Source organism: Halobacillus kuroshimensis DSM 18393 (genome assembly GCF_000425705.1).
Taxonomy (GTDB): Bacteria; Bacillota; Bacilli; order Bacillales; family Halobacillaceae; genus Halobacillus; species Halobacillus kuroshimensis.
Genome location: NZ_AUDY01000008.1, coordinates 283,040 through 507,496, shown reverse-complemented (window position 1 = coordinate 507,496; position 224,457 = coordinate 283,040). Strand labels below are relative to the sequence as shown.

The 224,457-nt window shown below is 46.9% G+C and carries 255 protein-coding genes, 2 pseudogenes, 2 riboswitches and 1 other annotated feature (2 of these 260 only partly in view); of the genes and pseudogenes, 57 read left to right on the top strand and 200 right to left on the bottom strand.

What is annotated here, in order from left to right; genetic code table 11:
• Nucleotides 1-733, top strand: the 3' portion of a protein-coding gene (locus H615_RS0104495) for a choice-of-anchor L domain-containing protein (protein WP_027954016.1). 8 nt of this gene lie to the left of the window's left edge; only the last 733 of its 741 coding nucleotides appear in the window; its start codon lies beyond the left edge, outside the window; the stop codon is at nucleotides 731-733.
• Between the two features lie 117 nt (nucleotides 734-850).
• Nucleotides 851-1,714, top strand: a complete 864-nt coding sequence (locus tag H615_RS0104490) for a BMQ_0737 family morphogenetic spore coat protein (RefSeq protein ID WP_156896442.1) — start codon at nucleotides 851-853, stop codon at nucleotides 1,712-1,714.
• A gap of 80 nt (nucleotides 1,715-1,794) precedes the next feature.
• Here the strand turns inward: H615_RS0104490 and H615_RS21975 are convergent, their stop codons facing one another.
• Nucleotides 1,795-1,944: an aspartyl-phosphate phosphatase Spo0E family protein gene (locus H615_RS21975; protein ID WP_084163063.1), complete on the bottom strand. Its 150-nt coding sequence runs from the start codon at nucleotides 1,942-1,944 to the stop codon at nucleotides 1,795-1,797.
• Between the two features lie 295 nt (nucleotides 1,945-2,239).
• On the opposite strand from H615_RS21975, the gene lepB reads away from it, so the two are divergent.
• Entirely contained in the window at nucleotides 2,240-2,767 is a 528-nt protein-coding gene (gene lepB / locus H615_RS0104480; protein WP_035531267.1) for a signal peptidase I, read from the top strand.
• A gap of 32 nt (nucleotides 2,768-2,799) precedes the next feature.
• Here the strand turns inward: lepB and H615_RS21970 are convergent, their stop codons facing one another.
• The 3 genes from H615_RS21970 to H615_RS0104465 are packed head-to-tail and all read right to left on the bottom strand — an operon-like array spanning nucleotide 2,800 to nucleotide 3,458.
• Nucleotides 2,800-2,943: a YvrJ family protein gene (locus H615_RS21970; protein WP_084162987.1), complete on the bottom strand. Its 144-nt coding sequence runs from the start codon at nucleotides 2,941-2,943 to the stop codon at nucleotides 2,800-2,802.
• Nucleotides 2,944-3,002: 59 nt separating this feature from the next.
• The gene (locus H615_RS0104470; RefSeq protein ID WP_027954013.1) at nucleotides 3,003-3,215 is read right to left on the bottom strand and encodes a DUF2922 domain-containing protein; all 213 of its coding nucleotides are present in this window, start codon (nucleotides 3,213-3,215) and stop codon (nucleotides 3,003-3,005) included.
• 18 nt (nucleotides 3,216-3,233) lie between these two features.
• A complete protein-coding gene (locus H615_RS0104465) occupies nucleotides 3,234-3,458 on the bottom strand; it encodes a DUF1659 domain-containing protein (protein WP_027954012.1) in 225 nt (74 codons plus the stop codon).
• 187 nt (nucleotides 3,459-3,645) lie between these two features.
• Here H615_RS0104465 and H615_RS0104460 point away from each other — a divergent pair, with 187 nt between their 5' ends.
• The 7 genes from H615_RS0104460 (at nucleotide 3,646) to H615_RS0104430 (ending at nucleotide 9,450) form a co-directional block, all read left to right on the top strand.
• Complete coding sequence (locus H615_RS0104460) at nucleotides 3,646-3,978, top strand: S-Ena type endospore appendage (protein ID WP_027954011.1); 333 nt, start codon at nucleotides 3,646-3,648, stop codon at nucleotides 3,976-3,978.
• A 23-nt stretch (nucleotides 3,979-4,001) separates the two neighbouring features.
• Complete coding sequence (locus tag H615_RS0104455) at nucleotides 4,002-4,322, top strand: S-Ena type endospore appendage (RefSeq protein ID WP_027954010.1); 321 nt, start codon at nucleotides 4,002-4,004, stop codon at nucleotides 4,320-4,322.
• A 437-nt stretch (nucleotides 4,323-4,759) separates the two neighbouring features.
• Complete coding sequence (locus tag H615_RS0104450; protein ID WP_027954009.1) at nucleotides 4,760-5,263, top strand: DoxX family protein; 504 nt, start codon at nucleotides 4,760-4,762, stop codon at nucleotides 5,261-5,263.
• Nucleotides 5,264-5,442: 179 nt separating this feature from the next.
• A complete protein-coding gene (locus tag H615_RS0104445) occupies nucleotides 5,443-6,213 on the top strand; it encodes a carotenoid biosynthesis protein (protein WP_027954008.1) in 771 nt (256 codons plus the stop codon).
• Nucleotides 6,194-6,856 carry a lysophospholipid acyltransferase family protein gene (locus H615_RS0104440; protein WP_027954007.1) on the top strand — a complete coding sequence of 221 codons (663 nt, stop codon included), beginning with the start codon at nucleotides 6,194-6,196 and terminating at the stop codon, nucleotides 6,854-6,856. Before H615_RS0104445 ends, H615_RS0104440 begins: the two co-directional genes overlap by 20 nt.
• A 21-nt stretch (nucleotides 6,857-6,877) precedes the next feature.
• Nucleotides 6,878-7,987 carry a glycosyltransferase family 2 protein gene (locus H615_RS0104435; protein WP_027954006.1) on the top strand — a complete coding sequence of 370 codons (1,110 nt, stop codon included), beginning with the start codon at nucleotides 6,878-6,880 and terminating at the stop codon, nucleotides 7,985-7,987.
• Nucleotides 7,984-9,450 (top strand): phytoene desaturase family protein, encoded by a 1,467-nt coding sequence (locus H615_RS0104430; RefSeq protein WP_027954005.1) that lies wholly within the window; start codon nucleotides 7,984-7,986, stop codon nucleotides 9,448-9,450. The genes H615_RS0104435 and H615_RS0104430 overlap by 4 nt, the downstream gene beginning before the upstream one ends.
• Before the next feature lie 59 nt (nucleotides 9,451-9,509).
• On the opposite strand, the gene H615_RS20885 is transcribed toward H615_RS0104430, so the two are convergent.
• From H615_RS20885 to H615_RS0104345, 16 genes are all read right to left on the bottom strand, one after another.
• The gene (locus tag H615_RS20885) at nucleotides 9,510-9,710 is read right to left on the bottom strand and encodes a hypothetical protein (protein ID WP_035531264.1); all 201 of its coding nucleotides are present in this window, start codon (nucleotides 9,708-9,710) and stop codon (nucleotides 9,510-9,512) included.
• Between the two features lie 67 nt (nucleotides 9,711-9,777).
• Nucleotides 9,778-10,791: an ABC transporter ATP-binding protein gene (locus H615_RS0104420; protein ID WP_027954004.1), complete on the bottom strand. Its 1,014-nt coding sequence runs from the start codon at nucleotides 10,789-10,791 to the stop codon at nucleotides 9,778-9,780.
• Complete coding sequence (locus tag H615_RS0104415; RefSeq protein WP_027954003.1) at nucleotides 10,788-11,735, bottom strand: C40 family peptidase; 948 nt, start codon at nucleotides 11,733-11,735, stop codon at nucleotides 10,788-10,790. The genes H615_RS0104420 and H615_RS0104415 overlap by 4 nt, the downstream gene beginning before the upstream one ends.
• 13 nt (nucleotides 11,736-11,748) lie before the next feature.
• Nucleotides 11,749-12,846 carry a dipeptide epimerase gene (locus tag H615_RS0104410; protein ID WP_027954002.1) on the bottom strand — a complete coding sequence of 366 codons (1,098 nt, stop codon included), beginning with the start codon at nucleotides 12,844-12,846 and terminating at the stop codon, nucleotides 11,749-11,751.
• A 17-nt stretch (nucleotides 12,847-12,863) separates the two neighbouring features.
• Nucleotides 12,864-13,784 carry a S66 peptidase family protein gene (locus H615_RS0104405; protein WP_027954001.1) on the bottom strand — a complete coding sequence of 307 codons (921 nt, stop codon included), beginning with the start codon at nucleotides 13,782-13,784 and terminating at the stop codon, nucleotides 12,864-12,866.
• 55 nt (nucleotides 13,785-13,839) lie between these two features.
• Nucleotides 13,840-15,465 (bottom strand): peptide ABC transporter substrate-binding protein, encoded by a 1,626-nt coding sequence (locus H615_RS0104400; RefSeq protein ID WP_027954000.1) that lies wholly within the window; start codon nucleotides 15,463-15,465, stop codon nucleotides 13,840-13,842.
• 20 nt (nucleotides 15,466-15,485) lie between these two features.
• Nucleotides 15,486-16,487 carry an ABC transporter ATP-binding protein gene (locus H615_RS0104395; RefSeq protein ID WP_027953999.1) on the bottom strand — a complete coding sequence of 334 codons (1,002 nt, stop codon included), beginning with the start codon at nucleotides 16,485-16,487 and terminating at the stop codon, nucleotides 15,486-15,488.
• Nucleotides 16,488-16,492: 5 nt separating this feature from the next.
• Entirely contained in the window at nucleotides 16,493-17,449 is a 957-nt protein-coding gene (locus H615_RS0104390) for an ABC transporter permease (RefSeq protein WP_027953998.1), read from the bottom strand.
• 1 nt (nucleotide 17,450) lies between these two features.
• Nucleotides 17,451-18,386, bottom strand: a complete 936-nt coding sequence (locus tag H615_RS0104385) for an ABC transporter permease (protein WP_027953997.1) — start codon at nucleotides 18,384-18,386, stop codon at nucleotides 17,451-17,453.
• A gap of 15 nt (nucleotides 18,387-18,401) precedes the next feature.
• Nucleotides 18,402-19,226 (bottom strand): M55 family metallopeptidase, encoded by an 825-nt coding sequence (locus H615_RS0104380; protein WP_027953996.1) that lies wholly within the window; start codon nucleotides 19,224-19,226, stop codon nucleotides 18,402-18,404.
• A gap of 200 nt (nucleotides 19,227-19,426) precedes the next feature.
• Nucleotides 19,427-19,867, bottom strand: coding sequence for a nucleoside deaminase (locus H615_RS0104375; RefSeq protein ID WP_027953995.1), 441 nt, complete (start codon nucleotides 19,865-19,867; stop codon nucleotides 19,427-19,429).
• Between the two features lie 340 nt (nucleotides 19,868-20,207).
• Entirely contained in the window at nucleotides 20,208-20,420 is a 213-nt protein-coding gene (locus tag H615_RS0104365; protein WP_156896441.1) for a hypothetical protein, read from the bottom strand.
• A gap of 108 nt (nucleotides 20,421-20,528) precedes the next feature.
• Nucleotides 20,529-20,933, bottom strand: coding sequence for a hypothetical protein (locus H615_RS0104360; RefSeq protein WP_027953993.1), 405 nt, complete (start codon nucleotides 20,931-20,933; stop codon nucleotides 20,529-20,531).
• Between the two features lie 68 nt (nucleotides 20,934-21,001).
• Entirely contained in the window at nucleotides 21,002-21,838 is an 837-nt protein-coding gene (locus H615_RS0104355) for a phytoene/squalene synthase family protein (protein WP_027953992.1), read from the bottom strand.
• Between the two features lie 2 nt (nucleotides 21,839-21,840).
• Nucleotides 21,841-23,316: a phytoene desaturase family protein gene (locus H615_RS0104350; RefSeq protein ID WP_027953991.1), complete on the bottom strand. Its 1,476-nt coding sequence runs from the start codon at nucleotides 23,314-23,316 to the stop codon at nucleotides 21,841-21,843.
• The gene (locus tag H615_RS0104345) at nucleotides 23,313-24,797 is read right to left on the bottom strand and encodes a phytoene desaturase family protein (RefSeq protein ID WP_027953990.1); all 1,485 of its coding nucleotides are present in this window, start codon (nucleotides 24,795-24,797) and stop codon (nucleotides 23,313-23,315) included. Before H615_RS0104345 ends, H615_RS0104350 begins: the two co-directional genes overlap by 4 nt.
• 263 nt (nucleotides 24,798-25,060) lie before the next feature.
• Here H615_RS0104345 and H615_RS0104340 point away from each other — a divergent pair, with 263 nt between their 5' ends.
• Together H615_RS0104340 and H615_RS21965 are read left to right on the top strand one after the other, a co-directional pair.
• Nucleotides 25,061-25,264: a hypothetical protein gene (locus tag H615_RS0104340; protein ID WP_027953989.1), complete on the top strand. Its 204-nt coding sequence runs from the start codon at nucleotides 25,061-25,063 to the stop codon at nucleotides 25,262-25,264.
• Nucleotides 25,265-25,339: 75 nt separating this feature from the next.
• Nucleotides 25,340-25,462: a YjcZ family sporulation protein gene (locus H615_RS21965; RefSeq protein WP_084162986.1), complete on the top strand. Its 123-nt coding sequence runs from the start codon at nucleotides 25,340-25,342 to the stop codon at nucleotides 25,460-25,462.
• Nucleotides 25,463-25,797: 335 nt separating this feature from the next.
• Here H615_RS21965 and H615_RS0104330 read toward each other — a convergent pair whose 3' ends face one another.
• From H615_RS0104330 to H615_RS0104295, 8 genes are all read right to left on the bottom strand, one after another.
• Nucleotides 25,798-27,156 carry a TrkH family potassium uptake protein gene (locus H615_RS0104330; protein ID WP_027953988.1) on the bottom strand — a complete coding sequence of 453 codons (1,359 nt, stop codon included), beginning with the start codon at nucleotides 27,154-27,156 and terminating at the stop codon, nucleotides 25,798-25,800.
• Between the two features lie 164 nt (nucleotides 27,157-27,320).
• A complete protein-coding gene (locus H615_RS0104325; protein WP_027953987.1) occupies nucleotides 27,321-27,746 on the bottom strand; it encodes a YwpF-like family protein in 426 nt (141 codons plus the stop codon).
• A gap of 82 nt (nucleotides 27,747-27,828) precedes the next feature.
• Entirely contained in the window at nucleotides 27,829-28,842 is a 1,014-nt protein-coding gene (gene moaA, locus H615_RS0104320) for a GTP 3',8-cyclase MoaA (RefSeq protein ID WP_027953986.1), read from the bottom strand.
• A gap of 12 nt (nucleotides 28,843-28,854) precedes the next feature.
• The gene (locus tag H615_RS0104315) at nucleotides 28,855-30,123 is read right to left on the bottom strand and encodes a molybdopterin molybdotransferase MoeA (protein WP_027953985.1); all 1,269 of its coding nucleotides are present in this window, start codon (nucleotides 30,121-30,123) and stop codon (nucleotides 28,855-28,857) included.
• Nucleotides 30,124-30,660: 537 nt separating this feature from the next.
• Nucleotides 30,661-30,789 (bottom strand): hypothetical protein, encoded by a 129-nt coding sequence (locus H615_RS22790; protein WP_277988073.1) that lies wholly within the window; start codon nucleotides 30,787-30,789, stop codon nucleotides 30,661-30,663.
• 117 nt (nucleotides 30,790-30,906) lie between these two features.
• Nucleotides 30,907-31,038: a hypothetical protein gene (locus H615_RS22785; RefSeq protein WP_277988072.1), complete on the bottom strand. Its 132-nt coding sequence runs from the start codon at nucleotides 31,036-31,038 to the stop codon at nucleotides 30,907-30,909.
• 113 nt (nucleotides 31,039-31,151) lie between these two features.
• Nucleotides 31,152-31,292: a hypothetical protein gene (locus H615_RS22275; RefSeq protein ID WP_156896440.1), complete on the bottom strand. Its 141-nt coding sequence runs from the start codon at nucleotides 31,290-31,292 to the stop codon at nucleotides 31,152-31,154.
• A 371-nt stretch (nucleotides 31,293-31,663) separates the two neighbouring features.
• Nucleotides 31,664-32,200, bottom strand: a complete 537-nt coding sequence (locus H615_RS0104295; RefSeq protein WP_027953984.1) for an HD domain-containing protein — start codon at nucleotides 32,198-32,200, stop codon at nucleotides 31,664-31,666.
• Between the two features lie 154 nt (nucleotides 32,201-32,354).
• Here H615_RS0104295 and H615_RS0104290 point away from each other — a divergent pair, with 154 nt between their 5' ends.
• Both H615_RS0104290 and H615_RS0104285 read left to right on the top strand, forming a co-directional pair.
• The gene (locus H615_RS0104290; RefSeq protein ID WP_027953983.1) at nucleotides 32,355-33,095 is read left to right on the top strand and encodes an SDR family NAD(P)-dependent oxidoreductase; all 741 of its coding nucleotides are present in this window, start codon (nucleotides 32,355-32,357) and stop codon (nucleotides 33,093-33,095) included.
• A 70-nt stretch (nucleotides 33,096-33,165) separates the two neighbouring features.
• Nucleotides 33,166-33,498 (top strand): hypothetical protein, encoded by a 333-nt coding sequence (locus H615_RS0104285; protein WP_027953982.1) that lies wholly within the window; start codon nucleotides 33,166-33,168, stop codon nucleotides 33,496-33,498.
• A 676-nt stretch (nucleotides 33,499-34,174) separates the two neighbouring features.
• Here H615_RS0104285 and H615_RS20880 read toward each other — a convergent pair.
• Complete coding sequence (locus tag H615_RS20880; protein ID WP_035531260.1) at nucleotides 34,175-35,560, bottom strand: MFS transporter; 1,386 nt, start codon at nucleotides 35,558-35,560, stop codon at nucleotides 34,175-34,177.
• Nucleotides 35,561-35,715: 155 nt separating this feature from the next.
• Here H615_RS20880 and H615_RS0104265 point away from each other — a divergent pair, with 155 nt between their 5' ends.
• Nucleotides 35,716-36,282, top strand: coding sequence for an FAD-dependent oxidoreductase (locus H615_RS0104265; RefSeq protein WP_027953980.1), 567 nt, complete (start codon nucleotides 35,716-35,718; stop codon nucleotides 36,280-36,282).
• A 44-nt stretch (nucleotides 36,283-36,326) separates the two neighbouring features.
• Here the strand turns inward: H615_RS0104265 and H615_RS0104260 are convergent, their stop codons facing one another.
• Nucleotides 36,327-37,847: a glycine betaine uptake BCCT transporter gene (locus H615_RS0104260; protein WP_027953979.1), complete on the bottom strand. Its 1,521-nt coding sequence runs from the start codon at nucleotides 37,845-37,847 to the stop codon at nucleotides 36,327-36,329.
• A gap of 152 nt (nucleotides 37,848-37,999) precedes the next feature.
• On the opposite strand from H615_RS0104260, the gene H615_RS0104255 reads away from it, so the two are divergent.
• Nucleotides 38,000-38,380, top strand: a complete 381-nt coding sequence (locus tag H615_RS0104255) for an SET domain-containing protein (protein WP_027953978.1) — start codon at nucleotides 38,000-38,002, stop codon at nucleotides 38,378-38,380.
• Between the two features lie 228 nt (nucleotides 38,381-38,608).
• On the opposite strand, the gene corA is transcribed toward H615_RS0104255, so the two are convergent.
• On the bottom strand, nucleotides 38,609-39,559 hold the full coding sequence (gene corA, locus H615_RS0104250) for a magnesium/cobalt transporter CorA (RefSeq protein WP_027953977.1): 951 nt from the start codon (nucleotides 39,557-39,559) through the stop codon (nucleotides 38,609-38,611).
• Nucleotides 39,560-39,686: 127 nt separating this feature from the next.
• On the opposite strand from corA, the gene H615_RS0104245 reads away from it, so the two are divergent.
• Together H615_RS0104245 and H615_RS0104240 are read left to right on the top strand one after the other, a co-directional pair.
• Nucleotides 39,687-40,253, top strand: coding sequence for a GNAT family N-acetyltransferase (locus H615_RS0104245; RefSeq protein ID WP_027953976.1), 567 nt, complete (start codon nucleotides 39,687-39,689; stop codon nucleotides 40,251-40,253).
• Nucleotides 40,250-40,783: a hypothetical protein gene (locus H615_RS0104240; protein ID WP_156896439.1), complete on the top strand. Its 534-nt coding sequence runs from the start codon at nucleotides 40,250-40,252 to the stop codon at nucleotides 40,781-40,783. The genes H615_RS0104245 and H615_RS0104240 overlap by 4 nt, the downstream gene beginning before the upstream one ends.
• 122 nt (nucleotides 40,784-40,905) lie before the next feature.
• Here H615_RS0104240 and H615_RS0104235 read toward each other — a convergent pair whose 3' ends face one another.
• The 9 genes from H615_RS0104235 to H615_RS0104195 all read right to left on the bottom strand — a co-directional run bounded on the left by H615_RS0104235 (nucleotide 40,906) and on the right by H615_RS0104195 (nucleotide 47,707).
• Complete coding sequence (locus H615_RS0104235) at nucleotides 40,906-41,211, bottom strand: hypothetical protein (protein ID WP_027953974.1); 306 nt, start codon at nucleotides 41,209-41,211, stop codon at nucleotides 40,906-40,908.
• A gap of 115 nt (nucleotides 41,212-41,326) precedes the next feature.
• Nucleotides 41,327-41,527, bottom strand: a complete 201-nt coding sequence (locus H615_RS0104230; protein ID WP_027953973.1) for a hypothetical protein — start codon at nucleotides 41,525-41,527, stop codon at nucleotides 41,327-41,329.
• A 13-nt stretch (nucleotides 41,528-41,540) separates the two neighbouring features.
• A complete protein-coding gene (locus H615_RS0104225; protein ID WP_027953972.1) occupies nucleotides 41,541-43,475 on the bottom strand; it encodes a fructose-bisphosphatase class III in 1,935 nt (644 codons plus the stop codon).
• A gap of 108 nt (nucleotides 43,476-43,583) precedes the next feature.
• Nucleotides 43,584-43,778, bottom strand: coding sequence for a hypothetical protein (locus H615_RS0104220; protein ID WP_027953971.1), 195 nt, complete (start codon nucleotides 43,776-43,778; stop codon nucleotides 43,584-43,586).
• Between the two features lie 285 nt (nucleotides 43,779-44,063).
• On the bottom strand, nucleotides 44,064-44,507 hold the full coding sequence (locus H615_RS0104215; protein ID WP_027953970.1) for a cell wall hydrolase: 444 nt from the start codon (nucleotides 44,505-44,507) through the stop codon (nucleotides 44,064-44,066).
• A gap of 124 nt (nucleotides 44,508-44,631) precedes the next feature.
• Nucleotides 44,632-45,585: an alpha/beta hydrolase gene (locus H615_RS0104210; RefSeq protein ID WP_035531256.1), complete on the bottom strand. Its 954-nt coding sequence runs from the start codon at nucleotides 45,583-45,585 to the stop codon at nucleotides 44,632-44,634.
• Complete coding sequence (locus H615_RS20875; protein WP_051254591.1) at nucleotides 45,560-46,195, bottom strand: GNAT family N-acetyltransferase; 636 nt, start codon at nucleotides 46,193-46,195, stop codon at nucleotides 45,560-45,562. Before H615_RS20875 ends, H615_RS0104210 begins: the two co-directional genes overlap by 26 nt.
• Nucleotides 46,196-46,309: 114 nt before the next feature.
• Complete coding sequence (locus H615_RS0104200; protein ID WP_027953968.1) at nucleotides 46,310-47,236, bottom strand: manganese-dependent inorganic pyrophosphatase; 927 nt, start codon at nucleotides 47,234-47,236, stop codon at nucleotides 46,310-46,312.
• Between the two features lie 54 nt (nucleotides 47,237-47,290).
• Complete coding sequence (locus H615_RS0104195) at nucleotides 47,291-47,707, bottom strand: hypothetical protein (RefSeq protein WP_027953967.1); 417 nt, start codon at nucleotides 47,705-47,707, stop codon at nucleotides 47,291-47,293.
• A gap of 212 nt (nucleotides 47,708-47,919) precedes the next feature.
• Here H615_RS0104195 and glnA point away from each other — a divergent pair, with 212 nt between their 5' ends.
• The gene (gene glnA / locus H615_RS0104190; protein ID WP_027953966.1) at nucleotides 47,920-49,230 is read left to right on the top strand and encodes a type I glutamate--ammonia ligase; all 1,311 of its coding nucleotides are present in this window, start codon (nucleotides 47,920-47,922) and stop codon (nucleotides 49,228-49,230) included.
• A gap of 112 nt (nucleotides 49,231-49,342) precedes the next feature.
• On the opposite strand, the gene rsgA is transcribed toward glnA, so the two are convergent.
• The 3 genes from rsgA to H615_RS0104175 form a co-directional block, all read right to left on the bottom strand.
• A complete protein-coding gene (rsgA, locus tag H615_RS0104185; RefSeq protein ID WP_027953965.1) occupies nucleotides 49,343-50,371 on the bottom strand; it encodes a ribosome small subunit-dependent GTPase A in 1,029 nt (342 codons plus the stop codon).
• Between the two features lie 168 nt (nucleotides 50,372-50,539).
• Nucleotides 50,540-51,319 (bottom strand): ABC transporter permease, encoded by a 780-nt coding sequence (locus H615_RS0104180; RefSeq protein WP_027953964.1) that lies wholly within the window; start codon nucleotides 51,317-51,319, stop codon nucleotides 50,540-50,542.
• Complete coding sequence (locus tag H615_RS0104175) at nucleotides 51,309-52,268, bottom strand: daunorubicin resistance protein DrrA family ABC transporter ATP-binding protein (RefSeq protein ID WP_027953963.1); 960 nt, start codon at nucleotides 52,266-52,268, stop codon at nucleotides 51,309-51,311. Before H615_RS0104175 ends, H615_RS0104180 begins: the two co-directional genes overlap by 11 nt.
• Nucleotides 52,269-52,460: 192 nt before the next feature.
• Between H615_RS0104175 and H615_RS0104170 the strand changes: the two genes are divergently transcribed.
• A complete protein-coding gene (locus H615_RS0104170; protein ID WP_156896437.1) occupies nucleotides 52,461-52,712 on the top strand; it encodes a hypothetical protein in 252 nt (83 codons plus the stop codon).
• Nucleotides 52,713-52,720: 8 nt separating this feature from the next.
• Here the strand turns inward: H615_RS0104170 and H615_RS0104165 are convergent, their stop codons facing one another.
• On the bottom strand, nucleotides 52,721-53,065 hold the full coding sequence (locus H615_RS0104165; RefSeq protein ID WP_027953961.1) for a hypothetical protein: 345 nt from the start codon (nucleotides 53,063-53,065) through the stop codon (nucleotides 52,721-52,723).
• A 174-nt stretch (nucleotides 53,066-53,239) separates the two neighbouring features.
• Between H615_RS0104165 and nfsA the strand changes: the two genes are divergently transcribed.
• Together nfsA and H615_RS0104155 are read left to right on the top strand one after the other, a co-directional pair.
• Nucleotides 53,240-53,980, top strand: a complete 741-nt coding sequence (gene nfsA / locus H615_RS0104160) for an oxygen-insensitive NADPH nitroreductase (protein WP_027953960.1) — start codon at nucleotides 53,240-53,242, stop codon at nucleotides 53,978-53,980.
• Nucleotides 53,981-53,992: 12 nt separating this feature from the next.
• Complete coding sequence (locus tag H615_RS0104155; protein WP_027953959.1) at nucleotides 53,993-54,721, top strand: NAD-dependent protein deacylase; 729 nt, start codon at nucleotides 53,993-53,995, stop codon at nucleotides 54,719-54,721.
• Nucleotides 54,722-54,889: 168 nt separating this feature from the next.
• On the opposite strand, the gene H615_RS20870 is transcribed toward H615_RS0104155, so the two are convergent.
• Nucleotides 54,890-55,492 (bottom strand): YczE/YyaS/YitT family protein, encoded by a 603-nt coding sequence (locus H615_RS20870; protein WP_156896436.1) that lies wholly within the window; start codon nucleotides 55,490-55,492, stop codon nucleotides 54,890-54,892.
• Between the two features lie 56 nt (nucleotides 55,493-55,548).
• Here H615_RS20870 and H615_RS0104145 point away from each other — a divergent pair, with 56 nt between their 5' ends.
• The gene (locus tag H615_RS0104145) at nucleotides 55,549-56,391 is read left to right on the top strand and encodes a LysR family transcriptional regulator (RefSeq protein WP_027953958.1); all 843 of its coding nucleotides are present in this window, start codon (nucleotides 55,549-55,551) and stop codon (nucleotides 56,389-56,391) included.
• Nucleotides 56,392-56,487: 96 nt separating this feature from the next.
• On the opposite strand, the gene H615_RS0104140 is transcribed toward H615_RS0104145, so the two are convergent.
• Complete coding sequence (locus H615_RS0104140) at nucleotides 56,488-57,699, bottom strand: cation:proton antiporter (RefSeq protein WP_027953957.1); 1,212 nt, start codon at nucleotides 57,697-57,699, stop codon at nucleotides 56,488-56,490.
• 72 nt (nucleotides 57,700-57,771) lie between these two features.
• A complete protein-coding gene (locus H615_RS0104135) occupies nucleotides 57,772-60,165 on the bottom strand; it encodes a penicillin acylase family protein (RefSeq protein WP_244877718.1) in 2,394 nt (797 codons plus the stop codon).
• Between the two features lie 123 nt (nucleotides 60,166-60,288).
• On the opposite strand from H615_RS0104135, the gene H615_RS0104130 reads away from it, so the two are divergent.
• Together H615_RS0104130 and H615_RS0104125 are read left to right on the top strand one after the other, a co-directional pair.
• A complete protein-coding gene (locus H615_RS0104130; RefSeq protein WP_027953955.1) occupies nucleotides 60,289-61,296 on the top strand; it encodes an aldo/keto reductase in 1,008 nt (335 codons plus the stop codon).
• Between the two features lie 608 nt (nucleotides 61,297-61,904).
• Nucleotides 61,905-62,381: a DUF456 domain-containing protein gene (locus H615_RS0104125; RefSeq protein ID WP_027953954.1), complete on the top strand. Its 477-nt coding sequence runs from the start codon at nucleotides 61,905-61,907 to the stop codon at nucleotides 62,379-62,381.
• 41 nt (nucleotides 62,382-62,422) lie between these two features.
• Here H615_RS0104125 and H615_RS0104120 read toward each other — a convergent pair whose 3' ends face one another.
• The 6 genes from H615_RS0104120 to H615_RS0104095 all read right to left on the bottom strand — a co-directional run bounded on the left by H615_RS0104120 (nucleotide 62,423) and on the right by H615_RS0104095 (nucleotide 71,559).
• Entirely contained in the window at nucleotides 62,423-64,213 is a 1,791-nt protein-coding gene (locus H615_RS0104120; protein ID WP_027953953.1) for an L-lactate permease, read from the bottom strand.
• Between the two features lie 196 nt (nucleotides 64,214-64,409).
• Nucleotides 64,410-65,186 (bottom strand): fumarylacetoacetate hydrolase family protein, encoded by a 777-nt coding sequence (locus H615_RS0104115; RefSeq protein ID WP_027953952.1) that lies wholly within the window; start codon nucleotides 65,184-65,186, stop codon nucleotides 64,410-64,412.
• Nucleotides 65,187-65,202: 16 nt separating this feature from the next.
• Entirely contained in the window at nucleotides 65,203-66,666 is a 1,464-nt protein-coding gene (locus H615_RS0104110) for an FAD-linked oxidase C-terminal domain-containing protein (RefSeq protein WP_035531251.1), read from the bottom strand.
• Nucleotides 66,667-66,672: 6 nt separating this feature from the next.
• On the bottom strand, nucleotides 66,673-68,022 hold the full coding sequence (locus H615_RS0104105) for a (Fe-S)-binding protein (RefSeq protein WP_027953950.1): 1,350 nt from the start codon (nucleotides 68,020-68,022) through the stop codon (nucleotides 66,673-66,675).
• 16 nt (nucleotides 68,023-68,038) lie between these two features.
• On the bottom strand, nucleotides 68,039-69,310 hold the full coding sequence (locus H615_RS20865; protein WP_051254589.1) for an FAD-binding oxidoreductase: 1,272 nt from the start codon (nucleotides 69,308-69,310) through the stop codon (nucleotides 68,039-68,041).
• Nucleotides 69,311-69,384: 74 nt separating this feature from the next.
• Nucleotides 69,385-71,559: a malate synthase G gene (locus tag H615_RS0104095; protein ID WP_027953949.1), complete on the bottom strand. Its 2,175-nt coding sequence runs from the start codon at nucleotides 71,557-71,559 to the stop codon at nucleotides 69,385-69,387.
• Between the two features lie 199 nt (nucleotides 71,560-71,758).
• Between H615_RS0104095 and H615_RS0104090 the strand changes: the two genes are divergently transcribed.
• Complete coding sequence (locus tag H615_RS0104090) at nucleotides 71,759-72,658, top strand: LysR family transcriptional regulator (protein WP_027953948.1); 900 nt, start codon at nucleotides 71,759-71,761, stop codon at nucleotides 72,656-72,658.
• 41 nt (nucleotides 72,659-72,699) lie between these two features.
• On the opposite strand, the gene H615_RS0104085 is transcribed toward H615_RS0104090, so the two are convergent.
• The 8 genes from H615_RS0104085 to trxA all read right to left on the bottom strand — a co-directional run bounded on the left by H615_RS0104085 (nucleotide 72,700) and on the right by trxA (nucleotide 81,312).
• Complete coding sequence (locus H615_RS0104085) at nucleotides 72,700-73,482, bottom strand: SDR family oxidoreductase (RefSeq protein WP_027953947.1); 783 nt, start codon at nucleotides 73,480-73,482, stop codon at nucleotides 72,700-72,702.
• Between the two features lie 113 nt (nucleotides 73,483-73,595).
• Nucleotides 73,596-74,063: a helical membrane plugin domain-containing protein gene (locus H615_RS0104080; protein WP_027953946.1), complete on the bottom strand. Its 468-nt coding sequence runs from the start codon at nucleotides 74,061-74,063 to the stop codon at nucleotides 73,596-73,598.
• Complete coding sequence (fdhF, locus tag H615_RS0104075) at nucleotides 74,063-77,002, bottom strand: formate dehydrogenase subunit alpha (protein ID WP_027953945.1); 2,940 nt, start codon at nucleotides 77,000-77,002, stop codon at nucleotides 74,063-74,065. The genes H615_RS0104080 and fdhF overlap by 1 nt, the downstream gene beginning before the upstream one ends.
• On the bottom strand, nucleotides 76,995-77,786 hold the full coding sequence (gene fdhD / locus H615_RS0104070) for a formate dehydrogenase accessory sulfurtransferase FdhD (RefSeq protein ID WP_035531497.1): 792 nt from the start codon (nucleotides 77,784-77,786) through the stop codon (nucleotides 76,995-76,997). The genes fdhF and fdhD overlap by 8 nt, the downstream gene beginning before the upstream one ends.
• 132 nt (nucleotides 77,787-77,918) lie before the next feature.
• Nucleotides 77,919-79,367: a HAMP domain-containing sensor histidine kinase gene (locus tag H615_RS0104065; protein WP_084162981.1), complete on the bottom strand. Its 1,449-nt coding sequence runs from the start codon at nucleotides 79,365-79,367 to the stop codon at nucleotides 77,919-77,921.
• A complete protein-coding gene (locus H615_RS0104060) occupies nucleotides 79,315-79,995 on the bottom strand; it encodes a response regulator transcription factor (protein WP_027953942.1) in 681 nt (226 codons plus the stop codon). Before H615_RS0104060 ends, H615_RS0104065 begins: the two co-directional genes overlap by 53 nt.
• A 110-nt stretch (nucleotides 79,996-80,105) precedes the next feature.
• Nucleotides 80,106-80,702 carry a hypothetical protein gene (locus H615_RS0104055; protein ID WP_027953941.1) on the bottom strand — a complete coding sequence of 199 codons (597 nt, stop codon included), beginning with the start codon at nucleotides 80,700-80,702 and terminating at the stop codon, nucleotides 80,106-80,108.
• Nucleotides 80,703-80,997: 295 nt separating this feature from the next.
• Nucleotides 80,998-81,312: a thioredoxin gene (gene trxA, locus H615_RS0104050; RefSeq protein WP_027953940.1), complete on the bottom strand. Its 315-nt coding sequence runs from the start codon at nucleotides 81,310-81,312 to the stop codon at nucleotides 80,998-81,000.
• A gap of 114 nt (nucleotides 81,313-81,426) precedes the next feature.
• On the opposite strand from trxA, the gene H615_RS0104045 reads away from it, so the two are divergent.
• The gene (locus H615_RS0104045) at nucleotides 81,427-81,999 is read left to right on the top strand and encodes a CGNR zinc finger domain-containing protein (protein ID WP_051254588.1); all 573 of its coding nucleotides are present in this window, start codon (nucleotides 81,427-81,429) and stop codon (nucleotides 81,997-81,999) included.
• Between the two features lie 35 nt (nucleotides 82,000-82,034).
• On the opposite strand, the gene H615_RS0104040 is transcribed toward H615_RS0104045, so the two are convergent.
• Nucleotides 82,035-82,799 carry a DUF4397 domain-containing protein gene (locus tag H615_RS0104040; protein ID WP_027953938.1) on the bottom strand — a complete coding sequence of 255 codons (765 nt, stop codon included), beginning with the start codon at nucleotides 82,797-82,799 and terminating at the stop codon, nucleotides 82,035-82,037.
• Between the two features lie 134 nt (nucleotides 82,800-82,933).
• Between H615_RS0104040 and H615_RS0104035 the strand changes: the two genes are divergently transcribed.
• Nucleotides 82,934-83,839, top strand: a complete 906-nt coding sequence (locus tag H615_RS0104035; protein WP_027953937.1) for an EamA family transporter — start codon at nucleotides 82,934-82,936, stop codon at nucleotides 83,837-83,839.
• Nucleotides 83,840-83,956: 117 nt separating this feature from the next.
• Here H615_RS0104035 and H615_RS0104030 read toward each other — a convergent pair whose 3' ends face one another.
• Nucleotides 83,957-84,181 carry a hypothetical protein gene (locus H615_RS0104030; protein WP_027953936.1) on the bottom strand — a complete coding sequence of 75 codons (225 nt, stop codon included), beginning with the start codon at nucleotides 84,179-84,181 and terminating at the stop codon, nucleotides 83,957-83,959.
• On the bottom strand, nucleotides 84,182-84,370 hold the full coding sequence (locus tag H615_RS0104025) for a hypothetical protein (protein ID WP_027953935.1): 189 nt from the start codon (nucleotides 84,368-84,370) through the stop codon (nucleotides 84,182-84,184).
• A gap of 154 nt (nucleotides 84,371-84,524) precedes the next feature.
• Here H615_RS0104025 and H615_RS0104020 point away from each other — a divergent pair, with 154 nt between their 5' ends.
• From H615_RS0104020 to H615_RS20860, 3 genes are all read left to right on the top strand, one after another.
• On the top strand, nucleotides 84,525-84,860 hold the full coding sequence (locus H615_RS0104020) for a hypothetical protein (RefSeq protein WP_027953934.1): 336 nt from the start codon (nucleotides 84,525-84,527) through the stop codon (nucleotides 84,858-84,860).
• Between the two features lie 51 nt (nucleotides 84,861-84,911).
• Nucleotides 84,912-85,091: a hypothetical protein gene (locus H615_RS0104015; RefSeq protein ID WP_051254587.1), complete on the top strand. Its 180-nt coding sequence runs from the start codon at nucleotides 84,912-84,914 to the stop codon at nucleotides 85,089-85,091.
• Nucleotides 85,092-85,158: 67 nt separating this feature from the next.
• The gene (locus tag H615_RS20860; protein ID WP_035531243.1) at nucleotides 85,159-86,658 is read left to right on the top strand and encodes a potassium/proton antiporter; all 1,500 of its coding nucleotides are present in this window, start codon (nucleotides 85,159-85,161) and stop codon (nucleotides 86,656-86,658) included.
• A gap of 36 nt (nucleotides 86,659-86,694) precedes the next feature.
• Here H615_RS20860 and H615_RS0104005 read toward each other — a convergent pair whose 3' ends face one another.
• The 12 genes from H615_RS0104005 to H615_RS0103950 all read right to left on the bottom strand — a co-directional run bounded on the left by H615_RS0104005 (nucleotide 86,695) and on the right by H615_RS0103950 (nucleotide 96,704).
• On the bottom strand, nucleotides 86,695-87,021 hold the full coding sequence (locus tag H615_RS0104005; protein WP_027953932.1) for a hypothetical protein: 327 nt from the start codon (nucleotides 87,019-87,021) through the stop codon (nucleotides 86,695-86,697).
• A 76-nt stretch (nucleotides 87,022-87,097) separates the two neighbouring features.
• Complete coding sequence (locus H615_RS0104000) at nucleotides 87,098-88,096, bottom strand: potassium channel family protein (RefSeq protein ID WP_035531241.1); 999 nt, start codon at nucleotides 88,094-88,096, stop codon at nucleotides 87,098-87,100.
• A 430-nt stretch (nucleotides 88,097-88,526) separates the two neighbouring features.
• Nucleotides 88,527-89,456, bottom strand: coding sequence for a ribose ABC transporter substrate-binding protein RbsB (gene rbsB, locus H615_RS0103995; protein ID WP_027953930.1), 930 nt, complete (start codon nucleotides 89,454-89,456; stop codon nucleotides 88,527-88,529).
• 11 nt (nucleotides 89,457-89,467) lie between these two features.
• Nucleotides 89,468-90,424, bottom strand: a complete 957-nt coding sequence (gene rbsC / locus H615_RS0103990) for a ribose ABC transporter permease RbsC (RefSeq protein ID WP_051254585.1) — start codon at nucleotides 90,422-90,424, stop codon at nucleotides 89,468-89,470.
• Nucleotides 90,408-91,907: a sugar ABC transporter ATP-binding protein gene (locus H615_RS0103985; protein WP_027953928.1), complete on the bottom strand. Its 1,500-nt coding sequence runs from the start codon at nucleotides 91,905-91,907 to the stop codon at nucleotides 90,408-90,410. The genes rbsC and H615_RS0103985 overlap by 17 nt, the downstream gene beginning before the upstream one ends.
• Nucleotides 91,908-91,921: 14 nt before the next feature.
• Nucleotides 91,922-92,314 (bottom strand): D-ribose pyranase, encoded by a 393-nt coding sequence (gene rbsD / locus H615_RS0103980; protein WP_027953927.1) that lies wholly within the window; start codon nucleotides 92,312-92,314, stop codon nucleotides 91,922-91,924.
• On the bottom strand, nucleotides 92,311-93,201 hold the full coding sequence (gene rbsK, locus H615_RS0103975) for a ribokinase (protein ID WP_027953926.1): 891 nt from the start codon (nucleotides 93,199-93,201) through the stop codon (nucleotides 92,311-92,313). The genes rbsD and rbsK overlap by 4 nt, the downstream gene beginning before the upstream one ends.
• Nucleotides 93,198-94,184, bottom strand: a complete 987-nt coding sequence (locus H615_RS0103970; RefSeq protein WP_027953925.1) for a LacI family DNA-binding transcriptional regulator — start codon at nucleotides 94,182-94,184, stop codon at nucleotides 93,198-93,200. Before H615_RS0103970 ends, rbsK begins: the two co-directional genes overlap by 4 nt.
• A 296-nt stretch (nucleotides 94,185-94,480) precedes the next feature.
• Nucleotides 94,481-94,975 (bottom strand): DUF4188 domain-containing protein, encoded by a 495-nt coding sequence (locus H615_RS0103965; protein ID WP_027953924.1) that lies wholly within the window; start codon nucleotides 94,973-94,975, stop codon nucleotides 94,481-94,483.
• A 1-nt stretch (nucleotide 94,976) separates the two neighbouring features.
• Nucleotides 94,977-95,531 carry a PadR family transcriptional regulator gene (locus H615_RS0103960; protein WP_027953923.1) on the bottom strand — a complete coding sequence of 185 codons (555 nt, stop codon included), beginning with the start codon at nucleotides 95,529-95,531 and terminating at the stop codon, nucleotides 94,977-94,979.
• A gap of 46 nt (nucleotides 95,532-95,577) precedes the next feature.
• Nucleotides 95,578-96,144, bottom strand: coding sequence for a DUF4269 domain-containing protein (locus H615_RS20855; protein WP_051254584.1), 567 nt, complete (start codon nucleotides 96,142-96,144; stop codon nucleotides 95,578-95,580).
• A gap of 68 nt (nucleotides 96,145-96,212) precedes the next feature.
• A complete protein-coding gene (locus tag H615_RS0103950; RefSeq protein WP_027953922.1) occupies nucleotides 96,213-96,704 on the bottom strand; it encodes a lactoylglutathione lyase family protein in 492 nt (163 codons plus the stop codon).
• Nucleotides 96,705-96,825: 121 nt separating this feature from the next.
• On the opposite strand from H615_RS0103950, the gene H615_RS0103945 reads away from it, so the two are divergent.
• Nucleotides 96,826-97,164 carry a winged helix-turn-helix transcriptional regulator gene (locus H615_RS0103945; protein ID WP_051254583.1) on the top strand — a complete coding sequence of 113 codons (339 nt, stop codon included), beginning with the start codon at nucleotides 96,826-96,828 and terminating at the stop codon, nucleotides 97,162-97,164.
• Nucleotides 97,165-97,212: 48 nt separating this feature from the next.
• Here the strand turns inward: H615_RS0103945 and H615_RS0103940 are convergent, their stop codons facing one another.
• Nucleotides 97,213-97,860 carry a DsbA family protein gene (locus H615_RS0103940; protein ID WP_051254631.1) on the bottom strand — a complete coding sequence of 216 codons (648 nt, stop codon included), beginning with the start codon at nucleotides 97,858-97,860 and terminating at the stop codon, nucleotides 97,213-97,215.
• 330 nt (nucleotides 97,861-98,190) lie between these two features.
• Between H615_RS0103940 and brnQ the strand changes: the two genes are divergently transcribed.
• Nucleotides 98,191-99,567 (top strand): branched-chain amino acid transport system II carrier protein, encoded by a 1,377-nt coding sequence (gene brnQ / locus H615_RS0103935; protein WP_027953919.1) that lies wholly within the window; start codon nucleotides 98,191-98,193, stop codon nucleotides 99,565-99,567.
• Between the two features lie 646 nt (nucleotides 99,568-100,213).
• Here brnQ and H615_RS0103925 read toward each other — a convergent pair.
• The 8 genes from H615_RS0103925 to H615_RS0103885 form a co-directional block, all read right to left on the bottom strand.
• Nucleotides 100,214-101,413, bottom strand: coding sequence for a serine-tRNA(Ala) deacylase AlaX (locus tag H615_RS0103925; protein WP_027953918.1), 1,200 nt, complete (start codon nucleotides 101,411-101,413; stop codon nucleotides 100,214-100,216).
• A 66-nt stretch (nucleotides 101,414-101,479) separates the two neighbouring features.
• A complete protein-coding gene (locus H615_RS0103920; RefSeq protein ID WP_027953917.1) occupies nucleotides 101,480-102,025 on the bottom strand; it encodes a GNAT family N-acetyltransferase in 546 nt (181 codons plus the stop codon).
• 24 nt (nucleotides 102,026-102,049) lie between these two features.
• A complete protein-coding gene (locus H615_RS0103915; protein WP_027953916.1) occupies nucleotides 102,050-102,829 on the bottom strand; it encodes a phosphotransferase in 780 nt (259 codons plus the stop codon).
• Between the two features lie 159 nt (nucleotides 102,830-102,988).
• Entirely contained in the window at nucleotides 102,989-103,582 is a 594-nt protein-coding gene (locus H615_RS0103905; RefSeq protein WP_027953915.1) for a hypothetical protein, read from the bottom strand.
• A 26-nt stretch (nucleotides 103,583-103,608) separates the two neighbouring features.
• The gene (locus tag H615_RS0103900; protein WP_027953914.1) at nucleotides 103,609-103,791 is read right to left on the bottom strand and encodes a hypothetical protein; all 183 of its coding nucleotides are present in this window, start codon (nucleotides 103,789-103,791) and stop codon (nucleotides 103,609-103,611) included.
• Between the two features lie 115 nt (nucleotides 103,792-103,906).
• Entirely contained in the window at nucleotides 103,907-104,125 is a 219-nt protein-coding gene (locus H615_RS0103895) for a hypothetical protein (RefSeq protein ID WP_027953913.1), read from the bottom strand.
• A 111-nt stretch (nucleotides 104,126-104,236) separates the two neighbouring features.
• Nucleotides 104,237-105,652 (bottom strand): YfcC family protein, encoded by a 1,416-nt coding sequence (locus H615_RS0103890; protein ID WP_035531233.1) that lies wholly within the window; start codon nucleotides 105,650-105,652, stop codon nucleotides 104,237-104,239.
• A 279-nt stretch (nucleotides 105,653-105,931) separates the two neighbouring features.
• Nucleotides 105,932-106,744: a hypothetical protein gene (locus H615_RS0103885; RefSeq protein ID WP_027953911.1), complete on the bottom strand. Its 813-nt coding sequence runs from the start codon at nucleotides 106,742-106,744 to the stop codon at nucleotides 105,932-105,934.
• 132 nt (nucleotides 106,745-106,876) lie between these two features.
• Between H615_RS0103885 and H615_RS0103880 the strand changes: the two genes are divergently transcribed.
• Nucleotides 106,877-108,109, top strand: a complete 1,233-nt coding sequence (locus tag H615_RS0103880) for a dicarboxylate/amino acid:cation symporter (RefSeq protein ID WP_027953910.1) — start codon at nucleotides 106,877-106,879, stop codon at nucleotides 108,107-108,109.
• Between the two features lie 22 nt (nucleotides 108,110-108,131).
• On the opposite strand, the gene H615_RS0103875 is transcribed toward H615_RS0103880, so the two are convergent.
• The 3 genes from H615_RS0103875 to H615_RS20850 are packed head-to-tail and all read right to left on the bottom strand — an operon-like array spanning nucleotide 108,132 to nucleotide 109,273.
• Nucleotides 108,132-108,314, bottom strand: a complete 183-nt coding sequence (locus H615_RS0103875; protein ID WP_027953909.1) for a hypothetical protein — start codon at nucleotides 108,312-108,314, stop codon at nucleotides 108,132-108,134.
• A gap of 44 nt (nucleotides 108,315-108,358) precedes the next feature.
• A complete protein-coding gene (locus H615_RS22270) occupies nucleotides 108,359-108,496 on the bottom strand; it encodes a hypothetical protein (protein ID WP_156896435.1) in 138 nt (45 codons plus the stop codon).
• 30 nt (nucleotides 108,497-108,526) lie between these two features.
• Entirely contained in the window at nucleotides 108,527-109,273 is a 747-nt protein-coding gene (locus H615_RS20850; RefSeq protein WP_051254582.1) for an alpha/beta fold hydrolase, read from the bottom strand.
• A 271-nt stretch (nucleotides 109,274-109,544) separates the two neighbouring features.
• On the opposite strand from H615_RS20850, the gene H615_RS0103860 reads away from it, so the two are divergent.
• Together H615_RS0103860 and H615_RS22780 are read left to right on the top strand one after the other, a co-directional pair.
• A complete protein-coding gene (locus tag H615_RS0103860; RefSeq protein WP_027953908.1) occupies nucleotides 109,545-110,294 on the top strand; it encodes an SDR family NAD(P)-dependent oxidoreductase in 750 nt (249 codons plus the stop codon).
• Nucleotides 110,295-110,483: 189 nt separating this feature from the next.
• Nucleotides 110,484-110,612 carry a hypothetical protein gene (locus H615_RS22780; protein WP_280513294.1) on the top strand — a complete coding sequence of 43 codons (129 nt, stop codon included), beginning with the start codon at nucleotides 110,484-110,486 and terminating at the stop codon, nucleotides 110,610-110,612.
• Between the two features lie 197 nt (nucleotides 110,613-110,809).
• Here the strand turns inward: H615_RS22780 and H615_RS0103850 are convergent, their stop codons facing one another.
• The 4 genes and pseudogenes from H615_RS0103850 to H615_RS0103840 form a co-directional block, all read right to left on the bottom strand.
• Nucleotides 110,810-112,165, bottom strand: coding sequence for a TcaA NTF2-like domain-containing protein (locus tag H615_RS0103850; protein WP_244877717.1), 1,356 nt, complete (start codon nucleotides 112,163-112,165; stop codon nucleotides 110,810-110,812).
• Nucleotides 112,166-112,174: 9 nt separating this feature from the next.
• Nucleotides 112,175-112,240 (bottom strand): annotated as a pseudogene (locus H615_RS22875) (zinc-ribbon domain-containing protein); the annotation flags it as partial.
• 49 nt (nucleotides 112,241-112,289) lie between these two features.
• Nucleotides 112,290-113,084: a zinc ribbon domain-containing protein gene (locus tag H615_RS0103845; protein ID WP_027953906.1), complete on the bottom strand. Its 795-nt coding sequence runs from the start codon at nucleotides 113,082-113,084 to the stop codon at nucleotides 112,290-112,292.
• 524 nt (nucleotides 113,085-113,608) lie between these two features.
• Nucleotides 113,609-115,768, bottom strand: a complete 2,160-nt coding sequence (locus tag H615_RS0103840; protein WP_035531230.1) for a glycoside hydrolase family 3 N-terminal domain-containing protein — start codon at nucleotides 115,766-115,768, stop codon at nucleotides 113,609-113,611.
• A gap of 228 nt (nucleotides 115,769-115,996) precedes the next feature.
• Between H615_RS0103840 and H615_RS0103835 the strand changes: the two genes are divergently transcribed.
• The 4 genes from H615_RS0103835 to H615_RS0103820 all read left to right on the top strand — a co-directional run bounded on the left by H615_RS0103835 (nucleotide 115,997) and on the right by H615_RS0103820 (nucleotide 120,092).
• On the top strand, nucleotides 115,997-117,229 hold the full coding sequence (locus tag H615_RS0103835) for a sugar ABC transporter substrate-binding protein (protein WP_027953904.1): 1,233 nt from the start codon (nucleotides 115,997-115,999) through the stop codon (nucleotides 117,227-117,229).
• Between the two features lie 76 nt (nucleotides 117,230-117,305).
• Complete coding sequence (locus H615_RS0103830) at nucleotides 117,306-118,187, top strand: carbohydrate ABC transporter permease (protein WP_027953903.1); 882 nt, start codon at nucleotides 117,306-117,308, stop codon at nucleotides 118,185-118,187.
• Nucleotides 118,188-118,208: 21 nt separating this feature from the next.
• On the top strand, nucleotides 118,209-119,039 hold the full coding sequence (locus H615_RS0103825; RefSeq protein WP_027953902.1) for a carbohydrate ABC transporter permease: 831 nt from the start codon (nucleotides 118,209-118,211) through the stop codon (nucleotides 119,037-119,039).
• A 63-nt stretch (nucleotides 119,040-119,102) separates the two neighbouring features.
• Nucleotides 119,103-120,092 carry a LacI family DNA-binding transcriptional regulator gene (locus tag H615_RS0103820; RefSeq protein WP_027953901.1) on the top strand — a complete coding sequence of 330 codons (990 nt, stop codon included), beginning with the start codon at nucleotides 119,103-119,105 and terminating at the stop codon, nucleotides 120,090-120,092.
• Between the two features lie 41 nt (nucleotides 120,093-120,133).
• On the opposite strand, the gene H615_RS0103815 is transcribed toward H615_RS0103820, so the two are convergent.
• The 4 genes from H615_RS0103815 to H615_RS20845 all read right to left on the bottom strand — a co-directional run bounded on the left by H615_RS0103815 (nucleotide 120,134) and on the right by H615_RS20845 (nucleotide 125,421).
• Nucleotides 120,134-121,492 (bottom strand): glucoamylase family protein, encoded by a 1,359-nt coding sequence (locus tag H615_RS0103815; RefSeq protein WP_244877716.1) that lies wholly within the window; start codon nucleotides 121,490-121,492, stop codon nucleotides 120,134-120,136.
• 1,095 nt (nucleotides 121,493-122,587) lie between these two features.
• Nucleotides 122,588-123,562, bottom strand: coding sequence for a Gfo/Idh/MocA family protein (locus tag H615_RS0103805; protein WP_027953898.1), 975 nt, complete (start codon nucleotides 123,560-123,562; stop codon nucleotides 122,588-122,590).
• Between the two features lie 124 nt (nucleotides 123,563-123,686).
• Nucleotides 123,687-124,721 (bottom strand): NAD(P)/FAD-dependent oxidoreductase, encoded by a 1,035-nt coding sequence (locus H615_RS0103800; protein ID WP_027953897.1) that lies wholly within the window; start codon nucleotides 124,719-124,721, stop codon nucleotides 123,687-123,689.
• A 286-nt stretch (nucleotides 124,722-125,007) separates the two neighbouring features.
• Nucleotides 125,008-125,421, bottom strand: a complete 414-nt coding sequence (locus H615_RS20845; protein ID WP_035531227.1) for a hypothetical protein — start codon at nucleotides 125,419-125,421, stop codon at nucleotides 125,008-125,010.
• A gap of 119 nt (nucleotides 125,422-125,540) precedes the next feature.
• Between H615_RS20845 and H615_RS0103790 the strand changes: the two genes are divergently transcribed.
• Nucleotides 125,541-125,747 carry a hypothetical protein gene (locus tag H615_RS0103790; protein WP_027953895.1) on the top strand — a complete coding sequence of 69 codons (207 nt, stop codon included), beginning with the start codon at nucleotides 125,541-125,543 and terminating at the stop codon, nucleotides 125,745-125,747.
• A gap of 49 nt (nucleotides 125,748-125,796) precedes the next feature.
• Here H615_RS0103790 and H615_RS0103785 read toward each other — a convergent pair whose 3' ends face one another.
• From H615_RS0103785 to H615_RS0103770, 4 genes are read right to left on the bottom strand one after another with little or no spacing between them, the layout of a single operon-like run.
• Entirely contained in the window at nucleotides 125,797-126,504 is a 708-nt protein-coding gene (locus tag H615_RS0103785) for a LutC/YkgG family protein (protein ID WP_027953894.1), read from the bottom strand.
• Nucleotides 126,491-127,927 carry a LutB/LldF family L-lactate oxidation iron-sulfur protein gene (locus H615_RS0103780; protein ID WP_027953893.1) on the bottom strand — a complete coding sequence of 479 codons (1,437 nt, stop codon included), beginning with the start codon at nucleotides 127,925-127,927 and terminating at the stop codon, nucleotides 126,491-126,493. The genes H615_RS0103785 and H615_RS0103780 overlap by 14 nt, the downstream gene beginning before the upstream one ends.
• A 16-nt stretch (nucleotides 127,928-127,943) precedes the next feature.
• Entirely contained in the window at nucleotides 127,944-128,660 is a 717-nt protein-coding gene (locus H615_RS0103775; RefSeq protein WP_027953892.1) for a (Fe-S)-binding protein, read from the bottom strand.
• A 57-nt stretch (nucleotides 128,661-128,717) separates the two neighbouring features.
• A complete protein-coding gene (locus H615_RS0103770) occupies nucleotides 128,718-129,422 on the bottom strand; it encodes a FadR/GntR family transcriptional regulator (RefSeq protein WP_027953891.1) in 705 nt (234 codons plus the stop codon).
• A 219-nt stretch (nucleotides 129,423-129,641) separates the two neighbouring features.
• Between H615_RS0103770 and H615_RS0103765 the strand changes: the two genes are divergently transcribed.
• Nucleotides 129,642-130,451, top strand: coding sequence for a ZIP family metal transporter (locus H615_RS0103765; RefSeq protein ID WP_027953890.1), 810 nt, complete (start codon nucleotides 129,642-129,644; stop codon nucleotides 130,449-130,451).
• Between the two features lie 332 nt (nucleotides 130,452-130,783).
• Here H615_RS0103765 and H615_RS0103760 read toward each other — a convergent pair whose 3' ends face one another.
• From H615_RS0103760 to H615_RS0103730, 7 genes are all read right to left on the bottom strand, one after another.
• On the bottom strand, nucleotides 130,784-131,803 hold the full coding sequence (locus H615_RS0103760; protein ID WP_027953889.1) for a thiazole biosynthesis adenylyltransferase ThiF: 1,020 nt from the start codon (nucleotides 131,801-131,803) through the stop codon (nucleotides 130,784-130,786).
• Nucleotides 131,800-132,567 carry a thiazole synthase gene (locus H615_RS0103755; protein ID WP_027953888.1) on the bottom strand — a complete coding sequence of 256 codons (768 nt, stop codon included), beginning with the start codon at nucleotides 132,565-132,567 and terminating at the stop codon, nucleotides 131,800-131,802. The genes H615_RS0103760 and H615_RS0103755 overlap by 4 nt, the downstream gene beginning before the upstream one ends.
• Nucleotides 132,568-132,569: 2 nt before the next feature.
• Complete coding sequence (thiS, locus tag H615_RS0103750) at nucleotides 132,570-132,773, bottom strand: sulfur carrier protein ThiS (RefSeq protein WP_027953887.1); 204 nt, start codon at nucleotides 132,771-132,773, stop codon at nucleotides 132,570-132,572.
• Complete coding sequence (gene thiO / locus H615_RS20840; protein WP_035531224.1) at nucleotides 132,770-133,894, bottom strand: glycine oxidase ThiO; 1,125 nt, start codon at nucleotides 133,892-133,894, stop codon at nucleotides 132,770-132,772. The genes thiS and thiO overlap by 4 nt, the downstream gene beginning before the upstream one ends.
• Before the next feature lie 4 nt (nucleotides 133,895-133,898).
• Entirely contained in the window at nucleotides 133,899-134,498 is a 600-nt protein-coding gene (tenI, locus tag H615_RS0103740; RefSeq protein WP_027953886.1) for a thiazole tautomerase TenI, read from the bottom strand.
• A complete protein-coding gene (tenA, locus tag H615_RS0103735; protein ID WP_027953885.1) occupies nucleotides 134,495-135,190 on the bottom strand; it encodes a thiaminase II in 696 nt (231 codons plus the stop codon). The genes tenI and tenA overlap by 4 nt, the downstream gene beginning before the upstream one ends.
• A gap of 109 nt (nucleotides 135,191-135,299) precedes the next feature.
• A riboswitch (TPP riboswitch) is annotated at nucleotides 135,300-135,407 on the bottom strand.
• 44 nt (nucleotides 135,408-135,451) lie between these two features.
• Nucleotides 135,452-135,892, bottom strand: a complete 441-nt coding sequence (locus H615_RS0103730) for an NUDIX domain-containing protein (protein ID WP_035531222.1) — start codon at nucleotides 135,890-135,892, stop codon at nucleotides 135,452-135,454.
• A 159-nt stretch (nucleotides 135,893-136,051) separates the two neighbouring features.
• On the opposite strand from H615_RS0103730, the gene H615_RS0103725 reads away from it, so the two are divergent.
• The 3 genes from H615_RS0103725 (at nucleotide 136,052) to H615_RS0103715 (ending at nucleotide 137,688) form a co-directional block, all read left to right on the top strand.
• Entirely contained in the window at nucleotides 136,052-136,843 is a 792-nt protein-coding gene (locus tag H615_RS0103725) for an SDR family NAD(P)-dependent oxidoreductase (RefSeq protein WP_027953883.1), read from the top strand.
• Nucleotides 136,844-137,155: 312 nt separating this feature from the next.
• Entirely contained in the window at nucleotides 137,156-137,404 is a 249-nt protein-coding gene (locus H615_RS0103720; RefSeq protein ID WP_027953882.1) for a hypothetical protein, read from the top strand.
• Nucleotides 137,405-137,454: 50 nt separating this feature from the next.
• Entirely contained in the window at nucleotides 137,455-137,688 is a 234-nt protein-coding gene (locus tag H615_RS0103715; RefSeq protein ID WP_027953881.1) for a hypothetical protein, read from the top strand.
• Nucleotides 137,689-137,942: 254 nt separating this feature from the next.
• Here H615_RS0103715 and H615_RS0103710 read toward each other — a convergent pair whose 3' ends face one another.
• From H615_RS0103710 to H615_RS0103695, 4 genes are all read right to left on the bottom strand, one after another.
• On the bottom strand, nucleotides 137,943-138,401 hold the full coding sequence (locus H615_RS0103710) for a 2-thiouracil desulfurase family protein (protein ID WP_027953880.1): 459 nt from the start codon (nucleotides 138,399-138,401) through the stop codon (nucleotides 137,943-137,945).
• Nucleotides 138,402-138,472: 71 nt separating this feature from the next.
• A complete protein-coding gene (gene egtD, locus H615_RS0103705) occupies nucleotides 138,473-139,405 on the bottom strand; it encodes an L-histidine N(alpha)-methyltransferase (protein WP_035531220.1) in 933 nt (310 codons plus the stop codon).
• Nucleotides 139,402-140,652, bottom strand: coding sequence for an ergothioneine biosynthesis protein EgtB (gene egtB / locus H615_RS0103700; protein WP_027953878.1), 1,251 nt, complete (start codon nucleotides 140,650-140,652; stop codon nucleotides 139,402-139,404). Before egtB ends, egtD begins: the two co-directional genes overlap by 4 nt.
• Nucleotides 140,653-140,665: 13 nt before the next feature.
• Nucleotides 140,666-141,298: a flavodoxin family protein gene (locus tag H615_RS0103695; protein WP_027953877.1), complete on the bottom strand. Its 633-nt coding sequence runs from the start codon at nucleotides 141,296-141,298 to the stop codon at nucleotides 140,666-140,668.
• Between the two features lie 164 nt (nucleotides 141,299-141,462).
• Between H615_RS0103695 and H615_RS0103690 the strand changes: the two genes are divergently transcribed.
• Nucleotides 141,463-141,969: a peroxiredoxin family protein gene (locus tag H615_RS0103690; RefSeq protein WP_035531218.1), complete on the top strand. Its 507-nt coding sequence runs from the start codon at nucleotides 141,463-141,465 to the stop codon at nucleotides 141,967-141,969.
• A 100-nt stretch (nucleotides 141,970-142,069) separates the two neighbouring features.
• On the opposite strand, the gene H615_RS0103685 is transcribed toward H615_RS0103690, so the two are convergent.
• From H615_RS0103685 to nagE, 5 genes are read right to left on the bottom strand one after another with little or no spacing between them, the layout of a single operon-like run.
• Nucleotides 142,070-142,783, bottom strand: coding sequence for a sugar isomerase domain-containing protein (locus tag H615_RS0103685; RefSeq protein WP_027953875.1), 714 nt, complete (start codon nucleotides 142,781-142,783; stop codon nucleotides 142,070-142,072).
• A gap of 10 nt (nucleotides 142,784-142,793) precedes the next feature.
• On the bottom strand, nucleotides 142,794-143,516 hold the full coding sequence (locus H615_RS0103680) for a GntR family transcriptional regulator (protein WP_027953874.1): 723 nt from the start codon (nucleotides 143,514-143,516) through the stop codon (nucleotides 142,794-142,796).
• Between the two features lie 6 nt (nucleotides 143,517-143,522).
• Nucleotides 143,523-144,260 carry a glucosamine-6-phosphate deaminase gene (gene nagB, locus H615_RS0103675; RefSeq protein ID WP_027953873.1) on the bottom strand — a complete coding sequence of 246 codons (738 nt, stop codon included), beginning with the start codon at nucleotides 144,258-144,260 and terminating at the stop codon, nucleotides 143,523-143,525.
• Complete coding sequence (gene nagA, locus H615_RS0103670; protein ID WP_035531216.1) at nucleotides 144,260-145,432, bottom strand: N-acetylglucosamine-6-phosphate deacetylase; 1,173 nt, start codon at nucleotides 145,430-145,432, stop codon at nucleotides 144,260-144,262. The genes nagB and nagA overlap by 1 nt, the downstream gene beginning before the upstream one ends.
• The gene (gene nagE / locus H615_RS0103665; RefSeq protein WP_027953871.1) at nucleotides 145,425-147,356 is read right to left on the bottom strand and encodes an N-acetylglucosamine-specific PTS transporter subunit IIBC; all 1,932 of its coding nucleotides are present in this window, start codon (nucleotides 147,354-147,356) and stop codon (nucleotides 145,425-145,427) included. Before nagE ends, nagA begins: the two co-directional genes overlap by 8 nt.
• Nucleotides 147,357-147,655: 299 nt before the next feature.
• Here nagE and H615_RS0103660 point away from each other — a divergent pair, with 299 nt between their 5' ends.
• Nucleotides 147,656-149,071, top strand: coding sequence for an alanine/glycine:cation symporter family protein (locus H615_RS0103660; protein WP_027953870.1), 1,416 nt, complete (start codon nucleotides 147,656-147,658; stop codon nucleotides 149,069-149,071).
• Nucleotides 149,072-149,521: 450 nt separating this feature from the next.
• Here H615_RS0103660 and H615_RS0103655 read toward each other — a convergent pair whose 3' ends face one another.
• From H615_RS0103655 to H615_RS22515, 3 genes are all read right to left on the bottom strand, one after another.
• Entirely contained in the window at nucleotides 149,522-149,821 is a 300-nt protein-coding gene (locus tag H615_RS0103655) for a TIGR04104 family putative zinc finger protein (protein ID WP_027953869.1), read from the bottom strand.
• A 184-nt stretch (nucleotides 149,822-150,005) separates the two neighbouring features.
• A complete protein-coding gene (locus H615_RS0103650; RefSeq protein WP_027953868.1) occupies nucleotides 150,006-150,449 on the bottom strand; it encodes a hypothetical protein in 444 nt (147 codons plus the stop codon).
• Nucleotides 150,450-150,551: 102 nt separating this feature from the next.
• Entirely contained in the window at nucleotides 150,552-150,722 is a 171-nt protein-coding gene (locus H615_RS22515) for a hypothetical protein (RefSeq protein ID WP_169516182.1), read from the bottom strand.
• 176 nt (nucleotides 150,723-150,898) lie between these two features.
• Between H615_RS22515 and H615_RS21780 the strand changes: the two genes are divergently transcribed.
• Together H615_RS21780 and H615_RS0103635 are read left to right on the top strand one after the other, a co-directional pair.
• Nucleotides 150,899-152,527, top strand: coding sequence for a cell wall-binding repeat-containing protein (locus tag H615_RS21780; RefSeq protein ID WP_051254581.1), 1,629 nt, complete (start codon nucleotides 150,899-150,901; stop codon nucleotides 152,525-152,527).
• A 137-nt stretch (nucleotides 152,528-152,664) separates the two neighbouring features.
• Nucleotides 152,665-153,375: an alpha/beta hydrolase gene (locus H615_RS0103635; protein ID WP_027953866.1), complete on the top strand. Its 711-nt coding sequence runs from the start codon at nucleotides 152,665-152,667 to the stop codon at nucleotides 153,373-153,375.
• A 138-nt stretch (nucleotides 153,376-153,513) separates the two neighbouring features.
• Here H615_RS0103635 and H615_RS0103630 read toward each other — a convergent pair whose 3' ends face one another.
• The 9 genes from H615_RS0103630 to H615_RS0103585 all read right to left on the bottom strand — a co-directional run bounded on the left by H615_RS0103630 (nucleotide 153,514) and on the right by H615_RS0103585 (nucleotide 159,080).
• On the bottom strand, nucleotides 153,514-153,699 hold the full coding sequence (locus H615_RS0103630; RefSeq protein WP_027953865.1) for a DUF6366 family protein: 186 nt from the start codon (nucleotides 153,697-153,699) through the stop codon (nucleotides 153,514-153,516).
• A 48-nt stretch (nucleotides 153,700-153,747) separates the two neighbouring features.
• Nucleotides 153,748-154,218 carry a hypothetical protein gene (locus H615_RS0103625; RefSeq protein WP_156896433.1) on the bottom strand — a complete coding sequence of 157 codons (471 nt, stop codon included), beginning with the start codon at nucleotides 154,216-154,218 and terminating at the stop codon, nucleotides 153,748-153,750.
• A 261-nt stretch (nucleotides 154,219-154,479) separates the two neighbouring features.
• The gene (locus H615_RS0103615) at nucleotides 154,480-155,115 is read right to left on the bottom strand and encodes a hypothetical protein (protein WP_027953862.1); all 636 of its coding nucleotides are present in this window, start codon (nucleotides 155,113-155,115) and stop codon (nucleotides 154,480-154,482) included.
• 13 nt (nucleotides 155,116-155,128) lie between these two features.
• Nucleotides 155,129-156,409: a polysaccharide deacetylase family protein gene (locus H615_RS21775; protein WP_051254580.1), complete on the bottom strand. Its 1,281-nt coding sequence runs from the start codon at nucleotides 156,407-156,409 to the stop codon at nucleotides 155,129-155,131.
• A 317-nt stretch (nucleotides 156,410-156,726) separates the two neighbouring features.
• A complete protein-coding gene (locus H615_RS0103605; protein ID WP_027953861.1) occupies nucleotides 156,727-156,909 on the bottom strand; it encodes a hypothetical protein in 183 nt (60 codons plus the stop codon).
• Between the two features lie 160 nt (nucleotides 156,910-157,069).
• Nucleotides 157,070-157,294 (bottom strand): hypothetical protein, encoded by a 225-nt coding sequence (locus tag H615_RS0103600; RefSeq protein WP_027953860.1) that lies wholly within the window; start codon nucleotides 157,292-157,294, stop codon nucleotides 157,070-157,072.
• A 110-nt stretch (nucleotides 157,295-157,404) separates the two neighbouring features.
• The gene (locus H615_RS0103595; RefSeq protein ID WP_027953859.1) at nucleotides 157,405-157,872 is read right to left on the bottom strand and encodes a YjdJ family protein; all 468 of its coding nucleotides are present in this window, start codon (nucleotides 157,870-157,872) and stop codon (nucleotides 157,405-157,407) included.
• Nucleotides 157,873-157,897: 25 nt separating this feature from the next.
• Nucleotides 157,898-158,335, bottom strand: coding sequence for a hypothetical protein (locus H615_RS0103590; protein ID WP_027953858.1), 438 nt, complete (start codon nucleotides 158,333-158,335; stop codon nucleotides 157,898-157,900).
• Nucleotides 158,336-158,534: 199 nt separating this feature from the next.
• Entirely contained in the window at nucleotides 158,535-159,080 is a 546-nt protein-coding gene (locus tag H615_RS0103585; protein WP_027953857.1) for a GNAT family N-acetyltransferase, read from the bottom strand.
• Nucleotides 159,081-159,409: 329 nt separating this feature from the next.
• Between H615_RS0103585 and H615_RS21955 the strand changes: the two are divergent.
• Nucleotides 159,410-159,568: pseudogene (locus tag H615_RS21955) on the top strand (transposase); the annotation flags it as partial.
• A gap of 226 nt (nucleotides 159,569-159,794) precedes the next feature.
• Here H615_RS21955 and H615_RS0103575 read toward each other — a convergent pair.
• The 18 genes from H615_RS0103575 to H615_RS0103490 all read right to left on the bottom strand — a co-directional run bounded on the left by H615_RS0103575 (nucleotide 159,795) and on the right by H615_RS0103490 (nucleotide 173,188).
• The gene (locus tag H615_RS0103575; protein WP_027953856.1) at nucleotides 159,795-160,004 is read right to left on the bottom strand and encodes a hypothetical protein; all 210 of its coding nucleotides are present in this window, start codon (nucleotides 160,002-160,004) and stop codon (nucleotides 159,795-159,797) included.
• Between the two features lie 69 nt (nucleotides 160,005-160,073).
• A complete protein-coding gene (locus H615_RS22265; RefSeq protein WP_156896431.1) occupies nucleotides 160,074-160,223 on the bottom strand; it encodes a hypothetical protein in 150 nt (49 codons plus the stop codon).
• A 14-nt stretch (nucleotides 160,224-160,237) separates the two neighbouring features.
• Nucleotides 160,238-161,119 (bottom strand): permease, encoded by an 882-nt coding sequence (locus tag H615_RS0103565; protein ID WP_027953855.1) that lies wholly within the window; start codon nucleotides 161,117-161,119, stop codon nucleotides 160,238-160,240.
• Between the two features lie 87 nt (nucleotides 161,120-161,206).
• A complete protein-coding gene (locus H615_RS0103560) occupies nucleotides 161,207-161,530 on the bottom strand; it encodes an ArsR/SmtB family transcription factor (RefSeq protein ID WP_051254579.1) in 324 nt (107 codons plus the stop codon).
• Nucleotides 161,531-161,628: 98 nt separating this feature from the next.
• Nucleotides 161,629-162,330: a Type 1 glutamine amidotransferase-like domain-containing protein gene (locus H615_RS0103555; RefSeq protein ID WP_027953853.1), complete on the bottom strand. Its 702-nt coding sequence runs from the start codon at nucleotides 162,328-162,330 to the stop codon at nucleotides 161,629-161,631.
• A 33-nt stretch (nucleotides 162,331-162,363) separates the two neighbouring features.
• The gene (locus H615_RS0103550) at nucleotides 162,364-162,786 is read right to left on the bottom strand and encodes an NUDIX hydrolase (RefSeq protein WP_027953852.1); all 423 of its coding nucleotides are present in this window, start codon (nucleotides 162,784-162,786) and stop codon (nucleotides 162,364-162,366) included.
• 16 nt (nucleotides 162,787-162,802) lie between these two features.
• A complete protein-coding gene (locus tag H615_RS0103545) occupies nucleotides 162,803-163,153 on the bottom strand; it encodes a nuclear transport factor 2 family protein (protein ID WP_027953851.1) in 351 nt (116 codons plus the stop codon).
• Nucleotides 163,154-163,289: 136 nt separating this feature from the next.
• Nucleotides 163,290-163,568 carry a hypothetical protein gene (locus H615_RS21950; RefSeq protein ID WP_244877715.1) on the bottom strand — a complete coding sequence of 93 codons (279 nt, stop codon included), beginning with the start codon at nucleotides 163,566-163,568 and terminating at the stop codon, nucleotides 163,290-163,292.
• 123 nt (nucleotides 163,569-163,691) lie between these two features.
• Nucleotides 163,692-165,038, bottom strand: coding sequence for a GH1 family beta-glucosidase (locus H615_RS0103535; RefSeq protein ID WP_027953849.1), 1,347 nt, complete (start codon nucleotides 165,036-165,038; stop codon nucleotides 163,692-163,694).
• A gap of 31 nt (nucleotides 165,039-165,069) precedes the next feature.
• Entirely contained in the window at nucleotides 165,070-166,083 is a 1,014-nt protein-coding gene (locus H615_RS0103530; RefSeq protein WP_027953848.1) for a LacI family DNA-binding transcriptional regulator, read from the bottom strand.
• A gap of 78 nt (nucleotides 166,084-166,161) precedes the next feature.
• Nucleotides 166,162-166,995, bottom strand: a complete 834-nt coding sequence (locus H615_RS0103525) for a carbohydrate ABC transporter permease (protein WP_027953847.1) — start codon at nucleotides 166,993-166,995, stop codon at nucleotides 166,162-166,164.
• Nucleotides 166,992-167,954 carry a carbohydrate ABC transporter permease gene (locus H615_RS0103520; RefSeq protein WP_035531210.1) on the bottom strand — a complete coding sequence of 321 codons (963 nt, stop codon included), beginning with the start codon at nucleotides 167,952-167,954 and terminating at the stop codon, nucleotides 166,992-166,994. Before H615_RS0103520 ends, H615_RS0103525 begins: the two co-directional genes overlap by 4 nt.
• A 57-nt stretch (nucleotides 167,955-168,011) precedes the next feature.
• Nucleotides 168,012-169,289: an ABC transporter substrate-binding protein gene (locus H615_RS0103515; RefSeq protein ID WP_027953845.1), complete on the bottom strand. Its 1,278-nt coding sequence runs from the start codon at nucleotides 169,287-169,289 to the stop codon at nucleotides 168,012-168,014.
• Between the two features lie 265 nt (nucleotides 169,290-169,554).
• Nucleotides 169,555-170,847 (bottom strand): FtsW/RodA/SpoVE family cell cycle protein, encoded by a 1,293-nt coding sequence (locus H615_RS0103510; protein ID WP_027953844.1) that lies wholly within the window; start codon nucleotides 170,845-170,847, stop codon nucleotides 169,555-169,557.
• Entirely contained in the window at nucleotides 170,844-171,257 is a 414-nt protein-coding gene (locus tag H615_RS0103505; protein WP_027953843.1) for a PadR family transcriptional regulator, read from the bottom strand. The genes H615_RS0103510 and H615_RS0103505 overlap by 4 nt, the downstream gene beginning before the upstream one ends.
• Entirely contained in the window at nucleotides 171,257-171,796 is a 540-nt protein-coding gene (locus H615_RS0103500) for a sigma-70 family RNA polymerase sigma factor (protein WP_027953842.1), read from the bottom strand. The genes H615_RS0103505 and H615_RS0103500 overlap by 1 nt, the downstream gene beginning before the upstream one ends.
• A gap of 137 nt (nucleotides 171,797-171,933) precedes the next feature.
• Entirely contained in the window at nucleotides 171,934-172,836 is a 903-nt protein-coding gene (locus tag H615_RS0103495) for a M23 family metallopeptidase (protein WP_027953841.1), read from the bottom strand.
• 97 nt (nucleotides 172,837-172,933) lie between these two features.
• Entirely contained in the window at nucleotides 172,934-173,188 is a 255-nt protein-coding gene (locus H615_RS0103490) for a hypothetical protein (RefSeq protein ID WP_027953840.1), read from the bottom strand.
• 122 nt (nucleotides 173,189-173,310) lie between these two features.
• Nucleotides 173,311-173,516, top strand: a binding site (T-box leader).
• Nucleotides 173,517-173,603: 87 nt separating this feature from the next.
• Here H615_RS0103490 and H615_RS0103485 point away from each other — a divergent pair.
• Nucleotides 173,604-174,947 (top strand): sodium-dependent transporter, encoded by a 1,344-nt coding sequence (locus H615_RS0103485; protein WP_027953839.1) that lies wholly within the window; start codon nucleotides 173,604-173,606, stop codon nucleotides 174,945-174,947.
• A 152-nt stretch (nucleotides 174,948-175,099) separates the two neighbouring features.
• Here the strand turns inward: H615_RS0103485 and H615_RS0103480 are convergent, their stop codons facing one another.
• Nucleotides 175,100-175,426, bottom strand: a complete 327-nt coding sequence (locus H615_RS0103480; RefSeq protein WP_027953838.1) for a YnfA family protein — start codon at nucleotides 175,424-175,426, stop codon at nucleotides 175,100-175,102.
• Between the two features lie 237 nt (nucleotides 175,427-175,663).
• Between H615_RS0103480 and H615_RS0103475 the strand changes: the two genes are divergently transcribed.
• Nucleotides 175,664-176,557, top strand: coding sequence for a DMT family transporter (locus tag H615_RS0103475; protein WP_051254578.1), 894 nt, complete (start codon nucleotides 175,664-175,666; stop codon nucleotides 176,555-176,557).
• 279 nt (nucleotides 176,558-176,836) lie between these two features.
• Here H615_RS0103475 and H615_RS0103470 read toward each other — a convergent pair whose 3' ends face one another.
• The 3 genes from H615_RS0103470 to H615_RS20825 all read right to left on the bottom strand — a co-directional run bounded on the left by H615_RS0103470 (nucleotide 176,837) and on the right by H615_RS20825 (nucleotide 178,351).
• On the bottom strand, nucleotides 176,837-177,025 hold the full coding sequence (locus tag H615_RS0103470; RefSeq protein ID WP_027953836.1) for a hypothetical protein: 189 nt from the start codon (nucleotides 177,023-177,025) through the stop codon (nucleotides 176,837-176,839).
• Nucleotides 177,026-177,122: 97 nt separating this feature from the next.
• Nucleotides 177,123-177,701 (bottom strand): histidine phosphatase family protein, encoded by a 579-nt coding sequence (locus tag H615_RS0103465; RefSeq protein WP_027953835.1) that lies wholly within the window; start codon nucleotides 177,699-177,701, stop codon nucleotides 177,123-177,125.
• 350 nt (nucleotides 177,702-178,051) lie between these two features.
• On the bottom strand, nucleotides 178,052-178,351 hold the full coding sequence (locus tag H615_RS20825; RefSeq protein WP_035531206.1) for a hypothetical protein: 300 nt from the start codon (nucleotides 178,349-178,351) through the stop codon (nucleotides 178,052-178,054).
• A 798-nt stretch (nucleotides 178,352-179,149) separates the two neighbouring features.
• Between H615_RS20825 and H615_RS0103445 the strand changes: the two genes are divergently transcribed.
• Nucleotides 179,150-179,695, top strand: coding sequence for a hypothetical protein (locus H615_RS0103445; protein ID WP_027953832.1), 546 nt, complete (start codon nucleotides 179,150-179,152; stop codon nucleotides 179,693-179,695).
• A 173-nt stretch (nucleotides 179,696-179,868) separates the two neighbouring features.
• Here H615_RS0103445 and H615_RS22260 read toward each other — a convergent pair whose 3' ends face one another.
• The 10 genes from H615_RS22260 to H615_RS0103385 all read right to left on the bottom strand — a co-directional run bounded on the left by H615_RS22260 (nucleotide 179,869) and on the right by H615_RS0103385 (nucleotide 189,453).
• On the bottom strand, nucleotides 179,869-180,030 hold the full coding sequence (locus H615_RS22260; protein WP_156896430.1) for a hypothetical protein: 162 nt from the start codon (nucleotides 180,028-180,030) through the stop codon (nucleotides 179,869-179,871).
• A gap of 265 nt (nucleotides 180,031-180,295) precedes the next feature.
• Complete coding sequence (locus H615_RS0103435) at nucleotides 180,296-180,565, bottom strand: hypothetical protein (RefSeq protein WP_027953831.1); 270 nt, start codon at nucleotides 180,563-180,565, stop codon at nucleotides 180,296-180,298.
• Between the two features lie 210 nt (nucleotides 180,566-180,775).
• The gene (locus tag H615_RS0103430) at nucleotides 180,776-181,399 is read right to left on the bottom strand and encodes a hypothetical protein (RefSeq protein ID WP_027953830.1); all 624 of its coding nucleotides are present in this window, start codon (nucleotides 181,397-181,399) and stop codon (nucleotides 180,776-180,778) included.
• 1,029 nt (nucleotides 181,400-182,428) lie between these two features.
• Complete coding sequence (locus H615_RS0103420) at nucleotides 182,429-183,220, bottom strand: hypothetical protein (RefSeq protein WP_027953828.1); 792 nt, start codon at nucleotides 183,218-183,220, stop codon at nucleotides 182,429-182,431.
• Nucleotides 183,221-183,238: 18 nt separating this feature from the next.
• A complete protein-coding gene (locus tag H615_RS0103415) occupies nucleotides 183,239-183,802 on the bottom strand; it encodes a DUF4256 domain-containing protein (protein WP_027953827.1) in 564 nt (187 codons plus the stop codon).
• 1,079 nt (nucleotides 183,803-184,881) lie between these two features.
• Nucleotides 184,882-185,343, bottom strand: coding sequence for a DUF4429 domain-containing protein (locus H615_RS0103405; protein ID WP_027953826.1), 462 nt, complete (start codon nucleotides 185,341-185,343; stop codon nucleotides 184,882-184,884).
• A 195-nt stretch (nucleotides 185,344-185,538) separates the two neighbouring features.
• The gene (locus tag H615_RS0103400; RefSeq protein ID WP_051254577.1) at nucleotides 185,539-186,354 is read right to left on the bottom strand and encodes a YitT family protein; all 816 of its coding nucleotides are present in this window, start codon (nucleotides 186,352-186,354) and stop codon (nucleotides 185,539-185,541) included.
• A 151-nt stretch (nucleotides 186,355-186,505) separates the two neighbouring features.
• On the bottom strand, nucleotides 186,506-186,895 hold the full coding sequence (locus H615_RS0103395) for a hypothetical protein (protein WP_027953824.1): 390 nt from the start codon (nucleotides 186,893-186,895) through the stop codon (nucleotides 186,506-186,508).
• Between the two features lie 157 nt (nucleotides 186,896-187,052).
• The gene (gene ade / locus H615_RS0103390; RefSeq protein ID WP_027953823.1) at nucleotides 187,053-188,798 is read right to left on the bottom strand and encodes an adenine deaminase; all 1,746 of its coding nucleotides are present in this window, start codon (nucleotides 188,796-188,798) and stop codon (nucleotides 187,053-187,055) included.
• A gap of 137 nt (nucleotides 188,799-188,935) precedes the next feature.
• Nucleotides 188,936-189,037, bottom strand: a riboswitch (purine riboswitch).
• A gap of 53 nt (nucleotides 189,038-189,090) precedes the next feature.
• Nucleotides 189,091-189,453, bottom strand: coding sequence for a potassium channel family protein (locus H615_RS0103385; protein ID WP_027953822.1), 363 nt, complete (start codon nucleotides 189,451-189,453; stop codon nucleotides 189,091-189,093).
• Between the two features lie 165 nt (nucleotides 189,454-189,618).
• Here H615_RS0103385 and H615_RS0103380 point away from each other — a divergent pair, with 165 nt between their 5' ends.
• Nucleotides 189,619-189,996 (top strand): nuclear transport factor 2 family protein, encoded by a 378-nt coding sequence (locus tag H615_RS0103380; protein WP_027953821.1) that lies wholly within the window; start codon nucleotides 189,619-189,621, stop codon nucleotides 189,994-189,996.
• 41 nt (nucleotides 189,997-190,037) lie between these two features.
• On the opposite strand, the gene H615_RS0103375 is transcribed toward H615_RS0103380, so the two are convergent.
• Nucleotides 190,038-191,009, bottom strand: coding sequence for a Gfo/Idh/MocA family protein (locus tag H615_RS0103375; protein WP_027953820.1), 972 nt, complete (start codon nucleotides 191,007-191,009; stop codon nucleotides 190,038-190,040).
• On the bottom strand, nucleotides 191,006-191,689 hold the full coding sequence (gene rpiA / locus H615_RS0103370; protein ID WP_027953819.1) for a ribose 5-phosphate isomerase A: 684 nt from the start codon (nucleotides 191,687-191,689) through the stop codon (nucleotides 191,006-191,008). Before rpiA ends, H615_RS0103375 begins: the two co-directional genes overlap by 4 nt.
• Before the next feature lie 389 nt (nucleotides 191,690-192,078).
• Here rpiA and H615_RS0103365 point away from each other — a divergent pair, with 389 nt between their 5' ends.
• A complete protein-coding gene (locus H615_RS0103365; protein WP_027953818.1) occupies nucleotides 192,079-192,951 on the top strand; it encodes a DMT family transporter in 873 nt (290 codons plus the stop codon).
• A gap of 82 nt (nucleotides 192,952-193,033) precedes the next feature.
• On the opposite strand, the gene H615_RS0103360 is transcribed toward H615_RS0103365, so the two are convergent.
• The 10 genes from H615_RS0103360 to H615_RS0103310 all read right to left on the bottom strand — a co-directional run bounded on the left by H615_RS0103360 (nucleotide 193,034) and on the right by H615_RS0103310 (nucleotide 201,971).
• Complete coding sequence (locus tag H615_RS0103360) at nucleotides 193,034-193,246, bottom strand: hypothetical protein (RefSeq protein WP_156896429.1); 213 nt, start codon at nucleotides 193,244-193,246, stop codon at nucleotides 193,034-193,036.
• 261 nt (nucleotides 193,247-193,507) lie between these two features.
• Complete coding sequence (locus H615_RS0103350) at nucleotides 193,508-194,137, bottom strand: pyridoxamine 5'-phosphate oxidase family protein (RefSeq protein WP_027953816.1); 630 nt, start codon at nucleotides 194,135-194,137, stop codon at nucleotides 193,508-193,510.
• A 23-nt stretch (nucleotides 194,138-194,160) separates the two neighbouring features.
• Nucleotides 194,161-194,325 (bottom strand): hypothetical protein, encoded by a 165-nt coding sequence (locus H615_RS22255; RefSeq protein WP_156896428.1) that lies wholly within the window; start codon nucleotides 194,323-194,325, stop codon nucleotides 194,161-194,163.
• 22 nt (nucleotides 194,326-194,347) lie between these two features.
• A complete protein-coding gene (locus H615_RS0103340) occupies nucleotides 194,348-194,800 on the bottom strand; it encodes a hypothetical protein (RefSeq protein ID WP_027953815.1) in 453 nt (150 codons plus the stop codon).
• 310 nt (nucleotides 194,801-195,110) lie between these two features.
• On the bottom strand, nucleotides 195,111-195,782 hold the full coding sequence (locus H615_RS0103335) for an HAD family hydrolase (RefSeq protein WP_027953814.1): 672 nt from the start codon (nucleotides 195,780-195,782) through the stop codon (nucleotides 195,111-195,113).
• 178 nt (nucleotides 195,783-195,960) lie between these two features.
• On the bottom strand, nucleotides 195,961-197,739 hold the full coding sequence (locus tag H615_RS0103330; protein ID WP_027953813.1) for a M3 family oligoendopeptidase: 1,779 nt from the start codon (nucleotides 197,737-197,739) through the stop codon (nucleotides 195,961-195,963).
• A gap of 80 nt (nucleotides 197,740-197,819) precedes the next feature.
• On the bottom strand, nucleotides 197,820-197,984 hold the full coding sequence (locus tag H615_RS22250; RefSeq protein ID WP_156896427.1) for a hypothetical protein: 165 nt from the start codon (nucleotides 197,982-197,984) through the stop codon (nucleotides 197,820-197,822).
• A gap of 573 nt (nucleotides 197,985-198,557) precedes the next feature.
• Nucleotides 198,558-199,982, bottom strand: coding sequence for a DUF2254 domain-containing protein (locus H615_RS20820; protein WP_051254576.1), 1,425 nt, complete (start codon nucleotides 199,980-199,982; stop codon nucleotides 198,558-198,560).
• Nucleotides 199,983-200,292: 310 nt separating this feature from the next.
• Nucleotides 200,293-200,754 carry a DinB family protein gene (locus H615_RS0103315; RefSeq protein ID WP_027953812.1) on the bottom strand — a complete coding sequence of 154 codons (462 nt, stop codon included), beginning with the start codon at nucleotides 200,752-200,754 and terminating at the stop codon, nucleotides 200,293-200,295.
• Nucleotides 200,755-200,801: 47 nt separating this feature from the next.
• The gene (locus tag H615_RS0103310; protein ID WP_027953811.1) at nucleotides 200,802-201,971 is read right to left on the bottom strand and encodes an iron-containing alcohol dehydrogenase; all 1,170 of its coding nucleotides are present in this window, start codon (nucleotides 201,969-201,971) and stop codon (nucleotides 200,802-200,804) included.
• Nucleotides 201,972-202,162: 191 nt separating this feature from the next.
• Here H615_RS0103310 and H615_RS0103305 point away from each other — a divergent pair, with 191 nt between their 5' ends.
• Nucleotides 202,163-203,059, top strand: a complete 897-nt coding sequence (locus tag H615_RS0103305; protein WP_027953810.1) for a LysR family transcriptional regulator — start codon at nucleotides 202,163-202,165, stop codon at nucleotides 203,057-203,059.
• Between the two features lie 80 nt (nucleotides 203,060-203,139).
• Here H615_RS0103305 and H615_RS0103300 read toward each other — a convergent pair whose 3' ends face one another.
• The 15 genes from H615_RS0103300 to H615_RS0103225 form a co-directional block, all read right to left on the bottom strand.
• A complete protein-coding gene (locus H615_RS0103300; RefSeq protein WP_027953809.1) occupies nucleotides 203,140-203,490 on the bottom strand; it encodes a DUF2200 domain-containing protein in 351 nt (116 codons plus the stop codon).
• A gap of 52 nt (nucleotides 203,491-203,542) precedes the next feature.
• A complete protein-coding gene (locus H615_RS0103295) occupies nucleotides 203,543-204,586 on the bottom strand; it encodes a serine hydrolase domain-containing protein (RefSeq protein ID WP_027953808.1) in 1,044 nt (347 codons plus the stop codon).
• A 49-nt stretch (nucleotides 204,587-204,635) separates the two neighbouring features.
• Nucleotides 204,636-204,974: a MerR family transcriptional regulator gene (locus tag H615_RS0103290; protein WP_027953807.1), complete on the bottom strand. Its 339-nt coding sequence runs from the start codon at nucleotides 204,972-204,974 to the stop codon at nucleotides 204,636-204,638.
• Between the two features lie 81 nt (nucleotides 204,975-205,055).
• The gene (locus H615_RS0103285) at nucleotides 205,056-205,475 is read right to left on the bottom strand and encodes a hypothetical protein (protein ID WP_027953806.1); all 420 of its coding nucleotides are present in this window, start codon (nucleotides 205,473-205,475) and stop codon (nucleotides 205,056-205,058) included.
• A 5-nt stretch (nucleotides 205,476-205,480) separates the two neighbouring features.
• A complete protein-coding gene (locus tag H615_RS0103280) occupies nucleotides 205,481-205,681 on the bottom strand; it encodes a helix-turn-helix transcriptional regulator (RefSeq protein ID WP_027953805.1) in 201 nt (66 codons plus the stop codon).
• Nucleotides 205,682-206,131: 450 nt separating this feature from the next.
• On the bottom strand, nucleotides 206,132-206,584 hold the full coding sequence (locus tag H615_RS0103270) for a PH domain-containing protein (RefSeq protein ID WP_027953803.1): 453 nt from the start codon (nucleotides 206,582-206,584) through the stop codon (nucleotides 206,132-206,134).
• A gap of 329 nt (nucleotides 206,585-206,913) precedes the next feature.
• On the bottom strand, nucleotides 206,914-207,756 hold the full coding sequence (locus tag H615_RS20815) for an alpha/beta fold hydrolase (protein WP_244877726.1): 843 nt from the start codon (nucleotides 207,754-207,756) through the stop codon (nucleotides 206,914-206,916).
• 21 nt (nucleotides 207,757-207,777) lie between these two features.
• Nucleotides 207,778-208,671, bottom strand: coding sequence for an ABC transporter permease (locus H615_RS0103260; protein ID WP_027953802.1), 894 nt, complete (start codon nucleotides 208,669-208,671; stop codon nucleotides 207,778-207,780).
• 11 nt (nucleotides 208,672-208,682) lie between these two features.
• The gene (locus H615_RS0103255) at nucleotides 208,683-209,633 is read right to left on the bottom strand and encodes an ABC transporter permease (RefSeq protein WP_027953801.1); all 951 of its coding nucleotides are present in this window, start codon (nucleotides 209,631-209,633) and stop codon (nucleotides 208,683-208,685) included.
• A gap of 58 nt (nucleotides 209,634-209,691) precedes the next feature.
• Nucleotides 209,692-211,320 carry an ABC transporter substrate-binding protein gene (locus H615_RS0103250; protein WP_027953800.1) on the bottom strand — a complete coding sequence of 543 codons (1,629 nt, stop codon included), beginning with the start codon at nucleotides 211,318-211,320 and terminating at the stop codon, nucleotides 209,692-209,694.
• Nucleotides 211,321-211,333: 13 nt separating this feature from the next.
• Complete coding sequence (locus H615_RS0103245; RefSeq protein ID WP_084162973.1) at nucleotides 211,334-212,554, bottom strand: dipeptidase; 1,221 nt, start codon at nucleotides 212,552-212,554, stop codon at nucleotides 211,334-211,336.
• Nucleotides 212,555-212,583: 29 nt separating this feature from the next.
• Complete coding sequence (locus H615_RS20810) at nucleotides 212,584-213,639, bottom strand: ABC transporter ATP-binding protein (RefSeq protein ID WP_280513299.1); 1,056 nt, start codon at nucleotides 213,637-213,639, stop codon at nucleotides 212,584-212,586.
• A complete protein-coding gene (locus tag H615_RS0103235; protein WP_027953798.1) occupies nucleotides 213,632-214,651 on the bottom strand; it encodes an ABC transporter ATP-binding protein in 1,020 nt (339 codons plus the stop codon). Before H615_RS0103235 ends, H615_RS20810 begins: the two co-directional genes overlap by 8 nt.
• A gap of 15 nt (nucleotides 214,652-214,666) precedes the next feature.
• On the bottom strand, nucleotides 214,667-215,455 hold the full coding sequence (locus tag H615_RS20805; RefSeq protein ID WP_051254575.1) for an IclR family transcriptional regulator: 789 nt from the start codon (nucleotides 215,453-215,455) through the stop codon (nucleotides 214,667-214,669).
• A 263-nt stretch (nucleotides 215,456-215,718) separates the two neighbouring features.
• The gene (locus H615_RS0103225) at nucleotides 215,719-217,143 is read right to left on the bottom strand and encodes an aldehyde dehydrogenase family protein (protein WP_027953797.1); all 1,425 of its coding nucleotides are present in this window, start codon (nucleotides 217,141-217,143) and stop codon (nucleotides 215,719-215,721) included.
• Nucleotides 217,144-217,437: 294 nt separating this feature from the next.
• Here H615_RS0103225 and H615_RS0103220 point away from each other — a divergent pair, with 294 nt between their 5' ends.
• Entirely contained in the window at nucleotides 217,438-217,719 is a 282-nt protein-coding gene (locus H615_RS0103220; protein WP_027953796.1) for a hypothetical protein, read from the top strand.
• On the opposite strand, the gene H615_RS0103215 is transcribed toward H615_RS0103220, so the two are convergent.
• The 13 genes from H615_RS0103215 to H615_RS0103150 all read right to left on the bottom strand — a co-directional run.
• Nucleotides 217,716-218,201 (bottom strand): GNAT family N-acetyltransferase, encoded by a 486-nt coding sequence (locus H615_RS0103215; protein WP_035531200.1) that lies wholly within the window; start codon nucleotides 218,199-218,201, stop codon nucleotides 217,716-217,718. The genes H615_RS0103220 and H615_RS0103215 overlap by 4 nt on opposite strands.
• The gene (locus tag H615_RS0103210; protein ID WP_027953794.1) at nucleotides 218,194-218,691 is read right to left on the bottom strand and encodes a GNAT family N-acetyltransferase; all 498 of its coding nucleotides are present in this window, start codon (nucleotides 218,689-218,691) and stop codon (nucleotides 218,194-218,196) included. The genes H615_RS0103215 and H615_RS0103210 overlap by 8 nt, the downstream gene beginning before the upstream one ends.
• Nucleotides 218,692-218,704: 13 nt before the next feature.
• Entirely contained in the window at nucleotides 218,705-218,944 is a 240-nt protein-coding gene (locus tag H615_RS0103205; protein WP_244877714.1) for a hypothetical protein, read from the bottom strand.
• A complete protein-coding gene (locus H615_RS0103200; RefSeq protein WP_027953792.1) occupies nucleotides 218,916-219,209 on the bottom strand; it encodes a hypothetical protein in 294 nt (97 codons plus the stop codon). The genes H615_RS0103205 and H615_RS0103200 overlap by 29 nt, the downstream gene beginning before the upstream one ends.
• A 38-nt stretch (nucleotides 219,210-219,247) precedes the next feature.
• Nucleotides 219,248-219,499: a hypothetical protein gene (locus H615_RS0103195; protein WP_027953791.1), complete on the bottom strand. Its 252-nt coding sequence runs from the start codon at nucleotides 219,497-219,499 to the stop codon at nucleotides 219,248-219,250.
• Between the two features lie 173 nt (nucleotides 219,500-219,672).
• Nucleotides 219,673-220,029 carry a hypothetical protein gene (locus tag H615_RS0103190; protein WP_027953790.1) on the bottom strand — a complete coding sequence of 119 codons (357 nt, stop codon included), beginning with the start codon at nucleotides 220,027-220,029 and terminating at the stop codon, nucleotides 219,673-219,675.
• A gap of 58 nt (nucleotides 220,030-220,087) precedes the next feature.
• A complete protein-coding gene (locus tag H615_RS0103185; RefSeq protein ID WP_027953789.1) occupies nucleotides 220,088-221,131 on the bottom strand; it encodes a DUF1835 domain-containing protein in 1,044 nt (347 codons plus the stop codon).
• 163 nt (nucleotides 221,132-221,294) lie between these two features.
• Nucleotides 221,295-221,771 carry a hypothetical protein gene (locus tag H615_RS21770; RefSeq protein ID WP_051254574.1) on the bottom strand — a complete coding sequence of 159 codons (477 nt, stop codon included), beginning with the start codon at nucleotides 221,769-221,771 and terminating at the stop codon, nucleotides 221,295-221,297.
• A 22-nt stretch (nucleotides 221,772-221,793) separates the two neighbouring features.
• The gene (locus tag H615_RS0103175; protein WP_027953788.1) at nucleotides 221,794-222,111 is read right to left on the bottom strand and encodes a hypothetical protein; all 318 of its coding nucleotides are present in this window, start codon (nucleotides 222,109-222,111) and stop codon (nucleotides 221,794-221,796) included.
• A gap of 29 nt (nucleotides 222,112-222,140) precedes the next feature.
• Nucleotides 222,141-222,425, bottom strand: a complete 285-nt coding sequence (locus H615_RS0103170) for a DUF3986 family protein (RefSeq protein ID WP_035531197.1) — start codon at nucleotides 222,423-222,425, stop codon at nucleotides 222,141-222,143.
• A 112-nt stretch (nucleotides 222,426-222,537) separates the two neighbouring features.
• Nucleotides 222,538-222,774, bottom strand: coding sequence for a hypothetical protein (locus tag H615_RS0103165; RefSeq protein WP_027953786.1), 237 nt, complete (start codon nucleotides 222,772-222,774; stop codon nucleotides 222,538-222,540).
• A 45-nt stretch (nucleotides 222,775-222,819) separates the two neighbouring features.
• Entirely contained in the window at nucleotides 222,820-223,095 is a 276-nt protein-coding gene (locus H615_RS0103160) for a hypothetical protein (RefSeq protein WP_027953785.1), read from the bottom strand.
• A 212-nt stretch (nucleotides 223,096-223,307) separates the two neighbouring features.
• Nucleotides 223,308-224,457 carry the final stretch of an FtsX-like permease family protein gene (locus H615_RS0103150; protein ID WP_027953784.1) on the bottom strand. 1,244 nt of this gene lie beyond the right edge of the window, so 1,150 of the gene's 2,394 nt are visible here — the last part of the coding sequence; the start codon falls outside the window, past its right edge; the stop codon is at nucleotides 223,308-223,310.

Below are 224,457 nucleotides of genomic sequence, written 5' to 3'. Positions count from 1 at the left end.
GATTGATGAAATTGTCGAAGCGCTGGTCACTCCTTTAACACAGTGCTGTTTAGTAAATGCAACGTTGACGGGCCCTTCTGTTCAAAGTGAGATTTTTTCCACACCACTGCAGGGATTTCCGACAGATGGAAATGAATTTGTTGTTTTAAGCAGTGGTTTTGCCAGCCTGACTCCGGGAACGGCTCCTACTTTTGTTTCTGAAAACACAGGCGGCCCCATCGTTCCCGCCGGAGACCCCTTAGGTTCCCCGGACGGACAGGAGTCTCTTGATGTTGTCACCGTCAGGCTTCAATTCCTTCTGCCGAAGGACCCCGGCAAGCTGACATTCGACTGGAAATTCGGGACCGAGGAAAACCCGGAGTTTGTCGGACAATTTGCCGACTATTTCCGGGCGGATGTCTTCACTTCTCTCGGCACAGAAAATATTGCCCTGCTCCCAGACGGAAGTCCTGTCACAGTTACGAATGCTGCGCCGTTTTCCAATATGCCGAATGGGAGTTCCATGGCTCCTCTTCCTCCTTTCCCTACACCAAATGATGTTACGTACAACGCTGTGACTACCGAAATTTACACAGCAGAGCTTGACCTATCCTGCTACAGCTGTGAACTGATCACCCTACAGATCAGAGTGGCTGATGTCATTGACCGGGTGTTTAACACGGCCGCTTTTTTAGATAATCTGCGGATCACCGGATGCGAAGATCCGGAACCCGTGAAACCGATCTGTCCTTGATCCGTTATGGTTACCCTGCAGAACGAAGATGGAGGGGCTTTTGCTACGAATGATAAAAAAGAGGGACCAGCATGAATGTTTGCAGGTGCCGGCTACTATTCTAAAGGGGGGGATCTTATGGATAAGCATTGTATACAAACAGAAAAAGTGTATGATTGGGTAACCGCACCGCTTCAATTTACGAAATGCTTAACCATTTCGTTTGTTGATGATGTTCTCATGGATGAAGTCTGCGGGAATTTTACTTTGACGAACGACTCCCGTGAGCTGCTATGGCAGTCACTGTTGGCTGAGCCTGTCACAGGAACCATTGTCCTCACCCTTAAGCAGGGAGATTTAAGCGATCTTTCTATTTTCATTAATGGAGAAAAAATAAATAGTGGTACAGGGAAAACATTCAGCAGAACCGTTCGAGGCTTCCAAAATATTGAAGTTGTCCGTACAGGCGATGGAATTTTAAAAGGAAAATACTGCCTGGATTTAAACTACATCCTACCTCAAGGTCAGGAAGAACTGCCCCTTGATTGTGAATGCTACACCTGCTTTTTAACGGATGGGTGCTGCAGGAAATCCGATCTTACCTCTATTGTATGCAGGGAAATTGGACAGAGAAAAGAAGTCCCAGTTCTTCTGCCTTCTGGTGAAACGTTTATCCTTCATGAAGTTACTTTATGTAAAGAAGGCTGTCTCGGTGTCAAACTCCCTAATGGATGTGTATGTGTGTGTGCCTTTTCGCAAATAGAAAAGCTGCTCCTCTGTGCCCCGCCCGGCACGAGTATCCAATGTGAAGTGACCCGATTCACCTGCAGCGTTCAAATGATTACGAAAATCAAACACTGCCTCTGCCTGGAAATGCTGATTGATATCTGCCAGTCCGTAAAAGTGATTTACCCTGCTACCATTGCTGTCACTGCTCAGGAATGTGAGCCCCGCCCTCCGAGCGACTCTATTTCCTGTCCCAATCAAGCAGAAAATAACTGATCTGCTCTTTGCTTAAAACTTACATCCTTTCTAAGAGCAGCTACATAAAAAAACTTACAGAACAGTAAGCTCTGTAAGTTTTATGATTTATGTTGAATCTCGTTGAGTAATGTATCCAGCCGTTGACTAATTTGAACCGATTCCACACTGGAGAATCCCTTTTCATTGGCGACCTCCATCATTCGTTTACGAAGGTGCTCAATCTCTTCCAGCATCGTCTCTTTATCCATGACCTGCACGTGCGACGACCTCCTGCCAGTCCTATCTTTTTGTCTTTATCTCTTTCATATACGTAAGCAAAAGGAATGTTTGTTCGCCTGTCCAACCTGCACGAAAAGAATTATCTCAATTTTCATTCCTTTTGTAAAGATATATGCTAAAACAATTTACAATTCGACATAGTAAGACGATGATTTCCACTTTCCTATGTTACATATCCATTACATTGAAATCGATCTCCCTTTCATTTCTAAACCAATATGGTAAAATAAGAGCGAAATCATATCTGTTCATCGAGAAAGGAAGATGAGATTGTCTGAACAATCTAAAAATGAATGGTTGGAATGGTTGAAAGCCATTGCTGTTGCCATCACACTGGCCTTCATTCTAAGAACGTTCTTCTTCGCCACGTCTATCGTAGAGGGTGCCAGTATGGATCCTACTCTCCAAAACGGTGAACGAGTCATGTTCAATAAAATTATCTACTATATAGATGAACCTGAGCGTGGAGATATCGTTATCATTGAACGTCCTGTTAAAAGTTATGTGAAACGAATCATCGGTCAGCCTGGGGATACCATCGAGATCCGGGACCACGAGCTTTATGTCAACGGGGAGAAGCAAACACAGGAATATTTGAGTGAAGATGCTGCTTCCGCCACGAGAGACTATGGTCCTGTCGATGTTCCAGACGGAAAATATTTCGTTATGGGTGACAACCGCTCCATCAGTAAAGACAGCCGTAATGGTCTCGGCTTTATTGAAGAAGAGGAAATCATCGGCCGCACAGAACTGGTCATCTATCCATTCAATCAATGGGGTCTAACCAATTAAAAAAACATCCAGCCATAAAGGCTGGATGTTTTTTATTTTTGATTGATCAGCTTTTCCGGCCACTGATGCATCGTTTCAATGAGCTGGTCAAGCTTTCCTTCAATCCGGTGAAGCAGGTAAAATGTCACCGCAACAGGAAAGCCGACGTCCGCTATAATGGATATCCAAGTGTCCAAGATCGGCACCCTCCTTTGATAAAAAAAACCGCCCGCATTCCGTGGGCGGCTTTCCTCATTTACAGCGTAATATCAAAGACGTTGCGTTCCACAATACGGGCTTCTTTTTTTGAAACAAGACTTCCGCCTGTCGATGTGAAGCAGTCCTGAACAAGAATTTCATCCATCGCAGCGTTCACGACTGCCGGATCCACCGGTTCTACAGGATCATCCAGACTGATCGTCACTGTTCTGCTTTCTTCATTTAAAAATTTGAGCTCCAGCTTTTTCATCATTTGACCTCCCTGTCATTATTCTTCAGTAAGAATCGAGCGGTTATCACGAGCGACTTCTTCCATAATGTGCTGTTGAAGCGGGGCAAGGGCAGCTGCCGTTTGGTAAAGCTGTTCATCTGTTGCTTCGACTTTTATGTTGTTAAATGATTTTGTCTTGTAAACCATGTTTCCATCTTCATCCTGTCCAACCGCTAATACAAGCTGCAGACGGGAATCCATGCGTGTGTTGGTTACGGCCATGTCTTTCACCTCCTCTCACTTCTATAATCGAAGCGAAAGACGGATAGGTGTCTGTCTATTTTTACCACCGGCCCAAATTACGGAATGATAAGGCTACATAGACGGATACACAAGCTGTTTCTACGAAAAGACATAGATTATTACTATAGTGTAGAAGCGAAATTTGAGACTGCAAGGAGGAATGAATATGTGTGGTGTCTACTCGGATTCCGTGTCCGCGTGCTGCCCCCAGGCACAGATCGTCCAGGAGGAAATCTGTGGGAACATTAACGGTGTTCTAACAGCAGACATACTTTGGTCAGCTCCAGCGGGGAGTTATATTTCGGGAACCTTTCAGGTGTTTAATTCAGCATCAAGTACAGGAAACATTGTCGTAGCAGGAGACGTTGTCTTCGCAGGAGTAACTCCTGGAAACACACAGTCTGAGAGTGTCGATAACCCAACTACATTCACGGTAACAGCACTTGCTGGTGTAAACGGGACTTACTGTATTACGTTGTATAAGCGTATTTTAGCCTAATAAAACAAAGGAGAATATTAAATATGTGTCAATCCCATTCGGCCTGCTGTCCGCAGGCGCAGATCATTCAGGAAAAAATTTGTGGGAATTTCAATGGAGTTTTAGCTGATCCAGTATGGACTGCTCCTGCAGGCAGCTATATTTCTGGTACTTTCCAAATCTTTAACTCAGCTTCCAGTGCAGGTCCCGTAACAGGAGCTATCACACCAACCGGTGCCCTCTCAGCATTACCAGGCAACACAGATTCTGTTAGCGTAAACAATCCAACTGCATTTGCCATTACATCTGTTGTGGGCGACAGCGGTACCTACTGCATCACGCTTTACAAGCGTGTCCTTGCTTAATTAAATCAGGTCTACAAACGAGTGTCTTAAAAGGAAAGCCCGGAAACCTGTATTACAGGTTTCCGGGCTTTCCTTTTTTACGTATTAACCGTGATCAAAAATGGTGAGGCCGATCAACCCCAGCATAACGACGATGCTCACAACATTCATGACAATTTCCATGATCTTCCCACTCCTCTCTCTACTCCCATTCTAACAAAAAACGCTTTCATCCGCTTCGTTTATTTTAGGCGTTCCTCTCTTCTTTATACGGGACTGTTTTCCGATAACCTTCTTTTACACCCACCGTTCACAACTTATTCTAAAGTTTATGGCCATCTTGTGAAATAATGAGCAATATACCATTCATGCACTTGATTCATCGTATAATTGAATTGTAAGAAAGATGCCGGCAATCATGTGAAATACTGAACAAAACATATGAAGGAGTGAGCAATATGTTGAATAATTTCTTGAGAACCAATAAAATAGCGGCTGCTGTATTAGCGGTCATCCGGGTTTATATCGGTGTGACGTGGCTGAAAGCGGGTATTGGTAAGCTGACCGGCGGTTTTGAAGTTCAGGGATTTCTCCAGGGAGCCATCAGTCAGGCGGCAGGCGAGCACCCGGCCGTACAAGGATGGTGGGCGGCTTTCCTTGAGGGGTTCGCGCTTCCGAATCATACATTATTCGCACAGCTCGTCATGTGGGGAGAAATTCTTGCGGGTATCGCTCTTATCCTTGGATTATTTACAACAGCTGCAGCCTTTGGAGGCATCCTGATGAATTTTGCTTTCTTATTCAGTGGTACAGTCAGCACGAATCCACAGATGGTCATCCTGACGGTCTTTATCCTTGCTGCTGGTATCAACGCCGGGCGGTACGGCCTGGATCACTGGATCGTTCCATTCATGCAGAAACGCCTGCCTCACATACGAAAAGGGCAGCTGGCTCATACGTAACAGAATAGACAAACACAAAGAGCAGGCACATGCCTGCTCTTTGTGTTTGAAAAGAAGCCCTGTATTCCGGAAGATTGAATGCAAAATATTGTTTATTTTCTATATGGATGAGGTATCATGAAAGGAGGTCTCGACCCTGTTATATATTTGATATTCTTCGTAGAAATTGAGGTGCGTTCATGTCCACTTATATCTTCCGCTTTTTCATTTTCTGGTACATATGCGGCGTATTCCTGGTCACCTTTGACTGGCTGCCCCCCTGGCTCGAATGGGCCAACAGTGTGTTCCTAATTGCTGCCGGTATTGTCGCCGGACTGTATTTTATACATATGTATGGGAAAAGAACAGGCATCCTCTACAGCCTGTTCATTATTGCTGCCAGTATTTATGTCGAGCATTTAGGGGTGGCCTACAACTTCCTGTTCGGAACCTATGACTACACGCAGGACTTTGGGATAAAGATCGCCGACACCCCTGTCACCATTGGGTTTGCCTGGCTCTTGATCATCGGGTGCTCCCACGAAATCGCACGTGTCATTTCCAGCGGCCTCCCATCCTTCACCCGCTTCCTTACGTTTCTTTTAACGGGAGCGTTGTGCGCCGTAACAATCGATCTTATTCTCGACCCAGTATCCTATAAAGTAAAAGAATACTGGATCTGGCAGGAACCCGGCCTCTATTATGACATTCCTTTCAGCAATTTCACCGGCTGGTTTGTCACCGCTGCCTTCTTCCACCTCGTATTCCTGATTTGGAATCCGGATAACCTGGTGAATGAAGGAACGTGGCCGAAACGAATGGCTTTGGTGTTCGGGCTGATGGTGTTCTTATTTATCTGTATGGCATTTACCGGGGGACTGTATTTAGCAATTACGCTTGTCGCTCTATTAACAGCGGGCTGGTATGCTCTTTATTTTTGGAGGAAAAAACATGTTCAAGCCGTCTCATAAACGTCCGGTCATCGAATGGGGATTCACTCGTTTCAACCGGATGTTCCTGAACATACATTTTAACCGGATTTTGCTGAATGCTCCAGAATCGGTTCCAAAAGAGAACACCATGTTTCTCATCAATCATTCCGCCTGGTGGGATCCTTTATTCATTTTTTATTTGAATGATCAGGTCATCCATTCCGACGGGTACGGCATGATGCATGAGGATGGGCTGCAGAAATTCCCCTTTTTCAGGAGCATTGGTGCCTTCTCGATCAACAGCAGCAACCGGAAGCATCTTATGGAATCCCTTTCCTATAGTGCCGATCTGTTATCTAAAGGAAAAACGGTATGGATTTTCCCCCAGGGGGCGGAACAGCCTTTGGAAAAACGTCCTCTTGAGTTTTTTTCCGGCATCAGTTATATCGTTCAAAAAGCCCCACACGTCAACGTGGTGCCTGTTTCCATCTATTATGCCCTGGAGCATGAACGAAAACCGAATGCTTACATAACAATCGGAGAGCCTCTTCCACAGGAGGGGTACTCCGAGCTCAATCGGAAGTCTATGACACATTACTTTGAAACAGCCGCCACGAAGCAGCTGGATGAACTCCGGACACGAGTCGTCCAGGAAAACCATCAGCTGTTCCGCCCCATTTAAACAGAAAGGAGGCTGCCGTCATTGCTATGGTTTTTTATCTTTGTCCTTCTTTTAGTCGTCATGAACGTATGGACAATGGTTAACAGTTTATTCCTATATCCCTTGCAGGCAGGTAAACACGAAGAGGCGGATCAAAAAGTTTCCCTGCTCGTCCCGCTCCGCAATGAAGTGGATAACGTGGAAGGATTGATACGCTCGCTATCATCACTCACGTATCCGAATCTTGAAATGCTTCTTCTCGATGATCATTCTGAGGATGGCACCTATGAAAAGCTGCTCTCTCTTACTGCGGAGGATGCCCGTTTTACCGTTGTGCAGGGGAAGGAGCTGCCGGATGGATGGAACGGTAAAGTACACGCCTGTCACCAGCTTTCAAAAAAGGCAGGAGGCGATTACCTGTTTTTCCTGGATGCTGATGCACGAGTCGTTCCTACAGTGATTGAAAAGACACTGGGAACAATGAAAAAAAGAAAAGCAGCGATGCTCAGTGGATTCCCTTTTTATCCGAATCATCATTTCCTCAGCCATATGCTTGTCCCTCTCCAGCATATGGTCGTGCTGCTTCACCTTCCACTTTTCATGGCCAACCGCACGACAAAGCCGATGTTTACAGCAGCCTGCGGCATCTTTATTATGATTGAACGATCGGCTTATCAGGCCGTCGGAGGCCATGAATCGGTAAAGGAATCGCTTGTAGAAGATGTTCATCTCGCTCGTGAAATGAAAAAGAACGGTTACCGCATGATCCTTGCCAATATTACATCATCGGCTCTTTCGTATATGTATGAATCCAATCAGGAAACGTGGGCAGGCTTTAAAAAAAACCTATACACCGGCATCGGGCGTTCAACTTGGATGGTCGTCTTTCTCACCCTTTTGTATGCCACTCTTTTTGTACTCCCCGGAGGTCTTGCCATTTTCGGTATGATATCAGGAGCTCTTTACCTGCTGCTTCCCTATGTATTGCTGATTACGTTCAAAATGTATGTGGATGCACGGACAGGACACCCCTTGTGGCTGTCGTTTCTCATGCCTGTAGCAGGAATGCTGCTGATTGCGATGATGTGGGCATCCATGCTTGTACATAAACGAGGACGTACCTATCAATGGAAAGGCAGGTCGTATCAATGAAAGCAGTTATTATCGGGGGTGGACTCGGTGGTCTTTCCGCTGCGGTCCACCTGGCCAGTGAAGGCGTAGATGTGAAATTGTTTGAAAAGAACAGCCATTTTGGAGGCAAAATGATGGCCGTAGACGAAGAGGGCTATCACTTCGACTTTGGCCCCAATACTATGACAATGCCGGAAGTCTTCACAAGAGTTCTGTCGAAAGCTGGACTCTCCCCTCATCTTCTCGACTTTGAAAAGATTGACACTCATACGAGAAATGTCTTTCCGAATGGCACAACCTTTGATTTTTCCACCAATCAGGATGTTATGAAAAAACAGCTGAAGCAGCTTGATCCTAACGGGTACCAGGCTTATGAACCGTTTCTGAAGGAGATCGAGCGGCTCTACCATATGTCCCGGAAGCATTTCCTGCACAGAACATTCAACGGATGGAAGGATTATCTGTCTCCTGCCCTTATGAAAAGCATGATAAATGTACGTCCGCTCCAATCGATGGATCATTTTTTCAGGCAGTACTTTACCAATCCTGATATTATTCAGGCCTTGAACCGGTACTCAACGTATATCGGATCCAATCCTTATCAGGCTCCAGCCACATTCAGTATGATTGCCCACCTTGAATGGAATGATGGAGTGTATTATGTGAAAGGCGGAAATACGAAAATTGCGGAAGCCTTCGTTCAAGCAGCAGAAGCAGCCGGTGTCCATCTATACAGCGGCACCCCTGTATCAAAAATCCATACGTATCAAGGAAGTGCAGTAGGTGTCGAAACAGAGGATGGCGATTTCTTTGAAGCAGATCATGTCATCGTAAACGGAGATCTGCTCCAGGCAGTCCCGGAACTCATCAATCAGAAAGAAAGGAAAAAAATGAGTGACGAAAAGCTCGCTTCCTATGATCCTTCCATTTCCGCTTTTGTGATCATGGCAGGACTGGATACCTATCTTCCTCAGCTTCACCACCATCATCTGCTCTTTTCAGGTGATTACAAAAAAGAGTTCCGGCAGCTATCCCTTGGAGGTTATGCCGACGATCCGACGATTTATATCTGTACTTCAGCAAAATCAGATCCCGATGTTTCTCCTAAAGGGGATAATTGCTTTATTCTCGTCAATGCCCCAGCCGTTGGCGGGCATCCGCAAAATAAGGACCATTATAAAGAGCTGATCTATGACAAGCTGAAAAAGGCCGGCATCCCCATCAGTGATCATCTCGTGTATGAGAAGGTCATCGGCCCGGAGGAAATTGAAGCGGCATTCGGAGCCTATCGTGGTTCCCTGTACGGCCCTTCCTCCAACAGCAGAAGTCAGGCATTTATGAGGCCGTTCAACAAATCCCAGGACTTGAAAGGCTTATGGTTCTGTGGTGGCAGCACCCATCCCGGTGGTGGTTCCCCGATGGTCGTTCTCAGTGGAGAAAACGTAGCTAATCAAATCATCGGAAAAATTGTCCATATCGAGTGAATGTCACACCTGCAAAAAGAGGCTGCCGGAAATCCGGCAGCCTCTTTTATTATGTAAGTTTATGCCTGTTTTCTTTTTGGCAGACAAGACAGGAAATAGGATACGGTGGCCATCACGACAAGGATCAACAGATGGGATGGACCACTTCCTGCTCCGCCTGTCTCAGGATCATATTGGATCGTCAAAATCATACCAGAGAGATATTGATAGGAAAAATAGAGTACGATAAAACTACTTATAAAAATCAGATATTTTTTCACCAGGCTGCCTCCTTCTTCTGTCCATACGAAACAAGCAGCCAATCGTTTCAAAAAAATAAGAAATGCATCAGGAAAGGGATATAGATCGGCTCCGTAAATCCTTCCCTGACCTATCGTCTTCGTTATACAAGTGACAGGCTACATGGTGTCCACCTTCAACCTCCTGCCATTTTGGTACTTCCTTTGCGCAACGGTCCATTGCTGCCGGGCACCTTGTCCGGAACACACACCCGCTCGGAGGATCAATCGGACTGGGAATTTCCCCTTCAATAATCATTTGTTCGCGCTCATCTTCCAAATCCGGGTCAGGAATTGGAATCGCAGACAACAGCGCTTTTGTATAAGGATGGAGGGGTTTTTTATAAAGCTGGTCACTGGTTGTCAGCTCGACGAGGTGACCTAAATACATCACCCCGATGCGGTCGGATATATGCTGCACCATAGACAAGTCGTGGGCAATAAACAAATAAGTGAGCCCCTTCTCCTCCTGCAGCCTCTCCAACAGGTTGACCACCTGAGCCTGAACAGAAACGTCGAGCGCAGAAATAGGTTCGTCAGCAATAATGACGGATGGATCAAGAGCAAGAGCGCGGGCAATCCCGATCCGCTGCCGCTGCCCGCCGCTGAATTCGTGTGGATATCGATTGGCATGATCACGATTGAGCCCGACTTCTTCAAGCAGTTCATACACCCGTTCCATCCGCTCCCGCTTTGTTCGGAAGAGCTTGTGAATTTCCATGGGTTCCGCAATAATTTCCGCTACTGTGGATCTTGGGTTTAAAGAAGCATAAGGATCCTGAAAGATCATCTGCATCTCTCTTTTCAAGTGGAACTGCTCCTGTTCACTACGGTTATGAACACTTTTCCCTTTATATAGAACCTCTCCAGCTGTGGCGGAATACAGATTCATCATCGTACGGCCTGTGGTCGATTTGCCGCACCCGGACTCCCCGACAAGGCCGAACGTTTCCCCTTCATATACATCAAAGCTAATGCCGTCCACAGCTTTCAACGATTTGTTTCTGCCGATGTCAAAGTGCTTTTTCAATTGTTTGACTTCCAATACTTTTTCCATCGTCATCCTGCCTCCTCCGCTTCCTCCCAGTATCTTCGTACCGCACACAGTTCTTTTTCATAAATTGTATCCTTCAGCTCAATGATTTCAATGCTCTTCCCTATATTCGGAGAGTGAAGCATTTTTCCGTCTCCATAATAGAACCCGACATGGTGGACACGTCCCTGACCTTGGTCATAGGCAAAAAACAGCAGATCGCCAGGCTGCTTTTGATCGATCGGTACTTCCACTCCTTTGGTCACTTGGTCAGTGGCGTCACGCGGAATGATGTAGCCATGAGCTTTGTGCAGCGCATAAGCGAAACCTGAGCAGTCAAACCCATATGCACTCATCCCTCCCCAGAAATAAGGCAGATCAAGGAAGGTTTCTGCTGATTCTATAATGGCAGCTCCACTGCCTTTCGGGACCGCTTCACCAGAAGGGTAAACCGTGACTGCCTCTGCAGATACATAGCCTTTCCCATGAGGGGTGCGGGCCTTGATCAGCACGCCCTCCTCTTGAATGACGGGAAGAGAAGTCAGGTAACTGAGTTCCAGGAACGGCTGGCGTTTTTCATCCAGAAGCATCGCCTGCTTATCATGGACAACAAGCATGCCATTTCCCTTCCATTTGGAATCCGCCAGAGCACTAAGCTGCCTTTCAGGGATGTAGCCAGGATACCCCCGGGCATCTTTTTTCGAAGCCTGATGTGGAATAATAATGCGTGCCCACCCGTCCTTCATGTCTTCGACGATCACTTCTTCGCCGTATAAAAGCTGGGATTGAACGAGATTGTCATCGCAGAGCGCCAGTTTCTGTTTATGATCGAGCTTGTTCAGCCATTCGGGCATCGAACTGACAGATGATAGGCCTGCTTCATCACAGTCCCTCGGGGAGTCTGGTGCCGTCCAGACGGTCGCTACTGGGACGGCCACCACCCAGACTGTTTCAATTGCTGGTGTCTTTGCCATGGTCTTCCTCCTTTTATGAAATCCAGGTATTCTTCATAGAGAGCCGGGAAATGCCGAGACCCGGCGTTTTTGGCAGAGTCATAACCGACTGATTGTAATGCACGCCTCCTTCAACGGGGTCTGCTGTAAGCATGAGTGGAGCATCGAAATCTACTTTCGTTACGTTCTTCTGACTGGCAGCAAAATGGGCAGCTGCGGTAATGCCGAGTTTCGTTTCAATCATACTCCCCACCATGCAAGGGACGCCGAAGCTTTCAGCAGCCGCATTAATTTTCAGGGCCTTATGGATGCCTCCGCTTTTCATTAATTTAATATTGATCATATCTGCGCTTCCTGTTTTTAAGATGCGTATGGCATCTTCAGGAGAAAACACACTCTCATCAGCCATAATCACCGTACTTACAGCATCCGTCACTATCTTAAGTCCATCAATGTCTCCCGCTTTAACCGGCTGCTCCACCAGTTCGATCGGAAGCTTCCTGTTTTCCATCTCACGGATGGCGTAAACAGCTTCTTTAGCCGTCCACGCTTGATTAGCATCGAGACGTATGGCAGCGTCTTTCCCTATCCTTTGATGAATAGCTTGTATGCGTTCAATATCATGGTGGATACTGTCTTTACCGACTTTCACTTTCAGGACGCGGAATCCTTGCTGGACATAGGCGTCAGCGTCCTCCGCCATTTCCTCTGGAGTATTAACACTTACGGTATAATCCGTTTCCAATTGGTCCGTCCATCCTCCAAGAAATTGATAGAGAGGAAGTCCGGCAGCTTGAGAAAGCCCATCATATAATGCCATATCGACGGCTGCTTTGGCACTGGTATTTCCTACACAGCTCCTATGGAGAGACTCAAACACGGCTTCTCTCTGCAATATGTCGGAGCCTATTAGCACCGGCGTCAATATCTCCTTGATCGTGTTCTCAATACCTCCGAGCGATTCCCCTGTGATGACATGGGTGGGCGGGGCTTCCCCGCAGCCTGTCAGGCCGTTATCAAATTCAATTCTCACATAGATGGATTCGGCGACGGTCACCGTACGAAGAGCGGTTATAAATGGTTTGTGTAATGGAACGGCCGCCCTCATTGTTTCCACGGACTGGATTTTCATCGCTTTCCCTCCTTTCGTTATTGAACACCTGCGGCAATTCTCAAATATTTCGCGCTGCTGCACAGCTCCGCCTCCACCCCGAGAGGCACAGCATAGTGAGGCAGGCAGTGACCGATTCTAAATCCTGAGAGGACCGGTTTTTGAAGATCAGCAAAGTAATGACGAAACACTTCCTGAAGTTCAATCGTCTCTTTTTTCTTTTTAGGTTCGGTCTCACTGAAATCACCTACGACGATTCCGGAGGCCTCGTCGAGTTTACCTGCAAGCTTTAATTGACTTAAGAAAGAATCAATCCGGTATGGTTCCTCACCGACATCCTCAATCAACAAAAGCCGGTTCTTTGTATCGATTTCATAAGGAGATCCGATGGAGTTGACAAGGAGGGAAAGATTTCCACCCACAAGTCTGCCTGAAGCTGTCCCTCTAGAGATCACTTGTAACGGTGATGTCTCATTGGTATACGTAAATGTCTCCGGATGAAACAGCTGGGTAAACCGCTGTTTTGAACGATCATCAAAGTCAGGCTTCCCAACATCCGAGCTCAACATCGGTCCGTGAAATGTGACAAGATCTGCCTGACGCTGGATGGCGGTATGTAAAAAAGTAATATCGCTGTAGCCCCAGAATACTTTGGGGTTTCTGCGGATCATGTTGTAATCAATGGAAGCCGCCAGACGACTGGTCCCATACCCTCCTCCGGCACAGAAAATCCCTTTAATGGCTGGATCTCTGAACATCTGATGCAGGTCGTTCACACGTTCACGGTCTGTGCCCGCCAGATAACCGTATGTCCGTTTAACGTTTGGTCCGATCATGACGTTCAACCCCAGCGAATGCAGGAATGGCAGCGCATTGGATAAATTCGTTAGATCCGGAGGGCTGGCTGGAGCAATCACCCCGACCGTATCTCCTTTTTGTAATCGTTTTGGTTTCTGCATAGACTCCTCCATAGAGAAGAGGCAAGCCCGGCTCAGCCGGGTGCCCCTTTAGTTGTTACTCCTTATCTGCCCATTTCAATTCAAGATAGCCGACAGGGTGACGGATGACATCCGATACGCCTTCTTTTTCGAGCAGAACGAAGTTGTAGAAATGGATCGGGAAGATCGGCATCTCTTCAAATAAAATCTTCTCTGCTTCATACATATGCTCCCACCGCTTCGTTTCATCGGTTTCATTTTTCGCTTTTTCAATGAATTGATCATACTCGTCATTGGACCAGCCCGTCCGGTTCATGGATGAATCGGTGACGAAACTTTCCAGGAAGTTAATTGGGTCGGCATAGTCGGCAATAAAGGAGCTCCGTGACAGCTGATGCTTCAAGTCTTTTTGATTCTGGAGAAATACGTTCCACTCTGCATTTTCAAGGGTGACGTCAACATCCAGGTGTTCCTTGAACATCTGCTGGATTGTTTCTGCAACCTTCTTATGTGACTCACTTGTATTATAGGAAAGAGTGATTGGAGGCAGTTCTTCATAGCCTTCTTCCTTCATCCCTTCCTCCAGCAGCTTTTCCGCCTCTTCAGCGTTGAACTCTACAAGGTTTCCATTCTGTTCACGGAAATCTTCACCGGAGGGGCCTTCAAATCCGTAGGAAACGAATCCGTAAGCAGGTTCTTCTTTGTTTTTCGTTACATAATCGACGATGTCCTGCTGATTGACAGCCATCGCAAGCGCCTGTCTGATTTTCTTGTTCTGGAACGGCTCTTCGTTTACATTAAAACGATAAAAGTAGGTGCCCGCCTGATCCTGAACCTTCAGCTGATCACTTTCCATCAGCTCTTCAGACATATCGGCCGGGATGTTCGTCGTATCCAGTTCCCCACTTTCATACATCTGATATTCTGTGTTGGTATCATTGACCATGGCCCAGTGAACTTCATCAAGCTTGACTGTATCCTTGTCCCAGTAATTTTCATTTTTCTTGAAGGTCATTTCACTGTCATGCTTCCACTCATCCAACGTAAACGGTCCGTTTCCTACAAAGCTGTCCGCTTCCGCATACCATTCGGCATTTTCTTCCGCCACACTTTCATTAATCGGGAAGAACGCCGGGTTGGAGATAATATTCAGGAAGTAACCGGTTGGTGAGGAGAGGGTCACTTTCAGTTCCTTGTCGCTTACGGCCTCCACCATCACATCTTCTTTTGATCCATCTCCATTGTTAAACGCTTCTCCACCTTCAATGAAATAGCCGAGAAACGCAGCCGGTGAGGCCGTTTCAGGATCTAAAAGACGTTTCCAGGCAAATTCGAAATCTCCTGCTGTTAAATCGTCGCCATTGGACCATTTGGCATCCTCACGAATCATAAATGTGTAGACGGTCCCATCGTCAGAAATCTCCCACTTCTCTGCCGCAGCAGGCTCGGGCTGGTGATCCTTCCCGAGCCGGGTCATTCCTTCCATCAGATTGTTCAAAGCGTTCCACGAAACGGAATCAAATCCCATCGGAGGGTCAAAGGACGTCGGCTCTTCCCCATTATTGAGCAGTAATGTTTTGGTGTCTCCTGATTCTGCCTGGTCACCTTCAGCATTGTCCTCTTCACTGGAACTGTTGGCTGTACAGGCCGCCAGCACAGTAATAATTGCAATCCCCCATAAAACATGCAGCCACTTTTTCATCGTACTACCCCTCTCCTTGATTATGATTGAATGGTTGCTGAGTATTTCTCCGCCCGCTCATCTTGAAGCCAGCAGTCCACCTCATGGGTTTCGCTGCGGACCGTTGAATATGGATAAATCCTGCTGCAAACTTCCATAGCAGCCGGACAACGGGCGGTAAATGGACAGCCTTCCGGTGGTGAAAACAAATCCGGAGGCGTACCGTCAATCGGAATCAGCTTTTCTCCTTTTTGATCCAGACGGGGAACGGAATGCAGAAGCCCTTTTGTATAGGGATGCTGTGGCTCATAAAAAATCTCCCGCCTTGTACCTGTTTCGACGACTTTACCTGCATACATGACCGCGATTCGGTCCGCCACTTTCGCAACCACACCCAAATCGTGTGTGATCAGGATGATCGAGACGCCGGTTTCCTTTTGAATTTTGTTAAACAGCTGGAGAATCTGCGCCTGAATCGTTACATCAAGGGCTGTTGTCGGTTCATCGGCTATCAAAAGCTCCGGTTCACAGATAAGAGCCATGGCGATAACAATCCGCTGCCGCATTCCGCCGGAAAACTGGTACGGATACTGCTTCATCCGTTCATCAGGATTTGGAATGCCGACGAGGTTCAACATGTCCACAGCCTGGGCATCCGCTTCTTTTTTCGTCACACGCCGGTGCTGTCTGAGCCCTTCTGTAAGCTGATCACCGACGGTCAACGTCGGGTTCAAGGCTGTCATTGGATCCTGAAAGATCATCGATATGTCGACACCGCGGATACCTCTCATTTTTTTGTCGGAACATTTCGTCATGTCCTGTCCCTTAAAAAGAATGCTTCCCTCTTTGATCTGTCCCGGAGGTGTCGGGATTAAGCGCATAATGCTTGAGGCTGTGACACTTTTTCCACAGCCGGATTCTCCGACAATTGCAAGCGTCTCCCCTTCATACAAGTCGAGATTGACTCCTCGTACCGCCTGCACTTCTCCTCCGAACGTCTTAAAGGAAATGTGCAAATTATGAATCTCAAGAATTTTGTTCAACATCCTCACCTCCTTAAACGTGGATCGAGCGCATCCTGCAGCCCGTCCCCAAGCACATTAAATGCAAACATCGTCGCTGAAATAAAGAAGGCCGGGAAAAATAACCGCCACCAGTCTCCCGACAAAATGACACCGAGAGCATCGTTGGCCATGACTCCCCAGCTGGCGTAGGGAGACTGGATGCCGAGGCCGAGAAAACTTAAAAAGGCTTCTGCGAAAATCGCTGTCGGAACGGTCAGCGTCATTTGTACAATGATGGGGCCCATCGTATTAGGCAGCAGATTTTTCCGGATGATCCGTTTCGTTTTAGCACCAAAGGACTGGGAAGCCATTACAAATTCGTTGTGCTTCAACTGCAGCACCTGCCCACGGACAATCCTTGCCATCCCCACCCATCCGGTTACTGTAAGAGCAATAATGATGGTCAAAAGGCTCGGACCCATAACGACTAACAGAAGAATGACAACGAGCAGGTAAGGAAGGCCGTACAAAATTTCAATGATCCGCATCAACACGTTGTCCGTACGGCCGCCTTTATAACCGGAGATCCCTCCATAAACGACTCCGATAAAAAAATCAATCAGGGCGGCCATCAAACCGACAAACAAAGAAATTCTCGCTCCATACCACGTTCTCGTGAACACATCACGGCCGAGTTCATCCGTCCCGAACCAGTGATTGAGAGATGGGGGCTGATTTTGATCAGCCAGGGAAGCTTCTGACACGGTATACGGAGAAATCCATGGGCCGATCACCGCCATGACGGCAAGCAGAATGAGAAAAACAAACCCTGCCATTGCCAATTTGTTCTGTCTGAGCCTGCGCCAGGCATCTTCCCAGTACGAAAGGGAAGGACGGACAACAGACTCAGCCTCATCGATGTTTTTCTCTTTTGGCCGGAACCACTCATCCGGAATCGATGAATGGGAATCATCCCGTTGCTTTTCTTTTAAAGCAGACATATCAACTGCTCCCTCCTTCCTTATGAAGTTTGATACGCGGGTCTAAAAAGCCATAGGCAATATCAACAAGGAACAGCATGAATACGAGAAAAGCGCTGTAAAATACGGTCGTTCCCATAATGACCGGATAGTCCCTCTGGTTGATCCCTTCTACGAAATATTTGCCCATGCCCGGAATAGCAAAGATCTTTTCGATAACAAAAGTGCCTGTTAAAATTCCTGCAAGGAGGGTCCCCATAATGGTCACGACCGGCATTAACGCATTTTTCAATGCATGTTTTACAACGACCTTGTAGGGAGAAAGCCCTTTGGCACGGGCTGTTTTTATGTAGTCCTGGGTCAGGGTTTCCAACATGCTCGATCGAGTCAGCCTGGCGATAATCGCCATCGGCCCTGTTGCAAGAGCGAGTACAGGGAGAACCATATGAGCAGGAGAACTCCAGGTCGCTGCCGGCAGCCATTCCAGCTGTACAGCCAGCTGCTGGATCAGCATGGTAGCCAGAACAAAGTTTGGAATGGAGATGCCGAGAACAGCGATGGTCATTGCCATGTAATCAATGAGATGGTTATGTTTTAAAGCTGCAAACACTCCGAGAGCCACCCCGGATACCAGCGCGATCAGAACCGTCCAGATTCCGAGTTCAGCCGAGATAGGAAAACCCCGGCCAAGCAGTGAATTCACTGTTTCGGTCGGCTGCTTGATCGAAGGACCAAAATCAAGAGTGATGATGGATTTTAAATAGAGAATGTACTGAACAGCGAGCGGCTCATTTAGATGGTAATGCTCCTCCAAATTCTGCTGTACCGCTGCATTAGTGGTCCTTTCCTCGTTAAACGGTGATCCTGGAATCAGGTTCATGAGAAAGAATGTTAACGTAGCGATAATGAAAACGGTAACAATCATGTAAACCAAACGTTTCAATATGTATGTAACCACGCGTTTTTCCTCCCCTCAGCTTGATGTCGCCTGCATCGCAAGTTCTGTCATGACGAGCATCGCCTGGTAGGCTTCCAATAGGTGGGCTGCCTTGAAACGGACCGTTGTTGAATCTGATTCAAGCTTGGTTCCCGGCATCAAATGGGCCCATTCTGCCTGTCCATAGTTCATGAATTCAATTTTCAATTCAGGGGTGTCCGGTGATGGGAGCGGCTTAATTTCCGCCCGTTTGTCTATGGCCAGAGCAGTCCGATCCCGGAGCAGCTCACCGGCTTTTTTCGGTGTGAGGCTTTTCACAGCTGTACGGGAGATGGTTTCTTTCACAGGTGCGGTCACGATGTTCGGAACCAGGTCTTCCGCTTCAGCTGCTGCACAATCATCACCAGCCACCATCAAGACGGGCACGCCGTAGTAGCCGGCCATCAAAGCATTAAGGCCCAGTTCCCCTACGGGATTGTCGTTAATGAAAAAGTTCCGCACACCAAACGTCATGGAATGGGAAAGCACCCCTTTTTGAGCAGCTCTTGCGTGATAGCCGATAAATATCGCGCCATCGAAGCCCGCATCAAGTCCCTGAACCATGGAATAAGGTTTCACGCTTCCTGTAATAAGCGACACATCCGGATGGATTTCATCAATGAGCAGGTTATTCATTTTCGAATGACTGTCGTTGACGAGAATCTCTGTGGCCCCCTTTCGAAACGCTTCTTCAATCACATGATTCGTTTCCTGTGTCATGATTTTCCTGGCGCGTTCATAATTGTGTTTGGACGAATCGACAAAGGTGTGATCGGGAACCCCTGTAATTCCCTCCATGTCGACAGAAAGATACAGCTTCATACAGTTCTTTCCTCCTCAGTCATTATGTGTTAATATTTCTAATTTTCTCATAACTTTACCAATAAAAAGGGAAAATTTCAAGATGGAAAACGAACTATGAAATAATATTTCAAACCGCAGAATACGTCGAATCCATGGCAAAACAGCCGGTGTTCGACAAAAAGGGATGAAAAAAAAACCGCCGGATTTTCCGACGGTTTTTAATCAAAAAGCTCTATTCCTTCTCGATTCAACACGTTCCCTTTCACCGATGGATGATGGGGGCTCTTTTTGAAAACGTCTTGACAGGGCACCATGATTCCCCCGCCTGTCTTCTCAGCCATCTGCTTATTTGAAGCGCTGTATACCACCCGGCGGACGCCGGCAAACACGATGGCACCAGCGCACATGGCGCACGGCTCACAGCTTGAGTACAAGGTATACTCACTCAAGTCTGTCACCCCTGTTTCGCGGCAGAACCGCCGGATTAAGGCAAGCTCGGCATGATGGGTGGGATCAGTGTTTGTATGCACCTGGTTTCCTTCCTCCATAATAACAGTACCCTCTTTCGCTAGAAGGGCACCAAACGGCGCATTTCCTTGTTTTTTAGAACGGACGGCTATTATAAGCGCCCGCTGAATCAACTCTTCATCTTTTGTCATTTTCCAATTCCTCCTGTCTAGTCCTTTTATCCCTTCAGGTGTTCCCTTTCATGCCCTTCACCACCCATTAAAAAAAAGAGACGTATGGTTTTCGTCTCTTTTCTAAAGTAATCGGATGTGTGTAATTTTAGTTTCAGGAAACTTTCTTAAATGGCTTTCCCGGGCTTGTTCCCGGTGAGCAGCAAATACGGGAACACGTTTGACTACACCAGACTTTGCCTGATAGTAGATCAAATACTTCTCCTGCATCAGGACGCTCCTTTCTATAAACAACAGATCATAGTTACAAGTATCTGCTATATTATAGAAAACTATACCTGCGGACGCCCCGGCGGATGAATCATCCGCTTTCCCTTTTTGTCCAATCGACCGCAGAACGGATGCCGCCTGACACCCCTGCGCCGGTAAGAAAGATCATCCCATAGGAGGCCAACAGAAGCGGTCCCGGAATACCGGCAGAAGCAACGGCCCCGCATGCTAAGCCGATTATGATAGCAGAGATCCATAAAACAAGAAGATTCTTCAATATCTTATGTAAGCATAGTCCTGACACGAATAAGCCTCCTGCTATCCATAACACAACCATCATATAGATCCCCCTTTTCTATGTCAATCCAGTCTTGTCCTATAAAAAAAGCAGCGGTCATTCCTTTTCCCGCTGCTAATCACGACAGCCTTCTACTGTATTACCAGTTCCAGAATTTCCCCACAGCTCATGAAAGGCCCAGTACGGACGTCCATCTTCATAGTAAAAAAGCACAGAGTTTGACTCTGTCACCAGACCTTTTCCTTCATACCGCCAGTCCATCAGCCATGCTGTTTTCAGCCTTCGGATAGCTTCAGCGTCAGTAAGGCGGGTGTGTACGGCAACAATTCTTAAAGGCGGTGCAACGGATATCCCTTTAATTTCCTTGACCGGTTCCCACAACTGTTCCATCAGACGGACTTTCTCCAACCACCGCAGACCGCGGCTTTTCTTTTTGTGCCCATCCTGTTTTTTCTGCATCCAGAAACTGATTCCCCAGCAAATGAGAAGCAGGGCACTGACTATCGATAATATTCTCACTCGGATTCCCCTCTATCAGCTTATGCGGGCATACGAAGATCCTTTCCTACATAAAAAAAGAAGCAGCATCACTGCATTTCTGCAATGATCTGCTTCTTCTGCTTGTCCGAAACGTAATTCCGGCGGCCGAACACTTGGTAATCATTTTTTCGAACGGTGGGAAGGATCGCACGATACATCTTCGCCGCTCCCCCGACAGGAGCTCTGGAATAAACCGGATAATCCGGGATGGTTTTCAAAGCCCTCTCATAATAGGTTTCTGCATCATGAGCCAGGTCCTCCCACATTTGTATGAAAGCGTCATTCACCCTTCCATTCTCCAGGTCCAGAGAGGTATAGCCATAGGATTCCATGACTTGTGTTGGTAAGTATACGCGGTCAATTTCCACATCTTCTCCTATATCCCGCAGGATGTTGGTCAACTGCATCGCATAACCGAGTTCAACAGCCCCCTGCCTTAAAGAAGCTGTACGCCCGGGAGCAATAACAGGCAGAAGCATCAGACCAACCGTACTCGCTACATGATAGCAGTAATCAAGAAGATCTTCCTTCGTCTCAATTAAGGTCGGATACAGGTCCATCCGTTGGCCCTTGATCATATCGTAGTATGGGTCGGGATCTATAGAGAAACGTCGGAAAACGTCGTCCAGAGCGAGCCAGCACGGATCATTCAGCTCAAGCTTTCCCTCAAGGAATTGGTCAAATTCAAAGGCGAACGCCTCCAGCTCCGCTTTCGGGTTCGTCCCTTCATCAACAATATCATCTACACGCCGGCAGAAAGCATAAATGGCCCAGACAGCCTTTTTCTGCTGCCTGGGCAGCATAGCGAATGCTTTGGAAAATGTCTTGGAATGTTCTTCAATAATCCTTCGACAATGATGGTATGCTTGATTCAAATCCGTCATCATTAAACACCTCGCTTGTAATTATGCCTTTTTTTGGACCCATATTGCAAATAATCTGCCAATAATTTTGCTCCCTGCATGACAATAGGGACACCACCGCCGGGGTGGACAGACGCTCCGACGGCATATACATTCCTGACCGGATAAGGCTGAAGTTGTGGTCGGAATACGCCGGATTGGAACAGGGTAGGGGCAATCCCGAAACTGCCGCCTTCAAACAAACCGTCTCTTGCCGCTTCCTCCGGAGAACGGACACGCATCCATTCGATATGGTTTCGAAGTTCAGGGAAACCACGAGCCTCCATTTCATCCAGCACGTGCTCGATCAATGCTTCTTTTCCGTTCCAGTCCACGTCCTTTCCAGCCGGTACTGGAATCAGCGTATACAATACCCCTTTTCCTTCCGGAGCCAGGGAGCCGTCGATAATGGAAGGGTGGAACGTATAAAAGGATGGTTCGTCAGGCAGCACTTTATCCATAAATACCTGTTTCATATGATGGTCGAAATCGGACGTCATAAAAAACTGGTGCATCGTGTTGTTTTCATAAATCCGGTCAAGACCCATATAGAGGAGGAGACATCCGGATGAAGCCGTATATTTTCTATTCAGACGCTTCTTCTCCGGCATCAGTTTATCCATTAATGGAAAATCACCATTCAGGATATATTCATCAAAAGAACGTGTTTCTCCATTGACGGTAATGGAAGAAGCTTCTCCTCCCTCCACCTCCACATGGCTCACTTCTGCATTCGTGTGTATCGAAACACCGCGGCGTTCCAATTCCTTCTGAATGATTTCCACAAGGTGGGCGTACCCTCCTTTGACATACCAGATCCCATGTTCATGCTCACTGTAGGAAACGAGCGAATACATTGCAGGAGACTGCTCGGGATGACCGCCGATGTACAGCGTCTGGAGTGTGTAGGCTTCTACAAGACGTTCATCGTCGAAATACGTCCGCATCATCTTCTTTACATTTTGATAAGCTTTCAGCTTCATCAGCGTTTTGATGTTCTTCCGTGAAAAGAACGTCCGTTTCTCAACAAAAGACTTTTCAAGAAACTGTGCTTTTCCCTGGAGGAACCTTGTTTTCATGTCCTGCAGGAACCGGTCGAAATGCTGTTCATTGCCTGGAAATTTCGCTTCCAGTTCTTCCTTCTGAAGAGCTGGATCTCTATGTTTCGTATAGGTGGACCCATCTTTAAAGTGAATATGATATAACGGATCACACGGTTCCATAGGAATTTCCTCTCTCGGAATTCCCGCCTCCTCCATAATAGTGAGCAGCATTTCGGGCAGAAGGACGATGGTTGGGCCCTGGTCAATCTTGAAACTGCCATGGCGCTCATAAGTTAAACGGCCGCCTAGAAAATCGTTTTTCTCAAAAATCGACACGTGCCGCTCTTCCTGTTTGGACAAGTATAAAGCGGTCACAAGTCCGCCTATTCCTCCTCCGACAATGGCTGTACGTCTCATACCGGCTCCACCTCTTTCTCTGTAATCCATCCGGTGGTGATTCGTGCCGATTCCAAAATCGTAGGAAGACCGCTTCCCGGGTGCGTTCCTCCTCCCACAAGCCAGCAGTGATCCAGCTCCTGGAATCGGTTGTGAGGGCGGAAGTACATCATCTGCGACAGTTGGTGACCAAGGCTGAACGTAGCTCCCTGATGAACAAAATGGTCTGTTTCCCATTGTTTCGGTGTCAGAACTTTTTCCACGACGATATGATCCCGAATATCTGAGAAACCGGTTTTCGCTTCTATTTCGTCAAAGACCAACTGTTTAAAGGTATCTTCCTTATCCTCCCAGTCGATTTCAGAATAATTGTTCGGTACTGGGGCCAGAATGTAAACAGCCGAATGACCTTCAGGAGCCAGTGTATCATCCGTGACACTGGCGTTATGAATATAGATGGACGGTTCATCGGATAAAACGAGGTCTTTGGTCATTTCCTCCACATTCTTCTTGTAATCTTCGGCGAACAGAATCGTGTGATGGGGCATTTCATACTTTTTGTCCAGTCCGACATAGATCATAAAAGTGGAACAGGAGAATTTTTTGTTCTCAAGCTTCTTCTTCGAATGCTTGCGGAGGACGCCGTCATCAACGAGTTTCGTCATTGCTTCGGCAAAATCGGCGTTGATGATGTATTCGTCCGCCTTAACAATTTCTCCGGAATCCAGTTCCAGGCTCGAAATGGAGTTATGGTCTGTATGGATGCGTTTTACTCCACTGTTCAAATGGATTTTCCCACCGTGTTCTTCTGTAACTGCGGCCATCGCTTTCGACAGCTGGTTCACGCCTCCAATGGGATGATAAACGCCCCATTCGTGTTCCATGTACGATAGAATGGAAAAAGCTCCAGGGCATTCCCACGGAGACATGCCGAGATATTTCGCCTGGAATGTGAAAGCTATTTTCAACTTTTCATCCGTAAAGTAGTCGGAGAGGACATCGTACACCGATTTTCCCAGTGACAACTTCGGCAGGGCTTTCAGCGCCCGTTTGGAAACATAGTCCGTCAGACGGTTATGCTTCGTCTGCAGCAGCGGCATCAGCGCCTGCATCTTCTCCCCTGTCTCCTCCATAAACCGCTCATACCCGTGTTCATTTCCAGGGAAATGTTTCTGGATGACCTCGATCATCTTCTTCCGATCGCGATACATCGGGATGCGTTTCCCATCAAACTGCAGTTCATACATTGGTGCCAGTTCTTTTAAATCGAGATAATCATGGACGTTCCTCCCTGACATATCAAAGATCTCCTCCATGATCTGCGGCATACTTAAAAATGTCGGTCCTATATCAAACGTATATTCTCCTAAAGAAAAATGACCGTTTCTTCCTCCTACAAACGGCTGTTTTTCATAAACGTTTACGTCGTACCCTTTTGCGGCTAAGATCATAGCCGATGCAAGCCCTCCGGGCCCTGCACCAATCACAGCGATCTTTTTCATTACGTTCACCTTCTCTTATGTGACATCTGTTGTGCAATCATTATACAAAATATGTACAAAGCCGGCTATTCATTGCACTTCTTCAATGTGCCGGCCTTTTTTCCTATACACATGATGTACCCTTCTTCGTTGTTCTATAACCTACATAAGAGCATTCACCTTAATAATTTTCGACACATGTGTCAAAAAACCTTCTCCTCAACCGATTTAAACTGGATAAAATCATGAGTTATGGGAAAAATACAGCCGAAGGAGGACTGTCTATGTATGCAAACCAAAGAATTTCGGGACCTTATTACCCTTCTCATTCGACTCAGCATCCGCCCCATAACCAGTATAACAATGAACAGATAAACCACTGGTGCGAAGAACTCGACCAATGCAGCCATCAGCAGACGCAGCAGGCTGATGCCCTTCATCAAAGGAGCAGCATTACGAAGTTATCTCCACCGACATTTATGAACTGACCTTTCTGGGTGAATGACCATACACAAGAGCCTTCCTCTGCATAGGCTACGAATGTAACAACAGGAGGTGAGCTTATGTACGGAGGCTATCCTTACGGAGGAAGACAATGCCACAGACCTTGCTACCGCAACAACTTTGCTTTAATCGTCGTATTGTTCATCCTGCTTATTATTGTAGGTGCAGCGTTTTACTGCTGATGGGTTGGTCATAAACTGCCGGAGTGAGATCAGGCGGGCTGGCCGGTCTGAAAAGAAAGTTCGGGAACAGGAGGGTACGTCATCTCCCTGTCCCCTTTCTCCAGACTCATCCTATACCTTATTAAAAAAGAACACAGCCCACGCGCTGTGTTCTTTGTCATTTTCTGCAGCATCAAAACCGTGTTCGTTGGGAACAGCTTCCTGCTGCATGATCGGTGCCGTGGACGATTTCCACGGTTTCCATAAAGAACAGGAGTAGAGCTTGAATCCGGCTTTGAACCTGTTCTTCCACCGGGCACGATGAATTTGAATGCCCCAGCCATACTCATATTTTTTTATCCAATGATGATTCTTTCTCTCGGATAATGGTAATTTCCCCTGGCATCATTTTTCTGGAACGTAAATAAGAATGTCAACAGACCTATTCTTCCTAAGAACATGAGGAGCATTAACACACACTTTCCAAATGTTGTCATTCCAGGGGTGATCCCTAGGGACAACCCGACTGTTCCGAATGCCGATGTTACTTCAAACACAAGTTCATTCAGAGTAAATGGTTCTGTAATCGTTAGTGTAATCACAGCGCTCAGACAGACAAATAAAGCAACAATCAAAACGACTACAGCTTTATTCAAGTCTGCTGGATGAACCTCACGACGGAAAATACGGATGTTATTTCCTCCGCGGGCAAACGTGAGCACAAAAATGACTACGAGTGCAAAGGTCGTCGTTCGAATCCCGCCTCCGACACTGCTTGGAGACGCACCTATAAACATCAGCGAGGACATGAACAACTGGGTCTGCTCTGTAAACTGGTTGATATCCAGCGTGGATAAGCCACCGCTCCGTGTGGTGACGGATTGAAAGAGCGCATAAAAGAATATTTCATGCCATGTCTTACCAGCAAAGAAATGATTGAATTCAAGCAGGACAATCATGATTGTTCCGAACACAACCAGGACAAAAAATGTCAGGGTTGTAAGCTTGGCAAACAAGGAAAAACGAATCGTTTTCTCCTCCTGGTTTTGGAGGAGGTACTGCTTTACTTCAATTAAGACAGGAAAGCCGATCGCCCCTGCTATAATTAAAATCATATTAATGAACTGGACAAAGTAGTCGTCCTTGAAGAGAACGAGTGACTGCCCTGTAATGTCAAAACCACCGTTGGTCATGGCACTGATCGTCCCGAAAAATCCTTGAAGATAAGCTTCCCCGGGATCGAAATACTGGAGGTAGTACGTCCCCAGCACTAAAAATCCAATCAATTCGATTAAAAGCACAACGAGGACAATTTCCTTCACAAGCCGTACCATTCCCTGGAAGGACGTCTGATTCTGATCGGTCATGATCAAACGCCGTTCCTTCAGGCCGATCTTCTTCCCGAGAACAAGCCAGATCAGTGTTCCAAGCGTCATGACTCCGATCCCGCCAAGCTGCAGGACGATTGCGAGGATGAAAATGCCCGGTGTACTGAATGTCTCGGCTGTAGGAACTGTCGTCAACCCTGTTACGCTGACAGCACTGACAGCTGTAAATAATATATCAATAAAATCCAACTTCACGCCGTCCTGGTGAGCTACAGGCAGAGCGATTAAGATGGAAGATATGGTCACAGCGAGCAGGTAATACACTGCAATCAACTGAAATGGTGTTAAATCGTTAAGCCATCGCAGGCCTTTTCTTCTCACCCACATACTAAAACTCCTTTTGATGCTGCTTTTCTGTTCGATGATGACCATCATTCATAGTATAGCAGGATAATCGACATAATACTTCGTTGATTTATGAATTTACAAAAGCTGATAAAAGGAGCACATAGAAGGCGTCTGGGGGATCCCAGACGCCTCTGTCCGTTCAATTAAGCTTTCGATTCGCTGCCTTTCTGCTTGAACTGCTCCAACAGATCATCCCCTTGATACCCTTCATCAAGCAGCTGTTTGAGCACTTTTTCAACCTGTTCCTGTTGACGGTCCATCATCGTTCCCATGAAAATGACATTCATTGAACCACCAATTTCATTAAAATCAATCGGTTTGACCATAAACGTAGCGGGACGGTTCGTCTGTTTCGTAATCTTCGCCTGGATAATAATCTCATCCCCGTTCCGGTACATATCCTCAAAAAAGGAACGGTAGCTGCTATCCATATAGGCTTCAATCACCCAGCGCCCGTGATCATCTTCACGGTTGATAATTAAACCATCCTGCAGCTTGATTCTCCGCTGCGTAATGTCTTCGTTCTTCTCTTCGACAATGTCCAATGAAATCAATTTAAAGGTTTTCATCCGAATGACCTCCGGGATTCATCATTATAACTCATTATAGAGGAAAAACAGGGGGGGAGAAAAGCCTGAATTTTACTTTTTTCTATCCGCCGATGTAGGACATTTCAATTTTCCGCTCTTTCATCGGTTTTCCCCGGGCCCTGTCGGCCGAGTATTGATCGGCACGTCCTTCCCATACAGCCATCAAATAATCGGTCAGGTCCTCGTCACTCCAATCCTCCCGCAGCCGTCCACGCAGATCGTATCCTGAATCCGCAAACAGGCAGGTGTACAACTGCCCGTCTGCTGACAAACGGGCTCTCGTGCAGCTGGAGCAGAATGCTTCAGTAACCGATGAAATGATGCCGATTTCTCCTGCTCCATCCTCATATTGATAACGGGAGGCCACTTCTCCGTAATAATTAGCTTCTGCCGGAATTAACGGCATCTCCTCATGAATAGCATCCACGATTGCTTTTTTTGATACGACGGCATCCATATTCCATCCATTATGGTTTCCGACTTCCATGAATTCAATGAATCGAAGGTTGTCCCCTGTCTTTTTAAAGTAGCGGGCCATCGGAAGAATCTGATCTTCATTCATTCCTTTTTTTACGACCATGTTTATTTTAATTCCCAGTCCAGCCTTTCTCGCAGCTTCAATTCCACGCAGGACCGGATCCGTATGAACCCCTCTGCCGTTGGTTTTCTTGAACACTTCATCTTCAATGGCGTCAAGACTGATATTTACCCGGTCAAGTCCTGACGCCTTCAATTTTTCTGCCTGTTTCACAAGCATAACCGCATTCGTCGTCAAGGCGATATCTTTGATTCCGTCAATTTCCCGGATACGGCGGATGAGTACATCCAAATCCTTTCTGAGCAGAGGTTCCCCTCCGGTCAGGCGGATCTTTTCGACACCGAATTGGGCAAAGATGTGTACAAGACGTATGATCTCATCAAAGCTAAGCCGCTCTTTTTCCGGCATAAATAGATAATCCGGTCCAAAAATCTCGGCAGGCATACAATAGCTGCAGCGGAAATTGCATTTATCAATAACAGATATCCGCAGATCTTTAATCGGCCTTCCTAGTCGGTCTATGATACGGGAATCGATAGGATCACCCCTTTAAAATTGTGTTTGACCCGTCTGGTCTTCCAAAAGGACGGCTTCCACCATGTCCCCTTTGCTGTACCCCCTTGTACCGCCTCTTAAGACGATGAACACATCGGTATGGGCCAGTGAGGTCACAACGGCTGATTTATCCATGCCGGCGGGATAAACGACGACCTTTCCCTCTTCGTAGTGCAGTTTCCCACGGACGAACCTCATAAATGGATTGGCTTTCTTGAAATCCTGACCAAGAACTGCCTGCACCCGGGTGTGATAAGGACGTGTGTTCCCCATAAAATGCTGAAGGATCGGATGGGCAAATAATTCATACCCGACATAGCAGGCTGAAGGATTTCCACTCAGTCCATACAGCACTTTTCCGTGATGCTCAGCGACAGTTGTGACACTCCCTGGTCTCATCGCCACCTTATTGAATAGAACTTCCGCACCCAGTTTTTCGTATATGTCCGGCATCAGATCATAATCCCCGACAGAGACGCCCCCCGTTGTAATCAATACATCGTAATCTCCAAGAGCGCTGGATACCGCTTCATAGCACGAGTCAAAATCATCATCCAGTTTTCCTAAGTATGTACAAGCTGCTCCGGACCTCTCCAGCTGGGCCTGAATCATAGATGCATTGGAATTGCGGATTTTCCCAGGTTCCATAGGTTCATCCACTTCAAGGAGTTCTGTACCTGTGGCAAAAACACCTACCAAGGGTTTCTTATATACGCTGATTTCAGAATAGCCGAACGTCGCCAGCAGGGCTCGCACACCCGGGTTAATTTTAGATCCTTCCGGTACGAGCACTTCTCCCTGCTCTGTTTCGGAACCCTTCTGGATCACATTCTGCCATGCATCCATCCTCCTCTTGAGCGTCATAACCGGGTGCCCTGTTTGATCCTCCCCAGTGGTGCAGATTTCGAACATAGCTACGCAGTCCGCCCCCTGTGGGATTTCAGCACCTGTCATAATTCTGACGGCCTCCCCCGGCCGCAGTTCCCTTGAAGCCCGGTGTCCTGCAGCCACCGTTTCAATAACCCGGAACGTTCCCGGATTTTCACGGGACAGGTCTTTTGTATCCGCTGAGCACAAGGCAAATCCGTCGTAAGGGGATTTATGAAAAGGAGGTACGGCATGAGTGGCAGATACATCTTCTGCCAGCACTCGTCCACCACTTTCATGAAGGTGTTTCCTTTCTACTCCGCCCTTCCGTTTGTACTGCATTACTCTTTCCACTGCTTCAGGGACGGGAAGAGGTGTTCTATGTAAATGTGCCATATGTTTTCTTTCCTTTCTGTCACCCAGTAAAATGGATACTCTCCTTAGAACATAAAGCATTTTTCCAACTTTTTCAAAGATTGTCGAATGTAATCATTTTTTCCCTTTACAGACGACTCTGAAACATAAAGACAGCTCATGTTCTTCTCATGGACGTTACGTAAAGAATCGAATATGGAAGCGTTTTGGAGTGACGGGCCTGCTGCGGATGTATCCACCGATAAGCCCCCCGGACAGGATACGGTGAAAGGTGTTCCATAAAGGATTACCCGTCACCTATAAAAATTCAAAGAGATCATCAATAACGTGTACGATGAGGCACGCCTGTCCAGCCTTGACTGAAACAAAAAATCATCGCCTATACAGATTCTAATTTTTAGGATATCAAATGAACAAGGTGAAAAATAAAAGAAATCAGAAAAAAACAAGGCTGTCGAGACTTTCTCGACAGCCTTGTTTTTATTGTTTATCCATAAGAAAAAGGAAGTCGGGAAATTTCCCGACTTCCTCCGGACAGCTTTTGCTGTCATTTTTCAGTTAGATGGGGTCATAGACATTGACTACGTGGTTCACGGCTGTTTCACCCTGGTCTTTACCACGTCCTCGTTTACGTTCTGCCTGTTTCTTTTTGCCTGTTTCAGCAAGTTTCTTATTCCCTGAAGCCATCTCGACTCCCTCCCATCGTCCTTATTCTTCACCGCACTACACTTCAATATGATGTTAAAATCAGGATTCACTGCCAGGCACACTATAGAAAAAACCCCTGCTGTGCAGGGGTTTATATTATATGTGGTATTTGGATTTCACATCATTGATCTTCTTCCCAATCGTGCGGGCACGTTGGATGGAATGATCAACGTTTTTACGACTGGTCCGTTCAATAACAATCGTAAACATCAGCATATTTAATCTCATCGTTCTACCTCCTCTTTGTAATGAGGCTAATCCGTATCCTTCTCCGCATTGAACCAGCTCATGAAGACCATCTTGAATGTTTGTGTCATTGTTTATTCTCCTCCTTCTTGTTTTTACACGTAGCGGTTAAAAGCGGATGATTTACGGTCGAGCCATTCGTCTTTGACTGTGGGGTGGTACCCGGGAAGCGGCTGCAGCCGCTGCTGTGTCTTTTTGGTTACATGAATCGTAAACAGAAAAAAATGAATCGTCATAGTTTTCAACTCCTTCATAAATATAGTGTAATTTTATATCAAAAGAGTAAAATTACTCTTTGACAGCATAAGAAAAAGCCGCAGGAGGGCTGCGGCTTTTCAACATTCAAATCCATTAAAAAAGCCACAGGAATACAATATGCACCTCCTGCGGCTATCATGATTCATTGTAGGTAAAATAGTCGTTGGTCTCAGATATGATTCCGAGCGCAGGTCGATGGTATGAAATTATTCAGGTAAACCGTCATTGTGTTTTTCATGATTTCCGACCTCGCTTTCTGAGAATTTTTTCTTACAATGGAAAGTATATAGGACCTTTTTCCAATTGTAAACCTTTTTTTGCGTAAATCATTTGACTTTTCTGAAATGCTTTATACAGATTCAGGATCCCTCTCATCGAAAAAGGCTTCGATTTTCTGGTCCAGTTCGTGCAGGCGTTTCAATGCTTCACTTTTATCCATTTCCTTATAATGATGCAGCCCCATCGGCTGTTCATCTTTTTCATCGGCCTTTGCGACCACCTGCTGGAGCGAGGTTCTTTTTTCATCCAGTCCAAACGGAAGGTAGCTGTCCGTATGCAGAAGAACAGCGACGGATACTTCCTTCGCGGTAAGCCGGTCTTCTCCAAGCCGGATCAGCAGTTTATGAGCTCTCTCTGCACCTTTTATGGCATGGATGTCATGGCGGCGGTATTCATCATAATCCCATTTCCCATCCCTGTACCATTCATAGTGCCCCATATCATGAAGCAGGGCTGATTTCGCTGCAAGATCTGGATCTACCCCTTTTTCAACTGCCATATCAAACGCATAACCTGCCACGGTGACCGCGTGATGGATGCCTGAGCGTTGAAGATACTTTTGTGTTATTCTGTGCTTAAATACATCTACAAGGGTAACACGAGTCATACGATCACCTCCGTCAATTTCCAGTCTCTCCCTGATGGGGTGGGCTATACGGGAGAGAACGTGCATTCTTTTGTTAAAAAAAAGCTTATCATGAGGCTTGCTTTTGAACAAGGCTGAAAAGCTATTCCAATCTAGAGAAAAAGGTGGACAACCCATGAGCGAACGGAATGAAACCGTCCTGATCACAGGTGCGGCAGATGGTATTGGTTTTGGAACAGCAAGATTTTATGCAGAAAAAGGCTTTCAGGTCATCGGGGTGGATAAGGACCGGGAAAAAGGAAAAGAAGCACTCGAAAATCTCCCGGGCGGAAGAGGCGCTTTTTACTATTGTGATGTCAGTGACCCGGATAGTACAGCGGAGCTTTTTCAACAGTTGAATGAAGACAGCCGTTCCTTTTCGATCCTTATCAATAATGCTGGGGAAAGCACTTTCACATCCATGTTCGAGTTGTCTGTGGACGATTGGGACCGGATACTGAATACCAACCTCCGCAGCGTATTTCTCTTTTCCAAGCTCGCTGCAGCTCTTTGGAAAAAGAATGGGACGAAAGGAAGAATCGTAAATATGGCTTCCACGAGAGCTTTGATGAGTGAACCGGACTCAGAAGCCTATGCAGCCAGCAAAGGCGGCATTACAGCACTGACTCATGCCATGGCCTCTTCCCTGTCACCGTGGTCCATCCGGGTCAACTGCATCAGCCCTGGCTGGATCCACACCGGCCGGGAGGAGCTGACAGAAGCGGACCACCTCCAGCATTTATCCAATCGCGTTGGCCGGACGATGGATGTGGCGAAAGCCTGCTTTTACCTGACCGATCCGGAGAACGATTTTGTGAATGGGGAAAACCTTGTGGTAGATGGTGGAATGACACGGAAAATGATATATGAAGAGTAAACGCGTCGATGTTTAGTATAAACAGCACCAGGGTAACGTTATATCAACAAACTAAACGGAGGTGACGACAGTGAATGAGCTGTCTTCTTACCAGATTCAGTTGAACCGTCCCTTGAAAACGAATGAAATCATGAAGGTGCACCACACCGTCAAACAGCATGGATGCGACTTATACATTCATCAGAATCAATTGATTGCAGATGCCGGACACCTTCCTAAAATGCTGTCCTTTTTCCTTTTCATGAATATAGATGACCCGTTCGTGCTGATCATCGACGGCCGCTGTGTGGAAGATGTGTACGACGAAATCACCACATTTCTTGACGACACCATCGTAAACAGTGTCTGCCGCAGGAAATACAGTTCTTCCATGGTCACAGACGAAACATCCATCCCTGTGTAAACAGGCATACTTACCGAATTATGCAATCATCACTTTTTTTATCATACAAACTGAAAAAGAACCCGCTCCTTATAAGGAGGCGGGTTCTTTGGCTGTAGAAAAAGTCTGTGGTAACCAGTTAGAGTTTTCCATTTGTCGTGTGAAGGGTCACTTTCCGCTTATCGGTGGATGAATGCCGCGGGCACGCCCTCAGCTAACTTGGTCAGGAAGGTCGCCTGCCCAAGTGGATCTTCGGCCCGTGCTGTTCCCGCAGGCATCCCCACCGAACGCTCCTCGTGCCGACGTTAGAATATAGAGGAGAGAGATTGTGCCTTACGCAGGTTCGCAGATTCAAAAGAGCAGCATGGGCGGCGTTATGGACGCTTGCGTGGAAAGAAAAAGGGAAAGAACAGACGCTGATGACGGCTGCCAGCCGGAATATGAAAAAGATTGTCCTCCGTCCAGCAAGGGTGAGCTGGGTGAAGGAGAGTCTTTTTCGATGTTAAAGAACTCCCAAGGAGCGGTGCCCCTTCCACTCCTGCGGAAGAACGAGTGGTCCGAGATCGCCGAGCATGGGTTTTGCGAGGAAGCTCGGGCGCTCGTCCGCGGAAAGGGAGGGGGCTTTCGCTCCTGGCGGCAAGAAAGAAAAAAGCTTATAAAGAAACAGAGGTTTCTCTATAAGCTGAGAACCCGCTCCTTATAAGGAGGCGGGTTCTTCTTGTGCTGCCGGCTTTCTCGTTTTGTTGTAATTCAACCTGAATTGAATCAACCCAACGGCAATGATGACAGCAAATACTAAGAAGACGTTACTGTAAATAGCTGTGTTCCCGTTAAATCCAAGCACGTTTATAGGCTGGAAAGGGTCATACAGATCCAACGCTTTACCGATGACCGCTCCACTTAAAGCTCCTGAGACAAAGTTCAAGAGATTAAATACACCCATCCCGACACCTGTTTCATTTTTATGAAGCAGGTTGGCAAGAATATCGGCGGAGGAAGCCTGAACGAGCGGGAAGCTCATGTATGAAATAATAATAGCGGCACTCAACACATACGGATGGGCACCGACAAGTGTAGACAGAACGGTAAAGCCTGTAATCAACAGCGTTAAGGCAAGATAAAGGACAAAGGTATTCCCTTTGGAATCGACAAGGTTTCCGCCCTTCTGCCCCATCAGGGCCGCACTGACCGCACCAGGGAAAAGAATCAGACCGATCGTCATCGTATCCATCTGGTAGGCATCCCTGAACATGATCGGAAGCATAAACATCATACCGAACAAGCAGACAACACCTAAAAAGCTCGTAACGATTGTCGCTGTGTATTTGACATCCTTAAACAGATGAGGCGGGATAAACGGTTCATCAATCGCCTTCATTCTCCAGAGGTTCAAGGCAAAAAACAGGGCGGACACAGCAAAAAGCCATGTCACTCCGAGCGTAATCGCCAGAAGAAGGGTAGAGATGAAACCTCCGATCAAACCAGCACCCACGTAATCGATATATCCCTTCTTCGCTTCTTCCTGAGGCAGATTCTTCCTCAAGAAAGGCAGGGTTATGATAATCAGCGCTGATGTCAGGAACAAATAGCGCCAATCAAGGAAGCCAGCGATAAATCCTCCGGCAATCGGACCGATCCCCGATGCAAAAGCCATGACCGAAGATACAATCCCGAGTACTTTTCCGCGTTCATTCGGAAAATATCGGATGGGAGCCAGAAAGACAAGCGCCGGAATCATCGCACCTCCAAGAGCTTGAATGACACGGGCCATGAGAACCATGGCATAGTTTTGGGAAAAGAAACCGAACAGAGACCCTACGGCAAAAACCGTAAGTCCGAACGTAATCAGCGTCCTGTACGGATAATAGTCAGCAAGTTTGCCGTAAGTAAGAGCCCCTACAGCGTAAACCATAATATATCCAGTCATTACCCAGCTGACTTCTGACGGCATCAGCTGGTACGTTTTAGCGATATCCGGAACGGCAATGTTGAACATTGTCCCGTTCATCACAGACATCATCATGACCGCACAAAGAGAGATCAGTAATCCCCTCGGATTGCGGACCGTTTGTTCTTCACTCATGATCTCTCCTCCTTTTATTTCGCATTCCGAAATGAATCATACGTGACATCTATGGATAAAGCAACGGGGTTGCTCATAAAATATGAAATTTATTTTTTCCAATCATTCCGATATAATTGAATTGTCTACCAATTTCTTGTAAAGGAGTGACAGGCATGTACGATATTGCGATCATTGGTGCCGGTCCGGCCGGGGCCGGAGCTGGTCTATTTACAGCGAAAGCAGGTAAAAAAACGCTCGTCCTCGACCACGGAAAGAGCATAACCGCAAAAGCCTGGGTCGAGAATCATTATGGGGTGGACGCAATAGAGGGTCCGGCCCTTCTTGAAACAGGGCATCAGCAGCTGAAAAAATTCGGAGCGGAGTTGAAATCTGAAGAAGTCACTGATCTCTTCTTTAAGGATGGCGCTTATTATGAAATCACAACCTCGGAAGGCAGCTATCAGGCGGAACACATCCTTTTTGCTACAGGAATGTCCGTGAAGGCGGCTGAACAGCTTGGCATAAAAACAACGGATGGCACCGAACCACGGGTGGCTAAAATTATAGAAACAGACCAGCACGGGCGTACGTCCCTCCCGAAAGCATGGGCAGCGGGGACAGTTGCTGGAAAAAGTGTACACACCATCATTACGGCCGGCCACGGTGCAGAAACAGCTGTAAATATCATCAGCGAATTGAACGGAAAACGGTATGTCGATCACGATATTCTAAAGAACTGAACAAAGACGGAACCCCACAGCCCTTTACCGGCCGTGGGGTTCTTTTATTTATCTTTATGCGGCGGGTTGAACCGGCCGACGCCCAGTTCCCGTCCCTCCTTATAAATCGCCTTGATAAAGCTGATAACCATCAGCAGCATAATTATGGAAAACGGCAGAGCCGCAATGATCATCGTGTTCTGCAGAGCCTGCAGGCCTCCCGTGTATAGAAGAGCAACCGCTGTTGCGGAAAGAAGCACGCCCCACGTCAGCTTGATGGAAGTTCCCGGTGTCTCCGATCCCCCTGTCGTCATCATCCCGAGTACAAATGTCCCGGAGTCCGCAGAGGTAATGAAAAAGGTTGCCACAAGCGTCATGGCTGTAATGGAAGCAATCCAGCTGAGCGGGAGATTTTCAAATACTCCGAACAAGGACTCCTCAGCTGCCAGTTCAGATATCATACGAAGACCGCTGTGCTCCATATCAATGGCTGTTCCTCCGAATGTAGAAAACCAAAGAAACCCAATGATGGATGGAACAATCAAGACCGTAAAAACAAATTCCCGGATGGTCCGGCCTCGGGAAACCCTTGCGATGAATACACCGACGAACGGACTCCAGGCGATCCACCAGGCCCAGTAGAACAATGTCCACGCGTCAATCCAGTCTCTCGTCTCGGCATTTAAAGGAGCAATCCGGAAGCTCATCATCGGCAGATTCTGCACATACGTACCAATCGAGTTCGTAAATAAATTCAAAATAAACATCGTCGGTCCAAGGATGAAGACGAGCAGGAACAACAGACTCGCCAGTCCCATATTGGCATTACTGAGAATTTTAATTCCTTTTCCAAGTCCTGACCAGGCGGAAATCATGAACAAGACCGTCACGACAGCAATAATGATGAATTGGACAAGAATGCCGGATGGAAGATCAAACAAATACGAAAGACCGCCGTTTATCTGAACGGCACCAAACCCAAGGGTGGTTGCAACCCCGATTACAGTAGCGATGACAGCCAGAATATCGATGACCTGACCGAAAGCCCCCTTCGCTGCTTTCTCGCCGATCAGCGGCTTTAGGGTCGCACTGATCAGCCCCGGCTGTTCATGACGGAAATTAAAATAAGCGAGGACAAGAGCAACGATGCCGTAAATCGCCCACGCATGGATGCCCCAGTGAAAGTACGTAAAGCGCATAGCATCCTTGATAGCCTGCTCGGTTCCCGTCTCTCCTGTCGGCGAACTGACGGCATAATGACTGATCGGCTCAGCAGTCCCCCAGAATACAAGCCCGATTCCCATCCCTGCACTGAACAGCATCGCAATCCAGGTCGGACGGGAAAATTCCGGCTTATCGTCCCTCTTTCCGAGCTTGATCCTCCCCAGAGGTGTTACTAAGAAAGATAGACAGACGAGAAGAAACAAGGTGACAACAATTAAGTAATACCACCCGAGGGTGTCGGCAATGAGTGTTTTTATGGATGAGGTCGTCTGCTCAAGCGCGTCCGGCCATATGACTCCGAACACGACCAGCACAAGCATAATAGCAGCGGATACTTTGAACACCATGTTGTATTTTTTCAGCAACGGGAATGCTCCTCCCTTGATTTGATGAGTCACGCATAGTATCCAACCGCTTGATTTTCTTATTCTTTCAAAAGGGAAAGTTGTATTTTTCCCTTGGACCTGTCAGACTAAGGAAGAAGACCGCTCAACAGAAAGTGCAGGTGAACGAAATGATCGAAGTACGGACTTCCACACTGGAAGACGACGAACTGGGACGCGGAATGTTTGCCGTCCGTAACATTCAAAAGGACGAATTGATCCACAGGGCACCGGTTATCCCCTACCCGAATGAAGAACACGAGCATATTGAAAAAACGATGCTCGCCGATTATGCCTTTGAATACGGAGAAAACCATACCGCTTTCGTCCTTGGATACGGAATGATGTTCAATCATTCTTATAAACCGAACGCGAATTATGTTATTAATTTTGATACGCATACGTTTGACTTTTATGCTCATACAGATATCAAAGCGGATGAAGAAATCTTTATTAACTATAACGGTTTCGTCGACGACGACGAACTGCTCTGGTTCGATCAGGAAGATTAAAGACAAAAGCGCCTGGAGATTATCTCCAGGCGCTTTTTTTCGTTTATCGAGGCCGGCGTTCTTCCATATCAATGGAGATTTCCAAAGGGTTCCACATGCTCTCATCTCCTTTGTTTTGTGGTTATCTCCAGTATAGAACGCCCCCATCATTTCCTTAACGGCCGGACGAGTGAACTTTTCTCCTCCTTAAGACGGAAAAAAGACGGAGATTCACCCTCCGCCTTTTTCTTAATCAAACCAGCCTTTATTTTTGAACCAGAAGAACATGCTTGCAGCAACGCCGATCATAATAATCCAGACGATCAGGTAACTGTATTGAAATCCAAGCTCCGGCATATGTTGAAAATTCATGCCATACACACCGACAATGAACGTCAAAGGCATAAAGATGACACTGATGACAGTCAGGATCTGCATCGTCCGGTTCGTCTCATGGGAGTTCAATGACATATAGCTGTCCCGGATATCCTGAGTCATTTCCCTGTTGGACAAAATCATATCGGCCACTTTGATCAGGTGGTCATGGATATCCGCGAAGTATTCCCTCCGCTCAAACACCCCGTCCAAATGATGAGAGTTCAAAATCCGGTACAAAAGATCACGCATCGGGTGAACCGTCTGCCTTAACGTCAACAGCTCCCCCCTCCTGTCAAACAACTGCTCCAACAGTGTTTCCATCGACAGGTTTTTCGTGTTGTCCTCAATATCATTGATATGATCCTCAATTCTGTAAATGATCGGGAAATAGTTGTCGACCACTTTATCCAGAATCTGATGAAAGATATAATATTCATCCACCTGGGTGAAATCGCGCGTGCGTTTTACGATATTATGCGCTTGATCAAGGGGGCCGTTCTTTTCCTTATGAAAGGTGACGATGGAACATTCCCCGAGAAAGATATCCACTTCCTTCCGTTCCAATGTTGTGCTGTCGACTGAATGGATGACGAGAAAGGTGTGGTCATCATAATAATCCAACTTCGGCCGCTGCAATCCATGGAGGCAGTCCTCCACGGCGAGCGGATGAAAATGGAAATCTGTTTCCAAACGCTTCACTTCATCTTCCGTCGGGGCTTCAAAATCCACCCAGTACCAATCCCACTGCTGTTGATGTAGGTCATCCACCGATAACCCTTCCTTCAGGCCGTTTTCTTTTGAATAGGCCATAACATGAATCATCTTCTCACCTGCCCTGCTTATGTACGTTTCCTTATTTTAATTCCACACTTCCATTTTTTCAAACAACTCTCTTCAATTATGGTACGATGGAAAAAAGTGTGATCGGAGGGGGATACGCTTGCCAAAACTGAATAAGGCACTGAAACTGACAAGTCAGCTCGTTACACTTCGAAGTATTGAAGAAGAAGATATACCCATTCTTTACCCTTTAATTTATGGGAAAAACGCGGAATGGAAAAAATGGGATGCTCCTTATTACCCTCTGGAGCCCCACACAATGGACAGCTATAGAAGTCATGAGTACGCCAGAAAGCGCAGGCTCGCCCCCGATGAACCCGATTCCAGATTGATCATTGAAGTGAACGGGGTCATCATCGGCACCGTTTCCTATTACTGGGAGCACAAGCCTTCGCTGTGGCTTGAGGTCGGCATCGGTATATACAACCCTGTCTACTGGAACGGCGGCTATGGATCAGAAGCGCTCAAGCTTTGGATTGGGCATTTATTCGAGAACCTCCCACTGGCCCGGGTAGGTCTTACAACGTGGTCGCGGAATGAACGAATGATGCGTGTCGGGGAGAAGCTGGGGATGAAAATTGAAGGAAGAATGCGGAAAGTCCGTATCTATCAGGGTGACTATTATGACTCTATCCGCATGGGAGTTCTTCGGGAAGAATGGCAGCCCCAAACATGAATCGATGGAAACTGATCAGTGCCGTTCTCCTTTTCACAACACTCCTCTCTTCCTATCTGGCATTTGATTTCAGCCGGGCGGATGAAGTGGATGAATTTTCAGCAGCCGCCGCTGAATCCGTCATTAAAGAACTCCCCTTTATGTTGGAAGATGTAGCGATCAGCTTTGAATCCTACCACAACCAGGACTCCGGAGAGGCTGGATCCCAAACGAGGACATCCCTTTTGACCAAAAGTCTGCAGCGGTTGACGGGAAACCAGCGCCTCTTAAATACGGCCGAACGTTCAGCCCTGCTTGAAAAGGGATGGTTCAACGAGTACAACAACGCCCTGTTCACTCTGAATGGAATCATCACCAACCATTCCTTCGAACAGAAGACAGATGCAGACAACAGAGCATTTGTGTCCTCATTACGAACGCTGAAGGAAGAAATCGAAACGTTGGTGAACGATCCTTCTTTTTCCATACAAAATCCATCGCAGCTCGACAAGTTGACCACAATCATCCAGCAGTTTAATGAAAACTACTAAGTTAGAGGCCGCGCCCGCAACAGGCACCCACCGAAAAGGCTAAGCTGCACGATAAAACAAGTCCTTTTTCTACAAGCTTTTTTCTTTCTTACCGCCAGGAGCGAAAGCCCCTTGGAAGTTCTTTAAAAATGAAAAAGACTCTCCTTCACCCAGCTCATCGTTGCTGGATGGAGGACAATCTTTTTCATATTCCGGCAGGCAGCCGTGATCAGCGCCTGTTCTTTCTCTTTTTCTTTTCCACGTAAGCGGCCATAGTGCAGCCCAAGCCGTTCTTTTGAATCTGCGAACCTGCGTCTCTCCTCTATATTCCAACGTCGGCACGAGGAGCGTTCGGTGGTGATGCCTGCAGGAACAGCACGGGCCGAAGATCCACTTGGGCAGGCGGCCTTCCTGACCAAGTCAGCTGAGGGCGTACCCGCGGCATTCATCCACCGATATGCGGAAAGTGACCCTTCACACGACAAATGGAAAACTCTAACTGGTTACCACAGACTTTTTCTACAGCCAAAAAAGGAAGGCTGTTTACCAGCCTTCCTTTGGTTATCATTCTTTGTGATTCCATTCACGGATGAGCAGATCCAGCTTTTCTTCTATCCTGTCCAGCCTATCCTTCTTTTTCCTCGATGTAATGACAAAAGAAACCACACCAACGACAGCAGCGGCGAGAATCAGAAAAAACAAGCCCTGGACAAGCAGGTCTCCTATAAGAATACTTCCTGCCCCGAGTACCCCTGTTTCACTCATTGCATCTTCTCCCTTACTTCAAATAACGATCCTTCAACAGCTGCTTCAGGTTATCGATATCTTCCTGAATCTCCTGTCCTACATTCGTTTCCATCACCTTTTTCCGTTCCAGTTCCTTGTCTACGAGGCGTTTCACGGATAATACATCGGTTCCGTCACGAAGGACCTCTTCCTTCGAGTTGAAGTGCTGGTGGGCGACGAGCTGCATCCCGTAAGAATTGTAAAGGAGCGTATAACCGGCGATTCCGGTTTTAGGCTGATAGGCTTTTGAAAAACCACCGTCGATGACGACCATTTTCCCGTTCGCCTTGATCGGATTTTCCCCTTCAATCTCCTTCACTGGTGTATGGCCGTTAATAATATGCCCCTGGTCCGGGTTCATATCAAACTCTTTTAAAATTTTCCTGCAGATCTCTTCATCCTCACGAAGGTAATAATAAGGATTTTTCTTCTCTTTATGAGTCGTCTTGTCGCTGATGAAATAGCGTTCAAACGTAGTCATAGCCCGTTTCCCGAACAAGGAGGAATGTTCTCCCGTCCATAAATACCACACCATGTCTGTAGCCAGGTCATCGATGGTATTCGGATTTGCGAAGGCTTGACGCAGGAATTTTTCAAATTGGTCAAGAAGTTCTCTTCCCGCGTATGTCTGGTTTTCAATCTTCATCTCTTCCATATTTCCATCTTCATCGATAGGTATACACCCGTGGATAAGCAGGTTGCCATTATATTTCAAATATAGACTGCCTTTTTTCATTAAGAATTTCATATGTCTCGCCAGCTTCTCGGAATGCTGGACAGAAAATAACAGTTTGTCAATGACTTCCTGCTCTTCTGGAAGGAGCCGGGACGGGTTTTCCGGATCAATGGTCGCAAAGCAGGTGTTTTCCAACGGATACGTGGTTCCCTCTAGCGTAATCTCCTGCCGCTCATAGTCGACTTTTTCCAGAAGAAGGCGTTCATCCATGTTAAAATATGGGCGTCGTTTGATGATTGGACTTTCGAGTTTGAACTGGATCATGGCAATGGCCTGATGGATTTTTGAAATTTGGACAATTTCATCCTCCGACGGCTGATAACCGGATTGGATTTTCGGTCGAAAAGGCACATTATCATCATAGTACTTTTCGGCAAGCGTCATCAGCGGACGCAGATTGATGCCGTACATATCTTCAATAATATCGAGGTTATTATAGCGCGCACAAATACGGATGATGTTCGCCAGACATACCTGTGAGCCGGCATAAGCGCCGATCCAGAGAACGTCATGGTTCCCCCACTGGATATCAAGGGAATGGTAGTCCATCAACGTTTCCATGATTTTATCCGGCTCAGGGCCACGGTCGTAGATATCCCCGACAACGTGCAGATGATCAACGACGAGCCGCTGTGTTGTATACGAAAGCCCGATAAGCAGCTGATCAGCCTGATTGAGGGAGATCAGCTGCTGGACGATTTTGTTATAGTAGGATTCCTTATTCGCAAAGTCCTCGGTTTTATACAGCAGTTCTTCCACAATATAAACAAAAGGCTCCGGAAGGGCTTTGCGGAGCTTGGAGCGGGTGTACTTGGAAGAGGCATACGAAATCAGCTTGATCATCCGCTCAATCATGACCTCATACCACAGCTCAAGATCCTCCCTGCGGTCGAAGGAGTTTTTAATCCGCTGCATTTTTTCTTCGGGATAATAGATCAGCGTAGCGAATTCATTCAATTCCTGTTCAGAAAGAATGCCTTTGTACAAATCACTGATTTTTTCACGGACCTTGCCTGACCCGTTCCGGAGTACGTGCTGAAAGGCTTGGTATTCGCCGTGCAGATCACTGACGAAGTGCTCCGTTCCCTTGGGAAGGTTCTGGACAGCTTTCAGATTAATCAGTTCGGTAATCACTTTTTCTTCACTATCGTATTCCTTGGCAAGCAGTTCTAAGTATTTATCCTTTAACACGATGGCTCCTCCTCTCCCGCCGGTTTGGCAGGTTCGAAATCTTTTATAAAAAGTATAGCAGGTTTTCATATGAACTGCGCGCTGAGATTTTCGAAACGATCCCGGGCCTTACCCGATATAATAGATATAAAGAAAGGTTCCGATCCATAAGGCAGCGGCTCCCTGCATAGCCGCATAAAGACCGGTTTCTAACAGAGACAGCTTTCTCTGCTTTTTCGTTTTTCTCAACTGCAGGATGGAAAGCAGACTGCATAGAAGCAGGACTGCGATGGAAAACTCGTACAAGCTCTCTATTGTATTCATTCCTTCCCCTCCTCGTTTCTTACGGTCTAAGCCGGATTCCTATTCCGGAAGCCCGCAGAAGCGCACTCCGATTGTCTTTCCTAAATGAGTCCTTATAAAACATCCATCAACAATGGAATAAAAAGGAATACCACAGCTTCAATTGATATCATGACCTCTAAAGGGTATATGTAAGGCTGCACCCAGCTTCTATTGTTTCAAAAAAACCGGAGACTGGCAATTCCATCCACCTCTTTCATATAGAAAAAAGAGACCCGTTCAAGGGCCTCTCTGCATGCTTGCTGTTCAACTTCCGATATACACACTGTCACAGGACCCTGGAGCCGGCTCATAATAACAGTGCTGCTTGTATTGCCCCGCAAACGGCTGGCCGTACCATGTGTCAGGGCATGGGGCGTAGGGGTTGAAATACCAGAGGGAATATTTAGCTGGATGCTGCCGCCAGTAATCCAGATTCTTTTTCGCCAGCCTTTTCTCTGTAGAACGTGCACGGTTATAGAACATGTTGCCTTTTTGAACAGCTTCAAACGAAAAGTTCCCGCCTTGAACCTGATAAATGACGTCATTGATATTCCGCACATTTCTAAAATCCAGACAATCTGCCTTGGCCCTGTTTACAATGACATTCCCTACATACAACATTCCCTGTTTTCCTTCTCCTACCGCTTCCGCCCGCATCATCCGGGCCATCAAGTCAACATCGGAATTATTATATTGAATTCTCGGCATATCCTCACCTCGACTATTAGTGTATGAAAAAAGCCGCCGGTGATGAATAAACGATTCGGATCATCGAAAGAGGCCCCTTCCATGGGCTGTGCGAAACAGTGCCGCGTACCGCCAGTCCTTCCTGTTATGATTCGTTTTGATGAACCATAGTTGTAAATGACGCAGCTATGTCTCCAAGGGCTTCTTGTGCACGCTCCACTGCGCCCGCCATATTGATAAAACTGTGAACGAGATCTTCGAAATGGAGCCTTGAGGCCGGCACACCGGATTCCTGCAGCTGTCTGTAATAGGTAACGGCCTCCTCACGCAAGGGATCGAAATGGGCTGTTACCAGAAGGGTTTCAGGCAGCCCCCGTTTATTCTTCAGGCGGAGTGGAGAAACTTCTTCTTTTTCTCCCTCTTCCTCTACATTTAAGTAATGATTGAAAAACCACTTCATCTTTTCCGTTGTCAAGTTATAGCGGAAGTCTTCCTGATAGCTGAACGTCGAAAAATCGTAATTAAGGACCGGCGTAATCAACAGCTGTCCTTCTATAGAAACCTCGTGATTGTCCCTGAAATATCCAGAAGTGGCTGCGGCCAGATTACCGCCCGAACTTTCTCCCCCTAAATAGATCGGAGCGTTGGGCCATTGCCGGCGGGCCCATAAAACAGAGACGCATGCATCATTATAAGCTGCAGGGAACTTGTGCTCCGGCGCAAGCCTGTATCCGACAGAAACGATGATGACTCCTGAACGGGAGGAGAGATAACGGCAGACGGAATCAGCGCTGTCGATATCCCCGAACACCCATCCCCCGCCGTGGAAATAGACAAGTACAGGGAGTTCCTCTTTATCTGAAGGAGTATAGATGCGGACGGGAATGTCATGGCCATCGGAAGACAGGACCGTATCCTCCCTTGTTTTCACAACCCGTGCAGGGATATCAGGGAAATACGTACGCGCGACTTTGTAGTACTCGCGCGACTGGCGGGCCGTCAACAGATCTAAAGACGGATGCTGGAGTTGTTCCATTTTCCGGCCGATTTTATGTAATAAGTCAAGCACCTGTTCATCTACTTGATGCGTCTTTTCCATATACACCCTCCTTTTCTTCTGTAATCCGGCAGGTAACTTGGATCCCCTGGCTTTTACGGACCTGTTCAACTGCCTGCCTCTCTCCTGCAATAAGAGCCGCCCGCTTATGAGGGAGTTGAATCCGGTGAAGAACCTTCCCTCCAAGACCCTTCATGATAGGAATAATGATCCGGTTGCGGATATCCGGTTCTCCTATGATTCGTTCTGTATGATAGGTAAAGAACAAAAACTGAATCATGGACTGCAGCAGCTGCCGTCCTGCCTGCTTGTTCAAAAATTTCTCCGGACCTACAAGCACATGCATGCCGAGGTCTCCCGCCTCGTGCTCATAATGGCGATGCACAGGATCCTCTCCCGCCCAGTAAGCAATAAGATATCCCGCCGGCTCCCCATTCCAGTCTACGAGATAACAGTCTTTGTGATCTGCGGTGATGGATGCCCGCACCCACTCTTCAAACGTCTCCATCGGAAGATCGAGCTTCCAGAAAGGGGCAATGTGCCTCTGATGCATCCATTCAAACAGCGTATCGGTATCCTTTTCACTCAAGGGCCGGAACGTAAAGATTTCTGTTTTTTCCTGTTCGGTAATTTCTATTTCCGTGCTGGTCAACGTGTTCATCCCCTTATTGAAAATGATTATCATTATCGCAAATTATAGAGTTTTCTCCAAAGGCTGTCAATGACATAAAAAAACTCCCCTTATGAAAGGGGAGTTCTGTGTTCCTTATCCAAAATACGTATTAAGTGGTGGTACAATCTGTTTCTTACGGGAAACAACGCCGCTCAGGACCGCCTGGTTTCCATCAAGGGACGTCTCAAAAGCTTCGGCGACAGCTGCTGTTTCACTACCGACAGCAACTACGGTGGAGTCACTTTCAAGAATATCCGTAACGACAAGCACGAATAAATCCAGTCCTTTTTCAGACACGTTTTTATCCATGGCTGCTTCAAGCTCTGCTTTACGGGAAAGGACATCATTCGTATCGACGGTATTCACCTGGGCGATCTCAACTTTCCTGCCCCCCATATCGAATTCCTTGGCATCAAGGGAAATCAATTCTTCCGCTGTTTTGTCACTGATATCCGCACCGGCCTTCAACATTTTCAAGCCGTACTCTTCTGGATCGACACCGGCGATTTCAGCAAGCTCTTCCGCTGCACGACGGTCTTCTCCTGTGCATGTAGGAGATTTAAACAGAAGGGAATCCGAGATGATAGCTGAAAGCATCAGCCCTGCCATCGGCTTGGAAACCTCCTGCCCTTTCTCCTTATAAAGCTTAAGAAGAATCGTTGCCGTACAACCGACCGGTTCTGCACGGTAGTAAAGCGGGCCTTTGGTTTCGAAGTTGGCAATACGGTGGTGGTCAATGACTTCAAGAACCGTAACATCGTCAATGTCTGCTGCACTCTGCTGCCGCTCGTTGTGATCGACAAGGATTACTTGTTCCACTTCATCAGATACACGCTCGACAAGACGCGGCGCCTCTACGTCAAATTGATCCAGTGCGTATTGTGTTTCCCCGTTCACTTCGCCAAGTCGGACAGGTTCCACGTCCTCGCCAAGGGCCTTTTTCAGATCTGCATACACAAGCGCAGACGTAATCGTATCGGTATCCGGGTTTTTATGACCGAAAATGAATGTCTTACTCATTTAAAATCATCCTTTCTATGTAAGTTTGCTTGTCCGATACGATTATAAAATAGATTAACGCCCGCGTCCATTACGGTCTCCATTTTTTGACGGGTCACACTCCTTCAAGACGGAGAACATCCCATACCCAAGAAGCACCTGCACCATCATACCTGCATAAGGGTCAGCATGAAGAACATCTGGAAAGATCATGAACCTTGGAAATAAAAAAGGTACATAAAGAAACAGAAAACAGGGTATGACATAAAAGGTAAGCAGAGTAAAGGACGGCTTTGTTAAATGAAAGGAAGAGAAATTCACCGGAAGGGCAAGGATCATCCCCACGGGAATATAGGCGGTCTGCATAATAAGCAGATACCTGTAAATGTGCCCCTCGGATGCCGTTTCCTGAAGCCACGGCTGCATGCCGCTTAGCAGGAACAAGTATAAAAAACAAAAAAACACCTTCCATAAATGGATGAATTTTATCATGACAGGCCATCCCCCTTCCCTTTATGTTTATGATTCCCATCTTATTTTCTTGCTTTACACAAGTTTCAGAATATTTTTTTGGGGAATTTTCTAAAAGGGTTTGAGATTACTCTACACTTTATGTTAGAATTCCTTACATAAAGAAAAAGAGCTACATATCCAAAGTGAAATGGATACAAAACTTACAAATTATAAAGAGAGAGGGTAAATCAATGGGATACACCAAAGAACAGATTATTCATGAAGTAAAGGAAAACAAAATTGAATTTCTTATCTTGGAATTCACAGACATGCTTGGGGATACGAAAAACGTAGAACTTCCAGTTGAAGAGCTTGAAATGGTTCTTGAGAACGAAGCGATGTTTGACAGCTCCTCCATTTCCGGATTCTCGGATATTCAGGAAAGTGACATGTATCTCTATCCTGATCTCGACACCTTCCTCCTGCTTCCATCCCTTGTGGACGAAGATCGCAGTGCACGTTTTATCTGTGACATTTACAAGCCGGACGGTACTCCGTTTGAAGGCGATCCACGCTTCATTCTTAAGCGTGCAATGCAGGAAGCGGAAGATATGGGCTATACCGTTAACGTTGGTCCTGAACCGGAATTCTTCCTATTCAAACTGGACAGTGCAGGCTACCCGATCCGCGAAATGAACGACCGTGGCGGATACTTCGATGCTTCCCCTAAAGATAAAGGAGACAAAGTGCGCCGTGACATCGTGCGTACCCTTAAGAAGTACGGATTCGAAATGGAAGCATCCCACCACGAAGTGGCTATGGGACAGCACGAAATCAACTTCCGTTTTGACAGCATGGTGAAAACAGCAGATAACATCCAAACATTCAAAAACGTTGTAAAGGATATCGCCACCAACCATGACTATCATGCAACCTTCATGCCGAAGCCGATTTCCGGTGAAAACGGTTCTGGCATGCACTGTCACCTATCCTTATTCCAAAACGGAGACAGCGCCTTCTATGATGAGGATGCTTCTGACGGCATTTCCAAAACAATGAAGCAGTTCATTGCGGGTATTCTTCACCACGCAAGCGGAATCGCTGCGATTACGAACCCGAACGTAAACTCTTACAAACGCCTTGTACCAGGTTATGAAGCGCCGGTAAGTGTGGCGTGGTCCCACTCCAACCGCAGCTGTATGGTCCGAGTACCAACAACGCGCGGAAAAGGAACGCGCTTCGAAGTCCGTAACCCGGACCCGACCGCCAACCCTTACTTGACGCTTGCCGTACTGATCCAGGCAGGTCTTGACGGAATCAAGAAAGAAATGGACGCCGGCGAAGCAGAAAGCCGTAACCTGTATGAAGTCGAAGACGATAGTGTTCCAACACTACCAACAAACTTGAAAGAAGCGCTTGGCGCCCTTGGGAAAGACGATCTTCTTCTATCTGCCCTTGGTGAGCACACATCCGGTGCTTATATTGAAGAAAAGCGCAAAGAATGGACAGAATATTCCCTGCAGGTCAGCAAATGGGAAATCGAAAAGTATATGAACAAATAAGAACGACAAAAAGCATCTCCTATCGGGAGATGCTTTTTTATACGTTATCAAACAAACGCCCCCTGAGATCAGCGAGTTGATCTCAGAGGGCGTTTTGTTTATACCGATGCCGTTATTCTTTGACAGCATTGGGACCATGCAGCATACGGTTCGTCCGATGAGTTCCGTACTTATCCTTCAACTCCAGACGTCTCCGTTCACGCTTCAATTTGTTGTAGCTTTTCAACCGGCTCACTTCCATCTCTCCACTTTGAATGGCCGCTTGGACCGCACAACCTGGTTCCTCTTCATGACGGCAGTCGCGAAACCTGCACCCGGCGCTTAAAGCTCCAATATCAGAAAACGTATAATCAAGATTCCCTTCACCGTTTCCCCAGAGCTGAAGCTCCCTCATTCCCGGCGTATCCATCATATAGGAGCCGTCAGGCAGGCTGAATAACTCCCGATGTGTCGTCGTATGACGCCCGCGATCATCTTCTTCTCTCACCGCCTGTGTCTCCTGCACTTCTTTTTCAAGCAGGGCGTTCATTAATGTGGACTTCCCTACACCCGAAGAGCCGACCAAAGAAACGGTCTGTCCAGGTGTTAATTCATGTTTCAATAACTCCAGCCCTTCTCCATGAAGACTGTTTACAGGATACACAGGGACTCCGGGGGCTGCTTGTTCAATTTGAAACAGCTGTTTATGAAGCGACGTAGATAAATCCTTCTTCGTACAAACGATAACTGGACGAGCGCCGCTCTCATACACCTGCTCTATATACCGTTCCAGTCTTCTCGGGTTCATTTCCTGAGTCAACGCTGTGACGACAAAGACAACATCCACATTGGCCGCTATCACTTGCTCTTTGTTGGACTGCCCAGGTGCACTACGGGAGAAGACCGTATTCCTGTTTAATACTCGCTGAATTTTCACACGTCTGCCTTCATCATAGGGCTCAATGACAACCCAGTCCCCTACAGCAGGAAAACCGCTGTCTTCAACCGTATGATAATGGAAGCGTCCGGACACTTCACCGAAGCGTTCCGTTTCATCGTCTGCCACTGTGTAAATGCCATGGGTGGATGTCGTCACCCTGCCGGCCTTTTCTCCATCCTGCAGCTGTTCTTTAAAATAGGTTGTAAAATCCTTCCGTTTCATTCCATTCCTCCTGAGTATGTGGAGGACGCTACGAGTGGTGTCCTCCTATGTTTTTTTGGATATTAATGGTTATAAATCGTCTGTTTTTTGACATAAACACCACTCCCTGCTTCATTAATATTCTTAGTCTACCATACCAGGAAGGCCAAAATCTTCCTTTTTCCGGAATTATCCACGGGAAACCGCCCGCTTTGCTGAGACTGCCGCAAAAGTAATGGTCAGTGTACTGACGATGGTAATGGCGATCACTCCCTGCATCATATCCCAGAAGACCCAGCCGTCAATCAAAACAGTCCGCATACTCTCAAAAATATAGGTGGTCGGATTGATAACAGCAGCAATCTTAAGCCACTGCGCATCAATGAGCTCATAGGGGACGAATGTGGTGCTTAAAAATATAAGAGGAAAAAAGATAAACGTTCCAGCCTGAGCAGCCTGCGCGTTCCCTGTCCGTAAAGCAACACCGGCGGAGTACCCGGCAAAGGCAAGTCCCCATCCGATGGCGATCAGGAGAACAAACAGTACGCCTCCCATCCCTGTCTGGACTTCAAGTCCCAGCAAAAAAGCTATCCCGATAATAAGCAGCGTCTGCACAAAAAGCTGGAGCATCCCCGCAATGATCGGACCAAGCACAATCGAAAGACGCGAAGCAGGCGTCAGCAGCAGCCGGGAAAAGAACCCATTTTCAATGTCCTTCACAATACTCTGCCCCGCCCCACCGGCTCCACCGATGGCCGCCGATACGATGGATACAGGCAGAATGAAAGCTAAGTAGTTGGCTCCCTCAAACGTCGGAAGCTGGGAGATTCCGCTCAACCCTCCTTCATAGACCAATAGAAAAAAAGCAGAAATCATCAGATTGGGAATAAAAGAAAACGGATTTCTTAATGTCGTTTTCACGTTTCTTCTCGTCATCAGCCATGTATCTCTCCAAACATTACTGCTCATAGCTTCTCTTCCCCTCTCCTGTAATCTTAAGGAAAATATCATCCAGGGTCGGAGAAGATAATTGGATATCCTCGACCTCAATATTTTCCCGATCGAGAATACGTGCCACTTCCAACAGCTGTCTCGTCCCTTCCTCAACGTAAATCAGAATCTTTTCCTGTTTTCTAATAACATCCGCATCCATCAGACCGGATTTCAACAGATGGAGTGTCCTGTCTTCGTCTCCTCCATCCACAGGAGTGAGAGCAATAAGGTCGCTCCCGATTCGTGCTTTAAGCTCTTTGGGTGTTCCGGAAGCCACGATTTCTCCATCATTAATAATGCTGATCCGATCAGCCAGGTTGTCAGCTTCCTCCAAATACTGAGTGGTTAAAAAAATAGTCGTTCCCTTATCTTTATTCAACCGCCTCAACTCCTCCCACACGGCCATCCGGTTGGATGGATCCAACCCCGTTGTCGGCTCATCCAGAAAAAGGACGGCAGGTTCATGCACAAGGGTAAGCGCCAGATCAAGACGCCGGCGCATGCCTCCGGAATACCGCCCGATTCTTCGCTCAGCAGCTTCCGTCAGCTGCACAATATCCAGAAGCTCTTCTGCGCGAAGACGCCCCTCCCTTTTACCAAACCCGAAAATCCATGCCTGTAGCTCAAGCATTTCCCGGCCGGTCAGATCCGGATCCACCCCTGTCTCCTGAAGGGCTGCTCCTATGTGGCGCCTCACCTTTTCGGGTTCCTTGATTACGTCAAAGCCTGCAACAAAAGCTGTTCCTGACGTAGCATTCATCAAGGTAGTCAAAATCTGCACAATCGTTGATTTCCCAGCTCCATTTGGGCCGAGAAAGGCGAAGAACTCTCCCTCTTCCACCTTAAAAGAAACATCCTTGACCGCCTGCACCCCGCCTTTTTTAAACGTTTTAGATAAATGATCAACGACTATTTTTCCATTCATCCTTCCAACACCCTTTCCATGTAAAAAAATGTCGTACGAACAAGTTTAAATAAACAGCAGCCAGGGAATATTGATCCATACCTCAAACAACAGAAAAGCGTCAAAACTAGACGTTTTTCACTGTTGAAGCCTTTACACTCAGATGATAAACTTTTATAAAATTCAGAAAACAATCAGGAGGTACAAATGATTATGGAAGCCTTATATCTTTATCCATGGGCAGCACCACTGCTTGTTGGATTAGCCATTCTTTCCCTCATCGGGACCTATATCAGTTTCAAACAGGAGAAATATTTACTTATGATGAGCATGGGGATCGTCCAGACAATGATCAGCACCTACCTTGTCACTGGAGCCGCTCCTGTCCTGTTCGGTGTCGGACTTACCCAGATATACTTGGGAGTCGTCAATGTAAAAAGGGTGAAAGCTGTAAGACATGAGTAATCATCGTCTTATAGAGCTTTCACCCTTTTTTCGATATATGCGCATAAATCTCCGACGGTCCCAAAAAAAGCAAACGGATTTTCTGGAAGAACATGCGGTGTATAGAGAAGTTTCCAATGGACAAGCAGAGATTGAAAGGTATGCAGAAATAGCAGGCGGTTATCATGATAAATTTCCTGCAGACTGCCCTGGGTGGATATGTATTCAAATGCCGGCTGCTGAAGTTCCGTGACATCCAGATGAATATAATAAAGCACACTCTGATAGACAGCTACCGGAAGCCTTTTATCCTGAATCAATTCTGTTGTTTCCTTTCTTTTTTTAAAAGAATGGAAGCTGTAAAGTTCCGCCACTTTTACCACCTCGTCTTTTTCCTATATGTAAAGATTCTGCACCCCTCTAACGGATTCCTTCTAACACTGTAAGAATAAAACGGCCATATCATTACCAATCTCCGGGCAATTTTGTTACCTTAAAGGAAGAAAATGAAAAATATCCATGTGCACCACTTTTGAGGAGGCAGGAAAATGAACCAGACGATAGAGACTTTGTTGAACCACCGCTCCATCCGTAAATTCAAAGATGAAAAGCTGACAGACGAACAGCTGAACACCATTATTGAAGCAGCCCAGCAGGCTTCCACATCCAGTTACATGATGGCTTACAGCATCATCGGTGTGACGGATGAGGAGAAGAAATCCCAGCTGGCCGAAATTTCGGGCCAGGATTATGTAAAAAACAACGGACACCTGTTGGTTTTTTGTGCGGATTTATACCGCCATACATTGTACGCGACACCATCCGAGTATGAGCAGATGCTTTCCAATCTGGAAAACAGCGAACACTTCCTCGTGTCCGCCATCGATGCTGCGCTTGCGTCCCAGAATGCCGCTATTGCCGCTGAAGCGATGGGACTGGGCATCTGTTATATTGGAAGCCTTCGGAATCAACTGGATAAAGTCGATGAAATCCTTCACCTTCCTAAGCATGTCCTGCCATTATTCGGCATGGTCATCGGCGTTCCGGATCATGAGCCCGATCTTAAACCACGCCTGCCAAAACAGGCTGTCTACTTTGAAAACAGCTACAATCGTGATCACAAAGAGGAGCTTGCTGCTTTTGACAAGGAAATTGCTTCTTATTACGAGGCCCGGCAGACGAACAACCGAAGCGACTCATGGACGGATCAGATGCGGCGTCGTTTCTCAAAACCGATGCGTATGGATGTGACCGGCATCGTGAAGAGAAAAGGATTCAATAAACAGTAAGGAGAGATCCTCATGTCCTATGAATCAGCAGCCCGCCGGATAAAGCGTGCAGAGCGGATCGTCGTTCTCACAGGGGCGGGTGTATCAACAGCAAGCGGAATACCTGATTTCCGCTCCAGTGAAGGGTTGTGGACAGAAGATCATGCGCGTGAATATTACATGTCGAACGATTATTTCCAAAAGCATCCGGATGACTTCTGGAAAAAGTACAAAGCCATTTTCCGCTTAAAGCTTTTGCAGGAGTACCGTCCAAACAACGTCCATCAATTTATTCACGAGCTTGAATCAGATCGCCGCAATGTGTCTGTCATTACCCAGAATGTCGACGGTCTTCACCAGCTCGCAGGCAGCTCTTCTGTTCTGGAGTATCACGGATCATTGAACCATTCGTTCTGCCAGGACTGCGGACGCTCTTATCCGCTGGAAAGTGTGATGGAGACGATGGTTCCTGTATGCCGTAACTGTGGGACGACGCTTAAACCCGGCGTCATGCTGTTCGGTGACCTGATTACAGCTCATGACGAAGCCGAGCGGATCATCAAGGAAGCTGACCTGCTTCTTGTTATGGGAACTTCCCTGCAGGTTACGCCTTTCTGTCTTCTTCCTTATTACGCAGGAGAACACGGCAGGACATCGTCGATCCTGATCAATAATGAACCTACGGACAAGGACGATTTGTTTGATATCGTTTTCCATGATGATCTTTCCCATGCTGTCCAACAGCTTCAAGAGCTTCTTTAAAATGGGGGGCTGAGGATCGGTGGATGCCCCCGCAGTCGTCACCATCGATAAGCTCCTTGTGAAAGCAGCCCATACACATAACAAAAAGACCTGCCTTAAAGAACCTAATCATACATCCTGCTGAGCATAACGCAGAAAAGAAAACGACCAGTTTGCACTGGTCGTTTTTTATGAAGATAGGAGTACGGCTGTCTTGGTGGACCAGAGTTCGATACATGGTCCGGCAAGGAGGACAGACAGGATCGTCCCCATCCCCACCGGTCCGCCGACCCCATAAGCCAGCACCGCAGCCATAACGGCAACTACCACTTGAGCACTTCCGAGCCTCATTTGGAACCGTTCACTGATCGAGACGAATAGATCATCCGCCGGCGCCCTTGGGAAGCCTGTTTGAATATAAAGGGATATCCCAAAAGTAGCAGCGAGGAGCCCTCCGGTAAAAATCAACATTTTAACCCAGAGAGGCAGCATACTGAAATCCCATGCCCCCATCACGACGAGGAGCCAGAAATCCAGAATCACACTTTCCAGAAGAATAGGAATAAACGCAAAGATATCCGGGTGGGTCTTCTTCAGACGGGCGTTGACAAAAATAACCACCACCTGTGTGATCCCGAACCAAAACCCTGCCGACATACCGAAGCGTTCACTGAACCCGACAAACAAAGCCGTCCAGAACCCAGCACCGAGAGAAGCTTTGACGACAAGCGCTGTGCCGAAATACACCGTAAAGATCCCCATGATATAATAAACCAGCCTGTTCCATTTCATTCCTGCCACCCCTTTCATTCATCCCCTGCTATTCCAATCACAGGAGGTTATCAACCATGCATTTGCAGCGGCTTCAATCATTCATTGAAATTGCCCGTTATCAGAGCTTTACAAAGGCAGCCCAGTCCCTGCTCATCTCCCAGCCAGCCTTAAGCAGACAGATGAAGAAGCTGGAAGAAGAGCTCGGTTTTCCTTTATTCCTGACATCACGCTCAGGAATCGAATTGACTGCGAAATCCAGAGCACTCCACGAGGAACTGGCTCCTCTCTTTACCCAGATCAGTCACATCATCGAGCACTACCAGACGGATGGGCGCATCCGTTTCGGCTCTACCCCCTACATCAGTACGTATTACATGAATGACTACATGCCGTCATTAAATACCATTGATATATTCGTTACAGCAGTCAGGGAAAACAGCCGTGAGCTTCTACCGTTATTAAAAAACCACGTCATTGACGCTGCGATTGTCGAAGGCCCCGCAGAATGGGAAGAGCTGTACGCTTCGTTTCTATTCCGGGACCACTTTGTCGCTGCGGTTTCCAATGACTCTTCTCTTGCTGATCTGGAGACCGTTTCCTTGGAGGATTGCTTGAAGGAGCATCAGATTCTTTCTGCCGAAAACCAGCAATTTACAAGCCGTTTCCAGTCCCTCGCTGAAGAAATGGGATACTCTTACGAAAGCACTGCGGTGCATGAACATGCCCACTCCGGTTTTGTTTCCCAGGGCATGGGGATCGCTTATTTCCCTGAATTGATGGCAAAACACATGGAATACAGAGGCATTACTTTTCTCCCCATTGAAGGACGACCGCTCTTCAGGGACATGTATCTTGCGGCAGCCTCTCCTTCTGCCTTTCAACGACTCAGACATGTGTTTGGTACAGGTTCAGTATAAAGCCGGTTCGACCAGTTCCGGAAATGCCCATTTGACATGGCGTTATAACTTTTGAACATAAAAAAGACGCCGGCAAGCGGCGTCTTTGTTCAGGACTCAGGCAAGACCAAGCTTTTTGATCAGCGGCTTCAACGTCAGCCCTTGGACAATCAATGAAAACAGCACGACAGAGAAGGTTAACAGGAGCACCTGGTCCCTTCCGGAAAAATCCATCGGCAGACTGAGCGCAAGAGCGACAGATAAACTCCCCCGCAGACCACCCCAGTTGATCAGCAGACGCTCCTTGGCATTCAGCTCCTTGATCCAACCAGTACTGATATAGAGAGCGATCGTGCGGCCGATCAGTACAATCACGATAGCCCCTGCGATATAGGCCCAGTTTTCCGATAGATTGATATTGCGGATTTCCAGACCGACCATAAGGAAGATCAACGCATTCGCAAGTAGTGTGATCGAATCCCAGAACGTGTTGATGTTCGTTTTTGTCTGCTTGGACATGCCGACTTTCGCACCGTAATCCCCAAAAACAAACCCTGCTACAACGACAGCGATGACTCCGGATGTATGGAAATGTTCGGCAATGAAGTAGCTTCCGAAAAACAAGAGGGCACTGAAGGCCACCTCGAGCGGGTAATCATCAAAGAAACGAATGATTTGTGAAAAGAAAAACCCGAAAACAAGACCGACAAGCGCTCCCCCAATGGCGAATTTCAGGAACATGAAAACTCCGCTGCCAAAACCTGTCCATCCCATTTCAATGTAAGTGAGAAGATAAATGCTCGCGATTTTGAATAATACCACCGCAATCCCGTCATTGAATAGGGACTCGCCTTCCATAATCGTCGACATCTTTTGAGGTACTCCGAGCGACTTAAAAATAGAGAGGACACTGATGGGATCTGTCGCACTCATCAGTGCCGCAAACGTAAAAGCAACAGCCAAAGGAAGGTCCAGGAAGAAATAGGAGGCAGTCCCGATGCATATGGCAGAAATGAACGTTCCCATAAAGGCCAGCCCCATGACGGTTTTCTTTTCGGAAAACAAATGATGAAACGGCAGCTTCAACGTTGCATCACCAAGTAAAATCGGCAAAAACAAAGAGATGATCGTCGCTTGGAACACTTCCGATTGGGTGATGTACCGTTCGGCTTCCTCGATGACCGGAAGTTCCGTCATTCCCAGCACAAGACCGACGAGGACGAGCGCGATCGAATCCGGCTCCTTTAATAATTTGGCAATCGCGATGACAGTAATGGAAATCGCTAATAAAATTAAAATCTGGATGAAAACATCATGAAACCCATGCACAACAGGACGCCCCCTTTTTAGAAAATGACATCTTTAGTCATTCCCCAAACCCGGATGGACTAAGCATTCATGTTACGGGGTAAGCGTAAGCACACCGCCTTCCTGTTCATCCAAGCTGGTTACATGATAGCCGCCTTCAACCCAGTCTTCCAGCTGATCATGGTACCAGGCACTTCGGAAATGCCCGGACTGACCGGGACCAACGACATGGTATCCCTTCTGTGATTCGGCCATATCGATGACAAAGCGCCAGGAAGCGCCGTGATTGACGAGGCCGTTTTCATTAAAACCTGCTGCTCTGACGGTTACCCGGCTTCCACTGACAGGGTACGGGTCGCCTGGATTTAAGAACCGGTCCAGAAAACCAATACTGGATAACGGATGAGTAAATTCCACGGCGTGATACTCTCCCCATTCCCACGTAGAAGGATCTTCACCATATTCTTCAGCCAATTCCCGAACAGTGGTTTCAAAAGCCGTGGTGATCACCTTTGAGCTTCCTCCAGCTTTCTCCATCCATAAAGAATCTCCACCGTCCCTGTCCATTCTCAACAGCTCATCTGTCGTTTGAGCTGAACCTCGGAAAAGACTTTGAATGGACTTTGGAATGGATGATTCATACAATTCGTTTTCGATGCCGGCCATCCAGAGATGGAATAGAAGCGGCTGAGGGAGATTCCGATCATCTTCAAGATTCCATTCTTCCAACATGAGAAGCGCCTGCTTTTCCAGGTCCTCTTCAGCTTCCGTATGTTCCAACAGGTAAGGCAGAAATTCTTCAGCCTGCAGGTTTTTGACATCCATCTGCATGTCCTGCATATCAGCTAAAGTCACCGCTTCATGATTTTCAAGCATCTCAGCAATTCTGGTATACCGGTAAGGCTGAGCCCAGTTATGACTGATGTGATAAGGGTAATCATCGGAAACGATTTTGTTGTTGGCTGTTGCCACATACCCTTCCTCTGGATTGATGACCGTCGGCAGCTCGTCAAAAGGAATATAGCCCTGCCACTCATCCTCTGCTTTCCATCCTCTTAATGGCAGCAGTGCATCTTCCGGATTGTCATAAATCGGAATACGGCCGTTCGCTTTATAGGCGATTGTGCCGTCCTTGCCGGCAAAAACAAAATTCTGTGCTGGAGCTAGAAATTTTTCCAGGCCTTTCTCGAACGATTTCCAGTCATCAGCTTGATTGATTTCCAGTATCGCATCAAGCTCTGTCGTTGCATCCAGAGCTGTCCACCGGAGCGACAAGACCGTATCTCCCTCTGCTCCTTCACTGAACTCGCTGATTACAGGACCATGCCTTGTCTCCAGTACATCCATCTGAACATCGCTGCCATCTTTCACCTCAATGGTTTCTTCGATAACATCCGCCTGCTCCCACCGGCCTTCATATAAGAATTCCTCTGGATTATCCGGGTTTCTTTTTTCCATGTACAACTGCTGCACATCCGGACCGACGTTCGTCACCCCCCAGGCTGCCGATTTGTTGTGGCCGAGGATGATCCCCGGGATGCCGGCAAAAATGACACCGGAAACCTGATAATCCCCCGCCCTCAAATCCATCTGATACCAGATGGACGGGGTGGCCATCCCGAGATGGGGATCATCAGCCAGCATCGGCGAACCGGAAGCCGTCCGGCTGCCACTGACCACCCAGTTATTACTGCCATTGAATTCGTGTGGAATAACCGCATGAGCCAGACTTTCTTCCACGTCAAGCCCTTCAGCATCCGCTAATACGGTCGGAGCTCCTTCCGGATAAGCGGGAAACAATTCATACGCTTCCTCTTCAGGAAAGTTATCCAGTATATAGTAATTGAACGCCTGGCGTTCCCAGTGTCCGCCCAGGTCAAAAGCCATGTATTTTCCAATTGTTAATGAATCGAGCGGTGTCCAGGGCTCAGGATCAATGGCCATCATGGCGAATTCAGGTGAGAGCGGCTCTGATTCCATATAAGCGTTCACTCCGTCTGCGAAAGCCTGCAACAGTTCCATCGTCTCCTCTGGATAAACAGCCAGCGATTTCTCCGCCGCCCGTCTAAGTCCTAATGTCCGGAAATACCGGTCCTGTTCAAGGGCTGCTTCCCCAACCACTTCACTCAACCGGCCGGACGCCTGCCTGCGGGCCAGCTCCATCTGGAACATCCGGTCCTGCGCCTGAACATAGCCCTGGGCCATGAATAAATCATCCAGGCTTTCAGCTTCAATATGAGGCACACCATTTTCATCACGCAGCACCTCAACTTGTCCGGTTAACCCCTGCAGCGGAATTTCGCCTTCTGTTTCAGGAAGGCTCCTTAAAGTGAAAGCGTTTACAAAAACAACTGCAGCAACCATTAAAAAAATTGTAATTCCAAGCGTCCAAAATACAGGCCTCTTCCATTTTTTCCGATGCTTTTGTTTTTCTGCATGAAACTTTCCCGCTGTTTCCACTCCCCCAGCCCCTTTCGTCATTACCATTATTATAACCTGCCATCTGGGAAGTGGGTAGGTTCGTCTGGAAAAGTTACATACGGGGGTGGTTAACTTCTGCAAAAACCGGGTACAGACCATAATGTGTTTGATTGTGGAGGTGAAGAAATAATGGAAAAAGTAAGAATTAGTAATACATCAATGGAAGCCAGCCGCATCGGCCTCGGCACATGGGCCATCGGCGGCTGGATGTGGGGCGGCACAGATGAAAAGGAATCCATCCAAACGATTCATGCCGCTCTCGATCAAGGCATTAACTTAATTGATACAGCCCCTGTATATGGGTTTGGTAAATCAGAGGAAATTGTCGGAGAAGCTGTCCGCCAGTATGGGCGCCGCGAAGACCTTCTTTTAGCTACGAAGGTGGCTATGGACTGGAAAGATGAAGAAACGGTCTTCCGTAATGCGAGCAAAGAGCGGATCCACCAGGAAGTGGAAGATTCCCTCCGACGCCTGCAGACAGATTACATCGATATTTATCAGGTGCACTGGCCGGACCCGGTCACACCGATCCATGAGACCGCTGAAGCGCTTGCCTACCTGCATAAGCAGGGAAAAATCCGTGCGATCGGAGTGAGTAATTTCACGCCGGAGCAGATGGATATTTTCCGTGAAGCTGCACCGCTTCACACGCTCCAGCCACCTTATAATTTATTTGAACGGGATATTGAATCCAAAACACTGCCATACGTGCAGGACCATGAAATCACAACGATCTCCTACGGTTCCCTTTGCCGCGGACTCCTTTCCGGGAAAATGTCCACCGATCGGGAATTTGAAGGCGATGATTTGAGAAACAATGATCCGAAATTCAACCAGCCGCGGTTCAAGCAGTATTTAAACGCTGTACAGGAACTGGAACAGCTTGCTGAGAAACGATTCGGGAAATCGGTTCTTCAGCTTGCCGTGCGCTGGGTGCTTGACCAGCCCGGCTCCGGTATTGCTCTTATGGGCGGACGTCGTCCGGACCAGCTCAATCCTGTCCAAGGTATCAGTGACTTCCAGATTGACGAGCAGACGATGCATGATATTGATGAGATTCTATTGAAGCATGTCAACGACCCGGTTGGTCCTGAATTCATGGCTCCACCCGACCGCCAGGAATTAGGACTAAAATAAAACCCCTAAAAGCGGACCCTCAAAAGGGTTCGCTTTTCAGCTTGTAGAGAGGTTTCTATTTTCTACAAGCTCTTTTTATATCTGCTGGAGCTCCAAACTTCCCTACAAAAACCACATTGACGCAGTCTATGGTCATCACTTTCGATGAACAAAAGAACATTTCCAATGAAAACATCCGTAAAAATCGGCGGGAATTCAATGATTAATCAATCCTCTCAGCGGATTCTGCTGTTAGAAGAATACAGACTTCTTCGAAACCAGGAGTGCCCTCTTTTTGTTAGTTATTTGAGGAGGTATCGTGGAGCGTTCGGTGGTGACGCCTGCGGGAACAGCGCGAGCCGAAGATCCACTTGGTCAAGTGACCTTCTTGACCAAGTTAGCTTAGGCCGTGCCCGCGGCAAGCATCCACCGATAAGCGGAACGTGACCTGCACATAAAATTGGGGGGCAGTTCCCCAATGGACAAAATAAATGATCTGTGAACGGTGACGAGTGCCTATTTTTCTCTTTTATGCAAACTCTAAGCATTTAAGGAAGAAAGAAAAGTTTAGAAACCTTTTTTGTTGTGAATCGTAATAGAAGCGTAGTGTAAATGAGGAGGATGGAACAATGGACATTTTAATATGGGTATTCATTATTGCAAGTTTCGTGGCAAGTTTTGCCAGTGTCATATTCCCGATCATTCCGGGACCATTGGTTTTATGGATTGGTTTCCTGATCTATTTCTTTTTTGTAGATGGGAACGAACTGTCGGTCTTTTTCTGGATCGGTGCGGTTGTGCTTACGATTCTGCTTATCATATCCGATATCATCGCCAATAGTTATTTTGTGAAACGGTATGGGGGAAGCAAATGGGGTGAGCGGGCAGCGGCCATCGGAGTCATTATCGGTTCGTTTATTATCCCGCCATTCGGGATTTTGGTGGTCCCTTTTGTTCTTGTCATCATTGTAGAACTTGTTCAAAAGAGGGAAAGCCAGGATGCGTTCAAGGCCGCTATAGGCTCTTTATTCGGCTTCCTTAGTGGTACCGCCGCTAAAATTGTCATCACATTAATCATGGTCATTTGGTTCTTCATCGATATTTAAAAAAACACGCTTGGGACGCAGGCTGCGTCCCAAGCGTGTTTTTATTTGGCTGCACGTACGTTTTTCTGGTTACGAAGCCGGCTGTCCGGAAGCCGTTTATGATTGGTGGCGATCACATAGACGGCCGCGGTCGTAATTATGGCAGCTAAAACAGAGCCGAGATTGAAGACCCCTTTTTCAGCTGTCCAGACGATGGAATATCCGAGCGCTCCTGCAGAGGCTGCATAATACAGGAACGGAAAAATAGTTTTTCTGATAATGTCCCCTTCTTTACCAACCAGGCCGACGACCGCACAGGCCGCGACAACGTTGTGAACGCAGATCATATTTCCGGCGGCTCCCCCTACGGCCTGCAGCGCCACAATCCAGGAAGCATCAACACCGATCTGGGAGCCGACATCGTATTGGAAAAGCGAAAACATCATGTTACTGATGGTGTTACTTCCAGCTATAAACGCCCCTAGACCACCAACGAAAGAGGACATCAGCGGCCAGTAATCCCCGGCGAGACCAGCCACACCGTTCGCCAGTTCTATCGGCATACTTCCAAACCCTGCAGCACCACCGCCTGAATTTAAGAAAACTTGTACCATCGGGACTGTAAACAGCAGGGCAGCTGATGCTGGGATCATCGTTTTACCCGAATGGGCCCAGGCCTTTTTATAGGCTGATCCATTCATTTGATGAATGAAAAACGTAATCAGAGAGACAAGAACGAATATTGTTCCAGGCAGGTACAAAGGTTGAAAACTAGAGGAGATGTCAGTTCCTAATAAATTCGGGAACGTGACTGTCAATGACTGCACCCAGTCCAGCACCGGCAGGGATTTCAAACGTGTCAGTACGAGAAAGGCACCGACTAGGATATACGGCATCCAGGCCCTGATCATGGAAATCCGCCCACTTTGATGCGCAATGTCCTTAATTTCAATTCTTCCCGTCCAGGATGGATCCCATTTGGATGCTTCAGGGAAATCCCAATGCTTTTCTTCCTTAGGAATGAGAAATCCTTTTTTGGCAGCTGGAACGACAATGGCCAGTCCAACCAATCCGCCGATCATAGAAGGAAATTCAGGTCCGAGAAGGTTCGCAACGATGGTATACGGAATGGTCATGGCAAAAGCAGCAAATAATGCAAACTTCCAGACACGGATGCCTTCACTGAAGGATTTATTTTCCCCAAAGAACCGAGTCATGAATGCGACCACAAAAAGAGGAATCAACGTACCAACAACGGCATGAAGGATGGCTGCACGACCTCCGATCATCGTAACCATGGAAAGGAAGTTGGATGAAATCGAGGCATCTGCAGATAAGCCGGTCTGGACGCCCACAAGAATAGGCGTTCCAACAGCGCCGAAGGATACCGGGGTGCTTTGAATGACCATCCCGGCGATAACAGCAGCCATTGCTGGAAAGCCGAGTCCTACCAGTAACGGAACGGCCACAGCCGCCGGCGTCCCGAATCCGGCCGATCCTTCGATAAAGGCCCCGAACAGCCACGCGATAATGATCACCTGGATTCTACGGTCGGGTGAAATGTCGACAAACCCCTGCCGGATGGTTTTCAAGCCGCCGCTTTCCTGCAGAGTATTTAATAGTAGGATGGCACCAAAGATAATGTAAAGCAGTGTAGCGGCGACGACAAGACCATTGACAGAAGCGGCGGCGACGACAGCACCGGGTACTTTCCAAACAAATAAAGCGAGCAGAACAGCAACTATGTACGAGATCGGCATGGCCCGGCTCGCCGGCCATCGGAGACCAACGAGAAATATTCCAACAGCAACAATCGGCAGCAGTGATAAGAGTGCTAACATTCCGGTGTTCATTGTTCACCCTCCATCTTTTTTAATCCTATTCCATTGTTGAATCCCCTTGCTGTAAGCGCTTCCTTTAAACATTATAAGGTCACCTGATGATAGTTTCAATAAAATTTAGAAAATTTTGTTAAATATACAAATAACGACAAAACCTGCCCTATGAATACCGTTTCTTTTTCACAGGACAGGTCCCAGAAATACACCTCTATGATTCGATGGAAACAGAAGATCGGACAGCTTTATTTCTTAACACCCCTATATCATCGATTCTACACTCAATGATATCCTGGTCCTTCACGAAATGGGCTCCAAGCGGACTTCCTGTTAAAATGACATCTCCGGGATGAAGCGTCATCACCTTTGATAAATAAGCGATCATTGGAGCAAGCGGGACAATCATCAAGCTTGTCGGACTGTTCTGCGTCTCCACCCCATTGATATCCGCTTTGACGAAAACTTCCTCGGGTCGGATATCGGTTTCCACGACCGGACCAAGCGGTGTGAATGTATCAAAAGCTTTTCCAACGGTCCAATGTCCATCCTCATGAAAAAACTGTGGAGCGGTCACATCATTACCGATTGTATAGCCGAAAATGTAATCATATACATCCGTCTCAGCTATATTCTTTGCTTCCTTCCCAATGACAACAGCCAGTTCAGACTCGAATTTCACTTCTTCGATCGGTTCAGGGATTTCTATGTCCTGCTCCGGACCAATGACAGAAGAAGAAGGCTTCAGAAAAAAAACAGGAAGATCAGGGATTTTTTCCGGGCGTTCTTCTACTCCCGCTACATAGTTGGCCCCGATACCGATCACCTTCTTTGGTTCCACCGGAGCAAGCAGGCGTACTTGATCAAGCGGACGCACCTCACCAGTGTATCGCCAGCTGCCATATTTATCTCCTTCTATAAAACTGACATCATCTCCATGTATGGTTGCTTCATAATTCTGACCCGCATAGGATACGCGCACAAATTTCATTATGATACCCTCCTTTTTAAGATTGAACAGCCACCGTGTCTTTGACGATTTTTTTGACATCCATACACCGGCTCGGCTTAGGGAACAGCTTGCCCTGGTTAAGTAGATCATAAGGGTTGAAGACATCACGGATATCCAACTGAGCTTCAATTTCTTCTTCTGTAAAAATGAAGCGCATCTCTTCTTTTTTCTCAATCCCGACTCCATGCTCCCCGGTAATCGAACCTCCCACATCCGCGCAGGCTTTCAAGCAGGCGGTTCCTGCCTGAAGGGCTTTTTCGGTTTCTCCCGGGACTCGGGAATCAAACAGGATCAGCGGGTGCAGATTGCCGTCTCCAGCATGAAAAATGTTAGCGATCCGCAGACCTGACTCGCGGCTGATTTTCTCAATTTCCTTCAGCACCTCCGGAAGACGGCTTCTAGGAATCACCCCGTCCTGGACGAGGTAATCCGGGGATATCGCCCCCATCGCTCCGAATCCGGTTTTGCGGTTGGCCCACCAGCGGGACCGTTCTTCTTCACTTTTCGCTACTTTCACCTCCCGTACATTCCAGCTTTCACAGACTTCGAGAATCTGTTCGATCTGCTCTTCTAAACCGGCCATGATTCCATCTACCTCTATCAGAAGGAAAGCTTCTATATCCGGCGGGTGACCGACGGGAAATGTCCCTGCCTCCACTCCTTCAATAGCTGTTTTGTCCATCATTTCAAGGGCTGCAGGGACAATGCCGGCAGCGATAATATCCGAAACCGCCCGGCTCCCCTCCTCTACATCATCGAAATAAGCAAGAACCGTCTTTTTCCCCTGAGGACTCTTAAGGATCCGGACAGTGATTTTCGTAACAATGCCAAGTGTACCTTCAGAACCGGTCAAAAGCCCCATCAGATCATAGCCGGGACTGTCTGGAGCACCCTCACCGCCGATTTCGATGACCTCTCCATGAGGCAGGACGACTTCCAGTCCGAGAATATGGTTGGTGGTCACCCCGTATTTCAGACAATGAGCCCCGCCGGCATTTTCCGCTACGTTTCCTCCAATGGTACACACATACTGACTTGAAGGATCCGGGGCATAATAGTACCCCTTATCCGATATGGAATTGGTGAGCTTTAAGTTGACGTAGCCCGGCTGCACAACCGCCTGACGGTTTTCATAGTCCACACATAACAGCTGCTTCATCTTTACGAGACTGATAATGATCTCCTCATTCAGCGGAATGGCCCCGCCGCTCAAACCGGTCCCGGCGCCGCGGGCGAGGAACGGCAGGTGATTCATATGGCAGTACTGGACGAGGGCCGCTACTTCTTCTGTATTTTTCGGAAACACGACCGCTTTTGGAAGAGCTTTATGAACGGTGAATCCATCACAGTCGTAAGAAATCAAATCTTCAGGCTTATAAAGAATTTCACTCTCCCCGACAATTTTTGTCAAGCTGCGGATATGAGGGTCCACTTTGTTCTGCTTTTTTCTTTTCAACATTTGTCCTCACCCTTTCTTTCCGGCCGCCTGCTCATCCTTTTGATACGCCCAGTCCAGCAGCTGGATCGTATGGACGATTTCACTGCGCCGTCCGTATTTTTGAACACCCATCGCCATTTGCAGCATGCAGCCTGGATTTCCCATCGAAATCATCTCCACATCTTCTGGGACGTCCGCCATTTTCCGATCGAGCACGGCACCCGCCATTTCCGGGTTGGTCAGGTTATAAATTCCGGCACTTCCACAACAGGTGTCTGCATTTTTCATCTCTTTATACTCAACCCCGGGGATATCCTGCAGCATCTGCCTGGGTTCGTGGCGCACACCCTGCCCGTGAGCCAGGTGGCAGGCATCATGATAGGTAATGCTTTTGTGGATTCGACTTTCCGGCTTCACGTAACCTGTGTCACATAAGTACTTGGAAACGTCCTCCACTTTTGCCGCGAATTTTTCAGCCCGGTCGCGCCACTCCGGATCATCCTTGAAAAGCTCCGGGTATTCTTTCAGGGCACACCCGCACCCGGCGGCATTGACGATCACTTTGCCGGCATCTTCGAACGCTTCGATATTTTGTTTGGCAAGTTTCCGCCCCGTATCACGATCGCCGGCGTGCACGTGGAGTGCCCCGCAGCACGTCTGTTGTTTCGGAAGGGTCACTTCATTCCCATTGTAAGTAAGGACATGGATGGTCGATTCATTGATATCCCCGAACATGACATCCATGATACAACCGGTCAGCATAGCCACTCTTGCCTTGACTGCCCCTTTAGCGGGAATGAGGTCTACGTTTTTATACGTTTTCTGCACAGAAGCTTTCATTTCCGGCATAATCGCTTCCATTCCTGCCAGGTGATCCGGCATCACCTTCATCGCCCCGGAACGGCGCATTACCTTCTGCAGACCACTCTGCTGATAAAGCTTTAACAATCCGCTCACCGTCTGCATACGGTTCGGATGGGGGAACAGCCGTTTTAGGAAAAAGCTTCCCGCTGCTCCTTTCCATCCACGAAGCGGCATCGCCTGACGCACCTGTCCCCGTGCTTCCTCAATCAGCCCCCCGACATCGACATCAGCCGGACAGGCTGTCGTGCATGCCCGGCAGTCCAGACATTGAAAAACGGGATCAGCAAAAGCTTCGTTCACGTTCAATTTCCCTTCTGCTACAGACTTGATTAAATGGACACGTCCCCTGGGAGAATGCTGCTCCTGACCTGTTTCCAAATACGTCGGGCAGGCTTCCAGACACATCCCGCAGTGCACACAATCCGCCCACTTCGCTTCATCGGGATGGTCTTTTGCAAAGTAATTACTGAGCGTATTTTCTTCACAGGGAAGAGAAGCGTCTTTCTTTTTCATGAGTTCTTTCAGCAAGTTAAATCCCTCCTATGTAACGCTGGAGATTACACACACCATAAGGATCGACCGCTTTTTTAATTCCTTCCATCAAGGAAAAGTGCCCCGGATTTCTCCCCCAAACATCCACCTTCTTCCTCAAATGAAAAGGCAGCTGTTTAATGACGATGTACCCCCCTTTTTGTTCGGCCGCTGCTCTCAACCCCTCAATGACAGCGATTATATTATCTTGCTGACCTCGGACAACATATTCACTTATTCCATGACCGAGACCTCCATGGGCTTCAATATCGACAAGGTGACTGATACCGAGGTCAAGAGCCGTGGTCATCATCGTGAACACATCCATATTCTTTGTCCCTGCCTTCAAAACGGCACACAGATCTTTTTCCTTTGTGTGAGTGTTAGGCACGGTGACGGCAAAGCGCTCCCAGAACTTCCGGGCTTCTTCCTCATGCAGGATCTCCAGAACCGCATTCTCCGGTTTGTGATGGATCATCCATCCCTCCTGCTCCTTCACGGAACACTCCACATCCTCATAACCGACAAGGAGGGTAAAGGCCCGGGTCCCTGTAAGCTTTTCCGCCAACGCCGGGGTTAGGATTTCAAGTGTTACGGGCTCGATCATGGCATCCTGGATTTCCACGGCCAGAAGGCGGAGCTTTTCTTCCTCTCCCTCCGGTACAGACACGAGGGCGAGGCTTTCATATTTAGGAGCAGGGCGCAGTTTCATCGTAATTTCACTGATCACACCCAGCGTCCCCATTGCACCAATAAACAGTTTATTCATGTCATACCCGGCAACATTTTTTACGACCTTACCGCCTGTGCGGATGATCCTTCCATCGGGGTAGACGATACGGAGGCCGATGACGAGATCACGGGCAGACCCGTAAGCCAACCGCTTCGGCCCACTTTCATTGGCAGAAATCACCCCGCCGATCGTTGCCTGCTCCGGCCAGTGCGGATCAAGCGACACCTGCTGGCCGTACTCCTGCAAAAAGCGCTGCAGTTCAGCTATGGTCGTCCCGGGCTTCACCGTTATCGTCATATCTCCGGCGTTATGTTCTACAATTCCTTTATACTTCTTCAAGGATAGTGTCCAGTCGTATTCTCCCCTCGCTCCACCATACCCGCGCTTTGTCCCTCCCGATTCAATGGCAACCTTCCGACCTTCTTCATGGGCCCGCTTCAACCGTTCGCAGATTTCTTCTTCACTGACAGGTTCGTGCCATTCGCTGCCTCTATTCCCATAAAGATCATGAAGCTCTACATGTTCCTGTGTATCCATCTTGGTCCTCCCTTCTGATTTCCCCCATGCCTTTCCAGAAAGAGAACAGGAGCCGGAATTCCGGCTCCCTTTCCTTAATGGCTGGCATACTGTTTCTGTTTCGCTTCACGCCGGCGCCTGTGAAGAATCGGTTCGGTATAGCCGTTCGGCTGTTCTTTTCCTTTGAATACAAGGTCACAGGCAGCCTGGAAAGCCACACTTTGTTCAAAGTTTTGAGACATCGCTTTGTAATCAGGATCGTCTGCATTCTGTTCATCCACGACCTTCGCCATCCGCTTCAACGTTTCCATCACCTGCTCTTCCTGCACGATACCATGATGAAGCCAGTTCGCCATATGCTGGCTCGAAATCCGGAGCGTCGCCCGGTCTTCCATCAATTCAACGTCGTCGATGTTCGGGACTTTAGAACAGCCGACACCATGCTCCACCCAGCGGACGACATAGCCGAGAATTCCCTGGGCATTGTTATCCAGTTCATGCTGGATATCCTCTTCCCTCCAGTCTCTGTCTTTTGCTACAGGGACCTTCAAAATGTCCTGCTGAAGAATGGAAGGGTCTCCGGAAATTTCTTTTTGAACATCAGCTGTATCCACTTCATGGTAGTGAAGGGCATGAAGGGTTGCCGCTGTCGGGGAAGGGACCCAAGCTGTGTTCGCCCCCGCCTTCAACTGGCCGTCCTTCACAGCAATCATCTCTGCCATACGATCCGGCATCGCCCACATTCCTTTTCCAATCTGCGCCCGGCCGCGGAATCCGGCATGGACACCGACAAGGACGTTCGATTTTTCATAACCTTGAAGCCATGCGGAATCTTTCATATCATTTTTGCGGATGACCGGCCCCGCTTCCATAGATGTGTGGATTTCATCGCCGGTCCGGTCAAGAAATCCGGTATTAATAAATGCGATGCGCTCTTTCACTTCATTTATACATGCCTTCAAATTCAAAGTTGTGCGGCGTTCTTCATCCATAACGCCGATTTTCAATGTGTTCGTTTCATAACCGAGAAGCTGTTCTGTCCGGTTGAATAACTCGTTGGCAAAGGCCACTTCTTTGGAACCATGCATCTTCGGTTTCACAATATATACAGAGCCCTTGGCCGAGTTTTGATATGGTCCATTTTTTAACAGATCATGCTTTGCCAGCAGGCCGGTGACAACGGTATCCAGAATTCCCTCGGGTACTTCCTCCCCGTTCTGATCAAGAACCGCATCTGTAGTCATGAGATGTCCGACATTCCTAGCAAACATAAGAGAGCGCCCGGATAGGATCAGGGAACTTCCGTCCGGAGTCGTATACGTCCGGTCCGGGTTCAGTTCCCTCTTGATCTCACGGTCTCCTTTTTGAAAAGTGACAGAAAGATCTCCTTTTAACAGACCGAGGTAATTTTGATAAACTTCGACCTTATCGTCCGCGTCCACGGCCGTGACAGAGTCTTCAAAATCCATAATTGTCGTCACTGCTGATTCGACAAGCACATCTTTTACACCAGCCTTGTCCGTCTGACCGATCGGATCATTACGGTTGATTTGTATCTCGACATGTAGACCATTGTTCACAAGCAGAACACCCGCCGGTGCATCAGGGCCTCCAGTAAATCCGGCCAGCTGCTCCGGATATTTCAACTCCGTCGGCTCCGATGACGTTTTTACTTTCAAGCGGCCGTCAAAAATGCTGTAGCCTTCCACGTCTTCATGTGAGCCATCAGCAAGAGGGAACGTACGGTCAAGAAACGATTTCGCATAAGTGATGACCTTTTCGCCGCGGACGGGATTGTAGTCTCCTTTAGGTTCGGCTCCATCTGCTTCACTGATCACATCCGTCCCATATAAGGCATCATACAAGCTTCCCCACCGGGCATTGGCAGCATTGATGGCATACCGGGCATTGTTCACAGGTACAACAAGCTGAGGACCTGCCTGGCGGGAGATTTCATCATCAATATTTTCTGTGGAAATAGAATAGTCCTCGACTTCCGGTTCAATGTAATCCAATTCCTTTAAAAACGACGTATAGGCTTCTTTGTTGGACAGATCATGGTTGAGATGCCAATCATCAATTTTTTTCTGCATCTCATCACGGATTTCGAGCAGCTGCTTATTTTTTGGAGCGAGATGGTGCAGGATGGCTTCAAGGCCGGCCCAGAAGTCATCACTGGAGATGCCGCTGTCCGGCACCGCTTGTTTATTAATAAATTCATAAAGGACAGGAGCGACTTGAATGTTCCCCACTTTTACATAATCCTGCATTCTTTATTCCTCCTTCGTAAATTGAAAGAACATCCGACGGAAAACGCTTCCAATAATTGTCGGAAATTTCTATCTATTGGTTGCTTTCTATCATATAATAGAAATGAACATATCTAAAATACATATTTGGAATCACTATTATTCCATTTAGTTATACCAGGACATTCGAAGCACCTATTTTTTTACAGGGGGGATGGATATGGATATCCGCCATTTGGAATACTTTGCTGAAGTGGCTAAACAAATGAGCTTTACGAAAGCCGCTGCTACCCTGCACGTGTCTCAGCCTTCGTTAAGCAAAACGGTCAAGCTGATGGAGACAGAGCTTGGTGTGCCGCTGTTTTACAGGTCCAAGGTTCTGCAGCTGACTGATGCCGGGGAAGCAGTCCTCGCTAATGCGATCCAAGTCCTGGATGCCTTTCATAACTTAACGGCAGAGCTTGATGATATTACGAACGTAAAAAAAGGAAAGATCCGGATCGGTATTCCTCCGATTACCGGAGCTGCCTTCTTCTCAAAAATCATCCGTTATTACCGTGACAAATATCCCGAAGTGGACATTCTCCTAAGTGAAGTCGGATCGAAGATGATCAAGCAGGGCGTTGAAGACGGTTCTCTGGATTTTGGACTTGTATGCAATCTCCCTGTCGAATCGTCGCAATTTCATACGTTGAAGGTGGTGGATGACCCCTTGATGCTTCTCGTCCATAAAGATACAGCTACAGCTGATAAGAAAACCGTCCATCTCAGTGAACTCCGGGATGAATCTTTCATTCTATACCGGGAGGATTTCACCCTTCACGACCGCATCATTGAAGAGTGCCGGGCATCAGGATTTCACCCGAATATCGTCTGCCACAGCTCCCACAGGGACTTTATGATTGAGATGGTGGAGGCAAAAGTCGGCGCAGCTCTGCTTCCGAGTCATATTGCTCGGGAAGCGGCTGATAAAAATATCGCTGTTCTTCCTCTCTCCCATCCCAACCTCCGTCTGGAATTGGGGCTCGTATGGAAAAAGAATAAGTACCTCGCCTTTTCAGCCCGGGAGTTCATTTCGATGTCACGGGATTATGTAAAAGAAACGGTACCTCTTTCTTAAAAAAGAAGCGACAGTCCCAATTAGATAGCCATGGAGTTTTTTTATGATAGGAAGCCTCCATCTGAATGGATGATCTGACCCGTCACCCACCCAGCGTCTTCTCCCGCAAGAAAGCAGATCAGGCGGGCAGCGTCCTCGGGTTCACCGATCCGTCCCATGGGAAATTTCGGTTTCAGTTCATCTTCCAGCTCCCGGGTCATCCACCCTGTGTTTGTCGGCCCTGGATCGACAGCATTAACAGTGATATGCAGTGACGCCAATTCAATCGCTGCTGACTTTGTAAAAGCCGAGACCGCACCTTTCGTAGTTACATAGGCAAGGTTTCCCGGTTCCGGTGATTTGTCTTGTCCGGAAACCATATGAATCACTCTTCCTCCGTGTCTGCCTTTGATTCTTCTTGCAAAAGCCGTCGTTAACAAAAGCGTGCCTCTGACATTCACCTCGTAATGGGCATCAAGAACTTCCGCATCCATAGATGTAACGTCTACGTCAACCGAATACGTCGCATTGTTTATAAGAATGGAAGGACTACCAAGGCGTTCTTCCACCACATCGAGCAATTTTTCCGGGGCTTCTTTTTTCGATAAATCCAGCTCCAGTGACGCACAACGGACGCCGGATTTCTGAATCTGCGCTTCCAGTTTTTCCGGCCATCCTTCATCTTTATCTTTGTCATAGAAAGGCATCGATCGGTCATAAGCCGACCAATAAGTGAAGAAAATATCCGCACCTGATGATGCCAGTGCGTGACATACCGCTGTACCGATGCCTTTTTCCCTCCCCACTCCTGTAACAATAGCAATGCTGGAATTCAAAGTGTTCACTCCTCTCCGCGTCTCTCTCTGTTCTTCTACTTCCGCTTTGTAAAATCCTCCTGGTGCATAGTCTGCACAAAGAAGCCTGAACCAGATTCCGGCTCAGGCTTTTGTCTGTACTGCTATTTCTGTCCCATTCCTTTCAGAAAGGACATCAGCATCGTCAGGCTCCGGTTGATCTCCGGATCTTTCAATACTTTGGCAAAATCAAGCATGTTCATTTTTTTCGTCGTTCCTTCATCCTCCATACGCTCCAGACCATTGTTCAGGCGGCTGCTCAAGTTCCGGATTCCGCTGACGTTCAAATCGCCAAGCAGGAAAACGAGCTCAGGAAGATTGTTCAACAGGGGTGTATATTGTTCCTTATCTATTTCCCTGACAACATTGGCGAGGGTTTCATCCTTCGCTTTCACAAAAGCCGACAGCGTATCAAGCGTCCCTTCTTTTTGAAGGGCACTGAGCAGTTCGATGCCTTGCAGGATCGCCTCCTTGTTGTCTGCCACCGCCTCTTTTACTTCCTGGACATTTTCCTCAATGACTTCTTCCCTCGATTTCTCAAATCGTTTAATATCGGTGATCGCCCGTGCCATTAATGAGCCCCCTTGCCTGGGAATGTATAATCTTCCCGCTGCCATTTTTTCTGGACCTTCACACTGATCTGCGGCACCGGATTTCCATTCCGGTGGTTATTTTTCGGAATCGGCGACTTCCCTTTCTTTTTGAGCACTTTCATTTTCACAGCAATTTCCTTATAAGCCGGTGTGTCAGTATCTTTATCAACCCGGTTATCAGTCAGATAGTTGATGGCTGATTTACCATTGCTGTTCAGCGGCAGGAAGATCTCTTTCCCGCGGACACGGTCGGTAACCGTCACCTGCCCGGTCGCTTCTCCTGATTCAGAAATCAGCTTCACTTCCGCTCCTTCTTCAATCCCCCGCTCTTTGGCGAGCTCTTCAGAAACTTCTATGAAGGCATTCGGCGTTTTCCTCCGGATGCCCGATGTTCGGTAGGTCATGTTGCCTTCGTGGAAATGCTCCAGCAGCCGGCCATTGTTTACATGAAGGTCATACTCTTCATTGGTGTCATACATCAGCTCATACGTCAGTGGATAAAGCTTTGCCTTTTTATCCTCAAACGGGAATCCTTCCGTAAAGAGAAGTGGTTCATCTGTTCCGTCTTCGGCTACAGGCCACTGCAGGGAATTATACCCTTCCAGACGTTCATACGTAACACCTGCAAACAACGGAGCAAGTCCTGCTGCTTCTGCCATGATTTCAGATGGATGCTCATAGCCCCAGTCTACACCAAAATACCCGGCCATCAGCTGAATGATTTCCCAGTCCGGCTTTGTACCTTCCAACGGATCAAAGCTCTTATAAAGACGTTGTATCCGGCGCTCTGTATTGGTAAATGTGCCGTCCTTTTCAAGGCTCGGGGAGGCCGGAAGCACAACGTCGGCATATTCAGCGGTCTTCGTCAGGAACAAGTCTTGTACGATGAACAAATCGAGTTTTTCAAAGGCGGCTGTTACATAATTGATATTGGCATCGACAATTCCTGTGTCCTCACCCATGACATACATCATGGACAGTTCGCCATCATGAATGGCTTCAATCATCTCGTGGTTATCCATGCCGGTTTCTTTCGGCAGCTCCGTCCCCCACGCTTTTTCATAACGGGCCCGGACCTCATCGTCCTCTGTCGATTCATACCCGGGGAAGAAGTTCGGCATACTTCCGAAATCACTGCATCCCTGTACGTTGTTGTGGCCGCGCAGTGGATAAGCGCCTGTACCCGGCTTCCCGTAGTTTCCGGTAATAAGCAGCAGGTTACTGATGGCTGTACTCGTATCACTTCCGAGCATATGCTGTGTCACGCCCATCGCCCAGCAGATGGCTACCGATTCGGATGTGGCCACTTCCTCCGCCACCTGCTTCAGTTCCTCCTGAGGGATGCCGGTCAAGTCCGAAGCATATGCCATCGTAAACGGCTCGAGGCTTTCCCGATATTCATCAAAGCCATTGACCCAGTCATTCAGGAAGTTTTTATCCTCCCAGCCCTGGTCAAGAATGTATTTCGTAACAGCGGAAAGCCAGACAAGATCGGTGCCTGATTTCGGCTGATAAAAACGATCGGCACGCTTCGCCATTTCATGCTTTCTCAAGTCAAAGACGAACAGCTTATGTCCCAACAGCTTCTGGGAACGCTTGATGCGCGAAGCAAGAACAGGGTGGGATTCTGCTGTGTTGGAACCGATAGTAATGACGAGTTTACTGTCTCCCAGATCATCAATGGATCCGGAATCGCCGCCATACCCCACCGTGCGGAACAACCCTTTTGTTGCCGGTGCCTGGCAGTAGCGGGAACAGTTATCCACGTTGTTCGTCCCGATCACCTGACGGGCAAGCTTCTGCATCAGGTAGGATTCCTCGTTGGTCGCTTTGGAGGATGCGATGAAGGCCAGATGATCCGGGCCTTTCTCAGCAAGGATTTTCTTCATACGATCGACCACATACTGCATCGCCTCGTCCCATTCCACCTCTTCAAAATGATCGCCGCGGCGGACGAGCGGCTTCTGAAGGCGGTCCTCACTATTCACGTAGTCCCAGCCGAATTTCCCTTTGATACATGTGGATATGCCGTTGGCCGGTGACTGGGCACTTGGCTCTACCTTGAGAATCTGCCGGTCCTTCGTCCATACATCAAAGGAACACCCGACACCGCAGTAGGTACAAACGGTTTTTTCCTTCTTGATTGTTTCTTCACGCATCGCTGCCTCAGAATCGGATACAGCAAACAATGGACCGTAACCGGTTTCCACCTTCTTCGTTAAATTGATCATCGATTTCAGGATTCCAGGCTCCGTGTCCGTCAAAAATCCGGCCTCTCCCTCCATGCCGACCTCCATCATGGCGTTACACGGACAGACGGTGGAACACTGCCCGCAGTTGACACAGGAAGACTGATCAATGGGAACATCGTTATCCCAGATGACCCGCGGCTCCTGACGCTCCCAGTCTATCGTCAGCGTCTCATTTACCTGAACGTCCTGACACACTTCCACACAGCGTCCGCACAGGATACACTGGTCAGGATCGTAACGGTAAAACGTGCCTGAGTAGTCCTTTTCATAGCTTGTCGGCTGAAATGGACGTTCCTGGTGCTCAATGCCGAATTCCGCCATCGTATTGTGGATTTCACACGATCCATTGTTATAATCACAGACGGTGCAGTACAGTTCATGTTTTTCCAGAACACGGTCAAGAGCTTCCTTCTGCGCTTTATGTACATGTGGAAGCTGCGTCTGCACTTTCATACCCGCCTTGACTTTGGTCCCGCACGCCCGGACAAGCTCTCCGTCGACCTGAACGATACAGGAATCACATGTCTGGATCGGTCCAAGAGATTCGTTGTAACAGATCTGAGGCACCTGTTCATTGACTTTATTCATTAATTGGATGAGTGTCTGGTCCGGATGATCAGCGAGGTATTCTGTGCCATTTATTTTTACGACGGTATGTTCATTCAATCATGACTCCTCCTTTACTTTCTTCCTTTACACGGCCGGGATGGGTGTAGACGTTCATCCGATTACCTCTGACAAACCCGGCAGCTGTAATATTCAGATCATCAGCCAGCTGCAGTGCCAGATCTGTCGGGGCTGATTTTGACAAAAGCAGGCCGAACCGCATTTTGGATACTTTCAAAAGGACCTCCGAAGAAATCCGGCCACTAAAAATAACGATCTTTTCTTTTGGACTTACTTGCTTTCGAAGCATCCACCCATATAATTTATCGAGAGCATTATGACGGCCGATATCTGTATACGCCTTCAAAATGCCCGAAACACCAGCAATGGCAGCCTGATGGACGCCTCCGGTCTGTTTAAACATGCCTGCTTCCTGGTGGAAGGATTCCATCAGCTGATAGCACTCGTCTGGAGAAAACGACGTCGTATCCACGGCCGTCTTGGCGGTAGCCGCATCACTTTGAAAGTAAAAGGCGCGGCTTTTTCCACAGCAGCTTCCAAGCCAGCGTTTCTGCCCTTCTTTTACAAACGGAACGCTCCGGGATGTTTCCACATAGGCAAAGCCACGCTCCTCGTCAATTGTCAGGCTCGTCAATTCCCTATACGTAAGAATGACACCTTCCGAAGCAAGAAAACCAATGACAAGGTCTTCCATATCCATGGGTGTGCAGACCATCGTAGCGAATTCCTCTCCATTGACAACGATGGTCAACGGGTATTCGACAGCTACGATGTCTTCTTCCTCCTGCCCGTACTGTTCCTTGTAGCGATGAATGTTCCACATACGGGTTTCCAAAATTATCCCCCCTCGAACGTTACCAATCCTTTCCCTTTCTTTCGACAAAACAAACACCTGACAGCATTTGGATGTCAGGTGTTTATCTTGGTCTTATATAAATAGGAAACAATCGTACGCCTACTCCTCCAAAAGAGGAAGCGTCAGCGTGAAAATCGTACCGTTCTCCGATGATTCAGTCAGCTCAAGACGGCCGCCATGCGCCTCGACGAGCATGCGGCTGAGAGGAAGACCGAGTCCGAGGCCTCTCTGTTTCAATTTTTTGTCTTTCCCTCGGTAGAAACGTTCGAATATGAGCGCCTGTTCGTCTTCCGGAATGCCTGTTCCGGTATCGGAAATTTTCATAATCAGATTGGATTCGTCCCGGCTGGCATCGATTATAATCTTTCCTTCCTGTACAGCCTGATCGGCATTTTGAACAAGATTGAATAAGATCTGCTTCAGCCGGTGATCATCAACAGAAAGAGTGACAGCCTCCGCTGGGAACTGCACGTCCAAGGGTATGTGATCCGGGTCTGACTGCCACTGTTTTTGGAAATGGGTCAGAATCGGACGAAGCGGCTGTTGCTTTTTGTACATCGGCAGGGCCCCAGCGGCGTACGTATTAAAGCTCAATAGATCCTGGATCATAACTTGAAGGCGTTCCACTTCCTGCAGAGATAAAGCAAGATATTCTTTTGCTTCCTCCCCTTCAACAATCTCATCCTTGACCGCCTGGATCAGACCACTCATCGAAGTGACCGGGGTTTTCAAGTCGTGAGTCACCCCCGCCAGGAGTTCGGTGCGCATCTCTTCCAGCTGCTTCAGCTTTGCGGCCATATCGGTAAAGGAATCCATCAATTCGGCCAGCTCTTTTTCCTTCGGCGGCGAAGACATTTGAATATCATAGCTGCCTTCACTGACCATTCGGGCTGCACTGGCTGTCTCTTTCAACGGCTTGGAGAGCTGTCTTGTTAAATAATAGATGACTCCCCACCCGAGCAGACCAACACCACCGAGCAGCAGGGCCAGTAATCCATATTCCTGATTCAGGCGGCTGAGGGTTTCCTTATCATTCACTAATACGACATACCCGAGCGTTTCATCTCCGCTTTCAATCGGCTCGCTGATCACGTAAGCCCTTTGATTCCGGTCAAGGGACACCACGGACTCGGTCGTCTGATACAACGATTCATCAACATAATCCCCGGCATTCCTGATCTGCCCTCCGCGCTGGTTCGTAACGAGAATCTCCCCTTGGTCGGTGACAATCAGCGCAGCCGGAGTTTCATTTACATCCAATTCTCCTGCGCGGTTTCTTAAAATCTCCTCAAACAACGGCCCTGAAAGAATACGGCCGTTTGTCGTCACAATTCTATCGGCAATTTCCTGTCCGACAATGTGCATCAGATTCAGCCTGTGGTCGACCGTCGTCTTCTTGATCCACCAGACGGACCCTGCGGCTATGAGAATCAAGCCGATGAGAAGCGTAGCCAAGTACCTTCTGGACCAGTAATGAAAAATCGTTTTACGCTTCTCAGGTTTGTACACTCCACTGATACCCCAATCCCCGCAGTGTTTTAATGTCATACGGCTCTTCCATTGAATTTCCCAGCGCCTTTCGGATCCGCTTGATCGACAAATCCACCGCCCGGTCACTCCCCTCATAGTCGTAACCCCATATTTGGTCGAGCAGCTGCTCCCGTGTGAAGGTCTGGTTCGGATGCAGGGTAAGAAAAATAAACAGCTTCCCATCCTTTGGAGACAGTTCAATTGCCTCTCCATTTTTATAGACGGTATGAGCAGCCGTATCGACGACCAGTGATCCTATGCGGAGAAGGTGGTCCTCCACTCTTGCCGCAGGACGGCTCAGGACCGCTTTCACTCGTGCCACAACTTCTTCACCTATGAAAGGTTTAGCTATGTAATCGTCGGCTCCTGTTTCAAATCCCTTCAGTTTATGATCGATTTCCCCGAGCGCCGTCAGCATGATGACAGGGCAGGCACTTTTTTCACGGATTTCCTTCAGCACCGTCCATCCATCCTTGTCCGGAAGCATGACATCAAGCAGAACGAGGTCCGGGCGCTGTGCTGTAAATTTATCCATAGCTTCATTTCCCGTCCACGCCTGTTCGGTGATCATGTCATTTTTGGATAAATAGGCTTGTAGAACACGGGAAATGGTCGGTTCGTCTTCTACAATCAATACTTTGTTCATCGTTTCAGCTCTCCTTTGCTTCCATTATAAAGGGTAACCAGGGCGGGTGAGAAAAAATCATAAAAAAAAGAAGGCTTTATGAGAAAAGCCTTCTTTACTCGTAAGAGAGATTATACAGCGGAAGCCGTAGTTTCTGCTTCTTCACTTTCCTCTGTATCCGGGGCCTGACCGCGAGGCTTTATTTCAATGCCTAGTTCCTCAAGCTGGGCCTGCGCTTCCTCCTCTGTCAGTTCACCGCTTTCGACCTGCTCACGAATCTCATCCAGCTGGGTGCGCTGTTCCTCAGTCAGGTCTGCGCTTATGCGATGACCTTTTCCACCGTGATGGCGGGGCTGCTCAATCCCGAGCTCCTCCAGCTCCGCTTTCGCTTCTTCCTTCGTCCATTCGCCTGCTTCCACCTTGGACTTGATCTCTTCCAGCTTTTCTTTGGTTTCATCATCTAAGTCCTCAAAGTGGTGGCCGCCTTTTTGGAAGAAGAAGCGTTTCTGTTCCTGCAGCTTTTCAAGAACTTCATCTTCGCTCCGCTCCCCGTTTTTGAACTGCTGCAGCAGGCTGCGGATTTCCGTTTCACCGCTTTCCACCGATTCCTGCGCGGCTTCTGAACCAGTATCTGTTTCTGCATCCGTCGCCGCATAAGAAATTCCCGGGATTGCAATCGCCAATGCAAGAGCCCCTGTCAGCGCTTTTTTTGAAAGTACGTTTTTCATGTCTTTACGTCCTCCTGTAGACTTCATGTATTTGGTACATGTTCATCATAAAAAAGAAATAAGTCAGGAAGATGTCAAAGCGAAAACTTTTTTGCCGGACGTGTAGGTGCAGCCGATATCGGTCGATCAGGCGGGTCTATCAGTCTTTTTCCGGATATATCAATTTTTATTAGAATATATCAACTAAATTCGTGATATATCGATTTTTTCCAGCCTATATCAATTAATTTCACGATATATCAATTTTTCACCATTTTTCCTATAAAAAAACGGAGGCCGAAGCCTCCGTTCCTCATTATTGGTGTTGATTCAATGTTTCAGCAAGTTCTTCCCTTGATTTGAAGCCGACTTTTTTGTCAACCAGCTCTCCGTCTTTGAAGAAAAGAAGTGTCGGGATGCTCATTACTCCATATTCCTGCGCAGTTTCAGGGTTTTGGTCAACATCCAGTTTTACGATTTTCGCTTGTTCGCCCATTTCAGCATCCAGTTCCTCAAGAACAGGGGCGATCATTTTACATGGTCCGCACCATGGGGCACCAAGATCCGCAAGGACAAGGCCTTCTTTGGTTTCATTTGCAAAGTTTGCATCGGTTACGTTTGTAACTGCCATGATATATTCCTCCATTTGCCGGTTATTTTATAACCTGTAAATATTTTTATTACGGTTAGAATGTTAAGGTATGTTAAACTATAAGTCAATAGAAAGGATTCGGAGGTTTTTATGATGCAGGATCGGATGACACTTTCCCAATTTTCCTCTTATGTATTTATTAACTTTTTCAATACGATAAACAGCCACTGGGATCAGGCGAATGATTATTTAACGACAGAAGCAGAGGTGTATCAATGGCTTGATCTCATGTCTTACCACGGACTCCTCTTAGATCAGCAGGTGAAAGCTCTCAAACAGGAAGCCTTTCACACTAAGAAAATCCGCGATTTCCGTGATCAAAGCCGTTCATATTTTTACAGTAAAGAAAATGAAGAAGAATTTACACACATGCTGAGTGAATGGACGAAAGGATCGCTGCAGTTCATCTTCGAACAGGGTGCGCTTGTACCGGTACCTTTAAAAGGGGGGGCGGACGGGCTGCTGGCGCTCCTTGCCTATCAAATGCTCCATCATAAGGAAGCCGGTATCTGGGAGAAGATTTCCGCATGCCAGAACGATGACTGCCTGGCATTGTTCGTAAATCAAAAAGGGCGGCGTAAATGGTGTTCCATGGACGTGTGCGGCAACCGGATGAAAGCAAGGAAGCATTACAGCAAGAAAAAAGCCGGCCAGGCTTCTGAATAAAAAAAGGAAGCGTTCCTGATGAACGCTTCCTTTTTTTATGGCTGCAGAAAAATCGCTTCGAGCGGCGGCTGCTCACCAGCCAACCCGACCGCAACAGCCGTATAAGCTTCATTCGGATTCAAGGTTACCCCTGGCACCTCGAGAACCACCTGGTTCGTTCCAGCTACCCGGACCTCTAAATCAGCTGTTGTCGGTGGAACCGTGATATAGCGGGTCGCCCGGCCGAACGGGACATTTCTAAACAGGACATCTCCGCCTTTGACGGCTACATCCACAGCCGGTGCGTTTGGAGAAAGATGCCAGAAACGGACCTTGGCATTGCCGTACGCGGTGTGATCATTGTCGACGACCGGGATGAGCTGAAGTTGATTGACTTTTCCAGCTGCAGCAACCGTATATTGACGATCAGCTTCAACAGCTACGTTCTGCGTCAGAACAGGCTGTGTAGTGTCACCAGCGGCATAAATATCTATGCGGTACTGTCCTTGAGGAACTTCCAAATACTCACTCTGCTGCTTATAAGGGACGTTTTCCAATATTTTCTGACCGTTCACATATACATCTACGTTCGGTGCATCCGGTGAAGCATGAAGAACTCTTACTTTTGCTGTACCCCCGCCACCTCCGCCCATGCCCATCCCTTCACTACGTTCACACATCACCCACTGCTGCATGCACTGCAGGTGCTTATGGTAATAGTGGATAGCCTTGTTCGGATCGATATACTTGTAATAATTTGAAAGCATATCATATTTCATTGCTTGCCACGCCAGCTGATCCGGATTTTCATTTGAATACATCGTGCCACTCCCCTTTCAAGAAATCCCCATTTTCATCTTATTCAGCAGATTCATGGACAGAACTATTTATCCCGGATGCCGTCTTACCTCGTTCATGATAAAGTGGAGGATGGATACAGAAAGAAGGTGACGGTATGAAAAAGAAAGGAGCCTTGTTGGTATTTATCGGAGCGGCAAGTTTCGGTTTTACACCGATTTTTGTGAAGCACGGATTTGCTGAGGGGTATTCGCTCGGGCAGTTGAACATCGCGCAGATGATCATAGCGTTCGTTCTACTGTGGCTGTTGTCTTTCCCGCATTGGAAGGACATCCGGCATATGAAGTACACCGACCGGCTCAAGGTGATGGGCGCGGGGTCGTCCGTAGGCTTAACGAGTATTTTTTATTACGGAGCGATGCAGTACATTCCCGCTTCCATGGCAATCGTCCTGCTCTTTCAATTTGTATGGATCGGAATGCTGATTGAATGGGTCTTCTTAAAAAAATCACCAGAAAAAGTGCACTTCGTCTCCCTTGGGATTACATTATCCGGGGTCATCCTGGCGTCCGAGGTTCTTTCGGGAGGCATGGGTGAGCTCCCTGCTGCCGGCGTGATCCTCGGCCTTTTATCAGCACTCTCCTATGCAGCGTTTATTTATACGAGTGGACAGGCCGCACCGGAAGTGAATTCCGTGCTCAGCAGCTCCTGGATGATAACAGGCTCACTCCTCCTCGTACTGATTGTATTTTCCAGGGACATTCCAACGTTTCCTGTCTTGGAAGGAGAGCTTTGGCTGATCAGTCTCGGCATTGCGATGGTTGGCGCCGTGATTCCCCCATTGTTTTTCGCTGGAGGGGCCCCGCACATTTCTGCAAGGCTGGCCAACATTCTCAGCTCTGTAGAACTGCCGGTGGCCATTGTATCGGCTATGGTGGTGCTGAAGGAACAGGTGACCATTCTTCAGTGGACAGGCATCGGCCTGATTCTCTTTTCCATCGTTGTCAATGAAACCGGAGACAGGTGGTTCGGACGCTCACAAAAAAAGAAAGCCGCTTCATAATCAGCGGCTTTCTCATCTCTTCTTATCCTTCCTTTTAAAACCACTGACAGCCATAAATAAGGTGAACAACAATATAAACCAGGAAGTAAAACCCACATCCGTCCACCTCCCATGTTCTTAAGAAACACGTGTGACCATCATTATAAACAGCAGCATAGACATCAGCATCTTACTTACTGCTTTTATGAATGAGCGATCCTTCCACGCTTTAACGCCGTCATACATTAGAAAGATTGAAACCACTCCAATAAATACGGTATAACCGGCTGGAAATATATTCATAACCTTAATCAAAAGACCTATAGCCACCATAACTAAAATCACCGGCAGTAAATGACGCATTTAAGACTCTCCCTTTTTCACATCCGTCAATTTCCCTAACCTGTGGAGCACTTCGAATGTTCCCAAAAAGATTCCTGTAAAGATTACCATCACCCATAACGCGGTGAAGTTCGTCCATACGTTAAAAACCGAAAGCAAAAAAGCTCCATTCAAGACGAACAGGAACAAATAAATCATCCATTTTAACATGCGGATCCCCCCGGACATTTTTTCTCTGCCTTTCTATACGAATGAACGTTAAAGACGTTTCAACATGTCAGCAATTTCCCAGTTTCTTCTTCCATGACTTTGACCGGATCGATTGATATAATAGAAAGATCACCTGTTTGGAAGGAGGGAAAAAATGCGCCTGTTTTCCATCTTCATTTTAGGATGCATGCTGTTATTTGCAGCGGTTTTAAGTCCGCATGGGAAATTTCAGGAGCTTGCCTACAGCTGGTCTGACGATTTGAATATCGCGTCATCTGTTGAGCTGTCGGACAGTGAGGCCGTATTTTTCCAGCCTCTATCCTTCCCTCTGCTCCCGGATCTGGACGACTTGGGATCTTCTATGTTTATACACGCTTCCCTTTTCTCATTTGTCCAATTCCGTGGACTTTTTGAGCACCAGGTGCTTGGTTTGCAGGGTGAAAACAGAGGATTTCTCATTGCCAGGCATACGAATTCAACCTATACATAAGCGCTCCTTTTTTCATGGATGCACATGATTCCATATAAAGGAGACAGCGCGTTGAAAAATTTTAAAGACACAGGGCTTTATGCCGTGGTCGTTCTATTTATTTATCTATGCTTTTTCGGTTTTGTCTGGCTCTTCGGTGCTCTAAACGGAGCGGACTGGTCCTCCTGGTGGGTCGGTTTTTCCTGGGACATGGTCAATACGAAAGAGCTGAAGCAGATCATAGGTTTGTAAAAGCGGGACCATGCTTGAAGTTTCAGGCATGGTCCTTGATCTACACATTGAATAAGGGAGTTATGGAATGTTTATTGAAGCTTTTGGAACGGATGCGTTTGTACTTATTACCGCGTTTTTACTTTTCAGCGGCATCATTGCTGCTAAATTTTCCAGCCGCTGGGGGCTGCCGGCGTTGATTCTGTTTATGATTGTCGGAATGATCATCGGCAGTGACGGACTTGGAATCATCTATTTCGATGATGCGGGAGTGGCCCAGCTGTTCGGGGTCTTCGCCCTCGTCCTGATTTTGTTCGAAGGAGGACTGCATACGAAATGGGCGACCGTCCGCTCCGTCGCCGTCCCTTCGTTGTCTCTCGCTACCATCGGCGTTGTCCTTACATCGACGTTAATTGGGGCGGCTGCTTTTCTTCTGCTTGACTTAAGCTTGATGGAGGGACTGCTGCTTGGGGCCATTGTCGGTTCGACCGATGCGGCCGCTGTATTTTCTGTGTTAAAAGAACGGAACATCAAAGCGAAAATGGGAGCGACCTTGGAAGCGGAATCCGGAACCAACGACCCGATGGCGGTCTTTTTAACTCTTTCCTTCATCGAGTTGATTTCCAATGAAGGCAGCTCCATCTGGATGCTCATCCCCACATTTTTCCTTCAGATGGGCCTGGGGCTCGTATTAGGTGTCCTGTTCGGCTGGACAGCCTCCTTCTCTATAAACCGCATCCGACTCGGATCAAGTGCACTTTATCCAATCTTATCGATTGCATTTGCGCTCTTGACCTACGGAATTACCGCGTTCGTCGGCGGAAGCGGCTTCCTGGCCGTTTACATTGCCGCGCTTGTTATTGGAAACCGGGAACTGACATACCGGTATTCCATATTTCAATTTAATGAAGGCTTTGCCTGGATGGCACAAATTCTCATGTTCATCATCCTCGGGCTGCTCGTCTTTCCGGACCAGCTGTTTTCATCCGAAGTGATGTATGACGGCATCATCCTGTCTCTGCTGCTCATCTTTGTTGCGCGGCCGGCGGCTGTCTTCCTTTCCTTGATCCGCCTGAACTATACGTTCAAGGAAAAACTGTTCATTTCATGGGCCGGACTGCGGGGAGCCGTTCCAATCGTCCTCGCTACTTTTCCGGTCGTAGATGGATTGAACAACAGTCAGACCTTATTCAACATCGTCTTCTTTATCGTGTTGACATCAGCATTGATTCAAGGCTCGACGATCTCATGGATGGCGGACCGCTTAAACCTTGTCGGCCCGAAAAAAGATACCCCGCACCATTCCATCGAACTGATATCCATGGGGAAGGTGGCTGTGGAAATGATCCAGTATCAGACAAGCCAGGAATCAGCAGTGGTGGGAAGCCGGCTGCGGGACTTGTCTTTCCCGAACCATGCGAACATTAATGCCATCATTCGTGATAATCAGGTCATCACCCCTTATGGTGAAACAGAAATCAAAGCTGGAGACTTCCTTTATATTCTAGTGGAATCTAAATATAAGGATCAGGTGACAAAGGAGCTGGAGAGAACAGTCACTCCTATAAAAACCGGATCCGAATCATAGAAAAGGAGAGGGCCCCGGGGTCCTCTCCTTTTCTATTTATTCCTCTCTGATTTCCACCTGGTTTAAAAATTTGTACACGAGGAGCTGTACCAGAATAAAGCCGATCCATAAGACCACCAGACTATTACGGTACATAAAAACAGAGAGTTCATGGTCTCTATGCAGATCAAACAGGCTGTCTACAATAATCATTGTCCCAATCCAGCTGTAAATCAGACTGATGATGAAAAACAGCCATTTGTTTTTCCGATCGGTAATGATTGACTTTTCATATGTATACGACACAGCAAATAGAATGACAGCTGTCAGCAGATGGACAACGACCATGACCATCAGACCGGAATGTTTTAATACAGGTAACATTCCTCCCCCCCCTTTCTTACGGAAAAACCCGGACCATTATCCCGTACCCAGCCGGATTTTTCAATACTCTAAGGGATCAGCAGAGCGCATCATACGTTTGTTTATCACAGACGACACGGATATGCGCCCCTTCAGGAAGCGGCTCATCCAAATGTTTATAAATGTCCATGTTTTCTCCGACGGCGATGACATTGCCCCCTTGGGACGTGACATCCTCGACAACATCTCGGTATGTCTTCCATTCTTCTTTTCTTTCAATCTGGCGCAGATCATAACCGGACTCCCGGCTGATGAGCTGATTGAATAACCCGGAAACGCCTTTTTGGAATGAAGAGCGGACGAGCATACGGGAGACAAACTCATCGGATAAAACGACCTCATCTACTTTGCTGTGCTTGAACATCGGAACGTGGTCGCGGTCGAGCACCTCGACCGTTGTATGGACGTGAGGAGCATTCTTTTCCAGAGCTGCGGCAACGAGCAGCGAGTTGCCGTCGACAAGCCTCGAACTGTCCGAGCAGTCTGTCGCAAAAACGATCGCACTTTTACTGTTTTCAAGATTGGCTTTGTCAAGAACATCCTTTTTCATCGGGCTGCCGTTTATGTAATGGACACGTTTCATGTTGAGAGGTTCTTTTTCTACCTCATCGATAAGAACAATTTCTGTCTCTTTATCGGCCAGCAGGATTTCATCAATGGCCAGCGCCGCTTTTTTGGACCAGCCGACAATGACAATGTGGTCTTTACCGTGATAACTCAATTTCCCTTCCTCCTTCCGCTTTTTAAAAATCCCCATCGCATTGGCAATCAGGCTGATGACCACACCCAGCACACCGATACCGACAAGGTAAAGCAGCATTGCAAAATTTCTACCAGCGGTTGTTTGTGGGGAGATGTCTCCATAACCGACGGTCGATATCGTCGTCATCACCCACCAGAGGCTGTCATGGAAACTCGTGAAGGTTTCAGGCTCGATCCACATGATTGTGAACGTACTGCCGAAAATGATCAGGAAAGAGCCGATCAGCAGCGTCGTTTTATCAAGTCGGATAAATTTGATTAGAATATTACGCAAAGGACTCCCTCCTATCTCTGTGGTGCATCGTTTCATAGATTATTTCTCGTATTGAAAAATGAAACGCGCGTAAAAAAAGATCGTTCGTTTCGCAAGCTGAAGGAAAGAAAACGGCCCTGCCCCAACCGCTTTCGTAAGCCAGGTTCAATGGTTTCAAGGATCTGGCTATTCGTCAAACAGAGGCCGGTTGTCATCAATCCTACCTTCGTCCTATTTCCTGTCAGTATTACAAACCACATGGTAAAACACAAGTAAAAACAGAAAGAGACAGCCTTATGGCTGTCTCTTCAAGGTGGTTCGAAAATTCCTGACAGATTTTTCGTGAATCCAAAGTGTACAATGGTGCATTCGGGAACAGACTCACCACGAATAATCGGAACGTGAGCACTGATTCTGATCAGCTCCACTATCCCAAACGCAGGGGTTCCAGTTATTCGTCGATATTCTCTGTCGTTACGAGTTTCAAAGGAACCGGAATCGTTTCCTCTACTTCCTCTCCCTGCAGCACATCGGCTCCTGCCTGGACAGCCAGCGAGCCGATCTGTTCCGGCTGCTGAGCGACCGTTGCGGAAAGATTTCCGTTCTGAATACTCGTCATCGCATCTTCGTTTCCGTCAAATCCAACTACAAGTACATCACGGCCGGAGCTTTGAATAGCCTGATAGGCACCAAGAGCCATTTCATCATTGTGGGCAAAGACCGCTTCCAAATCCGGATTTCCCTGAAGAATGTTCTCCATCGTATTCAACCCTTCTGTACGGTCGAAGTTCGCGGTCTGCTTAGCCGTCACATTCAACTGCTCATCGGCCACGGTATGGAAGCCGCTTCCGCGCTCCCTCGTTGCAGAGGCTCCGGGAACTCCTTCAAGCTCTGCCACTTTGGCGTCCTCCCCAAGCTGTTCCACAATATATTCGGCGGCCATCCTCCCACCTTTGGCGTTATCCGAACTGACGAGAGTGGCCACTTCCCCTTTTTCAGAAGAACGGTCCAGTGTAACGACAGGAATGCCGAGGCTGTTGGCAGACTGGACAGCCGTTGAAACCGCCGAAGAGTCTGTCGGGTTGATCAGCAGGACGTCGACCCCCTGCTGGATCAAATCCTCTACGTCGCTGACCTGTTTAGCTGCATCATTCTGTGCATCAACGACAACGACGTCCATCCCCTGTGCTTCTGCTTCCTTCTCCACCCCGTCTTTCATGGAAACGAAGAACGGGTTATTCAAGGTGGAAACAGACAATCCTACCTTAATATCTTCTGGATTTTTATTATTGTTCGGCTTGGCCCATTCCGGCGGCTGCAGGGAACAGGCACTTAGAAAAAGCAGGACTGCACCGATCATAAGTAAGAATCGTTTGTTCATGTTCATCCCTCCTAAGCTGATTTCTTACGGTCCATGAGGACAGCAATGATAATGACGACACCTTTAACGACCATTTGGAAAAAGGAGGATACCCCGAGCAGGTTCAATCCGTTGTTCAACGTTCCAATTATCAAGGCACCTATCAGTGTTCCAACGATCAATCCACGGCCTCCGGATAAGCTCGTCCCGCCAAGCACAACAGCAGCAATCGCATCCAGTTCGTAAGAGGTACCGGCAGTCGGCTGTGCTGAATTCAAGCGTGAGGTAAGAATCGCACCTGCAAGCGCAGACAATAGACCGGCTAAAGAATAGACAAGGACCTTTACACGGGAAACGTTAATTCCTGAAATAAACGCTGCTTTTTCGTTACCACCAATCGCATACGTACGACGTCCAAAAGGCGTTTTATGAAGAATCACCCAAAGAACAGCAAAAGCGAGCAGCATCGTCACCGCTGGTACGGGAATACCAAGGAAATAGCCGCGGCCGAACAGCTGAAACGCATAGCTGTCGCCAAGTCCTGTAATCGGGTTCCCGTCTGTATAGACAAGTGTCAGACCACGGAACATCGTCATCGTTGCCAACGTTGCAATAAACGGAGCCATCTTTCCTTTAGTAATCAACAGTCCGTTGACAGCCCCCATCAGCGCACCAAGCAGGCAGCCGATCAGAATAGCTAATATCGGATCAATGCCGGATACCATCATCCCGGCCATCAAGGCACTCGATAAAGCAAGAATCGATCCAACGGACAAATCGATGCCGCCGGTGAGAATGACGAAGGTCATCCCGTAGGCAATCAGGGCGTTAATGGCAACCTGACGAAGCAGATTTAATAGGTTCAAAGGTTCCAAAAAGCTGGGGTTTATAATGGATACAACGGTAATAAGTACAAGAAGCCCGACCAGCGGCCCCAGCTTCTGCAGTGACTGGCCGATGCTGTTCGTTTTTTTAATGGCGTTCATCATGGACGTTCCCTCCTGTCGCAAATGTCATAATCTTTTCCTGTGTCGCTTCCGACCGGTCCAGTTCACCGGCAATGGTGCCTTCGTGGACGACGAGAATCCTGTCGCTCATGCCGAGTACTTCCGGCAGTTCAGAGGAGACCATAAGGATAGCTACTCCACGATCGGTCAGCTCGTTCATCAACTGATAAATCTCCCGTTTTGCCCCGACGTCCACCCCGCGTGTCGGTTCATCAAGAATCAGCACTTTCGGTCCGATGCCGATCCATTTAGCAATGACCACTTTCTGTTGATTCCCGCCGGATAAGTTCTTCGCTTCGGTATGGGCAGATTCTGTTTTAATGGTCAGGCGCTTGATTAACATCTCCACAAACTCCAGCTCCCTGCCATCCTGGATAAGAGACCGTTTCGTGAAGCTTTTCAGGCTTGGGAGGGCGATATTATCTTTAATAGGAAAATCAAGCACGAGACCTTCGTCTTTCCTGTCTTCTGTAATCAACCCGAGTCCGAGTTTGATCGCTTGGCCTGGATTTTTCATAACGGCATGCTGGCCGTTCACATAAATTTCTCCCTCGTATTTCCCATCGAGTCCGAAAATCGTCCGCATGATCTCTGTTCTTCCAGCGCCCATCAATCCTGCAACACCGACAATCTCGCCGGACTTCACTTGAAAATTGACGTCCTGGAACACGCCCGGACGTGTCAGTTTTTTCACCTCAAGGACGGTTTCTCCCGGATTGGCCTGCCTTTCAGGAAAACGGTCGGTGAGTTCACGCCCCACCATTTTGCGCACCACCTCATCAAAACTCGTATCCGGAATTGGTGTCGTATCAATGGTACGCCCGTCCCGCATAACGGTAATACGATCGCACACGTCAAAGATTTCCTCCATCCGGTGGGAAATGTAAACAATGGAAACATCGGAGGCTTTTAAGGAACGGATCACGCCGAACAGCTTTTCAATCTCTCTGTCTGTTAAGGCTGCTGTCGGTTCGTCCATAATAATCACCTTGGCATCGGTCATGAGCGCCTTGGCGATTTCAATCATCTGCTGCTCCCCGACCGAGCACTGTCCGGCATCCTTATGAAGCGGGATGGAAATGGAGAGCTTTTCAAACTGCTCTTCCGCAACCGCTTTCATTTTTCTCGTATTGATTATTCCAAAGGATGTAACCGGTTCCCGATTAATGAACAGGTTCTCCAGTACGGTCAATTCCGGCCAGACATTCATCTCCTGATGAATAAAAGCGATGCCGTAGTTTTCCGCTTCTTTTGGGTTGGAGAACGTTTTTTCCTGACCATCAATCTGGATTGTTCCTTTATCCTTTTTATGAAGACCGGTCAGAATATTCATGAGCGTCGATTTTCCTGCCCCGTTCTCTCCCATGAGGGCGTGGACTTCCCCTTCTTTGATTTCGATATCCACGCCTTCCAGCACTTTGTTCGATCCAAACGCTTTATGAATCTGATTCATCGTAATATGCATCGTCTCACCCCTTTTTAGAAAATGACCCCGGCATGCAGGATACAGTTGGCATAAGGTGTCATTTCACCAGTACGGATCACTGCTTTGACATCTGTCAGCTCCTGCTTGAACGCTTCATGGGTACGTTCGTCCATCTCGACACCTTTGAACATTTCTTTCATTTTCTGATGAACAGCAGGGTTGGACACCATCTCCTCCGCTGTTGTCACTTTTTCTACACTCATCTCTTCCTGCATGACCTGTACGACTTCCATAAACCCCGGTACTCCTTCTTTTAACGCAAGGTCGATCTTAAGTGTCCCCGGCGGAACTGGAAGGCCAGCATCAGCGATGGCGATCCGATCGGTGTGACCGAGATCGGCGAGCACTTTACTAATGCTGCTGTTCAAGATGCCATGTCTCTTCATGACTCCAGTCCCTCCTCAACGCTCTGACGGGACGGCATTCCGCCCTGGGCTCCGAAGCCGGTGACAGACAAGCTGGCCGCACGGTTGGCAAAACGCAGGCTTTCTTCCGTCTCTTTTCCTTCGGCAATGGCGACAGCAAAGGCGGCGTTAAAGGTATCACCCGCTCCCGTCGTATCGACGGCCTTGACCGGGAAGGACGGCACTAGAACTTCCTGTCTGCCATTGTGGTAGCGGACGCCGGCTGCGCCTTCGGTGATGAACAATTTATTCTGGTGTGCCTGCAGCACCTCTGATAAAGCCAGTCCACCGAATAATACAGCGGCTTCATGTTCATTCGGTGTCACGTAGCTGACTTGATCCAGAACCACTTCTGGTACAGGTCTTGCCGGAGCTGGATTTAACAATAAAGGCACGCCATAACGCGAGCACAGCTCTGCGGCATGAACAACCGTTTCTTCCGGCACTTCCTGCTGAATCATGACAAGATCACTATTCTTCAAAAGTTCTTCTGCTTTTTCAATATACTCCGGAGTGACATGGTCGTTCGCTCCCTTGACGACGACGATGCTGTTATCGCCTTCTGCTAAGATGATGTGGGCCGTTCCACTTCTTTCATGTGTAACCGGTTCCACATAGTCGATGTGAACACCGTTACTCTTCAGATTGGCTGTAATTTCTTCTCCGTAGGTGTCTTCTCCTACACATCCGATCATATAGACATCTGCTCCCAGACGTGCGGCTGCGACCGCCTGGTTCGCTCCCTTGCCCCCGGGCACGGTATCAAATGCTTTACCTAATACGGTTTCACCTGCCTCCGGCCGTTTGTCAGAGGAGACGACAAGGTCCATGGAAGAGCTGCCAATGACAGCGATGGTCGGCTTTTTCATTCTTGATCATCCTTTCGTGTTGTATGTCGTTGGATCAATTCTACCGGCATTTGAATGGACCGGTGCTCTTGTTGAGGGTGCCCAATTCTTTGTATTAACAGTTCAGCCGCTTTTCTACCCATTTCATAAGCCGGCTGGCGGATGGTCGTCAGCGGCGGATAGGACAAACGGCTTTGTGGGATATCGTCATAGCCGATGATCTGCAGATCCCCGGGGATGTTTTTCCCCCGCTTCAACGCTTCATGGACGATGGCGATGGCGACAATATCATTACTGGCAATGATGCCGTCGGTTTCAGGGAATTTCTGAAACAGCTCCTCAGCCCAGTTCAAAGCTTCTTCAAAAGCATAGGAGGTTGTTGACATGACGGAAAAATCCACGTCCGCTTCCCCGAGAACCTCCATGGCGCCCCGGTAGCGGTCAACCGCGGGTTTAACGTGGGCAGGGCCTTTGACGAGCGTCACCCGCTGCGCCCCTTTTTTAATAAGGGTCTCTGCTGCGAGCCTTCCTCCTTCCCGGCCGTCTGCGTAGACAGCGGGATAACTGCTTGACGTACGGTCAAGCAGGACCAGCGGGAGATCCAGCGACTGGTACATATCATAATCAACGTGGTTGGTCGCTGTAATCATGCCAACCACATTATTCTGAACAAAGGTTTGAATGTAGTCCATTTCCTTTTCGATATCCTCATCACTGTTCCCGAGCAGAAGACGGAAGCCCTGGCGACCGGCCTCATCCTCCACTCCTCTGGCCAGCTGAGGGAAAAATGGGTTTGTTATATCAGGAAGAAGCAGGCCGATCAATCTGGAGCCCCGCTTATAAAGCGACCGCGCCACTTCGTTGGGGCTGTAATTCAGCTCTTCAATAGCCGCCATCACGTTCTTCCTTGTTTCTGTTCCTACATAGCCATTATTATTCAACACACGTGATACCGTAGCCACGGACACCCCCGCATGTTTCGCTACATCTTTAATTGTTACCATAGCTTCACTCCTGCATTGTGTAACCGGTTACATAGAACATAGCATAAAACTTACAAAGAAGGCAAGAACAAAATAAAAAACCCGGACCAGCTGATCCGGGTTTCTGGATATTCATTACACACAGCTGATTATCTGTGCATGCTTTTCGGTCAGACTATGCGGTCACGTTCTGCTTATCAGTGGATGCCTGCCGTGGGCACGGCCTCATCACTGAACTCTCCTCGTGAGCTCACCATGCGTTGAGCTGAAGGCACTTAAAAACGCTGGATTTCTCTACAAGCATGTAGGAGGGTTTTTCACCCTTTTGCGGCAGCGTGACTTTTTAAGCGCCGGCGCGCTGAAATGGTCTGTGGGGTGATTTCCGTATGACCGATGGCTTTAGCCAGCCCGAATTTCGGCATGTTTCCATAGATCGATTCAAACTGCCCCGGTTTCTGAAGATATGTTTCGTGATAGATGCCGACTTCTTCTGTATCGCCGGCTAGTTGGTAAAACTTCTTCCACACCTGCCTGTGCTTTTTCCCACGGGCATAGTCCATCAAGGCTTCCTCTGATTCCCAATACTGCACCATCAGCACGGTTCGGCCTGTGAAAAAGTTCTCCATATCAAGAAACCCCATGTCTTTTTGTGTATACAGCTCCTTGATCATCGGCGGCATCGCCCGGAGCACAGGGAGCCATTTGTGTACCGCCCGCCATTTATTGATCCTCATCCCGATGAGAAAAACGACAAACCCTTCCTCTCCTGCCGTTTCTGTCGTATAACGTCCTTGAAACACTTGTTTCCCCACGTTACTCCTCCTTCATTTCATCGATACGGGATTTCGTTTTCTCACACCATTCGACAGCTGCCTCCGTCGTTGCAAGGCCGTAATCCAGTGTAATGATCCAGAACGGCGCGTCTTCCGACGGACACTCCTCCCTCAGCAGCATTTCTTTGATGCTCTGATACGTATGCTGCTTCTTATACAGCTTTTCCCTGTAGCTTTCCAACTGATGAAGAATGACTGATTTCTCCTGATTCCGGCTGAAAAACAGCTTCAGCAGCAGTTCATTTTTCTCCACTGGAAGATCTTCCACCGGTTTCATCAACCAGGAGCGGAGCTCTTCTTCACCGGACGGAGTTATGATGTACTCCTTCTTATCCGGCCGGCCTTCCTGTGAGGTGACTTTAACGTCGGCACGCCCCTCCTCCACCAGTTTCTTAAGCGTCGGGTAAATCTGCCCGTAGCTGATTTTCCAAAAATGATTCAAGCTCCCATCCATCATCCGCTTCATCTCATAGCCTGTGTGAAATCCTGCTGTCATCAAGCCAAGCAAGGCATAAGGGGTATGGTTTTCCTTCATAGGCTTCTCCTTTTATATCATCATGATATATATCTATTTGATATAATTATAAAACAGAACACCCGCAGAATAAACAGAATATTTTCAAATCCACCCCTTTTTTTTTTCCATACGCAAGCAGCCCTTCATATGGATCTCCTTCTATTTCTAATTGACCACAGAATGCTGCTTCCGTGGAAAAGCCGTCTTTCTTTTTCTGAAGAATGATGAGTTTGAGAGAAGGATCCTCACGGAGGATACAGTATTCAATGAACATGTGAAGCCAGGCATTCTGCTCGGCCACAGGCTGATTTTGAGCGAACAGCTCCCACTCCAATCCCCCATAGCGGAAATTGGCTTTTGCGATCTTACGGCCTCGTATGTATTTTTCAGCGGTTTTAAAATTGGAAAAATCACCATACAGACACTTCCATTTCTTTATTAAAAGGGAAAGATCTTTTGCCTGCATGATGACATCAACGTCGGAATCCTCCAAATCAATCCCGAGTGGAATGGTTCCACAAATGACCGGGTGGTTTTCCTTGAATTGTGCATCGATGTTCAGCTCTTGAAACAGCTGCAGGACGTGCCGCTGCTTCTCAGACCCCTTTCTTAGTAGATCCATCACATTCATCAGACTCCCTCCTTCTCCTTACCATAAAAAGAAACGCCCCTGTCTGCAAGGACAAGGGCGCTCGTTTATTAGTAAGCTCCGTCAGAATACGTCAGCTCATAGCTGTGGGAGTAAATTTCAAAAATGTTGCCGAACGGATCTTCAACATAAACCATCCGGTACGGCTTATCTCCAGGATAGTATTCACGAATCGGCATGCGCTGCTTTCCGCCGTGGGCTTTAATTTTTTCAACCATGCCTTCCACATCCGGGTCCTGGATGCAGAAATGGAAAATGCCTGTCTTCCAGTATTCAAAATTATTTTCCGGCTGCTCGTTCTCCGGGAATTCGAACATCTCGACACCGATACGGTCACCTGTAGCGAGGTGGGCAATGCGGAACTGCTCCCAGTCGTTTCCGAAGACGTCACGGCACATCTGGCCGATCGCTGTGTCATCATTTTTCACTTCTGAAGGCTCCATAATGACATACCAGCCAAATACCTCCGTATAAAATTTAACCGCTTCATCTAAATTCGGGACAGAAAGTCCAATATGGGAAAAAGATCTTGGAAAAGTCATCATTGTTAATTCCTCCTTGTTTTATTTCCTTTACAAATTCCATTATAGTTAGATTTAGACGTTTGAGAAGAACGCACTTTAAAGTAAGAGGCTTACCAAAAGGTTAGAAAGGAGCCCGTTTATGAAGGCACCGATGGACGATAATGGAAAGCTTAAATGCTCCATTGAATATACATTGAAAAAGATCGGCGGCAAGTGGAAAACCGTCATTCTCTGGCACTTGAGCGTAGACGGCACGCTTCGCTACAACGCTTTGAGGAACCTGCTTCCCGGCATTTCCCATAAGGTGCTGAGCCAGCAGCTGAAAGAACTGGAGGAGGATGGATTCATCATCCGCTTCCAATATGATACCGTCCCTCCAAAAGTCGAGTACTCCATAACAGATATGGGGAAAACGTTGATGCCGATTCTTGAACAGATGCATAAGTGGGGGACCACCTATGGAGATTTGGAACCATAAAAAAACCTGCAGCAAGGCCTGAACTTAGCCTGCTGCAGGTTTTTCTTTTTATTCCGATTTTGCTTCCTCAACCATTTGAACGAGGTCATCGATGGAGCTGCCTTCGAACTTTTCACCATTAACGAAGAGTGTCGGCGTGCCAGTGACATCCCAGTCACCAGCCCAGTCAAGGTCACGGTCAAGCGCTCCTTCTCCGGCCCCATCCTGATAGGCGGTAAGAACAGACTGTGCTTCTTCTTCACTGACGACTTCTGCGAGTGTGTCATATAAGTAATCTTCGGTGTAAACTTCCTGCTGCTCGGTTCCCGGCTCCTGCTTTTCATACATCAATTCATGAAATTCCCAGAAGGTCTCGTTTCCAAGCTCCTCATAAACGACTTCAGCAAACTCAGCAGAGCGGTCGGAGTCAGCGTTGATAAATGGATATTGAATAAAGTAAAATTTCACATCACCGGTTTGTATCAGCTGCTCATCAATCAATGGAAAGAATCCAGACTCAAAATCCTTACAGTACGGACACTTATAGTCCCCGAATTCTACAATATTTACTTCTGCGCTCTCTTCACCTAAGTATGGCTGATTTTCATAACGATCCGCTGTATCTTCACTTGACTGGCCTCCGCTTAATAAAGCAATGGCGCCAATCACAATGACAACGGCGGCTGCAACAGCCATCCAAATCCACGTTTTTTTCATTTTTGTTTCCTCCATGTGTACGATTTCAGGCTTCTGCCATTCAACCACGATGACCCGCCTGGATGATCCCCATATTTTCCGTACATTCGGAAAAATCTCCTACGGAAATATCATGCATGACCACTCTGCGAAAGTCAAAAAAATCATCTAATATCGAGGGCAGAAACGGGTCTCTATCCAGATGATTCCAAAGAAAACGATGCCATTTTTGAAAAAGACAAATAATTTCAACGAATTGCGGTAAGGCTATTGTTCCTTCCATCGATTCTTGGTAGGATAATCTTTATTCGTTCAGCGAATGACGACTACATCGAAGAAAGGAACATGCATATGCAGCAACGAACTTCTATTTCCACCTACATCATGATTGGAACGATGCTGTTCGGGTTATTTTTCGGAGCTGGGAACTTGATTTTTCCGATTCAGCTTGGACAGCTTGCTGGAACTTCCTTCTGGCCGGCTTTGATCGGTTTTCTCGTCACAGCCATCGGACTACCGTTCATGGGTATCCTTGCCATCGGCTTATCCGGAAGCAGCGGCCTTCACGACTTGGCCAGCCGGGTCCACCCATTATTCGGAACGGGGTTTGCTCTTTTATTATACTTAACCATCGGACCCTTTTTCGCGATTCCAAGAACAGCTACCGTCCCATTTGTCGTTGGATTTGAACCTTTCCTTGACCAAGGATCAGCGACTATCTGGCTCGGCGTTTTCACCTTTATCTTTTTTGCGGCGGCCTACTACTTTTCTCTGAATTCGGCAAAAGTGATGGATATCGTCGGGAAGTATCTGACTCCGACCTTTTTACTGTTCTTATCCATTCTTATCGTTACAGCCATCATCAATCCGATGGGAAGCTTCGGTGCCCCAACAGGAGATTATGAAGCCATGCCGTTTATGACCGGCTTCAAGGAAGGCTACAATACGATGGATGCGCTCGGCGCTCTCGCTTTCGGCATTGTGGTCATTCATGCGATCCGCCGTCTTGGGATTACCGACTCAAAAGCGATTGCGAGTACAACGTGGAAATCCGGATTGTTTGCCATGAGTTTGATGGCACTGATTTACGGATTGATTACGTATATGGGGGCATCCAGTACAACAGCCGTCGGACAGTTTGAGAACGGCGGATTGACCTTTGCAGCGGTCTCTCAGTTCTACTTCGGATCCTATGGTTCCATCCTGCTTGCCTTGATCATCATCCTGGCCTGTTTGAAAACGTGCATTGGTCTGATCATTGCCTGCAGTGAATTTTTCCATACGATCTATCCGAAAGTCAGCTATAAGACGTTCGTCCTTGTGTTATCCCTGTTTTCCTTTATCGTGGCAAACGTTGGGCTGACGAATATCATCGAGTATGCGGTTCCTGTACTGATGTTCTTATATCCGCTGGCCATCGTTCTTATTCTGCTCGGTCTCAGCTCTAAAATGTTCAACCATAAGCGGACCGTTTATGCTGGAGCCATGGGGCTAACCTTTTTCGTCAGCATCATCGATGGATACAACGCCCTTGTGGGGACTATCCCATCAATTGCCACCGAGTGGCTGGAATCGGTCAACAACCTCTATGCAACCTACCTTCCGTTTTACGATATCGGCCTTGGCTGGATACTGCCGGCCGTGATCGGAGGATTGGTCGGTTATTTTTGGAAGAATCATCACGTCCAGCCTTCCAAGACTATGCAGACAGAAACGATTCAATCATAAAAAGAAGCGTACCTGATCCTTTCCAGGTACGATGGCTGTAGAAAAAGCCTGTGCTAATCAGGTAGAGTTATCCATTTGTCGTGGGAAGAAGGGTCACTTTCCGCTTATCGTTGGATGAATGCCGCGGGCACGCCCTCAGCTAACTTGGTCAGGAAGGTCGCCTGCCCAAGTGGATCTTCGGACCGTGCTGTTCCCGCAGGCATCACCACCGAACGCTTCTCGTGGCGACGTTAGAATATAGAGTAGAGATTGTGCACGAAGCAGGTTCGCAGATTCAAAAGAACGGCATGGGCTGTGCTGTTGCGCACTTGCGTGGAAAAGAAAAAGGGAAGGAACAGCCGCTGATACGGCTGTCTGCCGGAATATAAAAAAGACTCTCCTCCATCCAGCAAGGGTGAGCTGGGTGAAGGAGAGTCTTTGTCGATGTTAAAGAACCTCCAAGGAGCGGTGCCCCTTCCACTCCTGCGGAAGAACGAGTGGTCCGAGATCTCCGAGCGTGGGTTTTGCGAGGAAGCTCGGGCGCGCGTCCGCGGAAAGGGAAGGGGCTTTCGCTCCTGGCGGTAAGAAAGATAAAAAGCTTGTAAAGAAACAGGGGTTTCTCTACAAACTGCGTACCTGATCTTTTTCAGGTACGCTTCTTTTTTATTTATTCAGCAGGAGCAAGCAGCTGTTCCTTCACTTTTTCAGCAAATGCTTCACCGGACATCAGGTTCTGGCCGCCTCCCTGGACAAAGTGAGGCCGGCCGCCTCCCTTGCCTTCAATCAGCGGCATCACTTGTTTGGCGACAGCATTCATATTACCATCGAGGGATTCTCCTCTTGCAATAACAAATTGAAGCTGATCTTCCTGCTCACTCACAAAGACAACCCGATGGTCGGAGGTCTGCTTAAGCACGGCCTGAGCCAGAGACTGCAGGACCTTAATGGAACGATTCTTGTACACATTCACGATGATCTTATCCGCCCGATGAGCAGCTGCCAGCTCTGAAGCTTCGTAAGATAACAGTTCCTCTTCCAGTTCAGCGATTTGTTTATCTTTTGCCTTGTCAGTTTGGATGAGAGACTTCACCTCATCAACAAGCTCCGCTTCCGGTCGTGAGATCAGCTGCTTGACCCCTTGGATGATCTGGTGTTTGTCTTCCAGCTGCTTCAAAACACGATCGCCGCAGACAAATTCCAGACGGACCTGCCCTTTGTTCTTCGTCCAGCCGAGGAATTTCACCATTGCCACTTCCGCAGTCGATGATGGGTGTGTACCGCCACAGCCGCTGTAATCGATCTCCGGAATAATGACAAGACGCACGTCCCCTTCCACACTTAACGATTTGCGAAGTGGGTAGGCGTCTGCTTCTTCCACCGTCACCCATTTCGTATCAATCGGATAATCAGCGCGGATAATCTTATTGATTTTCGCTTCTGCTTCCTTCATGACGGCTTCACTAAGTTGAGGGGTATCCAGGTCGATCGTAACCGTATCCGCACCCAAATGAAAGCTTGTCGTTGGAATCTGATAATCATCATGGAAAATAGCGGATACGATGTGCTGTCCGCTGTGCTGCTGCCTATGGTCATTCCGCCGCTGTTCATCCACAATGCCATGGATACCTGTGTCTTCCAGTGGCAGAGCTTCAGCCAGGTAATGACGGATCACCCCATCTATTTCCTCGACATCAACAACAGTGGTCCCGTTCAATGTGCCGGTATCGTGAGGCTGACCTCCTCCTGTCGGATAAAAGGCCGTCTCTTCAAGAACCGCGTACGGTCCACGGTCATCCTTTCCGGTTTCTTTTACATATGTATGAAAACTTGTAAGATACGCATCTTCGTAATACAATTTCTTTGTCATCGTTCTTCCTCCTGTCTATCCCCTATCGTACCATGAGCGCCTTTTGCTTTGCATGAATACCAGTATTTATGCAAACTCAGACTCTGATTCCAACAGTCCAAATACATCATGATCCACGTACGTCTTCCCTAGCATCTCTGCCTCCCGGATCCGTCCTTCATATGCAAAACCGAGCCGGCGGGGAATGGTTGAACTGCTTTCATTTCCAACAGCCACCCGGAGTTCAATACGGTTCAACCTCAGCGTTTGGAAGCAGTGACGTACGACTTCCCGGCAGGCGGCTGTCATCAGACCCTTCCCACAAAAAGGCTCGCCCATCCAATAACCAATGGATGTGGATTTGTGATGCCAGTCGACGCCATGCAGACCAATGACCCCTGCCAGCTCTCCTTTATAGATGATTCCTGCCTGAAAACCGTTGTTCTCTGCATACTGTTGAAGCGAGCTTTCGATAAATTCCAGAGAGTGCCCAGGGTTTTCCACAGCGTCCACCCATGGGAGCCACCGCCGCAAATGGCCCCTTGAGGAATCAACAAGATGGAAGAGCTCAGCCTTATCTAAAGAATGCAGCAGCCTGAGGTTGGTTTGCTCATCCACGTTTATAGAAAGCATGACTCTCTCCCCCTTTCTTACCCTTCAAACCCAGGCATGTCCATATGTTTGAATAAATGCGATGTCTTTTTGATAATGATCGAGATGTCCTTCCTTAATCATTCCTTGGAATGCACGATCACCTTCAGACGCTTTTCGCGTCATCGTTTCACATAATGCTTGCAGTCGCAACACGACCAGCTTCATTAGGTCCTTATCCAATTTCTCTAAATGATAGGCATTAAAGAATAATTCTATTCTCTGTTTAATCCGCTCATCATCCGCTATCATCTTCCCGGCTTCCGTATAAGAGAATCGGCTTAAAGGAACGCACGTATAAAGCGTATAGGCCACGTCCCATATTTTAGGTCCGGGGGCAGCGACATCAAAATCAATGATCCCCACCGGTTTCTCATCGTTAAAAATAATATTGTACACAGCAAAATCATTATGGCAGACCACTTCTCTCTGATCCGGCGTACCATCCAATGACTCCCATTCATCAGAGAAAGGGAAATCGCTGACCGTTTCATGATAGTGACGGAGCATATTCGCGATATCAGCTAACACATTGTCCGACAACATGTATTTTTTCAACGGATAGTTCCCGGCTTCGCCCCATATGTACGATAAAACTTCACGTCCCTGCTCATCCATTCCTAAAAATTTCGGCGCATAGGAATAGCCTTTCTCTTCTAAGTGATTCAACAGCTGCTGAATTCGGGCGCTCCCAGACTTTCTTTCCCGTCGAACCGTATCTCCAGATCGGTAGACGCTTGTTACATTACCACCCGTCAGCCTCTCTTCACCTTGTTGTTCTGTCATAAACCCACCTCTAATCTCTATCCAACCACCACTTCGCTATAAAAAAGAAAAGAATGAAGACAACGCTCGCACTCCAATAGTACCATTGAGGGACATGCTCAAACCCGTACATATATACACCCTCCTGACAGATTTATAGATTCGGACTCCAAGTACCTTTCAAGCATTATGTAACTGATCAAAGACGATAACAGGGATCATGAGGATCAACAGCTGTTGAAACTCTGACAAATCACTACGGTTGACAACCTCATAGTGATCCATGGACGCTAAAGCTTCCTTTGTTGTCGGATATGGAATCGACCGCTTTTTGATAGTCGAGAGCTTTGAGGAAGGGTCATCTTCTTCATATACCACAAAATCCAGTGATCCATTCTTTCCCTCCGCCGAAAGGAGCAGCCTGCCCGCTGTATCCCGGATGCTCAACCGTTGCGAACTGAATTTTAATTTCTGCTCAAGGACGGCCACCCGCTTCCCATCCTGGCCAAAAATATCGACCTGCTGATTTAGTCCTCTTTTTTTACGAAAGGCAGCCACAGGCTCAGCTTTAGGATTGGTCATACTAAAATGCTTACTGGATAGAAAATGTAAGCTGACCCATTGAAGCAGCTGATCCTTCCAGCTGGACGCCGACTCAGCTGTTTCTTCAATCATACCGATGAGCGCTCCACCTGCCCGAATCGAAAACTGCTGCTTCTGACTTTTATAGAGAGATTGTGGCTTTACTTCCAGTTTGCTGTGGACGGTATACACTGAATGATCACTTCTTTCCTTCTCTTTTAATGATTCTCTGATGTTTTCTTTCGATCCTTCATGAAATTATCGATGGCCCACTTGAAGAAGGTGGCAGCAACAGCTGTCCCTGCAATCTCCATCCAGCCGTCCTCAAACGTTGAAAAAAGAACCTGGAAGATCGTCAGACCAACGATCATCCATATAAAGAATCGGAAATATTCCTTCACGATGACACCTCCTGGATCGGACCTATCCATTATTTCAAAAAAATACCACACCCTCAACTTGAGTTTTCATAAATGGCATAGGAAAACCCCCGGCAGCAGGTGCCGGAGGCTGAAGTTAGGAGGCGTTGTTTTTAAACCCATATAAGTAGTTCACAAGCTTGTCATAATCTTCGTCTGAAGAGCACTCAATCTGCAGATCAATGAAGGCCATAACGATATCTTCCTGTTCAAATGGAAAGTGACTGCTGTCGACGTTGGAGAGAATATCCCGATTGGACAGCCCCTTATTTTTTAGTACATCAACCGTCTGTTCCATAGAAAATACGCCGGACATGATGCATTCCTCCTCCATCATACTTGAGTTTCTAAAAGAGCAGGACAAGGTCGTCCTGCTCTTTTATTTATTCGACATGAAGAAGAGAAATTCCTTTTCAAAATCCCGTGATCATACAGGTCCCCAGTTGATGACAACCCCGATGGAGAGCATCACGACAGCAATGACGACCCAGACCAGCATCAGAGGAAGCATCCATTTCGCCCACTTGATCCACGGGACTCCCGCAACGGCCAGACTCGCCATCAGCGGACCGGATGTTGGGAAGATACTGTTCGTAAAACCGTCTCCAAATTGATACGCTTGAACGGCGACCTGGCGGGTAATCCCGACCATATCCGCAAGCGGGGATAGAATCGGCATGGCAATCATCGCCTGACCGCTTCCGGATGGGACAAGAAAGTTCAGGACCCCGTTCGCCGCAAACATGCCGAGCGCAGCTGTGACGGGGGTGAGTTCCTGCAGTGGAACCGACAGGGCGTGTACGGCTGTATCAAGGATCTTCGCGTTCTCCATCACAATGAGGACGGCCCGGGCGACACCGATGATCAGAGCGCCGTATACCAGCTTCTGACACCCATCGAGAAACGTCAGCGCCAGTTTATTGTAATCCATACCAGCGATGATTCCCGCTCCAAGACCGATGACGATAAAGAAGGCGGACATATGATTGATCGTCCAGGAAAACTGGATCGTAGCGTAAATGAAAAAGGCAAGGCAAGCCCCGACAAAACCAAGCAGCCATTTATGGCGGGTGGTGAACGGTGCTTTCAATCCTCCGTTTTCCTCCCCTTCATCCAAAACACCCATCAAGCTTTTCGACGGATCCTGTAGCAACTTTTTCGCATATCTCCACGTATAAGCAATGGTCACCCCGACAATCACGACGAACGCAGTCATTCTCAGCGCCATGCCGGAAAACAACGGAATTTCAGCAATCGACTGAGCAATACCGACGGTGTAAGGGTTGAGGAAACCTACGTTAAACCCGGCAAACGTCGCTCCGAACGTAATCGATACGGCGACAATCGCATCGAGCTTCAACGCCCTGGCAATAATGACTCCGATCGCTACAAATGGTATGACCGCGTTCGCAATCACACCGACCGCTCCACCGATGGCAAATAATGTGGAGACAACTGCGATGAGCCAGAACTCTTTCCCCCGGGTCAAATGGACCGCTCTCAGAATTCCTCCCTTGACCGCGCCTGAACGTTCAACAACTTCAAAGGCTCCACCGGCAAACAGGACTAAAAAGATCATCCCGGCGGACTGGATCATTCCTTCCTGAAGCGCCATGAAAATGTCCATAAATCCGGCGGGTGATCCGTCAGCGCCACTAAAGGTGCCCGGGACCACACGTTCCACCCCATCGACCGTTTCCCGCTCAAACGTTCCGGCGGGGACGAAATAGGTAGCAATGGCTGCAGCAAGGAGAACTGCAAATAAAATGACGTACGTATCCGGCATCTCCCACCGACGTTTTTTCTCATGCTGCATCTCTGTCTTCTCTGCTGGTACACTCATATACGATACAATCCTCCTGAATATGTATTCATAGTTTCTTTTTCCTGCCTATGAAACGTAAAGATTTCCTAAAATGGATGTTGTATAGTATATAAGTTCCAATGAATATTTGCAAAATTTAAAAGAAACTAAAATATCTTACCCTTTTCTTTTTCCCTCTATCCACAGGACTAAGGAACGAAAAACCCCGATGTGTTATAAAGAACAGAGGAGTCATTCGCAGGAGGCAGAAATCAAAGAATCTCCTTCTATTTTCTTAATTTACAGCACGAAAGCGTTTTATCTACGAAGACTGCGCTCGATGAATAAAAAGCCGATTGTTCCAAGCAGCAGTGTCTTGTTTTCCTTTGTCAGCGTATCCGATAACTCTACAATATCATTGTCTATATCACGGAATATACGTGTATATTCGACAGGAAAGCGTCCGTTATAAAAATGGGCCCAGGTGTGACCGGTCTCATCCTTGAGTGTGAAATCCCCGGATAACCCGGAAGCCTGCACGCGTAAGACCTCCTCCCCCAGTGAATTCTTTACCATCCCCTTCATATGGATAAGGCTTTTGAATTCCTTTTGTATGTAAGAGCCCACCTTTTCCTCGCCCTCATTATCAATCTCCACCACTGTTTCCTTAAACCCTTTCCTATGCAGGGAAAACAACGGTATTCCTTCATTGGAGTAAAAACGAAAGGTGCAGGGAATAAAAGACAGGAAAGAGGAACGGAAGGCAACGAGCAGGCGGCTCCACCATGGCAGGTTATCCACTTTCAACATTCCTACATACGCTCCGTTTTTCTCAAAAGCGAGAAGCCTCGGGTACAGGCCTGCATCCGGCTGGATAACAAGATGATCCAGCTCCTTTAAAGAACGAGTGGAATCTTCTATCTCCATATTTTTGACTTTGTTGTATTTCCTCCGGCTTGAAAGCGAAATGAAAATCAGGAGGAGGATCGGAAAGAGAAAGAATCCCGTTTCCATCCACTCTTCTTTTCCTGAAGGTCTCATAAAAATAAACCAACCAGCCATCATAAGCAGCACCAGGATTAAAAAACTGTACCCGGTCCGCTCTCTTCTTTTATACATATCAGCAATCATGAAAACTCCCCTTTCCATTTCTTGTACGTCTTAGAAAATATATGGGTTTCAGTCTTTCAAGGATGAATGATTACCTGATTGGATGAGTTGCTGTTATAATGTACTTTTGTACAAGAAAGAAAGGGGTAACCTATGAAAAAAATCTGGCAGTTATACAAACATTCTTCTTTTCTATTAAAAATGACCATTGGATTCGTCCTTGGTATTACAGCAGGTATTGTGGTCGGACCGAAGATGGAAATCGTCCAGCCGCTGGGAACCATCCTTATCAATCTGCTCAATCTGATCGCCGTTCCCGTCATTTTCCTGACCGTCGTGCTGGCTATATATGAAATCAGTCCGAAACACCTCGGCCGGCTTGGTGGTAAGCTGCTCGGCTATTACGGCATAACGACAGCGGCCGCTGTTTTAATCGGGGTCGGACTTGCGCTTTGGATCAACCCGGGCACAGGCCTCACCCTCCCTGCTGCTGATGTTGAGAAGCCGGAGACACCGGAATTCTCTGATGTATTGCTGAATATCGTCCCGAACAACTTGTTCCAGGCGTTCTCCTCAGGTGAACTGATGGGCATCCTTTTCCTCGCTGTCATCATCGGGTTGACGTTGTCGATGATGCGTTTCCGTGGAACAGAAGAGCATAAGGAATACGGTGATCTTCTATACCGCTTTTTCCGTGCCGCTAATGAAATGTTTTTCCTTCTGTTAAAAGGAATCCTGCTTTATGCACCCATCGGTATTTTTGCTATTGGAGCTTCTACATTTGCCACACAAGGATGGGAAACCTTCCAGTCTCTGTTCGCCTTTACCGGTGTTTTCTATTTAGGCGTCGCACTTCTCTGGATTTTCGTCTATACCGGTTTTCTGATGTATGCCAAAGTGAACATCCGACAATTTTTCAGCCGTACAAAAGATGCCTACGTGACCGCCTTTTTCACTTCCAGCAGTATTGCATCCCTGCCGGTGGCGGTTGAAGCGGCTAAAAAAGCAGGCATATCCGAACGAACCGCCCACTTCTCCCTCCCGATCGGAGCGGTATTCAATTCCGATGGAGGCGCACTGCGCATGGGGGTTTCCATCGTCTTTGCCGCTAACATTACTGGGCTCGATCTCTCTGCGGTCGATTTTATTACGATCGTCGCTGTCGGCACGCTGCTTTCCATCGGAACAGCAGGCATCCCGGCGGCTGGGCTCGTCACCTTGTCTGCAGTATTGACGATGTTCAACCTGCCGCTTGAAATTGTCGCCCTCATCGCCGGCGTGGATGTACTGATCGGCATGGCCGGCACAGCCTCCAACGTGCTTGGTGATATCGTCGGATCCGCCGTCGTTGATAAAAAAGAAAAGAATGCTGACAAGGCAGCATGAAAAAACCGGACTTGATTACCCATCAAGTCCGGTTTCTTTCTACTTCTCTGCGTCTCCACTTCCATTTGACCACCGTCCACCATAGTGTCAGTCCGATAGTAATGAAGAAAGCCATTTCGTATATCAAGGTGTTCTTATACCCTGTCAGATAAAGTACAAGACAGATGATCAGTCCTACAAGCGCTGCTGCCTGCAGCCTTCTCATGATTCATCATCCTTTTTGTGAATAGGTTTTACCTGTAAGCCTGACTACGTAAGTTCTTTTCCTTCTCTATTCCCTTCTTGAAGGTGTTTCAAAATCTGTTCGTTGGTTTTATTCAATTTCCGCAGCTGCAGTTCAATGGATATGGCCGTTACAATAATAATAAAAATAAGCACTAAACCCATAAAGGACTTCCTTTCCCATGGATGGATCATCTATAAACCTAAACCATCCACCTCTTGGAATCTTTTTAACGGATAGCTTTCTAAAAACTGATGGAGGAAACGATTGAATTCCTCCGGCTTCTCCTGATGGACCAAATGGGAGGCAAATGGGACCACCGCTCCGTGAACATGCTTATGATTTCTTTTATATTTCAAAACAGTGGCTGTTTCAAACTCATTTTCTTCACCGGCGATACAAAGAACAGGAATACTTCCCCCGTCCAAGTCTTTTGTGTAAGAAAATGGATACCAATTCTCATCCTGTGCAAGGTCCAGCAGCTTCACCCAACCTGGTCCGTGCAGTTCTGTGAAATGTTGATTTATGTCTTTATCATTACGCAGCTGTCTTTGAAAAGCCGCTTCTTTTTCATAGATTTCCAGCCAGTGATCCGGCTTGTCCGCCATGATCCCGGACACCGTTAACGTAGCCACATACTCCGGAAACCGTTTCGCAAAGACTACCGAAGCTAAGGCTCCCATAGAGGCACCGATGAGATGGGCGCGCTTCAGCTTTAAGTGATCGAGCGTATCCTTGATATCTTCCGCGCATGCTTCAAAATAATGACCCAGATCATCACTTTTTGATTTTCCATGGCCTCTTAAATCCAGAGCAATGACACACATGATAGATTTCAGCGATTGCCGCTGTTCCACAAAATCCTGCTCACCGGTCTGAAGCCCTGCGTGAAGAAAAACGGCAGGATCTCCCTCCCCTTCTATGATTGAATGCAATATCACAGCACCCCTCCTCTCTCTTATACCAATCGATAGTGAATAATGGTTTTTTTATCATTCTTACAAAAATAATAACATAGTTTACCAATAAAGGAGTTTATTACAAAACAAAAGAGACATATGAAGGAACAATCACCCATATATTTCTATAGGAAGATTTAACCACACATCACTCTGAGCAGTTTGCTTCTCTTTTCTCATCAAGGACTTCTATAATAAAAAATGAAACACCGGAAACACATCATTTCTACTATTGACATAGGAGGTTATCATGATGAGTAAAGTTGCAATTGTTACAGGAGGCGGCAGTGGTCTAGGCCGTTCCGCTGCACTGAGACTGGCAGAGGAAGGTGTCAACATTTCCGTCGTTGATGTCAACGAGGAAGCCGGAGAGGAAACCGTCAAACTGGTGAAGGAAATCGGTCCTGACGCGATTTTTGTACAGGCGGACGTTTCCAAAGCGGAGGAAGTTAAAAAATATGTCGATGAAACTGTCGAGAAGTTCGGTACCATCGATTACTTCTTCAACAACGCCGGCATCTCCGGGAGCGGCAAGTATTACTTAGATACAGATATCGAAGAGATTGAAAAGATTATCAATATTAACTTAATGGGAAGCATGTACGGCATCCGCTATGTTGCCGATGTAATGATTAAAAACGGCGGAGGAGCTATCGTAAACACCGCTTCCAGTGCCGGAGTCATCGGACAGACAACGGTTGTAACGTATTCGGCTACGAAACACGCCCTTGTAGGAATTACGAAGAGTATGGCGGCCGAATATGCCAAAGACGGCCTGCGGATCAACGCCGTAGCCCCAGGTCCGACCGAAACACCAATGGTCGCTTCTTACTTTGAGGCGAATCCGGAAATGAAGAAAAGTGCAGAAGCAGGCATCCCGCAAAAGCGGCTCGGAACACCAGAAGAAGTGGCCGAGCTTGTCAACTTTCTGCTGACTTCGAAAGCACAGTATATCAATGGTGAAGTGGTCCGCATCGACGGCGGCTTCACGAACGCCAAATAAAATCAAAAGGTTCCACGATATAGCGTGGGACCTTTTTGCTGTAGGAAAAGCCTGTGTTAACCAGGTAGAGTTTTCCAATTGTCGTGTAAAGGGGTCACATTCCACTTATCGTTGGATGAATGCCGCGGGCATCACCACCGAACGCTCCTCGTTCTGACGTTAGAATATAGAGGAGAGAGGTTGCACCATATGCAGGTTCGCAGATTCAAAAGTACGGCATGGGCTGCGCTGATGACGGCTGCCTGCCGGAATATGAAAAAGGTTGTCCTTCATCCAGCAAGGGTGATCCGGGTGAAGAAGAGTCTTTTTCGATTTTAAAGAACGAGTGGTCCGAAATCGCCGAGCGTAGGTATTGCGAGGAAGCTCGGCCACGGAAAGGGGCTTTCGCTCCTGGCGGTAAGAAAGAAAAAAGCTCGTAAAGAAACAGAAATCCCTCTACAAGTTGAAGGTTCCACGTCTTAACGTGGAACCTTTCCCCATCGGTTTGGTTACACTCCCACTTTAATGTTTACAAGTCAATTGATTTCCACAAAGGAATCGACTTTTAATTCACCATTTTCTTCTTTGAGGAGATAAGTCGCTTCAAAAGTCGGTTCTTTGTAGTCTCCATCTGAGTAATCAATTTCATAAGTTTCACTCATGGTTACCTCATATTCACCTTCGTCCACTTCTTTCAAATTGAGCATTTTTCCATCTAGTAAAGTTTCACTCTCAACTCGGCCTGATTCTATAAAATCACGTGATTCTGCTTTACCAGTTCCGTCTGCACTGAAATATGGTTCCACAATGGAGAAATCCTTAGAATTTAAAGCATCTATGCTCTGCCCCAAAAACTGCAGCATGAAGTCTTCCACTTCAGCCTTTTCAATAGTCTCCCCCTGGCTATTATCCTCATCCTCTTTTGTGTAGGTATTGGAATCGGGCTCTCTGTCTACATTGACTTCTTCCGCTTCCAACTCCTCAAAATATAATGGTATTGACCCCCATAGATTGGATTGTGTATCCACCTTTTCAGTTGTATGAGTCTTCCCATCTTCATCTTCCCACTCAGCGTGAACCGTCACTTCTTCCTCTACGGGAAACGGCCCGAGTTCCGGGTAGGCTGACAAAGGTTTATCCGTACTTTCTCCATTGATAAATAAAATAGCGTCTTCTTTATTTGTATTCAGGATGTAGGAATTACTTGGAAAATCAATCATTAACTCAGACTCGTTTAATTCATTGGGAAAAACACTCAATGTACCCCTGTACTCAAAAGTTCCGAACTCGGATTCAGCCTCTCCCTTAACGTCATACTCTCCTGGATAGGCCAGAGTAAGATCCTGGTATTCAGAAACGCCCTTCACTTTCAAAGTTTCTCCTTCAATGGAAACACTCGTATCTTCCACATTTGCAGAAGCGACCACTTGATTGGGGATGGCTTCGATATCATAGGTGGAATACAAGCCGAACACCTTAGGATGCTCTTTTACAGTGAACACTTTACCTCCACCATATTCGTAAATGGAGAAATCAAACTTTTGCCCATCTTCACTTTCGAACCCTTCCGTCAACTGGATTCGCATGCTTTCCCAATCAGAAGAATGAATATAAGATAAATATTCCTCTTTATTAATCAATGCGGTCTCATTAACATCCACCTCATCAAAAAACGCTTCTGCATCTTGATCAGTGACCGCTCGATCCATTGCCTGAACGATCTTTAACGGATCAGTTACCGATGAAATAATAAAATGTGCACTCGTTAATAAAACGACTAAAGCAATAATTGAGAAAATCCCGACTCTTTTCTTCTTTGACATCGGCTTTCTTGGAGGACGATGCTGAACAGGCTGTCCGACATTTGCTTGAGCCTCCGGTTGATTTTCCATCTGCTTAGATCCACAGGAAATACAAAACGTTTGGTTCTTTTCAAGACTCTCCCCGCATTTCGTGCAATATTTCAATTGTACCGCTCCTTTATTCTATAACTCTATAGATTGCGTTTGTATACTATTAAAAGAAGGATAGAAATGAATCGACTTTATCCAACATATCCGAAATAATCCAATCCCAAATCAAGTAGGAAATAAACAAAATCAATAAGCTGGTTCCTGTACTCCAATAAAACACATTTCGATCCGCATTCAACAAAAGTCCCTTATGATAAATATATATAGCTGGTACCACTGTAAGCACGAACGTGGTGGAAACCCCTAATAACGACATTGTCATAACCACGGCCCCGCTAAGTCCAAATACAATGGCCAGCACGTTAATAGCAGCAAACGGAGTGACTAAGGAGCCATATTGAGCAATTAGTTGTTTAATCGTTAATGACAGCCCCATAAACCTTGCCATCATAAACAGAGAAGCCAAACAAATAACCAGTCCAATCAAAGAAACTAAAAATAATCTGGAACTGATATTGAAGAACGGGAGAGAAGCCTGTTCTCCAAAACCCATGCCCATAAGCTTGAATAATGAATTAGCTAAGAAATAAAGACTCATAGAAAAAGCCGCCATATAGATGATCAGCGTGACAAGGCCTTGAGCAAAAGCCGATTCTCCTGTATGGAAGGCTAAGGAAGGCTGCTTTAGAAAACGCAGAGCTCCTTGACCATAGTCTCCCGACATCTTTTTAACTTTCTCCACCGATTCCTTGCCGGATCCGGCTGATTGATTTCCCATGGTAGAAGCTGTTGCAGCCTGCTCCGCGTTTCCTACCGGAGTGGATTGATCCAACGGAGCACCACAGGCTCCGCAGAACTTCCCGGATATTTGTTCATGGTTACATTGTGGACATTTCATCTCATCATCCCTTTTTAAGTATTTTTCACCTGAAACTGCGTTGCTGATATGTATGGTATAAGCTTCAGAAAACAGCTATATGAAAAGCGCGCGTTTCATGATTTGTTCTCCTTTCTCAAAAATAAAAAATTATCCTTATCATGTAATATTTTACTGATAAGGATAACTAACCCTATTATACATATAAAAACTAAATAACCTAGTTTTTTTACAAAAAATAAACAAAAACATGGTACTTATTATTCATGAAGAAAGATTCAGCCAGCTTTAAAGTATTTCAGGTTGATGCTTTTGCATTTGAATCGCAAACCAGCGATGGTTATTACCAACCGGAGTTTTTTTCTACCCCCCCTTTATATATGCACCTACAAAAACAACCCCTTAGGAATATGCAGATAGGAATTACTCTGCGCGAACCTTCTTCAGTAATTTACCTATAAATCAATAGGCATGTATGATTCTATAAAGATCAACTTAAAAAACCACATGGAAAGATTCCATGTGGTTTTGGAGTGAAGATGGATTTAATCAAGAAAAAATCTTACAGACTGTGCATCCCGACTGTTTGGTCCTACGAAAACCTCAAACTCCCCTGCATCACTTTTATGTTCCATGTTCGCATGATAATATCTGAGCTGCTCTTCTGTAAGAGTGAAATGAACGACCTTCTTCTCATTAGGATGGAGATACACCTTTTTGAAATCCTTCAACTCTTTCAACGGTCGGACAACTTCTCCCACTAGATCCCTGACATATAACTGAACGATTTCTTCTCCGGCATAGTCACCTGTGTTGGTAACTTGAATAGAGACCGTCAGTGATTCACCTTGTTGGATCCGCTTTGAGGAAATCATAAATTCGTCATATTCAAATCGGCTGTAACTCAATCCATACCCGAACGGAAATAATGGTTCATTTGGGATATCGAGATATTGAGATACATAGCGCTCCTGAGCATCCGGTGCACCTTTAGGACGGCCTGTGTTGTAACGGTTATAGTAAATCGGAACTTGTCCAACGGAATAAGGCATCGACATCGTCAGTTTAGCCGAAGGGTTCACTTCGCCGAATAGGAGATCTGCGAGCGCGTTCCCGCCTTCGGTTCCTGGATACCAGGCTTCAATGACGGCGTCGGCGTTTTCAATGACTTCGCGTAGATCCAGGGGACGGCCATTGAAAAGGACAGCCGTGACAGGTTTCCCTAATGCTTTGGTTTTTTTCAGAAGCTCTAGCTGGACCTCAGGAATGCGGATGTCTGCCCGGCATCCAGCCTCCCCGCTCATATCAGAATGCTCCCCTAGCGCTACAACGATGGATTCCGCCTGTTCTGCTTTTTGCAATGCCGCTTCCATTTGTTCGTCCGTTCCCGTTTCAATGCCGCATCCGGCTGAAGTTAGGAGCTGGTTTACATATAAGTATTGGGAGAAGCCGGAAGCAACGGTAACGGTATCATCAGCTGAACCTCCCCATGACCACGGCCCGAGAATATCGGTATTGTCGGCGAATGGACCGATCAAAGCGACCTTTTGATCCCTCTGCAGAGGTAGAGTCCCTTCGTTTTTCAGGAGTACCATCGATTTAGCGGCCAGTTCACGGGAAGCTTTCCTGTTTTCAGTGGAGAGAATATGGGTGTCTTCCTCTTGTTCACTCGCTCCCCGGTAAGGATTATCAAACAATCCGAGTTTCTTTTTCAATTGCAGGATGCGCAGGACAGCTTCATCAAGGGTGCTTCCCTCCAACGTACCCTCCTCGATCAGTTCTTCCACATGATTGACGTAACAGGACGTCATCATTTCGACATCGACACCTGCCTTCATTGTTTTTTCCGCTGCCTGCTTTTCATTTTCTGCGACGCCGTGAGGGATCAATTCCTTCACCGCTCCCCAATCAGAAATGAGCACGCCATCAAACTTCCATTCATCTCGGAGAAGGCCCCTCATTAACGGTTCATTCCCTGTCGATGGCATACCATTTAAAATATTGAAGGCTGTCATCACCATTTGCGCACCTTCATCTAACGCAGCCTTGTAGGCGGGAAGGTAGTTTTCACGCAGCTGCCATTCGGACATATCGACGGTATTGTAATCACGTCCGCCCTCCGGCGCCCCATAGGCAGCAAAGTGTTTGACGCAAGAAGCTACTTTGTGAGGATCATTTTCCAGATCTCCTTGAAAACCTCGGACGAATGACCGGGCAAATTGGCTGTTCAGGAAGGTGTCCTCCCCTGTGCTTTCCATAACACGCCCCCACCGGGGTTCTCGTGATAAATCCACCATCGGAGCGAAAGTGACGTGCACGCCGGCGACAGCCGCTTCTCTAGCTGCAATGGAAGCACTCTTTTCAGCCAGCACCATATCCCAGGAGCAGCCGATTGCTAAGGGTACAGGAAAGATGGTCTTGAACCCATGAACAATGTCCGACATGAACAACAAAGGAATGCCTAACCGACTCTCTTCCATATGAACCTTTTGAATATTGATTGTTTCTTTCGCTCCTGAAGCTCCTAGTACTGAACCTGTACGTTTGATATCTTCTTCATCTATATTCATGTGAACCATCGGACCTGTAATTTCCCCTCGATCGGAAGCTCCTTTGAAAAAGGGTGTGGCCAATTGGACGAGCTGTCCCACTTTTTCTTCTACAGTCATTTGATCCAATAAGTGTTTCAGTTGATGTTCTCCCATGAATGTTCCCCCTCAGTTTAAGAATTAGTGAAACGTTTCGAATAAGTATATTCGCAGTATAATGTCACCGTTATTATCCGTCAACTGCTTTATTTATTTATTAAATAAGCCTTTATTAAATTTTATAAAAAAATCAAAGAAGTAGTTGAAAGCGGATACAAAGTAAATTATAATTCATTTATCGAAACGTTTCAATAAACTTTGATTTTTCAAAAAGGGGTGCTTTACGTGAAGGGAAAACTATGGTTGTTGATCGTTGTTGTTATGACATCATTGATGTTGGCAGGATGCTCGGACAGCTCATCCTCTGAAGGGGATAAAAACACGGTAACGGTGTGGGCGATGGGAGAAGAAGGTAAAAAACTGAAACAGTTCAGTAAAGATTTCGAGGAAAAGAACGAAGGTTTGACGGTCGATGTGCAAGCTATTCCATGGGATACAGCCCATGATAAATTGTTAACAGCGGTGGCCTCAGGAAATGGACCCGATGTCGTCCAGCTGGGCACAACATGGGTACCGGAATTCGCAGACGCAGGAGCTCTCCTCGATTTATCCGAATATATGCAGGATTATCCGAATTTCGCAAAGGAAAATTACTTCGATGGTTCTGTAACGACGATGGAACATGATGACGAGATCGTAGGCATCCCTTGGTATGCCGATACACGGGTTATTTACTACCGGAAGGATATCTTGAAAGAATCAGGCTATGAAGAAGCACCGAAAACGTGGGACGAGCTGAAGGAAGCCGCTCAAACGTTAGCGGACCGTGGCGAGGATATGTATGGTCTGGATATCGATCGAAATGATCAGATCACCCCTTTCATTTTCGCATGGCAGAATGGTTATGAGGCGGACCTTGAAGAAGGGAATTTGAATTTTGATTCTCCGGAATTCAAAGAAGCGATGCAATATTATACCAGTTATTTCGAAGAAGGAATCAGTCAGAAACAGGAAGGCAAAGACATCGTGGAAGCTTTCAAGGAGGGATCGAAACCGATGTTCTTCAGTGGTCCCTGGATGATCAATATCATCAATGATCAGGCCCCGGACCTAGAAGGAAAATGGGCGACCGCTGTCATGCCGACCAAAGAAACGAATACGTCCAGCATGGGTGGCGCGAACCTATCCATCTTTGAAAGTTCCGACAACGTGGAAGGTGCACTGAAATTCATTTCCTATATGACAGATGTAGATACACAATTGAGCTGGTTGGAAGAGTCCAACACTCTCCCCTCCCGGACGGAAGCGTGGGAAGATCCAGTGATGCAGGAAGATCCGATGTATGCAACATTCGGAGAGCAGCTGGAGAATACAAAGCCTGGTTTGCAGACCGAACAATTTGAACGCATTGCCCAGGAACTATTGGCTCATATCGAGCGCATTACTGTAGGTGGAGCCGACGTAGAAAAAGAGCTTGAGGAATTCAACCAGGAAGCTCAAAGCTTGATTGAAGAATAAAACATCCATGGAAGGATGGAATGGAACCCCATTCCATCTTCTTTTATCCATGTCATAACAAGGTAGGTGGGTTTTCATGAAATTAAAAAATAGATATCCTTATCTGTTCATATCTCCAGCTGTTCTCCTGTTATCCCTTTTCAGTTTGATTCCGATTCTTATTGCCTTTTTTATCAGTTTCACGGATATGAACTTGAAAGGTCTGGCCGATTGGTCTTCGATTTCCTTCATCGGACTTGAAAATTACCAAACCCTATTCGCAGATGATACATTTATCAAGTCCATTTTCAACACTATCTTTTACGTGGTTATTGGTGTTCCTTTAGTCATCATATGTTCGTTATCCATCGCTTTGCTGTTGAACTATGGAACCAGCAGGCTTTTCACGATGTTCCGGGCCGTGTACTACATGCCTTCGATCACAAATATCATTGCTGTCGCTGTGATCTGGGGTTATTTATACAACACGGAATACGGCTTGTTCAACTATATTCTCTCCCTGCTTACAGTTGAAAACATCCCATGGCTGCAGGAACCGACCATCGCTAAGATTTCATTGATTATCTTAGCGGTTTGGAAAGGGATCGGTATCAATATGATCATTTTTCTGGCGGCTCTCCAGGGCATCCCTAAATCCTATTATGAAGCAGCCGAAATGGATGGAGCAAACCGTTTGCAGGTGCTTTTTCATGTGACGTTGCCGCTCCTGCGCTACGCCACGTTCTTCGTTACCGTGACCACCCTGATTGGTTGGATGCAGTTTTTCGAAGAACCGTTCGTCATGACTGATGGCGGTCCGTTGGACGGCACGATTTCCATTGCCCTTTTCATTTACAAGGAAGGTTTTCAATTCAGTGAATTCGGTTATGCAGCAGCTGGGTCTTTTGTGCTTTTCGCCATGATCATCGTTGTAACGATGATCCAATTCAAATTGAGAAAATCAGATACGGAATATTAACCGAAGGGGGTTTCAGCAGTTATGGCAGCAGCGACTAAGAAAAATAAGTGGGAACAAGCGCTTGTCATCTTTATTATGGTAGCGGGAGGCATTCTCGTTTCGATTCCATTCATTTGGATGATCTCAAGTTCTTTCAAGCCTGAAAGTGAAGTGTTGGCCATCCCACCGACCATCATTCCGGAAAACCCAACCCTTGAAAATTACATCAACCTCTTTACCAACATGAATTTTGCCGTCTATTTGAGGAATACACTCGTCATTGTGTTCTTCTCTTTCCTCGGGTTATTATTTAACGCAATGGCGGGCTATGGTTTCGCTAAATATGATTTCAAAGGCCGGGAAAAAGTGTTCTATATCGTATTGGCGACAATGATGATCCCCGGTCAGGTCACCATGATTCCTGTGTATCTGTTGTTAAATGCCATGGGACTTACGAATACGATGACAGGTATTATCTTACCGGGCTTGGCTGTGGCCTTCAGCATCTTTTTATTCCGTCAGTTCATGACGACAATCCCTGATGATTTGATTGAAGCAGCGAGGCTGGATGGCGCGGGAGAATTTCACATCTTTTTCCGTCTGGTCATTCCGATTGCGAAACCGATTTTTGCTGTTCAAGGGATTCTGACCTTCATCGCAGGATGGAACAGCTTCCTTTGGCCGTTGATCATCGCCAACGATGAAAGTCTTTACACCTTATCCGTGGGACTTTCCTTACTGCAGGGACAATATGCGAATAATTTTGCCCTGCAAATGGCAGGGGCTGCTTTCATGGTCGTACCCATCATCATCATCTTCTCTTTTTTTCAAAAGTATATCGTGGAAGGTTTTACCATGTCGGGAATCAAATAAGCCGGTTTTCTTGTGAGAAATGTTATAGTTTAAGTATATGAATGGACAGATGGAGGATTTAATATGGCTACAATAAAAGATGTGGCTAAGCGCGCAGGGGTTGCTCTTTCGACAGCTTCCTATGCGTTAAATGGCAATCAAAAAGTGAGTGCATCGACGATCGAAAAGGTGCTTAAAGCAGCTAGAGAGTTGAATTATCAAAAGAACGGGTTCGCTTCCGATCTGAAACGGACCAAAACGAATACCATTGCCTTAATATTGAGTGATATGTCAGGCCCCTACTTTTCTGAGTTGATCAAAGGGGTCCAGGAAGTGACCGCCAGCCACCAGTATGATTTGATCGCCTGCAGCTCCCTGGGGGGCGATCGGTCCACCGCCACGAAATTCCTGCGGGAGAAACGAGTAGACGGAGCCATCATTCTTGCGAATAATGTCAGCACCCAGTTAATTGAGGAGTCTGCACGTGAAGACTTCCCTATCATTGTGCTGGATCGTGAAGTTCAAAATCCGTTTGCAATCCATGTGAAAGTCGATAACCGTCACGGGGCCAATCAAGCCACGGAGCATTTGATCAAGAATGGGCACAGGTCGATCGCCTATATTAGCGGCCCCAACGATTCCCACGACAATGAGGAACGGTTTAAAGGCTTTTCAGATGCCTTGAAAGACAATAACCTCCCGTTTCAATCCCGCTTTAAAATTAGCGGGAATTTCACTCGTGAAGGTGGTTACCGGGCAACCAAAATGCTTATTGCTCAGCAGCAATTGCCAGATGCTGTGTTTTATGCCAACGATGAGATGGCCATCGGTGGCCTTCAAGCTTTCTCGGAAAAAGGTATATCTGTTCCGGATGACGTTTCTATCGTTGGATTTGATGACATCCAGTTATCGGAATATGTAACCCCCCCTTTAACGACCGTCAAGCAACCGAAGTATGAAGCAGGCGCTTTAGCAGTCCATACTATTTTCCAAATGCTCGCCGGAGATCAAGTGGATCAGTCGTTTGATCTTTCCACAGAGTTTGTGAAACGCTCTTCTGTAAGAAGCAAATAAATAACCCGGTGATTCTCAAGAGAGAATCACCGGGTTATTTATTATTTGATGGAGAATTCTTCTTTGGTGAGTAAATCTTCAGGACCGTGTCCAATATCCGATTCATGGAAATAATCTCTGATTACCCCATCTTTCAAGTAATTGATGATCGAAACCATTGTCATACCCTGATCGAGAGCGAGATAAGCGTTGGTCACTTCCCCTGTTTCTACATTGACGGAATCTAAGAAGCCATATTTGCTATAAGTATTGAAACGTTTCAATTGCTGGATATTTTTGAATGCTTCCATCGGTGCATATTCAAGAGCTAAGAAAGTAGCGTGAGGCGTTACCGTGCCATCTGATTTATATCCATCCATGCCAAGCGGTGTTGCGGCGAATTCCGAATAATCCTCAGGCGTTGCGGCAGGTGACATTCCCCATGCTGCGTATCCTTCCTCTTTAGCATATTGGATTTGAATGTCAGCATGACGCTTATTGTTCAGTCCCAGGGCGTCTTTACCCAGGTCTTTTTCTTTTAATACAAGAGGGGGCATTAGAGCTTCGAACATGCTTCCGCCCCAGCTTGGTACATACTTTTTACCCTTGTAAGAATAATGGCCCTCAAACACGTCCACACCATCATACGTCGTCAAATATCCTTCCGGCTTCTGGGCTTGCCAATCCCAACTGTCCGGCATCGTGCGGTACATCTTCCACCAGTGTTCTTTTGGAACATCGCCCTTACCGATAGCGATGTAGCTGGCGACACGTGGTTCCGTGTAAAACGCACCGTAATGGTGCGACGTATAGCTTTCTGCTGCGACATCATATCCGCCTCTCATCTGCCCGACTTCAGGCGTATAGAGGGTGGAATAATCCATATCCTCTACGATTTTGTCAGACTGATCATAGAGCTCCGGGTACGCTTGCCCGACGACAATCAACCCTGCAGAAAGCCAGCCGTTATCTACGGTTGAAATGAACTCCCCCCAGTCTGTATACAGCGATCCATCGGACGTATTGTACCAGTTATAAAACAGCCCATTCCATGTTTCCATACTTTCAAGGGTCGTTAGTGTCGTTTTGATTTTTTCAACGGCTGTATCACGGGAAATGTGTCCCGCTTCCTCTGCAGCAATCGTGCTCATCATATAGATCCCTATATTAGTTGGTGAAGTATGCTTCTGTGCCGTCATTTCCCCATTTTCATCATATCTGACAGCATCATAAGTGAGTCCCGTTTCACCCACTGTAAAATCTTCAAAATAACGGTACGTCTTTTTTGAAATCGCTTTCAATTGTTTGGTTAAAGCAACCTCTTTTCCCTTTGGGGCCTGTTTAGCTGGAGATGTGATTGGTACGGTTACACTCATCACTAGGATAAGTGTAAAAAACAAAAGGAATACCTTCTTTTTCAAAAAAACACTTCCTTTCAAAGATTGGTGAAACGTTTCGATTTAAGTGTACAAAACTATAGGATATTGGTAAATACGATAATAGTATTAATTATTTTAAATTTCAGATAGTAACTAAGGTTAAAGTAATGGTTATTTTTTCTAATAAGTAACGGTAAGGATCAATAAAGCTGAATTATCTTAGCCTCCGCTATCAGCGTTTTACTGGCGGTACCCAAGCCTGGGGTACTTTCAAATAAGTCGTCCACAAAGGTTTTAAATAAAAGGGGGGATTTTCTATTGGAATAAAAGCTGCATTATGTTATACTTATCAAGCGATGAGCTGAATTGCATAAGACGAGATTGACGCGCCTTTATGGTAAGGCACTAATGTGGAGTGCTGTCACTCGCCGCAATACGCAAAGACGTCCTTTATAGGACGTCTTTTATTTTTGGAAAATGAGATCTTCCATATTATGTTATCCCTTATATTCTATTAGAATCAGGGCTTAGTTCTTTCTGTTCTTTTAAATCTTTTCTTAATTTCTCTACTTTCTCGAACTTCCTTACAGTCAGCAATGAAAAAACACTAACTACAATATACTTTATCATTATTTCGTCTTTATTTTGCTCAATAATTTTTTCCACCAGAATGTTCCTTTCTTTTTTTTTCAAGTATATTATAAAAGAAAGCACCGCATGAACATTACCTCTTAAAATTCAGCCTCCACTTATAGAAGACTTGATTTCGAGGTGTGTGTGCGAATCAATTACTCCAATCCATTTATTGATACTACAACAAGCTTTGGAAAAGAGTGATCGTTATAAATAAACTAGATAAACAACCAGCAGACAATAATGTTATCATTTTCCACCGGTTTATTTTATTTGAAGGTTTTACAGCCTCTTTAGACACTATAACCCACACAGCCATAGATAAGATAACTAAAAGAAATAGAACCTCTTGAGACATATTTCACACCACCCTTATTTATATATTACGAGCGGCTTACTATAGAGTTTCAAAAATCATCCCATTCCACCTATCATCTCGAGGTTGAGTCTCCTGCCCTTTTCTTGAAGACTCAACCTCGAGATATGAAGTACAAACATTCAATATCAATAATAGTCTTTTAACAATTGATCCATAACACGGTTGGTCCGAAGAGCCGCCCCCCCTGTACTCGGACACGTCCCTTTGCCCGTAAGCTCATGAACAATCGACTCGATATGCGGCTGCTGGATATGCTTGGGATGTTCAATAGTAAACTCTTCTTCTCCCTTTTCTGTAATCAGCTTCACCGGCTTATCATCAAATGTGGAAAACTGGATTTCTCCTTTTGAGCCGACGATCCGGTTGTTATCTTCATGTTTGTACGAGGAGAAATTCCACACGCCTGTGCCTACCGCTCCAGATTCAAACCGCCACGTCCCGCTGACCGTATCTTCTGCCGGGTACACGTCAGCGAGGTTGCAGGCCGTGCCTTTCACGTCCTTCAGCGGACCTAGGAGAAAATCAAAAAGGTCGAGGGTATGGGCACCCACATCATAAATCAAGCCGGCGCCGCTCGTTTCCGGCATGACGCGCCAAGGCCAGTTCCCTTGCTCGTCTTTTTCCGTTAAACGCTGCGTCTGTTGTATGGACACAAACCGGACATCGCCGATAGCTCCATAGTCGAGCAGCTCTTTTACCTTTAAAAACCTCGGAAGCGATCGGCGGTAATAGGCAACAAACAGGGACACGCCGTGCTTTTCGCAAATCTCCACCATCTCGGCACAAGCCTCGGTACGGTCTGCCATCGGTTTCTCCACATAAACAGGCTTACCCGCTTCTGCTGCCATGAGCGTATATTCCTTATGAGATGAAGGCGGTGTGGCTATGTAGACAGCATCCACTTCATGGTCATGAATCAGTGCTTCTGCTTTGTCATACCATTTCGGAACACCGTGACGCCGGGCGTAGTCTTCGGCCTTTTCCCCGTCTCTTCTCATAACGGCCGTGAGCGAGCTGTTGTCAATCCGTTGAAAAGCCGGACCGCTTTTAACTTCTGTTACATTGCCGCATCCTATGATGCCCCATCGAACTGTTTTCATTTGTTACTCCTCCTGTCTTGTTTCAACGATGTAAAATAGCACTCCCTTTTCTTCCTTCCATGTCGACGAAGGATTTTCCTGTTCGTAAAAGAAAAAACCCCTGCTTTACGCAGAGGCTTTCCAATCAGGAAGAAACCAGCTGTTCTTCCTTCCATTTTTTATTGTATTCATCCATACGCTCATTGTGTGAGGAGACCATCGCACGGGCACTGGCCTCTGGATCGATGTACTGCTTGGCAAGGTTCACCGCATTGGCTGCATCCTGGAATGCACCGGCAATCAAGTGAAGCTTTCCTTCGTGATGAAGAATGTCACCGGCTGCGAATAAGCCCGGGACTGAGGATGCACTCTGGGCAGAACCTTTTATGAAGAAGTCATCCACCCGCTCCAGCGGGATCGGACTTTGGTCAAGAAGGGATGCATCGCGGTTGAAGCCATGGCTGATGATGACTTCATCGACATCCAGCATTCTTACCCCATGTTCCGGATGGGTAAGCGTAACCTGACTGATCTCCGTTCCTGCTTCATTGGCGGTCAACGTCTCGATGGCGGACTGCTCATTCAACTCCACGCCCTGCTCGATGAGAAGGTCAATACTCGCTTCATGACCTTTCAGTTCTTCCCGGCGGTAGACGAGATGCACACGTTCCGCAATGGGAGCCAGTTCATTCGCCCAGTCGATGGCTGAATGACTTCCGCCCGAAATGACTACACGCTTGCCTGCAAAGCGCTGAAAGGACGGCACGGTATAATGAAGGTTGCTGACTTCAAACTTCTCCGCTCCCTTGACATCCAGTTTCTTCGGTTCGATGATGCCGCCGCCGACAGCGACAATCACAGATTGCGACCAGTGCACTTGTCCATTATGGGTGGTGAGTTTAAATGTACCGTCGACCTTCTCGATGGACGTTACCTTTTCTCCCAGCACGATATCCGGATCAAACGTCGTTCCCTGCTTTACGAGGTGATCGATCAACTGCTGTCCGGTGACAGCCGGAAGACCCCCGACATCCCAGACGATTTTCTCAGGGTATACATGCACCTTTCCGCCGAGAAACGGATGGCTTTCTATGATTTTCGTTTTCATATTTCGTAAACCGCTGTAAAAAGCTGAGAAAAGCCCGGCCGGTCCTCCGCCAATAATCGTCACGTCGTGCATATGTATCCGCTCCCTTTTTTGATCTGTTACACACATTATAGTGAAAGTGAGAATCATTTTCAATAAGAATCGTCAAAAAGAAAACAGTTCCCGCTTAACAGCAGAAACCGCTTCATATACAATCACCTTCTATGAATAGCTGAGCAGAGATCAAAAAAGCCGAACACATTGCAGATGACACCGCCCGCGAGGAAAAACCAAAGCAGGAAAAGAGCCCCCTCTCCCCATGTACTTACGGATATATAAAAACAAGGGCAGCGCCAGACCTCCGGAGGTCCTTTTCAGTTTACATCCGGCTGTCTTCATAGTTGCCCTCCTTTTCGTTCATGAGTAAGCTGAGAAACCTAATCATCTTAAGCACGACTGCATAAAGCAGAGCACTGCCCGCCCCCCATCCTGATAGCAGGAGAACTTCCTCCGATTTCACAAAGAAAACATCCAGCATGCACCCGACAGCACCTCCCGCCAGGATCCAAATAAAAAGACGAAGCGGTGGGCGTATCGGAAAGCTTTTTTGAACAGATGTAATGATTTTGTCAGCCAGCGTTCCTCCGATTAGAAAGAGCGGGAATGTAAAGCCAAAAACCATGACCGAATAGTCATATCCTGTGCTTATTATGTTCCAAATGATACTTAAACTGATGGCAGCTAAAAAGGCGGCCAGAACTCTAATAAAAATACAAGATTCCCCCAGACTCATTGTCTATTCTTATGTAAAGTGTTCTGTTTTCTATCACCTGTCAAGTGGATATGGTAAGATAGGAACAGCCCCTGCCAAGACAACCAGCAGGACAACGTGATTGACAGGAGGAAGCCGCTATGAAAGACAAATTGAAAAAGGATGAATGGTTCCATTACATCATCGCCATCGTTGCCCTGGCGTCCGGACTGCTTCATTTCTTCTTTAATTGGGATTATTACCATCATCACCATTACTTAACTTCAGGACTGCTGTTCTTTACCATTGGTCCTGTCTTATACGTGGTTTGTGCCTTCGCCTATTACCGGGCAAAAACTCACGATTGATTGAAAAAGGGCGTGCATGTTCCGTGCACGGCCTTTTTTTGTTCAACACTTACATATCATCGACGACGATGTAGGTCGCCTTCACGGGACCGTGCACTCCGACAATCAGGTTCATTTCAATATCTGCGCTGTTGCTCGGACCTGTAATAAAGCTCACGCATGAGGACACAGGCACCCCTTTTTTCTCCTGCTCATGAATGATTCTTGCTGCCTGCGTCATCCTTGGGACGAGCGTGCTTTTAGGGATAACCGCTACAAAGGTTTCCGGCAGCAGGCTGATTGACCTTCCGTTCCAACGGTCGTTAAAAAGGGTAACGGTCCCTGATTCAGCAAGGGTCACATCGCTGAACACGATGCCGGCCCCGGCCTTTTCCGCGGTGGTTACGTTCTTCCGTCCTTCCTGCTCATCCCACACATGAACATGGTAACCATCCTGTCTCATTGTTTCATAGATATCAGAAAGACCGTACGCTTCCAGACGGGGACCGCCGGCGCTGACGATGTTTTGAATATGATCCTCATCCCATACATGCCTCAAGGTTTCTCCAAGCTCATCAGCCGTCGTTACGAGACAATTCGTATGAATAATCTTACACTGCTCCTTTAGTTTTTCCAGCAGCTGGTCCTGGTCTGCTCCTTGAAAGACCCGCTCCTGAGGCTGTACGGAGTATGCTGGTCGTTCGGCGCTTGTTCTCCGGTCCCTTCCCAGTTGTCCGGCGAGTTGATCCAGGAAGCGTTCCCGATTATAGACGGTCATCTTTCTCCCTCCTTTTCTCCCGTTCATCAAACCACGTTCGGAAGCTCTTTTTCGCTGGTGCCGGAAAATCCCGTGCTGCCGTCCACGCCTTCATCGGACCGGGCCCATTCTTGATCGACCCGTCCTTTGTCCACGGTTTCAATACCGTTCCGGCCATTTTCGTACTGAGTTTATAAGCAGCAGGCGTCGATGCCCATTGTGCAAAACCGGTCATAGCGAGCCGCTCCGCTTTGGTCGTTTTCTGTTCCTTTTCCACGATGATTTCCCTGTGGCGGATCAAATGTTCATGAAGCGGGATTTTCACCGGACAGGCTTCGGTGCAGGCTGCACAAAGACTGGAAGCGTAGGGCAGCTCCTTATGGTCTTCATACCCATCAAGCAGCGGCGTAAGGACAGCCCCGATCGGTCCCGGGTAAATGGAATTGTACGAATGTCCGCCGACATGGCGGTAGACCGGACAGACGTTGATACATGCCGCGCACCGGATACAGTGGAGGGCGGACTGGAATTCCGTTCCTAAAATCTTCGAACGGCCGTTATCGACGATGACCAGATGAAAATCTTCCGGGCCGTCCACTTCATTTTCCAGACGGGTGCCTGTAAGCGACGTAATGTAGCTTGTCAGCTTCTGCCCCACCGCCGCGCGGGTCAGCAGGCTGACAAGCACCTCCAGCTCCTCCCATGTCGGTACGATCCTTTCCATCCCCATCACAGCAATCTGTGTGTCCGGGAGTGTACTGACCATACGGGCGTTTCCTTCATTCGTAACGAGCGTCACGGTACCTGATTCGGCTACCGCAAAATTACAACCGGTTACACCGATATCCGCTTCCAGAAAATCCTGCCGGAGCTGCTCGCGGGCAAAAGCGGCCAGTTCCTCCGGGTCATCGGTTTTCGTATAGCCTTTTTTCTTAACGAACGTCTCTCTGATCTGGCTCTTATTTTTGTGAAGGGCAGGCGTAACGATATGGGACGGGGGATCTTCATCGAGTTGCAGGATCCATTCGCCAAGATCCGATTCCACAACTTCACACCCACTTTTCTCAAGCGCTTCATTCAAGCCGATTTCCTCGGTTACCATTGACTTCGATTTGACGACTTTCCGGGCCTGTTTTTCTTCAGCGACCTTCTGTACATACGTGTTGGCTTCCTCGGCTGTCTCAGCAAAAAATACCGTTCCGCCCCGCTTCTCCACCTGCTCACTCAACTGATACAGGTAGTAGTCGAGGTTTTCCATTGTATGTGTGCGGATCTCCTCTCCAAGCGTGCGCCAGTCCTCCCAGTCTCCGAGCTCTTCCGCCGCTTTTAACCGCCCTGTCCGGAAACGGCCCTGTGCTGAGCTGACGGCATGGCGCATAAACGTGTTGTCGATCCCTTCCTGAATCCGGTCTGCATACGTTTTCGTTCCAATCTTTATACTCATTTGTCCGCCCTCCCCGTTATTGGCTGTTCAGAACTTGAGCGATGTGCAGCACTTTCACGTCTTCCTCGTTCCTTGATAAGCGTCCGCCGATATTCATGAGGCAGCCCATATCGCCGCCGATTAAGTATTCCGCTTTTGTCTCCGTGACGTGGCACGATTTTTCCTCCACCATCTGCGCAGATATGGCCGCATTTTTCACAGCAAAGGTCCCGCCGAACCCGCAGCAGTCCTCCCCTTGAGGCAGGTTGATCAAGGTGAGCCCCTGGACATTTTCCAAAAGGCGGCGCGGCGCATCTTTTACTCCCAGCAGCCTCGTCATATGACAGGAGGGGTGGTAGGTAGCTGTACCTTGAAAAGTAGAGTGAACGTCATCGATGCCTAAAACGGCTACGATAAACTGCGTCAGCTCGTAAGTTCTTCCGGCTAAATGTTCTGCGCGTTTCCGCCATTCCGGTTCGTCCCTCAAAATATGTGGATATTCTTTCACCATCTGCACACAGGAACCTGATGGACCCACGACATACTCGGATGCTTCAAACGCGGTAATCATCTGCTTGACGGCTTGTTTGGACTGGGTTGTGTACCCACTGTTATAGGCGGGCTGTCCGCAGCAGGTCTGACCGGCTGGAAAATCTACTTCACACCCGCAGCGCTCCAACAACTGGACCGTGTCTTTCCCTACATCAGGCGTGAAGGTATCACACAAACAAGTAATAAATAACGATACGTTCATGATTCATCCTCCCTTTTAATCATAAGGTCATCTGATGACTTAGACAGAAACATTTCATTATGAAATGATTCCACTGAGCGATTCTCTGACGTGATTCAAATGTTCCACCATAAATGCCTGTGCTTCCTCGTGTTTTTCTTCCTTTATGGCAGCAAAAATCCGTTGATGCTGGTCCAACAGCTGACGTGTACCTTCTTCGGTGTGAAGGAGCTTCCTTGTCTCCCGCATGCCCTGCATCATAACTTCCGACACGCTCTGCATGAGGTGAAACAGCATTTGATTGTGAGCTGCTTTTACAAGCGCCATATGGAATGCCAGGTCCGCCTGTTCGCCGATGTCACCATTTCCCTTCGCTCTTTTCATCTCAAAAAGAGCCGCTTCCATGGCCTGAAGGTCTTCTTCTGTCCGCGATAAAGCCGCCGCTCCTGACGCACCAACCTCAAGGATCTGCCGGACTTCCAGCAGTTCTCTCATATCCTCCGGCTTCATTAGAAAAGCAACAGAGGTTGGAACAGTGAACCGGGCAGGATCGAACGTTTTGACATACGTGCCTTCTCCCTGATGCATTTCAAGAATGCCCATGGCCCGCAGCGCACTAAGTGCTTCCCTGATCGCTGATCGGCCGACATCAAAGCTTTTGGCCAAAGCTTCCACACTGTCCAGCTTATCCCCCGGCTTCAACCGACCTTCCTTTAAAGATTCCAATAACGAATCCGCAACCTGTTCATAAATTTTCTTTCTCCGAATCGGTTTATACTCCACGCCATTTCCCCCAGCTCCATCTTTTATTTTAAGTTTACTTTATTCTTCCAATCTTTGAAAGCGTTAACGATAAATTAACAAAAAATTATGAAGGTTTCCTGAGGATAAAGTTCGGTTAAAGAACCGCAAGCTGTCCTTTTGACGTTTTTACTAAGCGCATGTAAAATGACCGCATAAATAAATTTTGCACAAAGGCAACTTTAAGAAAGGTGATGAATCATGATTGACATATTCAAGGAAATGAATCCTGTAATGCAGGCATTTATTGGTACATTATTCACATGGGGCATGACGGCCTTAGGCGCTTCTCTTGTATTTTTCGTCAAGGGTGCCAATCAGAAATTTCTTGATAGCATGATGGCTTTTGCGGGTGGTGTCATGATTGCGGCTAGTTACTGGTCTCTGCTGGCACCGGCTATTGAGATGTCCGCAGAAGGACCCGTACCGAACTGGGTACCGGCCGTTGTCGGGTTCCTTCTTGGAGGGGTGATGCTCCTCTGGATCGACCGTCTTCTGCCCCAGATGGACACTGATAAATATTTAGGGGATATCAAGGACAACAAAGCCAAAAACCGGACGGCTCTGCTCGTCTTTTCCATGACGCTGCACAACATTCCGGAAGGGCTTGCTGTCGGTGTGGCCTTCGGCGCACTTGCTTCCAGCGGGACAGAATCCACACTCGCTGGTGCGGTCGCCCTGGCGCTCGGAATCGGGATTCAGAACTTCCCGGAAGGAACCGCCGTATCCATGCCTCTCCATCGTGATGGGATGGGCAAAAAGAAAAGCTTTATGTTCGGGCAGTTTTCCGGCATGGTCGAACCGATCTCTGCTGTCGTCGGTGCCGTTGCAGTCATTTTCATTGAACCGATTCTCCCTTATGCCTTAAGCTTCGCTGCCGGAGCGATGATTTTTGTTGTGGCTAAGGAAATCATCCCGGGTTCTCATGAAAAAGGGAACGTGAACCTCGCTTCGATCAGTCTCATGATCGGTTTCGCCATCATGATGACGCTCGATGTCGCTCTGGGGTAACGATGTGCTTACCTATTGGAAGAACTGCTCCCTATATTATGCAGAGTGGTCACGTTCCGCTTTTTGGTGGATGCTTGCCGCGGGCACGGCCTCAGCTAACTTGGGCAGCAAAATCACCTGCCCAAGTGGTTCTTCGGTCCGCGCTGTTCCCGCAGGCGTCACCACCAAACACTTCACAAGACCTTACTAAATGACGAGATGAAAATAGGGATGGGTTGACTTGAACCCTCATCAGCTTAAAGCGGTTTGCCGTAGCTTCAGGAGGCATTAGAAAAGAACACGTGCTCTCTACAAATGGAAAAAAGCTCAGAGACAGGGTCTCTGAGCTTTTTTTATCCTGTATACCGATGATAGAGTGTTTTGGCTTCAGCTACATCCTGGGTTCCATGAATGAGGGCACGTCCATCCTTAAAGAACACCATCCGTTTATCCCCTGTCGTAAACGATAGCAGGTACGGGTTCTTCTCCACCTTGCCCTCCTGACCGGCAAGCGTCTCCGCGAGAACGGTCAGGTTCCATTCCTGCTTCGATGCCGGGCGGATCTGCACAGAGTCACGCCCGCAGAGGACTGCTGTCTTCATCTGCTGGTCATAGGATAAGAATGGATAGGATGCCTCTCGGCCGCATGACGGACAGTCATCCTTTTTCACGCTGGAGACGCCGATGGCTGAATGCTGATTCGTCCATAGATCAAAAGAAACAAGTTTCTTCCTGACAGCGCCCCAGTCTTCGACTAAGAGCTTCATAGCTTCTGCTGTCTGATGAGCGGTCACCATTTGGACCGCTGGACTGATAATGCCTGCGGTGTCACACGTCAATCCTCCAAGCGGCACCTGCTCCATCAAGCAGTGCAGGCACGGCGTATCTCCCGGCAGAATAGTATAGCTGATGCCGTAGCTTCCGACGCAGGCCCCGTAAATCCAGGGGATCTGATGCTTTTGAGATAGATCATTGATGATCATCCGGATATCAAAATTATCAGTGGCATCAATGATGACATCAACACCGTCCAGAAGTGGCTCCAGTTCAAGCGGTGTCGCATCGATGACTTTTGCATCAATGATGACCTCACTGTTTACCTGCTCCAGCCTCTGCCGGGCAGCGACCGCTTTCGGAAGCCGGGTTTCAGCGTCCTTTTCTGTATACAGCTGCTGACGCTGAAGGTTGCTCCATTCCACATAATCGCGGTCAATGATCGTCAGTTTTCCCACCCCGGCGCGCACGAGATTTTCAGCGGCACCGGTTCCGAGGGCACCTGCCCCGATGATCAGCACATGTTTGCTGCTGATTTTCTCCTGCCCCTTTTCCCCGATGGGCTGGAACAAAGTCTGTCTTGAATATCGGTCGTTCATGTTCGGCTCATTCCCTCCATTGGACTGCTGGCCGCAGCATAACGCTTTTTCGGGATCCTCCCTGCTTCAAACCCGAGCCGTCCGGCCTGTATGGCAAGCTTCATCGCTTCCGCCATTTTCACAGGATCATCGGCGGCAGATACAGCAGTATTCAACAGCACACCATCAGCACCAAGCTCCATCGCCGCTGCTGCATCGGCTGGTGAACCGATGCCCGCATCCACAATGACCGGCACTTCTGCCTGTTCAATAATTAAATCCAGCTGATGCGGGTTGAGAATCCCCTGCCCTGACCCGATCGGGGACGCCCCGGGCATTATGGCGTGGGCTCCCATTTCTTCCAGTCTTTTCGCAAGGACGACGTCATCGGACGTATAAGGAAGAACCGTAAAGCCTTCCTCCAACAGCATTTCCGTCGCTTTCAACGTTTCGACAGGATCAGGCAGAAGCGTTTTTTTACAGCCGATCACTTCTACCTTAATCATATCGCAAAGTCCGGAAGCTTTGGCTAATTTTGCATGCCGCACTGCCTCTTCTGCATTTTCCGCCCCTGCCGTGTTAGGCAGGAGTGTATAACGGCCGACGTCCAGCTGTTGAAGCAGGTCCGGCTGCTGCGGTTCAAAAATGTTCATTCTCCGGACGGTAAAGGTGAGGATATCGGTTTCCGATACGTCTACAGCCTTTTTCTGCGTTTCAAAATCAGGATATTTCCCTGTCCCCAAAAGCAGTCGTGAGTTAAACGTGAAATTTCCAATCTTAAGCATTATTATCCCCCTCCTACGAATTGGACCAGTTCAATTTGGTCACCTTCATGCAGCTGTGAATTTCCGTGCTCGCTTTTTTCTAATATGGTGTCGTTCAGTTCCACCATGACCACCCGGCTATCCAATTGAAAGTGACTCAGGAGCGTACGGACATCATCCAGATGGTCAGGAATCTCATGCCACTCGCCATTTAACTTCACATTCATGATAAACCTCCTTCTATCGTGATGAAGCTTTGTCCACTCGTCACCCAGTCAGGATCCACCGACTTCCCCTCGATTTGATCAGCCATCAGCTTTCCTGTCACCGCTGAAAGCAGGATGCCGTTCCGATAATGGCCTGTCGCCATCCATAACCCCTCTTTTTCAGGATGAGGGCCGACATAAGGAATGCCGCTTTTCGTCTGCGGCCGGATTCCGGCCCACGTATCTTCCATTTCGGATTCCCGAAGTGAAGGAATGAGGCGGCGGGCTTTTTCCATCAATTGAAAAAGGCCCTCTAAGGTAACAGACTCATCGAAAGAACCCACCTGTTCAGTGGCGCCGATAACGAGGCGGTTTCCGGCCTTCGGAACGATGTAGCAGCCTTTTGTGAAAAGGGTCCCTGTGATGAGCGGGCGTTTCGTCCAGACAGAAAAGCACTCCCCTTTGACCGGGTACGTTTCCACAATGGTGCGTTCAGCATTCAGCAGTGAAGCACTCCATGCCCCGGCCGCTGCGATGACCGCATTCCCTGTATACGTGCCTCCGATGGTTCTGACTCCAATGATCCGACCGTTTTCTTCCACCAAGCCGGTGACGTCCGTGTGTTCCAGGAAATCCGCGCCGAGTGCTGCGGCCGAAGCGGCAAACGCTTTCGTCAGCTTTGGTGCGTCCACCTGACCGTCCTCCGGCAGGTATAAAGCTCCCCAAAAACGGTCCGAAAGAGCCGGCTCTTTTTGACGCATCTCCCCGGCATCCATCCACTCGGCCTTCTCCCCGGCAGTCTCCTGGAACCGCCCCAGCTGCTGCAGCGATTCCGCTTCCCCTTTGGAGGAGGCGATTTTATACAGCCCTTTCTGCTGCAGCCCGATGTCTATTCCGCTGAGCTCCTTCAACTCGACTGCCAAGGAAGGAAACATCGCCCGGCTCGTTCTGGCCATTTGAAAGAGTGAATCGTCCCCTTTCAGTTCGGACTGAGCACCGAGCATACCGGCGGCGGCGCTTGATGCCTTCTGTCCGGTTTTCCCCCGGTCGATGACGAGCACTTTTTTCTGCCGCCTGGCAAGCTGATAGGCCACAGAACTGCCAATGACTCCTCCACCTACAACGATTGCATCGTAAAACATCCCTTCATCTCCTTCCTAATCGGTATCGATAACGGCGGACCGCCTCTTCCGCATCGTCTGCTAAGAGAATGCCGGACAGTACAGCCGCTCCCGATGCTCCAGACCTCTGAAGGCGGCTGACATTTTCCGGTTTCAATCCTCCTATTGCGGTGACAGGCAGAGATACTGCCTGTGTGACCCTCTGCAGAGCCTCTAGCCCGCGGCCCGTCAATCCAGGCTTGGACGCTGTCTCAAAGACATGTCCGAACAAAATAAAATCTGCTCCCCGCTTTTCCGCGGTGATAGCTTCTTCCATGGAATGGACCGAACACCCAACGTTTAAAAAAGGAAAAGCCCGCTTAACCTCTTCGACCGGAAGGCTGTGCCCGGCCAGCTGCACGTGAGGCACTGCTTTTGCCACCGCCACATCCACCCTGTCATTGATCACGAGCTTTTCAGTCGGAAACCCGAGCTCTGTCAAAGCATCTATAGTTCCCGCTATTTCACTTGCGGACCACTGCTTTTCTCGAAGGTGGAAGAAATCAATCATTGGTTCAATCGCAGCCACCCTTGTGCACAGTTCCTCCCGGGACTGCCGCCCAGTGGATATGACATGCAGTTTCATTCACGTCCGGCTGCGATCGACTGTTTTATATCAAATGGCCATTCCTCCATACGGTAAGCCATTTCCCAGAACATATATTCATACTGACTGCTGATGATAAACAATTCCTTCATCCTGGCTCTGCCGCCATCTGTTTTCGCTTCTGCCAGTTCATCGAGGCGCTGGATCTGCTCCTCTACAAGCGTCCGGAACCAATCCCCGCCGTAAGCCGCGATCCATTCCTGGTAGACCGGTTCTTCCGGCGACGACTCTTTCAAATGTTCGCCGACTTCATAATACAGCCAGTAGCATGGAAGAATCGTCGCAATCACATCCCCTAAGTCCCCGTTATACGCTCCTCTGTACATATGGGACGCATAAGCATAGGCCGTTGGTGCCGGTTTGAACTGCTCCCGCTCTTCCTGCGTAATGCCCAGCTGCTTCGAAAAATTCTCATGAAGCCCAAGCTCTGCTTCGTACGTACTCTGAGCATGAGACGCCATATTGGCCATGACAGCCATATCTTCAGACTTTGCAGCTCCCAATGACTGGACACGGGCAAAATGGGACAGGTAATAGGAATCCTGAAGCACATAATAGCGGAACTTTTCGAGAGGAAGCGTTCCCTCTCCAATCCCCGTTACAAAAGGATGCTGAAAGCTTCCCTCCCAAATCTCATCTACGGCTTTTCTAATTTCTTCTGAAAATTTCATGTCCACTCTCTCCTTTGTTGAACGATCCGCCACTGATTTTTCCCACTAAAAAAGCCACTTTCCCCGGCATAGGAAAAGTGGCTGATATACATTTATTTTCATAGACATGTATAGGTATCGGCCACTTCCCTACGCTGGTATAAACCAGATCAGGTTCCAAGAGTCTTAAAGCATTACTTTAATCTCAGCCTTTGAGAAGGCACCCCTAGTGGATCGCTCGCTATTCAATTCTCTTTCATCGTAACACGTTAGAATTTTTTGTCAAAAACAGATTTTCGACTGCCGTTCCACTGCTTTCTGGATACTGTTGGCTGTCCAGGGAGGAATCGGGACGGGACTCTCGTTCAGATCGGGCTCTACCCAGACCATGTCCGCCACTTCTTCCGGACTCTTTATATAAGGCTCTCCTTTAAAATCGGCAGTTAAAAATACGACATTCAGAACCTGGATATCCCCGATTAAAAAAGTATTGCTGTGCACATAGGTAAGGTCCCCATCCAAAATGAGGCCGATTTCCTCTTTGATTTCACGGCGGACGTTATCTTCCAGCACATCAAGGGAATCCGGACTGAACTCCATTTTCCCTCCAGGCAGCGAATAGAGGCCGCCGGCATGCTGCTCTTCCGGTGACCGCTGAATGAGCAGAAACTGACCGTTTTTCATAATGGCCGCTTCTACGTTTATGATATAAGAATACGACATATACAAACCTCCTTTTTTAACCAATCCTTACCAAATTCGACACGACACACCAAACTCCTCTCCTTCCCGGAGAAAAGGTTGGTGAGCATATTCATTGTGCATCTTTCTCAAAAGCCGTACGATACTCTTTGCAATAAAAGATAAAGAGGTGTTCCAACCATGGATTTACAACTTAGAAATAAACTTGTCCTTGTGACCGGATCTACACAAGGAATCGGAAAAGAAATTGCGAAAACTTTCCTTGAGGAAGGTGCACGCGTCGTCATTAATGGACGTACTCAGGAAAAGCTCGATCGTATTGTAAACGAATTAAATCCTCACGGAGATATTCAAGGATTTGCTGCTGACGTGTCGACCAAAGAAGGCGCAGATGCGCTGATCCAAAAAGTCGAGGCCATCGGTGACCTGGATGTACTTGTGAATAATACAGCCATGTTTGAAGTGAAAGATGTCGAAGATGTAACCGATGAGGATTGGATGAGTTACTTTGAAACCAACATCATGAGTGCCGTGCGTTTGTCGCGTCATTTCCTTCCCAAAATGCTTGAACGGGATACCGGCCGGATCCTGAACATTTCCAGTGAAGCCGGCGTGAAACCGCTGGCGGAAATGATTCCTTATTCCACAACAAAAGGTGCGATTAACTCCTTGACCCGCGGCCTGGCGGAGCGTACAAAAGGCACCAGCGTAACCGTTAACGCCGTCCTTCCTGGACCGACATGGACCGAGGGAGTAGCCGGGTTCATGAAGGGAGCAGCAGAGAACGCAGGCGAAGAGTTGGAATCCTTTACGAAGGATTACTTCAAAAACAATGAGCCGACCTCTCTGATCCAGCGCTTTGGTACGGTGGAAGAAGTGGCAAGTGTCGTTGTCTACCTCGCTTCTCCGAAAGCTTCTGCCATTAATGGAGCAATGCAGAAAGTCGAAGGCGGCATCATCCGATCTGTGTAACATGAATGTCTTCCAGACACAGCGGCAACACTTTCTAGAGCAAATCAAAGATCGTTTTCTCTAGAAGCCCTTCTTTTTCTGCGGAATCTGTTTCGCTTACGAAGAACATTGGGTGGTGACGCCTGCGGGGAAAACACAATCCGAAGATCCACTGGATCAAAGGGTTTCCTTTCCAAGTCAGTTATCCACTGATAATGGCTATCTGCACGGAAGGCAGGTCATTTTATCCATTCTAAAAACACCCGTTCTTTCAGGACGGGTGTTTTTTTATGCTCATCTCAGGTAAAATATGGCTCGGAGAGGAGGAAATCAATGACACAACTGAAGGTCCTTTCTGCGTGGAACATCCTTCCCGCTGCGCTTTTGATCACAGCTGGATGGTACCTGCTGGATGACAGCTCTGCCAATAACGACACCGCAGCCACCCTTCTTATCCTGTTCTGGGCCGTGAAAAGTGGGCTGGACGGCTGGAGGTATTATTTAATCCGTCAGAAAAAGCATGCCTTCTTGAACTTGGGCCTGAGTGCTGTCAGCCTTGCCCTGTTTTTTTATGTCCTTTAAAGGAAGGCAGTAAGGAAAGAGAACCATCCACTTATAAGGAGCGGATACATATGTTAAAAAAGATTCGAATCTTCCTGTCCGTCATAATCGTCTTTATGTCCGGCTACGGATTATGGTCAGGTACATCAGGAGACCTTTTGTCTTTCACTCTCGCATGTTTAGCCGTTCTCATGGTTATTCTTGGTGTTGAAGAACAGAGAGAAACAACCAAAAGACGCGCCTCATTATACTATGCCGTCTCTGTTTTCTGTCTGTTTACTTCTATTGCGGGATTCATCCAGTAAAAAGTGTTCCATGAGAAGGGCTCTCAGCTTTTAGAAGGACCTGTTGTTATTCCAGTGCCTTCAGAAGCTGCGACCTTTCCCTTCCCGTGGACGAGCTAAATTGGATCAGGGGAGTTCAAGTGGAGGGTTCGGTGGTTACGCCTGCGGGAAAGCACGAGCCGAAGGTCCACCGATAAGCGGAACGTGACAATCGCAGACTCACTCTTGGAGAAATACTTTTTCTACATGAGGAGAGCCCCCTAAGAGGGGGCTCTTTACACCAACGTATGGATAAAATCGATCTCACTCATCACTTGAATGCCGTTCCGTTCAAGCAGGGCCGCTGTGACCCCTTTTCCGGCAACCTGCCTGCCGCTGAACGTGCCGTCATAGACGAGGGTACTGCCGCAGGACGGGCTTCCCTCCTTCAACACCACCGTATCAATCTGCAGATCTCTTACTGTTTCCAATGTCAAATAAGCGCCTCTTATGTACGTCTCTGTTACATCGCTTCCTGTCTTTTCCATTACACGGGCCCGTCCTTTCAGCACATCCTCCCCATCACCGCCGACAATCTCTGCCGGGGGACGCGGGACCATGAACCCTCCCAGCAGTTCCGGGCAGGCGGGAACCGCTTTCTTTTCCAATATTAACTTTTGAATTTTCTCCTGGAGGCAGTCGGTGCCATCATAGCGCACTTTCATACCAGCCAGACAGGAACTGATTAAAATCACCCTTCTCTTCCTCCCTTAACTCTATTTGAAAAAGGAAATCCAGACCCTTAAAAAGAGTCCGGGCCTTCCTCCTAAACCACTTCCATCAGACAGACACTGAAATACTCTCTTTCATCTGATACGACACGCTGAAGCAGAAATCCGCTCGATCTGCCCAGCTGGATGATGTCTTCTGGATCGTATTTATAGGAGTTCTCTGTATGGATTCTTTCCTGCTTCTTCACTTCAATGGTATGCCCTCCGACGGAAAGAACTTGATCCCTGACGCTTTCCAGATGCATTTCAATCCTTCCGGCACTTGAATTATAAAAAGCCACATGGGAAAAACTCTCCACATCAATGGACGCTTCATGCTCACGATTAATCCTTGTGATCAGATTTTTATTAAACGCGGCGGTCACCCCTGCCGCATCATCATAGGCCGCTTCAATGACCGTTTCATCTTTTTTGCGATCAACTCCGAGGATCAGCTCATCGCCGGGTTCCAGGAGACTTCGGATATTTCCGAGAAAACGCTCTGCCTCCCCCGGTTCAAAATTTCCGATCGTGGAGCCTGGAAAGAATATGACTTTCTTCTTCCCTTTCAAATCAGGGAGTGTAAACGGCTGTGTATAGTCCGCACTGACGCCCTGAATGTGAATCTCCGGATAGGATGTCTGCAGCTGAGTCACCGTATCCGCCAGAAATTCTTCAGAAATATCGATCGGGATATAGCTTTCAATGTTCTTCACATGATCCAGCAGAATTTTCGTCTTTTTACTGCTGCCGCTGCCCAGCTCAATCAAGGCGGATGGTTCATGGAAAACTGATTTCCATGTGCTCAGGTTTTCCAGAAGAATCCGCGCTTCTGTCCGTGTCTGGTAATACTCCGGCAGATCTGTAATCTGTTCAAACAGCTGCGATCCCTGCTCATCGTATAGAAATTTAGAGGAAATCCATTTCTTTTCTTCAAAAAGACCGCTGAGTATATTGGATGGCGCCTTTACATTCAAATGCGTCTTCATACATCCTCCGCCAATCGGAAGCCGCTGAACTGCCAGCGCATCTGCGGATGGAAAAAGTTGCGGTACGTCGCCCGGATATGGGACTGCGGCGTGACACAGGCGCCTCCTCGGAGGACGAGCTGATTCGCCATGAATTTGGCATTGTATTCACCTAGAGCCCCGTCCAGTGGTTTATTTCCCGGGTAGGGAACGTATGGGCTCTGGGTCCATTCCCATACATCGCCGTATGCCTTTTCCATCGTTCCGTCTCCCTTATAAATGGAATGCGGCTGATACTGTTCGTGCTCCATAAAGTGACCATCCACTTCAAGATTTTCCATGGCATGCTCCCACTCCTGTTCAGTCGGAAGCCTGCGGCCGGACCATCTCGCATACGCGTCGGCTTCGTAAAAGCTCACATGGCTGACCGGAGCATCGAGATCGATTTTCTGCAGACCGGAAAGTGTGAACATGTGCCACTCCCCGTCTTTGTTCACCCAGTACTGAGGATGTTTCCACTGATTTTCCTTCACCGTTCCCCAGCCGTCTGAAAGCCAGTGCTCGGGCTGTTCATAGCCACCCGATTCCATAAACTGAATGAACTCCCCGTTCGTTACCGGCCTGTTGGCAATGCGGTACGGATGAAGATACGTTTTGTGCCGCGGCCCTTCATGATCAAAAGCAAACCCCTCCCCGTTATGACCGATATCCGCTACCCCTTCTTTGAATTCAAAGAACGAAAGCTCAGGGGCACGGCCATAGGAAGCATCCACCTGCTCCTTGAATACCGGATAAAGCGGGTTAAAGGAAAAGTTGTATTTGATGTCCATTAAGATAAGCTCCTGGTGCTGCTGCTCGTGCTGCAGACCAATTTCCACAAGCCCGTCAATATCTGCGTCACCGACACGTTCAGCAAGCAGGCGGCTCATTTCCTGATCCACATGACGGCGGTAATCCATCGTTTCCTCCACCGTAGGGCGGGTAATCAAACCCCGCCTCTCCTGCGGGTGGAATTCTCCGACGGTTTCATAGTAGGAGTTGAAGAGGAATAAGAAAGCCTCGTTATAATGCCGGTAATCAGGAATGTACACTTCCAAAATGAATTTCTCGAAAAACCAGGTTGTATGCGCCAGGTGCCATTTCGTCGGACTCACATGCTTGGCCGCCTGTACAACAAAGTCTTCCGTCTTCAGCGTTTCAACAAGCTTTTCCGTAAATGTTCTCGTTTCTGTATAGAGACTTAATACACTTTGATGGGTCGTTTCCATATAGCAGCTCCTTTTACTCTGTGGTATTGCCAACAGCAGGGATAGGATTTTTCTTAAAAATACGGGCCAGGTGCAGCGTATTGTAGGCAAGCATCTTCACATGACCTTTTGTAAACTCATTCTCCTGTCCGCCGCCTTCATCCAGATAAGACGCGCCGGGACCGGCTTCTCCGACCCAGTAGGCATCCACATTCGGAGGAATGACGAAACCTATATGGGAAAGGCCGTAAATCATAGAGGCAGCGGCGTGCTTGGCTCCATCTTCGTTCCCAGTAATGACGACGCCTCCGACTTTGTTGTAGTAGACCGCCTGTCCTTTTTCATTCGTTTCACTGCTGCTTCCATACAAACGTTCCATCGCCACACTTGCGATGCTGCTTTTCTCCCCGAGCCAAAGCGGTGTTCCGATCAGAAGGATGTCCGCTTCTTTGACCTTTTCAAAAATCTCCGGCCACTCATCTCCGTCCCCGAGGTCCTTCGCCACGCCGTTTGGAATATGATAATCCGCCAGACGGACGGTTTCCGTATGTACCCCTTCGTTTTCCAGGATATCGAGAACCTCCCGCCCGAGTGCTTCGGTATGGGATGTCTCCTCCGATGTTTTCTTTAAACTACAGTTCAAGAGCAGCGCTTTCAAACCTGTCATCGTGTCAAACCCTCCTCTTAAGTATATTGAATGTTCATTCCCTTCTGACTTTATTTTAATCCTGCTTTTTCCAATTTGTAAGGTAAATTACAAAAACTTCACACATGTTTACATTTGATTGTGGGCATTTTAGAAAAGAAGTATGGATAAAGGAGTGTGTTTGGATGTTTACATTGAATGAAAAAGCACCTGATTTTACCCTTCCGAAAATTACCGGCGGGGAATTCTGTTTTTATGAGGATTTAAAAAGCCATGAAGAGGATCACTGGCATTTGATTATATTTTTCCGAGGATCGTGGTGCCCTGCCTGCATGAATGAGCTTGACCAGCTGGAAAAGGACCAGGGATACTTTAACGATAAAAAGATCCACCTGATTACAGTTACCCACGATGAACAAGCCGATCTTGAAAAAATGCAGCAGGAACATCAATTCAGTTTTCCTGTGCTGAATGATACGAACTTCCAGTTTTTAAAAGACTACCAGGTGCACTTCCACGATGAAAATGCGCCTTATGAGGATCACGGCACGCACGGAGATCCGGCCTACTTTCTGACCGACGCTGAGGGACGGGTGTTGTACCAGCAGAGACAGACGAGTCCGTTCGGCCGCCCGGCACCGACAGAACTGAGAAAAATCATCCAGTATATCCGCAGCAACTTAAAAAACTGAACAAAAAACCCCGTCCGGTGAACGAAACCTGTTCACCGGACGGGGTTTTTGATTTCACTATTCCACGAACCGCCATGCATACTTAAAACGTGCCTTCACGTTAAAAACGAATCCGTGTATAATGCTCCATCATTCTTTGGTTATGTTCGTCAGAGCCATCCACATTACCACTTTTGAATATCGGCACTTCGTTACCGCTCCTCTCCAAGTGCTGAATGGTGCGGGTCAAAAGTTCGTGGATGATGGCCGTTCCAAGTACCGTGGATACGGGGGAATAATCAGTTCCCTTCCCTTTCATGACTGCGTCACCGACGGGAACTTCCATATCAATGACGTTCTCAGCCACATCTTCCAGCCGTTTCCCTGAATCCATCCGGGAAGGCTGGGAGTCAGCATAGCGGAGCGATGTCAGAGCTGTCGTATACACACCCATCTCCTTGAAAAACTCCGCTGCTTCCACTGGAGCTGGATTTCGGCCTGAGGTGGAAATGACCAGTACCGCATCTTCAGGCTTCACGTCTTCCTTTTCTAAATAAGGATGGACAAACCCGGGGGTCCTCTCATTGCGACTGGCCATGGCAGCTCCCTGATGAAGCATAAGAGGTTCAATCATGATTGGACGGACTGGAACCAGACCTCCAGCCCTGTAATACGCTTCCTGGGCAATCAAACTGGAATGCCCACAGCCGAACATATGAATCACGCCGCCCCTGCTGATTACTTCCGCATATCGACGACTGATGACCTCAAAAGCCTCTGACTGGCTCCCTGCCAATGCTTGAAGACGGCGGGTCACATCCATTAAATAACTCATGACATCCTCCTTACCGCTCAATATCACTAATGAACTTATAGCGATCCGCCCTGTAGGTGGATTTGACAACTTCGAACGGAACTCTGTTATCAAGGTAACTGCACCGCTCAATATGGAGGACAGGCGAGTGCGCTTCAATTTGAAGATCTTCACTCTCTTTTTCATCCGCCGCACGAGCTTCAATCTCCTGACGCGCATGACTGATTCTAAGATCAAGTACGTTCTCCAAATACTCATACATCGATCCATGGACGATTTCCTCCGTAAGATCCGGAAGCAGAGAAACAGGAAGAAAAGAAGTTTCTACTGCCATCGCCTGCTTTTCAGCGAATCGGATACGTTTGACGGCATATACATCCCCGTCATCTTCCAGGTTCAATTTAGAGGCGATGTCCTGAGGGGCCTGCATCACATCAAACGATAAAAGACGGCTGGATGAACTCATGCCGCGCAGCTTCATATCCTCGGTAAAGCTTGTCAGCCCTTTCAGAGGCTGTTCAATTTTCTTTTCTGCGACGAACGTTCCTCTTCCTTTTTCCCTATACAGAATGCCGTCATTTACCATGTTGGATACCGCCTGTCTAACGGTCATCCGGCTGACTTGAAAGCGTTCCGACAACTCTCTTTCCGAAGGGATCATATCTCCCGGATGGAACGCTCCTTCATTGATTTCCAGCTTTAAAAACTCTTCGATTTGATAATACATCGGGAGCGGATGATTCTTTTTCAGCACAATCGCTCACCCTTTCTCGTTTACTAACGCATAAGCCTCACGGTCGACGATCAGCGTCAAATCCCGGTGCTCCTTTAAGGAGGAAGCCGGAAACTGCTCATCCCTCTCTCCGTAAATCAGCTGACGGGTAGCTTCAGCCTTGCGCTTTCCGGAGGCCAGAAGAATGATTTTTTTACTTTTGTGAATGGATTGAATCCCCATCGTAACCGCATGCGTCGGTACTTCCTCCATTGTATCAAAAAAGCGGGCATTCGCCTGACGCGTAGAAGGAGTCAATTCCACCACATGGGTGTCGCTCTCAAATGACGTTCCCGGCTCATTGAAACCGATATGGCCGTTTTCCCCGATACCAAGCAGCTGCAGGTCCGGCGGGCCGATCTCATCAATCACCTGCTCATAACGCTCACATTCCTCAGCCAGGTTATCTGCTTTGCCATCAGGAATGTAGGTATTTCCTATCTGAATGTTAATCTGGTCAAAGAGATGTTCGTTCATAAAGTGACGGTAGCTTTGATGGTGGTCCGGACTCAAGCCGACATATTCATCCAGATTTAATGTAGATACAAAGCTGTAGTCCGTCTCCCCTTTTTCATAACTCATTACAAGCTCCTTGTACGTTCCAAGGGGGGTGCTGCCTGTAGCTAAACCGAGCACAGAAGCAGGGTCTTTCTTCAGCTGGCTGTCGATGATCTCTCCCGCTTTTCTACTGAGTTCCTCATAGTTGTTCGTAACGATGATTTCCATTACAGCCCCTCCTCTGCGTTGTAGCTGATCGTTCCTCTGCACATCGTAAGGGTGACATTCCCTTGCTCATCCACCAGCACAAGGTCCGCATCCTTTCCTTGTTCAATGCTCCCCTTACGGTTTTCGAGACCCAGCTGGACGGCGGCGTTCCAAGAAGTGATACTGACCAGTTCCTGCCATGACAATCCAGCGTCCTGTTTCATCTTTTTAGCGGCTTCCTCCAACGTTAAAATGCTGCCGGCAAGGGTTCCATCGGACAACCTGGCTTCATTGTTTTCTACAAAAACATCCTGCCCGCCGAGATCATACGTCCCCGGCGGAAGACATTTGGCACGCATCGCGTCAGTGATCAAAATTGACCGTCCGCTTCCGATATTTTGATAAGCCAATTTGACGGCATCGGGATGGACATGAATATGATCGACAATCATTTCTACAAGGAGATGATCGTTCATGAAGGCCGCCCCAACAAGACCCGGCTCACGGTGATGCAGGCCACTCATCTGGTTATACAAATGCGTCACATGACGCGCTCCTTTTTCGACGGCTTCTGTTACCTGATCGAAACGGGCATCACTGTGACCGAGTGAGCAGACGACGCCTGTCCGACTTACTTCTTCAATGAAAGCAGAGGCTCCCTCGGTTTCAGGGGCAACCGTAACAAGCTTGATGTGACCGCGGCTTTCCTGCTGCCACTCTTGAAACAACTCGACGGATGGTTTGATAATGTGATCCGGATGCTGGGCGCCAGCCTTTTTCTCAGAAATGAACGGACCTTCCAAATGGATGCCGAGCATTTCGGCCCCCTCTCCGGAAACCTGAGATTCCATGAATGACCCGGCGTTTTTGATAGCATTCGTTATGTTTTCACGTGACTGGGTCATCGTTGTTGCAAGGAAGCTCGTCGTACCTTCCCCCGGCAGCTGTACACTCATCCCATGAAGAGCTTCCGGCGTAGCATCCATCACGTCATGCCCAGCCGCACCATGAATGTGTACATCGATGAACCCAGGCATCATCTTCCTGCCCTTCCCATCAACAACCGTTCCAGAGCTTTTCAGTGTCCCAGTCGAAACTTCAGCGATTTTCCCCTCTTGGATCCGGACGGAGCCGGATGTGATGGTGCAGTCAGTAGAGACGATATCCACATTGATTATGACCATTTCATTCATCACTGACGCCCTCCTTTTTATCTGTCACTTCCATAATACCTTTGTCTCCACGCACCGCTTCACCCTGTTGGAGCAGTTGAACCTCTTCACTTTCCAGGTTTGTAAAAATGATTGGCGTAATGACAGAGGGAGCTTCTTTCTTCACGAAATCAAGATCCACCTGTAATAGCGCCGTCCCCTGATCGACAAGATCGCCGGCTTCAACAAGAGCTTCAAATCCGTTACCTTGCAGCTTCACCGTATCCAGACCAACGTGAATCAACAGCTCAAGACCTTTGTCCGTTTCCAGACCAACCGCATGCTTTGTAGGGAAGACTTGAACTACCTTACCTTTCACAGGAGAAGCGATCGTGCCATCCGCTGGATCCACCGCAAATCCCGGCCCCATCATACCTTCTGCGAAGACTTGATCCGGTACTTCTTCAAGCGGCAGAATCCGTCCGTTGACCGGCATGGCGAACTCTTGTTTGTTCAATCTTCTTCCGGTGGAACCAGGAGCTTTTTCCTGTTCGGTCCTTGGAGCAGATGGAGCCGTCATTCCTGGGTTCTGCATCTGTTTTTTAATGGCTTCTGCTACAAACTCCACCGTCGTTCCAACGATGACCTGCAGGTTCTTACGGCCGATCTTCATTACACCGCGGGCGCCGGAACGCTTCAACGCAGCTTCATTGACGATGTCACGGTCCTTCATTTCAAGACGGAGACGGGTTGTACAATAGTCGAGCGTTTCAATATTATCTCTACCACCAAGAGCTTCTAAATAATGATAAGCTTTCGCTTCATATTCGTCTGTACCTTCTTCTATTTCTGTTTCTACTTCTTCTTCGTCTTCACGACCCGGCGTTTTCAAATTGAGCTTGATGATCAGGAAGTAGAACACAAAGAAATAGACAGCAGCCATGAACAAGCCGATGAAAACAAGAGTGAACGGGTTTTGTGCAATATTGTAATTCAATACGTAGTCGATCAATCCGGCAGAAAATCCAAAACCGTGACGAACATCAAAGAGATAGGCCAGAATCATCGATACTCCTGTTAAAGCGGCGTGAACGACATAAAGGAGTGGAGACAGGAACATGAAGGAAAATTCGATCGGTTCTGTTACACCGGTCAGGAACGATGTAAGACCGATACTCAGGAACATCCCCCCGACGGCTGCCTTACGTTCTTTTTTCGCAGCAGCGTACATAGCGAGACATGCCGCCGGCAGACCGAACATCATGACAGGGAAGAAACCGGCAAGGAAGCTGCCAGCAGACGGATCGCCGTTCAAGAAGCGGTTGATTTCCCCGCGTACGACTTCTCCTCCAGTCGTTGTAAAAGTACCAAAATCGAACCAGATCAATGTATTCATCACGTGGTGCAGTCCAACTGGAATCAACAGACGGTTTAAGAATCCGTATATTCCAACACCAGCGGCTCCACCGTTTAATATCCAGTCCGCTGTTGAATCCAACAGTGCCTGTGGATAGACCCAGACATAACCAAGAACAAAAGCGGCGACAACCATAACGGCGGACGTAATGATAGGTACAAATCGCTTTCCTCCGAAGAAGGATAAAAATTCCGGAAACTTGACATCATTGTAGCGGTTGTAAAGCAAACCAGCCGCAATCCCGGCAATCACCCCGGCAAAGACACCCATCTTTACATCTTCATTTATGGCACCGATTCCATTATCAAGAACCAGGTACCCGACGGCCCCCGCCAAAGCAGCAGCACCGCTTCCATCCTTGGATAACCCCATCGCTATACCGATGGCGAATATAAGGGCAAGGTTGCCCAGAATTCCGTTTCCCGCTGCTGTAATAAACGGAAGATCGAGAAAATCCTCCATCCCGAGCCTGACAAGCAGTGCAGCAGCCGGCAGCGTAGCAATCGGAAACATGAGCGACTTTCCGATTCTTTGTAAAAAGTTCAACATCATGGTGTACCTCCTCTAATATATGAAAACGTTTCATTGAAGCTATCGTACCACCATCCCCTTATAGTTGTCTATACCAGTTTCAATTATTAGAATATTTAAACTTCATTCAATTCCAATAGATTGGTTCCCCACCGTTCTGCCTTTTCTACAAACTTTTGTGTTTTTTTACAAATGTAAGCGCTTAGAATTTCACATCTACACAAATAGTTATAGAAACAGGAATGATAAAGTGTGAAAGGAGAAACCGTTTACATCCACCACACAACAATGTAGCAACCGATTTCAGGGGGGATTTCATGCTGGAACTATTAAATCAAATCAACGATGTCCTATGGGGAACACCCAGTCTTATACTATTATTCGGGACAGGCTTATTTTTAACGGTGATGCTGCGGGGACTGCAGTTCCGAAAACTGTTGTATGCCTTCAAGCTCGCCTTCACAAAAGAGGAAAAAACGGATAAAACCGAAAGTGCCGAAGGAGATATCAGTAACTTCAAAACACTGATGACGGCTTTATCTGCGACAATTGGAAATGGAAACATTGCCGGTGTGGCAACAGCATTGACGCTAGGAGGACCCGGGGCGATCTTCTGGATGTGGATTGTCGGTCTTCTCGGGATGGCTACCAAGTATGCCGAAGCCCTTCTTGCTATGAAATACCGCGTAAAAAATGAAAATGGCGAATACTCAGGGGGACCGATGTATTACGTGGAACGCGGTCTTGGAAGCAAGTGGAAATGGCTCGCTGTCGCTTTCGCCTTCTTCGGTGCCTTTGCTGCGCTCGGAATCGGCAACAGTGTTCAGTCCAACACCATTGCGGATGTGATGAACGAAAGTTTTCATATTAACGGTTGGATTACAGGTACAGTGCTCGTCCTGTTTACGGCCCTGATCATTTTCGGCGGGATTCAGCGGATCAGTACGGTGGCCGGCTTTTTTGTACCAGTCATGGCTTTTCTGTACATAGGCGGAGCCCTGCTGATTATTACAATGAACTACAATGCGATCATACCAGCGTTTGAGATGATCTTCACCTACGCCTTCCAACCTATTTCTGCCGTCGGTGGTTTCGCTGGTGTCGTTGTTATGGAAGCTGTCCGAAGCGGTGTTTCCAGAGGAATCTTTTCCAACGAAGCAGGGCTGGGTACAGCGGCTTTGATTGCAGGGAATGCCAAAACCGACCACCCAGTAAAACAGGCGCTTGTAGCGATGACCGGTACGTTTATTGTGACGATCATCGTTTGTACAATGACAGGACTTGTCCTTCTCATGACCGGATTCTGGGATCCATCCGGCGGAGACATTTCAGGCGTCCAGCACGCGGCCGGCCTTGACGGTGGTGCGCTTACCAGTGCAGCCTTCGGTCATGCGCTGGGAACTGCCGGAGAATATATCGTCGCCTTTTCGGTGATCTTTTTCGGATTCTCAACGATTGTAGGCTGGTATATGTACGGGGAAAAATGCTTTGAATACCTGGCTGGATTGAAGTATATCGTGCCTTACCGTCTTGTTTACGTCGGGGCCACTTTCATGGGGGCTGTCATGCAGCTGGATCTTGTCTGGGCCTTCGCCAATATGGCTAATGCGCTTATGATGATTCCGAACTTAATCGCCCTCCTGCTGCTTTATAAAGTGATTGTCAGAGAGACCGATTCGTTCTTTAACGATTATTTGATGAAACCTCATCACAGCAGCCGGAAAGCAAGCTGACTAAGCAAAGCCCTGCCATATTGGCAGGTCTTTTCATGTGTTGAAAAACGTTGATATGCCATTACCTCCCGGAACATTGACCATTCCCTTCCCGCATACGATCGTCGAATCCTACTCGGGACAACCATTTCTGTCTGTACCGTGTTGATAGTTACGTTCCGCTTATCGGTGGGTGCTTGCCGCGGGCACGGCCTCAGCTAACTTGGGCAGGAAGAACATCTGCCCAAGTGGATCTTCGGCTCGCGCTGTTCCCGCAGGCGTCACCACCGAACGCTCCTCGTAACCACACCTAATGATCAGGTTTAAGTATTGGCGTTAGCGACGTCTATTTATCAGGATATACAAAACCTCATCTTCACTCGAACAGGTATCTGATGAAAAAGGAGAGTTTTTTGGTAGCGGAAGGGAAAAAGAAACGTCTGCCGGGGATCTTCCCAACAGACGTTTGCTTTACCAAAGCGGTTCTTCTTTATTCGTCAGTTCCACCATCCATGGAAAAGCGGTTAAAAAGACGGCTTCCGCTGTAAATAGCAAAGCCAGTCCGGAAACTATCGAGACATCCATCACGATGACAAACGGCAGAACCAATAATGGAATCAGATGAAAAAGCGACACTTTGCGCATGCTTTTTCGGGATTGGAACTGTTTCTCTCCGCAGAACTGACAGACCGCTCCGCGATGTGTTCGTATGGACAGCCTCTGGGTATCTTTCCAAGGCCATTCATGTCCACAGTTTCTGCATACAGGCATCATTCACGCCCCCTTTTTCTCTTTTTTCTAAACGATTACGGCACTGGACCTCTCTATGACCTTTCCAGGACCTTCCCATTACGAAAAAAATCGCTGCCATGATATAGAGAGCTGCCAGCTTATGAAAGGGTTCGGCCGATAGTTGGGATGCTTTCTTTACCCATGGGCCCTTTTTTCTGTGCGGTCATCCGAACATAACGTTATGTACAGTCGTATTGATCAGGTCCGCGTAACGGATCCACTGGACCAGGAAGAACACACAGACAGCTGTATGGACAACAACTGTTAACCACAACAGCCCCTTTTTCCTCGGATGTCTGCCGAGGGCTTTCTTACTCAGCAGTACGGCGTATGCCGCGATAAAAACCGGGAGGAGAACGGCTGCCGCGAGCACCCATTGGTTGAAGGCTTCCATATGTGTGCCAAGCTTATTTAAACCAGCCTCTTCACCGGAAACGTCTGAATTCATGATTGGCCCGGGCTCTCTCCATCCTTCATGGATAACGAGCTGATCTTTGTCTGTTACACTATAATCCAAATAACTGAAATTCATCGTATAATAGATGCCGAGCGTCGCCAATAAACTAAGGACAAAGACAAGCATCCATCGGATAAGAACAGAAGACATTGGATCCTCCCCTTTTATTCCAAAATCAATCTTTCAACCACCATCCCCGATACCGGAACGGCTGCCTCCCTCCAAAGCTGACTGTCATCCCATTTTCTGAGGTCATCCCATTCCAGTATAGATAAGAATGGTAACGAGCAGGAACCCTGAGATGAAAACCGCTTTTTTGGAACTGCTCCACGATTTCATCCATCCCCACCTTTTTCTGTCCACGTCAAGCCAGAAATAATCGACGACCACTGAGATAATAATAATCAGGAGTGCTGGTATCATCGGCCTTCCTCCCTCCATTATTTTCACCTTACCATAAATCATCCAGTATATTCCATCCCAAGAGAGAACAAAAAACAGGTTTTCTTTTCGACGATTTGCAGGTATAAAGGAAAAAAGCGCAAATATATAAACCACACGTTCTTTCTATAAAGATCACGTGAGAAGGAGGAAAGCAAGTGAATAGAAGCAAACAGAAGCGGCGTCGGTTATGGCCCATCCTTTTCCTTGTGGCCCTGTTGGTCTTCCCTGCCCATGGATGGGCAGCAGATTCAACAGATAACGGAAAATGGAGATACACGGCGCTTGGCGATTCCCTCGCCTACGGTATCCAATCCGACGGTTCTGCAGGACTCAGCTATGCCGACTTTTTAGCCGACGATTTAAGAAATGTCGACAGGCTTGAAGAGTTCACGAAGGCCTTCGCTGTTCCGGGGCTGACCTCGGAGGGGCTGCTCAGTCAGATGCAGACGAATGAGGAGGCTGTAAAATCAGCCGCTGAAGCCGACTTGATTACGATCAGTATTGGAGCCAACGATTTTTTAAAGGTATTCAGTAAAGACCCTGACGAGCTTAAAAATCCGGAAGTCGTTCAAGCAATCCTGCAGAATGTGGGCGAGAATTATGGAAAAGTCGTCCATCAGATTCGAACCGTCAATCCGGATGCGAAGATCTTCCTTATGGGCTACTACAATTCATTTCCTGCCTACCCTGAAGAAGACCAGCAGCAGTTCATTCAGTTGATGAACGCATTGAATCAAACCATCCAGAAGGTGGCGTCTGCATCAGGAAGTGAATATGTCGCTACGTTCGAGGCAGTGGCTGAGAATTATGACACCTACCTCCCGAACCCGCAGAACGTCCATCCTGGTGAAAAGGGCTATGAACGAATTGCTGAGGAGTTCTGGAAAGCGGTCAAACCATTCCTCCCTATTGCCACAGACCGGATTGCCGGAGAGAACCGGTATGAAACAGCTGTTGAAATTTCTAAACAGGGCTGGGACGAATCAGACACCATCGTCCTTGCCAGAGGAGACCATTTTCCAGATGCATTGGCAGGAGCTCCACTTGCCTACCAAATGGATGCGCCCATCCTGCTTACGAAAGAACGCCTGCCAGCTGAAGTCATGGAAGAGATCCAGCGACTCGGAGCGGACAAAGCCGTCATTCTGGGCGGAACAGAAGCGGTCTCTCCTTTTGTTGAAAATCAGTTAAAGGGAATGGGCCTTTCCGTTCAGCGGATTGGTGGTAAAGACCGGTTCGTAACAGCAGCTAATATTGCTGCTGTCTTAAACGGGAATCCTCAACAAGCTGTAGTAGCGAATGGTATGGATTTCCCTGATGCCCTGGCCATCGCCTCCTACGCTGCAGGAAAAGGATCTCCGGTTTTACTTACGAAAGACATCCGACTCCCCGACGTTACGGCCCTGGCCCTAACCGATGTGGATGCGTCGATAGCGGTCGGCGGCACGCGTGTAATCTCTGATGAAGTTTTTCATGCGCTCCCTTCAGCCGTCCGTTACGGCGGCGAAAATCGCTATGAAACTTCAGCCTTGATCGCTAAGGAGTTGAATCCGGCAGACCGGGCATTTATAGCCACCGGTTCAGATTTCGCCGATGCTTTGACAGGATCGATCCTGGCTGCTAAAGAAAACAGCACGTTTCTGCTTGTTCCTCCTAATTACCTTGATGCTTCCATTGCAGAAGCAGCAGAGGAGCTCGGCATCCGTCACTTCACCATTTTAGGCGGAACAGGAGCGGTCGGCCCTTCCGTAACAGAAGAGCTGATGAAATCAGTACACAAATAAAGGAAGACCTGCCTTGTGCAGGTCTTCCTTCTTTTGTAGAAAACACACAAAACAGGATCCGCCATTCATCAAAGCGGCTTTTTTGTAAAGTCTTTAGTAGAATAGAATAACAACAGATAAAGAGAAGGAGAAGGCTTATGAAAAAATGGCTTCTGTATATCCTTACTGGTATGTTCACCCTCGCTCTACTTGCCTTTGGAGCTTTCTATATATGGGCGGAGCAGACTTACGAACCCTCGGACCAACTATCAGACATTCCGGAGCGCCAGGAAGACTGGGTAATCTTTGAACCGGACGGGGAGCCGAAGGCCGGGGTCGTGCTATATCCCGGAGCGAAAGTCGAACCCGAATCGTACAGCTATATCGGAAACCAACTGCGGGAACAAGGATACCTGACGGCAATTCCGTCCATGAGGTTCAATTTCCCGATCCTTGAAGCACAGAAAGTGGATGACATATTGGAACGCTATCCCCTTGATGAGTGGTTCATCGGCGGTCACTCTCTCGGCGGTGTTGCCGCTGCCTCTTATGCCGATGACAATCAAGAACAACTGGACGGCTTGTTTTTCCTAGCTTCCTACCCGGCTGATCAAAATGACTTTTCGGACTCCGACTTCCCGATGCTGTCCATCTATGGAGAAAAGGATGGACTGACTACGCTTTCAAACATTGAGGAAAAGAAACCTCTTCTTTCAAATGCTGCTGTCCTCTATGAAATCAAGGGTGGCAACCACGCCCAATCTGGCTGGTATGGAGAGCAAAAGGGGGACAATCTTGCTGATATTCCTGTTCAAGAACAGCAGGACATTATTGTCAAAGAGTTGGTGAAGTGGCTTGAATCATCCTAGAACAAACAAGATGGGCTCCAGGCACATGTAACGACCCCTATTTTTCATGTAGGCTTTTGCACTTCTCTGTTTTCGTAATAATGAAAAAAGCTGCCCGGGATGTCCCAGGCAGCCTTTTCATTATAATGCAGCTCTTTATCAGCGAAAAATCGAAAAAAGAAGGAAGGCCAGAATCAAACCGACAAGAATCAGCCCCGTTCCCTTCCAGCCGAGACCGCCGGCTAAATCCATCAGTCCGCCGCTGTGTTCACGGCCGGGGCTGTTTCTTTTTAAATCCTTCTGCCTCATCCTCTCTCTATCATAAGCTTTATCGGATTTGGTCATAAATGATCCGCTCCCCTTTGTTCATGAATCGAAGCACTTCTTCAATATTCATTCTCGCAAATCTTTGATGCGCACAAAAGATCCAATATTCATACCTATCCAAGCTCCCAGTAAAGGAATAACGTCACCTGGAAAACCCTGTTGAGATTGTTGAATTGCATCATGATTAAGGAAAATAAGAAAAGCTATGATGGCAGAAACGAAAAGGAAAATAAAAATGGACTCCATCCACTTCTTTCTCCGCCACCTTTGAGTCCCTTTCACATCTTTTTCGTAGGCCTGAATAGTTCTGACCATTTTCGTCCCTTGGGGCTCTCCTTTCCATAAAGAAAGAAGAGCAAAAAACCCGATCCCTGAAAGCACGACCGCACACAGAACTAAAAAGTGAGCAACCGGCCAGCCGTTAATTGCGTATATGCTGAAGAAAATAACGATGAATAACATAACAATATTCTGTTGAAGCAGCAGTCGCTTTTTCAAACGCCGGATATGTTTAACGTCCCATCCTTCAGCCTTCACTTCCTCATTCGTCGGCATTCATCAAATCCCCCTCCAAATGTAAGTATCTGCTATATTTTCCCTTAACCAAATGATTCCGAAACCCAATCATGTTGGTCAGCGTATGTATAACAAAGACTGATTTCCTTATGGAGGTGACCAGCATGTTCTTCCGGCTCTTCCACAAACTCGACCGTCCAAAGAAAATGGCCCTGATCTCCGTGTCCATCATTTTACTAATCGGGGGCATAGTCATGCTCTTTCTGTAACTAAGCCCCCTTTTTATTCCGTCACAGACTGATGATACGTTTCATCCTCAGTCCATTCCAATTGAAAGACGACCGCATAATCCGCCTCTTTTACAGCCTCCGGAATCTGACGGGCATCTTCAATTCCAGGATCCCGCAGAATATCCCCTTTGGCAGCAATCATGAAAGCAGGATAATAGGAAACCCCTTTTTTCATTTTGAATGCTTGATTTATTCCAGTAAACGCATACCCGGTTAACGCTTCCGGCACCTGAACCGTTCCTCCTGCCAGCGTCCCGCTTGTTCCGATGCTGACGTTCGTTTGTTCTTCCATATCACCCATGTGAAAGCTGAGGAGGTCTTTTTTATAGGTCTCCTCCCCTTCTTCCCCGGAGAATGATGACAGCCGTTCTTCCGGTTCGCTACCATTTTCTATCACAAGCACCGTCGTCTTTAATCCTTCTCCTTCCGGGATCTTCCCATCCATTGTAAAAAAGGATTCAAAACCATTCCCCAGATGGGAGATGATCGTCTCTTCCCTTTCTGACAATTCCGCCGGTTTTATCTTCAAGGTATCTTTCGACGTCATACCCTGATCCTGTTCTGCCGCTTCATTTGAACAGGCGGACAGCAGAAGACAAAACATCATCACCAACCATAATTTTTTCATATCATTCTCCTTCTCACCCTTGGATGGAAAGCAGTTCAGACACTGTCACGAACTGATAGCCTTCCTTCTCCAAATAGTCCAGCAGCGTCGGCAGAGCTTCGGCCGTTTCCTTATGCACATCATGCAGCAGGACTATCGATCCGGGAACGACTTCTTTCTCGATCACTTTATTCACGGCCTCCGGATCTCTGCTCTTCCAGTCGTGGGAATCGACGGACCATAATACGACCGATGACCCAAAGTGCCGGGCTGCCTCCTCCACGGTATCATTGACAGCACCGTAAGGAGGGCGAAAAACAGACGGTTGCTGCCCGGTTACCTCGATAATTTTATTACGGGACGCCTGCATTTCATTCTTGACGGCCGGCATACCCATCTTCGTTAAATCCTTGTGCTGATCGGTGTGATTGCCGATCTCATGCCCCTCATCAGCCACCCTTTTGGCAAGGTCGGGAGATTTATCCACCTGTTCACCCATCATGAAAAAAGTAGCTTTGGCGTTGTGATGCTTTAAAATATCCAGAACTTCCGGTGTCACATTCCGATTAGGGCCATCATCAAAGGTAAGCGCCACCACTTTTTGTCCGGAGTCTTTAAAAGAAAGAATCCGTTCCAGAGGTATGTTCACTTGAAAAAAATCTTCCTTATCTATTCCGAGGTCTTCCGGATTGAAATAAGCGGTCAAATTCTTACCTCGTATGGACCAGTTCCAATCATCCGGCCGGTTTATAATATCTGCAAGCGCCTCTCCATCAGGGCTTTCCTTTTTCAACTGCTGCTCCACGCCCTCCTGAATACCTCGGACAGCTTCAGGGTTATCCAGCAGGCTCGTAAGCTTCACGCTTTGATTTTCCTTGTTCAGTGTAAAGACCCGCACCTTTGACTCGGACTGCTTTTCCTCCACCCTTTTGTGGGAGCGGAAAATAAAGCTGTATGTACCCCCGCGCCCCTGATGAGCATCAACCTCAATGGTTAAATGCGCACGGCGGCCGCCGCCGAGCTCCCCGCCATACTTTTCCACTTTGTTGAAAAAGCTTTCTTTTTCCTGTTCAATCCACGCTTGGATTTCCTCGTTCTGTTCATCCTCTTCCATAGAGGCGGTGCTGATGGAGAGCGTGTAGGTATCCGCTTCCTCCGTCTCCTCCTGGAAATAGAGGTAGGGGGCGCTGCTGCTTTTACCAGATACAGGCGTAAGCCATTTCACCATTCCCGTTCCTATTAGACCGGCAATCAGCAGAAGAACGACCCAGCCAGGCCATTTAATCCTTTTGATCAGTGGTTTTCTTCCTGCCATATCCCCTTCATCCCTTTTCTATTATTCTCTCTATCTATTATTCCAAATATATACATATTTCTCAATGCTAATCTGTCTAAAGGATACAACGTTCCACTTGATAGAAAGGCAGGTGAATACCTGTAAAAGAGTACTGGACTCGATACGGTCTCAGCCATTAGAAAAAGCACCTATAGATGTCCATAGTAATGTTCCGCTTATCGTTGGGTGCCTTTTGCGGGCAGGATTACAGAGCGCTCTTGGGAAAAACAGCAGATCATGAGAGATGAAGCGTAAAAAAGCCCGCCATAATGGCGGGCTGGAGTCCTTTCCTGGACTTATGTGTTCACTTTTCTGCGAGCTTTGAATTCTGTCCCAAAGAACACCGCTCCAATAAGAAAAAGGATACTGGATAAAAACAGAACAATGCCGTTCCATTGACCATCAAAAATCGTAATGTTTACAAGTGTCATCGTATGTGTAATTAATAAAAGGGCAAATAAAACTCCATACGTTTTCATACGTCCGGACCTCCTAAACGAAACCTTTACTCATCTTTGTTGTTCTCTAAATCAAACAGCCCCGTCGCAAATAAAAGACAGGGCACAGCGCTGGATTTATACCGTAATGAAATCTTCGAAAAACTTCGAACACTATTTAAACACAACTGGAGTTTTTTGTTTAACGGACTCTAAGCCTCTTGATAGTATAAAGGATGCCTGACAATGCAATGATCCCGAACATAAACGGAAGGTTCCATGGACCTCTATCTACAAAAGCGATTCCTACGAGGGACAGAGCAATCATACCTACGTAGAAGTATGACTTATAAGGTCCGAAGAGTCCCGCTCCTAGAGCTGATATGCCTGCGACTGCCAGGAATACACCTAGCTGTGCGAGAAACACTTAATCACCTCCGTATTACCTATCCTACGCCCAAATCCCAAGGCGGGGGCCAACAGAACACCCGCACGGAATCCCAGTTAAAGGAAAAGGACCGTATTTCTTACACACTTTTATACTGTTCTCCGACCAAACCGGACATACATCAACAGGGCACTTCCCACGGCAAACATCCCGGCAGCTATTCCGAAGTAAAAAAAGAGATGTCCGCCAATTGTGGAAGAAGCATAGCTGAGAAAACTGAAAGCAAACAGTCCCGCCCCTAATAAAGCCAGTAAAACCATCGACCCTTTCCACCGGCCTTTCGTCAAGATCGAGCCCACCGCCAAAAGCAGTAAAATGAAGCTGCTGAACATCAGCATCGGAAACAGCGGTCTGAACTTAGCGGCATACACGAAGTAATCCAGCTGGACAATCTGCTCCTCTCCCATGACCTCCCCGTTAATCATTTGGGAAAAAGGGGCGGAATGAGCCCATTCCCATGATTTATCCAGAAGCGCACTTCCTTCATACCAGGAAACGAGGGCAGAAAAAATGAAAACAACGGAAAGAAGAACACATACGACAAAGGATCGATACATAGAACTCCTCCTCTTTCATTTCCTTTTAGGAATCCATCCGTTCCAAAAGCATGTAGTCCTTTGTTTTTTCTACATTGATTTGATTTCTCCTGCCAAAAGCCAGTAATTCGTCATACCCCTCCGGCTCTGTCATCACCACTAACGGGATGTTCAAGCCCTTATAGGTTTTGATGGCAGCCGCTTTCTTTTTCCAGCCGGTCCGGAAGAATTTAAGCGTTTGGATATGCTCAGGTACCAGTTCTTTATTTAAAACCCGCTTCTTCAGGTAGGTAACGGTATAAATCAATCGCTGATCCTGAATATCAATTTGAAATCGAAATAAACTGCCCATCGCTAAAAATAATAGAATCACCAGGAACAGTTGAACCGATGCACCGAATGCGCTGGAGAGGAGTAACCACAGAAGGGGAAAGAGAACTGTGACCGTATCCCTGATTCTCTTCGGATTGATGGAATAGCTCATGACTGCTCACCTCCCAACCGTTCCAGTTTCCTTTGGACGCTCCAATAAAGAGCCAATGCTGTCATTTGAATTGATAGGAGGAACAGAAAGGGAGAAGACGAATTTGGATGAATGATTTGATAAATGCCTGCTGTTATTACCATTAGACCAATACCTAAAACGACAATCCGCAGAACCTTTTTCAGCCTATAATAGTTCGTTAAAATCCCCCCCACTCCTCTTTCAGCAAACCATAAACGATCCTGTCGTGATGGCTCCCGTTCAAATATTCATACTCACGCAGGACTCCTTCCTTCGTGAATCCGAGCCGTTCGGGAACCGCCCTGCTTTTTCCATTTCCTCCGGATGTCTGAATGTTCACTTTTCTTAACCCAAGCTCAAAAAATGCGTAATCGACCATCTTCCGGACCGCTTTCGTTACAAGACCCCTGCCCGTAAAGTCAGCTCCAATCCAGTAGCCGATTTCCGTCCTTCCCGCTTCCTGATCTATGTATAGAAATCCAGTGGAACCGGCCAGCTCTCCTTTATACAGGATACCTGCCCAGAAACCATCTCCATCGGCCATCCTTGTCAGGGACCTTCTGATGAAAGCTAGTGAGTCCGCTTTTTCTCTCGTCTTTTCGGGGAAGGAAAGCCACACCCCGAGGCGGTCCCTGTTTTTGTCGACCAGCTGGAACAAGGACTCCGCGTGTCTCGGTTCAAAAATGGACAGCTCTACTTCGTCATCCACATGCATCGTAAACATACGCTTCCCTCCTCTTCTACGATTCCAATTATTTCAAAAGATTCCCCTGAACTCAATCATTAAAAAAACTTCTTTTTTATAAAGAAGGCAGTCTGTAGAAAAAGTTCGCCCTATCCGATTAGAGTTGTCCGCATGTCTTGTTGAGAGGGCACGTTCCGCTTATCGGCGGATGCTTGCCGCGGGCACGACCTCAGCTAACTTGGTCAAGAAACCATTTGACCAAGTGGATCTTCGGCTCGCGCTGTTCCCGCAGGCGTCACCACCGAACGCTCTTCGTGCCGGTCCCTGTGGAAAACAACTTTACGCTACGATAAAATGAAGGAAAGTAGATATACCGTATGAGAAAAGAAAAAGTCGAGCGTAACTTCGCAGATTCAAAAGCACGGCATGGGCTGCGCGATTGCCGATTGCGTGGAAAGGAAAAAGGGAAAGCACAGGCGCTGATAACGGCTGCCTGCCGGAATATGAAAAAGATGGAAATCCAATAAGGGTGAGCTGGGTGAAGGAGAATCTTTTTCGATTTTAAAGAATTCCAAAGGAGCGGTGCCCCTTCCACTCCTGCGGAAGAACGAGTGGTCCGAGATCGCCGAGCGTGGGTTTTGCGAGGAAGCTCGGGCGCTCGTCCGCGGAAAGGGAAGGGGCTTTCGCTCCTGGCGGTAAGAAAGAAAAAAGCTTGTAAAGAAACAGGGGTTTCTCTACAAGCTGCCTCCTTTTTTATAAAGAAGGCTTTATCTGCTTTATTTCCTCACAGGCTCGTTGGAAGTTTTCCAGTGATTCTTTTCCTAAAACAGACCTGTCCCCGCCGAACAATCGCTGCAGGACGATTTCCTGCGCTTGCTCGATAGAGAGGTCTCCACTGTTTAAAACGAGCTTTAGATAAGACTTAAAATAATCCTTCGTCAATGCGCCCGATTTATGGAGCATTCATACTTCCCTCCTCATTTACCATAACAAAAGCAGGAGAGCCTTCCTTAAAGACTCTCCCATCAGACTCTATGCGTTTTCCTGACGATCTTCTTCCCGGTCCTCTTCGCTATCGTTTTCCTTTGTTTCTTTTTCCTCTACCTCTTCAATGTCTACATGACAGCAGTTTTTATCAGATTTGGAAAACAAACCGCGAAGGCCTTTCTTTTTTTCAGCCATGGATTTCACCTCCTTTAAAGTACCGCCTGCACGATAAACCCTGTGGATACCGCCACCACGAGGATGGAGACAACAAAAGCAGTGACGAGCTTCGGCTTGAACAATTTATTCAACAGAACCACCTCGGGAATACTGGCGCCCGCACCACCGATGACCAATGCGATAATGGCGCCGATCCCCATGCCCTTACCCACCAGTGCATCGGCAATGGGCAGAATCGCTTCCGCTCGAATGTACATGGGGATACCAATGACGGAAGCGACCGGAATCGCCCACGGTTGATCTCCACCAGCAAACCTGGCAATCATCCCTTGAGGAATGAAGTCGTGGATGAACGCTCCGATGAATACGCCGAGAAGAAGGAACGGCAGGACAGGATAAAAGAATCCCCAGGCGTCCCGGAGGGCCACCTTCCATTTCGGCTCATCCGCTTCAACATCCGGGTTTCCTTTCCGGACCCTTACGTTTTTCACGAACCTTTCAAGCCCGAGCAGATCCCATACCACTCCAATCAGAAGGGAGAAAGCACCGACAATCAGAACATAATACAACGTCAACTCCCACCCGAGCAGTGTCCACAGCAGAAGGACAATGACAGGGTTCAATAATGGTGAGGCTACTAAGAAGGACATCGACGGTCCAAACGGTGCTTTAGAAGAAAGCAGCCCCGCCAGAATGGGGATCGTCGAACACGAACAAAATGGCGTCAGTGCCCCGAGCACCGTTCCATACAGGTAACCGCTCCACTTATTCGGTCGTTCCAACACCCGTTTAATCCGCTCCTCTGTCACCTTCTGCTGCAGAAGACTGACGAGAAAACTGATTAAAATAAACAATGCGGTCAACTCCGCAAACAAAATAAGGAATGTTTTCATAAACTCGAGAAAAGCATTCATAAGATCCCTCCCTACATCAACTTTTTTTGATGTAAAAATCACAATATATCAACTTTTTTTGATGTATAATGTGTAGATTTACCCTGTTTACTGACCAGGGTAAAAGATGCAGCAGAGTTCCGGCGACAAGATCGCTTTGACTTCCGGGTCATTCAACTGGTAATAGTTCCAGGTCCCCTTCTTTTCCCTCTGAATAAAACCGGCATCGTGAAGGATTTTCAAATGGTAGGAAAGTTTGGACTGCGGGAGTCCGACAAGCTCTGTCAGATCACAGACACACAGCTGTCCCTTCTGATTCAGTTCATACATGATTTTAAGACGAAGCTCATCTGCGAGTGCCTTGAATTTCTTTTCATACACGTCAAAGGAAAAATCCCCTTCAGTTCCTGCTTTACTTTCTACTGTTTTCATCGTTTCACCTCTGCATCAATTTTTTTTGATCTAACCGCATTATATTCACCTCTCAGGAAAGATGTCAATTGAAAGCATCAATTTTTTTTGATGTATGTTCATTCATCCCTTCCTAAGTAAAGCGTCTCCAGCTCCTCTTCCTCTATACCACGGTTGTGATAAAGCCGGTAAACCCGCGCGTTCGGCTTAGAACTCACCACTCTGTGCAGATGGTGATCAATATAGTGGGCAGCGGCGTGGTCATCAACGGCCAGTCCAGGCTTGATTTTCCCTTCAGCCATTAATTTCTTATAAGCGGGTCTTCTTTTCGGTTCTCCATCGTAATGAGGGCAGTGGCTTCCTGGAAGAAAGCCGAGCCCTTGAAGCGGTTCCAGTTCCCCGCCGAAAGAATCCGTGATGCCTTCCTCAAACCAGCAGATCGATCCGGCACTGACACCTGCAAGGATGACGCCCTGCTCCCACGCTTTCTTCAAGATCACATCCACTCCCCATTCTCTCCATAACGCCAGCATATTCCTCGTATTTCCACCACCGACGAAAATGATATCCTTTTCCAGTAGAAAACTGTTGAGATCTCTTGTTGGTGGGTGAAATAAAGAAAGGTGGGAAGGCTGACAGGCATAGTTTTCGAAAAAGTTGTAAAATCTGGCCATATAACTGCCAGAATCTCCGCTGGCGGTCGGAATAAAACAGATGTGGGGCTTTGTTTTCGATGACTGCTCCAACAAGTACGTATCCAACAGCGGATTTTCAGGATCCATCGAAAATCCTCCTCCACCTACAGCGATGATCTGTTTCATTATTGTTCCCCCTGTCTCTTCAAACCGTTTTGTTTACTTTGCAAATATAAGGTGGAGGTAGTCTCCATGTCCCTGAATTAACCTTACTTCCTCTTCAGACGAAATCCAAAAGAAATGAAAAGTCAGTCCCCTTTCTTCTCCGCCTCCGATTGGGTGATGTGCCCAGTTGTCTTTTAATTCCGTGGTGTTGAGTTGATAAAAATAACGCTTTTGCTGTTTACTATCGGTATTCATCCCCGTATCCACCGCCAGTAATTTTTCTACATAGACGGAAGTCAGCCCTGTCTCCTCCACCATTTCCCTTACAACAGCATGAAGAGGATCTTCCCCCGGGTTCACAGTTCCTTTAGGAATTTGAATGCCGGCCTCAGGAACTGAATGTTGAAAAACAAGCACCTGCGGCTTTTCTTTATAAAAGCGGGTGATATATCCATAGACTTTCCATACAGGTTCCACAAGCACACCTCCTTTGTCACTGACCCGGGATGATTGTCCCTTGATGGAAATACAGCTGCCATCTGCCATGGGTTTGCTTCCAGATCGAGCTCCTCCACGTGTTCCTCTTCCGCGTCGTATCCTTGACTTTATATGTACTCAGAACCGTATCCTCTGCCAGAATCTGAATCTCATAATGATGCAGCGTCATTTCTGACAGAACGACCCCAAGATTCAGACAGTCTTTTTTCGTATAAATGATTCCTGAACTGCCAATCTCCCAAAAATCATCTGCAAGGATCTGATCCAGCTTTTCAGCGGAAGACTTGACGCCCAGACTGATATGCGCTCCTTCCAATTCTCTAAGATGGGTTTTGAGTTCTTTCATCTATACTCCCCCTCTTCTGCTTACCGCCCCTTTATAAAGATTAGTTCTACACTTTTCCTTTTTTATCCTTTTCGTTCACCATCTCTTCTTGTTTATGGTCAGAAAAAAAGACCCCTGCGGGCCTTTTTGTGAGTGATTATGGGTGGTACCATCCACCGTGGCTGTGATGAACTCCGCCCCACGGATAATAATTCCCCTGGCCGTAATGATAACCGTATCCGGGTGCATAGCTGCTGTGTCCGTGCTCGAAGCCGTATCCACCATACGTTCCCTGCCCGTGGTGATACCCGTAGCCCGGGACATAGGTGCCATGTCCATGGTGATAGCCATACCCAGGGATATAAGTCCCGTGCCCGTGATGGTAGCCTACGCCGGGTACGTAGGTGCCGTGTCCATGATGATAAATTCGCTCCACAACGATCGCCCCTTCCGTTTGCTTCAACCTTAGCCTATGCCGGGCGGGAAGGTGTGGTCTGGGCGTTATCCATAAAACAAACCACGCTGTCCCTTGACAGCGCGGCTCATCGTTCATTTAGATTCATAGATCAAACTTGTGGTTTTCCACCGTATCTTTATACCAGTAATAGCTGTCTTTCCGCGTCCGCTCAAACGTATCAAAATTAACGTGGATGATTCCGAAGCGCTTGTCATAGCCTTCCGCCCACTCAAAATTATCTAAAAGTGACCAAACAATGTAACCGGCAATCGGGACGCCGGCCTCAATCGCCCGGCTCAGCGATGTCAGGTGCTGCTTCAAGTATTCGATTCGCTCCTGGTCGTGCACCTTTCCATCCTCTTCCACGCCGTGGTTGTAGCAGGCTCCGTTTTCTGTGATGTACAGCTGCACATTCCCGTAAGTCTCATGAATATCCTTCAACGTTTTATAGAAGCCTTCTGCATAAATCGGCCAGTCAATATCTGTGCGTCGGTCATCGACGGGGATTTCCTCGACCTGGAACATGCCTCCGTCTTCCTTGTAGCGGCCGATGCTTCCTGTGTAGTAGTTGATCCCCATGAGATCGATCGGCTGGGAGATGATATCAAGATCTCCATTTTCCATACGCAGCACGGCATCCTGCTCAGCAAAAATGTCCTGCAGCGTCTCTGGATATGTACCTTTGAAAACGGGATCCATGAACCATTCCTTCTGCCACATCATCCCTCTCCGGCAGGCCTCCACATCTTTTTCATCCGAAGTAAAGGGCTCGAGCCACCCGACGTTCGGAGCATATCCGATTTCGCCGTCCGGCACGAGTCTCCGGAATGATTGGACCGCTTTTCCGTGGGCGAGCAGAAGGTGGTGGGAAACATCGACCGCGGCCTGCAGGCTCGTTTTTCCCGGAGCATGAATGCCGAGGTAGTTGGATAAAAAGGAGGCACACCACGGTTCATTGATGGTCAGCCACTTTTTCACCTGTCCACCGAACGCCTGAAACATCGCTTCGGCATAGGATAAGAACGCGTCTGTCGTGTCGCGGTTCTCCCATCCGCCCTTTTCCTGAAGCACCTGGGGAAGATCCCAATGATAAAGGGTGATCATCGGCTCGATCCCGTTTTCGATCAGATCATCAATCAGATGACGATAATAGGCCACTCCTTCTTCATTCAACTCTCCAGTCCCATTAGGAATGACGCGCGACCAAGATATCGAGAAGCGGTAGATATCGACTCCCAGGCTCTTCAAATGCTGTACATCTTCCTTGTACATATGATAACTGTTGCAGGCATCATCGCCGTGATCCCCGTTTTTTACGTTGCCGGGAGTATGGGCGAAGACGTCCCAGATCGACGGGGTCCTGCCCCCCTCTTTCGCTGCCCCTTCGATTTGGTAGGACGCGGTAGCCGCGCCCCACTTGAGTTGTTCTGGAAATTGAATAGTTGTCATAAGCGATTCCTCCAGTTTTCACCCGGAACGTTCAGCTTTCCTTCGTAGAAGCCCTGAGCACAAGCTCCGGATCTACTTTCATATCCTGTATGTCATGATCTTCTTTGATCAAATCCTCCAGCATATAAGCAGCCAGCTTTCCGAGCTTTTGTTTGTCCTGTTTGACTGTTGTCAGCGGTGGATCGCTGTACCGGCATGCTTCTATGTCATCACAGCCGATCAGCTGGATATCCTCAGGAACGGATAATCCTTCTTCCTTGATCGCTTTAAGCGCACCAAGCGCCATCATATCGGACGCTGCGAAAACAGCTTCCGGAAGACGATCGGCTTTCAGTATCCCTTTCATTCCTTCATAGCCGCTTTCTTCGAAAAAATCCCCGTAATATAGCCAGTCCTTTTCCACAGAAAGGCCGAACTGATTCATCGCATCAATAAAGCCGATGTTCCGGATACTGGACACCAGCGAGTCCTGTTTCCCTCCGATATAGGCGATAGTCCGGACCTGATTCAAATATAAATGCTCGACGACTTTAGCACCTATCTTTGCGTTGTCGGTCATAATATAGCTGGATCGCGGGCCTTCCAGCTTCAAATCAATGCCGACGCTTGGAATGTCACTTTGGGCAATGTCATGGACGGCCTCTTCAATTTCATCCCCTGCGATGATCAGACACCCGTCCACATGAAAATGCTTGCACCTTTCCAAATACTTGCTTTCTCCTTGATAAATCTTTTCATTCGAGAACAGCAGCAGGTCATACCCGAGCGACCCGACCGCTTTTTTGAACGAATTGACGACTTCGTTGAAAAAAGGGTGGGTGAAATCAACATTGATTTTTCCCGCATAGATAAGTCCGATCAAATTTGATTTTTTCGTCGCCAGCGACTTTGCCGAAAACGTCGGCTGGTACTTCGTATCTTCGATAATTTTATAGACTTTCTTTCGTGTCGATTCACTGATGCCTCCATAATTGTTGATAATTTTGGAAACAGTGGCCGGAGACACTCCTGCCATCTTAGCTATGTCGCGTATTGTCAAATCCATATCTCTTTCTCTCCTTCAAATACAGCCTCCATGTCATTACCATCTATTGTATCAACAATATGGAGAAGCGGGACAGATTTACTTAATGGAACCTTCCGTAATACTTGAGATGAACCACTTGTTGAAAATCAGGAAAATGAGAATAAGAGGAACCGTTGCCCAGAAGACACCGCTCAACAGCATCCCGAAGTCCACACGGAAGGCATTGTTCAAGGAAGCAAGAGCCACCTGGAGCGTATAGGAAGCCGGATCACGAAGAACCGTAAACTGCCACAAAAATTCACCCCAGACAAGCGTGAACACGATAATGCCGAGCGTCGCAAACGCAGGTTTGATGATGGGCAGAACGATGCTCCTGTAGATCCTGAAGTTGGAGCAGCCATCCAGCTTTGCTGCTTCCATCAGCTCATCGGGAACGGACTCACTGATGTACTGCCGCATCAGGAAAATCCCGAGCGGGTTGAGTAAAAACAGCACGCCTGCCCCTAACAGGGTATCGAGCCATCCCAGCTGGGAAACAAGGTAAAACTGAGGAATCAAGCCGAGCTGCGGCGGAATCACCATCGTTAAGAGAATCAGGATGAAAAAGAAGTTCTTTCCCGGGAACTGAAACTTCGCAAAGGCAAAACCCGCCAGTGAGCTAATAAATAAGACAGCCAAGGTCACCGTCGAGCACAGTACGATCGTATTCCACATCGCCTGGAAGAATGGAATCGTATCCAGCACTTTCATGAAGTTCTCCACCAGCTGATCACCGGGAAGAAGCGTCGGTGGAATGGAATTGTACGCCGCACTTGGCTGTGTGGCCATTACAAACATCCAGTAAAATGGAAAGATCGAGACGAGTGACGCAAACCCAAGGGCAATATAAACAGGGAGCGTTCCTTTTGCAGCACGTTTCATGTTATTCATTTGGTAAACGCCCTCCTCTTCTGCTTACGACCGAACCCGGAAGTGAGCCACGTATTGATTGCGGCAGCGGCCACGATGATGATTAACAGCAGTACAGCCGTTGCAGACGCTGTTCCGAAAGATCCCAGATTGAACGCATCACGATACAGGTACATGACCACGGTCATCGCCTCATCCCTGTTGAAAGCAGAGGAACCGAGAAACACAGCCGGTTCAGCAAACAACTGCAGCGCTCCAACGGTCGACATGAATACCGTAAGGACGATAAACGGCTTCAACAAAGGAATCGTGATGTGAAGGAACTGCTGTACTTTCCCGGCACCATCGATGGTAGCCGCTTCGTACAAGTCCTTCGGTATGCTTTGAAGACCAGCTAAATAAATGATCGTATTATAGCCGACCCACCTCCAGAAGACCATGAGGGAAATAGCAATTTTCGCTCCCCACTCCGATGTTTTCCAGCTGACTGGATCAACTCCGAACAAACCGATGACATAGTTGGCAAGCGCGGTTTCACTGCTGCTGAAAAACACCCCGAATACTAATGCGACAGCTACCATCGATGTAATGTAAGGCATAAATATGGTGACCCGGAAAAAATTCGTAAAGCGGATGACAGCCATATTAAGAAAATAAGCAAGAATAATGCCGACAACCAGCTGAGGAGCCGTTCCCATCAAGCCGATGATGACTGTGTTATACAACGACTTCCAGAACAACGGATCCTGAAGGACGACAACAAAGTTGCTGAACCCGACAAACTCCATGGCCCCAAGGCCGGTCCATTTCTGAAAGGCAAGAATGATGCTGAAAACAGCGGGATAAAGACCGATAATGGCAAATATGATGAAAAAGGGTGCCATATACAAATAACCGGACAGCATATCTTTCTTTTTTTCAGACAATGGTGTCTTCGCTGCAGCTTTGGATGCATGCTGACGTTTCTGTACACTCTCCACTTCTTTCCCTCCTTTATGTAGGAGGGCTGGATGTTCCCCACCCAGCCCGGTGACTGTTTAGCGGTTCATAAGATCTTCGATTCGTTTGACTGCCGCTTCCCATTCCTTCTCAGGATCGGCCCCTTCCTGTACATTGCGCAGCGCCGTCAACACTTCATTATTCACGGTGACATATTTCGGTCCCTTGTAGACCTCAGGAATTTCCTTGGCCGCCTCTGCGAAATAAGCCGCGGTATTCTGTCCACCGAAATACTCGTCGGAATTGTTCACGAACTCTTCCATTTCATATACTTCAGGAGCAGAAGGGAACAAACCGCTTTCCGTGAAGGACTTCAACTGGTTTTCAGGAGAAAGCATCCACTGGGCAAAGGCATAGGCTTCTTCACTGTTTTTCGTTTCAGAAGGAATGGCCACATAAGAACCGCCCCAGTTACCGGCAAAATCCGTTGGAAGTGTCGTCACTTTCCATTTCCCTTCGCCCTCCGGCGCATTTTCCGTCATGTAGCCTTTCAGCCAGGCCGGTGCCATTTCTACAGCAAACTCTCCTTTATTCAAGGCGTTGGCCCATTCCGGTGTCCACATTTCAAAGGATCCGACAACACCTTTCTCCTGGAGCTTCACCGCATAGTCATAAGCTTCTTTGACTCCGTTATCAGCTTCATTGATAAGAAGCTCTCCATCACGATTGAAATAGCTTACCTGCAAGGCATCCATATTGGCACGAAAAGCCATTTCCATGCTGTCGACCATCGGCTTGCCTGTTTCCTCCATAACCGTCTCTGCAGCCTCTGCAAATTCTTCCGGAGAAGAAATCATGGTACTCACTTCATCTGGATCTGTCGGAAGGCCGGCCTCTTCAAAAACGTCGGTATGGAAATACATTGCTTTAGGTCCGATATCTGTCGGAAGACCAAAGAGGAAATCGCCTTCCCCGTTTTCTGCCATTTTCCATTTCCAATCTAAGTATTGATCCTGAATTTCGTCCGCTCCCAAATCATACAAGTTTACGAAACGGTCCTGGGCTTCGCGGTAGCGGTCCAGCTGATCGACTTCTATCATTGTCAGATCCGGTGCGCCCGTGCCTGCAGAGATGGCTGTAAACAAGCTGTCGTGGTGATCGCCAAGCTCAGAATTTTTAATGTTGATCGTGACATCCGGGTTTTCTTTTTCATATTCATCAGCAAGCGCCTCATAATTCGTCGCCCCGAACACCCAGAAGTCCAGTGTCACTTTCCCTTCTCCAGATGCTGCTTCCTCATCACTGCTGCAGGCAGCAAGAAACATAGATAAGACCAGTAATAAAACGAGTGTTAACCTCTTTTTCACATTGATCATCCCTTTCGTAACCATCAATTTAGATGCTCCCCTTCGATTAACGAAACCGGTTTCGTTAATTCTTAAAAAAAATCAATTGATTTATAAGGTTAGCTTGATTATAACGACAAATGTATCCGTTTTCAATATCTTTTTTCTATTTTCCTGATAGTTTTAGTAAACCGGTTTCGTAATATCTTCATTGCTTTCCTTACTCAGGCCAGGAGCCATTGAGACTAAAAAAAAGACGACCTCCCTCTACAAGGAAGCCGTCTGACTGCTGTGATTATTGAACCATCGTTTTCCCTTGGGCAGCAAAGGAAGCGGGATGTTTCTTCCTGTATACACTCAACACCAGCCCGAATAAAACAGCATGAAGAACGGTAGCGTCCATCCCGTAGCTGAGAAACGGAAGCGGGAAGGAAGCGGTTGGCAGGATTCCCATAGACATCAGCACGTGATAAAAAACTGGAACAGCATAGAAAACCAGGCTCCCTCTTACAAGCAGCTGACCGAAAGGTTCTTTGATCTTCCTTGACATCCAGAACAGGCGGCCAAGCACAAGGCTCAGAAGAATCAGGAGAAGGAGCGCAGCGCCCCAGCCCAGCTGATTCAGTACTGAAAGAAAGACAAAATCGGTGTGACCGGAAGGCAGCGGCTCCGCTTGTGCTCCCTCTCCTATCCATGCGGCATCCCTGATGACTTCCTCCATTCGCAGATACATGTACCCGCCCCCGTTTGAGAATTTCTCAGGAGAAAAGAACGACAGCAGCCGCTCTTTTTGATAGATGGCAGCAGCTGTAAAGAACCACATTCCAACAGATACAGCTCCGATGACTCCTAATGAAACCAACGACCAGAGGATCTTTTTGTTCACCTGCTTATGGACAAACAGGGCTGTAAAGAGCAGCGTATAAATGAACGCAGCATTCGGATCTGCAGCTTCCATGAAAAAGTAGACGGGAAACAGATACAACAGGATCCCCTTCCACACCTTTACGGGACCTTTACTGCCGATAGCAGCAAGACCAATGAGGAGCAATGGAATGAAGTCAATGCTGGTCACATGAAAGGGTCCGACTTGGATACCCACGCTCCCCAAAATAAGCGTGGTCATCGACATCGGCCCCCACGTCAGAAACATGGCTCCCGCCAGACCCAGCCCATAAAACAGCCACCCTAATGGCTGGAGTTTCCTATAGTCGATAAACAGGAGAGCCCCTGCCACCAAGATACCGACCACAGTGAAGAAGAATTTCCCGTTGAATGAATAGCCGTTTTCTCCGCTGAAGATCAGGGCCGTCAGAAAACCGCAGCCCATCAACGCAGCAAGAAGAAAGACCAGCCATCCGTCGATTTTTTCCTTGTACACGTCCTCGAAATGACGGCCGGTTTCCGGTGCACTCCCCATCCGGCGGACCGCTTCCTCCTCGGCCTCGTCTGCACTGTACCCCTTGTTCATCAAGCTTTCTTTTTCCTGTTGGATATGGCTGTTCAACTCACGGGCGATCATACCACCTGTTTCTTTGTTTTTAATATAGGACTGGACGGTCTGAAGATAATCGTTTCGTGATATCAAATCTGACCCGCCTCCACGAGTGTACGCAGCACCCGGGGTTTGTCGGGCGAAGACTCATATTTCTTAAGCAGCTTTCTCCCTTTTCTCGTCAGTTGATAAAATTTCTGCCCGTCCTCTTTCCACTCCGACTGGATGCAGCGCTTCTGTTCAAGAATGTGAAGCGTCGTATACAGCGCACCTTGATCGTTTTCAAACGTTTTGATCCCTCTTGACCGGATTTTACCAGCCAGCGTATAGCCTGTCTCCTCCTGTACGAGGAGCTGTAAAATAGACAGACGGATTTGTTCGGGTCTCGTGTCCTGACCAGCTATTTTCTCCATCACTTGATTTCGATGCTCCTGATCGAATGTCAACGTATTAAATGATGTATGATTGAGTGCCTGCTTCAACTTTCTTAATCGATTTTCCATCAAAGCGTCCCTCCCAGGCGTTGTTTAAGTAAAACTCTCGCGCGTTTCAACCGTGTCTTTAACGTATTTTCATTTTTCTTTAAAACGTCGGCCATCTCTCTCGTCGATAAGTCTTCGTAGTAATGAAGATAGATGACCTCCCTGTATTTGTCCGGCAGGTCCATCACAGCGCCGGCCAATTCATGATCGATATGGTTCTGGATGACTGCGTCTTCCGTAGTGGAAGCATCTTTCGTCTGTTCCAGCTGTTCCTGTTCCGACACAGTGACTTTCCGGTTATACCAGCTTTTCAGATGATCCTTACAGTGATTGATGGCAATCCGCCACAGCCACGTCGTCATTTTCGACGTTCCGTTGTATGTATGCAGGTGGTGATAGCTTTTCACGAAAATCTCCTGCGTTAGATCCTCCGCCAGTGCCGCATCCTTGACGTAGGAATAGACAAGGTGGAGGATGGCTGTTCCGTAGTTTTCCATCAGATCCTGGATGATTGCTTCTTTGTTTTCATGTTCGATAGATGTATTCATTGAGTGTTCCACGTTGTCCCCTCCTGCCCCATTAAACGATACAGGTGCATAAATAGTTTTACAAAAATAAAAAAAGACAGCACATGTGTGCTGTCTCAGGCTTAAAAGTCCGGTGCAGCCCGTCAAAGATGACTCCACCCCGGGTTTCCTCACTGAAATACGAGGCTGTTTCGTTTCAAGAAGCGGTCATGAAACGTCAGGGGCACGCCTTCTCCATCTTTTTCTGCATGAATGTGAAGGTGCGGCTCTGTCGTATTTCCTGTGTTTCCCACTTCCCCTAAGAGATGACCCGCCTCAACCGCATCTCCCTCCTGGACATGAACTGTGCCCGGTTTCATATGAGCGATATGAACATCCACGCCCTGACAGGAAAGAATGACATGATTTCCGGCGGGGTGCTGCTCCTTGTCCGGCTCCGCCTGCGGAAGAATGTCTTCATATTCGTCCACCACTGCTGTCACATCACCTGCGCACGGACTGTACAGCGGCTCCCCATAAATTTCATAATCTTCCAGTCTGGCAGGGGATATGCCGTCAGCACGGGCGGTAAGCGCATTGACTTTAAGAATGTCATAAGCATAAGCCTGTGTCTTGGATTCATGGTGATAGTTGATGGACGTACTGGCTCCCCCATGACCGATTGCATAGACCCCATCCTTCAACGGAAATTCCATGTCGACGATCTTGTCTTTTTCCGGCAGGGTATATCCTGACAGCCCTGAAACCGCAATGGAACCAAAATAAAGAATAAGAAGAATGCTGATTACCATGGAAAATACGGACCCTTTATTCTTCTCTTCAGCTTTTTCAGGCAGGCTGCGCCAGCGCCTGTAGACAAAAACGCTGACTACCAAAAAACCAAGAGGCAGAAGCCAGCGCATGTAGTGGGTAAACATGTGCCACGGCCCGATGATAAAAATAAATGCCATGAACATAAGAGCCGCAACCCAGTCTATCAAGAGGTATGTACGTTTCGAATACGCTGATTTCAATAAATGGACAAACAATAGTACGGGCAGTACGAGGTGGATAAAAGCCTGAAACCAGATCAACCAATCATTCCCTTCGCCAAATTAGAACGATGACGCTCTTTAATCATTTATACGTTCTGCAATGGAAAAAGTTTCATAGGTTTCAGGCTGTCCCTCTTCATGTACGTCTGCTTAAGTATTCACTGGCCCCAAGCACCGCAATAGCAAACACAGCAATCGTGATGACCAGCGCGCCCGGAACACCGGAGGATCCGAGGTAGAACAGAAGCAGGATAGCCCCGCCGATGCCAAAAGTAACAAACAACAGCGTCAAAATAACCGAACGTCCGTACTTCAAGGACTTCCATTTCTTCCATCCGACCGCGGCCAGAATGAGCGCAGCAGCAAAAACAATGACAGCACCTGTCGTCATATGACTTCCCCCCTTTTGTAAAGGTATACCCGGAAGAGAAGCGTTCAATCGGGTAATTTCATATTTTTTACATTGACAAGAAGAATGACCCATGATTAAAATAGTATCCAACTGTTAATAAAAGAACGGCTGAGAGAGAAATCAAGTAGCCGTCAGGATCCCTGTCCCAGAGAGCCGGTGCGTGGTGAAAACCGGCACACATCCTGACTGTGAATTTCACTTCTGGAGCTTTTTCCACCGCGGTGGAAAACAGTGGCGACTGTTATACGCACAAGTGATGAGTGTATGCTCATAACAAGGGTGGTACCGCGGTTCAACCGTCCCTACGTCATGTAGGGGCGGTTTTTTTATTTGTCGCCCCTTTGGCGCATAGATGCGTCAAAGTAAAAAAGAAGGTAAAGGAGCTTATGTCATTATGAAACAACAAGAGCAGTGGACATCCAAGATCGGATTTATATTAGCTGCCGCCGGTTCCGCCATCGGACTCGGCGCCATCTGGAAATTCCCTTATATCGCCGGCCAAAACGGAGGCGGAGCATTCTTTCTATTATTCATTATCTTTACATTGTTTCTCGGATTACCCCTGCTGTTAGCAGAGTTCTCCATCGGACGCACCGCACAAAAAAACGCAGTAGAATCCTACAAAACGATCTCACCTGGAACGAAGTGGCACTGGATCGGCATCATGGGGATGATCACATCCTTCCTGCTTTTGTCGTTCTATAGTGTGATCGGCGGCTGGATCGTCGCTTATTTGTATAAAACACTGACCGGGCAGCTGGCGTCCGTGGATGCCTCATCCTACGCAGAGATATTCGGAAGTACCATTTCCCATCCGTTCGGAAGTGTGCTTGTCCAGCTGATCTTCATGGTCATGACCATTCTTGTGGTCTCCCGGGGTGTCCAGCAGGGCATTGAAAAAGCCAGTAAAATCATGATGCCTGCCTTGTTTGTATTGTTTATCCTGCTTGTCATCCGGGCCGTGTCTCTTGATGGCGCGATGGAAGGCATTACCTTCCTGTTGATGCCTGACTTTACAAAAGTAACCTCGCAGACGATTCTAGAGGCGATGGGGCAGTCCTTCTTCACCTTGAGTGTCGGAGTTTCCGTTATGGTAACGTACAGTTCATACCTGCCTAAAACAGAAAACCTGCCCCGCGCTGCCTTATCCATCGGCGGCATGAACATTTTCATCGTTCTGCTTGCGGGACTGGCCATTTTCCCGGCTGTGTTCGCATTTGACCTCCAGGCGGATGCTGGACCTGTCCTGTTGTTCCAGGTTCTTCCGACCGTATTCAGCCAGCTTCCGGGCGGCATGATTTTCTTTGCCGGCTTCCTGCTGCTGTTCCTGTTTGCGACGTTGACCTCGGCTTTCTCTATGCTTGAAATCATCGTATCCGTTCTCTCGAAGGGCGACAAAGCGAAGAGGAAAAAATGGGCGTGGATCATCGGCCTCGCCATCTTCGCTGTCGGGATCCCATCGACGTTGTCCTACGGTGTGCTGGCAGAGGCCACCCTGTTCGGACGGACGTTCTTTGACAACATGGATTATGTAGTCAGCAACATCCTGTTCCCGATCGGGTCGCTTTTGATTGCCTTGTATGTACCGAATAAAATGAAAAAGTCAGCACTGTATGAAGAACTGCAAAGCGGCAGCCGGATGAAAAAAGGCTTGTTCCAAACATGGTTTATCCTGCTCCGCTATGTTGCCCCGCTTCTGATTATCATCGTCATGCTTGATGTGCTTGATGTATTTTAATCGATAGACTTTGTTAAAGACCAGAGTTGGTCTTACTAAAGAAGAGGAACCTCCACTTTTGGACGTTCCTCTTTTTTAAACACGGATATAAAGTATGGACACGGAATAGTTTCACACGAACACCAACCGCTTTTCTTTTAGAATATATGTAACTACTCACGTGGGGCGAGTAGCATGACAGCTACACCGACCATGCATATTCCTGCACCAATCCAATCATATAAATCAGGTGTTTTTTTATCTACGCCCCATCCCCATAGAACAGAGAGAATGATAAACACTCCCCCATATGCCGCATAAACTCTCCCGAAGGACGGAAAAGCTTGAAATGCAGCAATCACACCATACAAAGCTAAAGCTGCTCCTCCGCCCAATCCCCAATACAGCGGTTTCCCTTCTCTCAGCCACAGCCAAATCAAATACCCTCCTCCTATCTCCGCTATTCCTGCAAGGACAAAAAGCAAAATCGTATGTAGGATAATCTTAATCACTTCCTAAACTATCAAGTCTATGATTTATCTTTTTCTATTTATGAAGGGATACTCCCCACTTCTTTATAGGTATAGTATTCCAAATTATTGTATAGGAGGCAATCCTTTGTGATCGTTTCCTACAATCGAAGGAAACGATTGTAATTATCGAAATTATTTGTTTTCACGATGATTAAATCTGGTATAAGGTATAGGTTAAACCCTTGAACAAGGAGTGCTGCCAGGATGAACGCACACTTACCCAGATTATTCAACGCCTATTATATCGCCTACTCAGCCTTAGGCATCATATGGGGGACGAACTTTTTATTTATGAAATGGGCAGCCGTCCATATCAGCCCCTTACAAATCGTATTTCTAAGAGTGTCAGCCGGCTTTATCCCTGTGTTTCTTTATGCACTGTTAAAAAGGCAGCTGAAGTTCAGCCACCTATCCTTCATTCATCACTTCTTTGTGATGTCACTGCTTGCGACGGTTATTTATTTTTACTGCTTCGCCAAAGGGACTGCCTTGTTAAACTCTGGGATAGCAGGCGCGCTGAGTGGAGCCATACCCATCTTTTCCACACTATTGACCTTTTTCGCATTGAAGGATGAACGAGTAACCATCAGGGGCGTAACAGGGGTATGCATCGGGCTGAGCGGGGTGTTCATCATTGCAAGACCATGGGAAAGTGGAACTTCCTCCCTTGATGTATCAGGTGTCATGTATATGCTGATTGGATCCTTAAGCGTTGGAGCCTCTTTCGTTTATGCTAAGAAGTTCCTCTCCGGAACGGCCATAGCTCCTGCTGCATTGACGAGTTATCAGATTCTGTTTGCCATCCTTTTCCTTTGGATCTTTGGAGATCTTGATGGATTAGGCAGTATTCAATCAAACACAACAGCGCTTGCGGGCGTCATCATCGGTCTCGGGATAATCGGAACAGGCCTCGCTTACATCCTTTACTATGTTATTGTCAATCAGCTGGGCGCTGTGACAGCCTCTACAGTTACGTATATTCCCCCTGTTATCTCACTGCTTATAGGAGCTTTTCTTGCCGGTGAAGTGATTCTGCTCAGTGATTGGATAGCCATGTCCATTATTTTAGCAGGCGTCATGGTTATGAATCGGAAGTAACTGAAAAAGCTTGGAAACATGTCCATGTCCAAGCTTTTGTATTCCAGAGTCTAAACATCTATCATTATTGGTTTAAAAGGGGCCAACTAGAATGACCAGCGTAAAGAGGTTTTCTGCTCGGAAATTTCCGATAACTGACCTCCCATTTCTTTATTGAGAGCAAACGGCTCCAATGAACATTCACCAACGGGAACGACCTATATGTTCTTGAATGTCAGCTCAGGAAGCAACTATTCAAGTAATATCTTAATTTTCGTAGAAACTAAGATTAAAGGGATTTTACGATTGACCTTTACGCCCCAGCTTTTCAATTTTTGGAAAAATAAAGTACCAAGAAACAAAACCTCCTATTATTAATCCTATGACAATTGACCACTCTATTTCCCCGTATATAAAATATCCGAAGAGAATAGAAATGATGGCAAAAACAAGGGCAGCGATAATACCATTTCTTGTTCTTTTACTCATTTCGTATCTCTCCTGTTTGTTTTTTATAATTTGTGAGTACCTGAAAGTATTATGATAAATCTTATCTCTAATCATTGAGGAATGAGTAACACTTTCTCTAAACAATTACACTTAACCACCCAGTCTCTTTAGGGAAATCCTCTCTAGTTAATGTTCTACCTGTAATTACCTCTCTAATAGAGGTGATTGTGCCATCATGAGAAACGATATGAATTCTGTTATTTATAGTAAGCTGTTCACATGCTTTAAGGAATTCTTCTGCCAGCACTTTGAACTTTTTTGGTGGCATAGTATTAATTCCCAATTCCCATAAGTCACCACGTAAGCTTTCATGTAGATAAAAATCTGGAAATCTACCTACTGCCTCTTCCTTGGACAGGATTTCATCACATGGTAAAGTTTTCCCTTCTGGAAGTTGTGGGAACATTCTTGGGGCAACTAATGGACTAATCAATTTCCTGACTGGAATATCTTCACACAATATCGAAGCTGTTTGCAACGTTCTTTGTGTAGGACTAGATAGAATTACATCTTTACCAGTGAGTGAAAGCTCTTTCTTTAGAGCTGTTGCTTGGTTAATACCTTCGTTTGTTAATGATGGGTCAGAAATATGTAAGGTTTTTGGCACATTTAATGTATGTTCACCCTGCCCATGTCTAATAAATACTATTTCCATTATTTCACCCTTCTTTTTGTAACTATCCTATTATAGACTTTTTCCTTAACTACAAGGATTGTTTTCAAGATACGATAAGAAACGCTATCTCTTTGGGCTCCAGACCCTGCTTATTAACTTAACAAGTGCCCAACCTGATATCCCACCGAGTAATATAAGAAGTACAGTATTAGGACGACCTAAAACAAAATAACTTACTAACGAGATTAGAAATACCAAGAAGACTTCACATAATATATTCATTTGTATTTTCCATTTTAAAAAGTTCATCACTCACCTCCAGCTTCCTGCTCAATGTCCAGATACCAACAACAAACTTTTATCAAAGGCTATTATTTAAATGGGGATTTCTAATCTTCTTTTTTCTTCCACATATATAAGTTATAGATAAGTTGAAGAACGAAAACAATCAGCATTGTTGGGATAACCAACATTTTTGCCATCGTCGTAAATCCCGGAGAGTAATAAAGATAAAACGCGGAGGAAATGATAAACGGACCAATAATGGCGGTTCTTATCCATTTCCTTCTATATGAAAGAGCAAAGTAATTCAATTTAAAGCCTTTGTCTGTTTTTTCTTTATTTTTGTAACGAGAAGATAAGACAGCGATGACGATGGCGGATATAACACCAGGAACTACAAATGACATACCGTGCAGTCCTCCCTTCTTCCAGAACCCTCATTTCTATTTCTTTTAATACTAGAGGTTTAGTATTAATAACAATCTTCAATCTTAAGAGGGTCAATTTTTTGGACTCCTTTAACTAATGATCCAAAAGGTGCAAACTTGATCCCCAAAGAAAGCATCTAATTACTCGTCACATCAGTTTTCGTCTCTCCTTTTCCTTTCCGAACAAGTGATGAAAGCTTATTTCAAATATGATAAAGCCTACAATTAGTCCTGCAATATATGGAGAGGGAGAGTCAAATCCAAAGAAAATGATTAGACATAAAACAAAAGTTACCCAACCTGCAAGGATTGAATAATAAACATATTTATTACTCAACTTAAGAACCTCCTAATATTTATTACGAACACCATACTTTGAAGTTTCAAAAATTATCCAACTTTATCTGGTACATCAAAACTGAGTCTTCCGCAAGCCTTATCAGAGCATTAAGAAGGAGGTCATTCTCCTTGGAAAGAACGACCTCCTTTGCATGAAAAACTTGATATTAAGATGATTATCAATGATTTATCCATTACCTCTATTCAAAACTCTATACTTTTATTACATACAATACTTTAGAAATAATTAAGCCCACCCTCTATATTTCTGCAGCGTCCTTCTAACAATCCTATATTTCTCCCAGAATAAACGCCTACTATTAATCCTAACTGGTAAATTTTATGTTTTATCGTTTAATATTAATGGAATAAAATAGTAACGTTTCCTTAAAGCATATATAACAAATAAATGACCATTTAACTATAAGGAGTATATATATGTCATATCTTAAAACCATAGCTTTATTATCACTCATCGTTGGACTCGGAGCCTGCCAACCAAATAACCAAAACTCAACGAATCCCGAAAACACAACAAAAAATGAACAAACATATGAAGAAAATAAAGAGAAATCCATTCCTTTAGACAATGTGAACGTTTCATTGTCCCAAAATGAGCAGAACATTACCTCTGAATCAGTTCTAAATTGTTTCCCATCAAACAGTTGCTATGAAGAAACTGTAAACCGAGAATTAGGTAATGTTAACTTATATAAAATGACTGAAGATGTAAGTATCACTTCTGTTAAAGAAGATGAAGAAATCACAATTAACATTGATGGCCCACAACCCAAGAAAATAAGTTATATAACAAAAACTCTAAAGAACGATACAGCATCTATTTCGGATGAGGTTGTCGATGGTAATTCATTCGTAATTAGCAGTAAAGGAGAGTACAGTATTCTTCTAACAGCACAATGGGAAGATGAAAATGGAGAGTTTGGAGGTAGCGTTTCCAAAGCTGCTAAACTAGAAGTTAAGTAGACCGTCGTTTACAAGATTATGAAGAACATTATTATCAATTATCTTATATCCTGCAGGACCTCTGACTACTTAAATCTCCCTTTGACATGTCAGCTTTGCAAACATGATGTTTTGTATATAAACAAAAAATCTATCGAGAAACAGCCCCTTATTAGTGCAATTTATGTTATTCCTTACATTCTATGAGAATCACGGTTTAGTTTTTGCTGTTTTTTTAAATCTTTTCTTATTTTCTCTACTTTCTTAAACTTCCTTAAAGTCAGCAAGGAGAAAACACTAACTACCATATACTTTATGATTATTTCATCATTATTTTGCTCAATAAGCTTTTCCATTAGATTCTTCCTTCCTTGTTTCAATATTATTGTTATGAAAATAAATGCAACCGCCATCGTTCACATAAAAAGACACCCCATATCTGAAATAATCCCTGTATCCAACCGGAAATAATAGGTAAGCGCTAGCAAGCCCCAGTAAACCCATAGATTATGAATGATGAGTAGATCGATTACGCATATAATCCAATACTTATTTAATAAGGCGAACGCTTTTATTGAACAAGAGCCCCCTCTTTTCATAAAATGGGGTTTTAGTGCAGATTTAATTAATAAGTGATGAGGTTTTTGTTATGATCAGGTAAAATATGATGGCTTCAATAGGGACCATAATCATTACATTTTTTAATGTATTATATTTAAGCTGTACCAAATAACCTACACCCCAAACGGCCGTTACCAGTATTGGAATAAAAATTATTGCAGCATTTTCTTCAGGAGCAAATGCTGCGACAGCCCAAGCTAAGAAAACGCTGAAACCTACAACCAATACGCCTATAATTATATTAATCGTATGTATGTATTTATTCGCCATTATAGACCTCCTACCTTCCAAATGTAACAATTTAATGATTTTAATCAATCTACATCATTAAGGTGTCTACAAAGAACAGTGTTGACGTTCTAATGTGACATCATTTCCATCCGTTTCACGATATTACAATACAGCCCCCTTACGCGTAAAGCATGATATCGAGATGAAAATACAATTTTTCAAAATCTTAAGGACATAGTCCATAGACCGCTAAAAATCGATTTTTATATTCGCATCTTCACCCAGAGGTTGACCATTACTATCCGTAGGAGCCTTTATAAGTAAATCAACACTTTCAATATCTTCGACTGTCGAAGTTTCGAACAGATAAGCAATCATTCGAGACCTTGTAAAACTTTCCTTAATATACTGCATTTCCACTTGATCACTCATAAAGTCGTGAGGGGATTCAAAGGTTTCACCTGTATTGGTAGTTAACTTTAAGTGCTCACTAGAGAAGTTAATATCCTCATCTGTTGTATCAATGTCCAATCCTATGTTTATGTAGTCAATATTTTCTTTTCCTATTTTATTAAGTATGATTGGATCTGTTATGGTACCTGTAACTAAATTAGAGACAACCACATTTATAGTTAAAGGGCCTATTTTAACTTCTTCTATATCTTCCTTTTGAGCAACTGCTTCAAAGTTCCCACCAGATGTATTTTTTTCACTTTCTTCATGGTCCTTCTCAACATTTTGTTTTTTTTGATGCTCTTGAATCGTATCCCCTTCTTTTTGAGATTGATTTACCTCATCTTTTTGGTTTACTTCACTGCAACCTACTAAAAATAAACAAGGAAGCATTAAAGAAGTCAGTATAAACCTTTTCATTGTCCATCTCCTCGAAATATATTCACACACATATTATCATCTACTTTTTCAACGGACCAAAATTTTTTGAGATTAAAGAAGTCTTCTTCATTGTAGTTACCTCGAAACTAAGTCCTCTACAAACAAACTAATACAACGGCAGACCATTTAATTATTATGGTCTGCCGTTGTATCCTTCTTTTTATTAAAACTGGATTTAGGAAAATAGCTGAAGAAGTCAACGAAATATACTTACATCGACCTCATAGAGCTGAAAAAACCCCTACTGGAATAATAATTAATTGAACAGGAATGCTATTTCTTAACTTTCACTAACAGTAACAAACTGGTCGAAACAATACATATAGTTCTAACCCATGAATCATTAGACACATTCATTTTTGTAAGAATGCTACTAACTAATATTATTAGAAAAAAGATTGACAATGATTTAATGACGACTACTTTAATTCTATCTACATTTTCACTAAGAATAGGTATAATGAGTAAACAAAATCCAATTCCCATAAAGATTATAGTTAGAGTATCATTAACGAAGTAAAACTCTAAGTGTAAGAGAAATTCTTGCAGGATAAAACCTACTATCACGCAGATAATCCCTATTAAAATTGTAAGCCTTTTATGCTCCATTAAATATCTCATGAATTTATTCATGATTTCTGCCCTCATCCCATTTTCCAGCCTTCTTTTAACTCCAAGATATTCTTATTTACATGCAAGGATGTTTTCTCTGATAGACTATCCTTGATATAAGCGCAATCTTCATTTCTAAAACAATGAATACAGGAACAATGCCACATATCGAACCGGCAGCTTTCTAACCAGTAACCGTACCCAACCAGTAAGAAAATCAAGAGAGAAGCAGAGAAGATTATGGAGATAAATGGGTAGTGGTTGATTGATTGAAATGCAACCCACCAGGAGCGGGAAGCCCTTCCATCCGGGGGATCTCCCATGCTATGTACAAAGCGGTCACATCCTCTCTCAGAGCCATCGCCGCCGGCACTTTCATCAGAGACATAGTCCGATCTACAGCAACCACAGCGCTTCCGACTCTTTTTTTGTAAGAGAGAAGTACGTCACAAAAAACTGCTGCAGACTTTCATCCGAAGTCCCCTCCACCCACTCACGATAGATACCCAGTAGCGAATGGACACTTCCTCCGCAGTATTTTTCTACGAGTACGGAGACGACGTGGGTACTTCTCCAGTAATCATAAAAAGCGGCGGATAGCGCCTCACTGCTTCCTCCCCGGTATCCCGCAGCTCCGAATTGATCAAGCGGATATGTGCCGTATTCTTCCTTATATTTGTCGATCAATAAGCGTTCCACTTCCATGATGGTTTGGCACCTGTCTTTACTCAACATCAGCATTCTCGGTATGTAAAAGCAGAGCCCCTCTTCAAACCACATATCCCGGGCATCTTCTTCATCCCATGTTTCAAATTCAGAGTGAAAAACATCGGCGTGGTGAGTGAGTTCATGAGCGGCAATCACAGCCACATCTTTTACGGTCAGGCTGTCATAATACTTCTCCGCTTCCGGTACTCCTGCAGCACTTGGTCTATACAGCTCTTTCCACGTCTCTACCACAGGATGAAGATGAATCAGATCCCTGGACGTATACGCCGGAAGCGGAATGGTCGAATAAAGTTCTGTTGCAGACGGAACATCATGAAAAACGATGCCCCGCGGTGAATTATACGAGGAAATTGTCCTGAGCTGCTCAGAAAACCTTTCAAGCTCTTTCAATATCAGCTTTCCGCTTTTTTCAATAGATTGTACTTTGGATGTATCGGTTACGGATACGGCGTATTTCATCGAATCCCCTTTCTCTTTTTATAACCGGAGTGACCCTCTGAATCCGCGGGCGGCATAGTAGGATTCCGCACCGTTATGATAGGTGAATACACGTCCGTAACGGAGGTCGCAGAAAATGGCCCCACCTTTGGAGCGGATATCGTCCGGCGTTTTTACCCAGCTGGATGTTTTCGTATCATATTCTCCCGTTTCCTGAAGAAAACGGTATTCCTGTTCAGAAAGCATTTCGATGCCGATGTCCCCGGCCAGATCCACTGCCGAGGTTTCCGGTTTGTATTTCTTTCTCGTATCCAGCGCCTCCCGATCATAGCAGACGCTTCTCCGCCCTTTTGGACTTTCCTTCACACAGTCAAAAAAGACAAGCTCATCTTTCTCTTCATCGTAAAGCACCACATCCGGCTCACCGCCCGTCTCTTCCATACGATAAAGCACAGCTGTTTTCTCAGGATGTGCGTTCAGCTTTCTTTCTACATCACCCCACTGAATTTCCTGATGACGTTCCGGGTGCTTCTTAAAACGCTGCTTCAATGAAGATAGAAGCTGATCACTTTCCTCTTGAGATAAAAGCTTTCCCTTAGACATACTTTTTCCTCCTTTACCGTTCCTTTGTTCCTATCATATCTCAACCCAAAATATAGTGCTCCCTTTTTTCCAAATAGGGCGCTGGATGGTCAGCACAGGCTCAGACACGGACGGAGCCTTTTATCCATCATGACGATCATTTTCCGCAATCTTTTTCAACTGTTTGCCAATAAACTGCAGGTTACGGGCAATGACAATAAGGACGATAGCGATGAATGCTAAAGCGATGGTAATCAAGCATGAGCCTCCTCTTAATATTTTCCAATAAATTATTGAAACTGAATGATAAAACCAGTTAATAAAACGATGCCTGTGATCAGACACCCGATGTGAATGATCCGCTGAAAAGTATTTTCTCCTTTACCTTCCCAATGGTGACGAGTGAAAACAAGGTCAGCAGCACACCAAATAAAAGAGCGAAATCGATGATACCCTCTCCTTATCTTTGGATGTTGTCTAACATATAAGCTTGTTCCATTCATTCTACGATTTTCATAATAAATCGTAGAATTGTTTTTACTCACCATTCCTCCGTATACTGGTAACTCTCTCCTGCCATTGATCTTCCGGGTATTGACAGAAAGATAAGGAACTCGTGTTCCTGACTCCCACTCATCGCTGGGAAAATGTACGCTTGCAGAAACGGACCGGAATGGCCTTATATGGCATCGTTCAGCCGTCTTTGTTCACAAACCTTTTTAACAGTGTCCCCAATGGTCGTGAGCTGGATCTGGTCTTTTTCCATGCTTCCTTGTTTACCCTATATCCTTTCTCTTCTTACGCTCCTCTTCGACAAAGAATTAAAATCACCTTCCTGATTCAAATACATAATAAATGCTTCGTGTTTTTGGATTAGAAAAAAGAGTAACTTCCACATTACGTGAGGGAAGTTACTCTGTTGGGTTACTGATATATTCTCAGTTTATTTTCCAGGGGATGTAAAAACTCATTTATAGAACAGAAGATTAATGGCAATACAAAAAGGATGATTGCTCCAAATGAGACTTAGTACTATAATAACTGATTATTCGTCTCCTACAAGAGCAATATAGATAAACTATTAAAGATCGATGGGGGAATCACCGCAGTAATTTTTCTTTTCGCTCTTCAAATTGCTTATTAGTTATAATGCCCTTTTCTTTTAATTCATACAGTTTTTCAATTTCACCTGCGGCACCTATAGAAGACGCCGCCTCTTGTTTACCAGCATGGTTTTGAATCAACCCTTCCATAAGCGCTTTCAGCTGCTCTGCTTGGCGTACTTCCTTTTTATCAAAAACAATAGTATTGGGATCAGTTAATGGTTTATGAATTTTAACTTGGTTGTCTGTTTCAATTACAAAACGAATGTAACCGGAAAGCATTTTGGGCTCCTTATACTGGATACCGTTGATATCAGCAATCCGAATGGAATCTTGAGGATTTAAGCCATTCTTTTTATAAAATTTAGCAGATTTTCTTTTTCTATAAAATGTTACGAATTCATCATCTACAATAACATGCACCTTACCACCATATTTAAAATCAAATGTACGTTTCATTTAATGGATGCGCTCCTTTCAAATGCGAAATTAATTATATAAAATAATTTCTATGAGAGTGTGTCACAATCCTTTAATTACCATTTAAATATAGAGTGTTTATCAGACGGTCCATCTATCGTAATCAATGAGAATGGTTTACAAGAAGGCTAAGAAAAGCAGTTATTCAAAACGAATAACTGCTTTTCTAAGAACCTATGAAATAAATCCACCCGACACGTCCTTCACATTGTGCACAACAATAAAGGCGTCAGGGTCGGTTTCTTTTACAACCCGCTTCAGCTTAAGAAGACGGTGGGTATGGACAATGATGTACAGCACCCGGCGCTCCTCCTTGGAATATTCACCTGTTCCATAAAACAGCGTCGCACTGGAGGCAAGTTCCGTTGTAATCCGCTGAGAAATTTCCTCCGTCTTCGGAGAAATGATATTGATCGCTTTTTTAGAGTCAAAGCCACCGAGCACAAAGTCCGTCACGATCTTTCCAACGTACAAGGTAATCAGCGTGTACATGGTGGAGATGGGACCGATGATAAAGATACCCGCAACAACGACCATCGCATCAAGCGCGAACGTCACTCCGGTCAAATCCCACCCGAGCTGATGGTTGAGCATCCGGGCGATAATAGAGGTCCCTCCGACTGAACTGCCGGCCTGATAAATGAAACCGAAACCGATTCCGGTAATAACCCCGGCAAAAATGGCGGCAAGCAGGGCATCTTCGATCGGATACGCCCAGATGTGTTCGAAAAACCATAGGAAAAAGGAAAATAAGGCCACATTAAAAACAGTTTTGATTACCATCGACTTCGGTAGATACCGGATGCCGACACCAAGCAGGGCGACGAATATGATCGGTGTGGTAATCCCGGGGGAGACTCCGGTGCTGTAGTAAATCAAAAGAGAAGCACCGACAATGCCGCCTTCAGCAATGGAGTTCGGCATCGCCAGCTGCGTGACAGCCAGCGCAAATAGAAGAGATCCAATAATAATGTACAAGGTGTTTTTCATAGATTTTCCTCCCATCTCCAACAAAAATGTCATCTTCCTTTTCTAGCAGCTTCTTATATTGGGAGCGAATAGAAAAGGCAGGTCCGTAAATGATTCACTTTGAGGTACATAGATAAACCTGTTTTGCAGCCAATAAGCAATGACGTGACTGTTACTTCTCCAACTCAAATTCTTCTTTGTTTCCTCCCCATTCGACGGTCACTAGGATGGTCTGATCACTGGTGAACACGGAAGAGTTACTGCCGGAATGGTGCGTAAATGTCCTGCTTTCCGGTGTATTCTCGAAGTTGATTTCTCCACGCCCCCCAGACGTGATCATTTCATATTCGTATGTTACATAACCAGCTTCCCCCAGCTGCTCCACATCACCGTTGAATATCAAAGCAAAATCTTCAGTCGTTTCTTTCTCCGTGACATTCACTTCCATTTCTCCATGCCAATGTTCACTATCCCCTTCATAGATATATCGTTCCTGATTGGAACAGCTGCTCATGATGAGTAAAGCGAGTACGGCGGTCATGACCCATCCCTTCTTTTTCATAGCACCCCTTCTTTCTGTAGGGTTTGCAGAGTATGTGCTGTCTGCAACAGATGAAACCCAGGTTATGACAATTATTTCAGAATCCCTCACAATCCTCAATATCCTCTCTGGAAAAAAGAAAAAAGCTGAAGACACGTGCTTCTTCAGCTTTTCGTGTTCAGGATGAACTGACGGGGATATGCTTCTGCTGGGTCGTATCAAACAATCCTTTCGTTGTCAGCTTGAGCTCTGGTATGACCGGGAGCGTTAAGAACGATAAGGTCAAAAATGGGTGGATATCCACATCATTTTTTAATACGCGTTCCAAGGCTCCGTCGATTTTTTTCAATCCTTGATAAAGCATTGGGGCGTCCTGTTTAGACATCAGTCCGGCAATTTCCAGCTTCACGGATGCAAGGACTTCCCCGTTTTGAACGACGGCAAGACCTCCGCCTGTCTCGTGAAGGTGATGGACCGCTGTTAAAATATCCTGGTCACTTGTCCCTGCGGCCACCAGGTTGTGGGAGTCATGGGCGACTGTTGAAGCAATCGCACCGTTCTCAATTTTAAGGCCTTTCACAATACCAAGGCCCCTGTCCCCGGTGTTCTTATGACGCTCGACCACGACGAGTTTGCTTTGGTCATGTTCCTGTGACGGGACAAACAACCCGTTTTCGACATCCACACGTTCGCTCCGTTTGTGCGTCAGCAGACGGTTAAGAACAACTTCAATAACCGTGGCTTGCTGATTGGAGACAGGGATATCAAGAGAACCCTCTGTCATTTCAGGAATATGAACGGTGTCACAGACTGATGGAACAACAGGATCAGCTTCACGCTGGTCACTAACATAGCTCCCTGCCTCCGCCACCTTCACTCCTGCTTTATACACTGCTTGAACCTGTATGTTTTCTAAATCATCATAGAAAACAAGGTCCGCTTCATACCCCGGGGCGACTGCTCCCTTCCGCTTCAGACCGTAGCATTCCGCGGCGTTGATTGTCGCCATCTGCACGGCCTGAATCGGATCGATCCCATGTTTTATGCTTAACCGGACGTTATCATCGATGCTGCCTTCCTCCATTAATTCGTCAAGGCCTTTATCATCGGTGCAGAAAAGGAACCTGTGCGCATTGCGCTGGTTCACAACAGGAACAATGGACGCAAGATCCTTGGAAGCCGATCCCTGCCGGATGAGGACATGCATGCCCCGTTCAATGCGCTCCAGTGCTTCGTCGCCTGTATTGCATTCATGATCCGTCGTGATGCCGGCGGCCTTATAAATGTTCAGGGCACTCTCATCAAATCCTGCACCATGGCCGTCAATCGGAACACCGAGACGGGACGCGGTAAGCAGCTTGTCCACCATATCCTCTGCCCCTGATGCGACAGCCGGGAAGTCCATGACTTCAGCGAGTCCGAGCACCTGTTTATTTTTGTAAAAACCTTCGAGGTCATCAGCCAAAAGGTGCGCTCCGTTCTGTTCAAGGCTTGCGGCGGGCACACAGGACGGCAGCATAAAATAAACATCTAAGAGGCTGTCTGCCGCATCATCCATCATGAACTGGATCCCTTCCTTTCCGCAGACGTTGGCGATTTCATGTGGATCCGTCACAACAGACGTAACTCCACAAGAAAGAGCGACTTTGGCAAATTCACTCGGTCTTACCATGGACGATTCCATATGAACGTGTCCGTCAATGAAGCCGGGAGCTACGAACTTTCCACCGGCATCCACGATTTCTGCAGCTGAATCATAGCTTCCCAGACCGACAATGAGACCATCCAATATGGCGATATCCTTTTCCATCACCCGCTGGTTAAAGACGTCGATCACCCGGCCATTCTTGATTACCTTGTCAGCGGGTCGTTTTCCGGCTGCCACCTCTATACGTTTTCGTAACTGCTCTTTGTGTTGATCCATGCTTCTGCCCCTTTCTTTGAACGAGATAAGCACGTACCGCCGGCTGGTCATCGATATAAAAAAACTCCAGGAAACAGACCTGGAGTTTGACGTTAAGGAGTAATGAATAAACGGGAACCTGTCCATAGTTAGACGTTCCCCTCTCATTCGTTCCTCGTAGTCAAACTATTTACGGTAGTTTGGTAGAGACTTTTGGACCTTATTTCCAACGATATACGAGTCGTTCTGAAGTTGTGTTTAAAGATATTGTTTTCTATTGTAAGCAGAGACGGTTGTCCGGTCAACAAAAATTTTATAATGTCTTTCTGCGCTGAGTTTGGTTTCCCTCGTGCTTCTCGAAATCCGCAACCGCCAATCCCACTTTGATTAACACCATAGCCATGACGCCCATCCCGACAAACAGATAGATCATCGTAAACCATTTACTCAAGTCCTCCTGGGGGACAAGGCCGGTATTGCCGCTGGTTGGAATCAGACTGCTGAAGGCATAATAAAAGGCATCCAGATACGTCCAGCCCTCCACCCCTCTGTAAAATAACGTACCGGAAAGCAGAATGAAAGCTAGTGTCGTCAGCAGCGAGCGGAAGACGGGCTCCTTCATACTCCGGACTAAGGCGGTCAACAGCCGCTTCAATGTTAATAGAAATGAAATCATACGTACGTCCCCTTTGTGATCAAACGGTATACCAATTATTTTATCACAGTCATCCAGAGGAAAAATCTTAATGTCAGGCCGTTTTTTTGACAACAGGCCCCCTTATTCTATATGTTTAAACGCGTATCACATATCCTGCACGGGATCTATTGAAGGAGAGACATCATGAAAAACTTAGATCTGTATTTCGACTTATTTGACCGTTCCAGAACGAGTGAACAAGCGGAAGAAGAGCTTCATCAGCTGTTCAGTGAAGATATGGTTTTTGTCCTGAACGGAGACCGTAATGAAGGAATAGACAACTGGAAATCCTTCGTACGCAGCATTTATGAAAACAACGTGGATTTGAAGCATATGTATGAAGGCTGGAGAAAACACGAGGGAACAGACCTTTATGTAACGAAATGGGCCGTCTGCGGGAAGCTTGCTTCCGGCAAAGTGTACACCCAGACCGGCATTGATAAGGCGATGCTCAATGAGAATGGGGAAATCACCTACCTCGAAAACATTCCCGATCAACAGGACTTGTTCGCCAGCTATTGATATAAAGAAGGCAGCGCCAAAATCGGGCGCTGCCTTTTCATTTATTCAAAATCGTACGTTAACTCCCACTGCTGGCGGGCTTCATCCATTAACTCCATCACCTGGCGGGAAAGCGGAAGGGTCCAGTTTTCCCCTTTTTCCAGTATCAAACGGTTTACAGCCTCGACCTCATACTGCAGCGCCTTCTTCGTATCACCGGCCTCGATCGTTTCAACAGAGCCATCCGCAGTATATGTGATCGTCGCTTGCTGGGCCCTCGGGAAATCATCCACAGTAATGAAACCTTCATCACCGGCAACAATCCCGCGCTTCGGCATCTTCGCCCGCATCGCAAGGGAGATGACACCCATTTCGTCATCTTCATTCTTCATGACAATGCCGGACTGTTCATCGACGCCCGTTTGATATTTTTTCACTGTCGTATGAAGCTCTGTCGGCTGGCTGGACAGGAAGAAACGGACAAACGACAGCGCATAGGTGCCGATATCCAGCATTCCGCCGCCGGCCAGATCCGGGTTGAAGAAGCGGTTGGATGGATCATCCTCCTTACAGCTTCCGAATGTCACGTTGATCATGTTCACCTTTCCGATTTTTCCTGTTTGTATCATTTCAGCAAGCTTCTGATACAAAGGCATATGGTACAGCGTCATCGCTTCAGCAACGATGAGGTTTTCAGCTTCTGCGAAATCAATAATTTCCTGAAGCTGCTTGCCGTTCATCGTAATCGCTTTTTCACAGAAGACGTGCTTGCCGTGCTTTAGTGCGTCCATAATATAGTTATAATGAATGCTGTGCGGGGTAGCTATATATACCACATCCACGTTGTCATCCTGAAGCAGCTGTGCGGTTTCTGCATAGACGTGCTCGACTTGGTATTCATCAGCAAAGGCTTGCGTCTTCTCAGGGTTGCGGCCCCATACCGCGTATACGCTTCCATTCACCTCCTGGATCGCTTTGGCAAAGCTTCCGGCAATCCCGCCGGGTCCTATAATTCCCCAATCTACTTGTGTCATCTTACATCTCCTCCTTTTTTCATTTCCTGTACTCCTGTTTCTCCAGCTACCAGTACCTTGGTAACGACAGACGTAAACAGCGATGTATCGACCACACCGGTCATCCCTTTGAACCGGCGTTCCAAATCAGCACCGTCCTGCCCCGCTTCCATATAAACGTCTACTAAGAGGTTTCCATTCCCGGTATATACCGGTCCATCCTGTCCGCTGCTTTGACGGACGTGAGATGCGCGGGCCGGGAACGATTTCATCTTTTGATTTACAAAATGCAGCGCCTGCGGTAGTACTTCCAAAGCGACCGGGTGGTCATAGGTTAATACCGGGACGATTTTCGTTTTATCGACAAGCAGAATATATTCTTCTGAAAGTTCAGCGACCAGTTTTTCCATCGAATGTATGCCTCCCCCGCTTTTCAAGGCGTGAAACTGTTCATCGACCTGGTCACAGCCGTCAAATGCTGTATCGATCTTACTAACGTCTGTGATGGAAACGACCTCCAGGCCGGCGTCGATGCAGTGCTGTTTCGTCTCCCAGGACGGCGTCACTACTTTCACATAAATCTTGTTTTCATTAATCAACGTAATCAAGTGCTTGATTGTACTTCCTCCACCAAGCCCGATAATGCTGCCCTCGGTTATGTATTCCAGTGCCTTCTCCGCACAACGCTGTTTCACATCCATCTATTCTCCACCACCTTGGCACCAATGTACAGCAAGGGCGCATTTTCTGCAATGTATACGCTCCATTATTATCCAAGTTATCCTTTTGCCCGTTTACAGGGCAAACTGAGCTCTTCTCGTATCATAAGGGATTTCCTATCAACTTCGTACCGCTAATGACTTCTTAATATCGGAGAAACCCTTCCCCTCCATGGAAAGGAATAGTTACAGGTATTGCACGCATTAAAAAATCTAAAAATCAACACAATATGTTATCTCAGAATATCTTCATCCCCCAAAGTCCCTACTCCATTATACCGATTGTTATAGTTGTTGATGATTCTACGTTTAATAAGGGTTTCCTGATGGAATATGCCCTAAATAGATATGGTAAATAGAGGAGGAAGCTTATGAAATATATCGGTGTCACATTCATTTTGACCGCCGCTATCTTATGGGGGATGACCGGTGGTGTTGCAGACATTTTAATGGATAAAGGATGGAGCCCAGGCGTCATTTCCTTTTACAGGGGAGCCGTCGGTCTCGTCTGTGTTTTCATTTGGTTTATCATCAAGCCCCGCCAGCATATGCCGCGCACGTATTCGCTCGTTTTATGGGCAGCTCTGGCTGGTGTCGGCGTCGCCGGGAACTTCACACTTTATTTTCTTAGTATAGAATCATCCAGTATTGCGGTAGCGGCGACCCTCATGTACACCGCACCTGTGTTTGTGCTGCTTGCTTCTTTCTTTTTAGGGATCGAACGGTCATCCTGGCTGAAATGGGGCTGTATCGTTTCCGTATTGATCGGGGTCGTACTGCTTACCGGAGCCTATAGCAGCAGCGGGGCATCCGTCAACCTGACCGGCGCACTCACTGGACTCGGCTCAGGCCTGTCCTACGCTCTGTTCATTTTCGCCTTCAAAAAAGCAGCTGCAGAAGGAAGCGCACCAACGACTCTGACGATTTCCTTCATCGTTTTCAGCATCCTGTTGTTTTTCTATATGGATATTCAGGAAGCGGCTTCCGTTCTTACATCAGAGGACCTGCCTCTGTTCATCGTACTCGGATTGATTGGTGCAGGCATTTCCTTCGTCCTCTATGTATTCGGGATTAAACGGACAGCTCCTACTACAGCTTCCATTGTTGCTATGGTGGAACCGGTCACCGCCTCCATTTTCGGCGTCCTTATTCTCAGTGACAGTTTATCGCTCATCCAAGGTGCCGGCATGGTTATTATTCTGGTGACCATCACCCTGCTATCCTTTAAACAGGCTCAAGATTGAATCCAAAAAGAAAAGCCGTTCCAGTTACTGGACGGCTTTTCTTTTTATAAGGCTTTAGGGTTTATATGGATAGTTGACGATTTTATTTAATGTTTTCCCGGTTCTTTTGATTGTAATGAATTTGATTAATGTAGAACTTACTAATGTAGTAAACAGCCCCAGTAATCAGCACTACAAATGCTGAAAAACTTAAAGTCATCAAAAATCCCCCAACAGCCGTCTGCAGGACATTGTTTAAGATTAAGGTCACAGCTGCGAAAATGATAGCTGAAATCAAAATAGTCTTTTTGTTCATCCCAATTCCCCTTTTGTTTCTGCGAAAATTTAACTCCTGTAGATATCTGTACAACAGCAGCCCCTGAATAACCATTATAAACTCCAATGATAGGAGAGTTATTTTCCAAAGGTAAGCAACACTAAAACTTAACTCCGCCTATTATAAATACCCTTTACTTTTTCACTGCGGAAATGAAAGCGATAAGAAAGAAAACAAAATAAACAAGGCCGACGCCAATTAAGATGTTCATAATCACATCCATCTCAAGCCCACCTCCAACTAATACAGTCTGTAATGATAACTCTCATCCAGACGGTCCTGAATGGAGTCCATCGTGGAACCAGGGAGCTTGACATGTGTAAAAAGCATCCGGGCGGCATTCGGATGTTTCCCTTCTGCGATCCATGCTTCCGGCTGCCAGAGCTTCGAGCGGATGAAGGCTTTGGCACAGTGAATAAAACACTCCTCTACCTCCACAGCAATGCCGAGCTCAGGCAGACGATTTTTGACTGCCATTTTCTTCAGCACATCCGGATCCTGTATGATCTCCGCACGACCTTTAATACGGAGCGTTTCTCCAAGTCCCGGAATGAAAAAAAGCAGACCGGCACGTGGATTAGCAATAATATTACGCAGGGAATCCACCCGTTTATTCCCCGGCCTTTCCGGTATAACCAGCTGTTTTTCGTTTAGGATGTGGACAAAGCCTGGGTAGTCCCCTCTCGGAGAGGCGTCCGGCTGCCCTTTTTCACCTGAAGTCGTGAGCACGAGAAACGGAGATTTAGAGATAAAATCCATACAGCTGTCATCCAGGCTGTCAATCACCTTGTTGCGAACGAGATCACTTGGAGCTCCGACAAGACTCCGGAGCTCTTGCTCATCCGAAATCGTCTTCTTGAACCGATACATCCCGTTTCCACCCTTCTGTTTTCTTATAAAAACACAGCCCCTGTGATAAAAACGAGCAAAAGAGGAAGGAAAACAAAGATCATGATCAGCACCTTCACATTTTCCACGTCTGTAAACAATGTCCTGCGATTAAGATACAGCATGAAAGCAAGTAAAAGAATCGATATCCCTGTCAGCCACCCGTACACCGTCTCTCCTCCTCTCTTCCATTCATGACAGGATGTCTTTAATATCATACAGCTGATCCATTAAAGAAAGACCCGTCAACACAACCCCAAAGGAACTGTATAGAATGGTTTTCCGAACGCTCTCCCCTTTTTTCACATCAACGGCAACCCAGTACAACGCTGCGAAGATGGAAGTGAAAAACAGCCAGTAGTGAATGGACTGGTCATTGAGCTGATCTACGAGCATGTTGGCTTTCCATTGATCTTCTTCAGGTGGATCATACATCACGGTTTCCTCTGTCATTCCGAATGCATTGTTTTTCTCAACCGTGACCGTTGTGAAATCCTCATTAACCATCTTAAATCCGACAGCATCATAACCGAGGGGCGTATAGCTGAGCGAATAAGCGAGGAAGTAGGATAGACCGAAGGCAGCCAGTACAAAGCCTGCATAACCCAGCTTCCTTTTCCATGTCTTATTTTCATTGGTTTTCATGATGAATCCCTCTTCCTTTGTTATACAGCTACCTAAATTCTATAAGTTATGGGTGTTTTTGTCACACCCTCTCTTCTCAGTTCCATCATTCTCTCGCGAGAGCTCAGAAAATAATAAAAAGATCGTTCCTTAAGAACGATCTTTTTTTCTCATGACGTTCCGGCAGATGCCGCCACAATAAATACAACCATGGCAACAGCATTCGTAGCGCTGATCAATACCATCCCGACCGCCCATTGCACCCGGGCCCCTCTCCGAAATCAAAAGGCTGTACTACACATGTGTGTACAGCCCTTACGCTTACAAGTTGTTATGGATAGGTTGTTCCTTCCAGTAACGGTATGACGTGCTTCAACTCACGCAGATCTTCAATGACATGATCCGCCTGCGCGAGTTCTTCCTCCTGCGCAAAATCAAAGCGGCACCCCACCGCTGTAAGACCATTTTCCTTGGCCGCCCTGATATCAGACAGTCTGTCCCCGACAACTGCCCCTTCCTGTATATGATGCTTTTGGATGATCTCCTGTACAAGACTGGATTTATCAAGGGAATCAATCTGTTCAATACTGAACGTCTCCGCTACCCAGCTATTGAGACGGTAATATTCTACAATCGTCTGCAGGTAACGTTTGAGGCCATTACTGGCTATGTATACAGAAAAGCCCTGATTCGTCAGTTGTCCCATCGTCTCTTTCACACCGGGGTACAAGGCGCCTCTGCCGTTTCGAATATGGCTGATGAGCCTGTCTAAAAAGAGCGCGTCCACTTCGTTTCTTTCGTATGGAGTAAACTCAGGCAGCAGTGTCTCCCACACTTTTGGAAGAGGTACCCCCATAATCTGCTGATATTCAGCCAGCGGGGCATCTCCCTCCCATTTGTTGATTTTCCTCAACTTCTGGAAAGTATCTTCAAGAGAGGCTTCCAGGACTTGATTCGTTTGAAATAGTGTTCCGTCCATATCAAAAATGATGGCTTTTGTCATAGTACCCTGCCTTCCGTTTTTCAGTCATTTGTGGTTCCTCTGATTAATCCATGGTCCTCATGAAGTAATTTAGGATTAGACATCACAATAAGTCCAGAAAGATCAATGAAATTATCGATAGACAATCCTCCGCAGATGTACGAAATCGACGGAATTATGAGGCATTCACTCTAAAAAGTCACTTTGTAAGTTTTATATACTTTTCTACTGCATCCTTTAAAGGTTCTAAAGAAGCTTCCCAGAAGTCTGATCCAGTCAAATCCTCATTCAGAAATTCCCTTCCCAGTTCTTCCATCGTACGCTTTCCAGAATTCTCAAGCAGTTGGTCATACATTATTGGAAAGCCCTCCCGTTCCTTTAAGTACATCGAATATAGACCGTTACTGAACAAGTAACCTATCGTGTACGGAAGGTTATAATAGGCCTTTTCTGTACTATAGAAATGTGGAATCGTCATCCATGTATATCCATTTACATCCGCCAAGGTGCCTTTGAACCACTCCTCTTCTTTTTCAGTATTCAATTGAACGAGTTCATCAGCTGAAAGGGCCCCATGCTTCCGACGTTCATAAAAAGCTCTTTCAAACTCAAACTTTGCCGGGATAAAGGCGGTATACTTCAGTCCATTAGTAATTTTCATCTCCAAAAGAGAGAGTTGATCATTTTTTGTTTCCGCATGTTCAATTGCTGCATCAAGGACAAGATTTTCAAGGAATGTAGAAGCTGTTTCTGCAAGTCCTGTACCAATCTGTCTGGCAAAACCCGGCTGTTCATGTAGGATTAAATTATGGTAGGCATGCCCCAGTTCGTGGGCAAGCGTGACCACATCCTGATAACTGCCTGTAAACGACAGAAGCACGCGGCTTTCTTCAGCCGCCGGAAGTGATGCACAAAAGGCACCATGACGTTTATGTTCAGAAGGCTCTGCATCAATCCACCCCTGTTCGAATGCGCGTTCAGCAAACACCCCCAGTTTTTCACTGAAAGAGTGGAACTGACGAATAATAATTTGTGCCGCTTCGTCATAGGTGAGCGATGTTTCTGAGGTATACGTCGGCGCCTGCGTGTCATACCATGTCAGCTTATCGACCTTACTCAATTCAGCTTTTCTTTGGAAAAATTGATGCAGCAAGTGTTTATGTTCATGCAGAGTGTTCATCAAACTCGAGATGGTCGTTTCACGTATGCGGTTTTGATCCAGCATTTCCTTCAACGGATTAGACCAGTCACGAATTCGGTAAAGCTCGTTTCGAAATCCAGCAAAGTGATTGAAAATAGAAGCAAACCGATCGGCATTCGCTTCACAGGTGTTTAAGATTTCTTCACCTACAGCTTTCCTTACACGACGATCGTGAGAAAAGGCCGCTTGTACAAAAGCCTGGCTGAAAGGAATACTCTGAGCTTCTCCGTTCGCTTCCACCCTTACGCGGAGGTTCGATAATTCCTGCTCGTAATGATCTTCCCACCCATCAAACCCATCCACAGCAAGGTCATGAATAAGTGCTTCCATCTCAGGAGAAAGCTGGTCCTCCATTTTTCTTCTTTCTTCATTTAAATAAAATCGGGCGGATCGAACCTCCGGATGTTCTACGAGTTGTTCCCATTGAGTGATCGAAACCTTTGCCAGGAACAGGCGGAACGAAACCATCATCGTATTAAATTTAGATTTTAAAAAGCTGCACCGCCCGGCCATATCGCGCCATTTTGCATCTGTAACGTTTGTGGACTGCCGGCAGATGATATATTCATCCAATTCGAATATCTTTGTTTGAAGTTCCTGTACATGTAGAATGTTTTCAACAGCTTCCTCTATTAGCGTATCTTCATTCCCTTTCTCCAACTCGCTCTTTCTTCTTTCAAGCTGATGAACGATTTGCTCCATCTGTTCCTCCAGCGCCACTTCCCGCCCACCTGGGCGGACAGATTCCAGATCCCATTGGGTTGTTTTCACCCTCATCCAAAAACCCTCCTATGTAAATAAGCTGGTTTCATTGTAATATAAATTGGAATTATTTTCCTCAAAAAACAATGAATGTTCTAAAAATTGAGAGCGATTAAAATCAAAAGAAATCCACTCAATACCGCAGTGGCCACATACATCCACTGTCCATTCAGCTTCACAGGCAGATCTTTCAGCATGATTCCTCCCCATCCTGCGACTACAAGAATGGTTATAACAACAGCTAAAATAACCGTCTCCATTACAGTCCCCCTCTCTCATACCGGTCATGAAAAGTTTTGTACACACCCTAAATCAGAGCAATGTAAAGCCTCTCACGATTTCCCTTAAATAATAGCTCCTACAAGCAGCCAATAAATATCATAAGATAGTAATTAAAATTATTTCTCAAAAATGTTTATGAGACTCAGTGACGGGAATGCATGTTCTGAGGGGGAATTTAAAATGGAATTACTCCAATTCCTTAGGGGGGGAAATGTATACTGGAATAAGTTTTCACAACGAATATAACAAACCTGTCTGCTGTGATCTGGGGGCTTTCGCCTCTAACGAGCAGCTTTTACTCTTTATGGAGTTAAAACCAACGACAGTGAAGTACTTTCCGATGGAGCGAAATCCGTACTTAATTTGTTCAGACCAACATCATTCGCAAACTTATTTCCTTTCTACATGACCTGGGCACGCCGGGAATCCTTTTGGATTTCCGGCCGTCTCCCTTTTTAATAGATAACCCTCTGCATATCAAGTATTTCAAAACGACAGATGGTCCGCAGCACGAAAAAGGCTTATCCAAAATCGGATAAGCCTTTTTCGTGTTAAGAAAGCTCCTGCTCATACTCTCCGGATGCTTTCTGAGGTACCGTTGCTGCACTTTTTGAACTGACACGCTGCAGCATATATTCGAGTAGAAACAGGTAATCCTCCTGATGACCTGTATTCTTGGAAAGCTCGGAAAGCTGTTCAATAATGTACAGGCAGTCATTTTCATAGAGACTGTAATTATCGAAGCCAAGAATCGTCTGACGCGCGAATTCCCACAGATCCTCGTGAACGTCCTCGTCCATCGTTTTGCTGAGCAGGGAAATCATCGTCAGCAGTTCCGTCATAATCGTTGAATTTTGGTTGGCGTATTCCCGGATCGACGCGAATCCTTTATGAAGATAATAACGGAAATCCTTCTGATTCAAAATCACCCGCAGCTGCTGTTCCTGGTCAAAAAGGTAGGGAGAGAAATTGGTGGACTGGCCGATGCGCTTCAAGAGATCCGTAATCTGATGGATGGTATTCGTCACCGTCAGCGGGTCGTTATGACCGAGCGCTTTGATGGCTACCTCTGCAAGCTTGATCAGCCCGTATTCGAGGTCCTGAATTTCTGTCTGCTTTACACCAATTTCAATCGACTTAAAATAACGCTCCGGATGAATCTTGGAGCCCTTTTCCCAATAAGTGAGAAGCGGGGTCCCCTCCACAACAAACTCACCGATCCTTACATCAAACCTCAGGAGAGCATCCTCCCGTGAGGCCGTCTTGACGAGCTTTGCAAAATCTGCCACCTGAAGGTAACCGGACTGATGTGATTTCAGCACCTTCCCCTCGTCATCAGCAGGAAGTGAAGTCGGTTCGATTTCCTTGTTGAGATGAAAAGGAGCCAGCTCCTTCTCCAAAGCGGTCTGAACAGACTGGGACTTGGCGTTCATATTGTAGCTGATATTGTGCACCTGCATCCATGTCGTCGTATGGTTGATAAAATAGATGAAGGTGACAGCGGCAATAATCGCCGTCAGAATTGACAGAACCGGCGTTGCGGCGATGTACTCCTCTTCCTCATGCGTCACATACAGGAAGTTTAACAGCACATAAATGAAGCTTCCGTTGAAAATGCCGAGCACATGTTGAGTGGCCCGGTCACTGACAAAGTTGACGAGCATTTTGGATGAAAACTGCCCGCTGAACGTAGTTAAGGCAACAAGCAGCGAGTTGATTGTAAACGCGCTCAAAGTAAGAACGCCTCCGACGAGCGCACTCAGCAGCACCTGCAGCGTCTGTCCGCTGAAACCGATGGGCGCCGGCAGGTACAAGCTGACGTCCACGATATAATCGAGGTAAAAGGTGAACGCCGATAATCCGACAGCCCCGAGAATATACCAGAACGGCATAAACCAGATCGTGGATTTCAGCTCACTCTTGCGTTGACGCCGGCTCATTTTGAAGTACTTTTTTATATAGTAGAAGAAACTCATACGCGGCACACCATTCTGTTCTTAAGTATTGGAATTCTTCTAATTCCTTCCCTTGAACGGTAGCTGCTAACCTGATTTCTTATAATTCTTTATGGTGGGTGACGCGATTTATCGATATATCCCAGATTTGACTGATATAATCAGAAAAAAATCGATATATTACAGATTTAGTCGATATATCGCAAAAATAATTGATATATCCGGAAAAAAATTGACATCCTTTTCCGCTAATTATTCGAATACGTTATCATCCATACTTCTACCTCTCATCCTATGCAAAAACCGGCCGGAAATCCGGCCGGTCTGCTTCTTACTTTTGATCGGTCTGTGCTTTGATCGCTTTTATTGTTCCCGTATGTACCCCTTCGTGATACAGCGTGAAATTCAGAATTTCACCAACGGTTTTCATGGATAGAAACTCTTCTGCTGCTTCGTCATCAAGTTTGCCCGTGAGAGCTTCCTGCAGGAGTGCCGGCTGCTCTTCCAGGTGTTTTTTCAATTCATCAAGGCTGGGGACGTTACCTTCCCAATCCGCCGGCTTCGTTCCTGGAGCGAATAATTGGAAAAAGCGCGGAGGTGTTTCGACCGGTGTACCGGCAAACTTAGCCACCATCCCATTTTGAGCAGCAACAATATGACCAAGATTCCACCGGATATTGTTCGCAAATCCTTTCGGCTGGAGGTCTGCCTGTTCCTCCGTAATTCCATCCAGCATTTTCAATGTCGCTTTTCTAACGAGTGCAATTTGTTGAAATACCTGTTCTTCATTCATGGTAACAACTCCCTTCTCTCCCATTCTATCCTTCTATGCATTGATTCTCAAAGAATCGGAGATTGAAAGGCCGTCGTTAATATCTGCAGATAATCTTCTTTCGTAATCGTCCGGGCATTGCTCGGGGTCGAGTTGTTGCGTTCCGCAAGTTCAGCCATACGCTGGAAATCTTCTTCTTGAACAGAAGGTATTTCACTCAAAAGAGGAATATCCAGCTGTTTTGTGAACGCATCGATTTTACGGACGAATTTCTCTACTGCCTCCTCATCCGGATCGTTATCTTCTGCCATCTTCATTAGCCGGGCCATTTCCGCGTGCAGCGGCACGTTTTCCTGCGCGTTGAACTCCATGACATGAGGAAGGAATATGGCATTCGCTACGCCGTGCGGAGTATCATAGAAGCTTCCAAGCGCTTCCGCCAAGCAGTGGACAGCCGCTACATCCGCTGACCCAAAGCATAGACCCGCAAGCAGGCTTCCCTCCTGCATTTTCGCCCGTGCTTCCAGATCTGCTCCGTGTTCAAACACTTGAGGAAGATGCTCGACAATGACCTCCATCGCTCTTGCTCCCATCGCCTGTGATACAGGGTTCGTCACCTTACACGAATATCCCTCGATAGCATGGACAAGGGCATCGACTCCTGTTGCTGCCGTTACGTCCTTTGGTACCGTTAACGTCAGTTTTGGGTCCAGTACGGCTGTTACCGGACGGAGCATCGCGTGCTTCAGCGTGATTTTCCGGTGCGAGTCCGCGAGTGTAATGACCGAAGAGCGGGTAACTTCTGATCCGGTGCCGGCCGTAGTTGGAATACAGAGGATCGGTGCTGCATTCGTATAAGCCCTTTTCCCTTCTACATAGTCTTCTGGACGGCCGCCGTTCGGTCCAAGAAGCGCTACCGCTTTTGCGGTATCGATGGGACTTCCACCGCCAATCCCAAGGACAGCGGAAGCTTTTTCTTTTTGAAACACTTCCGCTCCTATCAGGCATTCGGTATCGCGCGGATTCGGAGATACCTGGTCAAAATCCACCACCCGATAGCCCGCATCTTCAAGAGAATCTAAAACAGGCTTCACGATTCCAGCCTTTTTCACACCTGGATCGCTCACGACCATCACGGTTGCCCCTGGCTCTGTCATCTCCTTCAGCAGTCCCGGTACTTCCTTGGAACGTCCAGGTCCCATCACAATTTTAGTCTGGCAGTAGTAGTCAAAATGCATATCCAATCCCTCCTGTTCAAGCTCTTTGTTCATTGGCCTTAAAAATATAAGGTAGTCTTTCCCAGCTGCAAGTTCAAAATTTTTCGTTTATTTGGGACTGTCTCCATCATATAAAAATTGTTATGATCAATCTACAGAAAATTAATGATCAAAACGATCGGGAGAATTGATCAGAGAGAGGACGAACACGTATGGAAATGAAGCAGTTAAAGATGTTTCAAACCGCAGCCATAGAGTTGAATTTCACTAAAACCGCCCAGATTCTCGGCTATGCCCAATCCAGCATTACAGGGAATATTTATGCCCTGGAAGAAGAAATCGGCGCCCCACTTTTTGAAAGGCTGGGCAGGAGGGTGTTTTTAACAAAGGCAGGAGAACAACTTCTTGATTATGCGGATAAAATCCTTGGTTTAACAGAAGAAGCTGTTTATGTAACCGGAGGTAAAAATCAAAACCCAGGAGGAATGCTGCGGATCTGCGCATCCGAAACCCACTGCACGTACAGACTCCCCCACATTTTAAAGGCCTTTCAGGAAAAATACCCGAACATTGAACTGATATTCAGGCCGGCCGTGGCCGAAAAGGATATTCTGCATTTGTTGTCCGAGGGGCAGATCGACGTTGGTCTGCTATCCATGCATCCTCTGACATCCAGCTCCTTCACAGTAAAGGAATTGAAAGAAGAACCAGTCGCGCTTATATCCAATCCAGCCCACCCCTTAAGGGATAAAGGTGGAGTGACCCCTTACGATGTGGCGCAGGAGAAGCTCCTGCTGACAGAAGCATGTGATTACAGGACTTCTTTCGAAAATGCTCTGATTCAATCTGGTACAGCACCAAACAGTAAGCTTGAAATCGGGGATATATCTGCAATCAAAGAATGTGTGAAGGCTGGTCTTGGTGTAGCCGTGCTTCCGGAAATCGCCGTCCAGAAAGAAATAGCAGATAAAACCATCTCCAAGCTGAACTGGAACGGGCCTGCCTTTAACATCCAACAGCAGCTCTTCTGGCATAAAAATAAATGGATGTCCCCTGCCCTTCAGGCTTTCATTACACTCACGGAGGAATATATAAAAGAAAATGGATAACCCATTTCTCCTTCAATCTCTTATATAACAATACATCCCGCCTCATCAAAAAACGCCGCTCCTTTCCAGAGCGGCGTTTTTTAGTTTCGCAGTATTTTTTCCATAGCTTTGCCTTTCGCCAATTCATCCACCATCTTATCCAGATAGCGGATTTCCTGCATGATCGGTTCTTCAATGTCTTCCACCCGGACACCGCAGACGACCCCTTTGATCAGATTACGTGACGGATGAAGCTCAGGCGCTTCCTCAAAAAAAGTTTCAAAATCCGTCTTTTCTTCCAAGTGCTCCTCCAGCTGTGCCTGAGACAGTCCGGTATGCCAGCGGATGATTTCATCCACTTCCTCCTTGGTGCGTCCTTTTTTCTCAGCTTTCGTGATGTAATGAGGATAAACGCTTGCGAAACTCATACTGTAGATTTTATGTTTGGTCATTCCACGACACCTTCCTTTTTCACAGGATCTGTATCTGTATTATAGCATGGTTTTACTTTCCGCTATTCCATCCCAGCAGGAAATCCTCGATGACATTCGTGACTTCGAACGGTCCGGATTCCTGATTGGAAGGAACAACTGTGATGAGGCCTGCATCCGGATAATAAGAGGAGCGGAAGCTGACACCGGGATCATAGCCCATGACGTGGTATTTGTATATATGCTCCTCTTTTTGATTCATCCAAATCCCGTACCCGTAATGAATCGCCTCATTCACTTGCACATAAGGCTGCAGAAGTCTGCTGGTCATCTCTTCGCTCAGCAGTTCATATCGGAATAACGCTTCCCAGAACTTCCCCATATCCGGAGCAGATAAAAACGCCCCGCCATCGGATCCTCCTTGCTTTGGAATGGAATAAACATTCGTCCGCCATGTGCCCTTTTCCTTTTCATCAATATAGCCAAAGGCTGTATTGACCGGGAGCTGATCGAGAGAAAAATACCCGGAGTCATACATCCCGCAGCGCTCAAAAATCTCCGACTGTACATAATCGGTATACGCCTCTCCTGTTTGCTGCTCGATGATCAACCCAAGCAGAATATAGGCCGCATTGTTGTAGTGGAACCGCTCCCCAGGACCGCCGTTCATCGGTTTCTTTTGAAAAAGGGGCAGAAAATCCTTGAGCGTTTCGATTTTATAGACAGGCACATCCGTCCATAAATCCTCGTAATTCTTCATCACTTCTTCATCAAAATAATCCGGCAGGCCGGACGTATGCGTCAGCAGGTGATGAATGGTTACATCCTTATCAAAATAAGGGAATTCAATCGCCAGACAGTCGGCCAGTGGTGTATCAAACTCCAGCTGTCCTTTTTCCACAAGCTGGCACACGGCCATAGCGGTGAACAGCTTGCTTCCGGAGGCTGTTCCGAAACGGGTGTTGTATGTATTCAGCCTTTTCTCTGCTCTGTCTGCGTAACCATAGGCCTTCTTCAAAAGCACTTGTTCCCTGTCCTTTACATAGACGACTCCGGAAAAGTTTATGTCCTTACTTTTATCATGGATCATTTCGGGCAGCTCTTTATGTATTCTCATCGGTTTCCTCCGCTCCATTTTGTTTCCTGATGAAACACTTCAATCTCAATCAGCGAAAAGTGGCGGTTTCGGTTTCGGCCAGCCATTTGTCGACAGCTTTGACAGGGAAATAATATTCGTAGCCGATTTTCACATAAGGGATCTGACTCTTCACAACATCCCCCTCTTTCTTCGGAAGAACCTTTTCTATCTGCTCGTCACTGAGGCCCAGGTAATCCTGAAGTTCTAAATAACTCATCAGCTGAGGATTCTTATGCTGATCGCGGACTATAACCTGTTCACCAGACTCCTGGGAGCTCTGCGTGAGGGCGTTGGAAAGAATAATCGCTCCTGATAAGATGCAGGCGCCTACAATTAATAATGACATGTTGGTCGTTAATTCTTTCATGACTATCCTCCTTTACGGCCTTATTATTCCAAAATCCCCCTGGAACCTCAATCCTTTTTGGAGAAACCGTACAAGAAAGGACTATTCCTCACGCTCTTTCTGCCGAAGACCGTACATATAAAAAGCGGGAATGACCGAACAGACAAAAACGATACCACCAACCAGCAAACCGTCCATCACGTTGTACCCATTCGTCAAGGCGATGAAAGTAACAAATAAAAGAGAAATCAATGTGATTATCCCGAGAGCTATGTACAATCGCTTGACGGGTGACCCCTTTGTTTTCTCATGCTCCACACTGATCGTCATGGAAAGGTAGGCATTGACCACTCCTGTCATAATGAAAACAAACCAGACAGGGTTATCCGTCATCCCGTCCATCCCATGGTTAATCAAATCATAAAGCAGGACCCCCATAATTCCTAAAGTCTGAACAATAAATGTAATTCTGATGTTCTTTAAATTTTTCAACTGCAGACGTTCATCTTTAATTTTTTCCATTTCTTTTACTCCTTTCGTTCCTGCCAGAATACCTCATCCAACGTTTTATTAACGGCATAGCAGATCTCCAGACACAGCTTCAACGTTGGGTTGTAACGGCCTTTTTCAATTAAGCTGATCGTCTGACGCGTTACACCAACCCTCTCTGCAAGCTCCTGTTGGGTTAAATCGTAGCTGACACGCGCTACCTTCACTTTATTTTCCATAATTATCTATCCCTTCCCTATCAATGTAACATATAAGTTACATAATGCAATACATATATTCCGTTGGACACTAAGAGAAAAACGACTGTCATCATGACACCCGTTTTTTTCTTCTATTCAAGTACCAGGAGAGAATCCTTTTCGCTCCACTCTGCACTATCTATAAGTACTAGGATGAAGGTTATGGACAGATGGTTTAACTCCATCCCTTGTTTTTCGATGAGGATTTTAAAACAGAAATGCAGCATCTTTTTTTATCATTTTTCCCCTTTCTTTTCCCGTTCCGATAACTGAGGGGGACAAACCAGAAACCAATGACAAAACCTGCAATCAGCATACCAATTAAATGATTCGAATCAATCCTATTATCATTCGCATACCCGAGGAAAATAGAAAAAGGGATCAATATCGTCCACATTAGAAGGACGGCCATGATTCTCTTCTTCAAACTCATTCACAACCCTCCGTCAACGTCCGGTTAATTTCAATATTTGGATTCTCCTTGTATAAAAGGCGGATAAAAGATTTCTCATCTTTTGGGGAAATGTGTGTGATGGTATGCTCGGACCAATAGATCTCCAGACGCTTCACTGCCAATGCAGGAGCGGCAAACGGACTGTATCTCTGCTCCACCCTACGAATATCTTCTATGCGGATCTTTTTTCTCATCGGACCAAATCGGATGTGCAGAATGCCCGCTTCAATTTTGTATCCGGTCGAAAACCAAATCCATAAAACGATCTCTATGATACCTGCACTGAGAAGGTATCCCGGCACGCTTTTATATGTAATCAACTGCCGACCACCCGCTTCTCCCCCAAATAAATAGAGTAGAGCAATGCTTCCAATGATTCCTCCGTACATAAATGAAAACAACGGGTCTCTTTTGGATGGAAAGTACATATTTCTCACCTCCCCTGCCTTTACGTATGCCTATCCAAGAAAGTTTCACACGATAGGGATGATAGTGTAAATCTATCATCCATGAGAGAATTCTTCATTGTAATGATATAAAGGGAAAAATGGAATACTAGACTCAGCGCATGACTAAGCTTGCTGTAATCACCCGGGATCCATGATTGATAAACAGATTTGGAGTTTGGTTCCAAATTGCCGCTATCTTTTTCCACCCGCCGATTATAGCGCTTGTAGACTTCAAAAAAAGGAAAGAGTGCCAGATAGAATCTGACACTCTTTCATCTCTATATTTTACAGTCGTCTCATACTTCTTTTTAAAGAATCTGTACAGCTCTATGTTCTTGGAGAAAACGACGGACCAGTTCTACGTATTTTTCATTCTCCTCCAGCTGGGGAGAGTGACCGCTGTTTTCAAAGATAACAAGCTCAGCATTCGGAACACACGACGCAATGGTCTCCGAGCAGATCACAGGAGTGACCCAGTCGTGCCTTCCGACTGTTACCAGCGTCGGTACGTTGATCCCGGCTAATTGATCAACCAGATTAAACGCAGGTTTATTATGCCGGAAAGCGAAGTTATGGGTTTCGTGCCTGTAGTAAATCTGGTCGAGGCGCTGACGGACGGCTTCTTCATCATATTCCACCGTGTACAGCGGCTGGATCAAAGTGAACAGCTCTTTCAAATCTTCGTCGGAGTGTACCTTCCCTTCAAAGAGGCGGGTCATGTTTTCTTCGGTAATGCCGTCAATCCCACTCTCAAGGGCCCGGTCAATGGAGAGGTAATCAAAGTCACTGCTTGCTGCGGTATCTCTCAACAGCACGCGGGTGACACTGTAAGGGTAGCGGATGGCGTACTCGAGCGTTAGAAATCCGCCGTACGATCCGCCTAAAATGGTGATCGGACCGCCGACAAGCTCCAGGCGGACAGCTTCAATATCCGCCGTCCACTGCTCATGAGTAAAAGGGGGACGTCCCTCCGATCTTCCTGAACCTCTCATATCCATAAAAACGAGCTTGTACGTATCTCCCAAGGCGGAAAAGGCTTTGATATCACCCCGGCAGTCTCCCAGACCCGGAGCTCCGTGGATGAAGAAAATCACCTCTCCCTCGGGATTTCCATGGACTTCATAATACAACTCATTGTCATTCACGTTCATGAACAAGGCGCTTCCTCCTCTTTATTTTTTCGCAAAACGCGGATCCAGGGCATCTCTCAGTCCATCACCGAGAAAATTATAAGCCAGTACAACGATGGTAATTGCTACACCCGGAAGCACACCTAAAATTGGAGCTGTCCAGATGTACTGTTGGGAATTCTGTAGCATGTTCCCCCATGTCGGTGTGGGTGGCTGGATGCCTAATCCCAGATAGCTGATCGCACTTTCTGTGAGAATGGCCCAGGCAATAGCGAGTGTTCCGGAGACAATGATCGAGGGAAGAATCTGCGGAACGACATATTTTAAGAGAATCCTTTTAGCAGAAGCCCCGGCCGCATTGGCCGCTTCAACAAACTCGTATTCTTTCCACTTCAACGTTTCTCCGTATACGACCCGGGCAATTTCCACCCAGCCGGTCAGTGCGATGACGAGCACGACCATGAATGGCGTCGTCCCAAGCACCGTAAGGGCGACAAGGACGAAGAAAAAGTTCGGAATCGCCATCATTGCTTCGGTAATGCGCATGAGGACAGCTTCGACCACTTTTCCAAAAAATCCGGCGCAGGCGCCTATGATCGTCCCGATGATCAAGGAGAAAAGCATCGCACATAATCCGACCAAGAGCGTCACCCGCCCGCCGTGAAGCATGCGTGCGAAAACATCCCTGCCCAGGTCGTCTGTTCCGAAGGGGTGCTGCAGCGTCCAGCCGGCAAGGGCCCCTGCATCGGTCAGTTCATCCGGAGTAATCGGCCACAGGACAGGACCGATAAAGACGACGGCGTGGACAACGACTAAAAACCATAATGATAAAAACGCTACTTTGTTCTGCTTCAATCTTGTAAGTAATACGAAGCGCCGCTTTTCCTTTTTCCGGTGCTGCTCTTCCATATCTTCTTTTATAGAAGCTCCTAACATTCGGTCCCCTCCTATGCCATGTTTTTCACACGCGGATCGACTTGAGAATAAATGATGTCGACAAGCAGATTGCTGATGATAACGACAAGCGTAATGACAACGGTAATGCCCATGATCAATGGATAGTCACGGCCATTGGCTGCTTCAATAATCAACGTCCCGATTCCTGTCCATCCAAAAATCGCTTCGGTGATCACAGCACCGCTCAGCAGTCTCGGAATCAGCACGCCAATGATGCTGATGATCGGAATCATCGCATTACGAAGCGCATGCACATACAACACGACGAATTCCTTCGCCCCTTTGGAACGGGCGGTACGGATATAGTTCTGTGAAATGACTTCCAGCATCGATGATCTCGTGAAGCGGACGATATTCGGAAGCACGGTCGTCGATAAAATCAGTACCGGCATGGCTAAGTGAGCCATCCAGCCCCCAAAGTCAAAGTCCGCGCCCCTGGGTCCGACACCGGACGATGGCAGCCAGCCAAGTTCAACAGAAAATAAGAGAATCAGCATGAGCCCGAGCCAGAAGGAAGGAACCGACAAACCGATGACACTCGAAAAGTTGATCACATGATCCGCTGCTTTTCCTCGTTTCAAGGCGGAGATGACCCCAAGGATGATGCCTGCAATAACGGAAAAAATGATCGTGAATACGGTAAGTTCCATCGTGTAAGGCAGCCGTTCAGCTATCCTTTCCACGACCGCTTCACTAGAGTTGAATGATGTGCCCAGATCACCGGTGACTGCATTCCCCACCCACTCAAAATAGCGGACGATCACCGGCTGGTCCAGGCCGAGACGTTCGATTACCGCCTGACGCTCATCGGGTGATGCATCCATCCGCATGACCCCTGTGGGCCCACCTGGTGCGAGGTTGATGAGAAAAAAGGTAATGACAGTCACAATGAACAATAAAATGATGCTTTGTCCAAAGCGGTTAAGTAAAAATCGAATCACACAGGTCCCCCCTTTTTATAAAAGAGAAGTGCACGCGGTGGTGCACTTCTCCCATGACTTACTCCGCCATATACCATTCCTGGATATAGTGAAGCGTATCTCCAAAGGCCAGTTCAGGTACGCCGTCGATATCCGAGCGCTTCACCTGTACTTCCTGCGGGTACCAGAGGAACATGTACGGAAGCTCTTCAGCCATCAGCTTCTGGGCTTCTGTGTAGATTTCCTTCCGCTCCTCTACATCGCTCGTTTCCGCACCGGCGTCCAGAAGCTTGTCCATTTCTTCATTTTGATAAGCCGGGATGTTGTTCCCCTGCTCAGCAAAATCAGAGTGCATGTACGCCTTCAAATCCGGATCCGGTGGATAGCGCCACCAGTTCAAGGTCATCGCATAATCCCTTTGGATGACGACTTTGTCGATCATCGTATTCCAGTCCATCGTATTCAACTGCACATCCAGCCCGACATCAATCAAGTACTGCTGAACAAGCTGGGCAATCGCTTCTAAATCCCCCTGAATACCGATGTCAAAGATGATTTCGAAGTTTTCTCCATCCTTATCGACAAAACCATCACCGTTCGTATCCTCCCATCCCGCTTCAGCAAGGAGCTTTTTCGCTTCTTCCGGATCGAATGGATACTGCTTCACATCATCGGTGTAATACTCCGACAACGCCGGCGTAATTCCGGCATCTGCAATCGTTCCATACCCTTGAAGGACGGTATCGATGATGTTCTGACGGTCAAGCGCATGTTCCATCGCCTGGCGTACCTTCACATCCTGGAACCTTTCTTCCTGCTGGTTGACGATCAGCCAGAAGAAACGGTTCGTATCACGTCCGTCCACATCAACGCCGTCCGCACTCTCAATACGTTCAACCGCAGAGGTGTCATCCAGAGCGAAGATGGAAAGTTCGCCGCTCAACAGCTGCGCCACGTGGGTATTGGCATCAGGAAGAATTTTGTATTCCACTTCGTCCAGGTTCGCAGCATCGCCGAAATACTCTTCATTCCGCTCCAGCACGACGCTCTGTCCGGAAGTATAGGATTTAAGCTTGAAAGGTCCTGTTCCAACAGGGTTCTCCTTGTTAAAGCTCGTCAAATCCCATGGATCTTCTCCTTGGAAAATGTGCTCAGGAATAATCTCTGTATTAAAACTCAGGTAAGCCGGAAGGGCGGCAACCGGGCTCGATAAGTTGAACATAACGGTGTAATCACCATCTGCTTCAACACTTTCCACCTGTCCGAAATAGGAGGCACTGTTCGCTCCAAGCTCTTCATTCAATGTAATATCATTGAACGTAAACACAACGTCCTCTGATGTAAACGGTTCGCCGTCATGCCATGTGACATCATCACGGAGCTGGAAGGTCCAGGTCAGGCCATCCTCGGACGTCTCCCACGATTCAGCCAGATCCGGTGCAGGCACCAGATCTTTCCCCGGCTTCGTCAAACCGTCGAATATGACACGGTTAATGACATTGGACTCTGCATAGGCACTCGGGTGCCACGGATTAAAGGTTGGATCAGCGACAATCGGAATCGATACCTTTCCGCCGGAGACGGCCTCTTCAGAAGACGCTGTCGCTTCTCCCTCTGCCTCCTCTTCCCCTCCGTAGGAACAGGCTGCCAGGAACAACGCCATAAGTGCAGCTGATAAAAAGACCCACCATTTTTTATTCATCGTCATCGTCCCTCTCTTATTATTTCGCCCACGTTTCTTTCAGCACACGCATAATGTTGCCGCCGGTAACTTTACGGATGTCTTCCCGACTGTATCCTTTAGCGACAAGCCAGCGGACGATGTTCGGAAAGCATTCCGCCGGGTTTTCCAATCCTTTGACATAATCGACACGCTCCATCGAGGATTTCTGAGCACTTTTGATGGATAATTGACCGGCTAGTGTATCATGAAGGCCGACATGGTCACCGAATAAGGTGTCCGGCCCAAAGGCTACATGCTCGATCCCTACCAGGTTCGCCGTATATTCGAAGTGTTCCATGAACGAATCGATATTGTGGTGCGGATGATTTTCCGATATGGTGGAGTGCGGAGCTGCCTCAATTCCTATCACCCCGCCCTTTTCAGCACAGGATCGGATGACACTGTCCGGCTTCATACGCTTCGTATCCCATACACCACGGGCACCGGCATGGTTGATGGTGACCGGCTTTGTACTCGTTTCAATCGTATCAAGTGCCGTTTGATCACCGGCGTGAGAAACATCCACAGTGATGCCGAGCTTGTTCATCCGTTCAACCGCCTGTTTTCCAAAAACGGAAAGGCCGGCATCCTTCGGTTCACGGAGGCCCGAGCCCAGCATATTGGATTCAGAGTAGCAGACACCCATCGTCCGGATGCCGAAGCCATACAACACATCAAGACGGTCCAGCTCATTTTCAATCATGGATGCCGATTCCAAGGCTCCGACAAAAGCGATTTTCCCTTCTCTTTTCGCCCTGGACAAGTCCTCAATACGCTCAGCTTTAATCACCATATCCTGATGGGCGATGTCGCTGAAGCGGATACCCAGGTCGTGAATGACATCCGACCATTTCCACCCTGCGAGTGAGGTGATCATCGCTGTTCCGTCCATGAAATTCTCAAAAATGACATCAAGACCTGAACGGCTCAGGGCTTCAAAGGCTGTGAAGTCCCTGCCCTGCCGGCGGAATTCGTAAAACTGATTAAGATCTTCCGGTGCAATGAACGTATGCTCATGCATGGAAATCATCAAATCCTCTTCCAGGATCGTCTGGACCTCATTTTCCTGCTCATTTGTCACAGGATAGGAAAAGCTCGGGACACGGTCCACTTCTTTTGCAAGAGTGTAAGATTTATAATCGACGCCCGCTTCAAGATATTGAAAAGACTTATAGCCGTCATAGACTTTTTGGTTGCCTTTTTGAATGAGTTCAGCCAAAGGATATTCCCCTTCCTTTTATTTACCTCTTATGCCATAATAAGGTTATTAGTTTTGTTGTCAGATGGTTTCTGACGTTGAGCGACAGCTTCTTTTAACGTCTGCCCTTTTTCCAAAGGGTAATGACAGGCCGTGAAATGGCCGTTTCGCGTTTCCTGCCATGCTGGAACTTCCTGACTGCATCGTTCTGTTGCAAGTGGACACCTCGTCCGGAAATTGCACCCTGAAGGTGGAGATGCTGGTGAAGGCACTTCCCCTTTAAGAACGATACGTTCTTTCCTTGCTTCGGGATCGGCTTCCGGTACAGTCGACAAGAGTGCTGCCGTATAAGGGTGTGCAGGATCATTGAAGATCGAATCCGTATCCGACAGTTCGACGAGTTTTCCTAAGTACATCACACCCACCCGGTCGGAAATATGCCGGACGACATTCAGTCCGTGCGCAATGAACAAAAGCGTCAATCCCATCTCCCGCTTCAACTGGATCAACAGGTTAATGACCTGGGACTGGACCGACACATCCAAAGCGGACACCGGTTCATCCGCAACGATGAATTCCGGCTCAAGCGCAAGCGCCCTCGCTATGCCCACCCGCTGCCTCTGCCCTCCGGAAAATTCATGAGGGTAGCTGTGATAACGGCTCGCATCCAATCCTACGAGCTCCAACAATTCCTTAACCTTTCTTTCTTTTTCTGCGCCTTTGGCAAGACCATGAATCTCATACATCTCCCCGATAATCTGCCCGATTGTGAAACGCGGGTTCAAAGAACCGAACGGATCCTGATAAATGATCTGCATGTCCTTGCGGAGTCTGCGCATGTCTTTCTTCGAATATTCAAGAATATTACTCTCACCATAAAGCACCCGGCCGTCCGTCGGATCCTGAAGTCTTAAGATGTTCCTGCCGAGCGTCGATTTCCCGCAGCCGGATTCCCCGACAAGCCCGAGTGTCTCTCCTTTATAAATATCAAAAGAAACACCATCCACCGCCTTCAGCGTCTGCTTCCGCTTCCCTAAGGCCCCACCTCCTTTAATCTCAAAGTATTTCTTCAAATGCTGAATTTCCAACAGCTTTTCTTTATGAATTTGATTCAACGGGATCCTCCTTTCTGTGAAAAGGGTCAACCTGAGAGGCAGTGAACTCTTCCACATGCCAGCAGGCGACGTCACGCCGGCCCACTTTTTGAAGCGGAGGTTCTTCCTGATGGCACTTCTCTGTGGCAAAGCTGCAGCGCGGCGCAAACCGGCAGCCTTCAGGCATCTGGTTCACGCCTGGAATCGTTCCTTCAATGGTCGGAAGAAGCTCTCCTCTGGCCCCGCTCATTTTCGGAATCGATTCAAGCAGTCCTTTTGTATAAGGGTGATGCGGGAGTTCAAACAAATCGCTCGTCTCTGCAATCTCCATCACCTTCCCGGCATACATGATGATGATCCTGTGGGAAAGCTCTGCCGCTACACCAATATCGTGGGTGATGAGCATGATGGACATGTCCTCTTCGTTCCTCAATTTTCGGAGCAGCTCGAGGATCTGCGCTTCAATCGTGACATCAAGCGCTGTTGTCGGTTCATCTGCGATGAGAAGCTTCGGCTTGGAGGCGAGTGCAATGGCAATCATGACCCGCTGCCTCATCCCTCCCGACAATTCGTGAGGATACTGCTTCAACCTTGTTTTCGGTTCAGAAAGCCCGACAAGGGTCAGCAAATCCTCCGCCTTGTCCATCGCTTCCTTTTTCTTCAGCGGCTCATGATAACGGATCGCTTCGACAATCTGCTGGCCGATGGTGAAGACAGGATTCAGCGCGGTCAACGGCTCCTGGAAAATCATTGAGATCTCTGCTCCTCTGATCTTCCTCATTTCTTCATTCGTTTTGGTTGTCAGTTCTTCACCCATATACTCGATCGACCCGCTTATGATTTCCCCATTTTCAAACTCGACCAGTCTCATCACAGACATCGATGTGACACTTTTACCACTGCCGGATTCCCCGACGATGCAGACGGTTTCTCCTTTTTCAATATCAAAACTCACCCCGTCGACCGCCCGGACAAACCCGTCCTTTCCCTGGTAGCCCGTCACGAGGCCTTCCACCTTCAACATGTGTGATCCCCTCCTTTAATGAAGACTTTCAAGCAGATAGTTCCGTCTAGTCGGAAAACAAACTTTGCTTAAAACAGAATCGAGCTCTCCCCGGTGTCGGATGAGATCAGGTAAAATGTGTTCCGCTACTTCTTCAGTGAGCCGGTAGCTGGGACCGGCTATCGATAGCGACCCGAGAACCATATGGCCGTAATCAAACAAGGGAATGGAAACCGCGGCTACATCACTGATCGTTTCGCCGGAGGAATACGCCCACCGCTTCCTTTCGATGTCCTCAAGTTTTTTCAACATATCAGTTTCTGACGGGATAAGGCCGGGGTGTTGGACAGCCCCTTCATGAACGATTCTTCGTTGAACTTCTTTAGGCAGGTGACAAAGGATGACTTTGTGGGAAGCTCCGACATAAAGCGGGGAACGACGGCCGACCGAGCCGGCGAAGCGGACAAGGCGGCTGCTTTCTACAATCTTGGAGAAGACCCCTTCCTCGTTATCCAGAAGCGTCATGACGACACTTTCCCCGGTTTCGGAAGCAATCTTATGCATGATGGGATGAATGATCTCAGAGATTTGAAAATGTTGTTCGACGATGTTGCTGAGCTCAAGGAATTTAATGCCAAGCTCATATTTCTGCGTATCCACGCTGCGGTATACATATCCCCGTTCTTCGAGGGTGGTCAGCATCCGGTGGACAATGGTATGACTCATATCAAGCGCCCGGGACAATTCCCGGAGTCCCCACTTCGGATGTTCCAGCGTGAACATATCAAGGACCTGAAGTGCCTTATCGACGGTTTTTGAACTCACTCGGCTTCACCGCTTTCTAAGTGGTTCTATAATCGAACCAATATTCTGAATTTTATGATTACTAATGATACTAGCACAAAATGACCATTTTGCAACTACTTTTTCCGACTTTTTTCGGGAACCGAAATAAAAAGAAGCCTTAAGCTCAGATGGCTCAAGACTTCTTTTATAAAGATTCTGATAAAATTCAGTTGGACCTTACTAAAAAAAGAAGAGCTGTCCTCCCCTTCCAGGAGAACAGCTCTTCTTAAATCAGCGACCAATTAAGATGGGAACCCAAGAATCGCTTTTTTCTCAAGATATTCTTCAATTCCATAATCGCCCCACTCACGACCAATACCTGACTGCTTATAACCACCAAATGGTGCATTGAAATCATGAGAGGCATCATTTATCTTGATACGGCCGGCACGAATGGATGTGGCAACTTTTCTAAGTGTTTCCGGATCTTTACCATAGACGTAACCTGCTAATCCATACACCACATCATTACCTATTTCAATGGCTTGATCGATGGTGTCATACGTAATAATACTCATCACAGGTCCAAAAATCTCTTCCTGGGCTATGACCATATCGTTCGTTACATCAGTGAAAATCGTTGGTTTAGCGTAATACCCCTTTTCCAGTCCTTCTGGAAGTCCTGTACCACCGGCAATCAGATTTGCACCTTCGTTCATCCCTTTTTCAATATAGGATTGAACGGTGTCCCACTGTTTCTTGGATACAAGTGGTCCGACATAATTTCCTTCACGAGGATGCCCTACCGGAAATTCAGGAAGAACGTCCAGGACGGCCTGTTCAAATTCTTCCTTCTTGGAAGCTGGAACAATCATCCGGGTCGCAGCAGAACAAACCTGCCCGGTATTCGTGGCGATATTGCTTACTGCATTCCGGGCCGCCTCTTTCATATCCGCATCTTCCAGAACAATCAATGGAGATTTACCTCCGAGTTCAAGAGCGACGTTTTTAATCGTTTCAGAAGCATTCTGCATAATTTTCGTTCCTACGCCCGCGGAACCCGTGAAGGATACAAAATCAATATCAGGATGGGAGCTGATGCCATCACCTATCGTTTCGCCTGTACCGTTAACAAGGTTGAACGCTCCCTTAGGCACGCCCACTTCATCAAAGATCTCTGCTAACATAATGGCAGCGAACGGCGTCATTTCCGAAGGTTTCAATACAACAGGGCTTCCTGCTGCAAATGCGCTGGCAATTTTCGTTGAAGCTTGGTTTGTCGGGAAGTTCCATGGGGTGATTAAGCCGCTGACCCCGACAGATTCCTTGACTACCGTATGGTTGCCGCGATGCTCCATGAATTCAATATTTTTAAGAGATTCGGCCGCTTGGGCAAAATGATTATAGCCCATGCTGTAGTGAATCTTCTCCGAAATTTCAAGAGGTGCACCTAACTCATCCGTCATCACGTCGATGAATTCATCTTTGCGTCGGGCATAGGCTTCGGCTATATTCTCAAGCATTTCAATACGCTCTTCTTTAGAAGTTTGAGAGAAACCCGGGAAAGCATCGCGGGCGGCTTGAACAGCTTTATCCAGGTCTTCCTTCGTTCCCAGACTAATTTGACCCATCGTTTCTTCCGTGGCAGGGTTTATGACGTCCTCGGTGTCATTTCCCGTGGATTCCACCCATTCACCGTTAATGTAATGCTTCAAAATAGTACGCATATTCAAATTCTCCTTTATAAAAAGTTGTGTAGTTTGCTTTGTTTAGTCATGTATTACCGCTAACGCTCTACACAAAACATCTCGAAGCTAAGAGGGGTTTTTGAACATGCCTCAGACTGCGCTTCCATTACTGATTTAGCAGGAATAGGAATTTGGTATAAGAATTACGAAAAGAAAACAGCGGCCTCCTTTACAGACAGGGAAACTGTTAATGAACAGGTGAATGGAACTGCCCCCTTCTTGTCTCGTCAAACGCCCACTGCTAACATGAATAGAGAAAAGGAGGTTATATCCATGACTGGCAATCACAAGGGATTCAGACACTTGGCCATCCTATGTATCATACTATCTCTGATCGTCCAGAATCTCAGTCTGATGGATGCTGTTTCCTTCCACGAGAATGTATTATTCCTGTTCAACTGGATGCTGCCGGCAGCCGCTCTCACATTATCCATCATCTCGTTTTCGAGATCGCAGAATAAGAAAGATCTGCTTATCACGGGTTTTGCTGTACTGGCCTTTTTCTACAGTATCATCTTTATCTTCGCCGCTTGGATGATGATGGATACTCCTTAACCACCGCTCCATACATAGACGAATTCGTCGTCTTCCTCTTCCATCCTCCGAAATCCTGATTTCTCCAGCAGGTTGATCGATGGAAGGTTTTCTTTTTCCACACCGGCCTTGATCATGTAATCCCCTTTTGATTGGATCCAGTGAGTCAGGGCTTGGACAATCTCATACGCATAGCCCTGCCGCTTATACGAAGGATCAATCGTATAGCCCACCCAGAAGTCATCCTCCTTCTTCAGCAGAAATACATCACCGAGGAGCACGTGGTCTTTTTTTCTTATCACAGCCAGCTGAGAACCATCTTCCACTCTCTGCGGATTCAGCAGGGTCGTTTCATAGACCTGACGGGTGAATCCTTTGAACCCCTGGTATTTCATCCAGTCCAGATCATTCCGGTAGCTCATGAACGCCTCAATGTCCACGGAAGTAAAAGGTCTTACATAACAGCGCGGAGTTTCTAAAACAGCGTTACTTTCCTCACTCATCCCCAGTTTCCTCCCCTCTCCCATGCAGCAGCTTATAGTAACTATACATCCGTTTGTTTTCATAAAAACGTTCTCTGTATTTAAGATAACCAAGAGAAGTCCAGAACTTTACGGCAGGAAGGTTGTCCGCATGAACAGCCATTTCAATCACGTCCGCCTGCCGCTTTTTCATAAGTTCCTCATAAACCCTGTACACCTTTTTCCCCAAACCCTGACCATGATAGGTACTGTCCATCAACAGCAGACTCAGCCATGGATTTCCGGAGTTCGGCGACTGCATGCCGTATTCAATAATGCCTATGAAACTCTCACCATAACCAACCAAATGTCTTTCATTACCGAGTTCATCCGCTTCCTTCCACTGCTCTCTTATGTCATCCACCGTTAGAAGTTCCTTATCATAAGCGATTTTATTGTAGGCAGGGTTTGAGTTGTGAAGCCTACACTCTTTTTGGATATGAGCCTCCTGCACTTTTGTAAAGCTGAACATGTTCCCGACTCCTTTAATTCCATATGAAATTTCCAATAAGAGCAAAAAGCATCATCAAGGCAATACTTCCGAACAAAACATACCCAATCCATTTAATCGGGCCGGGCAGTCCGCCCTCACTCGGTTTTGGATACCCTTCGATTTTCTTTTGATGATCGATCCCGTCATTAAAAGACGGGTCATCATTGGAATGGTTGGACATAGACTCACCTCCGTATATAGGATCAAGAACCGTCATAATCGCTGATATCATCAAAAAGATCCCCCGGGACATAGTCGTCATCATAGGAATCAAAAGTATTGTAGTATTTGGCGTCCGGATGTCCTAATACAGCGTTTTTCCTTCTTTCATAGGTGCGGATAAGGTGAAGGACCGAATAACCGATGCCACCAGCCAGGGCTGTGTATACTAGAAAATCTGCTCTATAAAAAAGATATGTACAAACGGCAGCTATAGCGGAGAGGAGCAGCACAATCTCGAAAACTTTGATAATCATCACCTCCTTTTGGTTCCACATACTTCCCTTCTATACGAAACTTTTTGATTCTATCGTTTTCATGCAAAGGAAAGAACAGCCATGACATGGACAACGGTAATCGTCAAAATGCCAAGGATGTTCGCTAAAAGAACAAACGTCTTCCACCGCCGAGCCTTCAGGCCAATCAACAACCCGATGACAGGAAGCAGCATCGTCATGATAAAAATCAGACGGTATTCCTCGATGAAAGACCCGGCGGGAGCTTCAGGATTGATGATCATCAGGATGAAGGCAGTTACAATACAGAGTAAAGATACAGACGCACGCATTTTTCACACACTCCTTTTCTATCTCTATACCCTTACATCCATTTATTACCAAAATTCTCTTCCCGGTTCCTCTTGGATTTTCACGATAGAGTACCTCAAGCCCTCTCGGAACCCCCTTAATATCCAATTTGTACTCAAGAACTAACTGAATCAACCGGTATTCTATAAAACGATCACCGATCATCCTTGTCACTTTCCGCCCTGCGAGATAAAGCATACCCGCAAAGGGTTAAGATGCTAACAATTAGATAAAATACGGGGAGATTAACACTGTAAGGCTTTAACTGATTCAGTAAAACGCCGCTGCCATCGATTTCAAGGATTTCCTTAGTGGATTTAATACTGGAAATGCTCGTAAGAATGGCTGAGATTCCGAAGTTCATTGTAAATACTAAATAGAGGGTAAATCTGATACCAAAAGGTTTTTTTCTAATGATATCTTTGATAGTCAGGAATGTTATTAAACCGACCAAAACTCCACCGATGACTATGTATATATAAAATTTAGTTATATACTCTGATTCTTCCATAAGGTCAATTCCTTCTCCTTAACAAAATTGCTGCTGACTCCAATAAGGATCTTTGTAATTATGAACATCCCCAATCTGTTTCCTCTTTGACTCTCACGGCAAAGTACCGCATGCCTCTCGGAATCCCCTTGATATCCAATCTGTTTTCAAGAACCAGCTGAATCAACCGGTATTCGATAAAAGCATCACCGATCACCTGCCGCGAATGCCCGATCACTTCTCCTATGATCCTGGTTGCTTTAATAAAATCAACACAACCGGCATCTTCATGAAGACTTCTTACGGTTTGAATAATGATGGGATCAAAGTAGTCGACCGTTTTTGAAAAGACCCCTTCACCCCATATTCTCAACTCGCTGTTTTCTGAGGATAACCGCAGCCAGTCTTTCTCCAAACGATCCCTCGCTTCAAAAGGAATGGGTTCACTTGAAGCATAATGAATCATTTCCCCGATCCGGTCTGGAGAGATTTCACCCGTATGGATGGGATATCCCGTCGAACGTTTTAAGTGACTTTCACTTACGTTGATTGTCCTTACACGACCGTTCCATGCTTTCAGCAGCTGCAGAACGAAACGCAGGCCAAACTGTTCATGGGCATTATTTCCAACCCAGATGGTCGTCTGGATATGATCAGGAATGTTCCGGATGCCTTCCATGGCCTGTTTGTTTTGCTGAACATAAGTGAAGATCTCTTCGTCATCCAGGTGAATGCGGTCATAGAGCCAGTCCAGGCGTTCCTGCAGCCCTTCTGGCTGATCAAGATTCCGGACCGGCCCGATAGAAAACATCAAAGGGAGGTTGATGACCATGTCATTGTCTCTTTTAAGATTTTCAAGCGTATTTTTGAGCGCCCCATATGCGGAGTGGCCAAACACGATATGAACCTCTGTCATATCTTTTTGGTCGCTGGATAAAGGGTTCATTTGCTGTTTATACACCTGATCCACACTTTTTTTCACGGCTTTTATCCGTTCTACATATTCATCTGGCGATAGATGGCCACTGTCCACGTACTCCATCATCAACCATGATTGTAAAACCATTGAACGAACTTCTTCTCCACTCAATGACTCCACTTTCTTTTTCATCAATGGATCCATTCTTCCACCCTTCCTTATCGATTTAATGTTAGTAAACCCAGGTTTTAAACACTGAAATGATTCACAAACTTGCTGAACGCGCATGGAGACCTGCACGGAATGAAAAACTTTTTCCCTCATCAGAATGATGCTTGAAAGGGACCACCCCCTTGAACAGTTTAGATTAGGAGCTGCCCGCTTGATAAGAAGCCGCTTCTCTTTTTATTAGTGAAATCAAGTCAGCTTCATTCATGTCAGAATGGAAAGGATCATATACGAGTAGATCGATGCTTTCGCTGATATCGTACCAGACCATTAAGTCCTTAGGATATTCCAGGTCCCTTACGATGTGAAACATACGGGAGGCAAGCTCAAACGTAATGGATGGATGCTCACTCTTGGCTATATCATCGGCCAGCACCTTCATAAAAGATCGAGCACATGCAGCAAAATCAGGACGGTTATTCACATGAAGTTCACGGCAGGCCCTTTTGAAATAGTCTTCCACTTCGAAGATGCTGGCATCTTTCCTAAAGGCAGCCAATATAAAAAGAGAAGGGGAGGAAACCCCCGCCTCGATCATGGAATAAGCCCAAAGAATGTAATCAGCTGACTCAACCTCTTCCTTATCTATTTTGTAAAACAGCACAGTTGTTTCCACCCCAGTTCCCCCTCTCACCTGTTCATTCATGCTCCTCACGTGGAAGAAGACCGTTCGTGATTTTATATATAGTCTTATTCATTAGAGAAACACATACTGATAGCGCTGCAATCACAATCAGAATAAATACGAGTGTGCTTAAAATCTTATACGGCACCTTTGATGCTATCCAATTCCCTCCGTAATAAATGAGTATAAATCCGATAAAAACGCTGACCACATAAGTTGCACCCACACCGATCATTTGGAAGGCCGTCAGTTGCGCTAAGCGTTTTTTGTTTTTTATGACCTTTGCGATGATGACTGCGGTAAGAGAGGTAAACGTAAGGACCGCTTCCATTTCCCGCACCTCCAAGCTGAACAAATTGCTTAAGCATCCACGTCTATCAATTTATAGTGTCTTAACCACTTTTCGAACGAATGATAAGCTTGCTTTTCAAAGTTCTTTGTATCATCAATGGAAAAAATGAGGATTCCATAATGGGCAACAGAAACCCCAAGTCCTTTATTCATTACCTGAGAATATAAGGTGCCAGGTCCAGAATCATCAACATAAACATCCCAGAGAGGTTCCCAGATTCTTTTGTATGCGACAACCTCCAGGTCATACCCTTCATAATATCCAATGTGAAAATGCAAGTCCGGATTGTACATCAGCTTTTCTCCTTGAATGACCCCCTAACGTCCATAAGGATCCTCCTTTATCAATGCTTAGATCATTCACCCAAAACATCTTATCGTGCTGCTGAAATAGAAAAGTACTTTTCTAAATGACCCAGGCACCAAGCAAAATGAATCCACTTCCTATAGTCATGACAACACTCTTTGCCAGAGGATAAGGAAGTTTGTTCAGTAGTTTCACCACACTTTCCCACTCCAGGTATCCGCTTGATCCAAGTCGGGTATCATCTACATAATCCATCTGTCCTTTCATCTTGAATATGGACGCATACAGGATAAAGACACCCCAAAGGATGAGGACTGCACCTAAAATAAGATCCATGAAGAACTCCTTTCTTTGCTGGATGTTGGTTTATGATTATTCGCTTCAAACGCCTCCGCTCAGTGTCCCGATGATGTTAAAAGCAATCGGGAACAAGAAGAGACCAATGTTAAAAATCATCCCTGCCCGTGCCAGGTTGTCCCGGTTCATTTTATAGCCGATCAAACCAAGGACTGCTCCTATTGGACAGAGTATAAACGGCAGGTTAATCGGAAGTCCCTGTATGTTCAAAGGAACGATGCCGAATAAAAAGTTTACAATCAAAATTGTTAAAACGGTTGGGATCAGGATGGATCCGACACTAAGCATCTTTTTCACCATAAAACCTCCTCCTATACTTCAAATCTCAGAGAAGGTTCACCTTCCACCTTATATGTACGTATAAGGAAAAGGGAGGTTTCAAATGATTACTATTTTATGGAAAATAGCGGCCACTTTAATGGAAGCAGCCGCTCTTTTCGAGACATTTCATATATATATTCATACAACCCATAGGCCCTGACTTTTAACTATTCCTTTTATCCACGGAAGCATTACTCGACACGGAATTGCCGCTTTAGTTTTCCGATTGTTGTAAAAGATGGGATGAGACCCGCAAGCAGTCCTAATAGAGAAGACAGAATGATGACGCCGATAAATATTCTTGTATCTACGATCCAATCAAATACTCCTGTCGTTGCATAGGAATAGGCACCCACACAGGCAGCCAAAACAGCCAAACCAATAAGCACACCGGTTACAGTCACAATAAGGACTTCAATGAATGTCATCTTGACTATTTGATTTTTCTTTGCGCCAATGACCTTCAATCCATTAAACTCCTGTTTTCTTACAGACATAATCACCGCAAACGTATTAAACAAAGCGACAATAGATAAGATCAATGCGATCACCCCAAGAAGAAGGGAAGCCCCCAGCTGTAAATCATAGGATGGCGCGTCTGCATAATAAGCGTAATTGTTTCTTTCCGATCCCGGGAGTGGTGTGTCGGAATAAACGTAGGCTAAAGAATAATCGTAGAGGCTTTCCTCCACCGTTTCAAACGAAGTCACACTATTAAAGCTTTCATCATTAAGTCCCTCTGATTGAAAGATGCCTTTAACGGTCAGGTTCTTTTGTGTGCCATCTTCAAGAAATACAGATAGGGTATCCCCCGGCTGAGCTTCTTTGAATCTGTTGGATAGAAGAATCGAATCACCAGAGATGGTGGACGTTCCCTCAATGATGTTTAAGTCCGGCACGTTCCCCACAGTGACCAGCATATTCAGATCAAGCAGGTCGTCTTTTTGATGGAGGAGTGTTTCGGTATTTGTCAGCCCCAGAATATTTTCACCTCCATCGATCTCAGAGGGAGCAATATTTTCTGTAACGTAAGAATACTCCTTTGCAAAATCATATTGCTGCTGTGTGACAGCATCCATGTAAGTGATATTATTCAGCATCATGACGGTACCCAGTGTCATCATGATAGAAATCGAGACAGAAGCAACAGCAAATTTAGAAGCTTTCTCTTTAATATTTGCATAAGCGACCTGTCCTAAACTTTTACCCAGCCGTCTGAAAAACACGGAAAGAATCCAGTTAAAGGCTTTCATCAACAATGGTGTCAGACTCATGATCCCGCCGAGAAATAAGGAGCATGCGCAGAAGGCCATTCCTATACCGATACCACCGCTCATGGGT

What these genes read in the sequence shown, in the direction of transcription:
- H615_RS0103780 (WP_027953893.1), bottom strand. Translation starts at nt 127,927, where the DNA reads ATGAGTATAAAGATTGGAACGAAAACGTATGCAGACCGGATTCAGGAA.
- H615_RS0104445 (WP_027954008.1), top strand. Translation starts at nt 5,443, where the DNA reads ATGTCCACTTATATCTTCCGCTTTTTCATTTTCTGGTACATATGCGGC.
- thiS (WP_027953887.1), bottom strand. Translation starts at nt 132,773, where the DNA reads ATGAATGTGAAGTTAAATGGCGAGTGGCATGAGATTCCTGACCATCTG.
- H615_RS22780 (WP_280513294.1), top strand. Translation starts at nt 110,484, where the DNA reads ATGCAGGTTCGCAGATTCAAAAGTACGGCATGGGCTGCGCTGATGACG.
- H615_RS0103790 (WP_027953895.1), top strand. Translation starts at nt 125,541, where the DNA reads ATGAAAGACAAATTGAAAAAGGATGAATGGTTCCATTACATCATCGCC.
- nagB (WP_027953873.1), bottom strand. Translation starts at nt 144,260, where the DNA reads ATGGAAATCATCGTTACGAACAACTATGAGGAACTCAGTAGAAAAGCG.
- H615_RS0103170 (WP_035531197.1), bottom strand. Translation starts at nt 222,425, where the DNA reads ATGTACAATCCGGACTTGCATTTTCACATTGGATATTATGAAGGGTAT.
- H615_RS0104460 (WP_027954011.1), top strand. Translation starts at nt 3,646, where the DNA reads ATGTGTGGTGTCTACTCGGATTCCGTGTCCGCGTGCTGCCCCCAGGCA.
- H615_RS0103565 (WP_027953855.1), bottom strand. Translation starts at nt 161,119, where the DNA reads ATGAATGCTTTTCTCGAGTTTATGAAAACATTCCTTATTTTGTTTGCG.
- H615_RS0104340 (WP_027953989.1), top strand. Translation starts at nt 25,061, where the DNA reads ATGTATGCAAACCAAAGAATTTCGGGACCTTATTACCCTTCTCATTCG.
- H615_RS0104055 (WP_027953941.1), bottom strand. Translation starts at nt 80,702, where the DNA reads ATGAAAAACGTACTTTCAAAAAAAGCGCTGACAGGGGCTCTTGCATTG.
- H615_RS0103395 (WP_027953824.1), bottom strand. Translation starts at nt 186,895, where the DNA reads ATGAAAAAGAAGGGATGGGTCATGACCGCCGTACTCGCTTTACTCATC.
- H615_RS0104235 (WP_027953974.1), bottom strand. Translation starts at nt 41,211, where the DNA reads ATGAATGCCGCGGGTACGCCCTCAGCTGACTTGGTCAGGAAGGCCGCC.
- H615_RS0103175 (WP_027953788.1), bottom strand. Translation starts at nt 222,111, where the DNA reads ATGGAAGCGGTCCTTACGTTTACCTCTCTTACCGCAGTCATCATCGCA.
- H615_RS0104350 (WP_027953991.1), bottom strand. Translation starts at nt 23,316, where the DNA reads ATGAGACGTACAGCCATTGTCGGAGGAGGAATAGGCGGACTTGTGACC.
- H615_RS0103200 (WP_027953792.1), bottom strand. Translation starts at nt 219,209, where the DNA reads ATGTGGAACCAAAAGGAGGTGATGATTATCAAAGTTTTCGAGATTGTG.
- H615_RS0104210 (WP_035531256.1), bottom strand. Translation starts at nt 45,585, where the DNA reads ATGGAAAAGACGCATCAAGTAGATGAACAGGTGCTTGACTTATTACAT.
- H615_RS0104135 (WP_244877718.1), bottom strand. Translation starts at nt 60,165, where the DNA reads ATGGTAATGACGAAAGGGGCTGGGGGAGTGGAAACAGCGGGAAAGTTT.
- H615_RS0103235 (WP_027953798.1), bottom strand. Translation starts at nt 214,651, where the DNA reads ATGTTGAAGGTGGAAGGCCTCGTGACGGGCTACCAGGGAAAGGACGGG.
- H615_RS0103490 (WP_027953840.1), bottom strand. Translation starts at nt 173,188, where the DNA reads ATGACGACAGGTGCTGTCATTGTTTTTGCTGCTGCGCTCATTCTGGCC.
- H615_RS0103310 (WP_027953811.1), bottom strand. Translation starts at nt 201,971, where the DNA reads ATGCATTTTGACTACTACTGCCAGACTAAAATTGTGATGGGACCTGGA.
- fdhD (WP_035531497.1), bottom strand. Translation starts at nt 77,786, where the DNA reads ATGTGGAACATTCATCGCTACAAGGAACAGTACGGGCAGGAGGAAGAA.
- H615_RS0104240 (WP_156896439.1), top strand. Translation starts at nt 40,250, where the DNA reads ATGAATCGATGGAAACTGATCAGTGCCGTTCTCCTTTTCACAACACTC.
- H615_RS0103635 (WP_027953866.1), top strand. Translation starts at nt 152,665, where the DNA reads ATGAAAAAATGGCTTCTGTATATCCTTACTGGTATGTTCACCCTCGCT.
- H615_RS0103465 (WP_027953835.1), bottom strand. Translation starts at nt 177,701, where the DNA reads ATGGAAATAGTATTTATTAGACATGGGCAGGGTGAACATACATTAAAT.
- H615_RS0104030 (WP_027953936.1), bottom strand. Translation starts at nt 84,181, where the DNA reads ATGCGTCATTTACTGCCGGTGATTTTAGTTATGGTGGCTATAGGTCTT.
- H615_RS0103340 (WP_027953815.1), bottom strand. Translation starts at nt 194,800, where the DNA reads ATGAAAACCAATGAAAATAAGACATGGAAAAGGAAGCTGGGTTATGCA.
- H615_RS0104375 (WP_027953995.1), bottom strand. Translation starts at nt 19,867, where the DNA reads ATGACAAAAGATGAAGAGTTGATTCAGCGGGCGCTTATAATAGCCGTC.
- H615_RS22275 (WP_156896440.1), bottom strand. Translation starts at nt 31,292, where the DNA reads ATGACGATTCATTTTTTTCTGTTTACGATTCATGTAACCAAAAAGACA.
- H615_RS0103445 (WP_027953832.1), top strand. Translation starts at nt 179,150, where the DNA reads ATGTCATATCTTAAAACCATAGCTTTATTATCACTCATCGTTGGACTC.
- H615_RS0103895 (WP_027953913.1), bottom strand. Translation starts at nt 104,125, where the DNA reads ATGTCCGGCGTATTTTCTATGGAACAGACGGTTGATGTACTAAAAAAT.
- H615_RS0104035 (WP_027953937.1), top strand. Translation starts at nt 82,934, where the DNA reads ATGAAAAAGAAAGGAGCCTTGTTGGTATTTATCGGAGCGGCAAGTTTC.
- H615_RS0103830 (WP_027953903.1), top strand. Translation starts at nt 117,306, where the DNA reads ATGAAATTAAAAAATAGATATCCTTATCTGTTCATATCTCCAGCTGTT.
- H615_RS20870 (WP_156896436.1), bottom strand. Translation starts at nt 55,492, where the DNA reads ATGAAATGGAACAGGCTGGTTTATTATATCATGGGGATCTTTACGGTG.
- rbsC (WP_051254585.1), bottom strand. Translation starts at nt 90,424, where the DNA reads ATGATGAACGCCATTAAAAAAACGAACAGCATCGGCCAGTCACTGCAG.
- H615_RS0103595 (WP_027953859.1), bottom strand. Translation starts at nt 157,872, where the DNA reads ATGTATCGATCCTTTGTCGTATGTGTTCTTCTTTCCGTTGTTTTCATT.
- rpiA (WP_027953819.1), bottom strand. Translation starts at nt 191,689, where the DNA reads ATGGATGTGAAACAGCGTTGTGCGGAGAAGGCACTGGAATACATAACC.
- H615_RS0103660 (WP_027953870.1), top strand. Translation starts at nt 147,656, where the DNA reads ATGCTGGAACTATTAAATCAAATCAACGATGTCCTATGGGGAACACCC.
- H615_RS0104455 (WP_027954010.1), top strand. Translation starts at nt 4,002, where the DNA reads ATGTGTCAATCCCATTCGGCCTGCTGTCCGCAGGCGCAGATCATTCAG.
- H615_RS0103185 (WP_027953789.1), bottom strand. Translation starts at nt 221,131, where the DNA reads ATGGATCCATTGATGAAAAAGAAAGTGGAGTCATTGAGTGGAGAAGAA.
- H615_RS0103365 (WP_027953818.1), top strand. Translation starts at nt 192,079, where the DNA reads ATGAAATATATCGGTGTCACATTCATTTTGACCGCCGCTATCTTATGG.
- H615_RS0103630 (WP_027953865.1), bottom strand. Translation starts at nt 153,699, where the DNA reads ATGACCAAATCCGATAAAGCTTATGATAGAGAGAGGATGAGGCAGAAG.
- H615_RS22260 (WP_156896430.1), bottom strand. Translation starts at nt 180,030, where the DNA reads ATGGAAAAGCTTATTGAGCAAAATAATGATGAAATAATCATAAAGTAT.
- H615_RS0103800 (WP_027953897.1), bottom strand. Translation starts at nt 124,721, where the DNA reads ATGCACGACGTGACGATTATTGGCGGAGGACCGGCCGGGCTTTTCTCA.
- H615_RS0103530 (WP_027953848.1), bottom strand. Translation starts at nt 166,083, where the DNA reads ATGGATTTGACAATACGCGACATAGCTAAGATGGCAGGAGTGTCTCCG.
- H615_RS0104380 (WP_027953996.1), bottom strand. Translation starts at nt 19,226, where the DNA reads ATGAAGCTGTATCTTTCTGTCGACATGGAGGGAATTACAGGGGTTCCC.
- H615_RS0104115 (WP_027953952.1), bottom strand. Translation starts at nt 65,186, where the DNA reads ATGAAATTTGTGCGCGTATCCTATGCGGGTCAGAATTATGAAGCAACC.
- H615_RS0103920 (WP_027953917.1), bottom strand. Translation starts at nt 102,025, where the DNA reads ATGCTTTCTATAAACGTGGATGAGCAAACCAACCTCAGGCTGCTGCAT.
- H615_RS0103840 (WP_035531230.1), bottom strand. Translation starts at nt 115,768, where the DNA reads ATGGGAGAACATCAACTGAAACACTTATTGGATCAAATGACTGTAGAA.
- H615_RS0104295 (WP_027953984.1), bottom strand. Translation starts at nt 32,200, where the DNA reads ATGACTCGTGTTACCCTTGTAGATGTATTTAAGCACAGAATAACACAA.
- H615_RS0103545 (WP_027953851.1), bottom strand. Translation starts at nt 163,153, where the DNA reads ATGAAAGAACTCAAAACCCATCTTAGAGAATTGGAAGGAGCGCATATC.
- H615_RS0103380 (WP_027953821.1), top strand. Translation starts at nt 189,619, where the DNA reads ATGAAAAACTTAGATCTGTATTTCGACTTATTTGACCGTTCCAGAACG.
- H615_RS0103435 (WP_027953831.1), bottom strand. Translation starts at nt 180,565, where the DNA reads ATGGCGAATAAATACATACATACGATTAATATAATTATAGGCGTATTG.
- H615_RS0104465 (WP_027954012.1), bottom strand. Translation starts at nt 3,458, where the DNA reads ATGGCCGTAACCAACACACGCATGGATTCCCGTCTGCAGCTTGTATTA.
- H615_RS0104180 (WP_027953964.1), bottom strand. Translation starts at nt 51,319, where the DNA reads ATGAGCAGTAATGTTTGGAGAGATACATGGCTGATGACGAGAAGAAAC.
- H615_RS0103415 (WP_027953827.1), bottom strand. Translation starts at nt 183,802, where the DNA reads ATGTCTAAGGGAAAGCTTTTATCTCAAGAGGAAAGTGATCAGCTTCTA.
- H615_RS0103205 (WP_244877714.1), bottom strand. Translation starts at nt 218,944, where the DNA reads ATGATATCAGCGATTATGACGGTTCTTGATCCTATATACGGAGGTGAG.
- H615_RS0103225 (WP_027953797.1), bottom strand. Translation starts at nt 217,143, where the DNA reads ATGCGTACTATTTTGAAGCATTACATTAACGGTGAATGGGTGGAATCC.
- trxA (WP_027953940.1), bottom strand. Translation starts at nt 81,312, where the DNA reads ATGGCAGTTACAAACGTAACCGATGCAAACTTTGCAAATGAAACCAAA.
- H615_RS22250 (WP_156896427.1), bottom strand. Translation starts at nt 197,984, where the DNA reads ATGGAGACGGTTATTTTAGCTGTTGTTATAACCATTCTTGTAGTCGCA.
- H615_RS20820 (WP_051254576.1), bottom strand. Translation starts at nt 199,982, where the DNA reads ATGAGTTTCTTCTACTATATAAAAAAGTACTTCAAAATGAGCCGGCGT.
- H615_RS0104430 (WP_027954005.1), top strand. Translation starts at nt 7,984, where the DNA reads ATGAAAGCAGTTATTATCGGGGGTGGACTCGGTGGTCTTTCCGCTGCG.
- tenI (WP_027953886.1), bottom strand. Translation starts at nt 134,498, where the DNA reads ATGAAACTGCATGTCATATCCACTGGGCGGCAGTCCCGGGAGGAACTG.
- H615_RS0104400 (WP_027954000.1), bottom strand. Translation starts at nt 15,465, where the DNA reads ATGAAAAAGTGGCTGCATGTTTTATGGGGGATTGCAATTATTACTGTG.
- H615_RS22515 (WP_169516182.1), bottom strand. Translation starts at nt 150,722, where the DNA reads ATGATACCAGCACTCCTGATTATTATTATCTCAGTGGTCGTCGATTAT.
- H615_RS0104330 (WP_027953988.1), bottom strand. Translation starts at nt 27,156, where the DNA reads ATGTGGGTGAGAAGAAAAGGCCTGCGATGGCTTAACGATTTAACACCA.
- H615_RS0103860 (WP_027953908.1), top strand. Translation starts at nt 109,545, where the DNA reads ATGAGTAAAGTTGCAATTGTTACAGGAGGCGGCAGTGGTCTAGGCCGT.
- H615_RS0104005 (WP_027953932.1), bottom strand. Translation starts at nt 87,021, where the DNA reads ATGTTACCTGTATTAAAACATTCCGGTCTGATGGTCATGGTCGTTGTC.
- H615_RS0103375 (WP_027953820.1), bottom strand. Translation starts at nt 191,009, where the DNA reads ATGACACAAGTAGATTGGGGAATTATAGGACCCGGCGGGATTGCCGGA.
- nfsA (WP_027953960.1), top strand. Translation starts at nt 53,240, where the DNA reads ATGAACCAGACGATAGAGACTTTGTTGAACCACCGCTCCATCCGTAAA.
- H615_RS0103430 (WP_027953830.1), bottom strand. Translation starts at nt 181,399, where the DNA reads ATGAAAAGGTTTATACTGACTTCTTTAATGCTTCCTTGTTTATTTTTA.
- H615_RS0104170 (WP_156896437.1), top strand. Translation starts at nt 52,461, where the DNA reads ATGGAAGCCTTATATCTTTATCCATGGGCAGCACCACTGCTTGTTGGA.
- H615_RS0103880 (WP_027953910.1), top strand. Translation starts at nt 106,877, where the DNA reads ATGAAAAAAATCTGGCAGTTATACAAACATTCTTCTTTTCTATTAAAA.
- H615_RS0104105 (WP_027953950.1), bottom strand. Translation starts at nt 68,022, where the DNA reads ATGAAAAAGAAAGACGCTTCTCTTCCCTGTGAAGAAAATACGCTCAGT.
- H615_RS0103845 (WP_027953906.1), bottom strand. Translation starts at nt 113,084, where the DNA reads ATGAAATGTCCACAATGTAACCATGAACAAATATCCGGGAAGTTCTGC.
- H615_RS0103335 (WP_027953814.1), bottom strand. Translation starts at nt 195,782, where the DNA reads ATGACAAAAGCCATCATTTTTGATATGGACGGAACACTATTTCAAACG.
- H615_RS0103725 (WP_027953883.1), top strand. Translation starts at nt 136,052, where the DNA reads ATGGATTTACAACTTAGAAATAAACTTGTCCTTGTGACCGGATCTACA.
- H615_RS0104265 (WP_027953980.1), top strand. Translation starts at nt 35,716, where the DNA reads ATGTACGATATTGCGATCATTGGTGCCGGTCCGGCCGGGGCCGGAGCT.
- H615_RS21965 (WP_084162986.1), top strand. Translation starts at nt 25,340, where the DNA reads ATGTACGGAGGCTATCCTTACGGAGGAAGACAATGCCACAGACCTTGC.
- H615_RS0104145 (WP_027953958.1), top strand. Translation starts at nt 55,549, where the DNA reads ATGCATTTGCAGCGGCTTCAATCATTCATTGAAATTGCCCGTTATCAG.
- H615_RS0103875 (WP_027953909.1), bottom strand. Translation starts at nt 108,314, where the DNA reads ATGAGAAGGCTGCAGGCAGCAGCGCTTGTAGGACTGATCATCTGTCTT.
- H615_RS0104080 (WP_027953946.1), bottom strand. Translation starts at nt 74,063, where the DNA reads ATGGCACGGGCGATCACCGATATTAAACGATTTGAGAAATCGAGGGAA.
- H615_RS0103655 (WP_027953869.1), bottom strand. Translation starts at nt 149,821, where the DNA reads ATGCCTGTATGCAGAAACTGTGGACATGAATGGCCTTGGAAAGATACC.
- H615_RS0103210 (WP_027953794.1), bottom strand. Translation starts at nt 218,691, where the DNA reads ATGTTCAGCTTTACAAAAGTGCAGGAGGCTCATATCCAAAAAGAGTGT.
- glnA (WP_027953966.1), top strand. Translation starts at nt 47,920, where the DNA reads ATGGGATACACCAAAGAACAGATTATTCATGAAGTAAAGGAAAACAAA.
- H615_RS0103970 (WP_027953925.1), bottom strand. Translation starts at nt 94,184, where the DNA reads ATGGTAACAATTAAAGATGTAGCGAAACATGCGGGGGTGTCCGTGGCT.
- H615_RS0103290 (WP_027953807.1), bottom strand. Translation starts at nt 204,974, where the DNA reads ATGAAAGAATTAACGACCAACATGTCATTATTAATTGTAGGCGCCTGC.
- H615_RS20825 (WP_035531206.1), bottom strand. Translation starts at nt 178,351, where the DNA reads ATGTCATTTGTAGTTCCTGGTGTTATATCCGCCATCGTCATCGCTGTC.
- H615_RS0103925 (WP_027953918.1), bottom strand. Translation starts at nt 101,413, where the DNA reads ATGACAAAGAAATTGTATTACGAAGATGCGTATCTTACAAGTTTTCAT.
- H615_RS0103215 (WP_035531200.1), bottom strand. Translation starts at nt 218,201, where the DNA reads ATGAGTGAGGAAAGTAACGCTGTTTTAGAAACTCCGCGCTGTTATGTA.
- H615_RS0104405 (WP_027954001.1), bottom strand. Translation starts at nt 13,784, where the DNA reads ATGCAGAAACCAAAACGATTACAAAAAGGAGATACGGTCGGGGTGATT.
- H615_RS0103350 (WP_027953816.1), bottom strand. Translation starts at nt 194,137, where the DNA reads ATGTATCGGTTCAAGAAGACGATTTCGGATGAGCAAGAGCTCCGGAGT.
- H615_RS22270 (WP_156896435.1), bottom strand. Translation starts at nt 108,496, where the DNA reads ATGGGTTTAGTGCTTATTTTTATTATTATTGTAACGGCCATATCCATT.
- H615_RS0104060 (WP_027953942.1), bottom strand. Translation starts at nt 79,995, where the DNA reads ATGAACAAAGTATTGATTGTAGAAGACGAACCGACCATTTCCCGTGTT.
- lepB (WP_035531267.1), top strand. Translation starts at nt 2,240, where the DNA reads ATGAGATTGTCTGAACAATCTAAAAATGAATGGTTGGAATGGTTGAAA.
- H615_RS0104110 (WP_035531251.1), bottom strand. Translation starts at nt 66,666, where the DNA reads ATGTTGAAAAGAAAAAAGCAGAACAAAGTGGACCCTCATATCCGCAGC.
- H615_RS0103220 (WP_027953796.1), top strand. Translation starts at nt 217,438, where the DNA reads ATGACTGGCAATCACAAGGGATTCAGACACTTGGCCATCCTATGTATC.
- H615_RS0104490 (WP_156896442.1), top strand. Translation starts at nt 851, where the DNA reads ATGGATAAGCATTGTATACAAACAGAAAAAGTGTATGATTGGGTAACC.
- H615_RS0104120 (WP_027953953.1), bottom strand. Translation starts at nt 64,213, where the DNA reads ATGAACACCGGAATGTTAGCACTCTTATCACTGCTGCCGATTGTTGCT.
- H615_RS0104415 (WP_027954003.1), bottom strand. Translation starts at nt 11,735, where the DNA reads ATGGCAAAGACACCAGCAATTGAAACAGTCTGGGTGGTGGCCGTCCCA.
- H615_RS0103945 (WP_051254583.1), top strand. Translation starts at nt 96,826, where the DNA reads ATGAAGGCACCGATGGACGATAATGGAAAGCTTAAATGCTCCATTGAA.
- H615_RS0103755 (WP_027953888.1), bottom strand. Translation starts at nt 132,567, where the DNA reads ATGCTTAAGATTGGAAATTTCACGTTTAACTCACGACTGCTTTTGGGG.
- H615_RS0104040 (WP_027953938.1), bottom strand. Translation starts at nt 82,799, where the DNA reads ATGTATTCAAATGAAAATCCGGATCAGCTGGCGTGGCAAGCAATGAAA.
- H615_RS0103305 (WP_027953810.1), top strand. Translation starts at nt 202,163, where the DNA reads ATGGAAATGAAGCAGTTAAAGATGTTTCAAACCGCAGCCATAGAGTTG.
- H615_RS0104410 (WP_027954002.1), bottom strand. Translation starts at nt 12,846, where the DNA reads ATGAAAATCCAGTCCGTGGAAACAATGAGGGCGGCCGTTCCATTACAC.
- rbsB (WP_027953930.1), bottom strand. Translation starts at nt 89,456, where the DNA reads ATGAACAAACGATTCTTACTTATGATCGGTGCAGTCCTGCTTTTTCTA.
- H615_RS0104230 (WP_027953973.1), bottom strand. Translation starts at nt 41,527, where the DNA reads ATGAGTGAAACAGGGGTACTCGGGGCAGGAAGTATTCTTATAGGAGAC.
- H615_RS0103720 (WP_027953882.1), top strand. Translation starts at nt 137,156, where the DNA reads ATGACACAACTGAAGGTCCTTTCTGCGTGGAACATCCTTCCCGCTGCG.
- H615_RS0104020 (WP_027953934.1), top strand. Translation starts at nt 84,525, where the DNA reads ATGCGCCTGTTTTCCATCTTCATTTTAGGATGCATGCTGTTATTTGCA.
- H615_RS0103785 (WP_027953894.1), bottom strand. Translation starts at nt 126,504, where the DNA reads ATGACCGTCTATAATCGGGAACGCTTCCTGGATCAACTCGCCGGACAA.
- H615_RS0104090 (WP_027953948.1), top strand. Translation starts at nt 71,759, where the DNA reads ATGGATATCCGCCATTTGGAATACTTTGCTGAAGTGGCTAAACAAATG.
- H615_RS0103360 (WP_156896429.1), bottom strand. Translation starts at nt 193,246, where the DNA reads ATGAACAAAAAGACTATTTTGATTTCAGCTATCATTTTCGCAGCTGTG.
- H615_RS0103690 (WP_035531218.1), top strand. Translation starts at nt 141,463, where the DNA reads ATGTTTACATTGAATGAAAAAGCACCTGATTTTACCCTTCCGAAAATT.
- H615_RS0103685 (WP_027953875.1), bottom strand. Translation starts at nt 142,783, where the DNA reads ATGAGTTATTTAATGGATGTGACCCGCCGTCTTCAAGCATTGGCAGGG.
- H615_RS0104175 (WP_027953963.1), bottom strand. Translation starts at nt 52,268, where the DNA reads ATGAATGGAAAAATAGTCGTTGATCATTTATCTAAAACGTTTAAAAAA.
- H615_RS0103295 (WP_027953808.1), bottom strand. Translation starts at nt 204,586, where the DNA reads ATGAGAATACATAAAGAGCTGCCCGAAATGATCCATGATAAAAGTAAG.
- H615_RS0104325 (WP_027953987.1), bottom strand. Translation starts at nt 27,746, where the DNA reads ATGAAAACCTTTAAATTGATTTCATTGGACATTGTCGAAGAGAAGAAC.
- H615_RS0104095 (WP_027953949.1), bottom strand. Translation starts at nt 71,559, where the DNA reads ATGCAGGATTATGTAAAAGTGGGGAACATTCAAGTCGCTCCTGTCCTT.
- ade (WP_027953823.1), bottom strand. Translation starts at nt 188,798, where the DNA reads ATGGATCAACACAAAGAGCAGTTACGAAAACGTATAGAGGTGGCAGCC.
- H615_RS0103590 (WP_027953858.1), bottom strand. Translation starts at nt 158,335, where the DNA reads ATGAGCTATTCCATCAATCCGAAGAGAATCAGGGATACGGTCACAGTT.
- H615_RS0103850 (WP_244877717.1), bottom strand. Translation starts at nt 112,165, where the DNA reads ATGGAAAATCAACCGGAGGCTCAAGCAAATGTCGGACAGCCTGTTCAG.
- egtB (WP_027953878.1), bottom strand. Translation starts at nt 140,652, where the DNA reads ATGGAAACGACCCATCAAAGTGTATTAAGTCTCTATACAGAAACGAGA.
- H615_RS0103250 (WP_027953800.1), bottom strand. Translation starts at nt 211,320, where the DNA reads ATGACGATGAATAAAAAATGGTGGGTCTTTTTATCAGCTGCACTTATG.
- H615_RS0104215 (WP_027953970.1), bottom strand. Translation starts at nt 44,507, where the DNA reads ATGCCGAGAATTCAATATAATAATTCCGATGTTGACTTGATGGCCCGG.
- H615_RS22790 (WP_277988073.1), bottom strand. Translation starts at nt 30,789, where the DNA reads ATGGCTTCAGGGAATAAGAAACTTGCTGAAACAGGCAAAAAGAAACAG.
- H615_RS22265 (WP_156896431.1), bottom strand. Translation starts at nt 160,223, where the DNA reads ATGGCTGAAAAAAAGAAAGGCCTTCGCGGTTTGTTTTCCAAATCTGAT.
- H615_RS0103890 (WP_035531233.1), bottom strand. Translation starts at nt 105,652, where the DNA reads ATGAGTGTACCAGCAGAGAAGACAGAGATGCAGCATGAGAAAAAACGT.
- H615_RS0103885 (WP_027953911.1), bottom strand. Translation starts at nt 106,744, where the DNA reads ATGATTGCTGATATGTATAAAAGAAGAGAGCGGACCGGGTACAGTTTT.
- H615_RS0103525 (WP_027953847.1), bottom strand. Translation starts at nt 166,995, where the DNA reads ATGAATAACATGAAACGTGCTGCAAAAGGAACGCTCCCTGTTTATATT.
- H615_RS0103195 (WP_027953791.1), bottom strand. Translation starts at nt 219,499, where the DNA reads ATGCGTGCGTCTGTATCTTTACTCTGTATTGTAACTGCCTTCATCCTG.
- H615_RS0103160 (WP_027953785.1), bottom strand. Translation starts at nt 223,095, where the DNA reads ATGGTGAAAAAGATGCTTAGTGTCGGATCCATCCTGATCCCAACCGTT.
- H615_RS0104420 (WP_027954004.1), bottom strand. Translation starts at nt 10,791, where the DNA reads ATGACGATGGAAAAAGTATTGGAAGTCAAACAATTGAAAAAGCACTTT.
- H615_RS0103475 (WP_051254578.1), top strand. Translation starts at nt 175,664, where the DNA reads ATGAACGCACACTTACCCAGATTATTCAACGCCTATTATATCGCCTAC.
- H615_RS0103605 (WP_027953861.1), bottom strand. Translation starts at nt 156,909, where the DNA reads ATGAAAACGTATGGAGTTTTATTTGCCCTTTTATTAATTACACATACG.
- H615_RS0103730 (WP_035531222.1), bottom strand. Translation starts at nt 135,892, where the DNA reads ATGTCGTATTCTTATATCATAAACGTAGAAGCGGCCATTATGAAAAAC.
- H615_RS0104290 (WP_027953983.1), top strand. Translation starts at nt 32,355, where the DNA reads ATGAGCGAACGGAATGAAACCGTCCTGATCACAGGTGCGGCAGATGGT.
- H615_RS0103315 (WP_027953812.1), bottom strand. Translation starts at nt 200,754, where the DNA reads ATGAATGAAGAACAGGTATTTCAACAAATTGCACTCGTTAGAAAAGCG.
- H615_RS0104440 (WP_027954007.1), top strand. Translation starts at nt 6,194, where the DNA reads ATGTTCAAGCCGTCTCATAAACGTCCGGTCATCGAATGGGGATTCACT.
- H615_RS0104255 (WP_027953978.1), top strand. Translation starts at nt 38,000, where the DNA reads ATGATCGAAGTACGGACTTCCACACTGGAAGACGACGAACTGGGACGC.
- H615_RS20815 (WP_244877726.1), bottom strand. Translation starts at nt 207,756, where the DNA reads ATGAACGTGAATGACAATGAGTTGTATTATGAAGTCCATGGAAATCCC.
- H615_RS0103940 (WP_051254631.1), bottom strand. Translation starts at nt 97,860, where the DNA reads ATGAAAAAAACGTGGATTTGGATGGCTGTTGCAGCCGCCGTTGTCATT.
- H615_RS0103805 (WP_027953898.1), bottom strand. Translation starts at nt 123,562, where the DNA reads ATGAAAACAGTTCGATGGGGCATCATAGGATGCGGCAATGTAACAGAA.
- H615_RS0103300 (WP_027953809.1), bottom strand. Translation starts at nt 203,490, where the DNA reads ATGACCAAACATAAAATCTACAGTATGAGTTTCGCAAGCGTTTATCCT.
- H615_RS0103615 (WP_027953862.1), bottom strand. Translation starts at nt 155,115, where the DNA reads ATGAAAAAATTATGGTTGGTGATGATGTTTTGTCTTCTGCTGTCCGCC.
- H615_RS0103420 (WP_027953828.1), bottom strand. Translation starts at nt 183,220, where the DNA reads ATGAAATACGCCGTATCCGTAACCGATACATCCAAAGTACAATCTATT.
- H615_RS0104065 (WP_084162981.1), bottom strand. Translation starts at nt 79,367, where the DNA reads ATGACATTAAAACACTGCGGGGATTGGGGTATCAGTGGAGTGTACAAA.
- H615_RS20845 (WP_035531227.1), bottom strand. Translation starts at nt 125,421, where the DNA reads ATGAGTCTGGGGGAATCTTGTATTTTTATTAGAGTTCTGGCCGCCTTT.
- H615_RS0104390 (WP_027953998.1), bottom strand. Translation starts at nt 17,449, where the DNA reads ATGTCTGCTTTAAAAGAAAAGCAACGGGATGATTCCCATTCATCGATT.
- H615_RS0103820 (WP_027953901.1), top strand. Translation starts at nt 119,103, where the DNA reads ATGGCTACAATAAAAGATGTGGCTAAGCGCGCAGGGGTTGCTCTTTCG.
- H615_RS0104315 (WP_027953985.1), bottom strand. Translation starts at nt 30,123, where the DNA reads ATGGCACATTTACATAGAACACCTCTTCCCGTCCCTGAAGCAGTGGAA.
- thiO (WP_035531224.1), bottom strand. Translation starts at nt 133,894, where the DNA reads ATGTTTTACGATGCAATCGTTGTAGGTGGAGGAGTCATTGGCAGTTCT.
- H615_RS0103825 (WP_027953902.1), top strand. Translation starts at nt 118,209, where the DNA reads ATGGCAGCAGCGACTAAGAAAAATAAGTGGGAACAAGCGCTTGTCATC.
- H615_RS0103260 (WP_027953802.1), bottom strand. Translation starts at nt 208,671, where the DNA reads ATGTTAGGAGCTTCTATAAAAGAAGATATGGAAGAGCAGCACCGGAAA.
- H615_RS20865 (WP_051254589.1), bottom strand. Translation starts at nt 69,310, where the DNA reads ATGGATACACAGGAACATGTAGAGCTTCATGATCTTTATGGGAATAGA.
- H615_RS0103270 (WP_027953803.1), bottom strand. Translation starts at nt 206,584, where the DNA reads ATGTACTTTCCATCCAAAAGAGACCCGTTGTTTTCATTTATGTACGGA.
- H615_RS0103470 (WP_027953836.1), bottom strand. Translation starts at nt 177,025, where the DNA reads ATGAGTAAAAGAACAAGAAATGGTATTATCGCTGCCCTTGTTTTTGCC.
- H615_RS0103285 (WP_027953806.1), bottom strand. Translation starts at nt 205,475, where the DNA reads ATGGAAAAAATTAAAGATGAACGTCTGCAGTTGAAAAATTTAAAGAAC.
- H615_RS0103950 (WP_027953922.1), bottom strand. Translation starts at nt 96,704, where the DNA reads ATGACTTTTCCAAGATCTTTTTCCCATATTGGACTTTCTGTCCCGAAT.
- H615_RS0103760 (WP_027953889.1), bottom strand. Translation starts at nt 131,803, where the DNA reads ATGAACGACCGATATTCAAGACAGACTTTGTTCCAGCCCATCGGGGAA.
- H615_RS0103405 (WP_027953826.1), bottom strand. Translation starts at nt 185,343, where the DNA reads ATGAAACGTACATTTGATTTTAAATATGGTGGTAAGGTGCATGTTATT.
- brnQ (WP_027953919.1), top strand. Translation starts at nt 98,191, where the DNA reads ATGCAGCAACGAACTTCTATTTCCACCTACATCATGATTGGAACGATG.
- nagE (WP_027953871.1), bottom strand. Translation starts at nt 147,356, where the DNA reads ATGTTGAACTTTTTACAAAGAATCGGAAAGTCGCTCATGTTTCCGATT.
- H615_RS0103560 (WP_051254579.1), bottom strand. Translation starts at nt 161,530, where the DNA reads ATGAAAACAGTAGAAAGTAAAGCAGGAACTGAAGGGGATTTTTCCTTT.
- H615_RS0104025 (WP_027953935.1), bottom strand. Translation starts at nt 84,370, where the DNA reads ATGTTAAAATGGATGATTTATTTGTTCCTGTTCGTCTTGAATGGAGCT.
- H615_RS0103485 (WP_027953839.1), top strand. Translation starts at nt 173,604, where the DNA reads ATGAAACAACAAGAGCAGTGGACATCCAAGATCGGATTTATATTAGCT.
- H615_RS0104470 (WP_027954013.1), bottom strand. Translation starts at nt 3,215, where the DNA reads ATGAAAAAGCTGGAGCTCAAATTTTTAAATGAAGAAAGCAGAACAGTG.
- H615_RS0103575 (WP_027953856.1), bottom strand. Translation starts at nt 160,004, where the DNA reads ATGCTCCATAAATCGGGCGCATTGACGAAGGATTATTTTAAGTCTTAT.
- H615_RS0104355 (WP_027953992.1), bottom strand. Translation starts at nt 21,838, where the DNA reads ATGACGGATTTGAATCAAGCATACCATCATTGTCGAAGGATTATTGAA.
- H615_RS0103585 (WP_027953857.1), bottom strand. Translation starts at nt 159,080, where the DNA reads ATGTTTACGATGCATGTGGATGACGAAGTAGAGCTGTCCATTTTTGAA.
- H615_RS0103985 (WP_027953928.1), bottom strand. Translation starts at nt 91,907, where the DNA reads ATGCATATTACGATGAATCAGATTCATAAAGCGTTTGGATCGAACAAA.
- H615_RS0103650 (WP_027953868.1), bottom strand. Translation starts at nt 150,449, where the DNA reads ATGTCTTCTGTTCTTATCCGATGGATGCTTGTCTTTGTCCTTAGTTTA.
- rbsD (WP_027953927.1), bottom strand. Translation starts at nt 92,314, where the DNA reads ATGAAGAGACATGGCATCTTGAACAGCAGCATTAGTAAAGTGCTCGCC.
- H615_RS0104345 (WP_027953990.1), bottom strand. Translation starts at nt 24,797, where the DNA reads ATGAAAAAGATCGCTGTGATTGGTGCAGGGCCCGGAGGGCTTGCATCG.
- H615_RS0103960 (WP_027953923.1), bottom strand. Translation starts at nt 95,531, where the DNA reads ATGAAGGAAAACCATACCCCTTATGCCTTGCTTGGCTTGATGACAGCA.
- rbsK (WP_027953926.1), bottom strand. Translation starts at nt 93,201, where the DNA reads ATGAAAAAGCCGACCATCGCTGTCATTGGCAGCTCTTCCATGGACCTT.
- H615_RS0103190 (WP_027953790.1), bottom strand. Translation starts at nt 220,029, where the DNA reads ATGGAAGAATCAGAGTATATAACTAAATTTTATATATACATAGTCATC.
- egtD (WP_035531220.1), bottom strand. Translation starts at nt 139,405, where the DNA reads ATGAAGACGCATTTGAATGTAAAGGCGCCATCCAATATACTCAGCGGT.
- H615_RS0103715 (WP_027953881.1), top strand. Translation starts at nt 137,455, where the DNA reads ATGTTAAAAAAGATTCGAATCTTCCTGTCCGTCATAATCGTCTTTATG.
- H615_RS0104130 (WP_027953955.1), top strand. Translation starts at nt 60,289, where the DNA reads ATGGAAAAAGTAAGAATTAGTAATACATCAATGGAAGCCAGCCGCATC.
- H615_RS0103515 (WP_027953845.1), bottom strand. Translation starts at nt 169,289, where the DNA reads ATGATCAATGTGAAAAAGAGGTTAACACTCGTTTTATTACTGGTCTTA.
- H615_RS0103280 (WP_027953805.1), bottom strand. Translation starts at nt 205,681, where the DNA reads ATGGAAAATAAAGTGAAGGTAGCGCGTGTCAGCTACGATTTAACCCAA.
- H615_RS21775 (WP_051254580.1), bottom strand. Translation starts at nt 156,409, where the DNA reads ATGGCAGGAAGAAAACCACTGATCAAAAGGATTAAATGGCCTGGCTGG.
- tenA (WP_027953885.1), bottom strand. Translation starts at nt 135,190, where the DNA reads ATGAAATTTTCAGAAGAAATTAGAAAAGCCGTAGATGAGATTTGGGAG.
- H615_RS21975 (WP_084163063.1), bottom strand. Translation starts at nt 1,944, where the DNA reads ATGGATAAAGAGACGATGCTGGAAGAGATTGAGCACCTTCGTAAACGA.
- H615_RS0103775 (WP_027953892.1), bottom strand. Translation starts at nt 128,660, where the DNA reads ATGAACGTATCGTTATTTATTACTTGTTTGTGTGATACCTTCACGCCT.
- H615_RS0104200 (WP_027953968.1), bottom strand. Translation starts at nt 47,236, where the DNA reads ATGAGTAAGACATTCATTTTCGGTCATAAAAACCCGGATACCGATACG.
- H615_RS20860 (WP_035531243.1), top strand. Translation starts at nt 85,159, where the DNA reads ATGTTTATTGAAGCTTTTGGAACGGATGCGTTTGTACTTATTACCGCG.
- nagA (WP_035531216.1), bottom strand. Translation starts at nt 145,432, where the DNA reads ATGAATGAAATGGTCATAATCAATGTGGATATCGTCTCTACTGACTGC.
- H615_RS0104450 (WP_027954009.1), top strand. Translation starts at nt 4,760, where the DNA reads ATGTTGAATAATTTCTTGAGAACCAATAAAATAGCGGCTGCTGTATTA.
- H615_RS0103535 (WP_027953849.1), bottom strand. Translation starts at nt 165,038, where the DNA reads ATGACAACTATTCAATTTCCAGAACAACTCAAGTGGGGCGCGGCTACC.
- H615_RS0104195 (WP_027953967.1), bottom strand. Translation starts at nt 47,707, where the DNA reads ATGATAAAATTCATCCATTTATGGAAGGTGTTTTTTTGTTTTTTATAC.
- H615_RS20855 (WP_051254584.1), bottom strand. Translation starts at nt 96,144, where the DNA reads ATGAATGTGATGGATCTACTAAGAAAGGGGTCTGAGAAGCAGCGGCAC.
- H615_RS0104125 (WP_027953954.1), top strand. Translation starts at nt 61,905, where the DNA reads ATGGACATTTTAATATGGGTATTCATTATTGCAAGTTTCGTGGCAAGT.
- H615_RS0103765 (WP_027953890.1), top strand. Translation starts at nt 129,642, where the DNA reads ATGATTGACATATTCAAGGAAATGAATCCTGTAATGCAGGCATTTATT.
- H615_RS0103400 (WP_051254577.1), bottom strand. Translation starts at nt 186,354, where the DNA reads ATGAAAAACACCTTGTACATTATTATTGGATCTCTTCTATTTGCGCTG.
- H615_RS0104220 (WP_027953971.1), bottom strand. Translation starts at nt 43,778, where the DNA reads ATGAATACAATAGAGAGCTTGTACGAGTTTTCCATCGCAGTCCTGCTT.
- H615_RS0104155 (WP_027953959.1), top strand. Translation starts at nt 53,993, where the DNA reads ATGTCCTATGAATCAGCAGCCCGCCGGATAAAGCGTGCAGAGCGGATC.
- H615_RS22785 (WP_277988072.1), bottom strand. Translation starts at nt 31,038, where the DNA reads ATGAGATTAAATATGCTGATGTTTACGATTGTTATTGAACGGACCAGT.
- H615_RS0103555 (WP_027953853.1), bottom strand. Translation starts at nt 162,330, where the DNA reads ATGAAACAGATCATCGCTGTAGGTGGAGGAGGATTTTCGATGGATCCT.
- H615_RS0103385 (WP_027953822.1), bottom strand. Translation starts at nt 189,453, where the DNA reads ATGATTTCATTTCTATTAACATTGAAGCGGCTGTTGACCGCCTTAGTC.
- H615_RS0104045 (WP_051254588.1), top strand. Translation starts at nt 81,427, where the DNA reads ATGCAGGATCGGATGACACTTTCCCAATTTTCCTCTTATGTATTTATT.
- rsgA (WP_027953965.1), bottom strand. Translation starts at nt 50,371, where the DNA reads ATGAAACGGAAGGATTTTACAACCTATTTTAAAGAACAGCTGCAGGAT.
- H615_RS0103505 (WP_027953843.1), bottom strand. Translation starts at nt 171,257, where the DNA reads ATGGAAAATCGATTAAGAAAGTTGAAGCAGGCACTCAATCATACATCA.
- H615_RS0103330 (WP_027953813.1), bottom strand. Translation starts at nt 197,739, where the DNA reads ATGAGGGTGAAAACAACCCAATGGGATCTGGAATCTGTCCGCCCAGGT.
- H615_RS20880 (WP_035531260.1), bottom strand. Translation starts at nt 35,560, where the DNA reads ATGAGTGAAGAACAAACGGTCCGCAATCCGAGGGGATTACTGATCTCT.
- corA (WP_027953977.1), bottom strand. Translation starts at nt 39,559, where the DNA reads ATGATTCATGTTATGGCCTATTCAAAAGAAAACGGCCTGAAGGAAGGG.
- H615_RS0103915 (WP_027953916.1), bottom strand. Translation starts at nt 102,829, where the DNA reads ATGACAGAACAACAAGGTGAAGAGAGGCTGACGGGTGGTAATGTAACA.
- H615_RS0103695 (WP_027953877.1), bottom strand. Translation starts at nt 141,298, where the DNA reads ATGACAGGTTTGAAAGCGCTGCTCTTGAACTGTAGTTTAAAGAAAACA.
- H615_RS0103165 (WP_027953786.1), bottom strand. Translation starts at nt 222,774, where the DNA reads ATGGATCTTATTTTAGGTGCAGTCCTCATCCTTTGGGGTGTCTTTATC.